A 230,686-nucleotide genomic window follows, 5' to 3' on the forward strand; every position below is an offset into this window, starting at 1 on the left:
ATCCGGACGAGGTGCAGGCACGCGTCGATCGCGGCGGCGGTCCCGGCGCTGGTCACCACGCTGCCCGCGTCGACGTAGAGCACGTCGGGGTCGACGTCGACGGACGGGTGGCGCTCCGCGAGCAGCGGCGCGTACTTCCAGTGCGTCGCGGCGCGTCGACCCTCGAGCAGACCGGCGGCCGCGAGCAGGAACGCACCCGAGCAGATCGAGAGCACGCGCGCGCCGCGGTCCACGGCCCGGTGCAGCGCGTCGACCACCTCGGGCGGCGGGGCGACGTCCGCCGACGTCCACGCGGGGACGGCGACGAGGTCCGCGCGCTCGAGCCGGTCGAGGCCGTGGTCGACGTGCACGGCGTACCCGGAGGACGTGGGAACCCGCCCGGGCGTCGCCGACGCCACCGCGAAGTCGTACCCGGGCAGCCCTTCCCCCGTGCGGTCGAGCCCGAACACCTCGGACAGCACCCCGAGCTCGAAGGCGGCGACCTCCGGACCGACGAGCGCGACGACGTCGTGCAGCATGCGGCGATGTTGGCAGACGTTGCCCGAACGGCGGCATCCCTGCCAGTGGCCGGACCACCGACGCGCTCACGACACTCGTCCGCATGACGACCGACCTCGACCTGACCTCGCACGACACCCGCACCGCAGCGGAGCACTTCGCGGCGCGCCTCCGCTGGGCGATCGACGCCTCCGACCTGCATGCCGCCCTGGAGACCGGCGAGCCGGGCTTCGTGCTCGTCGACAGCCGCGGTGACGCCGGCTGGGCGCAGGGCCGCATCCCGGGCGCGATCCACCTGCCGCTCGCCGAGATGCGCGAGCGCGCCGCCGACGTGCTCGACCCCGACGTGCCCGTCGTCACCTACTGCTGGGGACCGGGCTGCGACGGCGCCACGCGTGCGGCGCTCGAGCTGTCGCTGCTCGGCTACCGCGTGCGCGAAATGATCGGCGGCTTCGAGTACTGGGCGCGCGAGGGCCTGCCGGTCGCGACCGACGCAGGCACCGCCCGGCGTGCGACCGACCCGCTCACGGCACCGGTGTCGAGCCCGGTCTGCGACTGCTGACCGCCCGCACCGCGCGGCCGTGTCACGTCGGATCCGGCGAACCCGTCGGGCCCCTCAGGAGCGGACGGCCGCGCGGTGCTCGACCGCGACCGTGGCGAGCGCCAGCAGGCCGGGGACGATGACGACGAGCGGCGGCAGCATCCAGACGATGACGCCGCACAGCCCGAGTGCGAGGACCAGCAGGAACGTGCCCGTCAGGTCGTCGCCCGTGCGTCGGCCCGCGTCGCGCAGGACGAGCCGCCAGACGGACCCTGGGGTCCACCCGGCGGCCGCGCGCAGCAGCGCCACGAGCAGCAGCACGGCGACGACCACCGAGATCACGCGCACCCCGGTGCCGCCGGGGAGCACGCCGGTGCCGGCGAGGCTCACGTTGAACGCCAGCAGCACGAGCAGCGCCACGGACCCGACGGACACGAGCCACACGCCGCGGCACGCGAGACGGAAGTCGTCCCACAGGTCCCGCAGGGTGTCGGGGCGGCCGTCGACGTGCCGGCGCACGTGCGCGATCCCCGCCGCGAGGGCGGGCAGCGCGGTCACGACGGGCAGCGACAGGACGGAGACGGCGAGGCCCACGGTGAGCGACTCGCCGAACAGCCCGACGCGTCCGCCGCCGAGCAGCGCACGGTCGTCGGGGCGCGCGCCGTCGTCGTCGTCAGGCTGCTCGCCGTCGGGGCGCGGCTCCTCGGGGCGGTCGGTGTCCCTCATGGCGACCAGGCTCGCACGTCGGGGCGGCCCCGCCGACGCCGGACCGCCCCGCTGCGCACGCGTCATCAGCCCTTGAGGCCCTGCGTGGCGACGCCCTCGACGAGGTACCGCTGGAACACGAGGAAGAACAGCAGCACGGGCACGAGCGCGAGGACGGCCATGGCCATCTGGGCGCCGTAGTCGGACGTCGTCGTCTGGTCGACGTAGAGCCGCAGGGCGAGCGGCATGGTCGCCAGGTCGGGGTCCTTGAGGTAGAGCAGCGGGCCGAAGAAGTCGTTCCACGACCAGATGAACGCGAAGATCGAGCTCGTCACGAGGGCGGGCTTCATGAGCGGCAGCATGATCGAGGTGAAGATCCGCACGTGCCCGGCACCGTCGATGCGCGCGGCCTCGTCGAGCTCGCGCGGCAGGTTCCGCATGAACTGCACCATGAGGAACACGAAGAAGGCCTCGGCGGCGAGGAACTTCCCGACGAGCAGCGGGACGTAGGTGTCCACGAGGTTCAGCCGGGAGAACACGATGTACTGCGGGATGATCACGACGTGGAACGGCAGCAGGAGCGTGCCGATCATGAGCGCGAAGAACGCGTTCCGGCCGGGGAAGTCGATCCGCGCGAACGCGTAGGCGGACACCGAGCAGGACAGCGTGATCCCGATGACCGAGCCGACCGCGAGGATCAGCGAGTTGGTGAAGAACGTCCAGAACGAGACGCCGCCGATGCCGTCGAGCGCCTTGGCGAAGTTCGCGAACGTCGCGGCGTCGGGGATGAGGCTGACGTTGCCGACGATGTCGCTGCTGGGCTTGAACGACGAGGACAGCATCCACACGGCCGGGTACAGGATGACCGCGACGATCGCGAGGACGAGGGCGTGGAAGCCGATGCCCTTGACGCGTTCGCGCGTGCGGTGCTGACGGCGCAGCTGGTCGCTGTGCTCGGTGGTGACGGGACCGCTGGGGGTCGCGGCGATGGTGGTCACTTGCCCTCCCCGGAGTAGTGCACCCAGAACTTCGAGCTGCGGAAGAAGAGCACGGTGATGAGGCCGATGACGACGACGAGGACCCAGGCCATCGCCGCGGCGTAGCCCATCCGGAAGTCCTGGAAACCGCGCTGGTAGAGGTAGAGCGTGTAGAAGAGCGTCGACCGCGCCGGCCCTCCGGTGCCGTTCGAGATGATGAACGCCGACGCGAAGATCTGGAACGCGTGGATCGTCTCGAGCAGCAGGTTGAAGAAGATGACCGGCGACAGCATGGGCAGCGTGATGTTGCGGAACTTGCGCACGGGCCCGGCGCCGTCGACCGACGCGGCCTCGTAGAGCTCGTTCGGGATCTGCTTGAGGCCCGCGAGGAAGATGACCATCGGCGCGCCGAACTGCCAGACGGTCAGCAGGATCAGCATCGGCATCGTGCGGTTCGGGTCGCCGACCCAGCCGCCGGCGGGGGCGCCGAAGAACTGGCCGATCTGGTCGACGATGCCGTTGTCGATGAACATCGCCTTCCACACGATGGCGATCGACACGGACGCCCCGACCAGCGACGGCATGTAGAACGACGACCGGTAGAAGCCCTTGCCGCGGCGCCGGTTGTTTAGCAGCATCGCGACGGCGAGCGCGGCGATGAGCTTGATCGGCGTCCCGAAGAGCACGTACGTCCCGGTGACCTGCCACGCCTTGAGGTAGCTCGGGTCCTTGAACAGGAGCCGGAAGTTCTCGAGGCCGGTGAACTCGGGCGGCGCGAACAGGTTGTAGTTCGTGAACGCCAGGTACAGCGACGCGAGCATCGGGCCGGCCGTCAGGAGGAAGAAGCCCAGCAGCCACGGCGCGAGGAACGCGTACCCGGCACGGGTCTCGGCGGCCTGGCGGCGCTTGCGCGCGGTCCCCGGCGGCGGCGCGGGGGTGGCGGGAGGCGTGGTCACCTCGGCGGTGAGGGTCACGGGTCGTTCCGTTCGTCGGTGAGCGGGTTCCGCTGGCGGCCTCGTGCGGGCCACCGGTGGGCACCCCGCCCGCGAGGATGGTGCGGGCGGGGTGCCGGTCGGCTCAGGAGGTCGCGATCTCCGCCTCGCTGAACCACTGCGACGCGAAGTCCTCCGGCGTGATGGTGCCGTAGGCGAGCTCCTCGCCGAGGGTCTTCCACTTGGCCTCGATGGTGCCGAAGCCCTTGACCGGGATCGGGGTCGACTCGGTGACCTGCTCGGTCACGGCCTCCTCGTAGGCGATGACGCGGGCGTCGACGCTGCCCTCCTCGGTCTCGACCGCGGCGCGCTGCTCCTCGTCGGCGGGGACGCCCTTCGAGGTGCCGAAGATCCGGCCGACCTCGGGGTCGGTGAGGAGGAAGTTGATGAGCGTGGCCGCGGCCTCGGGGTGCTCGGTGTTCGCGCCGGCCGACAGCAGCATCGACGGCTTGAAGAAGAGGTGCTTCTCACCGGGCTCGACCGACGGGATCTGCGCGAGCGCGATGTCCTGCGTGCCGGAGTCGGCGACGTAGGCGGCGAGGAAGTTGTCCCAGCTCATCTCGGTCGCCGACTCGTTGACCGTGAAGCCGCCCTTGGGGAGCAGCGAGGTGCCGCGGTCGATCGGGTAGACGGCCTTGTCGGCGCGGAGGTCGGCCGTGAGGTCGAGGAACTCGACGACGTCGTCCTCGTCGAAGCCGAACGTGCCGTCGTCCTCGAACGGGGTGACGCCCTTCTGCAGCAGCCACTGGATGAAGAACCAGAACGTGCCCGTGTAGTCGACGGCGCCGTAGAGCTGGTAGCCGTCCGCGGTCTTCACGCCGGCCGACGAGGCCTGCGCGATGAAGTCGTTGTAGTCCTCCCACGTGTAGTCCGCGTCGTCCGGGAACTCCGCGCCGGTCGCGCTGATGACGGCGGGGTTCTGGAACATCGCGAACGTGTTCGTGGACGTGGGGATGCCGATCGTCTTGCCGTCGAGCACGCCGGACTCCGTGAGGGTCTCGTCGTATCCGGACAGGTCGATCGAGCCGTCGTCGACGTACTTCGCGAGGTCGAGGAGCTGGCCGTTCTGGTTGAACTCGCGCAGGTAGGACAGGTCGAACTGCATGACGTCGGGCAGCTTGCGGCCCGCGGCCTCGGTGGAGCGCTGCGTCCAGTAGTCGGGGAACGCGGCGAAGCTGGTCTGCACCGTGATGTACGGGTACTGCTCCTTGAACAGGTCGAGCGCCTCCTGGTAGCGCGCGGCCCGGTCGTCGTTGCCCCACCACGTGAAGTTGATCGTGACGGGGGCGGTCGGGTCGGTGCTGGGGGCGGCGTCGTCGTCACCCGAGCCGGAGGCGCAGGCGGTGAGGGAAAGTGCGGCGACCGCCGCGACGGCGGTGATCTTCCAGAGGGATCGCTTCATCGTCGGTGAGCCTCCTTGCTCGGTCAGTGAAAGCGCATTCCGGACGGTAGGTGAGCCCTCGCAGCCGTGTCAACGGTTCGCCGTGAAACGTTACAAAGCCGTTGTGCCGCACGCCACACCGGGTGGCCGACCACCACGCTACGGGAGCGTCGGGCGAGTTGCGCAACTCGCCTGGTGACCGGGCGGGACGTGGCGTGTATCGTTTCAAAGGGTCGCCGGTGAGCGCTTACCGGCGATCCGGAGACAGCACGACCGAGGCGCCGTAGCCTCGGGAGCACCGCACCCGCACCTCCGTCAGCCCGAACCTCCGTGCAGCCCCACCTCCGTGCAGCCCCACCTCCGTGCAGCCCGACGACGCGCCCAGGAGTCCCCCGGTGACCGAACGCCAGATCCCGTCGTGGTCCGAGCTCAAGCCGCTGCTGCGGCCCAAGCCGATCACGTTCAACGCGACCGACCGGCGCCTGGCCGACGCCCTTACCATCGCCGACCTCCGCTCGGTCGCGCGCCGGCGCACGCCGCGGTCGGTGTTCGACTACACGGACGGCGCCGCCGAGGCCGAGATCAGCCTGCGCCGCGCGCGGTCACTGTTCCGCAACCTCGAGTTCCAGCCGTCGATCCTGCACGACGTGTCGGGCGTCGACACGACCACCGACTTCCTCGGCAAGCCCTCCGCGCAGCCGTTCGCGTTCGCCCCCACCGGCTTCACGCGGATGATGCACCACGAGGGCGAGCGCGCCGTGGTCCGCGTCGCCGAGCGCCGCGACATCCCCTACGCGCTGTCCACGATGGGCACGACGTCGATCGAGGACGTCGCCGCCGCCGCACCCGACGCGCGCAAGTGGTTCCAGCTCTACGTCTGGAAGGACCGCTCCGCCGGCGAGGACCTCATGGCCCGCGCCAAGGCCGCCGGATTCGAGGCCCTCATGCTGACGGTCGACGTGCCCGTCGCCGGTGCCCGGCTGCGCGACGCCCGCAACGGGTTCTCCATCCCGCCCGCGCTCACCGTCAAGACGGTCCTCGACGCCGCGACGCACCCTGCCTGGTGGGTCAACCTGCTCACGACGGAGCCCTTGACGTTCGCGTCCCTGTCCACGTGGGACGGCACCGTCGCCGAGCTCCTCGACAAGCTCTTCGACCCCACCATGACGATCGCCGACCTCGAGTGGCTCCGCGCCTCGTGGGACGGGCCGCTCATCATCAAGGGCATCCAGACCGTCGACGACGCGCGCCGGGTCACCGACGCCGGGGCCGACGCGATCGTCCTGTCCAACCACGGCGGCCGCCAGCTCGACCGCGCACCCGTCCCGCTGCGCCTGCTGCCCGACGTCGCCGAGGCCGTCGGCGACCGCACCGAGGTCTGGGTCGACACCGGCGTCATGTCCGGCGCCGACGTCGTCGCGTCCCTCGCCCTCGGTGCGCGCGCCGCGCTCGTCGGCCGCGCCTACCTCTACGGGCTCATGGCCGGCGGCGAGCGGGGCGTCGACCGGGCCGCCGAGATCCTCTCCCGTGAGGTGCGACGGACCATGGCGCTCCTCGGCGTCGCGTCCGTCGGCGAGCTCGGCCCGCAGCACGTGCGCCTGCCCTGACACGCACGGCGCGACCTGGCGCGGCACGGCTCGCACGCCGCGGGTCACGCCGCCTCTCGCACCGCCCGACGCGCGCCGAGACACGAGCGCCGACGTCCCCCGACCGAGGAAGGACCGTCCCCACGGGTTCCGTCGACCATCCCGGCGGGCCGACGAACGACCGCGAGCGCTCGTCGGGCCGCAGCGTCCTGTCCCTCGTCAACTTCCGTCTCCTGCTCGGCGCCCAGCTGCTGGGCGGCACCGGCATGTGGATGGTCCGCATGTCGACCGACTGGCTGGTGCTCGAGCTCACCGGGTCGTCCGCGGCCGTCGGCGTGCTCGTCGCGCTGCAGTTCCTGCCGATGCTCGTCGTCGGGCCGTTCGGCGGGCTGCTCGCCGACCGGTACGACAAGCGCCGCCTCGTCGAGGTCGCGCAGGTCGCCAACGCGTTGCTGGCCGCGGTCCTCGCCGTCCTCACGCTGACCGGCGTCGTCGCCGTCTGGCACCTCTACGTCGTCGCGGTGCTGCTCGGGGTCGTCGCGTCCGTCGACCAGCCGTCGCGTCAGGTGCTCGTCAGCGAGATCGTCGGCGACCAGGGGCTCCAGAAGGCCGTCAGCACCATGAACGCGATCGGGCAGGCCGGCGGGCTGCTCGGACCGGCCGCCGCCGGGTTCGTCATCGCGCACTGGGGCGAGGGCTGGGCGTTCACCGTCAACGGCGTCGTCGCGCTGTGCGTCGTCGCGGTCGTCGCGTCGATGCGTGCCCGCGAGCTGCACCCCGCACCCCGTGTCCCCCGCGCCCGCGGCCAGGTGCGCGAGGGCATCCGGTACGTGCTCGACCGGCCGCGGCTCGCCTGGGTCATCGCGCTCGCCGGCCTCATGGGCGCGCTCGGCATGAACGGGCCCGTCGTCCTCACCGCGTTCGCGCAGGACGTCTGGCACACCGGTGCCGCCGGGTTCGGGCTCTACAACGCGGTCAGCGCCGCCGGGGCGTTCGTCGGCGTCGTCCTCGGCGGCCGGTACCTGCGGCTGCGGACCCGCAACGTCGTCGTCGCGTCCGGGCTGTTCGCCGTCACCGAGGCGCTCGCCGCGCTGTCCCCGACGCACGCCGTCTTCCTCGTCATGCTCGCCGTCGTCGGGGGCGCGACGCTGCTGTTCCTCATGGCGGCGAACACCCTCGTCCAGCTCACCGCCGACCAGCCCGTCCGCGGGCGCGTCCTCGCGCTCTACTCGCCGCTGCTGCTCGGCGGGCACGCCCTCGGCGGGCTGCTGCAGGGCTGGCTCACCGAGTGGCTCGGCGTGCGCGCGGGCCTCGTGGTCACCGGCGCGCTCGCCCTCGTCGCGACCGCGTTCGTCGCCACGGCGCTCGCCCAGGTCGGCCGCCTCCGCCCCGCCCTGCGCCGCCACCCCTGGCCGTTCGCGATCGTCCCCCGCGACGCCCCGGAACCGTCTTAGGCGACGGTCGCGATCCTGCAGTCCCAGCCCGTGAGGCGGGCGTCGAGCATCCCCGTGAGCATCCGGTCGCTCACGAGGAGCGAGGCGGCCTCGAGCTGCGGCGCGATCACGTCGCGGCCCGCCGTCCTCGCCCGCGACACGACAGCGCGACCCGGCAACGGGATCCCGCTCGGTCCGCGCACGGTCCGGCGCTCGTCGTAGGGGTCGAACGGCTCGGGGAAGTGCATGACCCAGTACGCCAGGGTGTCGCCCTCGTACGTCGTGAGCGTCGCGGGCAGCCACTGCACACAGTCCTCGGTGCCGAGCAGCGGCTCCACGGCCGCACGCGCGCGATCGGACACCAGGCGCGCCAGCTCGATCGTCGACACCCAGTCAGGAGCTCCGGTCTCGGGCATCGTCCACGCCAGCGTCGGCACGTCCTCCCTCCAGCCCGGCGTGAAGCGCAGCTCGCGGAGGAAGGCGCGCGACGTCTCCTCCGACGGGCGCGCGAGAGCCCGCATGTCCACGGAGATCCAGCTGTAGCCGGTCACGTCGTCCTCACTCCCACCGCCGTGCGTCGCGCCCGGGGCGACCACCGGGAGATCGGCGCCCTCCGGCCGCGCCTTGAGGGCGTCGCACCGGTCAGCCGGGTGCGGTGGGTCGGAGTGTGACGTCGGCGATGCCGACCGGGGCGTGGAATAGGTGCGACGGGGGTGGTGCTGGGACTCGTATGCGTGCGATCACCTACTCCCGCTACGGCGGCAGCGACGTCCTCGAGCTCACCGACCAGCCGACCCCCAAGGTCGGCGCCGACACGGTCCTGGTCCGTGTGCGGGCCGCATCGGTGAACCCGGTGGACTGGAAGGTCCGCGAGGGCTACCTCGACCAGATCATGGACGTGCACTTCCCCGTCGTCCCGGGCTGGGACGTGGCGGGCGTCGTCGAGCGCGTCGGCCTCGACACCACCGAGTACCAGGTCGGCGACGAGGTGTTCGGCTACGTCCGCAAGGACTGGGTGCACGGCGGGACGTTCGCCGAGTACGTGTCCGCGCCGGTCCGGACCCTCGCGCCCAAGCCGTCGAGCCTCTCGTTCGAGGAGGCCGCCGCGGTCCCGCTGGCCGGGCTCACGGCGTACCAGTCGATCAGGCGCAGCGGCGTGACGGCCGGCCAGACGGTGCTCGTGCACGCCGCCGCGGGCGGCGTCGGCGGGTTCGCGGTGCAGATCGCGAAGGCGCTCGGCGCGACGGTCGTCGGGACGGCGTCGGAGTCGAACCACGAGTTCCTGCGTGGCCTCGGCGCCGAGCCGGTGACCTACGGCGACGGGCTCGTCGAGCGGGTCCGCGCGATCGCACCCGACGGTGTCGACGTGGTCCTCGACTACGGCAGCCCGGACGCGGTCGAGACCGCCCCGGCGCTGCTGCGGGACGGCGGCACGATCGCCTCGATCGTCGACGACAAGGCCCGCGACGAGCTCGGCGGCCACTACGTCTGGGTCCGCCCGGACTCCGCGGACCTCGCGGCGCTGGGCGCGCTGATCGACGAGGGCAAGGTGCGGGTCGAGGTCGCGCAGGTGTTCGACCTGGCCGACGCCGCTGCGGCGCACGAGGCGAGCGCGTCCGGCCACGTCCGCGGCAAGGTCGTCGTCCGCGTCTGACCCGCCGGTCGGCCGGCCGTCGCGATCGGCGACGTCGGCGCCCGGCCACATCGCCCGCTCTGAGCGGAGACAACGGCTCGAGACTGCGACATCCGTGTCGCGCTCTCGAGCCGTTGTCGCGTCGTCAGGCCGGCAAGGAGCCGGGCGGGGCGCGGTGGACGCGGGCGCCGTCGTCGGCGTCCGTGCGCGTCAGCGCTTCGTGATCGTGACGCGGACGGGGTCGCCGACGTCCTTGCCGAGACGCTTGCGCACCTTCGCGCTCAGCGACACCATGTGCCCGCCGGTCCCCGTGACCATCGCGCCGACGTTCTCCAGCACGACGTCGTCGACGGTCGCGTCGACGCGGACCGTCTTGCCGGTGCCGAAGAACTCCGCCGAGCCAGGGATCTCGACGCAGCTCCAGGTCTCGCCCTTGACCTCCACGCCGATCGTCGTGTCGAACTGCAGCTGCTCGGTCGTCGTCATGCGGACACCGTACGGGGCACCTCGGACGCGCCGACGCCCCACCCGGACGGATCGGGGCGGGGCGTCGAGCGGTGAGAGCACGGGCGGGCCGGTGTCAGCGAGCCGGCCCGCCCGCGCCAGCGCGTCAGCGGCGGACCACCACCTTCAGGTCCGTGCTGCTGGTCGTGCCGGCGGCGTTGGACAGCTCCGCGCGGTAGACGTGCGTCCCGACGGCCCGGCCGGTGACGGTCGTCGTGGCCTTCTGGGCGTTGACGCCGTTCGCGACGAGCGCCTGCGCGTCGACGAGGACGCCGTCCTCGTAGAGCCGGTACTCGGTCGCGTTGGTGCCCCACCACAGGTTGGTCGTGACGGTGTACATCCCGTCGCCGTCCCCGTTGTCGTGGCTCAGCACGGGGGTGGCCGGGTTCGCCTTGCTCACGACGACGGTCAGCGGCGCGGTCGTCGTCGACCCGTGCTGGTTGGTCAGCACCGCGGTGTAGACGTACGTGCCGTTCTTCTTGCCGGCCACCTGGAAGGCGGCGGACTGCGCGGACGGCGTGGCGTCGACCAGGTCCCGTCGCGCGACCTCGACGCCGTTCTCCAGCAGCGTCACCGTGTGGGCGTTCTGCCCCCACCAGACGTTGAGCGCCACGGTGTAGGTCCCGTCGCCGTCCCAGTTGTCCGACGACAGCACCCCGCGGGCCGGTGCACCGGTCGCCGGGCCGGGCACGCGTTCCCCGGGCCCGGGGTCCGCGCCCGTGAGCGCGAGCCGCGGAGCCGCGGGTGTCGTCATGCCGGCACCGAGGAAGTACGACGTGTGCGGCGGCTGGTTGTAGCCGGTGTTCTGCCACGCGACGCCGAGCCGGTACACCGGGTCGGACTGCAGGGTGCGCAGCCGGTGCGGGGTGACGTCGACGGTCGTCGCGATGCGCAGCGCCGAGGAGTCGGCGAGCCGGGTGACGAGCTCCTCGCGCCAGTCGCCGAACAGGTCGGCCTGGAGCGCCGGGGTCCCCTTGGTGCCGTTGTTGGACAGGGTCCCCGTCGCCCGGTAGATCTCCGTGGCGGCTCCGGCTGACGGCGACCACTTCGCGATCGTCGGCACCCCGGTCGTGGTGGTGGTGTCCCAGTCGTGGTCGGTGATCTCCCGCAGCAGGTCGCCGTCCCACCAGGTGAGGAAGTTCGCCGCCGGGATCGACGTCCCGATGAGCGTCCCGTCGGCGGCCCGCAGCTGGCCGGCACGCGAGTTCCACTCGCCGGTGTCGACGACGGCCCACGACTCGGCGCCGGGGTGCGACGCGTCGACGTCCGCCGACGCCCCACGCCCGGTGTCCTTCACCGCCGGCATGGACCACAGCACCTCGCCCGTGCGGGCGTCGCGGAACGTCGCCCCGATGCCCTTCGACGACGGTGCCTCCTCGTGCACCGCGAACACCTCCAGCCCGTCGCGCGACGGGTCGAGGTCGGACACGTGCAGGGCGTCGCCGTGGCCGAGGCCGGTCACGTACAGGGCCTCGCCGTCGTCGTCGACCGTCATGGACCCGAAGACGATCTCGTCCTTCTGGTCCCCGTCGACGTCGGCCACGGACAGGTTGTGGTTGCCCTGGCCCTTGTACCGGTCGCCCTCGACGTCGGAGTCGAACACCCACCGCTGCACCAGCTGCGCGCCGTCGAAGTCGTACGTCGCGATCACGGTGCGCGTGTAGTACCCGCGGCTGACGACGAGCGACGGGTGCTCGCCGTCGAGGTACGCGACCCCCGCGAGGAACCGGTCGACGCGGTTGCCGTACGCGTCGCCCCACGCGGAGACGTCGCCGCGTGCGGGCGTGTAGTCGACGGTGTCGACCGCCGCACCCGAGCGCCCGTCGAACACGGTGAGGAACTCGGGCCCGGTGAGGACGTAGCCGCTGGAGCTGCGGTAGTCGGCACGGGCGTCGCCGATGACGGCGCCCACCCCGTCGACGGTCCCGTCGGCCGTCTTGGCCGTGACCTCCGCGCGCCCGTCGCCGTCCAGGTCGAACACCTGGAACTGCGTGTAGTGCGCGCCCGCCCGGATGTTGCGCCCGAGGTCGATCCGCCACAGCCGCGTGCCGTCGAGCTCGTACGCGTCGAGGTAGACGTTGCCCGTGTAGCCGGCCTGCGAGTTGTCCTTCGAGTTGGACGGGTCCCACTTCACGACGATCTCGTACTGGCCGTCGCCGTCGAGGTCGCCGACCGACGCGTCGTTGGCGTTGTACGTGTACGGCTGGCCGTCCTTCGCGTACGCGTCGGCCGGCTTGTCGAGCGGCACGTCGAGGTGCTGCTCGGACCACGGCCGGAACTCGGGCGTGGCCCACCGCTCGATACCGTCGACGACGCTGCTCACGCGATAGGTCGACGCGGCGGACCCGCCCGCGTCGAGCGTGTTGGTCGAGCCACCGATGGGCGCCCCGGTGATCCGACGGCCGTCCCGGTACACGTGGAACCCGATCGACTCGGGGTCCGTACCGAGCATGCGCCACCCGACGTAGACGCCGCCCTCGACGACCACCGCGACGGGCGACCGGTCGAGCCGCTCCGCCTGCCGCGACAGGGTGGTGACGGCGGGCGACGTGACGGGCAGCGACTGCGCGGACACCCCACCGGCGTTCACCGAGGCGACGCGGTAGGAGTACGCGATCGTCGTCAGGACCGTCGTGTCGGTCCAGGACGCGGTCGACGCCCGACCGACGAGCTCGTACGGCCCGCTCACCGACTCCGACCGGTACAGCTGGTAGAACAGCGCGCCGTCGACGGGTGCCCAGCGGACGGTCACGTCGTTCTTGTTCACCGCGCCCAGGGTCACCGGGAACGGCACGCCCGCGACCGGCACGGACGGGTCGACGGTGGTCACGTCGAGCACGTCGGTCGGCACGGACTCCGCCCCCGACGGGTCGAGCGCGACCACGTGGTACCGGTAGGCGAGGCCGACGTCAGCGGTGGTGTCGACGAACGCGACGTCCGTCGTCTCGCCGATCGCCACCGGAGCCGCAGCCCCGGACGCCTGCCGGTACACGCGGTACCCGGCGGAGTCGTCGGTGCCGGTCCACGACAGCGCGACGGAGACGGCCGCGCCGTCGATCGACACCCCGTCGAGCACGAGGTCCTGCGGTGCGAGCAGCAGCGGCGTGATCTCGACGCCGTTGAGCCGCGACGACGAGCCGGTCATGACGATCGAGAGCTGACCGTCGGTGACGAGCACGGGCTGGCTGACCTTCTCGGAGACCGCGCCGGCGCCCGCGTTCGACGCACCCCAGTCCTTGCCCTCGATCTGCACGTTCGAGCGCGACGTGCCGATCCAGTCGCCGTTGTAGGTCTTGACCGCGTACGAGCCGTCGGGGACGTCGACCGCGAGCACGTGCTGCGGCCCGGGCAGCAGGAAGTCCCGCTGGAGGTCGTTCGGCGGCGTCGGGAAGTTCGTGCCGCGGTCGCGACCACCCATGCCCGTCGGGTCGAGCCAGCCCCACCCGGTCTCGGGCGTGTAGCGGCTGTTCTGGTTGACCTCGACGTAGCCCGGCATGACGGGCGAGCCGGCGAGCTGCACGTCGAACTTGTACAGCGCGGCCTTCGTCGTGACGCGGACCGTGGCGCTCGGCGCGGACTCGCCGCGACCGTTCACCGCCGTGACGCGCAGGTCGTACGACGCACCCTCGACGAGCCCGCCGACGGCCGCCTGCGCGAGCGTCGACGTCGCGACCAGCGCGTACGCGTCGTCCCCGGCCGCCGCGTCCTTGCGGTAGACGCGGTAGACGTCCGCACCCTCGACGGGCGTCCACGTGAGCTGCACGCCCGCGTTCGAGACGTTGCCCGCGACGACGCCCGCGGGCGCGTCCGGCACGGTCGCCGGCGGCTCGAAGCCCTCGACCTCACCGGCCAGCGGCACGTCGAGCGCGGCGACGTCCGTCGCGACGAGCCGCGCCATCTGGATCGCGCCGTACTCCTGGAAGTGCGTGTCGTCGACCGTGCCCGCGGGCCGCCCCGGGTACACGCCCGCGGGGACGTGCAGGAACACCGCCTTCGCGGCCTCCGGCCCGATCTCGTCGAGGTACGCCCTGCTGGACGCGGACAGGTCGACGAGCGGCGTGCCCGTCTCGGCGGCCAGCGCCGTGGCGGCAGCGACGTACTCGGGGAACGAGACGTTGAACCGGCCCGTCGTCGCGTCGAACGAGCGCCGCGACACCGGCGTCACGAGCACGGGCGTCGCGCCGCGCTGCCGCGCACCGTCGACGTAGGTGCGCAGGTACTCGCGGTAGTCGGCGGGTGCCGCGTACCGGTCGTCGACGCCGTACGAGTTGTCGTTGTGGCCGAACTGCACGAACAGGTAGTCGCCCGGCTTGATCAGCCGCAGCACCTCGTCGAGCCGGCCCTGGCTGATGAAGTTCTTCGACGAGCGGCCGCCGATCGCGCGGTTGTCGACGACCACGTCGTCCGACAGGTAGCGGTCGATCATCTGGCCCCAGCCGGCCTGCGGCGCGTAGTCCGCCGTGTACGACTGCACCGTCGAGTCGCCGGTCACCCACACCGTCGGCTTCGGACCCGCGGTGCGCGGCGACTGATGCCGGATCGTGAGCGCGTTGAGCTTCGGGGCGCTCCCCGCGACATCGAGGTTGAGCTGTCCGTCGACGACCGCGATGTCGAACGACATCTCGAGGAACTGCCCGGCGGGCTTCGCGGTCGTCGCGACCTTCGCCATCTGCTCGGCGGTGATCGCGATCTCCGACGCCTCCGTCGCGTCGCCCGCGACCAGGTCGACCGTGTAGTCGCCGGCCGGCAGGTCGACGACGAGCTCGGTGTCGCCGACCGTGACGAAGTCGGAGCGCAGCGCGTCGGCCGTGCCGCGGTCGGTCGCGGTGACCTGCGACGGGTCGACGAACCCGGCGCGCGTCGTCGGGCCGTACGCGGTCGTGGCGTCGAGGCGCGTGCTGCCGGGGACGAGCGCACCGCTGCCGAGGTCGAACGCGAGCACCCCGTCGGCGGGGAGCGTCGGGTCGGGGACGCCGTCGCCCGCGAGGCTGCTCACGGCGGCCGCGGACGGCACCGACGCGCCCGTCGCGGTCAGCGTCTGCACCCGGTACCAGTGCGTCGTGGTCGTGTCGACGGACGCGTCCGTCGCGAACACGTCGCGGGTCGTCCGGGCGACCTCGGTGTACGGGCCGGCGAGCGCGTCGGCGCGCGTCAGCACGTAGCCGGTCGCGCCTGCGACCTCGTTCCAGCGCAGCGTCGCCGTGCCCGGGGCGACGTGCGCGAGGCGCAACGCGGTGGGTGCGGCGATCGCGGGGTCCGGCGTCGGCTCGGGGTCCGGGTCGGGGTCCGTCCCGGGTTCGCCGGCGACGGCGGTGACGACGACCGCGTTGACGTAGCCGCCCGCGCCCGCGCCGGTGACGCCGAGCGTGAGCTGGCCGTCGGCGACCGTCGTGCGCCACGTCCCCTCGACCGCGACCTGCTTGGTCTTGAGCGTCCCGGCCGTCGCGCCCTCGAGCGTGAGGTTCGTCGTGGTCGTGCTCGACGACGCGAGCAGGTCGCCCGAGCGGACCGTCACGTCGTAGGTGCCGTTCGGCACGTCGACGACGAAGGACCAGGCCGTCGCGAGGACGAAGTCGCGGTCGGCGGCGTCGGTCGCGCCGCGGTCGCGCGAGATCGGGACGACACCGTCGGCGGGGACGACGCCGAAGCCTGTCGACGCGTCGTAGCGGGTGGCCTCGGTGACCTGGCGGTAGCCGTCGGCCACCGGGCTGGTCGCGGTGCCGAGGTCGAACTTCCAGACGGCCGGGTCGGCGGCGTGCGCGGGGAGCGCGACGGCCGCCAGGGTGCCGGTCGCGAGGGCGGTGGTGAACCCGACGGCGGCGGCCGCGCGACGGCGGGCGTGGGGGCGCCGTGCGTGGTGGGCGGACGAGGAGGGCGCAGGGCGCGGCGTCGGTTCGGGTGCGGGTTCGGGCAGGGGTGTCCGGGGACGGGTGGGGCGCATGCGTCACCTTCGTGTCTCGTCGTTGAGAGCAGGGTCGGACGGGCTGCGCGAGAGTCTGAATCGGTTCAATCGCGCGACCAGGTCATTCCTACCCAGCCGTCGCCGGATGCCGCAAGAGGGACGCGGAAAGTAGTGGAAAGCGCTCACCCTGTGGACGTCCCGCCCCCCGCTCACGCTCCGGACGCGCAGGAGGCCGCCCCGCACGACGCGGGACGGCCTCCTGGTGTCGCGGGTGCCGGTCGAGACCGGTCGCCGCCGACGTGGTGCGCTCAGCGCGACGCCCTCCCCGTCGCCGCGCGCGTGAGCACCGTCAGCGCAGCGTCCATCGCTGCGCGCCGGAGCCGTTGCAGTCCCAGATCTGCACCTGCGTGCCGGCGGTCGTCGACCCGCTGGGGATGTCGAGGCACCGGCCCGACTGCGGGTTGCGGTAGGACCCGTTCGACTGCGGGATCCAGACCTGCGCGCCCGTGCTGTTGCAGTCCCAGAGCTGGACCTTCGTGCCGTTGCCCGTGGCGCCGCCCGCGATGTCGAGGCACTTGCCCTGCACGCGCAGCGTGCTGCCCGCCTCGACGAACGACCACTGCTGCGCGACGGTCCCGTTGCAGCCCCAGATCTGGATCTTGTTGCCGTTCGCCGTGCTCCGGTTGTCGTTGTCGAGGCACATGCCGTTGGCGTTGACGAACGCACCCGCGGTCGTCCCGCCGCCACCGCCGCCACCCGTGCCGCCGCCCGTGAACGGGCTGAGGACCAGGCCGGCCGAGCGGGGGTCGCCGTCGTGCACGAGCGACTCGAACGCGCCGACGTCGTCGAACGCGAACGCGTACGCCTTGCCGTCGGCCATCGCCGCGTGGATCGCCTTGGCGTACTGGTTGGTGGGGTTGCTCTTGTAGAAGTCGGCCGCGTTGGTGCTCGGCTGCGTGTCGACCGTGCCGAGCGTCCCCCGGTTCAGGGCCGCGCACAGCGTGCGGGCGATCGGCCCGACGACCTGGTCGTTCGGTGCGTGCAGTTTCCCGTCGCAGCCCCAGACGTCGGCGCTGCTGGGCTTGCTGAACGACGCGACCTCGGCGCCCGACGTGTTCGTGAACCGCATGACGTCGCCGCTCGTGCGACCGAAGTACTTGAGGTTCGGCTGGTCGCCGAAGGGCACGACGGTCAGCGTCTTCGACGTGTACGCGTTCCACGCGGACGTGATGTACGGGTCGAGGTACGTGGCGCTCAGCAGGCCGGTCCCGGCCGCCTTGCCCGGCGCGAGCACGCGCAGCACCGTGCCGTCGGAGCGCGTCACGACGCTGCCCGACCAGCCCGGCTGGGACTTGAGGGCGTTGATGACCTGGTCGCGACCGTTCGCGACGACGTCGCCCGTCCGCTTCGTCGCGCCGCTCGCGCCCGTGACCGTCACGGCGTGCGGGATCGCGAACATGTCGACCTGCGAGCTGTTCAGCCACAGCCCGGCGTCGTTGTACGTGAGCTCGCTCCAGTCGAACAGCACGTCGCGGCTCGCGTCGCCGCCGGCCCACGGCGCAGGCTGCACGAGCCCGTCGGGCGTGAGGAAGAACGGCAGCTTGGCGCCCATGGAGAAGTAGATGCGGCCGGAGAACCCGCGCGGCACGTTGATGGTCCGCGTGCTGCCGTTGCCGGGACCCGCGATGGAGACGTCGGGTGCGGGCGACGGCGGGTTGGAGCCCGCGGGCCACGGCGTGAACGTGCCGCCCGCGTTGACGTAGCCGAGGCGGCCCGTCGCGAGGTTGGTGCCGAGCACGTACAGGTGGACCGCGTCGCCGCGTCCCGTGCTGTTGGTGACGGTGACGGGCAGCACCGACGGGCCGACGGCCTGGGCGGCCGTGGTGCCGGTGAGCGTGAGGGGGACCGCGAGGGTCGCCGCGGCGAGGACGCCGACGAGCGCTCTCAGTCTGCCGATCTGCATCTGATGACCTTCCGGGGGAGGTGGTCGAGAGGTGTCCGGCCGCGCCCGGAGGTCCGGCACGGCGACGATGACACGTGTCACCCGACCGTCGCCGCGACGCCGCGAGGGCGTCGTGCGGTGGTCGGGCGCGTGGAGAGGGACGGACGTCCCGCTCGGGAGGCGCTCCGCAGGGGAGGGCGTGCGGGTCCTGCACCCCGCCACGGCGACGGTCACCGGGCGGGCATCGGTCCCCGCGCCGACGTCGGGTCGCCGCGGGTGCGCGCCGCTCGCCGGACGGGCGACGATGCCCGGCGACGGTCGGCCGCGGTGCTGCCACGTCACCTGCCGACGAGCCCGACCAGCACCACCTTTGGTTACTGACAGGCAGGTAAGCGCGATGACCCGAGTCATCCTGTCGTTCACCCGAATGGCCGTCAAGGCGCCCGTGGTCACCGGTCCGCCGGGTCACCCGGGAGCGTGACGCCCCGCGTCAGCCCGTCGACCACCCGCACGACGCAGCGACGAGGTCGTACACCGACCCGCGCAGCGCGTCCGACGACGGCACGTAGAACACCGGCTGGTCGACCCCGTCGACCCGCGCGTGCACCCCGAAGAACGTGCCGCGCTTGTCCTCCGCGACGGCGTGCGGGTCGCACCGGCTCGGCACGACCGGCAGCACGACCGTCGTCCCGCCGGCCAGCGCCGCGGTGTCGACCGCGACCGGCCAGTCGTTCGTCAGGTCCGCGGGGATCACCAGGTTCGTCCGGTCCACCTGCCACACCTCGACCCGCGGACCACCCGCGACCGGCTCGACGTGGAGCGTCAGGCTCCCGACCAGGCGTCCGTCGACCGGGTGCCGGGGCAGGTCGTCGTCGAGCCACAGCCGCGCCCCCGCCGCCACCGCGAGCGTCGCGCAGTCCTCCCCGTGGATTCGCGCAAGGTGCCCCTGCGGGTCCTCCGGCGTCACGACCACCGTCCCGGCACGCCCGTCGGCGTCGACGACGTCGAGCTCGACCTGCGCACCGTCGGTCCCGGCACCCGTCGCATCGTCGGCGGCAGCCGTCCCGCCGACCGTCACCGGGCAGACGGGATCGCCGAGCGGGACCGACAGGTCGCGGTCGACGCCCGCCCGCACGTCGCGGCCCCGGTCGCTCGACGCGTCCCCCTCGACGGTCGGCGAGCGCAGCCTCGCCCGCTCGACGGTCACGTCGACCGTCCCGGTGTTCGCGACGCGGACCTGCACCACCCGCCGGCCCCAGTCGGCGCGCGACTGCCGGATCTCGACCGCGAGCGCCGCAGTCACGTCGTCGGGCAGCGCCGCGGCCGTCCCCCGAACGGCGGAGCCGGCCGACCCGGACGCCCCGGGCGTCCCGTCGCCACCGGACCGGTCGCGCCCACCGTCGCCCGTGCAGCCCGCGACCACCGCCGCGACGACGAGCACCGCGACGGCCCCTCCACCGGCCCACCGCCTCACGCGCCGATCCTCGCGCACCGCGCCCACCCCGTCACCTGCCGGGCCGAGCACTCACCCACCGTGCCGAGCCGGCGCTCACCGCGCTACGCCGCACCCTCCGGCGCCGAGCCGCCACCCTCCGCGCCGGGGTCGCGCGCTCCCGTCGAGATCGTGAGGTGGGACCCACGACCTCGCCACGAGGGTCCGGGTGGTCAGGCGTCCCGGGTCCAGGGGGCGCCGAGGGCGGTGAAGGTGCGGCCCTCGGCGGCGACGCGCTCGCACCAGTCGGCGACGTCCGTGACGACCGGCCAGGCGTCGGGCCCGCTCCCCCGCCATGTGAGGTGCTCGGCCGCGATCGGCGACGGGTCGGGCGCGGTGCGCACGGCCTCGAGCACGCGCATGAAGGCGCCGGTGTCGGCGACGGAGCACCGCAGCGGCACGTCGTCGGACCGGCGCGCGTCGAGCAGCTGCGTGAGGAGGTCGACGCGCCCCGTGGTGATGCGGCGCGTGCCGCGCGGCGAGCGCACCTCGATCGCGTCCTGCTCGTAGAACAGGGTGAGCGAGCCCTGCGTCCCGGTGACGAGCACGCGCGCGGGTGTGCGCTCGGGTGCGCAGACGGTGAGCCCGGCGGCGACGCGCTGACCGGTGCGGGTGGTGACGACGACGGACGACGTGTCGTCGGCCTCGATGTCGTGCGCGTGGAACAGGTCGACCTCGACGTCGGCGACGTCCTCGACGGTCCGCGCCCCGGCGACCAGCAGCGCGGTCGCGACGGCGTGCGCGAGCGGGTTGGTGACGACGCCGTCGACGATTTCGACGCCGTCGAGCGTGCGTCGTCCGGCCCACGCGGCGCGCTGGTAGTAGGCGACGGTGCGGACCCAGGTGCCGACGGCCCCGACGGACACGACGTCGCCGAGCTCGCCGGACGCGACGATCCGCACGACCTCGTCGACGGCGCCCGACCCGAACGTCTGGAACCCGACCTGGCAGCGGCGGCCCGTCTCCGCGACGACGTCCAGCAGGGCCGCGTGCTCGGCGAGCGATGCGGTCGTCGGCTTCTCGAGCAGCACGTCGCACCCGGCGCGCAGCGCGGCGGACGCGAGCGGCAGGTGCGTGGGGATGGGGGTGGACAGGACGACGACGTCGGGCCGCTGCACCTCGAGCAGCGCGTCGAGCGACGGGAACCACGGGGTGCCGGGCGGCACGTCGGTGACGCCGTCGACGGGTCGCGGGTCGACGACGCCGGACAGCACGGCCCGACGGTCGGAGGCGAGCGCGGCGACGCGCCGGACGTGCGACGCCCCGTGCCCGTGCACGCCGACGACGGCCACGCGCGCGAGGTCGAGCGCGGCGGGCGCACTCACGCCCACACCTCGGCGGCGAGCGCGGCGGCCTCGTCCTGCGTGAGCGCGCGGTCGACGACGACGGCGGCGAGCCCGGCGCGGAGCACGTCGCCCGCGGGCACCGCGACGGGTGCGTCCCACGCGAGCGCGGGCCCGGCGCCGACGTACTCGGCGACGCGCACGAACCACGGCCGTGCCTCGTCGGCGCCCTGGACGAGCAGCAGCGTGGTGGTGCGCGCCTCGCGCCGCTGGACGAACGCGAGCCACGGCGACCGGCTGCCGTGCACGGCCTCCTCGCCGACGAGCCCTTCCCCGAGGACGGTCGTGAGGTCGGCGGACGGCAGCCGCCAGAACAGCCCGCCGTACCCGGCGCCGGGGCGGCCGTTGGTCGCGGGGCTCTCGATCCGCAGGTCGCCGTGCTCGGCGCGCAGCTCGGTGGTCCAGCGCAGCGCCCAGCCGCGCTCGTCGGGCAGAGCGCGGGCACTGAGCCGGCGGTCCTCGCGCAGCAGCGGTCGGTCGCGCTCGTCGCGCCACAGCACGTCGTCGACCAGCGTGGAGCCGTCGTCGTCGAGCCGGACGCCGGTCGACACCTGGCGGCCGTGGTTCGGCAGGAGGGTCGGGCCCTCGTCGCGCAGGAAGGTGCGGCCGCCCCAGTAGGACGTGCCGTTGACGACGGGCACCGCGACGGAGACGCCGTAGTGGTGCCGGTGGTCGACGGGGCTGGTCTGCGTGAGGGCGGTCCCGGCGGCGGTGTGCACGGGGTGCAGGAACGGCCGGGGCGAGTGCACGGGCGGGATCGTGTCACCGGGCTCGTAGCGCGCGAGCGGCGTCGCGGCGCCGGGGCGGGCGCCGGTGCGGACGGTGGCGGACAGGACGTGCGCACGTCCGTCGGTGGTCCAGCGCGGGGCGGACTGCACGTGCGGCTCTCCCGGACGGTCGGTGACGGGCTGGGTGCGGCGGCGCAGCCGGACCGCGGGGGGCACGGGGCCGGTGCTGGCGCGCACGGCGAGCAGCGGCCGGATCAGCGGCGGGGTGGGGTCGACGTCGTCGCCCGCGGCGGACCGGCGCAGGTGCTCCCACGCGAGGCGGCCGAGCTCGACCTGCGGGACGGTCGCGGTCGTGAGCGACGGGGTCGCGTACCGCGCGAGCTCGATGTCGTCGAAGCCGGTGATGGACAGGTCGCCGGGGACGGCGACGCCGAGCTCGTTGAGCCGCGCGAGCAGTCCGAACGCGACGAGGTCGTTGTAGGCGACGACGGCGGTGGCGCGCGACGCGAGCACGTCCTGCGCGGCGGCGTACCCGGAGTCGACGGACGAGCCGGCGGGCATCTCGGACAGGCGCAGGTCCTCGCGGCGGGCCGCGGCGACGCGCAGCGCCTCGAGCCGCGCGGAGTGCGAGGCGCTGCTGGTCGGGCCGGCGAGGTAGAGCAGGTGCCGGTGCCCGAGCCGCGCGAGGTGGTCGACGATCTGCTCGATGCCGTCGGCGTAGTCGATGCCGAGGGTCGGGGTGGTGCCGTCGGGGGCGCGGTTGACGACGACGACGGGCTCGATCTCGGGGAGCAGCGCGCGCAGCGTCGGCTCGGGCATCCGCGGGGAGACGAGCACGACGGCGTCGCAGCGCAGGCGCGCGTCGAGCGCGACCTTCTCCTCGTCGACGCTGTCCTCGGCCGTGTCGGCGACGAGGACGCGGTAGCCGCTCTCGGAGGCCGCGGACGCGACGCCGCGGAGCACCTGCTGGAACATCGGGTTCGCGAGGTCGGGCACGACGACGGCGACGGTCTCCGTGCGGCCCAGCGACAGGCTGCGCGCGACGTTGCTCGGCCGGTAGTGGAGCTGGTCGGCGACCTCGCGCACACGGGACGCCAGCTCGGCGTCGACGGTCGTCCGGCCGTTCATCACGCGCGAGACCGTGGCGCGCGAGACCCCCGCGATGCGCGCGACCTCCGCGATGGTCGGCGCGGTGCGCGCCCACCCGTTCTGCGTCACTGCAGTCCTCCACCGGGTCGTTCCCGTCCGACCCGCGGGCGTGCGGTGCTCGCCCCCGGGTACGGTTCGTGGCCGAACATACACCACAGGAAACCGGTTCCCAAGGCGCTCGGCCGGTGCTACGGTACCCAATCGGGAACCGGTTTCCCGCTGCAACGCCGATGCACAACGAGGTGGTCGACGCATGTCGGTAGTAAGTGAGTTCCGGCGAACGACCGGGAAGCGAGGAGCCGCGGGCACCGCCCGTGGCGTCACGGGACGGGGCGAGGGCAAGGTCGCCGCCGTCTTCCTCGCGCCGTGGTTCCTCGGGCTGTTCCTCATCACCATCGGGCCGATGGTCATGTCCCTGTACCTGTCCTTCACGGAGTACCGGCTGCTCAAGCCGCCGACGTGGATCGGGCTGGAGAACTACACGCGGATGTTCGAGGACCCCCGGCTCCTCAACTCCCTCAAGGTCACGTTCACGTACGTGCTGACGGCGGTCCCGCTGCAGCTGATCGTCGCCCTCGGGCTCGCGATGCTGCTCGACCGCGGGCTGCGCGGCCTGTCGTTCTACCGCTCCGTGTTCTACCTGCCGTCGCTGCTGGGCGGCTCGGTCGCCGTCGCGATCCTGTGGCGCCAGGTGTTCGGCGCGGAGGGCCTCGTCAACGCGTTCCTCGCGCTGTTCGGCGTCCAGGGCAAGGGGTGGGTCTCCGACCCCGACACCGCGCTGTGGACGCTCGTCGCCCTGCACGTCTGGACGTTCGGCGCCCCGATGATCATCTTCCTCGCGGGCCTGCGGCAGATCCCGGAGATGTACTACGAGGCCGCGTCGATCGACGGCGCCGGCAAGGTGCGGCAGTTCCGCAGCATCACCATCCCGCTGCTCACGCCGATCATCTTCTTCAACCTCGTGCTCCAGGTCATCGGCGCGTTCCAGAGCTTCACGCAGGCGTTCGTCGTCTCCGGCGGCACCGGCGGACCGGCCGACTCGACGATGTTCTACACGCTCTACCTCTACCAGAAGGGCTTCACGGCCCTGCAGATGGGCTACGCCTCCGCGATGGCGTGGCTGCTGGTGCTCATCGTCGCCGCCATGACGGCACTCAACTTCCTCGCCTCCAAGTATTGGGTCTTCTACGGTGATGACTGACCTCCAGATGCGCCCCGACCCCGCCGCGGGCGTCCACGCCTCGCGCGCCGACGCCCGCCACGACGGCGGCAAGACGCCCGTCCTGCGGACCCGCTCCCCCTGGCCGTCGCGCTGGCGCGCCTTCCTCAAGCACGTGGGCCTGATCGCGCTCGCGCTGATCATGCTGTACCCGCTGATCTGGCTGCTGGTGAGCTCGTTCAAGCCGAGCGAGCTGATCTTCCGGGACGTGTCGCTCATCCCGTCGGAGATCGACACGACCAACTACACCGCGGGCTGGAACGCGCTGCAGTACCCGTTCAGCCGCTACCTGCTGAACTCGGCGCTCATCGTCCTCGGCTCGCTGCTCGGGAACCTCGTGAGCTGCTCGATGGCGGCCTACGCGTTCGCGCGGCTGCAGTTCAAGGGCCGGCAGCTGTGGTTCGCGATCATGCTCATGTCGATCATGCTGCCGATCCACGTGATCATCGTCCCGCAGTACGTGCTGTTCTCCCGGCTCGAGTGGATCAACACGTTCCTGCCGCTGATCGTGCCGAAGCTGCTGGCCACGGACGCGTTCTTCATCTTCCTCATGGTCCAGTTCTTCCGCGGCATCCCGAAGGAGCTGGACGAGGCCGCGCGCCTCGACGGCGCCGGGCACGGCCGCATCTACCTGCAGATCATGCTGCCGCTGTCGATGCCGGCCCTCGCGACGACCGCGATCTTCACGTTCATCTGGACGTGGAACGACTTCTTCAGCCAGCTGATCTTCCTCACCCGACCGGACATGTACACGGCACCGGTCGCCCTGCGCACGTTCATCGACGCCACGGGCCAGAGCTCGTGGGGACCGATGTTCGCGATGTCGATCGTCTCCCTCCTGCCCGTCTTCCTCGCGTTCCTGTTCGGCCAGAAGTACCTGGTCAAGGGCATCGCGACGACAGGCATCAAGTAGCACCCGGGCTCGCGCCCGGCCGCAGTGACCAGCACACCGACGTCCTCGTCACGAAGGAGAACCATGCGCCACCGTCCCGCCCTCCGCGGCCGGACCGCCGTCCTGCGGTCCGCTGCACTGCTCGCCGTCGGGGCCCTCGCCCTGACCGCCTGCGCCGGGTCCGACGAGCCCGCCGCCGAGGCCACCTCGTCCGGGCCGCCCGAGCCCGTCGAGATCCGCTTCTCGTGGTGGGGCTCCGACACCCGCCACGAGCTCACCCAGCAGGTGCTCGACAAGTTCACCGAGAAGTACCCGCACATCACGGTGGTGCCGGACTACACGGACTGGAACTCGTACTTCGACAAGCTGAGCACCGGCGTCGCCGGCGGTGACGCCCCCGACGTCATCACGCAGGAGGAGCGCTACCTGGCGGACTACGCGTCGCAGGGCGTGCTGGCCGACCTCAACGAGCTCGACCTCGACACCTCGAAGATCGACCCGAACGTGCTGCAGTCCGGCACGATCGACGACGCGCTCTACGGCGTCGCGACGGGCGTCAACGCGTACGCGATCGTCGCGGACCCCGAGGCGTTCGCCGCGGCGGGCGTCGAGATGCCCGACGACACCACGTGGACGTGGGAGGACTACGTCGACATCGCGAACGAGATCTCGGCGAAGACGGGCAAGGCGATCTACGGCGCGCAGGACTACGGGTTCAACGAGCCCGGGTTCTCGATCTTCGCGCGGCAGCGCGGCGAGTCCCTCTACAACGAGGACGGCGAGGTCGGCTACAAGGAGTCGACGCTGGCCGACTGGTGGCAGTACTCGCTCGACCTGCAGGCCGGCGGCGGCACGCCCGACGCGGCCCTCACGGTCGAGACCGACGCGGGCGGCCCGGAGCAGTCCCTCGTCGGCACCAACAAGGGCGCCATGGCGTGGTTCTGGACCAACCAGCTCACCGCCATCACGACCGCGTCGGGCCGCCCGCTCCAGCTGCTGCGCGTCCCCGGCGAGTCCGAGGAGGAGCGCACCGGCATGTACTTCAAGCCGGCCATGTTCTACTCCGTCTCCGCGAAGTCGCAGCACCCGGAGGAGGCCAAGCTCCTCGTCGACTTCCTGCTGAACGACCCGGCCGCCGGCGAGATCCTGCTGTCCGACCGCGGCCTGCCCGCCAACACCGACGTCCGCGCCGCGGTGCAGGACAAGTTCAACGACACCGACAAGCAGGCCGCCGAGTTCCTCGCGAGCCTCGAGGGCGACATCGTCGACGGTCCCGTCGTGCCGCCGGTGGGTGCGGGCGAGGTCGCCGGCATCACCAAGCGCATCAACGAGGAGGTCCTCTTCGGGCGCCTCACGCCCGAGCAGGCCGCGAAGCAGTTCACCGACGAGGTGAAGCTGGCCATCGGCCAGTAGTCCTCACGCTCGACGCCGGCCCGACCGCCGGCACGCACGGTCCCGACGGGGCGGTCCGCACGCAGCGGGCCGCCCCGTCGGGCGTCCTGGCGGATGACCGGCGACGGCGCGCGGGGGCTGCCCCGTCCGCCGTATCAGCTGCGGCGGCGCGCGCTCCTGCACGGTGCCAGGGTGGGTGCTGGCAGGTCCGCCGGGACCCGCCCGCCACACCGCGCGACGACAGGGCCCGAGCGGCCGACGAAGGACCCGACGATGCCCGACCCGCACCCCCCGGTCCCGTCGCCGTCGCCGCAGCCTCCGCCCGTCCCCACCGACGACGACACGCGTGCGCAGCACCGTGTCGACTTCGACCCGGCGGTGCACGGGTTCGCGTTCCCGAACGCGTTCGTCGACGAGCTCATCACGCTGCCCAACGGCACGACGATCACCACGGCGGGTCGGTGCGGCGGCATGTCCTACGCGGCGCTGGACTACTTCGTCTCGGGCCGTCCCGTCCCCCGCTGGTCCGCGGACCTGTACGCGCCCGACCGGGTCCCGCCGGACGAGAACTGGCTCGCGAAGTACGTCCACGACCGCCAGCTCCAGTCCTTCCTGACGGGCTCGGCGACGAAGTTCCTCACGTGGACGCTGCACTCGGACGACGAGACGTGGGTGTTCAAGGGCGTGAGCCGCTGGACGAAGGAGGAGGAGGTCCCGCGGGTCGTCGCGTCCGTCGACGCGGGCCGGCCGGTCGTCCTGGGCCTCGTCGTGGCGCGGTCGCTCGCGAAGGTCGGCGACAACCACCAGGTCGTCGCGTACGGGTACGACGTGGACCGCGCGACGGGCCGCGTCGCGCTCCAGGTGTACGACCCGAACTCGCCGGGCCGCGAGGTCGTCTTCACGTCGGAGCCCGGGCAGAAGGACTGGTCGGCGTCGAACGGCCGCCGCTGGCGCGGGTTCTTCGTGCAGGACTACACGCCGAAGCCGCCGCGCGTGCTCACGCGCACGGCACCGTCCCGCGACCGGCAGGTGAGCACCGGGGACGTCGTCAAGCTGTCGCACGTCTGGACGGGCCGTTCGCTGCACTCGCACGGGCTCGCGTGGACGCACGCGGGCACGTCGGGGCAGCAGCAGGTCACGGCGTTCGACGGGTCCGACGACAACGACCTGTGGCGGCTCGCGGCTCCGCACGGCAACGCGGCCGCGGTCGGCGACGGGCACGCGCTGCGGCACGGCGACGTGCTGCGGCTGCGGCACGTCGAGACCGGCCGGAACCTGCACAGCCACCGGGGCTTCCCGTCGCCGCTCACGGGTCAGCAGGAGGTCACGGCGTTCGGCCGGGACGGCGTGGGCGACGGGGGCGACGACTGGCGTGTCGAGGTGGACGGCGGCGGGCGCTGGCGTGCGGGGTCGCGCGTCCGGCTCGTGCACGTCGCGACGGGTGTGGCGCTGCACTCGCACCGGCGCACGGACCCGCAGCTCACGGCCGGGCAGCAGGAGGTCACGGGCTTCACGGGGCGTGACGGCAACGACTGGTGGACGGTCCTCGAGGTGCGCTGACGCGGCCCTGCCCTCACAGCGGTTGCGGTGCTCATGAGAAATCCCGACTCAACATCTCAGGATTTGGGAGGGGGCTTCTCACCCCTCGGAGGTGCTGACACGGTGTTCCCCATGTCGTCCCGTCGAGCACTCGCCGCCGCAGCCCCGCTGCCCGTGGCCCGCTCGTGTCGGGCGTGTCCCGCCTGTCGGTGACCGACGACCACGCCGTCGTCGACCGCTGACCGGTCCGCGGCGCCCCCACGCCGCGCACGACGGCTCCTCAGGACCGTCGTCGCCCTCAGCCCGAGGGCCCCTCTCCCCCGCGCACCACCAGCACCGACCGCCGCACGCCCGCAGGGGGCCGCGGTGCGATCCGTCCTGCCGTCGAGAGGCACACGCATGTCCACCCGTACCCGCCGGACCCGTCCGGCACCCCGCACGGCGGCCCTCGCTGCCGCCCGGCCCCGGCTCGCCGCCGCGGTGCTCGCCACCGCGCTGGCCGGTGCGCTCGCCGCGTGCTCCGGCGCGAGCGCCCAGACGACCGGCGACGACCCGACCGCCGCGTCCGGCGACCTGCCGACCGAGATCCCCGCCGGCACATCGCTGGTCATCGGCGACCCCGTCACGCAGAAGGCGGTCGAGATCGCCGGCGGAGACCTCGACGCGGACCTCGGCTTCGAGATCGAGTGGGCGAACGTGTCCGGAGGCCCCGCGACGACCGAGGCGTTCCGCGCCGGGTCGCTCGACGTCGGTTCGGTCGCGGACATCCCGCCGATCCACGCGACCTGGACGGGCCTCGACGTGCGGATCATCGCCGCGTCGTACCGCCAGGACTGGGAGGACTTCCCGATCTACGAGTTCGGCGTCGCACCCGGCGTCGAGGGCGTGGACTCGCTCGAGGACTTCGCGGGTCACCGCATCGCGTACAGCCCGGGCCAGGCGCAGGGCGTCATCGTGCTGCGCGCACTGCAGAAGGCGGGCCTCGACCTCGACGACGTCGAGCTCGTCGAGCTGCCCAGCACGGGCGACGTCTACCCGACGGCGCTCGCCGCGGGCGAGGTCGACATCGCGCCCATCGGCGGCGTGCAGATCGCGCGGTACGTCGACCAGTACGGCAAGGACGGCGCGCACACCGTCACGCACGGCCTGCGCGACGACCCGGGCGTGCTCTACGTCCCGACGTCGACGCTCGACGACCCCGCGAAGGCCGCGGCGCTGCGCGCGTACGTCCGGCTGTGGGCGCAGGCCAAGCTGTGGGTCGAGGACCACCCCGACGAGTGGGTGCAGGGGTACTACGTCGAGGACCAGGGCCTGTCCGAGGAGGACGGCCGCTACCTCGTCGAGCACGCCGGCACGCCCGACATCCCCGCCGACTGGACCGAGGCGATCGAGCGCCACCAGGAGACGATCGACCTGCTCGCCGAGGCCACCGGCAACGACCCGCTCGACGCACCCGACCTGTGGGACCAGCGCTTCGCGCCGGTCGTCGCGGAGGCTGTCGAGGAGTACCGGGCGGGGGCGAGCAGCTGATGTCGGTCCTCACCGCACCGCGGGCGCTCGCGTCGCCCCGCCCGCTCACGCGCCCGGCGACCACCCGTCGCCGCGCCACCCGGCGCCTCGGCCCCGGCCGCAGCATCCCCGGCGGCGCCGCGCTCGGCCTGCTCGCGCTCGTCGCGTTCTGGGCGCTCGGCAGCGTCACCGGGTTCCTCGACCAGCGCACGCTGTCGGCGCCGTGGACCGTCGTCACCACCGCGGGCGAGCTGATCGAGTCCGGCCGCCTCCAGGAGAACCTCGCGGTGTCCGCGCAGCGCGCGCTGCTGGGCCTGCTGTTCGGGATCGTCCTCGGGACCCTGCTGGCTCTCGTGTCCGGCCTCACGCGGGTCGGGGAGGCGCTCATCGACGGACCCGTGCAGGTCAAGCGGGCCATCCCGAGCCTCGCGCTGCTGCCGCTGCTCATCCTGTGGCTCGGCATCGGCGAGACGATGAAGGTCGTCACGATCCTGCTCGGCGTGTTCGTGCCCGTGTACATCCACACCCACAACGGCCTGCGGACGATCGACGCGCGGTACGTCGAGCTCGCCGAGACCGTCGGGCTGTCGCGGTGGCAGTTCGTGCGACGCGTCGTCCTGCCGGGTGCGCTGCCCGGGTTCCTGCTCGGGCTGCGGTTCGCCGTGACGGGCGCGTGGCTCTCGCTCGTCGTCGTCGAGCAGATCAACGGCACCGCCGGGATCGGCTACATGATGGAGCTCGCGCGCACGTACGGGCAGACGGAGATCATCGTCGTCGGCCTCGTCCTGTACGGCGTGCTGGGCTTCGGCTCCGACGCCCTCGTGCGCCTCGTGCAGAGGAGGGCGCTCGCATGGCGACGCACGCTCGCGGACTGACCCGCGCACCCGGCACGACACCGGGGACCGGCGCGCTCGACGGGTCGGTGACCGCTCCCGCCGGCGCCGTGGTGCCGGCGGTGCCCGCAGGTGCCGCACCCGCGCACGCCGACGGCCGGACGCCCGAGCGCTCCGCGGTCCCGCCGCCCGCGCACGGCACCCTCGCCGACGAGCGCACGACCACGACCGACGGCTCGGTCGTCGTCCGGCACCTCGACCGCGCGTACGGCCTGGCCGAGGGCGACGGGCGCGTCCTGCGAGACCTCGACCTCACCATCGCGCCCGGCGAGTTCGTCGCGATCCTCGGACGCAGCGGCTCGGGCAAGTCGACGCTGCTCCGGGCTCTCGCGGGCCTCGACCACGACGTGCACGGCACCGGCACGGTCGCGGTCCCCGAGCGGGTGTCCGTCGTCTTCCAGGACTCGCGCCTGCTGCCGTGGGCGCGCGTGCTCGACAACGTCACGCTCGGCCTGCGCGGGTCTCAGGCGCACGAGCTCGGCCGCGAGCGCCTCGCCGAGGTCGGCCTGGCCGGCCGCGAGCGCGCGTGGCCCACGGAGCTGTCGGGCGGTGAGCAGCAGCGCGTGTCGCTGGCCCGCTCGCTCGTCCGGGAGCCGCAGCTGCTGCTCGCCGACGAGCCGTTCGGGGCGCTCGACGCGCTCACCCGGCTGCGCATGCACGGCCTGCTGCGCGACCTGTGCGCGCGGCACCGACCCGCGGTCCTGCTGGTCACGCACGACGTCGACGAGGCGATCGTGCTGGCCGACCGGGTTGTCGTGCTCGACGAGGGGCGCCTCGCGCTCGACGTGCCCGTCGCGCTCGACGACGGCCCGCGCGACCCGGCGGCCCCGCGGTTCGCCGCCCTCCGCGCCCAGCTGCTCGACGCGTTGGGCGCTCTCACTCCCACCCTTCCCCTCGACGACCCGAGGAGCACCCGATGACCACCCACCGCGCAGGGCACCTGCACCTCAACGCGTTCCTCATGAGCACCGGCCACCACGAGGCGTCGTGGCGGCTTCCCGAGAGCGACCCGTCGTACGTCTCGACGAACATCGCCTACCTGCAGCGTCTGGCGCAGACCGCGGAGCGGGGCAGGCTCGACTCGATCTTCTTCGCCGACGGTCCCGCGCTGCACCGGGACATCGGCCGCCGCCCGTCGGGCACGCTCGAGCCGACGGTCGTGCTCGCGGCGATCGCGGCGGTCACGCAGCGGATCGGCCTCATCGCGACCGCGTCGACCACCTACAACGACCCGTACAACCTGGCCCGACGCTTCGCGTCGGTCGACCACATCAGCAACGGTCGGGCGGGCTGGAACATCGTCACGACGGCGTTCGTCGAGGCCGCGCGGAACTTCGGGCTCGACGAGCAGCCCGCCCACGCGGACCGGTACGCGCGCGCCGCGGAGTTCATCGAGGTCGCGCTCAAGCTGTGGGACTCGTGGGAGGACGACGCGGAGATCGGCGACAAGGAGGCGGGGCTCTGGGGCGACTCGTCGCGCGTCCACCCGATCGGCCACGTCGGCGAGCACTTCCGCGTCGCAGGCGCGCTCACGACGCCGCGCTCGCCGCAGGCGCACCCGCTGCTCGTGCAGGCCGGGTCGTCGGAGGACGGCAAGGACCTCGCGGCTCGCTACGCGGAGGCGGTGTTCACGGCGCAGCAGACGCTCGAGGACGCCCAGGCGTTCTACGCGGACCTCAAGCGTCGTGCGGTCGAGTGGGGGCGCGACCCGGCGACGGTGCTCGTGCTGCCGGGGATCGTGCCGGTCATCGGCGCGACCGAGGCCGAGGCGCGGGAGAAGGAGGACGAGCTCGACCGGCTCATCAACCCGGAGTACGCGCGCGTCCAGCTCGCGGCGCAGCTGCGGGTCGACCCGGAGGAGCTGCCGCTCGACCGCGAGCTGCCGGACCACCTGCCGTCGGAGGACGAGATCGAGGGCGCGAAGAGCCGGTACACGCTCATCGTGAACCTGGCCCGGCGCGAGCGGCTCACGGTCCGCCAGCTCATCGGCCGGCTCGGCGGCGGGCGCGGTCACCGCACGTTCTCGGGCACGGCCGAGCAGGTCGCGGACGCGATCCAGGACTGGTACGACCAGGGCGCCGCCGACGGGTTCAACATCATGCCCGCGGTGCTGCCGTCGGGGCTCGAGGAGTTCGTCGACCAGGTCGTGCCGATCCTCGTCGACCGCGGCATCTTCCGGTCCGAGTACACGGGCACGACGCTGCGCGACCACTACGGCCTGGCCCGGCCTGCCAACCCGCACACGGTCGCGCGACTCGCGCCGGCGGAGGCGACCCGATGACGACCGGGCACGCCGGTCACCGGCGCGTTCTCAGCCCCACCCCGCACCCCGTCACCCGAGGAGTCCACGCATGACGACGTATCGCCCGCTCGGCCGCACCGGCGTGCAGGTCAGCACGCTCACGCTCGGCGCCATGAACTTCGGCGCGTGGGGCAACCCCGACCACGACGCGTCGGTCGCGATCATCCACCGCGCGCTCGACGCCGGGATCAACGTGATCGACACCGCCGACGTCTACTCGCGCGGCGAGTCCGAGACGATCGTCGGGAAGGCCCTCCGGGGCCGCCGCGACGACGTCGTGCTCGCGACGAAGGTGCACGGCCGGCTGTCCGACGAGGTCAACCACGCCGGCAACTCGCGCCGCTGGATCATCCGCGAGGTCGAGGACTCGCTGCGACGCCTGCAGACCGACCACGTCGACCTGTACCAGGTGCACCGCCCCGAGCCGGGGACGGACGTCGAGGAGACGCTGTCCGCGCTCGACGACCTGGTCCGCGCGGGCAAGGTCCGGTACGTCGGCACGTCGACGTTCCTCGGCTCGCAGATCGTCGAGGCGCAGTGGGTCGCGCGCGACCGCCGGCTCGTCCGGCCCGTCACCGAGCAGCCGCCGTACTCGATCCTCGCCCGCGGGGTGGAGCGGGAGATCCTGCCGCTCGCCCTCGAGCACGGGCTCGGCGTCCTGCCGTGGAGCCCGCTCGCCGGCGGCTGGCTCTCGGGCCGACCCGTCGGCGCCGACGCGCCCGTCTCGCCGCGCATCGCCCGCCAGCCCGGCCGGCACGACCCGTCGCTGCCCGAGAACGTCGCGAAGGCCGAGGCCGTGCAGGCGCTCGCCAAGGTCGCCGAGGCCGCGGGCCTGACGCTCGTGCAGCTCGCGCTGGCCTTCGTCGTGGAGCACCCCGCGGTGACGTCCGCGATCATCGGCCCGCGCACGCCCGAGCACCTCGACGCGGCGCTCGCGGCGCTCGACGTGCGCCTCTCCGCGGACGTCCTCGACGAGATCGACGCGATCGTCCCGCCGGGCACGACGCTCAACGCCGCGGACGCGGGCTGGACCCCGCCGTCCCTCACGGACGCGACGCTCCGCCGCCGTCCCCGCTGAGGCGCGACGACAGCGCCGCCCGTGCCGTCAGTCCGCCGGGAAGCCCCGGGGACCGACGCCACGGGCGGCGCCAGGGTCGTCAGCGCAGCGCGGCCTCGACACCGCCCGACCAGGCGGAGTCGTGCAGGTCGATCGTCGTGAGCACCGTGCCCGGCGGCACGTCGAACACCACCACGGCCTCGACGGTGTTCCCGGGGTTGATCTCCTCCATCCACGAGTCGGAGCCGTCGAGGTAGACCGCGGCCGTGGAGTCCGACGAGTACTCCTGACCGGCCTCGTTGCGCGCCTTCTGCGCGTCGCCGAAGAAGTACTGCGCCTCGTCGCCGATGTTGGTCACCGACATCCGGACGAGGCAGAACTCGCCCTGCGCGTCCTGGTGCAAGTACTCGCCGCCGACGGTGGCGAGCCCGCACTCCGTGCCGTGCACGACGAACTCGAACTTGCCGTCGCGGACCGGGGTGCCGAGCGGTGCGACGGCGGGGGCCTCCTCCACGGGAGCCTCCTCGGCCGGCGCAGCCTCCTCCGGGGCGACCTCGGCGGCGGGCTCCTCGACCACGGCGGGGGCGTCGGCGACCTTGTCGGGCGCCGCCACGTCGGACGCGTCGTCACCGCCGCCGGACGCCGCGATCGCGACGACCAGGACGGCCGCGCCGATGCCGACACCGGTCAGCACCTTGTGCCGGGCGAACCAGGCGGGGCGCTTGCCGTCCTCGACCCAGAGCTGCCACCCCTCGGGGGCCGGACCCCAGCTCGGGTCGGGCTGCCAACCGGGCGGCGGAGTCCAGCCGGCGGGCGGGGCCGGCCAGTTCGGGGGCGCGTTGTAGCGAGCTGCCATGGGTACCTCACAAGGGGTCGGGGACGAACGGGGTGCGACCGTCCTGACATAACATGTGACATAACTATGGCGGTGCCGGTGCCGGCACGGTCAGGACGAACGTCCTCGCCCGGCGGGCGGCCGCACGGTCAGCGGCGGGCGGTGAGGACCATCCAGACGAGCTCGCCCGACGTGCTGTGCGTGAGCTTCGTGCGCCAGCGTCGCGTGAGGTCCGCGTGCTCCTCGGGCGACAGCAGCGCGCGCACGTCGTCGCCCCGCTCCTCCAGGACCCGCAGGCCGTGCTCCTGCGACGCCACGAGGTCGGCCGTGCGGTCCTCGGTCACGACGTCGGCGAAACCGCACGACGTCAGCAGGTCCGCGTACGCGTCGAGCGTCAGCATGTGCTGCCCCCACGCGAGCATCCGCTCGCCGAACTCCGCGGACGCCGCCGACGTGCCGAGGCAGTAGTCCGTGACGAGCACCGACCCGCCGGGCCGCAGCGCGTCGTGCAGCCGGCGCCACGCGACCGGCTTCTCGTCGTGCGTGAGGAACGCCCCCGCGTCGCGCGTCCACACCACGTCGAAGGCACCGGGCCGCACGACGTCCGAGGTCAGCACGTTGCCGCACACGAGCTCGACGTCCGCGCCCGGCGCGTCGACCTCCTGGCGCTCGCGGGCGAGGTCCGTCATGTCGGGCGACGCGTCGAGCCCGACGACCCGGACGCCGAACCGGGTCGCCAGCCGGAACGCGTCCCCACCCAGGCCCGAGCCGACGTCGAGCACGTCGGCACCGGCCCGCAGAGCCGCGCGTGCGGCGAGCGCGTCGAACACCTCCGGCTCGGCCGGGCCCTGGTAGCCGCGGCCGTAGAGGAGCTCGTGGCGCAGGGCCACCTCGCGGCTGTAGCGGTGCGCGATGGTCGCGGGCAGTCCGTCGGGCATGGGTCGTCTCCTCAGGGAGTGGTCGCGGGTGCGGGGCGCTGGACCGGGACGTGGTCGGTGCGCGATGCCCGGGCGGTCCGGGCGGGGTCGTGGGGGCGGAGCAGCTCGACGTCGGTCGCCGACGGGCCGGCCGGGCCGCACAGCGCCGCGACCAGGTCACCGACGGCGGCCGCGTGCGTGAAGCCGTGACCGGAGAAGCCGCCGCACACGACGAGGCGGAGCGTCCCGGGAACGCGGCCGACGAGGAAGTCCCCGTCGGACGTGTAGGCGTCGACGCACGCCGAGGCGGCGACGGGGTCCGGCGCGAGGGCGGGCACCCAGGTCCGGACGAAGTCGACGACCGAGGTCGTCTCGTCGGCTGAGGGCGGCCCGGCACGGCCCGCACCGAGCCGGTCGGGGTCGAGCAGCCGGGACGAGCCGCCGATCTTCACGCCGCGACCGTCGACGTCCGGCAGCCCCCAGAACCGGTCCCCGCCGACCTGCCGCACGAACGCGGGCCAGATGCTGCCGGGCGGGGCGTCGACGGACGTGCCGACACGCGCCGGGTCGACGGGAGCGCGGCGGTCGACCGCGTGCACGGGTCGGAACCACGCCTGGACGACCCGGCGTGCGGGTGCCCCGACGACGCGTGCCGCCTCCCCCGTCGCGAGCCACGCGCCCGTCGCGAGCACGACACGACGCGCGCGCAGCACACGGTCGTCGAGCACCACGACGACCCCGTCGGCGCCGTCCCGGACCTCGCGCACGACGCGCCCGACGAGCACCTGCGCCCCGCGCGCGGCCGCGCACGCCACCGCGGCGCGGACTGTCGCCTCGGGACGGACGACCGCGGCGGCGCGGTCGAGCAGCACGGTGTCGTCGGTGCGGAGCGCGAGGTGCGGCACCGCCCGGGCGGCGGCGCGCGACCGCAGCACCTGGACGGAGGTCCCGCAGCGTTGCGCGACGGCGCGCGTGCGCCCGACGAGCGGACCGTCGCCCGGCCCGACGACGGCGTGCGCGCAGGGCGTCAGCAGGGTCGTGCCGGACTCGGCCTCGAGCTCGCGGTAGCGCGCGAGCGACCGGTCGGCGAGCGCCGGGTAGTGCGCGCCCTCCCAGTGCAGCCGACGGAACAGCCGCGTGCCGCCGTGCGACCCGCCGTGCACGTGGCCGGGCTCGTGCTGCTCGACGCCGACGGCCCGTAGCCCCGCGCGCGCGAGGCTCCACAGCGTGGTCGCCCCGGCGACGCCGAGCCCGACGACGACCACGTCGACGACGTCGTCGACGCGGGCCGTCCGGCCGACGCGCCCGCCCCGCGCCCCCGGATCGTCGGGCATCAGATCTTCATCGCGCAGCCCCGGCTCTCCAGCCGGTTGACGCGTCGCTCGATGCGCAGCACGTCGCCCGTGACGCCGCACGGGCAGGCCACGTCGCGGTCGACCCAGCCGAAGTCCTCGCTGAGCACGAACCCCGGGAAGCTGGTCGGGGTCGGGTCGCAGTACGCGAGCAGCCCCGGCTCGCCCGCCTCGACGGGCGCGAGCGTGCGGGCGTCGCGCGCGCTCACGTAGAGCCACGGCGGGCAGTGCTTCGCGTGGTGCGCGCACTCGAGCGCGATGGTGTTGAGCTCGACCATGTTGAACGCGTCGCGCACGGCGCCGACGTCGCGCAGCCCGAGCGACGGGACCAGCGCGTCGTGCAGCGCGTCGCGCGCGACGGCCTGCCCCTGCCGCCCCTTCCAGCCGCCGATCGTCACGGCGAACCGGCGCGGGTGCGCGGGGAGCGGACGCGAGCGCAGCGCGTGCGCGAGGTCCCACAGCAGCGGCGGCGGGCCGACGACGAGCGACGGCACGGACGGGTCGTCAGCCGCGAGCGCGTCGACCAGCCGCTCGGTCTCGACGGCCCCGTCGCGCACGTAGAAGTCGGTCTCGTGCAGCACGGAGACACCGGACATGACGTACGAGATCCACAGGTGCTGCGACTCGTCGACGCGCGGCCCGACGTTGTGCACGACGGTCTCGGCGTGCTCGACGTCGAGCAGCTCGTGCGTCGCGGCCGTGACCGACGCGAAGAACCGCATGAGCGTCGCGTCGTCGCGCGGGACCCGGGACACCGTGCCCTGCGTGCCGCTGCTCGTCGTCTGCACGACGGGCGCGTCGCCGGTCCGGACCAGGTCGGCCGCGCGCTTGAACACGCCGCTGGGCAGCAGCGGGATGCGGTCGAGCGTGTCGACGTCGATCGACGCGGGATCCAGGCCGTCCGCGTACCGGGCGTAGGCGGGGTTGTGCGCGACGTGGTGCGCGACCGCGTCGCGCAGGAACGCGGCGCGGACCTCGGGCGCGGCGCCGTCGCGCATCACGTCGGTCGCGGAGAGCCACGCGTCGAGCGCGCTGACCTCGTCGGCCGTCGTCGTGGGGGCGGGTCGGGTCGCGGTCGTGCTCATCGCTGGTCTCCCTCGGCGGGCGCGGGTCGGGGGTCCGTGCCGACGGCGGCGAGGTCGTCGGCCTGCATCGTCGCCCGGACGCGGTCGTACCGGTCGACGAGGTAGTGCTGCGCGGCGTCGGTGCGGCGCGTGTAGTAGCGGCCGGGGTCGTCCCACGACCGCTCGATCGACACGAGCCGGACGAGCGTGTGCATGCCGAGCGAGCCGTCGTGCGTGAACCCGGCGCGGGGCATGCGCGAGAACCCGGCCTCGACGAGCCGGTCCGCGCCCGCGGCCGCCCACCGGTCGCGGTGCTCGGTCGTGATCCGCCACGGGTGCACGCTCAGCGTCTGGCTGTGCCGGTCGAGGTGCCGGGCCACGTCGCCCAGGTCCTCGACGGGGTGCACGAACAGCGTGCGGCCGAGCGGGTGCGGCAGGTCCGTCGTGCCGAGCGGCAGCTCAACGACCGCCCAGTCCGGCGTGACCGTCGACGGGAAGCCGCGGAACGACGCCTCCGCGAGCAGCGCGGACCGGTTGGCGAGCACGTCGCGGTTCTCGGTGACGAACGGCAGGTTGCCCGTGAACGTCGCGAACGCCTCGCGCGCCGCGGCGACGAACGCCGTGGTGTCGCCCTTCACGAAGACGCGCTGCGTGTTGAAGCACGCCTCCTGGTCGTAGAACGCGGCGTCCTCGACGACGCGCATCGCGGCCTCGCGCGGGTCGGCCTGCGTGAGGTCGACGACCGACGCGCTGTGCCGTGGGCCGTACTCGGCCAGCGGGACGTTGACGCCGAGCTTGTTGCGCACGGACCGGACGGCGGCCTCGCCGCCCCACACGCAGGCGGCGTCGACGGACGCGATCGCCGCGTCGCCCACCGCGTCGCCGTGCGGCCAGTACGGCAGCGACAGCGCACGCGACACGGGGTGCTGCGGGTCGACCTCGAGCACCGCGAGCGCGAGCCCGACGGGCGAGATCGGGTCGCGCGACGGGAGCTTCGCGATCGAGCGGTTCTTCGTGACCATGCCGCGGCACAGGCTGTACATCGACGCGAGCGGCAGGTTGCCGACCAGGTAGTGCAGGACGAGCCCGCGCGGGTACGCGCGCCGGTACGACATCTGGACCGGCAGCCACTCGTCGAGGATGCGCTGGTCGCCGAACTCCGACTCGATCTGGTCGTACAGGTGCCAGCGCTGGGCGAGGAAGTGCCCGATCGTCTCGTAGTCGCGCTCCATCATCACGTCGGGGAACTGCGTGAGCGTGTGCGCGTGCCGGCGGACGAACATGCGCGCCGCGAGCCGGCGGGCGTCCCACAGCTCGCCGACCTTGCCGAGGAACGTGATGATCTCCGCCGACGAGAGCTCCGCGAGCTCGGCGTCGAGCGCGGGCCCGGCGGCGTGGATCTCGTCGAGGTGCGAGCGGTGGAACTGCGGGATGCGGACGGCGGCGCCGCTCTCGAACCGCAGCAGGTGGACGTCGTCGTCCTGCGGGCCGTCGGCGTAGCGCGCGACGCCGTTGACGATGAGCGGGAGGTCGATGACCTGGTCCATGGGTTCTCCGTTCGGTGGTGCGTGACGTCGGGGCGCGCGGGACGCTGCGTGCGGGGCGGGCGCGGAGGGCGGGCGTGGGGCGGCTGGCGTCAGGCCGGCTCGGCGCGCGGGACGCGTCGGGTCAGGCCTGGTGGGCACGCGACGAGGAACGCGAGCGCGACGGCCGCGAGCACGACGGCGACGGCCGTGAGCGCGCCGCCGACCCGGTCGACGAGCTCGGGACCGGCGGGGACGGGCCCGGCTCCGGGACGGCCCGCGTGCACGGCCCATCCGGCGAGCGCGACGCCCAGCACGCCGCCGGCGTTCCGCACGAGGTTGCTGGTGCTGGTCACGACGCCCGCCCGGGGCGCGCCGGCCAGCCGCAGCAGCGCGATCGTCGCGGGGGTGAGCGCGAGGGTCGCGCCCGCGCCGACCAGGACCAGCGCGACGGGCCGCACGGGCGACGAGGGGTCGAGGCCGACGCCGACCGCGAGCCCGGTGCCCGCGGCCATCGCCAGCAGCGCGCCGCCGACGAGCAGCCGCTCCGGGAACCGCTCGGCCAGGCGGCCCGCGACGAGCCCGACCGCGCACAGCGCGACGGTGAGCGGCAGGAACGCGACACCCGTCGCGAGCGCGCTGCGGCCGAACGCGGCCTGGTCGCTGAGCGGCACGAGGAACACGAACGCGTAGAGGCCGGCGAAGGTCGCGCCGCCCAGCAGCAGGAGCACCGTGACCTCGGAGCGCGTCACCAGGTCGGTCGGGAGCACGGCGTGCGGGCGGCCGCGGCCGCGGCGCAGCAGGAGCCCGACAGCCGCGACGAGCACGACGACCGCGAGCGCCGGTCCGAGCGGACCGGGCGGGACGTGCTCGACGACGAGGACGGCAGCGGTGAGCAGGGCGGCGGCGAGCACGACGACGCCGACGACGTCCGCCCTGCTCGGGAACCGTGGCCCGACGGGGGCGGACCGGCGCACGGCGAGCAGCCCGCCGCACACGACGACCCCCACCGGCACGTTCAGCCAGAAGATCGACCGCCACCCGGCGGCCTGCACGAGCACACCGCCGACGAGCGGCCCGACCGCGAGCGCGACGGCACCGATCGCCGACCAGAGCGCGACGGCGTGCGACCGCGCCGGTCCGGCCGGGTGCACCGCGGCGACGAGGCCGAGCGACGCAGGGACGACGACGGCCGCCCCGACGCCCTGCGCGGCGCGGCCGGCGAGGAGGGCCCCCGCCGTCGGTGCGAGCGCGCACGCCGCCGAGGCGGCGGTGAACACCACGACGCCGACGACCGCGACCGGGACGGGCCCGAACCGGTCGACGAGCGGCCCGGCTCCGACCAGCCCGACGGTGAGGGCGACGGTGTAGGCGTCGAGCACCCACTGCAGCGCGCCCAGCCCCCCGCCGAGCTCGGTGCCGATCCGGTCGAGCGCGACGTTCACGACCGTGACGTCGAGGAAGAGCATGAACGTCGCGGCGGTGAGCAGGCCGATCCCGGCGCGGGCGGCGCGCGACGTCACGGGGCACCCTCGGACGTGACCGCCTCGAACGCCGCGCGGAACGCCGCCATCTCCTCGGGCGTCCCGATCGAGACCCGCAGCCGTCCGGGCCCGCCGATCTCCCGCACCAGCACCCCGCGCACCACCAGGCCCTCCCAGACCGCGCGGGCGTCGTCGAACGGTCCGACGAGCACGAAGTTCGCGTCCGAGTCGGGCACCGTCCAGCCGCGTGCGCGCAGCCAGCCGACGAGGTCGTCGCGTCCGCGACGCAGCGCGTCGACCGTGCGCAGCTGCTCGGTCCGGTGCGCCAGGAGCGCGCAGCCCGCGGCCTGCGTGAGCGCCGACAGGTGGTACGGCAGCCGGACGACCCGCAGCACGTCGACCACCGACGGGTCCGCCGCGAGGTAGCCGACGCGCGCACCGGCGCCCGCGAAGGCCTTGCTGAGCGTCCGCACGACGACCAGGTGCGGGTGCCCGTCGAGCAGCTCGACCGCGCTCGGCACACCCGCGCGGCGGAACTCCGCGTACGCCTCGTCGACGACGACCAGCCCGGGCGCCACGTCGAGCGCCGCGGTCACCGTGGCGAGCGGCAGCGCGGTCCCCGTCGGGTTGTTCGGCGAGGCGAGCACGACGACCGCGGGCCGGTGCGTCGCGAGGTCGTCGACGAGCCGCGCGGGGTCGACCCCGTACCGCTCGTCGCGCGGCTCGCACCGCCACGCCGTCCCGGTGTTCCGCGCGTACTCCGGGTACATCGGGTACGTCGGCCCGTACGACAGCAGCAGCCGACCGGGCCCGCCGAACGCCTGCAGCAGCTGCTGCATGACCTCGTTCGACCCGTTCGCCGCCCACACCTGCCGCGCGTCGAGCGGCACGCCCGTGTCGGCGGTCAGGTGCCCCGCGAGCGCCGTGCGCAGACGCGTCGCCTCGCGGTCCGGGTACCGGTGCAGGCCCGTGGCCGCCTCGGCGACCGCGCGCGCGACGGCCGCGCTCGTCGCCGGGTCGGGCGGGTACGGGTTCTCGTTGGTGTTGAGCCGCACGGGCACGTCGAGCTGCGGCGCGCCGTACGGCTCGTGCCCGCGCAGCTCGGGCCGGACGAGGTCGTCGATCCGGACCGCGGCGGCGGGGACCGCGGCCGGCCGGATGTCGGACGCCGTCATCCCGGCACCCCGGCGGGCTCGGTGACGGCGGGACGGGCGCTGCTGGCCCGGACCAGCGCGTCGAACGACGGCACGTCCACCGGCCGGTCGCTGCCGACGAGGTCGAGGCACGCGCGGACGGTCTCCTCGACGTACCGGCGCGCGACGACGGGGTTGCGGTTGAGCCGGTGCGTCGCGGCGGGCACCTCGACGAGCCGGACGTCCCGGCCGTCGTCGGCCAGCCGGCCGGCAGCGGCCCGCACGCGCGTCACGTCGACCCACGGGTCGGTGTCGCCCGCGACGAGCCGGACCGGCACGGCCACGCGCGCGAGGTCCTCGACCGCCTCGTCGTACCCGTGCAGCCCGTGCGTCCGCGCGTCGTGCACGAACCCGTCCCGCACCTCGTAGCCGAGCACGTCGACGGTCGGGGGCAACCGGTCCAGCTCCGCCTCGACGAAGTCCGTGCCGATCACCTCGCGCAGCGTCGCCGTCACGTCGAGCACGGGCGTCACGAGCACCGCGCCGCCCGCCGGGGCACCGCTCGCGAGCGCACGGACCGCGGGCCGGGTCGCGAGGCTCACCGCGACGAGCAGCGCGCCCGGGTAGAGGTCGAGCACCGCCGCGACGTCCTCCGCCTGCGCCGACAGCCGCGTCCCCGCGACGTCGCCGCTGCCCGAGCCGACGTGGTGGCGGAAGTCCACGCGCACCGTCCGGAAGCCGTGCCGGTGGAGCGCGTGCGCGAACGGGAACATGCTCCGCGCGGTCCCGCCGAACACGGGTGCGACGACGACGTCGCCCAGGTGCTCGCCGTCGCTCGGCGCGTCGACGAGCAGGCCGATCTCGCCGTCGGTGCCGACCGCGTGCCGGGTGGTCGTCGTGCCCATCGTGGGGGTCCTCTCGTCGGGTCGTGCCGGGGGGCGCACGACGGTCGCGCCGCGCTGCGGGGCCGGGTGGCGGGCCAGCAGGTCGTCGACCCAGCCGACCGTGTCGCGCATGACGTGGTGGTCGCGGCCGGGGCGCATCGCGGAGACGAGGAACGAGCGCTGCCCCTCGAGCACCGGGCCGAGCACCGTCACGCGCGGGTCGGACGTGCCGTCCGCGCGGACCGGGTGGTGCCGGTCGTCGACGCGCACGCCGCCCGGCCGGAAGGTGTCCGCGCCGGAGCCCGTCGCCCACAGCGACGCCGCGCCGCGCTCGACGAGCCGCCGGTAGAGCGGGTTGAGGTCGGTCCGCACGTCGAGCCGCGGCACCCACGCGTCGACGAGCACGTCGGGGACGGCGCCGAACGCCTCCACGGCGGGCGCCGGTACCGCGCACGGCCCGCGACGGCCGCCCGCCGGGCCGAGGTCACGGTGGTCGGGGTCGCGGTGGTCGTCGAAGGCGCGGTGGGCGACGGGAGCCCGCTGGGCGACGTGGGCGACGGGGTCGTCACGGTCGGCCCGGTCCTCCCGGTCGACGCGCACGAGCCCCGACCGCAGCAGCGCCGCGACCCGCGCCATGACGTCGGGCGACGCGCCGTTCGCGAACCGGTTGTGCCACGGCACCACCCGCTCGACGAACCGGCGGTGCGACGCGGCCGTGAGCCCGCCGTCGTCGACGGCGGCCGAGATGACGCCGCGCAGGTCCCGCCACACGCCGTTGCGCGCGGTGAGGTGCGGGCTCACGCCGACGCCCTGCCGCGCGCGCAGCACGTCGAGGTCGATCACGTCCGCCAGGTCGTCGCCCGTCGCGAGCGGGTCGACGAGCACGTCCCAGTCGAACCGGTCGGCCTCGTCGACGTCACCGGTGTGCGCCAGCAGGAGCCGGGCGAGCGCGTCGGGGCGCGCGTCGTCCCCCGCACGAACCGCGGCGTCACCGTCCACGAACGCGTCGACGACGTCCCGCACGCGAGCGGCCGCGTCGCGCGCGGCGTCGAGGCCGCGCAGCGTCGCGTCGTGCTGGAACGCCATCTCGAGGACGACCAGCGGCAGCAGGTCGCGCTCGACGTCGAGCTCCCCTGCACCGCCCTCGACGCCGGCCCGTGCGCCGCCGCGCGACCGGCGCAGCCGCGGCAGGACGTCGTGCCGGAGGAAGCGGCCGCCGCGCGCGTCGACGAACGGGCTCACGGTCGACAGCACCGCGGGCCGCGCGTAGGGGAACACCCCCGAGCCGCTCGTGCAGTGGATCGCCGACGGCTCCGCGCCGGACCGCAGGTACGTGAGCCGCCCGCCGGGGCCCCGCGCGAACCGGCCACCCCGCCCCGCCGTGAGGGCGATCAGCACGTCGAGGGCCGTCATGCCCGTGCCGACGAGCGCGACGCGGGACCCGGGGGGCGCCTCCGCGACCGAGCCGGGGCCGTCCAGCGGGTACGCGCGCGTGACGTGCACGGCCGCGTGGTCCCCCGGTCCGGCGCACGGGTCGGCCGCCGGGTGCGCGGGTCGCGGCGACCCGTGCCCGGTGACGAGCAGGACGTCGTCGACGGTCCACGTGCGCCCGTCGGCGGCCACGACGTCGAGCGGGCCGTCGGGCCACCCGGGGGCCGCGCCCTCGCCGTGGGCGGACTCGTCGACGGGTCTGCCGCTGGCGGCCGCGCGCTCGGGGGCGTCCTGCGCGTCGCGGAGCTCGACGACCTCGACGGCGTGCCGGTGCACGACCGCGCACCCGGTGCGCTCCAGCTCGGCGGCGTACCGGGCGAGCCGCTCCTCGAGCGCGGCGCCGTGCACGGCTCGCGGCGGCCACGCCGCCGGCTCCTCGGGGACGCCGTCCGACCGCTGCGCGATCCACCGCGCGAGCGTCGGACGCTCGGAGGGCGGGCGCAGCGGACCCGCGCCGGTCACGGTCTCGTCGGCGGCGAACGACACCTCGTCCGCGGTGCGGTTGAGGACCGCTGTGAGCGGCTGCCGCGGGTCGTGCACGGACCCGGCGCCGAACCGCCCGGTCCGCTCGAAGACATGCACCTCGAGCGTCCGGCCGGCCGTGAGGGCGTCGGCGTGGGCGCCGAGGCGTTCGAGGGCGTACGTCGCGCGGGGACCTCCCCCGACGACGGCCACCCGCAGGGGACGCGTCACGTCGCCACCGGTGCGACGGCGTGCGACAGGCCCGCGTGCCGCCGTTCCCGCTCGTGCCGGGTGCCGGCACGCGGTGCGCCGGCGACGACCTCGTCGAGCGCGGCGAGGAACCCCTCGACCTCGTCCTCCGTGAGCGTGCCCATCGTCGCGACCCGGAACGCCTGGTCGCGCAGGTGCTCCTGCGACGCGTACACGACGTAGCCGCGCGCCCGCAGGCCGGCGTGCAGCTCGGCGTACCCGAGGCCGGGCGGCAGGTCGAGCGACGTGAGCGAGGACGCGCGCTCGGCGGGGTCGAGGTGCACCGCGTACCCCCGCGCGGCCAGCCCGTCGCGCAGCAGGTCGGCGAGCCGCCCGTACCGGGCACGTCGACCGGCCACGGTCTCCGTGCGCAGTCGACGCAGCGCGGCCTCGAGGGCGTAGAACGTCGGGACGGCGGGTGTGAAGGCCGGGACGCCCGCGCGGGCCTGCGCGCGGTGGTGCCGACCGAGGTCGACCGTGTACCCGCGGCCGGGGCGCCCGTCGAGCGCGTCGAGCAGGTCGGTGCGCGCGGTGACGAACGACAGCCCGGGCATGCCCTCGAGGCACTTGTTCGACGTGCCCGCGAGCCAGTCGACGCCCTGCGCCGCGACGTCGACCTCCTCGCACCCGACGCTGCTCACGGCGTCGACGACCAGCGACCGGCCCGCGTCGGCGACGACGCGCGCGATGCCGGCCAGGTCGTTGAGCATGGCCGTGCTCGTCTCGTGGTGCACCAGCGTCACGTGCGTGACCTGCGGCTCCGCGGCGAGGCGCGCCGCGACGTCGCGGGCGTCGAGCGGACGGCCCCACGGCACCTCGCACCGGCGGACGGGGATGCCGTGCGACTGCGCGATCTGCCGCATGCGCTCGCCGTAGTGCCCGTTCTCGAGCGTGAGCACGACGCCGTCGGGTGGCACGGCGCTCGCGACGGCCGCCTCGACCGCACCCGTCCCGGAGGACGTGAGGACGACGGTGTCGTGCGTGCCGGTGCCGCCGCAGAGGTCGGTGAGCTCGTGCCGGACGCGCGCCAGCAGGTCGCCGAAGTCGGCCTCCCGGTGGCACAGGTCCGGACCGCCGAGCGCCTCGCGGACCTCGTCGGCCGTCATCACCGGCCCCGGGTTCAGCAGCACGACGCGCGTCACGGCAGCACCTCCGACGCGAGCGCGGCGGTGAGGCGGCGGGCCGCGTCGGGCGGCTGGACCGACGGCCGCGGCAGGTCCGGGTCGGTCCCGGGGCTCACCGGGACGTGCACGAACGTCGTGCCGGTCGCGCCGAGCACCGCCTCCGCGACCGCGGCCGGCGTCGTCGCGCTCCGGGCGTCGCCGTACCCGCACGCCCGCGCGACCCCCACGAGGTCGACGTGCGCGGACGACGTGCGCTGCCCGCCCGTCGACTCGTACGACCCGTTGTCCAGGACCAGGTGCACGAGGTTCGGCGGCTGCACCGCGCCGATCGTCGCGAGCGCCTCGAGCCGCATGAGCGCCGCCCCGTCGCCGTCGAGCACGACGACGCGCCGGTCGGGCGCGGCCGTCGCGAGGCCCAGCGCGACGCTCGACGCGCACCCCATCGACCCGACGACGTACAGGTTCTCCGGGCGGTCCCACCCGGCGGCGAGCTCACGCGCGGTGTAGCCGGTCGTCGCGACGAGCACGGTCTCCGGCCCGACGGCGTCGACCACGGCACCCAGCACCTCGGCGCGCAGCGGCGGACGGCCGGCGTCGCCGTCGGCGGGCGGTCGCGGCACGGCCTTCTCGAACGTGCCCTTGCGCACGACGAACGCGAACGGCCGACCGGTGGCGTCCAGGTGCCGCAGCGCCTCGTCGACGCGCTCCCCGAGGACCACCGGGTCGGACGGGAGGATCTCGTGCCGCACGCCCATCGCGTCGAGCAGGTCGGGCGTGATCTCGCCCATGAGCCGGTGCTGCGGCTCGTCCGGGAACCCGGGCTCGCCGCGCCACGTGACGAGCAGCAGCACGGGCACCTCGAGCGTGCTCGCGAGCGACGTCAGCGGGTTCACGGCGTTGCCGAGCCCGGAGTTCTGCATGACGACGACGGGCCGTCGCCCGCCCAGCCGCGCGCCGACGGCGATCGCGACCGCCTCGCCCTCGTTCGCCGCGGCCAGGTACTCGACGTCCGCGCCGTCCTCCATGCGCCGGATCGCGGGTGCCAGGAACGAGCACGGCACCCCGACGACCGGCCCGAGCCCGCGGGCCGCGAGCACGTCGAGGAACGCGTCGGCCTCGAGCACCGCGGGCGCGTCGACGAGCGTCGTCACGAGCGGTTCGCCAGCGGCGCGGCGGCGAGCGCGTGCTCGACGCCCGCGGCGTCGTGCCGGCGCTCCTCGTCGAGCATGTCGCGCAGGCCCTGGAGCTCGAAGACGTCCTCGACGGTCGCGATGTCGTCCTCGAACCGCGACGTGCGACCGTCGCGCAGGATCGACGAGAACGTCTGCGACACCGCCGTGATGAGCGCGCGCAGCCCGTGGTTCGCGTACACGACCATCTTCGCGCCGGCCTCCTCGAGCTCCGCCGCGGTGACCGTGTGGTACGTCGTCGGCACGACCACGACGGGCAGCGGCGACGACCAGCGCTCGAGGAACTGCAGCACCACGTCGGGCGAGCGGTCCTTGGCGTGGATGAGCACCGCGTCCGCGCCCGCCGCCTCGTACGCGTGCGCCCGGGACAGCGCCTCGTCCAGGTCGTGCCCCGCGATGAGCGCCTCGATGCGCGCGATCACCAGCAGGTCGCCGGTCCGCGCCGCGGTGGCCGCGGAGATCTTGCCGCAGAACGCCTCGACCGGGAGCAGGCTCTGGTTGCTCGCGACGAAGCTGTTCATCTTCGGGAAGAGCTTGTCCTCGATCGTCACCGCCGAGATCCCGGCCGCCTCGTACCGGCGCACCATGTGCATGACCTGCGGGACGTTGCCGTATCCCGCGTCGCAGTCGGAGACGACGGGGATGCGCACCGCCGACGCCATCGACGCGGACACGCTCAGCAGGTCGCTCATCGTGAGGATGTCGGCGTCCGGCACGCCCTGCGACGCCGAGACCTCGAGGCCGCTCGCCCACACGCCGTCGAAGCCCGCGCGCTCCGCGAGCCGGGCGCCGAGCGGGTTGTGCGCACCGACGATCCGCACCAGGCCGGGCGCGTCGAACAGCTCGCGCAGCGTGGTCCGGCGGGCGGGGAGGGGGACGGCGGGGTGGTCGGTGCGGGTCATGGCGGACGAACCTCCTGAGGAGTGGCGTGCTCGGACGGCGGCAGGGCGCGGTGCCGCCCGGGGCGGTGCGCGCCGGCGGCCGCCGGGTGCGGTGCGGTGCTGGGTCGCGACCGGCGTGCGTGGTCGCGGTGCTCGTGGGTACGGCGGTGCTCGTGCGTACGGCGGTGCTCGTGCGTGGCGGCGGTGCTCGTGCGTGGCGGCGGTGCTCGTCGATGGGCGACGGGCGCCGGGGTGCGGCGGCTACGCGAGCTGCAGCTCGCGGCAGACGTGGGCGAGGTACCCGTCGATCGCGTCCGCGTCGTCGCCGCCGACGGCCCGGGCGCGCTCGCGTCCCTTGTCGAGGACGTCGACGAGGCGTTCGACCGAGAACGCGTCGACGGCGACGAGGTCCGCGAGCCGCGCACGGACGACGTCGAGCTCGCGTGGCCCCGCACCGGCCGGTGCGACGCCGACCGGTCGTGCGGGGCTGAGGCGCGGCCCGTCGTCGGCGAGCTCGCGCGGCGCGTACTCGGGGCACGACCGGGCGAGGCGGGTGCGCAGCACCTCGACCGGCGCGGTCCCGACCAGCTCGTCCGCCCACACCACGTTGCCCCGGCTCGACGAGATCTTCGCGCCGCGCAGGTGCATGAAATGGTTGATCTTCACGCGCGACGGCACCATCGGTCGAATGACGAGCGCCTGCGCCAGGGCGGTGAACAAGAACACGTAGTAGTAGGTGTTGTCGACGCCGAAGAAATAGATCACGTCGGGGTCCCGACGATTCAGCTCCGCCACGGCCTCGGAAAAGGGCAGCCGGGTGTCGACGCCGCATTCCTGGAGCAGGCACCACGTGTGGTGGAAGAAGATCTCGACCCACGGGTTGAGGACCAGCCCGGAGTCGTCGACCGCGATGCCGTACGGCGACTCGAACTGCCACAGCGCGAGGTGCGGGCCGAGCCGGTCGAACAAGGCCGACGCCCGACGGGACGCCCCGTGCCGGTGCCGCATCGTGTCCTCGACCGCCGCGACGGCGCGCGCGTCGAACGACAGGAAGCGGGCCGTCGTCGTGCCGCCCGCCGCCGTGCGGCACTGCGTGCACAGCAGCCCGAGCGCGCCGTCGACCTGCTGCGGGAGCGAGCAGTTCTCGCACACGTTGAGGTACGCGTCGTGCAGGCAGCCGGTGCACGCCGACCGCGCGTACGCCTCGAGCTGCGTGCGCCCGCAGCCCTCGCACCGCGGCACCTCACGCTCGACGACCGTCACGACGTCGGTGAGCGCCTGCACGCCCTCGCGCAGGAAGCGCAGGTAGTCCGGGTCGCGGTTGTCGCCGAACGCGTCGTGGCGCAGGGCGTACGCGTCGAAGTCCGCACGGATCCGGCGGGTGTACTCGCGGGACAGCGCGTCAGGCTCGGCGCCCACCTCCACGGCCTTCTTCGCGACGTACGACTGGTACGTGTCGACGTGGCTGACGTGCCGGATCTCGCGGTCCTCGAGCAGCCGCACGAGACGGACGTACAGGTCGGCCCGCAGGTAGGGGCCGCCGACGTGGCCGACGTGCAGGGCCCCGTTCGGGGTGGGCGGCGGGGTGAAGACGACCGTCGGGGCGGGGCGCACCATCGCCGTCAGGCCACGGGTGCGGGCTCGCGCACCGCGCGCCACCAGATGCTCAGCAGCCGAGCGGTCCCGGTGCCCGCGTTGGTGAACGCGTGCGCCTGCCCGATGTGCGCGAGCCCCATGTCGCCGGTCGTGATGCGCTCGCGCCGACCGTCGAGGTAGAAGTCGACGTCGCCGTCGAGGACGAGGAAGACCTCCTCGACCTCGGGCTTGTTGACGTGCTCGCGGATCGTCTCGCCCGGCTCGAACACCGAGATGGCCGCGCCCATGGCCTCCTTGCCGGGGCTCGTCTGCGCGAAGGTCTCCGCGAAGCGCCGGACGAGGACGTCGTACTCCGGCTTGTACTTGTCGGTCGAGTTCCTGTCGATGTGCACGCTCGTGCTCCCCCTGCCGTGCGAAAGAAAGGACGCCCGTCGGCCCGGGAAATGCACCGGCACCGCGTGGCGTCACGGCACGTTAGCGAACAATCCGGACAAGTGGCAAGAAAGGGTCATCTCGCGTCCACCTCCGCGTGGACGATCGTCCAGATAATGCGCTCGCGACTCGCACCGGCCCGCCCCGACGACGCACGGCGGCCGGTACGGTCGGGCGCGTGACGATCCTCCTGGGTGGCGCGGCCAGCCCGATCGGCTGGTCCGTGCAGCTCGTCGACGTCCCCGCGCGGGACCTGCTCGACGAGCTCGTCCGGTGGCGCACCGGTCTCGGGCACCGGACCGAGGTGTCGTCGCCACGCCCGTACCCCGACGTGCTCGAGGACCTCACGCCGTTCGAGTCGCCGTGGACGCGCGAGCTCGTGCTCCCGTGCGGGGACCGCTGGTCGGCGTACCTCAACAACGGCCGGAACGGCGGTGACCCGACCGCATCCGCACGTGCGGTCGCGGCGCGGCTCGACGCCCGGTGCGTCATGGCCATGCACGCGCCGCGGCACGGACCCGGGCACCAGTCGACGCAGCTCTGGGTGCACGGCCCCGGCGGGGAGGGACCGTCGCGGCACGTGCGGACGCTCACCGCCGACGCCGCCGACGGTCGGTGGTCGTGGTACGCGCTCGGTGAGCCGTTCGACTTCGAGGACACGGACCGGTACACCGCACGTCGGGTCCGCGACCGGTTCGACCGGTCGCTCCTGCTGCGGTACCTGGCCGCGCTGGGCATCCCGGCCGACGACGACGCGAGCTACGGCCCCGGCGTGATCGTCCAGGAGCTCGTCGACCACCCCGTCCACCGCGAGACGCTCGAGGAAGCCCGACGGTCGCTCGCCCCCTGACGAGCCCCGCACGCCGACGGTCGCTCGCCCCGTGACGGGCCCCCGCGCGCGCCGGCGGCCGGCCCCGACGCACCGTTCGCCGGGCCCGACGGAGCGGACCGCCCTAGCATGCGGCGCGTGCCTCGCCTCTACGCGACCCCGGGCCCGACCCTGCGGCGGCAGGTCACCGGCGACGTCGTCGCCCTCGTGGTCGTCGCCGCCGCCGTGTGGCTGGCGGTCCGCGTCCACGGGGCGGTGTGGCACCTCGCCGATCCCGTCCGCAGCATCGGCTCGGGCGCCGACGGGATCGCCGACCAGCTCGCCGCGGGGCGCGACGGCGTCGCGGACGTCCCGCTCGTCGGCGAACCGCTCTCGGCCCCGCTCGACGGCGCGTCCGACGGTGCGGCCGCGATCGCCGCGGCGAGCTACGAGCAGGTCCAGGCGGTCGAGCGGCTCGCGCTCGTCCTGGCCGTCGCCGTCGTCGCGGTCCCCCTCCTCGTCGCGCTCGTCGCCCGGATCGGTCCGCGCGTGCGGTGGTGGCGCCTGACGCGCGACGTGCGCCGGCTGTCGTCGGCGGGACGGCCGGGCGACCGCGTGCTCGCGCTCCGTGCGCTGACGTCCGCCGCACCGCGCGACCTGCTCGCCGTGCACCCCGACCCCGCCGCCGCGTGGGGTGACGACGACGCGCCCGTCGTCCGCGATCTCGCGGCGCTGCACCTGCGCACGCTGGGCGTCGCCCGGCGATAGCCCGCGCGCGCGGCGCCACCTGGTCCTGGGTCGACCGGCCGCGAGCGCCACGGGGCCGGGGTCAGCGCGCGAGCCAGCCGCCGTCCACGGGGAGGACCGCGCCGTGCACGTCGTCCGCGGCCGGCGAGCACAGGAACACCACCGCACCCGCGACGTCCGCGGGCGTCGCCCACCGGTGCGCGGGGATGCGCGCGAGTGAGACGCGAGGAGGCCCGGCCCCCTCGTGGGGACCGGGCCTCCTTCCATCAGGCGGTCGGCGTCAGGCGCCCAGCGGCTGGGTGCCCGTGCCGCCGTCGCCGGCGCCGGAGATCGGCGGGGCCGCCGGGACGTCCGTGCCGGAGCCCGGGGTGCCGACGCTCGCGCCGACCGGGACGGGCTCCTTGCGCAGACCCTTGGCGATGCCGCGGAAGATGAACTCCCCGAGCAGCCCCTCGCCCTCGGCGTCCACGACGACCAGCTGGCCGCCCTTGAGCTCGCCGAACAGGATCTTCTCGGACAGCGCGTCCTCGATGTCCCGCTGGATCGCACGGCGCAGCGGCCGGGCGCCCAGGACCGGGTCGTAGCCCTTCTCCGACAGCAGCTTCTTGGCCGCCGGGGTGAGCTCGATGCCCATGTCCTTGTCGCGCAGACGCTTGTCGAGCTTCGCGACCATCAGGTCGACGATCGCGAAGATCTCCGGCTGCGACAGCTGCGGGAAGACGACCACGTCGTCGACGCGGTTGAGGAACTCGGGACGGAAGTGCGTCTTGAGCTCGTCGTTGACCTTGGCCTTCATCCGCTCGTAGGACGTCGACAGGTCGCCACCGGCCTGGAAGCCGGTCTGGAGGCCCTTGGCGATGTCCCGCGTGCCGAGGTTGGTGGTCATGATGATGACGGTGTTCTTGAAGTCGACCACCCGGCCCTGCGAGTCGGTCAGGCGACCGTCCTCGAGGATCTGCAGCAGCGAGTTGAAGATGTCCGCGTGCGCCTTCTCGACCTCGTCGAACAGGACGACGGAGAACGGACGACGGCGCACCTTCTCGGTGAGCTGACCGCCCTCGTCGTAGCCGACGTAGCCGGGGGGCGAGCCGAAGAGCCGCGACACGGTGTGCTTCTCCGAGAACTCGGACATGTCGAGCTGGATCAGCGCGTCCTCGTCACCGAACAGGAACTCCGCGAGCGCCTTGGCGAGCTCCGTCTTCCCGACGCCCGTGGGGCCGGCGAAGATGAACGACCCACCGGGACGCTTCGGGTCCTTGAGCCCGGCGCGCGTGCGGCGGATGGCCTGCGACAGCGCCTTGATGGCGGCGTCCTGGCCGACGACCCGCTTGTGCAGCTCGTCCTCCATGCGGAGCAGGCGGCTCGACTCCTCCTCGGTGAGCTTGAACACCGGGATGCCCGTGGCGTTCGCCAGCACCTCGGCGATGAGCTCCTCGTCGACCTCCGCGACCGCGTCGAGGTCGCCGGACTTCCAGGCCTTCTCCTTCTCCTGGCGCTTGAGGCCGAGCTGCTTCTCGGCGTCGCGCAGGCGGGCGGCCTTCTCGAAGTCCTGCTCGTCGATCGCCGACTCCTTGTCGCGGCGCGTCTCGGCGATCTGCTCGTCGAGCTCGCGCAGCTCCGGCGGAGCCGTCATGCGGCGGATGCGCAGGCGTGCGCCGGCCTCGTCGACCAGGTCGATCGCCTTGTCCGGCAGGTAGCGGTCGTTGACGTACCGGTCGGCGAGCGTCGCGGCGGCGACGAGCGCGGCGTCCGTGATGGACACGCGGTGGTGCGCCTCGTAGCGGTCGCGCAGACCCTTGAGGATCTCGATCGCGTGCTGCAGGTTCGGCTCGGAGACCTGGATCGGCTGGAAGCGGCGCTCCAGGGCCGGGTCCTTCTCGACGTACTTGCGGTACTCGTCGAGCGTCGTCGCACCGATCGTCTGCAGCTCGCCGCGGGCGAGCATGGGCTTGAGGATCGACGCGGCGTCGATCGCGCCCTCGGCGGCACCCGCACCCACGAGGGTGTGGATCTCGTCGATGAACAGGATGATGTCGCCGCGCGTGCGGATCTCCTTGAGGACCTTCTTCAGGCGCTCCTCGAAGTCACCGCGGTAGCGCGAGCCGGCGACCAGGGCGCCCAGGTCCAGCGTGTAGAGCTGCTTGTCCTTGAGCGTCTCGGGCACGTCGCCGCGGACGATGTCCTGCGCGAGGCCCTCGACGACGGCCGTCTTGCCGACGCCGGGCTCGCCGATGAGCACCGGGTTGTTCTTGGTGCGGCGGGACAGCACCTGCATGACCCGCTCGATCTCCTTCTCGCGCCCGATGACCGGGTCGAGCTTGCCGTCACGCGCCGCCTGCGTGAGGTTGCGACCGAACTGGTCGAGCACGGCCGAGCCCGAGGGCTGACCCTCCTGGGGGCCGCCGGCAGCGACCGGCTCCTTGCCCTGGTAGCCCGACACCAGCTGGATCACCTGCTGGCGGACGCGGTTGAGGTCGGCGCCCAGCTTGTTGAGCACCTGCGCGGCGACGCCCTCACCCTCGCGGATGAGACCGAGCAGGATGTGCTCGGTGCCGATGTAGTTGTGGCCGAGCTGCAGCGCCTCGCGCAGGGACAGCTCGAGGACCTTCTTGGCCCGCGGCGTGAACGGGATGTGGCCCGACGGCGCCTGCTGGCCCTCGCCGATGATCTCCTGCACCTGGGCGCGGACGGCCTCGAGGGAGATGCCGAGCGACTCCAGGGCCTTGGCCGCGACACCCTCACCCTCGTGGATCAGACCCAGGAGGATGTGCTCGGTGCCGATGTAGTTGTGGTTCAGCATCCGCGCCTCTTCCTGGGCGAGGACGACGACGCGGCGGGCTCGGTCCGTGAATCTCTCGAACATGTGCACTCCTCACGAGCGACGTGCTCGCCGGGTACCCGGGGCGGCGGCCGGTGGGCGACGACGAGCGGCGTTGTTCGATGCTAACCACAGGGGGTACCCCCCACTGCCCGTGTTCGCCGCAGGCGTGAAAGGCGACCCGGACGGGCGGTCCGTCCGGGCACGTGCCTGGCGTGACGCGGGCCGGCACGCGGCGGTTTGCGAGGATGGGCCGGGTGAACGTCGACTTCCCCGTGCTCGAGCCGCCCGTCCTCGACGAGGTCCCCGACGTGCGCCTCGTCGCGCTCGACATGGACGGGTCGCTGCTCGACGACGACAAGCGCGTGCACCCGACGTTCTGGCCGCTGCTCGACGAGCTCCTCGCGCGCGGCGTCATGGTGTGCCCCGCGAGCGGCCGGCAGTACGCCACGCTGCGGGCCCAGATCGGCCGCGACGACCTCGTCTACGTCGCGGAGAACGGGGCCTACGTGGTGCGCGGCGGGGTCGAGGTCGCGTCCGACACCCTGGCGACGGCCACGGCGCACGACGTCGTCGACGTGGTCCGGGCCGAGGCCGTCGCCGGCCTCGACGTCGGGACCGTGCTGTGCGGCAAGCGGTCCGCGTACGTCGAGCGCACCGACGAGCGGTTCCTCGCCCAGTGCCGGCCCTACTACGCGCTCCTGGAGGTCGTCGACGACCTGCGCGCCGTCGACGACGACGTGCTCAAGGTCGCCGTCTACGACTTCGGCCCCGCCGAGCGCGGCGCCGGTCCCGCGCTGTCCGAGCTGCGCCGCGAGTCGCGCGTCGTGGTCTCCGGGCAGCACTGGGTCGACGTCATGAGCCGCACGGTCGACAAGGGCGCCGCACTGCGGTCCGTGCAGGAGCAGCTCGGCGTCACGCGCGAGCAGACCATGGCGTTCGGCGACTACTTCAACGACCTCGGCATGCTCGACGCCGCGGCCTGGTCGTTCGCGATGGACAACGCGCACCCCGAGGTCCGCGCGCACGCGCGCTTCGTCGCGCCGTCCAACAACGACAACGGCGTCGTCCGCACCATCGCCGCCGCGCTGGGCATCGCGATCGGGTGACCGTCCTGGGCGCCGTCGCGTCCCGGCGGCACGAAGGACGCGTGCTGACCGCCGACGACGTCCTGCGGGTCAGGTTCGCCCGGACCAAGTACCGCGACGGCTACGACCAGTTCGAGGTCGACGACCTGCTCGACCGGGTCGCCCGCACGCTGCGTGCACGCGAGGACGCCGCACCGATGGTCGACGCCGTGACGGTCGCGGAGCTCGACGCCGCCCGTTTCGCGGTCCGCAGGTTCAGCGAGGGCTACGACCAGGTCCAGGTCGACGACCTGCTCGCCGAGGTCCGCGCGCCCCTCGCAACACCCGCCGTGCCGCGCCCGCCGGTCGCGCCCGCCTCTGCGTCCGCCCCTGCCGCTGCGTCCGGCGACGTCCCCGGCCTCCTACCGTCGAAGCCGTCCTCGGCCTGGCGTCGGCTGTTCGGTCGCTGACCAGCAGGTTTCCACGTCGTCGGACAACCCGGACGCGATCCGTCCGGTTACCGCCCTAGCGTGACTTGCATGGACACCATCACGTTCCTCCGCCCCGACGGGCTCGTGCAGAGCCCCGCGTTCTCCCACGCCGCCGTCGTCCCGCCCGGCGCGACGACGATCTACGTCGGCGGGCAGAACGCCGTCGACGCGTCCGGCGCCCTCGTCGGCGGCGACGACGTCGCCGCCCAGGTCACGAGGACGATGGCGAACCTCGTCACGGCTCTGGGCGCCGCCGGCGCGGGCGTCGACGACCTCGTGAGCGTCACGGTGCTGTTCGTCGACGGCGTCGACCTCGCCGCCGCGTACGGCGCCGCCGCTCCGGCGCTGGCACGCGAGGGCGCGCCGCCGCTGGTCACCGCCGCTCGCGTCGCGGGCCTGGGCGTCCCGGCCGCGCTCGTCGAGGTCTCGGCCGTCGCCGCCGTCGTCCGCTGACCGCCCGGCCGCTGCACGGCCCACGCCAGGGCGGGCGTCGCCGTCGACGCACGACGACCCCCGGCCGTCGCGCGGGTCGTGTGCCAAGCGGCCTCACGGTCGCGTGCGCCGCCCCACCCCGCCCTGCACCGGTCGCGAGTGGGCGGGCGGTCGTTGTGCCGCAGCGCCGCGCGGGTGACGATCGGGCGCATGACGACCGACGCCCCGTCCACGCGCACCGGCACGACGAGCTCCGCCTCGGCCGACCCGCTCGCCACCCTGCGCGCTGCGATCGACCGTGTGCCGGGGTACCTCGACGCGGCGACGTGCGGCCTCCCGCCGCGCACCACGGCCGACGCGATGCGCGCCGGGATCGACGCGTGGCAGGCGGGGCGGATCGACATGGCCGCGTACGACGACGCGGTCGACCGGTCCCGGGCGGCGTACGCGCGGATCGTCGGCGTCGACACGTCGTCGGTCGCGATCGGCGCGCAGGCGTCGAGCCTCGTCGGCCTCGTCGCGGCGAGCGTGCCCGACGGCGCCGAGGTCGTGGTCGTCGACGGGGACTTCGCGTCGGTCGTCTTCCCGTTCCTCGTGCACGCCGACCGGGGCGTGACGGTGCGTCAGGTACCGCTCGAGGAGCTCGCGGCGAGCGTCGGGCCGTCGACGGCGGTCGTCGCGTTCTCGCTCGTGCAGTCGCGCGACGGTCGGGTCGCCGACGCCGACGCGGTCGTGGCGGCCGCCCGGGCCGTCGGCGCGCTCACGGTGTGCGACGCGACGCAGGCCGTCGGCTGGTTCCCCGTCGATGCGGGCCGCTTCGACGTGACCGTCGGTGCCGCGTACAAGTGGCTCGCCGGTCCGCGCGGTGCCGCGTTCCTCACCGTCGCCGACACCGCCCGCGAGCGCCTGCGCCCGCTCTCGGCGGGCTGGTACGCGGGCGAGGAGATCTGGCGGTCGATCTACGGCCCCGAGATGACGCTCGCCGGCGACGCGCGCCGGTTCGACGTGTCGCCCGCGTGGCTCGTCTGGCTCGGCACCGCACCCGCGGTCGAGGCCTTCGCGACCGTCGACCCGCACGACGTGCGCGCGTACGACGTCGCGCTCGCGGACGCGTTCCGGGGCGGCGTCGGGCTCGGCCCGGGCGGCAGCGCGATCGTCTCGCTCCCCGACGACGACGCCGGCACGCTCCGCGCGGCCCTCTCCGCCGCGGGCTGCCGGGTCGCGGGTCGCGGCGGCGGCGTCCGCCTGGCCTTCCACGTCTGGAACGACACGGACGACGTGGCCCGCGCGCTCACCGCCGTCCAGCCCCACCTGCCCGGCTGACCCCTCCCCCCGCGGCGCGTCATCCGTCGCCCTCGCTGCCCGGTCGGTGCGGTCGGGCGGCCGACCCGGGTCTCGGTACCGCACCGCCCGCCAGAGCGGTACCCAGACCCGGTTCACGGGCCACCGCACGCCCGCGGCGCGTCGGGCGCGCAACGCCGGGGTCGTCCCGCGCCGGTCCAGCGGCGCTGGCGTCGCTGTCCGCGGACCCGCGCACGCGGACAGCGAGGGCGCCGGCGCGAGAGGGTGGGTGGCATGGGCGGGGACGAGTCGACGAGGCGCGGGCCGGTGGACGTCGCGGGGGTCGTGCTGACGCCCGGCGCGGGCGCCGACCGGGACCACCGGACGCTCGTCGCGCTGGAGGCGGCCCTCGCCCCGCTGCCCGTGCTGCGGCTGAACTTCCCCAACCGCGAGCGCGGCAGCCGTGCCCCGGACCGCCCCGAGGCCGCGGTCGCCCACCTGCGCGCGCACGCGACCGCCTTCGCGGCAGAGCTCGGGGTGGGGACCGAGCGGCTCGTCCTGGGCGGGCGGTCGTTCGGCGGCCGGATGTCGTCGATGGCCGTCGCCCAGGGGTTCCCGGTCGCGGGCCTCGTCCTGCTCTCCTACCCGCTGCACCCGCCGGGCCGGCCGGACCGCCTGCGGGTCGAGCACCTGGCCGACGTCGCCGTGCCGGTGCTCGCGGTGTCCGGCCGGCGCGACCCGTTCGGCTCGCCCGAGGAGCTGACAAGGCACCTGTCGACGATCCGCGGCCCGCTGACCACGGTCTTCGTGACCGGCGACCACTCCCCGAAGGACGACGCGGCGGTGACGGCCGCCGTGCGCGACTGGCTGCTCGGCCCCGCTTCCTGAGCGGACCCTGAGAGCGCGCCCTCGACACGTCGGGGCACCCCGACCCACGATTCGGGGGTATCCCCGATGTCCGGTCTGTCCCTTTCTGCGAGAGCGTCGTCCTCACGGGGACGCCCGGCGCGGAGGGCGCCGGGCACCCCGGACCACGCACGTCGCGCACCCCTGCGGAGCGCGCCGTCCGCACCTGTCACCGCCGCACCGCGCACCGCCGCACCGCCGCACCACGCTCCGGCCGTCCCTGTCGTCGAGACCCGAGGAACCGCCATGTCCCAGGTCGCCGGGTGGATCACCCACCGCTACGTGAAGTACGTCGTCATCGCGTTCTGGCTCGTCGTCACCGCGCTGCTGGGACCGCTCGCGGGGAAGCTCACGAGCGCGCAGGAGAACGACGCGGAGTCGTGGCTCCCCGCGGACGCGGAGTCCACGGAGGTGCTCGCGGCGGCGGCCGCGTTCCAGCCCGACGACGTGGTGCCCGCGGTCGTCGTCTACGAGCGCGACGGCGGTCTGCTCCCGTCGGACCAGGAGACGGTCGTCGCCGACGTCGCGGCGTTCGGCGAGCTCGACGGGCTCGCCGGGGACGTCGCGGGCCCGATCCCGTCGCAGGACGGCGAGGCGGTGCAGGTGATCGTGCCGATCGAGGCGCCCGACGGCTGGGACTCGCTCGGGCCGACCGTCGAGGCGATCCGCACGACCGCCGCCGAGGGCGCGGACGGCCTCGTGCCCTACGTCACCGGCCCGGCAGGCCTCGCGGCCGACCAGTCGAAGGCGTTCGAGGGGATCGACTCGACGCTGCTGTTCGCGGCGGGCGGTGTCGTCATCGTCATGCTCCTGCTCACGTACCGCAGCCCGGTGCTGTGGCTCCTCCCGGTCGCGTCGGCGGTCGTCGCGCTGACCGTCGCGCAGGCCGTCGTGTACGTGCTGGCGGACCGCTTCGACCTCACGGTGAACGCGCAGAGCGCGGGCATCCTCACGGTCCTGGTGTTCGGCGCGGGCACCGACTACGCGCTGCTGCTGGTGGCCCGCTACCGCGAGGAGCTGCGCAAGCACGGCGACCGGCACGCGGCGATGGCGGAGGCGCTGCACCGCGCGAGCCCCGCGATCATCGCCTCGGCCGCGACGGTCGCCGCCGGCATGCTCGTCCTGGTCCTGGCGACCATGAACTCGACCGCCGGGCTCGGACCGGTCGCCGCGATCGGCATCGGCGTCGCCCTGCTCGTCATGCTCACGCTGCTGCCCGCGCTGCTCGTGACGTTCGGGCGCTGGGTGTTCTGGCCGAAGGTGCCGCACCTGGGCGACGACGAGCCGACGACGCACGGGGTGTGGGCGCGGATCGGCGCACAGGTCGCCCGCCACCCGCGGCGGATCTGGCTCGCGACCGCGGGCGTGCTGGCCGTCGCGAGCATCGGCTGGCTGCAGCTCGACCCGACGGGGCTGTCCAACGAGGAGTCGTTCCGCACGGCCCAGCCGTCGATCGAGGGCGAGAAGATCCTCGAGGACCACTTCGACGGCGGTGCGGGCGCGCCCGTCGTCGTGCTGGCCGACGCCTCGCAGGCCGACGCGGTCCGCGTCGCGTTCGCCGGCGTCGAGGGCATCGACGCGGACTCGGTGGGCGAGCCCGTGGTCGCCGACGGCCTCGCCTACCTCGAGGGGACGCTGGAGTCGGCGCCCGACAGCGACGCGGCGGACGCGACCGTCGACCGCGTGCGCGACGCGATGCACGCCGTGCCCGACTCCGACGCGATCGTCGGCGGGTCGACCGCGATCGACCTCGACGCGCAGCGTGCGTCCGCGGCGGACAACCGGCTGCTCATCCCGATCATCCTGCTGGTCGTCTTCCTGGTCCTCGTGCTGCTCCTGAGGTCGCTCGTCGCCCCGCTCGTCCTCATGGGCACGGTCGTGCTGAGCTTCGGCGCGGCCATCGGGATCAGCGCGCTCGTCTTCCGCTACGCGTTCGGGTTCGGGGGCACCGACTCGTCGTTCCCGCTGTTCACGTTCGTGTTCCTCGTGGCGCTCGGCGTCGACTACAACATCTTCCTCATGACGCGCGTGCGGGAGGAGGCGCTGCGCCTGGGGCACCGTCGGGGCGCGCTCGTCGGGCTCGCGGCGACGGGTGGCGTCATCACGTCCGCAGGCCTGGTGCTCGCGGGGACGTTCGCCGCGCTGGGCACCCTGCCCGTCGTGTCGTTCGCCGAGATCGGCTTCGCGGTCGCGCTCGGCGTGCTGCTCGACACGCTCGTCGTGCGGTCGATCCTCGTCACCGCGCTCAACCTCGACATCGGCCCGCGCATGTGGTGGCCGAGCGCGCTGTCCCGTCGCCCCGAGCCGACGCACGCCCGGCACGCGGTGGACGGCCCCGACGTCGCCCGGCAGGAGCCCGTCGCCACCCGCTGAGCCCGTCTCAGCGGTGCGGTGCCCCCAGCGCGCGCTCGAACGCGTCGAGCAGCGGCGCCGAGAACAGCACGAAGCGCACGAGCGCGATCCCGCTCGGGTGCGTGTGGCCGTCCTCGTCCGGGCGCTCGGTCGAGCCCTGCCACGCACGTGCGGCGGCGACGCCGACCCGCGCGACCTCGTCGGCGTCCCACCCGTACGCACCCGCGCTCACCGCGGGGAACGCGATGCTCGTCGCCCTCACCTCGACGGCCCGCTCGAGCGACCGCGTGAAGCACGAGGCCAGGTCGGCGGTGTCCCGCTGCCCGCGGTTCCAGTTCGGGCCGACGGTGTGCACGACCCAGCGCGCCGGCAGGTCGAACCCGGGCGTCACGACCGCGTCGCCGACCGGCAGGCCGTCGGGGTACTCCGCCTTCCGCACGCGGCGGCACGCCTCCAGCAGCCGCGGCCCCGCCGCCGCGTGGATCGCACCGTCGACCCCGCCGCCGCCCAGCAGCGACGAGTTGGCGGCGTTGACGATCGCGTCGACGTCCTGCGTCGTGATGTCCCCGAGGACGGCCTCGATCTGCATGCGACCCATCCTGGGGTCGGCTCCGGCGTCGGACCAGCGGCGCGGGGGCTCGCGCGCCCGGTTTGCCCGGGTCTAGCGTGCGGACCAGGTCGCGGACGCGGCCGGGGCGGTCCCGGCGACGCGGCGACGCGGCGACCGGTGAGGTGCGACGGGCCGCGCCGCGGTGCACGGGCGGTCGCGCAGGGTCGCACGGGAGCGGGGTGACGGGGTGCCGACGAGGACGACGAGGACCACGACGAGCGAGCCCGCGTTCTCGCTGCGCTCGCTGGAGGTGCGGCACGCGATCGGCTGGGTCGTCGGCGTGCTGCTGGTCGCGGGGGTCGGCGGCGTCGTCTGGCACCTGGTCGACGTGCGCTCGACCGGCCAGCTCGGTGCGCTCGCGATCGGCGCGCTGTGCGCGGGCGGGCTGCTGCTCATCGCGGTGGGCTGCGGGACGTTCACCGCGGAGTACGTCAAGGTCACGACCACCGAGACCACGGAGTCCGACGCGACGCCCGGTGCGCGCGACGCCCCCACGGCCGCGGTGCAGGCGCTCGTGCCCCAGGTCGCGACGGGCATGGCGAAGCTGACACCGGCACGCTCGCTGATCTTCGCGGGCATCACGCTGCTGCTCGTCGCGGGTGCGGGCGCGGGGATCGGCTACACGCTCGACCAGGTCGCGGGCAACGCACCCGCGAGCAAGCCGAGCCCAGACCCGAGCGGCTCGCCGGTCGAGTCCGGGGGCTCGGGCACGACCGGTCCCGCGCCGTCCCCCGACGAGTCCTGAGCCCGTCCCAGGACCTCGGCGCCCACGACCGCTGCCGCACGCCGCACGACCGTCCCCGCCCTCGCGAGGCGTCCGGGCAGCCGACCTCACCAGGACGGACGTCGTGCTGGCGGCCGACCGCCGCGTGCCATCCTGGGCGCATGTCGACCGAGGTCAGCGGCACCCCGAGCGGCTACGCCCGCGGGCGCGCGACGCGCGAGGAGATCCTCGACGCCGCGATGCGGCTCTTCGGCGAGGTCGGCTACACGTCGGCGTCGCTGCGCGAGGTCGCGTCCCGCGTCGGCATCACCCACCCGGGCCTGCTGCACCACTTCAAGAACAAGGCGGCGCTGCTCGAGGCGGTGCTGCAACGCCGCGACGAGGTCGACGAGGCCGCGATCCGCGCCGACCGTGAGGCGGGTGTCGACTACTTCGAGGCGCTCGTCCTGCTGGTCGAGCGCAACGCGCGACGCCCCGCGATCGTCGAGCTGTTCACGACGCTGTCGGGCGAGGCCACGTCACCGGGCCACCCCGCGCACGCGTACTTCCAGGACCGCTACGCGCGCGTCGTGGGGACGACCGCCGAGATGCTCGAGGAGCGCCGCCGCGCCGGCGGACTGCGCGCGGGCGTCGACCCGCTGACCGCGGCCCGCCTGCTCGTCGCGGTCATGGACGGCCTCCAGGTCCAGTGGCTGCTGGAGGCCGACGCCCCGGGCACGCGCGTCGACATGGCCGCGGGCCTGCGCGCCGCCTACGCGGCCTTGTTCGTGCCGGCGGACGACACCGCGCGGTAGCGGCCCGCCGAGCGCCCGTGGATCGCGCCGGGCCGCGGGGCGGAGGCACCGGACGCCGGACGTTGCTGACGGCCGCCGGTGCGGCCAGAGGTGACCCCGGTCAACGCCGTGTCAGGCGTTCGCCTTCTCCACCAGCACGTCGAGCTGCTCGGGCGTCAGCGGCGACAGCCCGAAGTCGGCGAAGACGCGGGCGGGCGTCTGCGCCAGCATCGCGGCCATCGACTCGTCCATCGGCGGTGCGTCGTCGGACGCCAGCACGGCGCCGATGAGCGGCCCGCCGACAGGGTGCGCCATCCACTCGGCGAGCGTCGACCACGCGGTGAGCTCGCCCCACAGCGGCTGCCCGACGACCTCGACGGGGGCGCTGCCGCGCACGTCGCGCGACGACGCGCCGACCTCGACGACGAACGTGCCGCCCTCGACGACCCAGCGCCGGAGCCCGGGGTGCCAGTACGACAGGTCGCGCGCGTCGAGCGTGAACGTCACGGTCCGCGACTCGCCGGTCGCGAGCGCCACCTTGGCGAACGCCTTGAGCTCGCGCGTCGGCCGCAGCACGGACGCCTCGGGGTCGCGGACGTAGACCTGCACGACCTCGGCGCCCGCGCGGTCGCCCGTGTTCGTGACGGTCGCGGTCACCTCGACGCTCGCGTCCGCACCCTCGCCGAGCACCCGCGCCTCCACGTCGGAGTAGTCGAACGACGTGTACGTCAGCCCGTGGCCGAACGGGTAGGCCACGTCGACGCCGCGCGTGTCGTACCAGCGGTACCCGACCAGCACGCCCTCGCCGTACCGGACGACGCCGCCCTCGCCGGGGAAGTTGCCGAACGCCGGGGTGTCCTCGATCCGCAGCGGGATCGACTCCGCGAGCCGGCCGGACGGTGCGACGGTCCCGAGCAGCAGGTCGGCGACGGCGGACCCGCCCGCCTGCCCGCCGAGCCACGCCTCGAGCACGGCGGCGGCGCGGTCGCGCCACGGCAGCGAGACCGCGGACCCGTTGGCGAGCACGACGACGACGCGCGGGTTCACCGCGGCGACCGCCTCGAGCGTCGCGACCTGGTTGTCGGGGAGGCCCAGCCGGGGGCGGTCGTAGCCCTCGGACTCGTCGGGCCCGGGCAGGCCGAGGAAGACGACGACGGTGCGTGCCGTGCGGGCCGCCTCCACCGCGGCCGCGCGGAGCGCGTCGTCGTCGCCTGTCGGCCCGCCCGAGATCGTGAAGCCGGGCTCGAACGGCAGGTCGGTGCCCGTGGCCGCCCGGAGCGCCGCGAGCGCGTCGTCGAGGCGGGTGGGGACGACCTGCGAGGAGCCGGCGCCCTGGTAGCGCGGGGTGCGGGCGAACTCGCCGACGACGAGCAGCCCGTCGCCGCCGTCGAGCGGCAGGACGGGTACGCCGTCGACGGGGTCGTTCTTCAGCAGGACGGCACCGGCCGCGGCCGCCTCGCGGGCCAGGGCGTGGTGCGCGTCGACGTCGACCGTGCTGTCGGCGTCCGCCAGGGCCGGGAGCGCGCGGGCGATCAGGTGCAGGACGCGGCGGACGGCGGTGTCGAGGACGGCCTCGTCGAGCATCCCGGCGCGGACGGCGTCGACGACGGCCTCGTCGGGGCGCGGGCCGGCGGCGGGCATCTGCAGGTCGAGCCCGGCGTCGAGCGCGGCGACACGGTCGTGCACCGCACCCCAGTCGCTCACGACCAGGCCCTCGAAGGCCCACTCGTCGCGCAGGACCTCGGTGAGCAGCCAGTGGTGCTCGGACACGAACGTGCCGTTGAGCTTGTTGTACGCGCACATGACGGTCCACGGCTGCGCACGCGTGACGACGCGCTCGAACGCGGGCAGGTAGATCTCGCGCAGCGTCCGCTCGTCGACCTCGGCGGAGACGCGCATGCGGTCCGTCTCCTGGTTGTTCGCCGCGTAGTGCTTGAGCGACGTGCCGACGCCCTGGCTCTGGATGCCGTCGACGAGCGCGACGCCGATCTCCCCCGCGACGACCGGGTCCTCCGAGACGTACTCGAAGTTGCGCCCGCACAGCGGGGTCCGCTTGATGTTGACGCCGGGGCCGAGGAGGACGGCGACGTCGTGCGCACGGGTCTCGCGACCGAGCGCCTCGCCGACGCGACGGACGAGGTCGACGTCCCACGTCGAGCCGAGCGCCGCGGCCGTCGGGAAGCAGGTCGCCGGGACGGAGTCGAAGAGGCCGAGGTGGTCGGCGCCGCTCTGCTGCTTGCGCAGGCCGTGCGGGCCGTCGGTGAGCATCACGGCGGGGACGCCCAGGCGCTCGACGCCCTTCGCGTGCCAGAAGTCGCGGCCGGACGTGAGGGCGGCCTTCTCCTCCAGGGTGAGCGCGGCCAGCACGTGCTCGACGTCGAACGGTGCGTACCCCATGACGGCTCCTCGTCCTCGCGACCACCGGTGACGAAAACCTACCAGCCGGTAGCGAATGTGCCGAGAGCCGTGCGGAGGCCCGTGCGTCGTGCGGCGAGGCCGATGAGCCGCCGACGAGGCCCGTGCGCCGCGCGACGACGAGTCGACGCGCTACCAGGCGCCAGCACGACGAAGGCCCCTCGGTCGCTTACACCGAGGGGCCTGCCGAGAAGCCTATCGAGAGGTCCCCCCGGACGGGTGAACCGCGCGCGGCGTGTCCACACATTCCGTCCACAGCCCTGTGGGCAACCGGTGTCGGCCCTGCACGACCTGTGGACGGACCTGTGGGCGCAGCGGTGGACAAAAGTCGGCCGTCCCAGCCCCTTGCACGCCCCCAGGACACAGGACTAGAACTTCACCAACGAGCTCGACAGCACCAAGATCGCAGGTGAGAGGCCCTTTCCAGGGTGGACCACCCGCGACGAGGGCTGCCGGGCACGGGCCGACCGGAGAACGGGCGACCATCTCGACGAGGCGACTCGCCGACCTGTGGACGACGACACAGGGGTCGCAACGGACCGGAAGGCCGGACGCAGTCCTCCCGCCCGCGGCGGACCGACGGCGCCGACGCCCCCCGGGCGACGGAACCGGAGCGACGCCGGGTGACGGGCAGGAACCGCACCGTCGCAGCGGTGTCCTCGCCGGTCCTCCGGCGGACGCGGACCTGCGGCCACGGGAAGGCCCCTCGGACGCTTACTCCGAGGGGCCTTCTCCGTGTGTGCTCGCGAGGGCTGGCTCGCGCCGCCGGCGGCGAGCGCCGGTGGCACGCACCCGGGGCGGGCTGCCGGTCAGGCAACGCCCCGGGCGGTCGTGCAGAGAGAGGTCAGCGACCGCCGACCTCGAGGATCTTCGCCCACGTCAGGCGACCGACGATGCCGTCGGCGACCAGCCCGTGCGCCTTCTGGAACGCCTTCACCGCCGCCTTCGTGCGGGGGCCGAACCGGCCGTCCGCGGGCGTGCCGACGGCCCGCTGGACGAGGATGACCGGCTGGCCCGTCGCGCCGCTCGTGATGCCGCGGTTGATCAGCGCCTGCGAGACCGACCCGGTGGCGACCGGGCGGACGCCCGTGCCGCCGTTGGCGACCTGCACGATCACGGCCCAGGTCCGCGGACCGACGATGCCGTCGGCGACCAGACCGTGGGTCCGCTGGAACGCGACGACCGCGGCGCGCGTGGCCGGCCCGAAGACACCGTCCTGCGGGGTGCCGACGATCCGCTGGATGATCGCGACCGACGGGCCGGTGGCCCCGCGCTTGATCCCCTGCGCGATCTGCGCCGCCGGGATCGCGTCCTTCGAGAGGACGGGAGCCGGGGCGGCTGCCGCGGGGACGGCCGGCGCCGTCGGCTGCGCGGGCGCGGAGCCGGTGCCGACGACCTCCCAGACGTAGTCCAACGGCTGGGAGTAGTGGCCGCCGGACACCGCGTAGATCCGGATCGTGTGCCGGCCGACGGCGAGGCCCGTCAGGGTGAACTCGGTGCCGTCGACCTCGACCGGAGTGACGCTCTGGGCGCCCTCGGGCAGGTCGACGACGTACTCGAGGGTCGCGCCGGGGTCGGTCGCGACGGCGAACCGGGCGGTCGTCGACGTGGTGGAGGCGTCGGGCTTCGCCAGCCACGACGCGGACACCAGCGGCGCCTCGGCGACCTCGACCGTCACGGTCGACTCGTTCGACTCCTCGCCCTCCTCCGTCCAGACGGAGAACGTGAACGTGAACGTGCCCGCCGTCCGCGGGTACAGCGTGACGACGTGCGTGTCCTCCCAGTCGAACTGGAAGCCGAGCGCCTCGCCGTCCGGGGTCCACGCGTCGAAGCCGGTGACCGCGTGGGTGCCCGCGGTGACGTAGTCGTCGAGGTCGATGGTGGTCTGCTCGTCGACGGTCGCGGCGACGGTGAGCGTCGCCGGGACGGACGGGGCCACGACCGACGAGTCGACGGTCCAGTCCCACGCGGTGCCGTTCCGGTTGCCGGCGGCGTCCACGACGTCGAAGTCGAGGTAGTGGTAGCCCTCGTCCAAGCCGGACAGCTGGACCGTGCCCCCGGTGACGGTGACGTACTCGCCGCCGTCGAGGCTGTAGGTCACCGTGGCGCCGGGCTCGCTGGTGACACCGAACGTGAGCGACGTGGCGGTGGTGTGGCGGCCCGGGCGCTCGAAGACCGGGGGCGTGACCGCGAGGGCGGCCTCGGTGTCCACCGTGAACGTGCCGGAGCCGATCGTCTCGCCGAGGTGCTCGACGCTGTAGGTGTGCGGGCCGTCGGCGACCGCCGGCCCCTCGAACTCCCACCCGCCCAGCGGGTCGGAGGGCGTGGACGTGGTCCCGCCGTCGATCGTGATGTCGACCACGCCGCCGAGGCCGTCGGTCGTGCCCGCGAAGTTGGGCGTGTCGTCGTTCGACAGCGCCGCGGGCGCGACCGTGACGGTCGCGACCGGGGGGACGGCGGACGCGGGGACCGTGGCGACGGCAGTCAGAGCGGCGGTCAGGGCGGCCGCGGCGGCGGCCGATACCCCGCGCCGGGCGCGGGAGGACGTGCGTGCAGACATGCGGATGGTGCCTTCCGTGTCAGGCATCCCGTGTGGAGGCCCCGCCATGACTGATCGGCTGGTCGCAGGCCTTTGTGAGCGCTCACAGGGGTTGCTCGCGGCTGGTCGTCCCGGTCGACCCGGGCCCGATCGTCACGTCTCGCCCTCCGGGTGCCCCTGACAACCGATGGGACCCCTGCCAGACTTGCCCCGCCTCGGGACACCGGCGTCCGGCGGCACCACTCGTCGACGCAGACCGAAAGAGGACCACCGTGCAGACCACCACCCGCCGCGCCGCAGCCGCGCTGCTGATCGCGACCGCGCTCACCCTCACCGCGGCGTGCTCGTCCTCGAGCCCCGAGGCCGAGGAGACGACCACCGCGGTCCCGACCAAGGAGGCGCCTGCGACGGACACGGAGGCGACCGAGGACTCGGCCGACTCCGGCGACGACCAGGCGGCCGCGCTCGACGCGTACGTGACGGCCCTGCAGGCCACCGTCCCGCAGCTCATGTCGCAGTTCGAGGGCACCTACTCCGCGATCACGATCACGGGCGAGCAGCCGAGCACCGTCGTGTACACGTACACCTACGCGCAGCAGCTCGACGCCCCCGCGACGGCGAGCGCGCTCGACGGCCAGGTCGACCAGCTCCAGGACGTCTGCGACTCCGCGGTGTTCCCCGAGATGGAGGGCCAGGGCATCACGACCGACCCGCAGGTCCGGTACGTCTACGTGAACGCCGACGGCGCGGAGATCTGGTCGCACACCTTCGCGAAGTCCTGACCCGTCAGACGGCGGCCGGTGACGACTCCAGCAGGATCGTCACCGGCCCGTCGTTGACGAGCTCGACCGCCATGTCCGCGCCGAACACCCCGGTCGCGACCTCGAGCCCGCGCTCGCGCAGCGCCGCGACGACCGCCTCGACGAGCGGTTCCGCGACGGGACCCGGCGCGGCGGCGTTCCAGGTCGGCCGGCGCCCCTTGCGGGTGTCCGCGTAGAGCGTGAACTGGCTGACGACGAGCACCGGGGCTCCGACCTCGACCGCGCTGCGCTCGTCGCGCAGGATCCGCAGCTCGGCGATCTTGCGGGCGACCAGCTCCACCTGCGCGGGGCCGTCGCCGGGCGTCACGCCGACCAGCGCGACCAGCCCCGGGCGGTCGATCGACCCGACGACCTCGCCGTCGACCGTCACGGACGCGCGCGTCACGCGCTGCACGACGGCCCTCACTCCTGCCCCCGGGACGGCACGTCGCGCGACGCGCGGTGCGTTCGCGAGGTGCCTTCGCTCGACACGCGGTGCGTGCGCGGCGCGCCTTCGCGCGACGCGCACACCGATCGCGGGGCCACCGCCCTCACGCGGCGGATCCCGGCCCGAACGCCGGGACGACGGCACCGACGGGTGCCCCGTGCCCGAGCACCGGCGTCGCCCCGAGCGGCCGCAGCACGTCCGCGTCCACCCCCGCCACCGCGAGCGCGGCCGCGAGCACCGCGGCCCGCGGTCGGGACGAGCCGTCGAGCACCTTGAGCGCGACGGCCGACCCGTCCGGCAGGCCCGCCGCGTACACGCCGTCGGCGCCGTCCTTCGCCACGAGTCCCGGCACGGCGGACATGAACGCGGTGGCGTCGCGACCCGTCCCGGCGACGTGCCAGGGATGCGCGCGGACCGCCGTCGCGACCCGCGCCTCGGCGCCGGACATCGCACCCGACACGCGCCCGAACGACCGCGCGAGCCCGACGAGCGTCGTCGAGAACAGCGGCGCACCGCACCCGTCGACGGTCGTCCGTTCGACCGCGACCCCGGTGAGGTCCGCGACCGCCTCCCGCGCGGCGACCTGCAGGGGGTGGCTCGCGTCGAGGTAGTCGCCCGTCGACCAGCCGCGCGCGACGCACGTCGCGAGCATCCCCGCGTGCTTGCCCGAGCAGTTCTGCGTGAGCGACGCGCGGTCGTTGCCGTCCGCGCGCCAGTGCCACGCGGCGTCCGGGTCGAGCGGCCAGTCGGGGGTGTTGCGCAGAGCGTCCGCGTCGAGCCCCGCGCCGGCGAGGATCCCGCGCACGGTGTCGAGGTGCCCGGGCTCGCCGTTGTGGCTCGCGCACACGAGCGCGAGCGCCGCACCGTCGACGTCGAGCCCCGCGCGGAGCATCCCGACGGCCTGCAGCGGCTTGAGCGACGAGCGCGCCCAGATCGTCACGTCGGGGTCGCCGAGCGCGAGGCGCACCGACCCGTCGGGCGCGAGCACGACGACGTGCCCGAGGTGCACCGACTCGACGAGGTCGCCGCGGACGACCCGCGCGAGCGGCTCCGCCGCGGTCGCGACGTCCGTGGCGCCGGGCGCAGCCGCCGTCGTCACCAGCCGCCCGACGGCCCGCGCGGACCGCGACGCCGGTTGTAGGGCGCGACCGCGGGGCGCACGTCGACGAGGTAGACGATCGCCCCGACCGCCGACAGCAGGCCGAGGAAGGACAGGAAGCCCAGCCCGATCGGCGGCGGGATGGACATGAACGACACCGCGGTCGCGACGCCCAGGATCGCGCCCCAGAACGACTTCGTGCGCTTGCCGGCCGACGGGAACGCGGCCGTCGGGCGACGCAGCAGGTCCACCAGCGCCCACACGCAGAGCGCGAAGATGACGAGGAAGAAGATGAGGTACAGGTAGACCTGCAGGGTGGCGACCACGCCCCGAGCCTACGAGACACCGGGTCGCGACGGTCAGATCTCCGGCAGGGCCGCGCGCGCGTCCCCGGGTGCGACGCCGGCGGACTCCAGCAGGTCGACGGCGAGCGAGCGGTGCAGCAGGACGAGGCTCTGCACCTGCCAGTCGTCGGCGGCGATCGTGAAGGGGTCGAGGCCGCGTGCCACCACGAGCAGCTCGGCGCGCGCGCGGTCGGGGTCGCGGCCCGTGCCGACCGCGGCCGCGAGGTCGTCGACGGCCGCCGCGGTCGCGGCCACCTGCTCCGCGAGCCGTGACGTGTCGTGCGGCGCCTCCGCCTCCAGCACGGCGAGCGCCCGGCGTGCGAGCACGCGCGTGTTGCGCATCGCGCGGTCGGCCAGGACGGCCCCCGTGACGTGCCCGGCGAGCTCGTCCGCGAACCGGCGGCTGGCCGGCGACAGCCGCGCGAGGTCCCGGGCGTTCGCCGACCGCTCCGACCACTCGTCGAGCGCGGGCTGCGACGCGCGGCCCCGCACGAGCGCGTCCTCGACGGCCGGCACGGACCGCTCGTCGAGCCCGCGTGCGAGCACGTGCAGCACCCCGGCCACCTCGTCAAGGGCCGCACGCCCGAGCGCCCGCGGGTGCCGTCGCGGGTCGCTGGGCGTGAGCAGCGCGACCGCGAGCGCGACCGCACCGCCGAGGGCCGCGTCGACCCACCGCCCGAACGGACCGCCCGCCGCGGCGGGCAGGCTCACGATCACGATCGCCTGCACACCCGCCTGCGTGGTGAGCATCTGCCCGCGGTCGAGGAACCGGGCGAGCAGCGCCGCGACGAACAGCACGAGCCCGACCTGCAGCGCGCCCTGCCCGATGACGAGCGCGACGACCTCGCCGAGCGCGACGCCGATGGCCACGCCCACCGCGAGCTCGGCGACGCGCCGCACCGAGCGGTCCATCGAGAACCCGAGCGCGATCCACGCGCTGACGGGCGCGAAGAACGGGTAGGGGTGCCCGAGCCAGAAGTGCGCGATCGCGAACGCGACCGACCCGGCGACCGCCGCCTGCAGGATCGGGAACCACGACGCGGCGACGCGCGCCCAGCCCTGCCGCACGCGCGCGCGGCCGAGCACGGCGAGGTCGTGGCGACCGGTCGTGCGGGCCCTCCCGGCGTCGGCGGCGCTGGTCACGGCGAGCCCGTCGCGCCGGTGGGAGTCACAGGCTGGGGTGGTGCCCGAGCCCGCGGCTGACCGGTCCGCGCGGCGCGGGACGGTCGACCGACACGCCCTCGCCGGGCACGACCTCCTCCTGCGCGGCCGACACGGCACCGCCGTCGGAGTCGACCACGAGCGGTGCGTCGACCGGCACCGACCGCTTGACGACGGCGAGCGCGACCGGGCCGAGCTCGTGGTGCCGCGCGACGGACGTGACGTGCCCGACGACACGGCCCGGCTCTGGCGAACCCGGCTCGCCCGCGACGTCGTGCACCTCGGCGCCGGCCTCGGGCAGCACGTGACCGGACCCGTCGAGGTGCAGCAGCACGAGCCGCCTCGGCGGGCGACCGAGGTTGTGCACGCGCGCGACGGTCTCCTGCCCGCGGTAGCAGCCCTTGTGCAGGTGGACCGCGGTGCGCAGCCAGTCGAGCTCGTGCGGGATGGTCCGGTGGTCGACCTCGCGCGCGGCGCGCGGGCGCAGGGCCTCGACGCGCACGGCCTCCGACGCCCACGTGCCGACGAGCGGCCAGCCCGCGGCCTCGCGGGCCCGCACCTCGTCGACGAGCCGGTCCCGTGGGACGAGCACGAGCCGCCACGCGCGGTCCGCGCCCGGGTGCTCCTCGTCGGACGGGCCGTACCGGGTGCCGCCGGGGGCGGTCGCGGGCCACGGGTCGCGCCAGGTGACGGGCTCGCCCTCGGCGCCCTCCGCGTCGACGGGCTCGCCGATCGCCGCCCAGTCGTCGGTGACGTCGTCGACCTCGACGCGCAGCATGAACTTCATCCGGTTCAGCCAGGCCGCGAGCGCGACGGGCGTCTCGGTGACCAGCCACGTCGCCTCGCCGTCGTCGACGACGGCCGCGGCGTGCTCGACGTGCCCCTGCGGCGACAGCACGAGCAGCTCGGTCGACGTGCGCGGCGGCAGCGCGGCGACCTCCTGCGACGTGATCGAGTTCAGCCAGCTCAGCCGGTCCGGCCCGGCGACGCGCACGACGCCGAGGTTCGACTGGTCGACGACCGCGCCGCCGCGCGTGAGCGCGCGCTGCTCGGCCGTCGGGTCGCCGTAGTGCCACGCGACCCCGGCGTCGGGCCCGGACCCCGCGACGGCCCCGCGCCGCTGCAGCAGCGGGCTCGTGTGCCGCACGGCCTCGCCGTGCGCGGTCTGCTCGACAGCGTCGGCGGTCATCGCGTCAGCCCTCGCTCACGTCGGCGCGGCTGAGGCGCGCGGAGGCGTACGACTGCATCGGCTGGCCGAAGGCCGCGAGGTCGTGCGCCCACATGAGGTCGCCCTGGACCAGGCCGTACAGGCGCTTGCCGGCGGTCACCTCGGCCCCCGTCGCGGTGCGCGCGATCAGGTCGCTCACCAGGTCGATGCGACCCTTGCCGACCTCGCCGACGTACACGGCGACGTGGCCCGACGGGTCGGACACGAGCAGCTCGACGGGGTGCTGGTCCGCACCGAGCCCGTCCGGACGCTCGGGCGGGACGCGCCAGTACCCGGACTCGGTCGACCACACGGGACCCGGTCCGTCCGACGCGGCTGCACCGGCGTCGACCGACGCCGCGTCGTCGAGCGACGCCGCGTCGTCGGGCGCGACGACGAGCCGGATCGTGGACGTGTACGAGAGGTAGGGGCCGCCGTCGTGGTCGATCACGACCTCCTGCGTGAAGGCGGTCTCCTCGATCCCGGGGTAGCCGACGACCCCCTCGCCGCGCCAGGCGCCCACGAGCCACGCGAGCGGGTACACCTCGGGGGCCAGCCCCTCGGGCAGGACGAACGCCATGTCAGGCCTCTCGACGGATCAGCTCTGGCTCTTGAAGAGCTTCCAGACGACGAGCCCGGCGACCCACGCGATCGCCAGGGTCGCCGCGACGAGCAGGCCGATGAAGACTCCCTCGAGCGCAGTCATGCACCGAATCCTAACGACGCGGCACGCCTACGCTGTTCCGGTGAGCAGCGGTGTGCGACCCCTCGTGATCAAGACCACGTCCGGCCTCGAGCGTCCGGAGGCGACGAACCAGGCGTTCACCGTCGCCGCGGCGGCCGTCGCGGCCGGTGCGGACGTGTCCCTGTGGCTGACCGGCGAGTCGGCGTGGTTCGCCCTCCCGGGCCGCGCGGCGGACCTCGACCTGCCGCACGCGACGCCGCTCGCGGACCTGCTGGAGGTGATCCTCGACGGTGGTGCGGTGACGGTCTGCACGCAGTGCGCGGCTCGCCGCGACATCACCGAGGACGACGTCATCCCGGGCATCCGTGTCGCGGGCGCCGCGGTGTTCGTCGAGGAGACCCTGGCCCCCCAGGCCCAGGCCCTCGTCTACTGACCCTCGTCCACGGTCAGGCGCGGCGGAGACGCAGGCCGAGCAGGTAGAGCTCGCAGCCGAGGCACAGGCCGAACGCCGCGTTGAGGAAGGCCGCGACCAGCGCGACGGCGGCCGCGACCGGCACGGCGGCGGCGACGCCCAGCGCGCCGAGGAGCACGCCGACGCCCGTCACGAGCAGGCCGACGAGCTGCGCGAACCGCGGCGGCCGCGGGTCCTCGCGCTCGGCGACCGGGCCGATCCGCGGCGCGACCACGCGCCGGAACACCGCGGCCTGCCACGTGCCGGACACACCACGCGCGACGCCCAGGGCGAAGGACGCGGCGACGACCGCGAGCAGCGCGAGCGCGACACCGGGCCACGCGCCGAGCAGCAGGACGAGGACGAGCAGGACGGCGGTGACGCCGGCGCCGAAGCGCGGGCCGCGCACGTCGATCCCGTCGGGCCGCTCGGCGGCGACGGCGGCGTTCACGGAGGGAGCGGACTGGTTCACGAGTTCTCCTCGGGGCACGGGGGCCGGTGTGGAAGATCCGTCGCGCTGGGCGGGACAGACCTTCCCCACCGACGACGAAGCGGTCGGAGCGGCATGTGCCGCGCCAGGGGTGGGACGGCCGGGCGGCCGCCGGGTCGGAACGCGACGGACCGAGGTCGACGGGTCGGACCGGCCCCGGCCGGCTCAGGGGGCGCCGATCGGGCGACGGCCGACCAGCGTGGGGCCGGGGTCGCCGGGCCTGCCGGGCGGGGCGCCCGGGCGGGCCGCACGCCGACGACCCGGGAGGGGCGCGTCAGCGCGGGGCGACCCCGTGGCGACAGGAGTCGAGCGCGGCCAGCGCCTGACGACGGTCCGTCGCGCCGGACATCCGGCCGACGACCCCTCCGCTCGCGTCGAGCAGCAGGACGGTGGGCGTGCGCATCACGCCGAAGCGTCGCACGAGGTCCAGGTGCTGCGCGACGTCGAGGTCGACGTGCGAGACGCCGTCGTGCTCGCCGGCCACGGCCGCGAGGACCGCGTGCGTGCGCCGGCAGGGGGTGCACACCTCGCTCGAGAGCTGCACGAAGGTCGCGACCGTCCCGAGCGGCACGCCGACCTCCGCGGCGGTGAGCCGGTCGTCGCGCGGCCCGCCGGTCTCCTCCGCGCCGCGCTGCCCCGCGGCGGCCGTGGACGGCTCGGCCTCGCCCGCGGGCGCAGCGGCGGCGAGGACGCTCGGCGGCACCGGCGTGAACCGCCCGTTGCGCGACCGCCACACGAGCCCGACGACGACGGCGACCGCGAGCACGCCGAGGACGAGCAGGACCCGGTCCACGGTCAGCCGACCAGCACGCGTCCGACGACGCACACGAGCAGCCCGGTCACGGTCACGGGCAGCACGACGACCGCGAGCGAGGGCCGCCACCGCGCGAGCGCCTCCATGCGGTCGAACAGCGCGTGCAGCGCGGCGACGAGGATGCCGACGGCCACGCCGAGCAGACCCCCGGCGACGGGGTCGAAGTCAGGGAGCACGAGCCCCGCGACGGCGCCCGCCGCGGCCGACGACGCGGTGGTCGCGAGGACCCCCATCCACACCGGCAGGTGGATCGCGACGACGACCGACCCGACGGCGAGCGCGAGCGCCGCGGTGACGACGAGCGCCTCCCCCTCGGGCCCGCGCACGATGGCGATCCACCCCGTGGCGGCGACGGCGACCAGCGCGCCCGCGACGGTGCCGGACACGGACTCGACGAGCCGCACGCGCCCGTCGCGCCGTACGAGCTCGGCGAGGAAGGCCAGCACGACCGCGGCGGCGAAGACGACCGGCAGACGCTCCAGGTAGGGCTGCTCCTCCTCGAGCGTGACGACCGCCACGGAGCCCAGCCCCGAGAGCGCGACGACGACGCTGGTCCCGGTGCCGAACGGCAGGTTGGCGAGCGGCGGCCACCCGACCGCGACGAGGAGGACGAGGACGGCGCACGCGGCGGCGAGCGGGTAGAGCCCGACGTAGCCGGCGACGGCGACCACGGTCGCGAGGACGGCCGTGGCGACGGCCCTGGTGGCGAGCTGCATCCTGCGGTTACCGCCCCGTCGTCCGAGGGGTCGTGGCGGGCACCGGCGCGCAGGTCGCGCAGGTCGTCACGGGGGCCGCGGAGGGGATGAGCACGGCAGCGATTGTCGCAGACGCGACCCGTCCGCCCGGTCGTCGCGTCGCACGAGCTCCGCGCGCAGCGCGGTACGGTGTGCAGCACTCGCACGCGGGGAGGAGGTTCCACGTGGCAGATCTGCTGCTGCTCACTCCCGCGTCCGGGGGCTCTGCTCAGGTGCTCCCGGCGCTCGGTCTGCTGTCGCACCGGGTCCGGGTGCTCCCGGTCGAACCGTCCGCCCTGGTGGACGCCCCGGACGCGGACATCGTCGTGCTCGACGCACGCCGTGACCTGGTCACGGCCCGCACGACGTGCCGGCTGCTGCGCGCCACCGGTCTGACGGTGCCGCTCGTCCTGGTCCTCACCGAGGGCGGCCTGACGGTCGTCACGGCCGAGTGGGGTGCGGACGACATCATCCTGGAGTCGGCGAACCCGGCCGAGGTCGAGACCCGCTTCCGGCTCGTCATGGAGCGCGCGGCGACGGCCGGCTACGACGACGCCCCGCAGGAGATCTCGTCCGGCGAGCTCACGATCGACGCGGGCGGCTACACGGCCCGCCTGCGCGGGCGGCCGCTCGACCTCACGTACAAGGAGTTCGAGCTCCTCAAGTACCTGGTGCAGCACCCGGGCCGCGTGTTCACGCGGGCGCAGCTGCTGCAGGAGGTCTGGGGCTACGACTACTACGGGGGCACCCGCACGGTCGACGTCCACGTGCGTCGCCTGCGCGCGAAGCTCGGCCCCGAGCACGAGCAGCTCATCGGCACGGTCCGCAACGTCGGCTACCGGTTCGACCCGCCGAAGGACCGCCGCGCCACGGTCGACGACCGCCCCGACGTCCCGGCCCCCGCGGACGCCTGACGGCGGCGGCCCCGGCCGACCTCTCACGCTGCTTCTCCGTCGTCCGGCGGCTCCGTCGTCCGGCGGCGCCGTCGTGCACCCGTCCCACCGTCGCCACGCGCGCCCCCCGCTCGCGGGCGCCCCCCGCGCCCGCCCGCCACGCACCGCTACCCTGGTCCGCGGTGCGCCGGGAAGTCTGGTCGGCAGTCCTGCTGTCGCGCCCGGAGGTCGCCCGTGACCCGTCGTCCCGCCCCTCGCCTGTTCGCCGCCCTCACCCCCGGCGGCGAGCGCAACCTGCTCGACACGCTCCGCGAGGAGCGCACCGGGGGCGTCCTGCTCCTGGTGGGCACGGTCGTCGCGCTGCTGTGGGCCAACCTGTCGCCGTCGTCGTACGAGGCCGTCTCGACGACCGTCGTCGGTCCCGCGGCCCTGCACCTCGACCTGTCGGTGTCCGCGTGGGCGACGGACGGGCTGCTCGCGATCTTCTTCTTCGTCGTGGGTCTCGAGCTCAAGCGCGAGGTCGTCGCGGGTGAGCTGCGCGACCCACGGACCGCGGTCGTCCCGATCGTCGCGGCGGTGGGCGGCATGCTCGTCCCGGCGGCGCTCTACCTGGCCGTCAACCTGAGCGCACCGGCCGGCGACCCGACCGGATGGGCCGTCCCGACCGCGACCGACATCGCGTTCGCGGTCGCGGTGCTCGCGGTCGTGGGCCGGTCGCTGCCGAACGCGCTGCGGGCGTTCCTGCTGACGCTCGCAGTCGTCGACGACCTGCTCGCGATCATCGTCATCGGCGTGGTCTACACGGACCACGTCGCGCTGCTCACGCTCGCGGCCTCGCTGGTCGTCGTCGCGCTGTTCGCGCTCGCTCTGGCGCGCGGCGTGACGACCCCGTGGCTGCTGCTCCCCCTCGCCGTCCTCGCGTGGGCGCTCATGCACGCGTCGGGTGTGCACGCGACGATCGCGGGCGTCCTGCTCGGGCTCGTCGTCCCCGCGACGCCGGAGGCCACGCGGCGCGCGCTGCGCCTGCGCGAGACGCCCGCCGAGTCGCTCGCCGAGCGGTGGGAGCACCGCTGGCGGCCGGTGTCCGCCGGGTTCGCCGTCCCCGTGTTCGCGGTGTTCGCGGCCGGTGTCACGTTCAGCGCGGCGGTCGTCCGGGACGCCGTCGCCGACCCCGTCGCGCAGGGCGTCGCGCTCGGGCTCGTCGTCGGCAAGCCCCTGGGCATCCTCGGCGCGACGTGGCTCGTCGCGCGGTTCACGCGCGCGTCGCTCGCGCCCGGGCTGGGCTGGGCCGACGTGCTCGCCGTCGGGCTGGTCGGCGGCATCGGGTTCACGGTGTCGCTGCTCGTCGGCGAGCTCGCGTTCGGGGCCGGCAGCGCGCACGACGAGCACGTCGTCGTCGCGGTGCTCGCGGGCTCGCTCGTCGCCGCGTGCGCGGGCGGTCTGGCGCTGTGGCAGCGGGACCTGCACCACGCGTCCGCCCGCCGGGACGCCCACGGGACCCCCGCCAGCGGGTAGGTTCGGCTCCGATGAGCACCGTCGACTCCGCGACGCTCCTGATCGAGGGACCGTGGCGGCACCGGTTCGTCGCCGCGAACGGCGCCCGGTTCCACGTCACCGTCTCCGGTCCCGACGACCGCGACACGCCTCTCGTCGTGCTGCTGCACGGCGTGCCGCAGTTCTGGTGGGCCTGGCGACGGCAGATCCCCGCGCTCGCGGACGCCGGGTACCGCGTCGCGGCGATGGACGTGCGCGGCACGGGCTCGTCCGACAAGCCGCCGCAGGGGTACGACGTCCCGACGCTCGCCGCGGACGTCGCAGGCGTGGTCCGGTCGCTCGGGGCGTCGCGCGCGATCGTCGTGGGCAACGGCACGGGCGGCGAGATCGCCTGGGCGATGGCGGCGCTGCAGCCCGACCTCGTGCAGGCCGTGGCCGCGCTCGGCGCCCCGCACCCGCTCGACGTGCACGGCCACCCGCGCACCGCGCTGCGGGCCGGCGCGTGGCGTCGGCTCGCGTTCGCGCAGCTCCCGTCGTTCCCCGAGCGCGCGCTCCAGCGCGGCGACCTGGTCCGCACCCTGCTGACCGAGTGGGGCGGCGCGCCCGGGTGGCTCGACGCGGCGACCGAGCAGCAGTACCGCGAGGCCGTCCGGGTGCCGTTCGCGGCGCACAGCCAGATGGAGCAGCTGCGCTGGCTGGTCCGGTCGATGCCGCGGCTCGACGGCCGCCGCTACCACGCGGCGCTCGAGCAGACCCGGCCCCTGCCGGTCCTGCAGGTGCACGGCGGGCGCGACGGGCTGCGACCGGCGACGTACGCGCCGCTGTCGGCCTCCACGAAGGCGCTCGTCGCCGAGCGCTACCGGTACGAGCTCGTGCCGTCCGCGGGCCACTGGCTGCCTGACGAGGCCCCGGACGTCGTGTCCGAGGTGCTGCTCGACTGGCTCTCCGAGACGGCGCTCGTCAGCCCCTGACGCGCCGGTCCAGCCCGAGAGGTCCCAGGCCGAGCCCTGAGGCCCCGGACCGCCCGTCGGCCCGTGAGCCGAGGCGTCGCGCCTCAGCCCTTGAGCATCGCCGTCGCGCGCACCGGGTCGTTCTCCCCGATGCCCGCCGACGGGCACCACGCCGCGACCGGGCACGCGCCGCACGCGGGCTTGCGCGCGAAGCACGTGCGCCGCCCGTGGAAGATCAGCCGGTGGCACGCCATGGTCCAGTCCTTGCGCGGCAGCAGCTCCCCCAGCTCGCGCTCGACGACCAGCGGGTCCTCGCTCGTCGTGTAGCCGAGCCGCAGCGACAGCCGCAGCACGTGCGTGTCCGTCGTGATCCCCGGGATGCCGAACGCGTTGCCGAGCACGACGTTCGCCGTCTTCCGCCCGACGCCGGGCAGCTTCACCAGGTCCTCGAGCCGGTGCGGCACGACGCCGCCGTGCCGCTCGACGAGCGCCGCCGACAGGCCCGTCACCGCGCGCGCCTTGGCCCGGAAGAACCCCGTCGGCCGCAGGATCTCCTCGAGCTCGTCGGGGTCGGCCGCGGCGAGCGCCGCCGGGTCCGGGTACCGCGCGAAGAGCGTCGGCGTCGTCAGGTTGACGCGCACGTCGGTGGTCTGCGCCGACAGCACGGTCGCGACGAGCAGCTCGAACGGCGACGTGAAGTCGAGCTCGCAGCGGGCGTCCGGGTAGCGGACGGCGAGCGCGCGGTCGACCCGACGGGCGCGCCGGGTCCGTGCGAGGGGCGTCTCGGTGGTGCCCGGCGTGTCGTTCACGCGAGGCAGCGTAGGCCGCACCGGTGACAGCCGCCGGGCGGCCCGCCCGGTCCCACGTCGCCACCTCGGCCGAGCGCACGTCGCCCCCTCGGCCGAGCGCACGTCGCCCCCTCGGCCCAGCGCACGTCGCCCCGTCGGCCCAACGCGCTGACCTGCGGACGAACTGGTCGCGCGCGCGGCTCAAGTCGCGGCCCCCGCACGCCGAACGACGGGATGAGGACCTGGAGGCTCATCCCGATGACTGCACCCACCGAGCAGCGCGTGCGCGACCTGCGTCTCGACCGCCGCGCGCTGCGCGCCGAGCGTGCGCGCGTCGGGTGGTGGCGCCGGCTGGTGCGCGCGCGGCTCGACCTGGCCGTCGCGCAGGTCGCACGCCCGCAGACGCTCGGCGAGGACGTCGCCTTCCAGCTCCCCGTCGACGTCGGCGTGGACGTGCCCCGACCTGCCGAGCTCGCCGCGGTGCTCACCGGCACCCCGGCCGACGAGCTCGCGGCGCTCGACGAGCTGCGCGCCCTCGACGAGCAGCTCGCGCGGTACGAGGCGGGCGTGACGTCGGCGCTCTCGGACACCACGGACCAGCTCATCACGCGGCTCGCGCTCGACCCCGAGGCGACCACCGCATGCCTCCAGGAGCCCATCGGTCGGGGCTGAGGCCCTTCGTACGGCAAACTGTGAGATGGCCGGTGCCCGAGACCAGGACGCCGGACGGGTACCGCCACCGAGCCAGACGGTTCGCGCGCGGTCGTCAGGCCGGTGACCGTCGGGTCGGGCCGGGAAGGAAGGAGCCACGGTGGAGGACGACATCGTGCTGGCAGCCCCCCTCTTCGCGGGGCTGGACGTCGAGACGTCCGGGGCGCTCGTCGCGACCATGAAGCAGCTCCACCTCGTGCGTGGCGACACGCTGTTCCACGAGGGCGAGCCCGGGGACCGGCTGTACGTCGTGCGCGACGGCAAGATCAAGCTCGGACGACGCTCCAACGACGGCCGCGAGAACCTCCTCGCCGTGCTCGGTCCCGGCGAGATGTTCGGCGAGCTGTCCCTGTTCGACCCGGGCCCGCGCACCGCGACCGCGACGGTCGTCGCCGACGCCGAGGTGCTCGAGCTCGGCCACGCCGACCTCATCAAGTGGCTCCAGGACAAGCCGTCGGTCGCGCAGCAGCTGCTGCAGGCGCTCGCACGCCGCCTGCGGCGCACCAACGAGGCGCTCGCCGACCTCGTCTTCTCCGACGTGCCCGGCCGCGTCGCCAAGGCCCTGCTCGACCTGTCGACCCGGTTCGGCGAGAAGGTCGACGAGGGCGTCCGCGTCGCGCACGACCTCACGCAGGAGGAGCTCGCGCAGCTCGTCGGCGCGTCGCGCGAGACCGTCAACAAGGCGCTCGCCGACTTCGCCGCGCGCGGCTGGGTGCGGCGCGAGGGACGCGCCGTCGTCCTGCTCGACATCGACCGCCTGGAGCGCCGCGCGCGCTGACGGCAGCCACCCCGCGACACGACGTGCGACGGCCCCGGTCCGACAGGACCGGGGCCGTTGGTCTCCCCGCATGCGGCGGAGGGCGTCACGTCGTCTCCGCGCAACGCGGCGGGCGGGGTCACGTCGCCTCCCCGCGGGCGGCCGGCAGGTCAGTCGCGCAGGCGCACGACGAGCTCGACCTCGACGGGCGAGTCCATGGGCAGCACCGCGACGCCCACCGCGGAGCGCGCGTGCACGCCGGCGTCGCCGAGCACCTCGTGCAGCAGGAGGCTCGCGCCGTTGACGACCCCCGGCTGACCGGTGAAGGCCGGGTCGCTCGCGACGAACCCGACGACCTTGACGACGCGCGCGACCCGGTCGAGCGCGTCGGCGCCGGTCGGACCACCGTCCGCGGCGACGGCCGCCGCGACGGCGGCCAGGGCGTTGAGCGCGGCGGTCCGGGCGTACCCGGCGGCCTCGTCAGGGGCGATCAGGCCCGCGCCGTCGCCGACCTTGCCCGTCGCGGGCAACGCTCCGGCGACGAAAGGCAGCTGCCCGGACGTCCACACGGTGTCGCCGTCGCGCAGCGCGGGCACGTACGCGGCGAGGGGCGCGGCGACCGTCGGCAGCTCGAGCCCGAGCTCGGCCAGCCGGGCGGCGACGCCCATCAGGCCTGCTTCGGGCGCTTGAGGTAGGCGACCAGGCCGGCGTCCGGGCCCTGGATCACCTGGACGAGCTCCCACCCGTCGGCGCCCCACTGGTCCAGGATCTGCTTGGTCGCGTGGATGATGAGGGGGATCGTCGCGTACTCCCACTGCTGCGTCGCCATGCGCTCACCCTAGCGGGACGAGGCGCGGCCGACGGCCGGTCGTCGGGCCGTCCACGGGCCCTCGACGTGCACGGCGACGGTGCCGTGCAAGCGCTCTCACCGGACCGGCAGGACGCCCGTCTCGATGCCCACGAGCTCGGCGTGCCACGACCGGACCTCGGGGCGGCGGCGCAGCAGCGCACGCCGCTCACGCTCGGTCATCCCGCCCCAGACGCCGAAGTCCATGCGGTTGTCGAGCGCGTCGGCGAGGCACTCCAGCCGGACGGGGCAGCCGGTGCACACGGAGCGCGCCTCCCGCTGGGCCGCGCCCTCGACGAAGAGCGCGTCCGGTGACAGCTTGCCCGTGCCACAGGCGGCGATCGCGGTCCAGTGCGCGTCCAGCGTGACGGTTGCCACTCACCCTCCAGAGAAGACGGACGGGTGCCGCGGGCACCCGTGTCCTGCGGGGAAACTAGTCGGTCAAGCGTCCGTCTGGCGAGACTCCTAACGGGTCATTTCGCCAGATGGACGCTCGACCAGTCCGCGACGTGTGCAGGTCCGGTGCAGGTCGCGCCCCTCGAGGCCCAGGAAGACGGGCTTCTGAGGCGCCCCGACTACCCTGTCGCCATGCCGCATCCTCCGCGCGCGCGGGGCCGCCAGGTCAACGCGTTCCAGGCCCTGGCGCTCCTGCTGTCGTTCGTGCTCGTCGCGGGCGTCAGCGGCGTGCTCGCCGCCGGCCTCGTGCTGCCCGGGGTCGCCGTCGCCGACGAGGTCACCGACCTCACCGTCACCGCGTTCGACGACCTGCCGACCGAGCTCGAGCCGACCCAGCTGCCCGAGAAGTCCGTGATCCTCGCGGCGGACGGCACGCTGCTCGCGACGTTCTTCAGCGAGGACCGCGTCGTCGTCCCGCTGTCGGAGATCTCGATCCAGCTGCAGCACGCGGTCGTCGCGATCGAGGACAAGCGGTTCTACCAGCACGCGGGCGTCGACCCGCCCGGCATGCTGCGCGCCGCCGTCAAGGGTGCGCTCGGCGGCGCCGACGACGGCCAGCAGGGCGCGTCGACGCTCACGCAGCAGTACGTCAAGAACGTGCTCATCCAGGCCGCCGCCACCAAGGAGACCGAGGCGGAGCGGCTCGCGGCGATGCAGGCCGCGACCGAGGCCGACGGTCCCGAGGGGTACGCCCGCAAGCTGCGGGAGGCGAAGCTCGCCATCGCGCTCGAGAAGCAGATGACGAAGGACGAGATCCTCGAGAAGTACCTCAACATCGCGCAGTTCGGCATCAAGGTCTACGGCGCCGAGGCCGCCGCGCAGTACTACTTCGGGATCCCCGCGAAGGACCTCAACTACCTCCAGGCGGCCACGATCGCCGGCGTCACGCAGAGCCCCACCCACTGGGACCCCGTGCGCGACCCGGTCGTGTCGAAGGAGCGTCGCGACACCGTCCTGCTCACCATGCACGACCAGGGCTACATCACCGACGAGGAGTTCCAGACCGGGCTCGCGACCCCCGTCGAGGCGACGCTCAACGTGCACGCGCTGCGCGTCGGGTGCGTCGCCGCCAGCGACGCGGTCCCCGGCTCGGGCTACTTCTGCGACTACGTCACCAAGGTGATCGTCAACGACGAGACCTTCGGCGCGGACGCCGCGACGCGCCGGGCGCTCCTGTACAAGGGCGGCCTGACGATCACGACGACGCTCGACCCGGGCAAGCAGGCGATCGCCGACGCCGAGGTCAAGGCCGCCGTTCCCGTGGACGACTCCAGCCGCCTGGGGCACACCCTGGTCAGCGTCGAGCCGGGCACCGGCAAGATCATCACGATGGCGCAGAACCGCATCTACGCACCGGTCGCCGCCAACCCGGGCGAGGAGCCGGTCAACTTCAACACCGACTTCGCCTACGGGGCGTCGAGCGGCTTCAACCCCGGTTCGACGTACAAGCCGTTCACGCTCCTCACGTGGCTCAAGAACGGCCACAGCCTGTACGAGGTCGTCAATGGCGCCAAGCGGCAGATCAACGAGAACCAGTTCCCCGTCTGCGGTTCGCCGTGGTCGAAGAACAAGCCCTGGAGCCCGAACAACTCCGAGGGCAACGGCGGCATGATGACCGTGCTCGACGCCACGCGGAACTCGGTCAACCTCGCCTACCTGTCGATGGCGATGGAGCTCGACATGTGCGACGTCGCGGACACGGCCTCGTCGATCGGCGTGCACATCGCGAAGCCGCGCGCGTCCGACCAAGGCCTCAACGAGCGGCTGAAGGCGGGGACGAGCGGCCCCGGGCTCAACCCGTCGAACGTGCTCGGCACGGACGAGGTCGCACCCCTGACGATGGCGGCGGCATTCGCCGCCTTCGCGTCGGGCGGCGTGTACTGCAACCCGGTCGCGATCACGGCCGTGACCGACACCAACGGCGCGCCGCTGCCGGTCCCCGCGGCCGACTGCCACCAGGCGATCGAGCCGCGCGTCGCCAACACCATGAACTTCGCGCTGAGCGGCGTCTGGCAGGGCACCGCCGACGGCGTCGGCGCGCCGCCGTTCCCGTCCGCCGGCAAGACCGGCACGACTTCCGAGAACGAGCAGACGTGGTTCGTCGGCTACACGCCGCGCCTCGCGACCGCCGTGTGGCTCGGTGACCCCAAGGAGTCGAAGCGCCAGGTCAAGCGGATGTACGTCGGCAGCAAGTGGGTCGACCGTGCGTTCGGTGCGACCGTGTCGGCCCCCACCTGGAAGCGGTTCATGGTCCAGGCGCTCGCCGGCGGTGACAACCCGGGCTTCGCCGCACCCGACGACAAGCTCGTGTTCGGCGAGAAGGTCAACGTGCCGAGCGTGATCGGTCGGAGCGAGGGCGACGCCCGCGCGATCCTCGAGCAGCGCGGCTTCAAGGTCCGCGTCGACGGGCAGCAGGTGGCGTCGAGCGTCGGCGCCGGCCTCGTCGCCGAGCAGAGCCCGTCCGGTCAGGCGACCAAGGGCGCGACGATCACGCTGAAGCTGTCGAACGGTCAGGGTGGCGGTCAGCAGCCCGGGCCCGGTGGTCCGGGGGGCGGCCCCGGCGGAGGTGGCGGTCCGGGGCAGGGCAACGGCAACGGCCGCGGTCAGCCGTGACGGTCGGACGCGCGCTCGGCACCGCGGCGGTCCTCGGCGCCGGCGCGCTCGCCTGGTCGGTCGTCGAGGCGCAGTGGTACACGCTGCGCGAGGTGACCGTGCCGGTGCTGCCGACCGGGCAGGACCCGCTGCGGGTGCTGCACCTGTCGGACCTGCACCTGACGCCCGGGCAGCGCCGCAAGGTCGACTGGGTGCGCGACCTCGCGTCCCTGGACCCGCACCTCGTCGTCGACACGGGTGACAACTGGGCGCACCTCGACGCCATGCCGGCGCTCCTCGAGGCGCTCGAGCCGCACCTGGCCCGGCCGGGCGTGTTCGTGCTCGGGTCGAACGACTACGTCGCGCCGCGGCCCAAGAACCCCGCCCGCTACCTCCTGCCGGACTCGCGCGGCGCCGGTCCGGTCAAGCCCGTCGAGCTGCCGTGGCGTGAGCTCGTCGCCCGGTTCACCGCCGCCGGGTGGATCGACCTGTCGAACCGCCGCGACGTCGTGAAGGTCGACGGGCGCGTCCTGTCGCTCGTCGGCACGGACGACGCGCACCTCGACCGCGACCGCTTCCCCGCGGCGGGCGGGGACGACGACGCCCGCACGGGCTCGACGCCGGTCGACCTGCACCTCGGCGTCACGCACGCGCCCTACCGCCGCGTGCTCGACGCGATGCACGCCGACGACGCCGACGTGACGATCGCGGGCCACACGCACGGCGGCCAGCTCGCGCTCCCGCTGTGGGGCGCGCTCGTCACGAACTGCGACCTCGACACGCGCCGGGCCAAGGGCCTGCACGGCTGGCCGGGCCCGCGCCCGGACCGCCCGGGCGGCGCGGGGTCGTCCTGGCTGCACGTCTCCGCAGGGCTGGGCACGTCGCCCTACGCCCCCGTGCGGTTCGCGTGCCGCCCGGAGGCGACGCTGCTCAGCTTCGTCGCCGCCTAGTGCTGCCGCCGGCGGCCCTCGCACGTCGTCGAGCGAGAGTCCGCCGGCGAACGGCCACGACTACCGGCGCTCCCAGCTCGACTCGCACCCGGCGAAGGTGCCGTCGGACGACCAGTAGTCGGGGAACCGCATCCAGTACTCCGTGTCCGGGCCGAACTGGCCGTCGGCGGTCCGGCCGAGCGACCGCTGGACGGCCGCGAGCGCGTCGCGCGTCTTCGTCCCGTAGATGCCGTCGGCGACCAGCCCTCGCGAATAGCACGCGTTGAGGGCGACCTGGAGCGCACGCACCGCTTCACCCCGCGTCCCGACCGCCAGGTAGCACTGGTTGAAGTGGACCACGTCGTTGCGGAGCGGCTGGTAGCGCCGGAACTCCCGCCCGAACTGGCCGTGTCCCTTGATGTCCGAGACCCAAGCGGCGGCGTTGCAGACGGGCAGCGCCGCCGACGCCGGTGCGGATGCGGCGACCGTCGTCGCCCCGGCGACCACCAGTGCAACGGCGACGGTTCGTGCCCAGCGAGAGATGTGCATGTCGCTCTCCTTCTCCGTCCCAGGCGGGACGGCTCTGTCGTGGCGGCGCGTCGGTCGACGCCCCGCGACCGCGCCAGCCCGAGAGGTGCGGCCGTCGCGGGTGTGCGGTGATCGCCGCTGCTGTCGACGCGGCTGCCTGTGGTCCGTTCCTGCGACGGATCACGCACAGGGCGGCGACGCACGCCCCCGGTTGGCTCGACGTCGAGCTCCTCCTCGCACGCCCCCCTCGTGCGACCCGCCCGGACGCGTCTCCCGTCGGCGGACACGGGGACTCTGGCGGAATTCGCAGGGACATGTCCGAGCAATGCGATGTGATCTGAATCACAGTTGGATGAGGGTTTTGCGGACTTGTCATACCCGTCATACTCGCGCTGACTGTCGCCTCGGCTCCGGCCGGGCGACCACGACGCCCCGCCGTCGGCGGATCCAGGCAAGGAGGCCCGATGTCGACCGAGACCGCAGTCCGACCGCGGACACGACTCTTGCGCACCCTCACCCGAGCACTGGCCGTCGGCGTGCTCGCCGCCGGCTCGCTGGCGGCCACGGCGACCGCGTCGAGCGCAGCCGTCCCGGAGTGCCACTACCAGGCCTACCCGCGCGCCACGGGATACGGCCCGTACATCACCCCGCCGTCCGCGGACATGGTCGGCCTCTCCTCGTGCTGGATGAAGAACGGCAGCAACCCGGTGGTCGTCATGCGCCTCGGGTTCCAGGCGTCCTACAGCGCCGTCTGGGAGCTCCAGTCGGCGCTCAACCTGTGCTATCGCGAGCCGATCACCGTCGACGGGTGGTTCGGCGCGCAGACGGAGACGGCGCTCAAGCAGGTGCAGGCGTCCTACGGCCTGAAGGCCGACGGCATCTACGGCGCCAACACGCAGGCGAAGCTCCTCGTGCCGGGCAAGAACGCCGACGGCACCGGATTCACGGGCTACTGCTACAACATCAGGTGAGCAAGCCCCACGAGCGGACCGAGTTTCGTCCTCACGGCATCCGTCGGCTATCCTTACGAGGCTCCACGGGGTGTGGCGCAGCTTGGTAGCGCGCTTCGTTCGGGACGAAGAGGTCGTGGGTTCGAATCCCGCCACCCCGACAGACACGAGAGGCCCGGATCGGCATCATGCCGGTCCGGGCCTCTCGTCATGCCCGCGGGTGCGGGCGGTCGTCAGCGCGGGGCGAGGTACGACACGTGGCCGTCGTAGCTGCGGATGAGCACCGTGCGCGGCGCGGACGGGTCGGTCGGAGCCTCGACGGTCTGGCGGCCGTTCGACGTGGAGATCGTCAGCGCGACGGGCTCGCCGGTGCCGAACACCGTGGCGTCCCCGTTGCTGGTGGCGGCCTCGACGTCACCCTGGACGCCCGCGACCTCGATGCTCCCGTCGCTGCTCCGGGCGACCGCGTCGCCGCCCACGTCGCCGACCTGCACGTCGCCGTTGCTCGTCACGGCCTCGATGCGGCCGCCGATGCCCTGCGCGTCGATCCGGCCGTCGTAGGTCCGCGCGGTGACGTCGCCGGATACGTCGGTGACGATCACGTCGCCGTTGCTCGAGTGCAGCTGCGCGTCGCCCGTGATCCGGTCGGCCTCGACGCGGCCGTCGTACGTCCGCGCCTCGAGGTCACCGGCCAGGCCGCGTGCCAGGACGTCGCCGTTGGACGTCCGGACCACGACGTGCGTGTCGCGCGGGACGTGCACGTCGAGCGCGCCCGTGCAGACGCCGAACCAGGAGCCGCACTCGTGCCGCACGACCAGCCGGTCGCCGCGCTGCTGCACGGAGTAGGTGGGCGACGAGAAGCCGCTGCGGGCGATGCGCTCGACGTCGACCAGGTCCTGGTCACCGGCGAACACGGACACGCGACCGTCCGCGACGAGCTCGACGACCTCGGCCGCGTCGTAGGTGGCGCTCGCACGCTCGGTGCTCGACATCGCGAGGTCGGCGACCTGGACGCCGCCCCACGCGATGGTCGCGACGCCCAGGGCGACCCCGGTCCACAGCAGGCCGCGGCCGAGCGGCGTGCGGGTCGGGTCGGCGGGCGGCGGGCCGACGGGGGTGACGGGCGGCTGCTGCAGGGTGGCGGTCATGCGCGTGCTCCGTTCGTGGGGCGGCCGGTGCCGACGCCGCCGGGCGGCGTGACGACCGGGCCGGGCTGGGCGGCGGTCGGGCCGTGCTCGAGCCAGCGCAGGACGGCGAGCACGCGGCGGTGGTCGTCGGCGTCGGGCGGCAGGCCGAGCTTGGTGAGGATGGACGTGACGTGCTTCTCGACGGCGGGCAGCCCGACGACGAGGCGTTCGGCGATCGCGGTGTTGGACCGGCCCTCGGCCATGAGGCCGAGCACCTCGCGCTCACGGGGCGTGAGCGTCTCCAGGCCGGTGCTGCGGGTGCGGGCGAGGATCTGGGCCACCACCTCGGGGTCGATGACGGTGCCGCCGGTGGCCACGCGCTGCAGGGCGTCGAGGAACTCCTCCACGTCCGCGACGCGGTCCTTGAGCACGTACCCGAGGCCGCGCACGTCGCCCGCGAAGAGCTCGGCGGCGTACCGCTGCTCGACGTACTGCGACAGGACGAGGATCGGCAGGCGGCGGTGGAGGCTGCGCAGGTGGACGGCGGCGCGCAGGCCCTCGTCGGTGTGGCTGGGCGGCATCCGGACGTCGGTGACGACCACGTCGGGCAGGTCGTCGCCGGCAGTCCCGGTGCCGAGTGCGGCGACGAGCTCGTCGGCCGTCGGGTAGCCGGTGACGTCGTGGCCCTCCGCCTCGAGCAGGCGGGACAGGCCGTCCCGGAGGAGGACGGAGTCCTCCGCGATCACGATGCGCACGGCACCTCCACGGTGAGCCGGGTCCCGCCTCCGGCGGGGCTGTCGAGGTCGAACGTGCCGTCGAGCGCGGCGACACGGCTGCGCAGTCCGTCCAGCCCGCTGCCAGGCGTGGCGGTCGCGCCGCCCTTGCCGTCGTCGGCGACGACCACGCGGAGCGCGGGTCCGGTCGCGCCCTGCACGACCGTCGCCTCCACGAGGACGCTCTGCGCGCCCGAGTGCTTGGTGACGTTCGTGAGCGCCTCGGCGACGACGAAGTACGCGGCGGCCTGCGTGGCGGCGGGGGCGAGCGCGAGCGTCTCGGGCGTCGGCACGTCGACCGTGACGGACACGGGTGTGCGGGCGGCGAGCGCCGACAGCGCCGCGTCGAGGCCGCGGTCGGTGAGGACGGCCGGGTGGATGCCGCGGACCAGGTCGCGCAGCTCGGCGAGGGTCTCCTTGACCTCCCGGTGCGCGTGGTCGAGCGCAGCGGCGGCGGTCTCGGGGTCGCGGGTCGCGGCACGCTTGGCCGCGCCGAGCTCCACGCCCAGGGCGACGAGCCGCTGCTGGGCGCCGTCGTGCAGGTCGCGCTCGATGCGGCGGCGCTCCTCGTCGGCCGCGCCGACGGCGGCGGTCCGGGTCTCGCGCAGCTGCTCGGCGCGGACCTCGGCCCGGTCGACGGCCGCGCGGGCCTCGACCAGCGCCTCGGACTGGGCCGTCGGGCCGAGGAGCGCGCGGGCCAGGCGCACGGTGACGAGCGAGGTGGCCTGCGCGGCGAGCGCGGCGAGCCACAGCAGCGCGACGCCGCCGAGCACGGTCACGAGGATCACGAGCGGCCACGCGAGGCCGAACCAGTCGTCGACGACCGAGCCGTGCCCGTAGCCGGGGAACGCGACGGCACCGACGCCCGCACCGGCGAGGCCGAAGACGAGCGCCCACCCGAGCGACGAGACGCCCAGGCCGGCGACGGCGTACACCTGGTGCGCCCAGCGGCGGCCGTCCGACAGGACCGCCCACCACGTGCCCCAACGCCACCACCCGGGCCGGGGGCCGCGGCGGTAGGTCGGGGCGCCGACGACGACACCCGTCTGGGCGGCGACGCGGGCGCGCTCGGCACGGGCGAACCACTGCCCCGCGACCAGCCCGCCGACGAGCATCGGCAGGCCGACGCCGAAAGCGGCGACGAGTCCCGCGGAGGTCAGCGTCCAGACGAGCGCGAGGATCCCGAACGTCAGGAGCCACGGCCAGCCGATCGCGACCTGCGCGACCGCGCGCCACGTGGCGGCGTCGCCCGGGGCCCGCAGGAGTGCCTGCCCCGAGAAGAACGCCGGGGCGACGACGCGCGCGTCGTCGGTGGTCGTCGGAGCCGCGGGCCTGGCCGGGGACGGCGCGGTCGCGGCGGACGGGCCGGACGCGCGCGCCGCGGCGGGTGCCGGCGGCTGGTGCGGCGGTGCGCCCGGTGCGGGCGGGACGGTCGGAGTGGCCATGTCGTCGAACCTAGGCGTCGGCGACCCCTCGTCGACAGCACGCCCACCCCCGAGGTGGGGGTAGGGACAACCCCACCGTCGTCGGCCCGTCCACCCGACACCCGCCCGACTGACGTCCACGCCTTGCCGGCCTCCGGCCGTCGCCCGGCACGCGAACGGCCCGCGCACGGCCCGCCCACCGACGCGCACCGACGCGCACCGACGCGGCCGAGGCCGGCCCGGGACGTGCCCGGACCGGCCTCGGTGTCGTGCGGGTGGCGTCAGCTGCAGGCCGCGCCGTTGAGCGTGAACGCCGTCGGGTTGGTGTTCGTGCCCGAGTGCGAGCCGTTGAAGCCGATGTCGACGCTCTGACCGGGGGCCAGGGTGCCGTTCCACGCGGCGTTCGTCGCGGTCACCGTCGACCCGGACTGCGTCCAGTTCGCGCTCCAGCCCTGCTGCACCTTCTGACCGTTGGCGAACGAGAAGCCGAGGCTCCAGCTGCTCAGGGCGGTCGTGCCGGTGTTGGTGACCTTCACCGAGGCGGTGAAGCCGTTGTTCCAGCTGCTGGCGTTGTACGTGACCTTGCACGAGCCGGTCTGCTGACCCGACTTCGTCGTGACCGACAGGGCGCTCGACGCGGCGGACACGTTGCCCGCGACGTCCCGTGCCCGGACGGTGTACTGGTACGCCGTCGCGGCGGTCAGGCCGCTGTCGGTGTACGTGGCGGAGGTCGGCGAGCCGACCTTCGTCGTGCCGCGGTAGACGTCGTAGCCCGCGAGGCCCGAGCCACCGGTGTCGGTGGACGCGTTCCACGTGAGGGTCACGCTGGTCTCGCCGACCGTGGTGGCGGTGAGGCCCGTCGGGACGCTCGGCGCGGTCGTGTCCGGCGTGGTGTCGGACTTCGTGGTGACCGTGACGGCCGTCGAGGCGGCGGACACGTTGCCGGCGACGTCACGCGCCCGGACCGAGTACTGGTACGCGGTCGCGGCGGTGAGGCCGGTGTCGGTGAACGTCGTGCCGGTCGTCTGGCCGACGCGGGTCGTGCCGCGGTACACGTCGTACCCGGCGAGGCCCGAGCCGCCCGTGTTGTCCGTCGACGCGGACCACACGACCGTCACGCTGTTCGTCGTGCTCGCGCTCGACAGGATCGACGGCACGCTCGGCGCCGTCGTGTCGGACGGCGTCGCCTTCGTGGTGACCGCGAGCGCCGAGGACGCCGCGGACACGTTGCCGGCCGCGTCGACCGCCCGGACGGTGTACGAGTACGCCGTCGAGGCCGTCAGGCCGGTGTCGGTGAAGGACGTCGTCGTCGCCGAGCCGACCTTCGTGGTGCCGCGGTACACGTCGTACGACGCCACGCGGGTGTCGTCCGTCGAGGCCGTCCAGGTGATCGTCGCCTCGGTCGAGGTGACGAGGCCCGCCTGCAGGCCCGTGGGGACCGACGGGGGCGTGGTGTCCGGCGTGGTGGTGCCGTCGTCGAACATGCGCGCGTAGTCCGCGAGCGCGCCGGCCACGGCCGTCTGGGCCCAGAACCGGTGGTACCGGAACTGCGGCTCAGCGCCGCCGTCGAGGTACGCCTGGACCTTGTTCCAGTTCGGGTCCTTCTTGTAGAAGCTGCGGATGTCCAGGAAGGACACGCCGGGCTTGATGACGTCGCCGTTGGGCATCGTGCCGGTCCAGCCGGACGGGATGTAGATGCCGTCACCGTTGGCGACGTAGGTGTCGTCGAACCGCTTGTAGTCGCCGCGGGTCTCGACCGCGGACACGCCCAGCGGGTCCTGGTTGTTGGCCCAGATGGCGTCGAGCAGTGCCTTGGCCTTGTCGCGCGACGCGGTGTCGCCCGACTTGGCGGCGTAGAACAGCAGCGCGCGGGCGGTGTCGGCGGCGACGCCGACGTCCTGGCCGTACGACGTGACCTCGACGGTCAGGCCGGGGTTGCCGGTCGGCGACGCGGCGTTCCAGGTGTCCGGCTTGCCGGTCCACTTGAGCTCGCTGGGCACCTTCCAGCTGGCGCCGTCGGTCGAGATGTTCGCGACGACCCACGGGACCCACTTGTCGAGGATCTTCTTCGCCTGGGCGTTGCCCGACGCGTAGTAGAGCTCGGCGACGCGCTGCACGCCCCACGCCTGCATGCCGAACCAGCGGTTCGACGGCGGGTCGACGTAGACGGGCGCCTCGGTGTAGCCCATGCCGTAGAACGTGGGCGTGCCGGCCGGGGGCTGCGCGTAGGCGCCGTCCCAGCTGTTCGTCGCGCCACCGGCGATGCCGCCGTTGGACGCCTGCAGCCACGTGTAGAACTCGAGCTGGCGCTGCAGGGACGCGGACCAGTCGGACTTGGCGGTCGGCGACTTCGGCGTCAGCTTGGCGTCGGTCGACAGCGCCCACGCGGTGAGCGGGTTCTGGTAGCCGAAGTGCGCGTGCGACGAGCCGATGCGCCACGCCCAGCCGGCGTTGGTGTCGGTCGCGCCGCCCCACGCCATGTACCAGGAGAGCAGGTAGTGCGCGGCCTCACGGCCCTGGCCGGGCGCGCAGGACGGCGAGGTGCAGCCGATCTTCTTGAAGTACTTGTCGAAGAGCGTGTAGCGCAGGTAGTCGCCCATCTTGGCGGCCTTCGCCACGGTCGCGGCGACGTCGGCGGCCTTGCCCTGCTCGGTCGCCCACTGGTTGGCCCAGTAGACGGCCTCGATGGCACGCGCGTCGGCGTCGGACGCCGAGGTGTACTTCCACTGCTTCGCGTACGACGCGTCCTTGGTGAACAGGTCGAGGTACCCGTTCTTGCCGCCGTACTTGAACTCCTCGCACGACGGCTGCGGGACGGTCTCCCAGACCGACTCCTGCGGGCCGCGCTGGAAGGTGTTGATGAAGGACGTGCCGGTCGCGGTCGGGCCGAGCTCGCAGCCCGCGCCCGGCGTGGCGCCGAAGCCGTAGATGTTGTCGACGTCGGCCAGCCAGTGCATCTGGTAGACGTCCGCGTTGCCGTAGGTCGACTTGAGCTCGTTGCCGATCGGGTCCGTGCCGCCGCTGATGCCGCTGTTGAGCTGCGACGGGTAGGAGCTCGGGTGGTTGAACTCGGGCGCGTAGGTGGCCGGCGAGTTGGGGTTGTAGAAGGAGTTCGTGGGCTGATCCACCGACTGGGGGATCATGTACTTCTCCATCGTGTCCCAGGCGTGGTTGAGCGGTGCCCAGTCCTGGGTGACCTGGCCGTAGAGGGCCTCGAGCCACAGCCAGTAGGAGTACGCCTCGGAGGTCGTCTCGTGGCCGTAGTCGGGCGCCTCGACCATGAGGGTCTCGACGGCGTGGTACGGGATGCCCTGGGCGCTGAAGTACCCGTTGGCCGGGTCCTTCATCTTGTCGTACTGGGCCAGGAAGCGCTGCGCGTACTCGCCGTCGACGGCGGCGCGCACCGGCGACGCCGCGGGGACGGTGACCGTGGCGGGCAAGCCCGCTCCGGCCGCAGCGAGCGCGGGGGTGATCCCCGCGGTCGCCAGGAACGACGACACGCCTACGGTGGCTACAGCCACCCAGGCGGATCGCCGACGGGTCGTTGACGACATCGTCCGTACCTTTCGTGGTGTGCGGGCCTGCCCGCGCGACGTCGCGCCGGCGTGCCCACCGGGTCCCGTGCGGGCACGCGCGGGACGGTGGCGGAGGTGCACTCCTGCCCGGCCTGGCCCCGGGCCGGTGTCCGCGGCGATGCGGGCGGCTCGGGGTGCACGTCGGGCAGGTCGGGCCAACCATCCGCAACCGCACAGGGGCCGTCCAGACTCCTAAACCTTTCGGGTGGGAGCGCGACCACAGCACCGGGCGCATGTCGACGCATTCCCACGCCCCTCCCACGACGACGGCCCGCCGGGCACCTCCCCGACGGGCCGTCGCGCTCCCCCCTCCGGGAGCCCTCAGGTGGTCACGACCAGCGGAACAGCCGCGCGGCCAGCGGGATCCCGACGAGCGCCCACACGGCCAGCGCCAGCAGCTCGACCCCCGGGAACGGCTGCCCGAACCACGCGGCGGACATCGCCTGTGCGGCGGCGCCCAGCGGCGTCCACTGCGCGATCGTCTGCACGACGTCGGGCATGAGCGGCAGCGGCAGCCACACGCCCGCGAAGAACAGCGACAGGAAGTAGACGGTCGCGCCGATGCCGTTCGCCGCCGGGCCGGTCGGCGCGACGGCCGCGACGAGCGAGCCCACCGCGAACGCGGCGAGCACCGACAGCACGAACGCGCCGACCACGAGCACCGGCTGCTCGGGCGCCTCGACGCCCACCACGACGACGCCCAGCACGAACGCGAGCAGTGCCGCGACCAGCAGCGCCGCGAGGTTGACCGCGACCTGCGCGACCAGCACGCGGGTCGGCGGGACGGGCGTCGTGGACAGCCGGCGCAGCACGCCGCGCTGGCGGTACGTCGCGATCGTCGTCGGGAACGTGGTGAACGCGACCGTGCCGATCGCGAGCGCCAGGACCGTCGGCGTGTAGCCGGTGATGGCCGTGAACTGCGACAGGATCGGGTCGTCGACGTCGAAGGGCTGGTCCGCCCACGGCATCACGAGGCCGAGGACCATGAGCAGCAGGCCGGGGAAGGCGATCGCGAAGAACGCGTTCGACGGGTCCCGCAGGAACAGGCGTCCCTCCGTGAGGGTGAGGCGGCGCAGGGCCCGCGCGGCCGACGGGCGGCGCGGCGCGACCGCGCGGGCGGGGGCGGTGGTCGTCGTGGACATGGCCTCAGTTCTCCCGGTTCTTCGCGCGGCGCGCGGCCGTGGCGGTGGTGACGGACGGGCCGGCGTCCTGCGACGCCCGACCGGTGAGGGCGACGAACGCGTCCTCGAGCGAGCCCTGCTCCAGGTGCAGGCCGAGCGGGCGGATGCCGTGCTGGTGGAGCGCGACGAGCACGTCCTGCACGACGTTGTCGGTGCCGCGGACCACGACCGTGCCGTCGCCGGCGTCGGGGGCGGTCGCGTCGGCGGGGGGAACGTGGGCACTGCCCGCGCCGGCGGCCGTCGCGACGTGCGTGACGGTCGGTGTGCGGTCGAGCAGCCCGGCGGGCATCGGCGCCGACGGGCGGAACCGCAGCACCTGCTCGGCCGTGGCACGCGCGGCGAGCTCGGCGGGCGTGCCCGTCGCGACGACCCGGCCCGCGTCGATCAGCGCGATCCGGTCGCACAGCCGCTCCGCCTCCTCCATGAGGTGGGTGACCAGCACGATCGTCACGCCGCGCTGCCGGATCGCGTCGACGACGCCCCACGTCTCGCGACGCGCGAGCGGGTCGAGCCCTGTCGTGAGCTCGTCGAGGATCGCGATCTCGGGGTTGCCGACCAGCGCCAGCGCGACGGACAGGCGCTGCTTCTGGCCGCCCGACAGGTTCTGGAACCGCGTGCTCGCCTTCTCGGTCAGGCCCAGGTCGGCGATGAGCGACGTCGGGTCCGCCGGGTCCTCGTAGAACGACGCGTACAGGTCGAGCGCCTCGCGGACCGTGAGGCGCGGCGGCAGCTCGCTCTCCTGGAGCTGGAGGCCGACGCGCTCGTGCAGGCGGCGGGCGTCGCGACGGGGGTCGAGGCCCAGGACGCGGACGGCGCCCGCGTCGGCGTGGCGCAGGCCGCCGACGATCTCGACGGTCGTCGTCTTGCCGGCTCCGTTGCGGCCGAGGATGCCGAAGATCTCACCGGGCTGGACGTGCAGGGAGACGTCGTCGACGGCGACGTTGCTGCCGTAGGTCTTGCGCAGGTGCTCGACCTCGATCACGGGGGTGGGCATGGTGCTCCTCCTGGGTCGGTGCGGGACGGGTGGGCCTCGGCCGGCCGTCGGGCCGGTGCGAGGGTGTGCGGTGCCGCGGGAGCGGCGTGCGGGCCGTCCCGTGGTGCGCGGAGAGATGCGGGTGGTGCGGGTGCCCGGCGGTGGGCCGGTGCGGGTCAGGTCAGCTGGTGCGGACGGGCACGTCGGCGGTCCGGACCAGCCGGTCGACGACGAACGCCATGACGGCGACGAGCACGAGGCTCGCGGCGACGGCCACGGGCGTCGTCACGCCGTTCCCGCCGAACCAGCTCTCGGTGGCGATGGGGCCGGCGTCGGCGGCGAAGAACGCGGAGACGAGCAGGATCGGGCCCGCGGTGAACGGCAGCAGGAGCGTGCCCCACCAGCCGCCGGTCCGCAGGTAGACGATGCCGACGAGCAGCCCCGACACGTACGTCACGAAGTACGTGAGCAGCGCGGCCGGGATGAACGTCTCCGGCCCGGCGCCCGCCGACAGGTCGTCGAAGAACTGCCACTGCCACCCGGCGGCGTCGAAGACCGCGCGCTCCACGAGCAGCAGCAGCGAGAAGACGCCCCCGTAGAGCAGGGCCGTGGCGGCCGCCGCGACGAGCGACCCGCGGACCAGGCTGCGGCGGGTCAGGCCCGTCGCGACGTGGATCGGGAAGTACGTCGTGGTGACGATGATGAACACCGAGAACGGGAACCAGATGGCACCCTGCCGCGTGAACGCGACGATGCTGTTGTGCAGGTCGCCGACGTTGGTGACGATCACGATCACGGCCGCGACCACCACGACGGCGATGCCCCAGAACCACGCGGCGAGGTACACCTGCGTGCGCAGCAGCCAGCGGGCGGTGAGCCACGTCGCGTTCTCGACGTGGCCGGCCCGGGCCTTCGCCGGGAGGGCGGGCGTGGCGGCGGTCATCGGGACTCCTGGGCGGTGAGGACGTCGGCGGTCTCGCCGGCGCCGCGGTCGGTCAGGTGGACGAACAGGTCCTGCAGCCCGACGGCGCCCAGCTCGAGGCCGGCCGCGCGGGCGCGGACGTCGTCGTCGGGCTGCGTGCCGATGACCGTGGCCTGGGCGGTCCGGCCGAGGCTCTGGCGCGCGACGACGCGGCGGCCGACGACGAACGCGTCGACGGCGTCGGCGGGACCGGTGACGGTGAGCCCCTGCTCGCGCAGGGTGGTCGCGTCGTCGGCCGCGAGGACGCGACCCCTGTCGATGACGACGACGTCCTCGAGGAGCCGCTCGACCTCGCCGATCAGGTGGCTGGACAGGACGATCGTGCGCGGGTGCTCGATCCAGTCGGCGAGCAGCGCGTCGTAGAACGCGTACCGCGCGGGGGCGTCCATGCCGAGGTGCACCTCGTCGAGCAGCGTGAGCGGTGCGCGCGTCGCGATGCCGACGACGACGCCGAACGCCGAGCGCTGGCCGCGGCTCATGCGGTCGGGACGCTTGTCGGGGTCGAGCTCGAACCGGTCGAGCAGCGCCTCCGCCGCCTCCCGGTCGAAGTGCGGCCGGCGGTCCGCGAGGAACGCGAGGTTCTCCTTGATCGCCTCGTCGAGGACGACGTCGCCGCTCTCGCGGATCAGGCACGTGCCGCCCATGATCCGCGGGTTCTCCCACGGGTCCTCGCCGTCGACCAGGATCGACCCGCCGTTGCGGCGGCGGAACGCGGCCAGCACCGACAGGAACGTCGTCTTGCCGGAGCCGTTGCGCCCGAGCAGGCCGGTGATCGCGCCGGGGCGGAGGTCGAAGGACACCGCGTCGAGCGCGGTCGTCGAGCCGTAGCGGGCGGTGAGGTCGCGGACCTCGACGCCGAAGCCGGTCATCGGGCACCTGCCTGGGGGGTGTCGGTCGGGTCGGCCGCCGCGGCGTTCGCGGCGTTGGCGCGGAGGCGGGCGACGACCTCGTCGACGTCGATGCCCAGCAGGCGGGCCTGCTCGAGCATCGGGTCGACGACGTCGGCGAAGAACGTGTCGCGGCGCTCGGCGCGCAGCTTCTCGCGGGCGCCGGGGGCGACGAACATGCCGACGCCCCGGCGCTTGTAGAGGACGCCCTCGTCGACCAGCTCGGCGAACGCCTTGGCGGCGGTGGCCGGGTTGATGCGGAAGGTCGTCGCGTACTGCGTCGTGGACATGACCTGCTCCTCGGCCTCGAGGGCGCCGCTGAGGACGTCCTGACGGATCTGGTCGGCGATCTGGACGTACAGGGGTTCACGGCCGTCGAACATGCGGCTACTCCTGTCGTCGTGAAGTTCCTTGGTTCATTACTCGACTAATGAACCATAGAACCGACGTGCGCCACAAGAGGGCCGGGGAAGGTCCGGGGTGGTCCGGTCGTTGCGGCAGGTGCGGCCCGGTGTCCCGGCGCCGCGCGACCGACGACGACGAGGACCCATGCCCGACTACGGCCACGAGCTCACCTTCGGCACCTTCCTGACGCCGACCAACGCCGACCCGCAGGCCCCCGTGACGCTCGCGGTCCTCACCGAGGAGGTCGGGCTCGACCTCGTGACGTTCCAGGACCACCCGTACCAGCCGCGCTTCCTCGACACCTGGACCCTGCTGTCCTACGTCGCCGCCCGCACCTCACGCGTGCACCTCGCGGGCAACGTGCTCAACCTGCCGCTGCGCCAGCCCGCGGTCCTCGCGCGTGCCGTCGCGTCGCTCGACCTGCTGTCCGGCGGACGCGCCGAGCTCGGCCTCGGTGCCGGGGCGTTCTGGGACGCGATGGTCGGGATGGGCGTCGAGCGCCTGACCCCGGGGCAGGGGGTCGACGCGCTGTCCGAGGCGATCGACGTGATCCGCGGGCTGTGGGACACGTCGTCGCGGGGGCCGTTGCGCGCCGGGGGCGCCTACCACTCGGTCGACGGCGCGAAGCGCGGGCCCGCGCCCGTGCACGACGCCGGGATCTGGCTCGGCGCGTACAAGCCGCGCATGCTGCGCCTCGTCGCCCAGAAGGCCGACGGGTGGCTGCCGTCCGAGGGGTACCTGGAGCCGGGCGACCTGGCGCGGGGGAACGCGTCGATCGACGCCGCCGCCGTCGCGGCCGGGCGGGACCCGCGCCAGATCCGGCGGCTGCTCAACGTGTCCCCGGGCTCCGGCTCGCTCACCGGGTCGACGTCCGCGTGGGTCGACGCGCTGGTCGCGCTCGCGGTCGACGAGGGGGTCGGGACGTTCATCCTCGGCACCGACGACCCGTCCGTCATCGAGACGTTCGGCACCGAGGTCGCTCCCGCGGTGCGCGAGCGGGTGGCCGCCGAGCGCGGGGTCGCCGGCACGGTGACCGGTCCCGTCCGGTCGGCCGCGGCGCTCGCGAAGCGCGTCGACGGGATCGACTACGACGCGGTGCCCGCGGGGGTCGAGGTCGTCGAGCCGGGCGACCGCCGGTACGCCGAGGTGCGGTCCACCTACATGCGCCGCGGTGCGCCCGGCCTGGTGCTGCGCCCGTCGACGACCGCGGAGGTCGCGTCGGCGCTCACCTTCGCGCGGGGGCAGCGCGGGCCGCTCGCCGTGCGTTCCGGGGGCCACGGCATCTCCGGGCGGTCGACCAACGACGGCGGTGTCGTGCTCGACCTCGAGCGGCTGTCGTCGGTCGAGGTGCTGGACGAGTCGTCGCGGCGGGTGCGGGTGGGCGCCGGGGCCACGTGGGGCGCCGTCGCGTCGGCGATCGCGCGGCGCGGCTGGGCGATCTCGTCGGGCGACTACGGCGGTGTCGGTGTCGGCGGGCTCGCCACGACCGGCGGCATCGGGCTGCTCGGGCGGCTGCACGGGCTGACGATCGACCACGTCCTCGCGTACGAGGTGGTGCTGGCCGACGGGTCGGTGCACGTCGTGTCTGCTGCTGCCGAACCGGAGCTCTTCTGGGGCCTGCGCGGCGCGGGCGGCAACCTCGGCGTCGTGACGGCGGTCGAGATCGAGGCGTCCGAGGTCCCCGACGTGGTGTTCGCGCAGATGGTCTTCGACGCGACCGACCCGGCCGCGCTCGTCTCCCGCTGGGGTGCGCTCGTGCAGGACGCGCCGCGCGAGCTCACGTCGTTCCTCCACCTGTCGGCCGGTGGCCGCGACCGTGGGCCGATGGCGCAGGCCATGACGGTGTGGGCGTCGGCGGACACGTCGGCCGCCGTCGAGGTGCTCGAGCCGATGCTCGACGTCGCACCCGTCCTCCAGCAGCGCGCCCAGGTCACGCCCTACGCCGGGATCATCGGCCCGGTGTCCAAGCACCACGACGGCGGCGCCCCGCCCGTGTCACGCTCCGGACTGCTCCCCCGGATGACCGACGCGGCGGGGGCGGCGCTCGGCGACCTGCTGCTGAGCGGGGAGGCGTCGCTCCTCCAGCTCCGCGCCACCGGCGGGGCGGTCCACGACGTCGACGCGTCCGCGACGGCCTACGCCCACCGCACGCAGGAGTTCTCGGTGACGTCGTTCGCCGGGCGCCTCGACCGGTCCGGCCTCGACGACGCGTGGGACCGCCTCGCGTACCCGCACATGGACGGCCTCTACCTGTCCTTCGAGACCGACCCGCGCCCCGAGCGCCTGCTCGACGCGTTCCCGCCCGCGACCCTCGACCGCCTGCGCGCCCTCAAGCGCACTTACGACCCGGACCACGTCTTCGACCAGAACTTCCCCATCAACCCAGTTGGCTAGAGGACACGTTCGTCACGTCACGAATGGGCTCTGCCCACCTGGCTGCCTATCCCGCGCCTTCACTATGCTGGGCGGATCCTCGCCCTCGATCGGTCGCGCAAAATCTGCGCGAAACGCTGTCTTGTGTAACCCATTAGCGCCTGCGTGCTCGTCCTGCGTAAACGAGAGTTTAGCGCCGATCCTCTCGCCGACCAGCATAGCCAGACCTAGACCAAAGCCGGTGCCCTCCTCGCCGGTGTCGACCGCAGCACGGCCGCGATAGAAAAGGTCAAAGATCCGCGCCCGCTCCTCGGTTCGAATCTCAGGACCTTCCGATTCCACCGTTATTGCGATGGACGACGGGCTCTCGTCAAAGTACACATATAGCTCAGAGCCGGACCCTGCATACTTTACCGCATTGTCAATAAATGCTTGCGGAATCACTCCTACAGCATCTGGATTTTCTACTAGATTGGCATAGCTATCACCCACGACCCTGAGGCGAATACTGCGGACTTCCATCAGCGGCTTATAAATCTGGAGGTACTTATGCACGGCACCGTGCAAGCGGAAAGAGCGCTTCTTTCGTGGATCGTCAATCTGCTCCGGATAAACCAAGAAAAGTGCCGAGAGAAGCTTGAATTCCATTAGGCGCGCCGCCCAGTATATTGACCGGATGTTGTCGTCGGCCAATGCCAGTTTATCCTGCAGAGAATCGCCGCCAGGATACTTGGTCTCGAGGTACACGTTGACGTGCTGCACAATCTGTGAAATCAACTGTCTATAATCGTGCACCTGAGCGAACGTCTGCTCAATACTAGGCTTGAGGAGTTCGGCAAGATCGTCCTTATAGCGACCCGATTGACGGTATTCTTCCACGATCGCATGCCGTTCGCCATCGAGCCATTCGCGTTCGTCGGCCGCGCTCTCGAGTGCGCGTCCGACTACCGCGTTCAACTCGCCTGCCGACGTCATCGCAGTTGCTCGCCTGCGGGCCTTCTGCCGTGACTTGGTTTCGTTTTGCCTGTCGCGAAGCAAGATTCCAGCGATCAGTAGCGATGCGTCCACGCGCTGGAAGTCGTAGCCATACGAACAGGTTTGAAGCTCGTACGACTCCGACCGTTCACACTGTCGGTTGCGGCACATCTCACACCGCGCCGGCCATTGATAAACCGTGCCCTCTCGCCGCTCGCCTTCATAAACGTGAGGGTAGGGAAAGAACGTCAAGAAGCGCTTGTCCATATTTGGGCCACTCCAATCGCTACCTCAATTAGTGCGATTATGTGGGACACGCGGGCAGAGTCGACGTCGCGTCGTCGCAGACGTCGCTCAAGTCGGGCCGTATCGCGGTCAGAAATTGCACGTCGCGCCAAGCGCCGAGTCCACCAGTCGCCCGCGCCAGCATCGTCCAACTCGCTCTCTATTTGACTCAACCGGAAGCCGACGCTGAAGTGTGACTGCAGTTGCTCGTCGACCATCCGCTTGAAATCGACGTAGTCCGCACTCTTAGGCAGCACCCCGTCGGCCAACTCGAAGAATGGCTGGTAGCGGACCGGCCAGTCGGCGTTGGAATAGGCAATTACGACCTGCGACGGTCGAACATCCTTGATGTGGCGAAGTATGCCCAGGCCCTGGTCCTCAGATAGTTTTCGACCAACGCCCTGCAAGTCGAGAAGTATGAGGTCATAAAGCCCCTGCTCTATGTCTGAGAGACGGGTGATGTCGCGCCACTTGGTGATGTTGTAGCCCGCGGACTTGAACAGGTTTGCATACAAAAATTCCTGGTCGTCCACCACTAAGATGTGCGCTCGACGTACGATCTCTTGCAGCGTCGGCTGCGGCAGGCTACCCCGTGCCATATCGACTCCCCATCGAGTCTGCGCTTGGAGCGTCATCCTCTCGCACCGGAGCCCCGGACATAAGGCCTGCGTGCAGTTTCACCCGTTGGATGAGCGATCGCTAATGCTCGGGTGTTGCCTGGCAGAGATCCCATCGATCGAGCGCGACGCACCTCAGCAATAGGTGAGGTGCGTCGCGCTTGACGGGACAGGCCGGCCGGGCGTGCTCGCCGTCAGCCGGGCGTGCTCGCCGTCAGACGGGCCGCCACCAGCTCGGCGATCTGGACGGCGTTGAGGGCGGCGCCCTTGCGGAGGTTGTCGTTGCTGACGAACAGGGCCAGGCCGCGACCCTCGGGCGCACCCTCGTCCTGGCGGATGCGGCCGACGAGGCTCGGGTCGGCGCCCGCGGCGGCCAGCGGCGTGGGGACGTCGTCGAGCTGGACCCCGGGCGCGTCGGCGAGGAGCTCGCGGGCGCGCTCGGGCGTGATCGGCCGCTCGAACTCCGCGTTGATCGACAGCGAGTGGCCCGTGAACACGGGGACGCGCACGCACGTGCCCGAGACCAGCAGGTCGGGGATGCCGAGGATCTTGCGGGACTCGTGGCGGAGCTTCTGCTCCTCGTCGGTCTCGTAGGAACCGTCGTCCTGGATGGACCCGGCGAGCGGGATGACGTCGAAGGCGATCGTCCGCGGGAACTTCTCCGCGGCCGGGAACTCGACGGCGGACCCGTCGTGCGTCAGCGCGGCGATGTCCTGCGACGCCGCCGCCTGGATCTGCCCCGCCAGCTCGGCGACGCCCGCGAGACCCGCACCGGACACGGCCTGGTAGGTCGAGACGACCAGCCGGCGCAGGCCGGCCTCCTCGTGCAGCACCTTGAGGACCGGCATCGCGGCCATGGTCGTGCAGTTCGGGTTGGCGATGATGCCCTTGACGGTCTCGTCGAGCGCACCCGGGTTGACCTCGGACACGACCAGCGGGACCTCGGGGTCACGCCGCCACGCCGACGAGTTGTCGATGACGACCGCGCCGGCCGCCGCGAACCGCGGGGCGTGCTCCTTCGACGTCCCGCCACCGGCGGAGAAGATCGCGATGTCGATCCCGGACAGGTCCGCGACGGCCACGTCCTCGACCACCACGTCGGCGCCGCGCCACGGCAGCGTCGTGCCGGCGGACCGGGCCGACGCGAAGTAGCGGATCGTCCCGACGGGGAAGTCCCGCTCGTCGAGCAGGCGCCGCAGGACGCTCCCGACCTGGCCGGTCGCCCCGACCACCGCGACAGTGAGCCCGCTCATCGTCCCGTCCCTCCGTACACGACTGCCTCCTGCTGGTCGGCGTCCAGGTCGAACGCCGTGTGGACCGCGCGCACCGCGTCGTCCAGGCTGTCGGCCCGCGTGACCACGGAGATGCGGATCTCCGAGGTCGAGATCATCTCGATGTTGATGCCGGCGTCCGACAGGGCCGCGAACAGCTTCGCGGAGACACCGGGGTGCGACTTCATGCCCGCGCCGATGAGCGAGAGCTTGCCGATCGTGTCGTCGTACTGCAGCGACGTGAAGCCGATGTCGGGCTGGTGCTCGGACAGGGCGGCGGTCGCCGTCGCGCCGTCGGACGCGGGCAGCGTGAACGAGATGTCCGTGAGGCCCGTCGCGGCGACGGACACGTTCTGGACGATCATGTCGATGTTCACGCCGGACCCGGCGACGACCTGGAAGATCCGGGCGGCCTTGCCCGGCACGTCGGGCACGCCGACGACCGTGATCTTGGCCTCGGAACGGTCGTGCGCGACGCCCGCGATGATCGGCTGTTCCACTGCTGCTCCCTCGGGGCTGTCGGGCGCCGGCTCGTTCGTCACGAGCGTGCCGGTGTGGGTCGAGAAGGACGAACGGACGTGCACCGGGACCCCGTACCGGCGTGCGTACTCGACGCACCGCAGGACGAGGACCTTCGCGCCGCTGGCGGCGAGCTCGAGCATCTCGTCGTAGGAGACGCGGTCGAGCTTGCGCGCGGCGGGGACGATGCGCGGGTCCGCCGAGAAGACGCCGTCGACGTCGGTGTAGATCTCGCAGACGTCGGCGCCCAGGCCCGCCGCGAGCGCGACGGCCGTGGTGTCCGAGCCGCCGCGGCCGAGCGTCGTGACGTCGTTCGTGTCCGACGTGACGCCCTGGAAGCCCGCGACGATCGCGACCTGGCCGCGCTCGATCGTCTCCCGGATGCGGTGCGGGACGACGTCGACGATGCGCGCCCGGCCGTGCACGGCGTCCGTGATGACGCCCGCCTGCTGGCCCGTGAACGACTTGGCCTTCACGCCGAGGTTGTTGATCGCCATCGCGAGCAGGGACATCGAGATGCGCTCACCCGCGGTGAGGAGGATGTCCATCTCCCGCGACGGGGGCAGCGGGGTGATCTGCTGGGCGAGGTCGATGAGCTCGTCCGTCGTGTCGCCCATGGCCGAGACCACGACGACGATGTCGTCACCCGCTCGCTTGGCCGCCGCGATCCGCTTGGCGACCCTCTTGATGCTGGCGGCGTCCGCTACGGACGATCCGCCGAACTTCTGCACGACAAGTGCCACGTGCCTGCTCCATCTGTCGCCGGCCTCCGTCTCTCTCAACGGCCCGCCGGGTTCCTTGTGGTTCGCCGGAGCGTAGGCACGCGGCCGGTCCCGCGGCAAACCCGTTCCACCCCTCGGCGCGCACCACGACGGCACGTTCGCGTGGAGGATCTATCGCGCAGGGTGCAACAGAGCTTCCACGCGACGGCAGCCGCGGAGGGCGTGCGGCTCGCGCTACGCGGGCCGGTCGCGGGTATCGAACATCCGGGCCCGGGCGAGGTGAAGCGTTTGAGGGGGTGACGGGTCGGGGGCGACGCGCGGGAGGCTTCCCGGCGACGCAGCAGGGGGCGCCGCGGACGGTCGCGCGCCACGGTCGACGCGAGGACGCGGCGGCCGCCGCAGGGCGGCGTCGGAGAGGACCGGACATGTCCATCGCAGTCGTGCACGGCCGGGGCCGGCTGGTGCTCGCCGCGCTCGTCGTCGTGCTGCTCGCGGTCGTCGGGACGCTCGTCGCGCAGGCGTCGCGCGCCTCCGGGGCGGTCGCGGCGTGCGCCGTCACGTGGACGAACAACACGTGGCCCGGCGGGTTCACCGCCGACGTCCGGCTCACGACCGGCACGCCCCTCACGTCGTGGACCGTGACCTGGACGTGGCCGGGCAGCCAGCAGGTGACGTCCGCCTGGAACGCCACGGTCACGTCCGAGGGCAACCGCGTCACCGCGCGGAACGCGGCCTGGAACGGCACGGTGCCGTCGGGCGGCACCGCGTCGTTCGGCCTGCAGGGGTCGTGGTCGGGCGCGAACACCGCACCGACCGACTTCGCCGTCAACGGCGTCCCGTGCGACGGGCGCCCGACGACCCCGCCGACGCCCACGGTCACCCCGACGCCGACCGTCGAGCCGACGCCGACGGTCACGCCGACGCCGACCCCCACCGTCGAGCCGACCCCGACCCCCACGCCGACCGTCGAGCCGACCCCGACCCCCACGCCCACCGTCGAGCCCACGCCCACCCCCACCCCGACCGCGGGGGGCTGCGGCAGCGCAGTGTTCTGCGACGGTCTGGAGTCGCAGACGTCGACGACGCCGTCGGGCACGTGGAGCGTCGTCACGCCCGACTGCTCGGGCCAGGGCCGCGTCGAGGTCGACACGTCGGTCGCGCACTCGGGCAGCCGCTCGCTCAAGGTCGTCGGCGCCGCGGGCTACTGCAACCACGTCTTCGCGAAGGCCGCCGCCGACCTGAGCGGGCTGTCGCAGGTGTGGCTGCGGTACTGGGTGCGGCACACGACGGCCCTGCCGACGTCGCACACGACGTTCCTCGCGATGCGCGACGCGGGGGACGGCAACCGTGACCTGCGCATGGGCGGCCAGAACGGCGCGCTGCAGTGGAACCGGGCGTCCGACGACGCGACGCTGCCCGAGCAGTCGCCCAACGGCGTCGCGCTGAGCCGGCCGCTGCCGACGTCGTCGTGGCACTGCGTCGAGGTGCAGGTCGACCGCGCCGGACGGCTCGCGACATGGCTCGACGGCACCGCGGTGACCGGGCTGACGGCGGACGGCACGCCGACGCACGACGTCGACGGGCAGTGGTACCGGACGGCCTGGGCACCACGCCCGACGGACCTGCGGCTCGGCTGGGAGAGCTACGGCGAGGGCGCGGACACGCTGTGGTTCGACGACGTGGCCGTCGCGGGCTCCCGCCTGGGCTGCTGAGACCCCCCACGCACGGAGGGGGACGACGACCCCGTCGTGACGACCGCCGCGGACGAGGCAGCGGGCGTCAGGGCGGGGTCGTCCCGCGCGTGGCGTCGACGAGGGCCGCCCCGGCGGTCCAGGTCGGCGGGCGTCCGGGTGACGGTCGACGACCTGCACCGTTCCTCCACCCGAACGGCCCCGCGTCGTCGAGGGCCGGTCCTACGGTGTCCGCATGACGAGCGCCGTCGACGACGACACCCCCGGCGACGGTCCGCCGCCACCACCGCCCACGGGCGCGCGGGCACCGGCCACGACGCCGCCCCCGGCGGGCACCGACGGGATCGTCGTGGCGGGTCTGCGTCGCGCGTTCGGGACCGTCCAGGCGCTCGACGGCGTCGACCTGCGCGCCCGGGCCGGCGCGGTCACGGCGCTCGTCGGGCCGAACGGCTCGGGCAAGACCACCCTGCTGCTCGTCCTGGCGGGCCTGCTGGTGCCCGACGAGGGGCGCGTGCTCGTCGCCGGGCACGACCCCGTCGCCGACGGACCCGGCGCACGCGCCCGGACCGGCTGGATGCCCGACGCGTTCGGGACGTGGGACTCCCTGACCGCGCGCGAGGTCCTCGGCACGTTCGCGGCGGCCTACCGGCTGCCGAAGGCGCAGGCCGACGCGCGCGTCACCGACCTGCTCGCGACCGTGCACCTGTCGGAGTTCGCCGACCGGCCCGCGAGCGTCCTGTCCCGCGGGCAGAAGCAGCGCCTCGGCCTCGCGCGGGCGCTCGTGCACGACCCGCAGGTCCTGCTGCTCGACGAGCCCGCGAGCGGCCTCGACCCGCGCTCGCGCGTCGACCTGCGGCTGCTGCTGCGACGCCTCGCCGACGAGGGCCGCACGGTGCTCGTGTCGAGCCACGTGCTCTCGGAGCTCGAGGAGATGGCCGACGACGCGGTCTTCCTGTCGAAGGGCCGCACGGTCGTCGACTCGTGGTCCGCCGACGCCACCGCGACGACCACGCGCACGTTCCACCTCAAGGCCCTCGCGGCCGGCCCGCTCGCCGCGTGGCTCGCGACCGCCGGCGTCGTGTGGCGCCCCGACGGCCCGACGGTCGAGACCGCGCCCGACCGGCCCGCGGGCGTCCTGGTCGACGTGACCGACGACGCCGACGCCGCCCGCGTCCTGCGTGCCGCCGTCTCCGCGGGGGTCGACGTCGCGTCGTACGCGCCCGTCGTCGGCCGGCTCGAGCAGGCCTACCTGGACCTCGAGGAGGAGCGCCGATGAGCGTCACCCCCGTCGACCTCGACGACGCCGCCGACACCACCCCGCCGCCCGTGCCGTCGGGGCCTCGCTCCGCGACCTGGGGACTCACGTGGCACGGCGTGCGGACCGTCGCCGCGCTCGAGCTGCGCCAGCGGGTCCGGTCGACCCGGTGGGTCGTCGCGCTCGTCGTCTGGTTCCTCGTCGTCGGCGCGCTGACGCTGCTGATCACGGGAGCGATCGGGACGATGGACGAGGAAGGCCTGCAGCGCGGTGCGATCGCGTTCGGCGCGGTCACGATGCTCGTCCTCGGGCTCGGGCTGCTCGTCACGCCGACGCTCACGTCCACCGCGATCAACGGCGACCGTGCCGCCGGGACGCTCGCGACGCTGCAGGTCACGCTCCTGACGCCCGCCGAGATCGCCGCCGGCAAGCTGCTCGCCGCGTGGGCCGCCGCGTGCGCGTTCCTCGTCGCGAGCATCCCGTTCCTCGTGCTCACGCTGTTCCTCGGCGACACTCCCCCGACGTCGCTGCTCGGCGGGCTGCTGCTCGTCGCGCTGCTGCTCGCGACCGTCTGCGGGATGGGCCTCGGCTGGTCGGCGCTCGTGTCGCGCACCGCCGGGTCGACCGTCCTCACGTTCGTCACCGTCGCCGCGCTCACCGTCTTCACGCCGATGCTGTTCGGGCTCACGCTGCCCGTGGTCACGACCACCGAGGACGTGCGCGTCTACGGGGTGCCGCCGCAGGAGGTCACGTCCTCGCTCATGGAGTGCGAGGAGTTCACGCAGCGGTCCGAGGTCATGCACACCGAGCGGACGTGGTGGCTGCTCGGCGCGAACCCGTTCGTGATCGTCGCCGACGCCGTCCCCGCGACGACGGACACGGCCGTGCCGCCGTCCGAGCCGCTCGGTGCGATCCGCGAGGGCGTCCGCGACCTCCGCGACGGGCCGCCGCCCGTCGAGGACTGGTGCTGGATCGACGACGCCAGCCCGGCGAACTCGACCGCCAGCCACAACACCGCACCCGTGTGGCCGTTCGGCCTCGCGCTGCACGTGCTGCTCGGCGCCGCCGGCTTCGTCGCCGCCGTCCGCCGCCTGCGCGTCCCGCAGCACCACCTGGCCCGCGGGACCCGCGTCGCCTGACGGCGCTCACCTGGAGGAGCCGACCGTGCTCGTCGTCGAGATCCACGTCCCGCTCGTCGCCACCGCCACCGCTGGGTACGCCTACCCGTGGATCGACCACGTCGAGGAGCTGCTGTTCGCCGGTGCCGAGGACGGCGCGTACGAGGTGTACGACGACGGCGAGGAGCTCGACGACGAGTACCTGTTCTTCGTCACGGGTGCGGACGAGGCGACCCTGGTCGCGGTCGCGGGCACCGTCGCCCGCCACCCCGGCGTGCCCGACGGCGTGTACGCACGCGTCGCCGACGACGAGGCGGACATGGGCACGGGGAGGCGCGTCGAGGTCGCCTGACGACCACCAGTCGCTTGACGACCGCCAGCCCGGAGCGGGGCGACCTGAGCGTCAGGACTGGAGGGCGTCGTACTCCGCCTCGGCGGCGACGTCGTCGTCCACGTCCAGGCGCAGGTGCGCGAGCATCGTCTGGATCACACGCAGCAGGCCCGACGCCCGCTCGCCCCAGTCGGACAGGTAGGAGAACTGCCACCACCACAGCGCCTCGGTGACCGAGCCGGCCTCGTAGTGCCGCAGCCCCTGCGCGAGCGCCTGCGCGATCGCGACCAGGTCACCCGACACCGACGACTGCTCGAGCTCGGGCGTCACGAGCGGGTCGACGACCTCCGCGTACTCGTCGATGCCCTCGAACACGTTCGCGAGCGCCGCGCGCAGCGGGTCCACGTCCGGGTCGGGGCCCCGGTCCGGCTCGAAGCGCTCCGCCGGCACGACGTCCGTCGTCGCGCCCAGCCGCGCCCCCACCGCGAGCACGTCCGACACCGCGAGCAGCAGCAGCGGCAGCGTCGCCTCGGGCGTCGTGCCCGCCGCGACCTCCGTGACCGTCGTCAGGTAGCTGCGGGACTCGTCCGCGACCGCGCGCGCCAGGTCCAGCAGGTCGGCGTCCGCCGTCGTCGCCTTCACGGTGTCCATCACTTCCCCCGTCCTCGCGTCCCGTCGCCGGGCCACGTCAGGCGCTGATGCGCCGTCGTCCCTCGAACGCCCGGCCGAGCGTGACCTCGTCCGCGTACTCCAGGTCGCCACCGACCGGCAGGCCCGACGCGAGCCGGCTCACCGTGAGCCCCATCGGGACCAGCAGGCGCGCCAGGTACGTCGCGGTCGCCTCGCCCTCGACGTTCGGGTCCGTCGCGAGGATCACCTCGGTCACCGTGCCGTCGGCCAGCCGCGTCATGAGCTGCGCGATGCGCAGGTCGTCCGGGCCGACGCCCGCGATCGGGTTGATGGCCCCGCCGAGCACGTGGTACTTCCCGCGGAACTCGCGCGTCCGCTCGATCGCGACGACGTCCTTCGGCTCCTCGACCACGCACAGCGTCGTCGGCGACCGGCGCGGGTCACGGCAGATGCGGCACTGGTCCTCCTGCGCGACGTTGCCGCAGATCTCGCAGAACCGGACCCGGCGCTTGACCTCGACGAGCGCGTCCGACAGCCGGCGCACGTCCGCCGGGTCCGCCGCGAGGATGTGGAACGCGATGCGCTGAGCGCTCTTGGGACCGACGCCGGGCAGCCGCCCGAGCTCGTCGATCAGGTCCTGGACCGCGCCCTCGTACACGCACCCACCCTACGGTGTGGCGGGCGCGACCCGGTGGTGCCGCAGGTCACGCGTCGCCGTCCGCCACGACCTCGACCTCGAAGCCGTCGCTGTCCTCCAGGTACGCCGCGTAGTGCTCCGGTCCGCCGGCGAACGGGTGCCGGTCCGCGAACAGGAGGGCCCAGCCGTGCGACGGTGCGTCGGCGACGAGCCCGTCGACGTCGTCGCGAGAGCCGCCCCGGAACGCCAGGTGGTTGACACCCGGCCGCCGCCGCTCGTGTGCCGCTGCGACGACGTCCGGCCCCGACTCCAGCACGACGTACGAACCGTCCGGCGCGGTCCAGCTCCGGCCGTCACGCCACGTGTCGCGCGGCACGAACCCCATCGCGCCGAGCAGCCAGTCCCACGACGGGCCCGACGACGCCACGTCGCGGCACCAGACCTCGACATGGTGCAGCGACCCGCGCGCGCTCACCCCTGGGGGTCGTCGAACTGCTCGTCGATGACGGTCCCGCCCAGCAGCTGCGCGACCAGCGGCGCGCCGACCAGCGACGACGACGTGATGTCCGGGTCGTCCGGCGACGGCTCGTCGACCTCGTGCCGCGCGGCCGACCGGGCCGCCGACTCGCGCGCCGCCGCCGCCATGCCGCGCTCGCGCGCCGACGGGGCCGCGTCCGGCGGGGGCTCGGGCAGCCCGGGCTCGCCCGGGTCGTCGTCCGGGGGCTCCGGGAGCGGCGCGTCGTCGTCCCACGAGGCCGCGGCCTCCGCAGCGCTCACGACACCGCGGGGCACCGGCACGGGGGCGGGCGGCGCTGCGACCGCCGTCGCCGTGCCGGCCGCGCTCGCGCCGGTCGATGATCCGCGCGCGTCGACGCCCGACGCCGACCCGGCGTCCGCCCCGCCAGGACCGGCCGGGCCGGCCGCTCGCGGGGCGGCCGGCGCACCGGCCGGCGCACCGCCGCGCGCGTCCTCGGCCGGTGCGGCTCCCGACGGTCCAGGACCCGACGACGGTGCCGCCGACGGCCCGGCGCCGGACGGACGGCCGCCACCGTTCCCCGACCCGGATCCGGGCTCGCCGAGGATCCCCTCGACACGGACGTCGAAGCCGAGCGTCTCGCGCACCGCGCGGGCGACCACGTCGGCGTGCGCGCCGTTGCGGAACGTCGCCGCGAGCTGCGGGGTCGTGAACGACAGGCGCAGCGTCGTCGCGTCGAGCTCGGCGACCTGCGCGTTGCGCGGGTCGACGAGCGCCCACGTCACGCGGCGCAGCCCCTTCACGGTCTCGAGGACCTCGGGCCAGCGCCGACGCAGCACCTCGGTGTCCCGCGACCCGCCCGCCGCAGCGGTCGCTGCCGACACGCTCGCGGGTGCGGGTGAGCTCTCCGGCGCGGGGACCGGCGGCGGTGCGGTGGCCGGTGCGGGCGCCGACGTCGGAGCGGGCGCCGGTGCCGGAACGAGCGCTGACGTCGATTCCGGTGTCGGTGCGGGCTCCTGCCCGACCGCGGCGCGCTCGTCGGTGCTCGTCGCAGGGCGGGCCGGCTCGGACCGGTCAGCCTCGACGGCGTCCCGGTCGGCCGCCCCGACGACGTCGCCGGTGGGACCCGCCGAGTCGCGCGCGGCGCTGCCCTCAGCGTCATCCACCTGAACCGCGGTCGCGGTGTGGTCGACGACGGTCGGCCAGTCGTCGACGGCGCTCGGCTCGTCAGCGACGCCGCCCGGCCGGTCGGTGACGCCGCCCGGGTCGTCGTCGGCGCCGCTCGGGTCGTCGGCGTCGGCCGCGTTCGACGAGTCGGCGGCGGCGCCCGGCTGCCCGTCAGCGGTGCCAGTGCGGTCGTCGGCGCCGGTCGCCGCCGACGTGGCCGCCGAGGCCACTGCGCGGTTCGCGAGCGCTTCCCGGACGGCCGCCGCGCCGCGGGCCGCACCGGGGGCGGGAGCCGAGGCGGGGGCAGGGTCAGGGTCGGCGCCCCGCGCCGAGCCCGGCGCGTCGACGTCGCCCGGGCCGACCAGGCGCGCCGAGGCGAAGGCGGCGCCGTCGGCGGGGAGCCCGCGCTCGAGACGGTCGAGGCGCGCGCCGAGGCCCGAGCGGGTGTCGTCGGCGGCGGGCAGCAGGAGGCGGGCCATGAGGAGCTCGAGGTGGAGGCGCGGCGACGTCGCGCCCGTCATCTCGGTGAGGGCGGCGTTCGCGAGGTCGGCGGACCGCGAGAGCTCGGACGCGCCCAGGTGCTGGGCCTGCAGCCGCATGCGGGCGAGCTGGTCGGCGGGCACGTCGCGCAGCGCGGCTGCGGCGGCGTCGCCGGACGCGGCGATGACGATGAGGTCGCGGAGGCGCTCGAGCAGGTCCTCGACGAAGCGGCGGGGCTCGTGGCCGGTCGTGATGACGCGCTCGACGACACGGAACGCGGACCCGCCGTCACGTGCGGCGATCGCCTCGACGAGGTCGTCGAGCAGCGCGGCCGGGGTGTAGCCGAGCAGCGCGGCCGCGTCGTCGTAGTCGAGACCGCCCTCGCCGGAGCCGGCGATGAGCTGGTCGAGCACGGAGAGGGTGTCGCGGACCGAGCCGCCGCCCGCGCGCACGACGAGCGGGAGGACGCCCGACCCGACGGGCACGCCCTCGCTCGCGCAGAGCTGCTCGAGGTAGGGCACGAGCACGTCCGGCGGGACGAGCCGGAACGGGTAGTGGTGCGTGCGCGAACGGATCGTGCCGATGACCTTGTCGGGCTCGGTCGTCGCGAAGATGAACTTGATGTGCGGCGGTGGCTCCTCGACGATCTTGAGCAGCGCGTTGAAGCCCTGCGGCGTGACCATGTGGGCCTCGTCGAGGATGAACACCTTGAACCGGTCGCGGGCCGGGGCGAACGTCGCGCGCTCGCGGAGCTCGCGGGCGTCGTCGACGCCGCCGTGGCTGGCCGCGTCGATCTCGACGACGTCGAGGCTGCCCGGGCCGCCGCGCGCGAGCTCGACGCACGACGGGCACGTGCCGCACGGGGTGTCCGTCGGGCTGGCCTCGGTGTTCGCCTCGCAGTTGAGGATGCGCGCGAGGATGCGGGCCGACGTCGTCTTGCCGCATCCGCGCGGGCCGCTGAACAGGTACGCGTGGTTGACCTGGCCGCTGCGCAGCGCCTGCCGCAGGGGTGCGGTGACGTGGTCCTGACCGATGACCTCGGCGAAGTTCTCGGGCCGGTAGCGGCGGTACAGGGCTGTCGTCACGCGAGAACCCTAGACGCCCCCACCCACGCGCGGGAGCGTCCGTCCCCGGCCTGCACGGACGCGCGGCGACGCCGGCGACGTGCCGCGGACGGGCCGGTCAGCCGAGCAGCACGACGCCCGCGAGCACGAGCACGACGACGGCCCCGACGGGCGACGCCCACGACCGCCCGCGCTCCCCGACGACCCGCCCGAGCGCACCCGACACCACGCCGAGGACCGTCTGCCAGGCCGCCGACGCGAGGCCCGCACCCGCCACGAACAGCGCGCCCGCGACGAGCACCGGCGACCCGTCCGCCCCGAGCCGCGCCGCGAGCCCGACGGCGACCGTCGCGAAGATCAGCAGCGTCGCGGGGTTCACGATCGTCAGCCCGACGAACCGCACGTACGCGGCCGCCGGGGTCGGTCGCGTCACCCACGCCCGGGACACCGTCGCCACCCCCGGCCCGCCGTCGGCGACGATTCTTCCGCCGCCGGGCCCGGGCGGGTCGACGTCGACCGCGGTCGTCGCGGCGCGCGGCTCCACGGGCACGGCCGCGACGGCCACGCCTGTCTGGCCGGGCACGGCCGGTTCGGACGCCCCCGTCTCGCGCGGCGCGGCCGGGACGGTCGCGTGCGAGGTGCTCGCGCGGTCACGCCACCACGCGCGGAGCGCGAGCACGGCGACGACGACGAGCACCGCGGCGGCCACCCACCGCACGACGTGCTCGTGCTGGGCGACGACCCGTCCGACGGGTGCCCCCGCGGCGACGGCGACGGTCGCGTACAGCAGGTCGACGGTCGCCACGCCGAGCCCGGCGCCGATCGCGACGCGCGTCCCGTGCACGACGCCCTCGCGCAGCAGCAGCACACCGATCGGCCCGACGGGCACGGCGACGGCGAGCCCGGCGAGCGCGCCGAGCAGCAGGGCGGAGGTCACGTCCACGCCGACCAGGATCGTCCCGTCGTGCGGCGCGCGTCGACGGTCCGCTGCGCAAGTCGTCGTCGGACTGCGAGAATGTGCGCCGTGGACGTCATCGACGACGCGATCCTTCGAGAGCTGACCGCGGATGCGCGGTTGCCGTTCCGCGAGCTCGGCGCGCGCGTGGGCCTCTCCGCGAACGCCGCGGCGGCACGCGTGCGCCGCCTGGTGGACGACGGCACGATCCGCGGCTTCACGATCGTCACCGGCCGCGCACCCGCGGGAGCGCCCGTCGGCGGGCTCGAGGTCTTCATCGAGGTGCGCCTGGCGCCGGAGACGACCAACGAGGACTTCCAGGCGGCGCTGCGACGCGCGCCCGGCTTCCCGCAGGTCCTCGACGCGGTGCACGTGACCGGCTCGTACGACTACCTGCTGCACGCGCTCGTCGCGGACCCCGCGTCGCTCGACCGCCTCGTCCGCCGGCTCAAGCGTGAGGCGGGCGCCGCGCAGACGTTCACGCGCCTCGCCCTGCGCGACCCCGAGCCCGCCTGACGCGCCGTCGTCGCGACGGTTCACCCCACCCGCGGGACGTCGGTCCCTGTCGGGCGGCGCGCGCCCGTCGATAGGTTCGACGACGGCTCACGACGCGCGAGAGGCAGCAGGGGATGACGTTCTGGCACACCACCGTCCTGGTGCTGGGCGCCGCGGGGTTCGTCCTCGCGCTCGTCGTGGTCGCCGCCGCGGGCTCCTACCTGGCGCAGTGGACGCGACGGGAGCGCTCGTCGCCCGAGGCGTGATCCTCCCGGATCCCGCCCGGGACGTGAAGGACCCCTCGCACACCCGCCAGAGCTCACCTGCCCTTGCTGCCTTCCGGCCCTGGGGGGGTTCAGCGAGATGACGCCGCACGAGGGGTCTGCCCACCAGCCTAACGGACGTGGGGACGCCCTCGCGCACGGCCGAGCGGCGCACGGCCCGGACACGCGCGCGGCGACGGCCGTCAGTCCAGGACGCGCCGCAGGTAGCGGTGCGGGTCGTCGAGGAACCCGCGCCACCGCTGGACGAGGTCGAGGTCGTCCCAGTCGCACCGCCGCATCCCCCACTCGCCGACCTCCCAGACCGTCGCGCCGGGCAGCGCCGCGAGGATCGGCGAGTGCGTCGACAGGACGACCTGCGACCCGGGAGAGCGGACGAGGTCGTGCAGGTGCGCGAGCAGCGCGAGGCAGCCGGTGAACGACAGCGCCGCCTCGGGCTCGTCGAGCAGGTACAGCCCCGGCTTGAACATGCGGTCTCCGACGAGGGACAGGAACGACTCGCCGTGCGACATCTCGTGGAACCGCGGCTCCGGGCGCATGCCCGGGTTCTCCTCGAGGTACGTGTAGAAGGAGTGCATCGTCTCGGCGCGCAGGAAGAAGCCGAACCGCCCGGCGCCGACGTCGCGCACGAGCCGGAACCGCAGCTCGGCCTCCGACGGGCGCGTCGAGTGCGCGGACCCGATCGACCCGCCCTCCGGCCCCATGTCGCGGCTGAGGGCGAGCGCCTCGACGAGCGTCGACTTCCCGGCACCGTTCTCCCCGACGAGGATCGTCACCGGGTCGAGGTCCCAGCCCTCCGCCATCACCTGCCGCACGGCGGGGATGCGGGCGTACCAGGGCGCGTCCGCGTCGTCCGGCACGCCCGACGGCTGGACGCGTCGCACGGGCAGCGGACGGTCGAGGCTCACGCCGCAGGTGTACCCGGCGGTCGGGCGCGCGTCCAGCGGGTGTGCGGGACGGTCGACCGGGCCACACTCGGAGAGGTGAGCAGCGACGGCATCCCGGGACCGGTGGCCGCGCCCCCGGCGACACCTGCGCCGGGGACCGAGCGGTACGACTACGACCTCGTCGTGATCGGCTCCGGGCCGGGCGGCCAGAAGGCGGCGATCGCCGCGGCGAAGCTCGGGCACCGCGTCGCGGTCGTCGAGCGGCGGCACATGATGGGCGGCGTCTCCGTCAACACCGGCACGATCCCGTCGAAGACGCTGCGGGAGGCCGTCCTCTACCTGACGGGCATGGCGCAGCGTGACATGTACGGCGCGAGCTACCGCGTGAAGAGCGACATCACGATCGAGGACCTGTTCGCGCGCACGCAGCACGTCATCGGTCGCGAGATCGAGGTCGTGCGTGCGCAGCTGCTGCGCAACCACGTCGACCTGCACGCGGGGGCCGCGGCGTTCGTCGACCCGCACACCGTCGAGATCACCGACGACGACGGGAGGCGCACGCGGTTCTCGGGCCGGTTCGTCGTCATCGCGACCGGGTCCCGTCCTCACCGGCCCGACACCGTGCAGTTCGACGAGCGGACCGTCGTCGACTCCGACGGCGTGCTCGCGCTCGACCGGGTGCCGGGGTCGATGGTCGTCGTCGGCGCCGGGATCATCGGCATCGAGTACGCGTCCATGTTCGCCGCGCTCGGGACCCGCGTGACGATCATCGACAAGCGCCCGACGATGCTGGAGATGTGCGACCCCGAGGTCGTCGAGTCCCTGAAGTTCCACCTGCGCGACCTGTCGGTGTCGTTCCGGCTCGGCGAGGAGGTCGCGGGCGTCGACACCGGCTCACGCGGGACCGTCACACGCCTCGCGTCGGGCAAGAAGATCGCCGCCGACACCGTCATGTACTCCGCCGGGCGACAGGGGCAGACGGCCCGCCTGAACCTCGAGGCCGCCGGGCTGCAGGCGGACGAGCGCGGGCGCATCGTCGTCGACGGGGACTACCGGACCGCGGTACCGCACATCTTCGCCGTCGGCGACGTCATCGGTTTCCCCGCGCTCGCGGCCACGTCCATGGACCAGGGCCGGCTCGCGGCGTACCGCGCGTTCGACGAGCCCGCGCGCGAGCTCGCGGCCGTGCAGCCCATCGGGATCTACACGATCCCGGAGATCTCGTACTGCGGGCGGACGGAGGACCAGCTCACCGCGGACTCGGTCCCCTACGAGGTCGGGATCGCGCGTTACCGTGAGCTCGCACGCGGCCAGATCGTCGGCGACTCCTACGGGATGCTCAAGCTGCTCGTGCACACGGAGACGCGGGAGCTGCTCGGGGTGCACATCTTCGGGACGTCGGCGACCGACCTCGTGCACATCGGCCAGGCGATCATGGCGTGCGGCGGCGACGTGGACTACCTCGTGGACACCGTGCTCAACTACCCGACGCTGTCCGAGGCGTACAAGGTCGCGGCGCTGGACGCGACGAACAAGATCCGCGCGGTGGCACGGTTCAGCGAGGTGTGACGGAGGAGGACCGGTGGCGGGGCTCACGTGGGGAGGGCCCGCTCGGGACCTCGACTGCCGCATCTGCGGGACGCGCGGCACGGCCGACGGGGTCGTCACGACGGCCGGACCCGACGGGGCCGAGATCCACGGCGTGCGCTGCGCGACGTGCGGCGCGCTCGACCTGCTGCCCGTCGCCGGCGCGTCCGGCTCGGACGACGTGCAGGTCGACGAGTACGTCGAGGGCGGTGCGGGGGTCGGGACCATCGCGACGGCCCTCGCCGCCGTCGAACCCGCGCGCGTGCGGCGCTTCCTCGACGTCGGCTGCAACTACGGCTTCGCGCTCGACGTCGCCCGGTTCGCGCACGGCTGGGAGGTGCTGGGCATCGACCCGTCGTACGCGGCGGTCCGCGGCGCCGCCGAGCTGGGCGTGCCGATCGTCCACGACTTCCTGACGACGGAGTCGGACCTGGGCGGCACGTTCGACCTGATCCTGGCGAGCGAGGTCATCGAGCACGTGCCCGCACCGCTCGACCTCGCGCGCGTCCTGCGCCGCCACGCGGGCCCGACGGGGATCGTCCTGCTCACGACCCCGGCCGCCGAGCACGTCACCCCCGAGTCCCCCGAGCCGGAGGTCGTCGCCGCCCTGAGCGCCGGCCTGCACACCGTCCTCGCGACCCGCGACGGCCTGCGCGACCTGCTGCGGAAGGCCGGGTTCGCCGTCGCCGAGGTCCGCCGCGAGGGCCTCACGCTCGTCGCGTTCGCGACCGACGACACCTCCGCGCCCGCACCGCACTGGGACCGGCACCTGCCGCCCGCCGTGCTCGAGGACTACTACGCGCACCGCGCCGCCGAGGCGGACCCGTCCGGCGCGCTCGCCGTCGGCACGGCGACGCGGCTCGTGCGCTCGCTCGTCGCCCGGGGCGCGTTCGCGGAGGCCGAGAAGGCGATCCCCCGCATGGTCGAGACGGTCCGCGCCCGGCACGGCGTCGACCTCGACGACCCCGACGCGGCGCTCGCGGCGCTGCACGCCGGGGCGGACGCGTCGTGGGCCCTGCCCGGGGCGGCGCACGCGATCGGCATGACCTGCCTCCTGTCGCGCGACGACGTCACCGCCGCCGAGCGGTACCTCGCGCTCGCGCAGCAGGCCGCGATCACGTGGATCGGCACCCACCCGACGGACCTCGACGCGCTCGACGTCCGGTTCGAGGCCGCCGTGCACCGGGCGGTCGCCCTGGCCCGCACCCGACCCGCCGACGCGGCCGCGCTCGCGCTCGAGCTGCCCGAGCACCTCGACACGTCCACGCCCGACGGACGCGACCGCGTGGCCGGCCGCCGCTGCCACGTCCTCGTCGAGCTCGTCGCGCGCGGCCGGTACGACGACGCCGGCCCGCTCGTCGGACCCGTCGCGGACGCCGCACCCCGCCTGGCCCGCGGCGACGGCCGCTGGAGGACGTCCGCGCTCGACGCGCTGCTCTCGCTCGGGATGCGCGCGCTCAACACCGGCGACCCGCGCACCGCGCGCCTGTGGTTCACCACCGCGGCCGACGCCGCCGGCGAGCACCCGGACGACCCGCACGCGCAGGCGCTGGCCGCCATCGCGCAGGAGCACGTCACGCTCGCCGCCGCGCAGGGTGCCGTCGAGGAGGTCGCACCGCTGCGCCCCGTCGAGGCTCCCGTGCACCACGGCGTCGACGTGTACTGGTGCGACGCGTCGGGGGTGTACCTCGAGGGCTGGGCGCACACCGCGCCCGAGCCCGCGAGCGGCGTGTCCGTCGAGGTCCGCGGCACCTCGGTCCGTGCCGCGCGGCGCCCCCGCCCCGACCTGGCGGCGTTCTGGCCCGGCGACCCGCACGTGGTCGACACCGGGTTCGCGGCGTACGTGCCAGGCACCCCGCACGGCGAGGTCACGCTCGTCGTGCACACCGCGCGCGGCGACCACCGCGTCCCGCTCGACCTGCCGGACCACCCGCTCCCGCGCCACGACGAGGTCGCGGAGCTCGACGAGGAGGAGCTCCTGGCCGAGCTCGCCGCCGCCGCACCGCCCGGACCGGTCCTCTGGCTGGGCTCGCGGACCGACCGGCCCGACGAGTACGAGCGGCTCGAGGCCCCCTTCGCGGGACGCGTCGTCCGGCACCTCGACATCCACGCAGGTCCGGGCGTCGACGTCGTCGCGGACGTGCACGCGCTGTCCACGGCGGTGCCCGCGGGCGAGTACGCCGTCGTGGTGTCGCGGAGCCTGCTCGAGCACGTCGCGGCGCCGTGGCTCGTCGCCGCCGAGATCGGCAAGGTGCTCGCGCCCGGCGGGCTCACGTGCCACGTCGTCCCGTGGACCTGGCCCACGCACGCCCAGCCGAACGACTTCTGGCGGCTCTCGGACGCGGGCCTGCGCCAGCTCTTCGGGCCCGCCACGGGCTTCCGCACGCTGCGCACGGGCATGGCCGGTGGCGTGACGGTGACGCCGTCGGCGCACTGGCGCGAGCACGCGTACCTCATGCCCGCGGTCGCCAGCGAGTCCGGGGCGTGGGTGGTCGCCGAGAAGGTCGGCCCGCCCGCCGGTCCCGTGAGCTGGCCCGTCGACGCGGCGGACAGCGCCGAGGTCGCCCGTCGCTACCCCGTCGACGGGCTCGCGCCGGCGGCACCTCCCGTCGGGACCATCGCGCGGGCCGACGCCGACGCGTCGCGGACCCCCGCGTCGCCGGACGTCGTCGCTCCCGGGACCCCCGCGCCGGTCGCCGTCGTCCCCCGGACACCCGCGCCGGTCGCCGCCCGTCCGGGGGCCGCGACCGCGCACCCGCGGTCGGCCGCCGTGACCGCGATCCTCCCGCTCTACCAGGGCGCCGGGTACGTCCGGGACGCGCTGCGCTCGATCGCCGCGCAGACCCTGCTGCCCGTCGAGGTCCTCGTCGTCGACGACGGCTCGACCGACGGAGGCGGCGCGCTCGCCGCCGCGTTCGACTCGCCCGTGCCGATCCGCGTCCTGCGGCAGGACAACGCCGGGCAGTCCGCCGCCCGCAACACCGCGGCCGCCGCCGCGCGCGGGGACCTGCTCGCGTTCCTCGACCAGGACGACACCTGGTACCCGCAGCACCTGGCCCGGCTCGTGCGGCCGTTCGAGCGCTCGCAGCACGTCGCGTGGTCGTACAGCGACTTCGACGAGATCGACGGCGAGGGCGGCACCGTCACGCGCTCGTACATCCGCACGTACCAGCTGCCGCACCCGCACCGCACGCTGCTCGAGCTGCTCGCGTCGGACCTCATGGTCGTGCCGTCCGCGTCCGTCCTGCGCGCCGACGCGTACCGCGAGGTCGGCGGGTTCGACCCGCAGCTCGTCGGGTACGAGGACGACGACCTGTTCATCCGCATGTTCCGCGCGGGCTGGCACGCGGAGTTCGTCCGCGAGTCGCTCACCCGGTTCCGCGTGCACGCGACGAGCACGTCGGCGGGCGAGCGGTTCCGCGCCAGCCGCGTGGCCTTCCTCGACAAGCTCGCGCGCACCACGCCCGACGACGTCCGCATGCAGCGGTACTACGTGCGCGACCTCGTCGTGCCGCGCCTGTTCCAGATCACCCTCGACGACTACGTGACCGCACTGCGGTCGGGCGACCTCGACGCGGCCCGGGCGATCGCCGGGACCGCCGCGCAGGTCGCCGCGTACAGACGGCCGAGCGCCCGACGACGTCGACGTCTGCGGGCGCTCGAGCGGCCCGAGCTCGTGCAGGCCGCGCTGCGGGCGCGGGCGGCGCTGCCGTCCTGGCTGCAGCCGTCCGTGCACGCGGCGTTCGACCGGCCCTGAGGCGCGCGCGGGACGTCGGCGGCCGGGACGTCGACGTGTGCGACGTCCCGTGCGCCGTCCGTCAGCCCGCGTCCGTCTCCGTGGTGCCCTCGTACAGGCCCATCTGGTTGCCCTCGGAGTCCTCGAACACCGCCCACCAGCTGGTCGGCGTGATCTCCTCCTTGCCGCGGACGACCTTGCCGCCGTTCGCCTCGACCGCGGCGAGCGCGTCCTCGATCGAGTCGACCTCGATCGTCGACCGCGGCACCTGCAGGTCGCCGCCGCGCGGCCCGAAGCCGCCGCCGCTGATCTGGTTCGGGGCCCGCCACATCGGGTACCCCTCGAACCCGGGGAACTCCTGCACGTCCCACCCGAACACCGTCCGGTAGAACGTCGTCGCCCGCTGCATGTCGTCCGCAGGGATGTCGACATGCGTGATGTCGCCGTGCGCCATGGCCGTCGCTCCGCTCGTCGCGCTCGTGCCCGGCGCCGTCCGCGCCGGGCCGGACCTCGCCAGACTAGGGGCGGCGTGCGGGTCGCCGCAGCCCGTGCATCTGCGGTCCGCGCGGCCCGAGCCGCACCGCGCCGACGTGCGTGAAGCCCCGCGCGACGTAGAACGCGACGTTGCTCTCGAGCGTCGTGTTGACGTGCGCGGGCAGGTGGTCCGGGACGCCCGCGAGCCCGGCCTCGACCAGCGCCGCACCGAGCCCGAAGCCCCGCCGGTCGGCGTCGACGCCCAGGAAGTGCAGGAGCGCGCGCGGCTCGTCGGGGAGCAGGCCGTGCATCGCCGCGAACCCCTCGCGCACCAGCACGACGCGGTCCGCGGGCAGCAGGAGCCCCAGCGTCGACGGCCCGGGCAGCGCCGGACCGCCGTCCGCTCCCGCCGCCTCCGTGCCCGGCACCCGCCACGCCGCCGCACCCACGGCCCGGCGATCGTCGACCGCGAGCCAGGCGTTGCCCGCCAGGACGTACTCCTCGATCGCGCCCCACAGGAACGCCGCGACCGCCGCCGACCGGTCCGCCCGCAGGCCGAAGATCCAGTCCATCAGCGGGTCGTGCGCGAGCGCCCGGGCGAGCACCGTCCGCGTCGCCGTGAGGTCCGCCGGGCGCGCCCGCCGGATCTGCACGCCCTCGACCGTCGCGACGTCGCCGTCCGCGTCCTGCGCCACCACCATCGCGCCCTCCTCGTCGCCGCGTCCTCGACCGACACCCCATCGTGGCCGCCCGACCCCGTCCCCGTCGCCCGTTTCGGAGATCGCGGTCGGGTCGAGTACCCTGGGCCCGCCTGGAGGATTCGCCTAGTGGCCTATGGCGCACGCTTGGAAAGCGTGTTGGGTGAAAGCCCTCGGGGGTTCGAATCCCCCATCCTCCGCCGCCCGAAGGGCCCGTGACCTGCCACCGTGCAGCGCGGGCCCTTCGTCGTCCCGCTCACGCGTCGTCGCCCGAACGCCCCCGCGATGCGGCCCCGTGGTGGGAGCATCCGCGCATGACGACGACCGACGTGCCGGCGACGGCGACGACCGAGCCGGGCGCGCCCGCGGCTCCGCGGTACGCGGCCTGGTGGCGGCGGGCGCTCGCGTCCGTGTCGGACGGGCTGCTCGTCGCGGCGGTCGCCTGGCTCGCGACGGGGTCCGTGGCACCCGTGCCGTTCCGGCCCGCACCGTGGTGGCCGCTCGCGGCGGTGCCGGGCATCGAGCCCGACGGACGGTTCTCGTGGTGGACGTGCGGCGCGGTCGTCCTGCTGCTCGTGCTCCAGGCGTTCACCGGCATGACGCCGGGCAAGGCGATGGTCGGCATCCGCGTGGTGCGCGAGCGCGACGGTGCGCCCGCGGGGCTTCTGGTCACGGTGCTGCGCGACCTGCTGCACGCGCTCGACTGGATCCTGCTGGTCGGCTGGCTGCGGCCGCTGTGGCACCCGCGGCGGCAGACGTTCGCCGACTCGGTCGTGCGGACGGTGGTCGTGCGGGCGCGCGTGGACGTGCCGGTGCCGGTGGTCGTCGGCGTCGCGACCGTGACCGCCGGGGCGCTGGTGCTCTCCCCCGCCGCGACCGAGAGCGGCGAGACGACGGTCGAGTGCACGCTCGCCCCCGACCACGCCTCGGGTCTCGCGACGTTGTCCGGACGCGAGCCCGGGGACGTCTGGGTCACGCGGCTCGGCATCCGGCGGCTGTCCCCGGCGCGGCCGCCGGTCGTCCTGTCGTGGACGCTCGCTCCGGGTGCCGACCCGGACGGGACCACGCTCGACGTGGCGGTGATCGGGGCGGACGGCGACGCGGCGTGGCGCTCGACGGTGACGTTCCGGGACGGTGCCGCCTGGACGGACGACGTGACCCAGGTGCCCGAGCTGACGATCCCGCGCGGTGTCCTCGACGAGGCCGGCAGTGGCGCGCTCGTCGAGTTCGCCCAGGACGTCGACGGGACGTCGGAGGTGCTGTGCGGGCTCGGGTTCGGCGACGACGCCACGGAGCTGCCGACGTCGCCGCGCGCCGACTGGTGACGTCGGCGAGGAGGGTGCGCCTGGACGCGCCGTCTTCTCGCACCGTGGCCTAGATTGACGCGGATGACCGCACGCAGCCGCGCGCTGCGCCCACGGACGACGACGGAGGCGACATGACCGACGAGACGCGCTCGAACCTCGACGCCCGCCTGCAGCGGCACGGGTTCGCGCGGGACGTGCACCGCGGGCTCAGCAAGGGCATCGGCTTCCTCCCCGTGAGCGACGAGACGAAGTCGATGCTGACGACGCGCAGCGGTGAGGCGGTGGCGATCGCGGCGGAGACCGGGGTCGCGATCGCGAACGGTGCGGTCGTGGCGGGCAAGGGTGCGGTCGACGCGGCGCGCGAGGGGTATCACGCGTTCGAAGAGAAGCGTGAGGAGGAGGCGGCCGCGGCGAAGCGACCGTTCAGCGTCGTCGCGGCACCGCCGGAGCCGACCGCTGCCGAGGCGGGGACGTCGGGTGCGCCGACGACGGGCTCCGCGGGCCCCGAGGGCGAGGGCGACCTCCTGGAGCGGCTCGAGCGGCTCGGCTCGCTGCGCGCGGCGGGGCACCTGTCGGACGCGGAGTTCGAGGCGGCGAAGGCGCGCCTGCTGTCGGGCGCCTGACCTCGCCCGTCCGTCCCTGGTTCTGAGCCTCCGGGCCGCACGCCGTCTGCGGCCCGCCTGGTCGACCGTTGCGTCGCCTGCCGGACGTGGAGGGGGCGTCGCCCGCCGCGCTGGACCCGTCGCCACCAACCGCGCCCGCTCGCTGTGAACGGTCACGGTTTCGTCTCGCCTGTGGACGCCCTCTTGCGCCCGGAGGCTGGTCCTGGCGTATGTTGTGCGCGGTCTCAGGCTGGGACCGTGCACAGCGCGACGACGCGCGTGCGGTACCGCGTTCGACTCGACGGAGTGTCATGACGCCCACCAGATCCCGCTCGACGCGCGCCGCGCGAGCCACCACCGCCGCGATCGCCGTGGGTGCGGCGATCCTCGCCCCCACCGCCCTGTCCGCCGCGGCCGAGGACCCCGGTCCCGTCGACGCGGGCATCTTCGTCGAGAAGGTCGACGGCCTCCCCGCGGACTTCGCCGCCGGCGTCGACGTGTCCTCGGTCCTGTCGCTCGAGGAGAGCGGCACGGTCTTCCGCGACTCCGACGGCCAGCAGACGGACCTGTTCGAGGTCCTCGCCGACCACGACGTCACGTACGTCCGCGTCCGTGTCTGGAACGACCCGTACGACGCCGAGGGCCACGGTTACGGCGGCGGGACCGTCGACGTGCCCCGCGCGGTCGAGATCGGGCGGCGGGCGACCGAGGCCGGGCTGCGCGTGCTCGTCGACTTCCACTACTCCGACTTCTGGGCCGACCCCGCGAAGGTGCACGTGCCGAAGGCGTGGGCGGCCCTCACGGACTCCGAGCGGGCCGACGCCGCGGGCGAGTTCACCGCCGACGCGCTCGACGCGTTCGCGGCGGCCGGCGTGGACGTCGGCATGGTGCAGATCGGCAACGAGTCGAACAACGGCATCGCGGGCATCCGCTGCGAGTCCGGGAGCGCCACCGACGCGTCGTGGGCGCCGTGCGTCGCCGTCTACGAGGCGGGGTCCGCGGCCGTCCGCGCGTCCGACTACGGCGACGACGCGCTCGTCGCGCTGCACTTCACCAACCCCGAGAACGGCCGGTACGCGACCTACGCCGGCATCCTCGACCGGGCGGACGTCGACTACGACGTGTTCGCGAGCTCCTGGTACCCGATGTGGCACGGCTCGCTGACGAACCTCACGAGCGTCCTGAGGCACGTCGCCGACACGTACGACAAGAAGGTCATGGTCGCCGAGACGTCGTGGGCGTACACGACCGACAACGGCGACCAGCACGGCAACACGATCAACACCTCCACCACGCCCGTGTACCCGATCAGCGTGCAGGGCCAGGCCGACCTGGTACGCGACGTGATCGCGGCCGTGCACGCCGTCGGCGACGCAGGCATCGGCGTCTTCTACTGGGAGCCCGCGTGGCTGCCCGTCGGCGGGCCGGCGGACTGGGCGTCGCAGAACGCGCTGTGGGAGCAGCACGGCTCCGGCTGGGCGTCGAGCTACGCCGGCGGGTACGACGAGGACGCGCGCGACTGGCACGGCGGCTCCGCGTGGGACAACCAGGCGCTGTTCGCGTTCGACGGCACGCCGCTCGAGTCCCTCGACGTGTTCCGGTACGTCCGCACCGGCGCGACGACCGAGCGCGTCCCCACGTCCGTCGAGAAGCCCGAGGTCGACGTGCGCCTCGGCGACCCCGTGACGCTGCCGTCGACGATCACCGTCCGGTACAACGACGGCACGCAGGAGACCGCGTCGGTCACGTGGGGCGGCGCACTGAGCTGGATCCGCGGGACCGGCACCTACCGCATCCCCGGGCGGACGTCGACGGGCGTCGACACGGTCGCGACCGTCCGCGTCCGCGCCCAGAACGTCGTCGTCAACGGGTCCTTCGAGGACGCCGACACGAGCATGTGGGACCTCACGTACTCGGTCGCGTCGGGTGACAACGCCATCAAGACGACGGGCAACGCGACCGACGGCAGCCGTGCGGTCGCGTTCTGGGCGGGCACGCCGTTCACCGTCGACCTCAGCCAGCAGCTCACGGGCGTCCCCGCGGGCACGTACACGCTGTCGGCCACGCTGCACGGCGGCGACCAGACCGGCACCGACCTGAACATCTGGGCCTGGAACGAGACGAGCGGCACCCGGTCGACGCCCGTGTGGCTCGCGGGCTGGAACACGCCGACGACGTTCACCGTCCCGGACGTGGTCGTGGGCGACGACGGCCTCGTGAAGGTCGGCGCGTGGCTGAGCCTCGACGCGCCCGCATGGGGCGTGATCGACGACGTGCGCCTCGAGCCGACGGTCACGGCGACGACCGTCGACACGACCGCGCTTCAGGCGGCGCTCGCGTCGGCCGACGCGGTCGACCGCGACGCGTGGACCCCGGAGTCGGTCGCGGTCCTCGACGACGCGGTCGCGTCGGGTCGCGTGATCCTCGCCGCCGGGCAGCCGACGCAGCAGGACGTGGACAGCGTGACGGCCCTCGTGACGGATGCGGTCGACGGGCTGGAACCCGCGGCGACCGCCACCCCGACACCGACGGTCACGCCGACGGTGACGCCCACGGCCACGGCCACGCCCACGCCCACGACCACGCCCACGGACGAGCCGACGAGCACGCCCACGACCACGCCGACGTCGAGCCCGACGACGACGCCCGCCCCGACCGCGTCGGCGTCGGCGAGCGGTCCGGCGATCACCGCCGGCAGGACCACGGTCCGGCCGGGCGACACGGTCACCGTGACGGTCACCGGCGTGGCCGGCTCGCAGGTCGAGGTCGGCGTCGCCAGCACCTACCAGCGCCTCGCGACCGTCCCGGTCGTGGGCGGCACGGCGACGGCGACCGTCACGATCCCGACGACGCTGTCCCCCGGCCTCCACCACCTGCAGGTGCGCGACGCCACGGGCGTGGTGCTCGCGCAGGTGGAGATCCGGGTCGCCGGCGCGTCGCTCGCCACGACGGGCGCGGACCTCGCGGCGCCTCTCGCGACGGGTGTGCTGCTCCTCCTCCTCGGCGGTGCGGCAGTCGTCGTCGCGACGCGGCGGAGGGCGCGCGCCGGTCGGGCCACCGCCTGACGCACGGCACGCCCGCACGACGGGAGCCCCGGGTCGCGACGGTCCCGGGCTCCCGTCGCGCGGCGCCCTCCCGTCGCGCGGCGCCCTCCCGTCGTGCGGCGCCCTCCCGTCGTGCGGAGCACTGCCGTCGCACGGAACGCGGCCGTCGTGCTGAGCCGTCGCGAACTCACAGGCACGCGTGTGACCGGTGGACGGTTCACCGCACGCGAGCACCGTCTCTGACGTACCGTGGGCGGGACTTCACAGCACGGGCCTCGGCCGTCGACCCGGCCGGGGCCTTCGTCGTCTCCGTCGAGCCAGGGCGATCCGGCGACGTGCGCCCGAGACTCCGTCGCCTCGCGCCCCGCCGCGTCGCGGCCGGACCGACTGGACGGACAGCCCATGAGCACGACCGCCCTCCCCGCCTCGCACGTCGACGGCTCCGCCGGCTCGCGCCGCCGCGCGGTCAGCGACTTCACCGAGCTCGCGCACGCCGTGCAGGCCGCGGGCCTCATGGCGCGCCGGCCCGGACACTACGCCGCTCGCCTCTCCGGGGCTGTCGTCGCGATGGCGGGCCTCGTCGCCGCGGTCGTGCTGGTGGGCGACTCGTGGTGGCAGGTCGCGGTCGCCGTCGTCGCGGCCGTCGTGCTCACGCAGGTGGCGTTCCTCGGGCACGACGCCGCGCACCGGCAGATCTTCGCGTCGGGCCGCGCCAACACCTGGGCCAGCCTGGTCCTCGCGAACCTGTTCGTCGGCCTCAGCCACGGCTGGTGGCAGCACAAGCACACCCGCCACCACGCGAACCCGAACAAGGTCGGGACCGACCCCGACATCGACATGAAGGTCCTGTCCTTCACGCCCGAGCAGATCGCCGCGCGCGAGTCGGCGTGGTCGCGGTGGTACCTGGCCCGGCAGGGGTTCTTCTTCTTCCCGCTGCTGCTGCTCGAGGGCGTCAACCTGCACGTCGCCGCCGTGCGGCGCGTGCTGTCGCGCGAGCCGCTCGAGCGTCGGAGCACCGAGATCGCGTTCCTCGCGGTCCGCCTGGTCGGCGCGGCCGCGCTCGTGCTCGCCGTCATGTCGCCGCTCAAGGCGCTCGTCGTCGCCGTCGTGCAGCTCGCGCTGTTCGGCTTCTACATGGGCGCGTCGTTCGCGCCGAACCACAAGGGCATGCCGCTGCTGCCCAAGGACGCGCGCGTCGACTTCCTGCGCCGCCAGGTGCTGACGAGCCGCAACATCCGCGGCGGCCGCTGGGTCGACGTGCTCATGGGCGGTCTCAACCACCAGGTCGAGCACCACCTGTTCCCGTCGATGCCGCGCGCGACGCTGCGCCGGGCGCAGCCGATCGTGCGGGCCTACTGCGAGGCGCGCGGGATCCCCTACGCGCAGGTGTCGCTGGTGCGCTCGTACCGGATGATCGTCGACCACCTCAACACCGTCGGCCGCCCGGACCGCGACCTGTTCGCCTGCCCGATCACCGCCGCCTACCGCGCCTGACAGACGGCCGTCGCGACCCCCGCCGAGTCGCGGCGCTGTACGCAGGTCGTGACTGCATTCTGCATGCATCGCCGCTACGATGGCGGCATGAGCGTCACCATCACCGTGCGCGACGTCCCTGACGACGTGCGTGACGAGCTCGCCGCCCGCGCGGCCAGGAGCGGGCGGTCGCTGCAGGAGTACCTGCGGGCGCAGCTCATCGACCTCTCCGCCCACCCGACCGCAGCGGACGCCGTCGCCGCGATCCGCGCACGCGCGCGGACGTACCCGCCGTTCGATCTCGCGCGCGTGATCGACGACCTCGACGCCGACCGGCGGTGACGCTGCTCGTCGTCGACGCCTCCGCCGTCGTCACGCTCCTCCTGGACCCGGCGGGCGACGGCGAGGCGGTCGCACGTCGTCTCGCAGACGCCCGTGCTGCCGCGCCCGACCTACTGCCGTACGAGGTCACGAACGTGCTGCGCCGGCACCGGGCTACCGGTGCGCTCTCCGATGCCGAGGCGACGCTCGCTCTCGACGGGCTCACGGCACTGCCCCTCGACCTCTGGCCGTTCGCGACCCTGCAGACGGAGATCAGGCGGCTGTCGGGGGCCGTCACCGCGTACGACGCCGCCTACGTCGCCCTCGCAGAGCTTCTCGGCTGCCCCCTTCTGACGCGCGACCGCCGCCTCGCGCGCGCCCCGGGTGTCCGCTGCGAGCTGCTCCTCGACTGAGCCGGCTACCGGCCAGCGGGGGAAGCACCATCGCTCGATAGATGTCTTGTCTTATATAGGACGTGTCATCTATGGTCAGGGCATGTCGCTGAAGCACGCCGTGCTCGGGTTCCTGTCGGTCGCACCGATGACGGGCTACGACCTGCGCAAGCACATGGAGGAGTCGGTCGCGCACTTCTGGCCGGCCGACCAGGCGCAGATCTACCGCACGCTGACCGTGCTGGCCGCCGACGGGCTCGTCGACGTCCGCACCATCCCGCAGGAGGGCCGCCCCGACCGGCGCGAGCACTCGATCACCCCGGCGGGCGAGGCCGAGCTCGACCGCTGGCTCGCCTCACCCGTCGAGTACGTCCCGTCGCGCGAGTCGTTCCTCGTGCGCCTGTTCTTCGTCGGGCGCCTCGGCGTCGAGCAGGCGCGCGCCGTCCTGCACGAGCGCGCCGCCGAGGCCCGCGAGCTCGTCGCGGTCCTCGAGCACACCCGCCACCTCAACGACCAGGCCCTCGCGCAGGCCGGCGGGGACGTCCCGCTGCCCGTCCGCCTGCGGCTCGCCACCCTGTCCAACGGCCTGGTCCACGCCCGCGCCGAGCTCACCTGGGTGGAGGACCTGCTCACCGAGCTCGACGACGCCTGACCCCACGCCCTCCGACGTCGCACCGCCCCACCGGGACCCCGGCCGACGTCCGACCCGGCACCGCACGCCTGACCCCCGGTCGACACCGACACGGGTGCCGTTCCGGACCCCGGCACCGCACCCATGTCGGTCTCGACCGACCCCGCGCGCCCTTTCGACGACGACGGGACGGCGCACCGGCTCGCACCGCCCGTCGCACTGCACCGCACCGCCCGTCCCCGCACCGCACCCACCGCACCGCACCGCGCCGCACGAGGAGGCTCGCCATGTCCGTGTCCACCGCCACTCGCCCCGCCCGCACCCGCACGCCCCGACCCGCGTCGTGGCGCAACGTCACGATCTACGCCGTCGGCGTCATGGTCCTGTCCGTCCTCGGCGCGCTCGCGCTCGCCGGCGCGGAGGACCGGGCGACGAGCCCCGGCGCGCTGCTGTTCGTCCTGAGCCCGTTCCTCATGGCGGTCGCGCTGCGCACGGTCGGCCGCGACGGCTGGGCCGACGCCGGCCTCGGGATCGGCCGCGAGCGCGGCTGGTACGTCTTCGGCGCCCTGTGGCTGCCCGCCGCGAGCGCGGTCGCGCTGCTGGTCGGAGCCCTCACGGGCCGCGTGCACGCGGGCGACGGGGGGCTGTCGCTGTTCGGCACGCTCGTCGCGACGGGCCTGGTGGCCCGCACGCTGTTCGCGCTGTTCGAGGAGTGGGGGTGGCGGGGCTACCTGGAGCCGCGGCTGCAGGCGCTCGGCGTGCGCGGGTTGCGACGCCACCTCGCCGTGGGCGCGCTGTGGGCCGTCTGGCACGTGCCGTACATCCTCGCGATGGGCTCCGAGTACACCGACGTGCCGCTCGCGCTGCAGGTCCCGCTGTTCACCGTCGCGGTCCTCGCGATGGCCGTCGTGCTGGGCGTCATGCGTGCGCGGACGGGCAGCGTGTGGCCGGCGGTCGTCGAGCACGGCGTCGCCAACGCGGTCGCGTTCGCGCTGCTCGACGCGGACGTCGTGCGCATCGACAGCCCTCTGGCCTTCGCGGCGCGGCCGGAGTCGCTCGTCGTCCTCCCGCTCCTGGTCCTGACGGCGGTGCTCGTGTGGCGACGCTGGGGCTCGGACGACTGACGGATCCACCGGTCCACGCGGCGCGTCGGCGAGGCGGCCCCGCGGTGGGTTCGGCCACCGGATCGCACCAGACCGCTGACAGCAGGCCGATCGCGAGGCACGATGCCCGGGTGACGTCGAGCACCCCGGCCCTCACCACCCGCCCCGACCGCGCGCAAGGCCCCACGGAGGACACGGCCCCGCGCCCCGCGCTCCTGTCCGTCGACGACGACCCGGCCGTCTCCCGGGCGGTCGCCCGCGACCTGCGCCGCCGCTACGGCGCGGGGTACCGGATCGTGCGCGCCGAGTCGGGCGACGCGGCGCTCGAGGCGCTGCGCGAGCTCAAGCTGCGCGGCGAGCAGGTCGCGGTGCTGCTCGCGGACCACCGGATGCCGGGGATGACAGGCATCGAGTTCCTGGAGCAGGCGATGGACCTGTTCCCGACCGCCCGGCGCATCCTGCTCACCGCGTACGCGGACACGGAGGCGGCGATCGACGCGGTCAACGTCGTCGACCTGGACCACTACCTGCTCAAGCCGTGGGCACCGCCGGAGGAGAAGCTGTACCCGGTCATCGACGCGCAGCTCGACGCGTGGGCCGCGAGCGCACCACCGCCCGTGCCGCAGGCGAAGGTCGTGGGCCACCGCTGGTCGGCGCGGTCGTCGGAGGTGCGCGAGTTCCTCGCCCGCAACCAGGTGTCGTACCGGTGGTTCTCCTCGGACTCGCCCGAGGGGCACCGGCTGCTGGAGGCGGCGGGCGCCGACGAGTCGGCGGTGCCGCTCGTCGTGACCCCTGAAGGTGAGCCGCTGCGCGCGCCGGACGACGCGACGCTGGCCGCACGCGTCGGGCTCGCGACGTCGCCCGCGACGGACTTCTACGACCTGGTGGTGGTCGGCGGCGGCCCCGCGGGCCTGTCGGCGGCGCTGTACGGCGCGTCGGAGGGCCTGCGCACGGCGCTCATCGAGCGCGTCGCGACGGGCGGTCAGGCGGGGCAGAGCTCGCGCATCGAGAACTACCTGGGCTTCCCCGACGGGGTCTCGGGGGCGCAGCTCACGGAACGGGCGCGGCGGCAGGCACTGCGGTTCGGTGCGGAGATCGTGCTCGCGGCGGACGTCGTGTCGCTCGAGGTCAACGGCGCCGCGCGGCACGTGCGGCTGGGCGACGGCAGCGTCGTCGGGGCGCACACGGTGCTCCTCGCGAACGGGGTGTCCTACCGGGAGCTCGACGGCCCGGGGCTCGCGGCGCTCACCGGGCGCGGCGTCTACTACGGGTCGGCGCTGACCGAGGCGCCGGCATGCACCGACCAGGACGTCTACATCGTCGGCGGCGCGAACTCCGCGGGGCAGTCGGCGATGCACCTGTCCCGCACGGCCCGGTCGGTCACGCTCGTCGTGCGCGGCGAGGGGCTGTCCGCGTCGATGTCGCACTACCTGATCGAGCAGATCGCGGCGAACCCCAAGGTGCACGTGCGGACCTGCTGCGAGGTCGTCGAGGCCATCGGCGACGAGCACCTCGAGCGGCTCGTGCTGCGGGACTCGACGACGGGCGAGAAGGAGGAGGTGGCGACGAGCCACCTGTTCGTGTTCATCGGCGCCGTCCCGCGCACCGAGTGGCTCGACGGGACGGTCGCACGCGACGCGCGCGGCTTCGTGCTCGCCGGGCCGGACCTGCTCGACGAGGGCCGACCGCCGAGCGGCTGGCCGCTCGACCGCCCGCCCTACCACCTGGAGACCAGCCGACCGGGGGTGTTCGTCGCGGGCGACGCCCGTGCCGAGTCGGCCAAGCGCGTCGCGTCCGCCGTGGGCGAGGGCGCGATGGCGGTCATGCTCGTCCACCGGTACCTGGAGCAGCTGTGACGACGACACCCGACCGCCTGCCCTGCGACATCGCGGAGCTCCGCACGCTCTTCCTGTTCGACAAGCTCGACGACGAGCAGCTGCTGTTCCTCTGCTCGCGCGGGCACGTCGAGCGGCAGGAGCCCGGCTTCGTCTTCCGTGAGGGCGAGCCCGCCGACGCGTTCTACGTGCTGCTCGACGGCTCGCTCGCGCTGTACCGGCGGGTCGGCACCGACGACGTCGAGATCAGCCGCACGTCGCAGGTCGGCGTCTACGCGGGCGCCTGGCACGCCTACCTCCAGCAGGAGGAGGCGCGCCGCTACCTGCACTCGCTGCGCGTGCTGGCACCGTCGCGGTTCTACGTGCTGCCCGCGGCCGACTTCTCCGAGATCATGCACACCTGGTTCCCGATGGCGATGCACCTGCTCGAGGGCCTGTTCTTCGGGCAGAAGAGCATGCAGACGGCGACGGCCCAGCGGGAGCGCCTGCTGGCGCTGGGGGCGCTGTCGGCGGGCCTGACGCACGAGCTCAACAACCCGGCGTCGGCCGCGACGCGCGCGACCGCGACCCTGCGCGAGCGCGTGGCGCGGATGCGCAGCAAGCTCGCACTGGTCGCGTCGGGCGCGTACGACCGCGACGAGCTCGTGCAGATCATCGAGCTGCAGGAGAAGGCCGTCGCCGCGCTGGAGGAGGCGCGCGGGCGGGCGCCGCTGTCGGCGCTGGACACGTCCGACCGGGAGGACGAGGTCGCGGACTGGCTCGACGACCACGGCGTCGGCGACAACGCCGAGATGGCGCACTCGTTCGTCGAGGCCGGCATCGACCCCCAGTGGCTCGAGGACCACGTCGGCGGGATCCCGGAGAACGTCGTCGCGGGCGCCGCGCACTGGCTCGGCTACACGCTCGAGACGGAGCTGCTGATGAACGAGGTCGAGGACGCGACGACCCGCATCTCCACGCTCGTCGAGGCCGCCAAGCAGTACTCGCAGATCGGCCGTGCCGCGCAGCAGGAGGCCGACGTCCACGTCCTGCTCGACAGCACCCTGACGATGCTCGATGCCAAGCTCAAGGGCGTCGACGTCGTCCGGCACTACGACCGGTCGCTGCCGCCCGTCCTCGTGCACGGCGCCGAGCTCAACCAGGTCTGGACCAACCTGATCGACAACGCCCGCCAGGCCCTCGCCGAGATGCCGCCCGACCAGCGCCGCCTCACGATCACGACGCGTCGCGTCGACGACTGGCTCGAGGTCGAGATCGCCGACAGCGGCCCCGGCATCCCGCCCGAGATCGTCGACCGCGTGTTCGAGCCGTTCTTCACGACCAAGCCGGTCGGGTCCGGCACCGGGCTCGGCCTCGACATCTCGTGGCGCATCGTCGTCGGCAAGCACCACGGCGACCTCCGCGTGACGTCGCACCCCGGCGACACCCGCTTCCTCGTCCGCCTGCCCCTCACCCCACCGGAGGCCTCGTGAGCATCGACGTCGACACCACCGTCCCGCCGAGCGGCACCGGCTGCGCCGAGTGCGACGCCGACGGCGGGTGGTGGGTGCACCTGCGCAGGTGCGCGCACTGCGGCCACGTCGGCTGCTGCGACACGTCGCCCGCCCAGCACGCGACCGCGCACTGGCGCGAGACGGGCCACCGCTACATGCGCTCGTTCGAGCCCGGCGAGGACTGGTGGTGGGACTACGCCGACGGCGTGCCCGTCGACGGCCCGCCGCTCGCCCCGCCCGAGGCGCGCCCCGACGCGCAGCGCCCGCCCGCACCGCGCGACCGCGTGCCGGAGAACTGGCGCGACCTCATCCACTGATCCGGCGCGCAGCCTCCGCGCGGCGCGGTCAGGACGCGCGCACCGCCGCGGCCGCGGCCGGGCGGGCTGCCTCGACGCACGGACGACCGAGCGCCCGGGACCTGGTCGGGGTCCCGGGCGCTCGTGCCGTCGCAGGAGGAGCTGCGGCGGCGTGGCCGGCGGAGGGGTGCCGGCCGGGTGGGTCGGTCAGTCGAGCATCGCGGCGACCTGCTCCGCCTGGTGCGTCAGCGCGACCCGGGCGCTGTCCGAGACGCTCGACACGCGGCTCTTCGGCGTGAGCGCCGTGACGAACGCCTCGAGCGACTTCACGGCGATCTTCTCGTTGCCGTGGTCGGCCGCGACGTCGGCGGTCTTGACGGCCGCGAGCAGGACGGCGGCGACGGGTCCGCGGATCTCGCGGGCGTCGATCCGGGCCTTCACGGCCGACTCGAGGGCGTCGATGCTGCCGGGCGCCCAGAAGTCCGCGACGGGCACCTGCGTGTAGTCGGTGTCGGACGCGAGGTAGAACCCGGGGTACGACGGCTGGTTGTACGTCGTCTGCTGGCGCGCGACCTCGGCCCGGTACTGCGGGTCGTGCATGAGGGTCGCGAGCTTGTGGCTCGTCACCTCGGTGGACACGAACATCCGGATCGCCGAGGAGTCGGCGGTGCGGACCAGGAGCTCCTCGCGCCAGTCGCCGAGGACGTCGGCGACGAGCGACGGGTTGCCCTTGGTGCCGTTGTTCGCCCGGGTGCCGGTCGCGGTGAGCAGTCGGCCGCGGGTCCAGTCGTCGATCGTCACGTCCTGGTCGCCGGACCCGTTGACGATCTGCGTGGTGCCGTCGCCGGCCCAGCGGATCGACTGGTTGGTGCCGGGGATCGGGCCGGGCGTGACGACGCCGGACGCGGAGTAGAGGCCGAGCGAGTTCGTGCCGCCGGGCAGCGACGCCCACGCCTCCAGACCACGCGTGCCGGGCAGGACGTCGCCGATCATCGACCGGCCCGTGTCGCGGCCGGAGTAGACGCCGAACAGCACCTCGCCGGTCGCGGCGTCGCGCATCGCCATGCCGTAGGGCGCGAACGTGGCGCCCTCGTGCGCGGTGAAGATCTCCAGGCCGGGGCGGTCGGGGTCGATGTCGGTCACGTGCATCGCGTCGCCGTGCCCGAGCCGGACGACCGCGCCCGGGTCGGCGCTGCCCGCGGGCAGGGTGTCGAACGACGAGTACAGCAGCGAACCGTCGTCGTCGATCGTCGCGGAGCCGTAGACGAGCTCCTGACGGCCGTCGGCGTCGACGTCCGCGACCGACAGCGAGTGGAAGCCCTGCGTCGTGATGGTGCCGAACTCGGGGTCGGTGCCGTCGCGTCCGTGCGGGCCGTCGTTGAACGGGTTCGTCAGCGGCACGTGCCCGGAGTCGACGTACCACCGCTCCTTCAGGCTCTTGCCGTCCCAGTCGTACGCGACGACGGTCGTGCGCGTGTAGTAGCCGCGCGCGAACACCGCCGACGGGGTCTTCCCGTCGAAGTAGCCGACGCCGGACAGGAACCGGTCGACGCGGTTGCCGGGCTCGATGCGGGCCATCGCGTAGTCGCCCCACAGCAGGCCGTCGTCCCCGCGACCCGGCTTGTAGTCGACCGTCTGGAGCTCCTTGCCGGTGTCGCCGGCGAAGACCGTGAGGTACTCGGGGCCGTCGACGACGAAGCCCTCGAAGTTGCGCAGCACGTTGCGCGCGCTGCGGCTCGGCGCGTACACGTCCATGAAGTAGTCGGTGAGCGCGCGGGCGTCGGCGTCGGACAGCGGGTAGGTGTACTGCGGCGCGATGCCGAAGGCCTCCTCGAGCGTCGCGGGCCACTGCCCGGACGTGACCTCGGGCCGCGTCGCCCAGCCCGTGAACATCTCGACGACGTGCTCGTAGTAGCCCTGCTTGCTGAGCCGGTAGTCGGTCGTGTCGGTCACGCCGGCCTTGCGGTCGTCCTTCGGGATCGAGACGTACTTCTCCGACCTCACGGTCCCGTCGGCGCGGTAGGTCGTGATCTTCGAGCCCGGCGCCGTCTTCATCATGAGCTCGGCCTTGCCGTCGCCGTCGAAGTCGTACACGGGGAACTGCGTGTAGTGCGCGCCCGCGCGGATGTTCACGCCGAGGTCGATGCGCCACAGCTGCGTGCCGTCGAGCTCGTACGCGTCGACGTAGACGTTGCCCGTGTACCCGACCTGGCTGACGTCCTTGGAGTTCGACGGGTCCCACTTGACGACGTACTCGTACGCGCCGTCGCCGTCGACGTCCGCGACGCTCATGTCGTTCGCGGAGTACGTGTACGCCTCGCCGACGGGCGTGACCCCGTCCGCGGGCTTCTTCAGCGGGATGTCGACCGACGCCTGCGCCCACGGGCTCGCGTCGGCGCCGTCGACCTCGACCCCGTCGACGACGGCCGCGACGCGGTAGCGCGACCCGGCGGTGCCGGACGCGTCGAGGTAGTTCGTCGAGTCGGCGACCGTGGCGATCTTCGTGCCGTCCCGGTAGACGGCGAAGTCGGGGCCGGTCTGGCCGGTGGCGGTCGCGCCCGTGACCTCGGGGGCGAGCAGCCGCCACGACAGGAACACGCCCTGGCCGGTGGTCGCGGCGACGAGGCCGCGGTCGAGCCGCTCGAGCGTGAGGCGGTCGGGCCCGTCGTGCCTCGCGCCCTGCGCACCCGTCGCGGGCACCCCGGGGGCGGCGACGGACGGCACGGCGAGGCAGCCGACGAGCAGGGCTGCGGTCCCGGTGGCCGCGGCGAGGCGGCCGTGGAGACGGGGAAGACTCATCCTTGAATCCTTTCAAAGCGCTAGGGCTCCCCGGACGGCAAGAGCGGCCGGGGCGCCGTTGCCCCTGGCCTGCTCGCGACCGTACCCCGGCGGTCCGTCCCGGTTGAACCCCGGACGGACGATTCGTCGGAAACTCACGGTGGGAGCGTCACCACCCCGCGGAAACCGCTGTCCACCGCACATCCGCCCGGCCGACGACGCGGAACCGGGCTCGGCGACGCCCGGCCACGCGGCCGAACCCCGTGCTCGACGCGTGCCCGTCGTGCACACATCCGGCACCCGCCACCCGGAATCGCCTCGCGTGCCGTACGGTGGACACGTAGTCGCAGTTGTCATCACCGCCGCGGGGCGACCCCGGCACGACGTTCTCGAGACTCTCTCGGCAGCGGACGGACGACACACCGTGATTCACCGGTCCCGGACACCCGGGGTTGTCACGCACCACACCGACAGAGAAGAGAGCATCATGCCCCTGGGCACCGTGAAGTGGTTCAACGCCGAGAAGGGCTTCGGCTTCATCGCCCCCGACGACGGCGGTCCCGACGTCTTCGCGCACTACTCGGCCATCGCGAGCAGCGGCTACCGCTCGCTCGAGGAGAACCAGAAGGTCCAGTTCGACGTCACGCAGGGCCCCAAGGGCCCGCAGGCCTCGAACATCACGCCGGCCTGACCCAGCGCCGCACCTGACCGGGCGCCCCAGCACGACCGTGCTGGGGCGCCCGCGTCGTACCCCGGGTCGCCGTCGTCCATCGCCGCCGCGCACCAGGCATCCGCTCCACCCGCACGCGACCGGCCCCGCACGGGGCAGAGACGGACCACCGTGACCGAGCTTCGCCCCGCCGGCCCCGCCGGCGCCCGCGCAGGCACCAGCACCGCCGAGCGCCCCCACCCCACCAGCAGCTTCACCGCGCTGACCCGCACCATCCAGGAGGCCGGGTACATGCGCCGCCGCTACGGCTTCTACGCCGCGCGGCTCAGCGGCGCGGTCGTCGCCGTCGCCGGCCTCGTCGCGGGCGTCGTCCTGATCGGCGACTCCTGGTGGCAGGTCGCCCTCGCCGCCGTCGCCGCCGTGGTCTTCACGCAGATCGCGTTCCTCGGCCACGACGCCGCCCACAAGCAGATCTTCCGCTCCGGTCGCGCCAACGACTGGGCCAGCCTCGTCCTCGCCGACCTGTTCGTCGGCCTGTCGTACGGCTGGTGGCAGCGCAAGCACACCCGGCACCACGCCAAGCCGAACCAGGTCGACGCCGACCCGGACATCGACCTGCCCGTGCTCTCGTTCACCCCTGGCGACGTCGAGAAGCGCCGCTCCCCGCTCGCCCGCTGGTTCCTCGCGCGGCAGGGCTGGTTCTTCTTCCCCCTGCTGCTGCTCGAAGGCCTCGACCTGCACGTGTCGAGCGTCAAGCGGCTCGCCCAGCCCGGCCCGATGCAGCGCCGGTGGGTCGAGGCGCTGTTCCTCACCGTCCGCCTCGGCGGCTGGCTCGCGCTCGTCCTCGCCGTGATGTCGCCCGGCAAGGCCGCCGTGTTCCTCGCCGTCCAGCTCGGGCTCTTCGGCCTGTACATGGGGGCGTCCTTCGCGCCGAACCACAAGGGCATGCCGCTCGTCCCCAAGGACGCGCGCATCGACTTCCTCCGCCGCCAGGTGCTCACGAGCCGCAACATCCGCGGCGGCCGCTGGCTCGACGTCGTGATGGGAGGGCTCAACCACCAGGTCGAGCACCACCTGTTCCCGTCGATGCCGTCGATCAGCCTGCGCCGCGTCGCGCCGATCGTCCGCGAGTACTGCGCGACCCACCAGATCCCCTACACGCAGGTGTCGCTGGCCAGGTCGTACGCCATCGTCGTGCGTCACCTCAACACCGTCGGGCTGGGCGACCGTGACCCGTTCGTGTGCCCGATGGTCGCGGCGTACCGGGTCTGACCGGGTCTGCCCGACTCCGTCCTCGTCTGACCGGGTGAGACCGGCTCAAGAAGGGCAGTGCCACGAAGGGCTCTCTCGCGTACCCTCTTCCCGTAGTCGCGTTGCCTCGCTTGTCACGTTCGCCGTCAGGACCCCTGCCGGTGTCGGACGACGACCACCGTGATCACCGGTCCCGGTCTGTCGGGGTTGTCAGTACCGCACGTGAGAAGAGAGAGAACATGCCTGTTGGCACCGTGAAGTGGTTCAACGCGGAGAAGGGCTTCGGCTTCATCGCCCCCGAGGACGGCGGACCCGACGTCTTCGCGCACTACTCGGCCATCCAGACGAGCGGCTACCGCTCGCTCGAGGAGAACCAGAAGGTGCAGTTCGACGTGACGCAGGGCCCCAAGGGCCCGCAGGCGTCGAACATCACGCCCCTCTGATCGTCTCCACGCAGACGCTCTGAGCACGAGGCCCCGGTCGCAGCAGCGGCCGGGGCCTCGTCGCGTCCGTGCGGCCCGACGGTCCGGTCAGGGCGACAGCGTCCCGTCGACGTACGACCACCGACCGCCCTCCCGCACGAACCGGCTCCTCTCGTGCAGCGCCCCGCGCACCCCGCCCTCGCGGTAGCGGGCCACGAACTCCACCACACCCGCGTCGTCGAACGGACCACCCGCCGACGTCGAGCGGATCTCCAGCGACCGCCACTCGACGTCGTCGTCGAGGACCAGGTCGCGCGGGCGCGTCGACGCGTGCCACGTCGCCCGCAGGTACGCCGCGTCGCCGACCGCGAACGCCGTGAACCGCGAGCGCATCAGCGCCTCCGCGGTCGGCGCCGGTCGCCCGTCGAGGACCGGGCCGCAGCACTCCCCGAGCACCAGGCCGGTGCCGCACGGGCAGCGGGAGTCGTCGGAGGGGCGCGTCGTACCGGTCATGCAACGGAGATATCACCCCGCGCGCCCGTTGTCCCCGCCGGGCCGCGCTGCGTGGGACGGTCGGCCGCCGTCGCGGCGCGCCGCGGCGCGACGACGTACGGGTGACGTGCCGCACGGGACGACCAGCGGCGGAGGCTCGTGTGCCACGATCGGCGCCCATGGGATGGTGGCGGCGGGACGAGGTCGGACGCCTGCGGCAGGACTACCTGGCCCTCGACGCGGGCGGTGACGCCGCAGGTGCGGAGAGGCTCGCACGACTCCTCGTCGAGCAGCATCCCGACGACGGTGCGACGTGGTTCAACCTCGGCCTGTACGCCAAGGCGCGCCGCGACTGGCGCGAGAGCCTGCGGTGCAACGCGCGGGCGCTCGCACTGGCGACACGCACCCGGGACGAGCCCGCGGCGTGGAACCTCGGCATCGCAGCGACCGCGCTGGGCGAGTGGGACGAGGCGCGTCGCGCGTGGCGCGCCTACGGCGTCGACGTACCCGACGGCACGGGCCCCGTCGAGCTGCCGCTGGGTCACGTCCCCGTGCGCCTCAACCCCGACGACGACGGCTCGGGCGGGCCGGCCGCCGAGGTGGTGTGGGCGCGCCGGCTGTCCCCGGCGCACGTCGAGGTCGTCAGCGTCCCGACACCTCCGAGCGGCCACCGGTTCGGCGACGTGCTGCTGGTCGACGGCGTCCCGGACGGCGAGCGCTTCGACGGGCGGCGGTGGGTGCCGGTGTTCGACGAGATCGCCGTCCTCGCACGTTCGACGGTCCCGACGTGGACCGCGGACGTCGTCGCGCCGTCCGACGACTGCACCGCCGCGCTGCAGGAGGCCGCTGCCGCCGCCGGGATCGAGGCGCAGGACTGGACGGCCACCGTGCGCCGCCTCTGCGTGGCCTGCTCGACGGGCCGCCCGGGACCGGGGCACGACCACGACGAGCCGGACGCGTGGTCGCCTGAGCGGACGCTGGGGCTGAGCGGGACCGCCACGGGCGTGCGTGCGCTCCTCGACGGCTGGGCCCGAGGCCGCCCCGGCCGCACCGTCACGTCGGTGACGGAGATCGACTGAGGCGGCCCTGTCCGGTCAGTCGGCGCGGACGAGGGGTTCGGTGAGGACCGACCTCAGGAGCGGGCGGCTGGTCTCGGTCGCGGCGAGCACGAGCAGGCACCCGCCGACGAGGCACCCGACGAGCAGGACGATCCCGCGCCAGTCGGTGAACGCGGCGGTCTTGAACAGCGGCGACAGCATGACGACGGCGACGAGCGACGACCCGCCCGCGACGCGGACCATCGGCCCGGTCACCTCGCGGCGACGCACGGCGTCGAGCAGCTCGACGGGCATGCCCGCGAGGTGCGCGAGCGCGTACTCGCGGCGGCGGTCGAGCACGGTCGACGCCTGCTGGATGCCGGCGGACACGGCGGCGAGCAGGAACGCGATGACGAGCGTGAGCATCGCGCCCGTGACGAGGTCGTCGTTGAGGATCTCGCCCTGCCGGTCGACCTGCTGGCCCGAGGTGAACATCGGGACGACGGCGAGCGCGCCCGCGACGAACCCGGCGAGGCCGAGGCCGCCGACCACACGCCAGGCGCCGCGGGGGTCGTCGACGAGGCGACGGGCGGCGAGCAGCCGGACGGGGGTGCGGGCGCGGCGCGCCTGGACGCGGCCCATGATCCCGAGCACCCAGGGCCCGACGAGGTTCATGGCGCCGAAGCCCGCTGCGAGGAACCCGAGCAGGACGGCGACGAGGGCCGCGGCGAGGCGGCCGGCGGCGGCGGTCGCGATCGCGAACCCGACGAGCGCGACCGCGAGGACGACGACGCGCACGACCTTGAGACCGGGCGGCGTGGTCCGGCGGGCGACGCCGAGCGGCGACACCACGACGCGGCGCAGCGACACGAGGCCGCTCACGGCGGCGAGCACGGGGACGGAGACGAGGACGGCGAGCACCACGAGGGGGCCGACCCACAGCTCGCCGACGGAGAAGGTGCCGCCCTGGAAAGGCACGAGCGCCCACAGCGGCAGGAGCGCGACGTACCCGAGCACGCCGACCACGGCCCCGACGAGCCCCTGCACGCACGTCTCGAGCAGCGACAGCGCGACGACCTCCCGCGGCGTCGCACCGAGCAGCCGCAGCGTCGCGAGACGCGCGTCGCGCCGGGCCACACCCATGCGCGCGGCGGCACCGGCGAGCGTGACCAGCGGGACGACGAGCAGGATGAGCGCGGTCCACGCGAGCTGCACGTACAGCGTGCCGAGCTCGCGCTGCAGGGCGTCGGCCGGGTGGGCCGCTCGCTCCGCGAACCCGAGCAGGCCACCGAGGACCGACAGGGTGAGCGCGGTCGACACCGCGAACGCGGTCACCGACAGCGCGGTCGTCACGCGCGTGTCGCGGCCACCCGCGCGGCGCAGGTGCGGCGCGAGGGCGACGACCGCGTTCACTGCCGCACCTCCTCGACGACGCGACCGTCGCGGACCTCGATGCGGCGCCCGCACCACGCGGCGACCTGCGGGTCGTGCGTGACGACGACGAGGCACGCCCCGACGGACCGGGTCGCCTGCGTGAGCAGCCGCATGACCTCGAACCCGTTGGCCTGGTCGAGCGCACCCGTCGGCTCGTCGGCGAACACCACGTCGGGCTGCGTCACGAGCGCGCGTGCCACGGCGACCCGCTGCGCCTGGCCGCCGGACAGCTCGCCGGGTCGACGGCCCTCCATGCCCGCGAGACCCAGCGAGTGCAGCCAGCGGGCCGCGAGGTCGGTCGCCTCCCGGCGTGACGTGCCCGTGAGCATCGCGGGCAGCGCGACGTTCTCGACCGCCGGGAGCTCGGGCAGGAGCTGCCCGTTCTGGAAGACGAACCCGTAGTGCGAGCGGCGCAGCAGCGAGCGCTCGCGCTCGTCGAGGCCGTGCACGGGACGGCCTCGCAGCGCGACGGTGCCCGCGTCGGGCACGAGGATCCCGGCGAGGCAGTGCAGCAGCGTCGACTTGCCCGACCCGGACGGGCCGGTCACGGCGAGCGCCTCGCCGTCGGCGAGGTCGAGGTCGATGCCCGCGAGCGCGGTCGTCTCGCCGAAGCGCTTGACGAGGCCGCGGGCGGACACACGGACGGTGGTCGCGGCGTCGCCGACCGTGGGGACGGCGCCGGTGGCAGGGGTGCTCATGCCGTCCAGCGTGCCCGGGCGCGCGGGCGGTGCGCGTCCCCCGGCGGTCCCGCCGTCGGGCGGGTCGACGGCGACCGCGGTCCGACCGTCGACCCCCGCGCGTCCGACCGGGGACGGACGCGACGTCGGCCCGTCGTCGCCTCGCGTGCCGCCCACCGGGTGATACCGGACAGGAATCGTGGACGCGGCACGCCCGGCAGCCGGTCCCACCTAGACTGCCACCCGTGATCTTCAAGGCGGTGGGCGAGGGCAGACCCTACCCGGACCACGGGTACGAGAGCCCCCGGCAGTGGGCCGAGGTCTCGCCGCGCGTCGTGCGCCTCGACCAGCTCGTGACGACCAAGCGCACGCTCGACCTCGACGCGCTGCTCGCCGAGGACTCCACGTTCTACGGTGACCTGTTCGCGCACGTCGTGCAGTACAAGGGCGTCATGTACCTCGAGGACGGCCTGCACCGTGCCGTGCGTGCCGCGCTCCAGCAGCGCGCCGTGCTGCACGCGCGCGTGCTCGTCGTCGAGTCGGGCGGCGGTGCGTCGGCGGCGGAGGAGCCCGGCGGCGAGCCCGCCGACGACCTCGCGTCGGACGCGACGTCGGAGACGGTCGAGCCGTGAGCGACCTGGACCGCGCCCGGGCGCTGCGCCGCCGGCACATGCACGAGCGGCAGGCCGTCATCTTCGGCGTCCTGCTCGCCGGGCTCGCGGTCGCCGGGCTCGGTGCCACGGCCGTCTACACGGGCAGCGTGAGCCTGCCGTTCGTCGCGCGCGGCTTCAGCACCGCACCGCCTCCCCCGGTCCCGGACCCCGACCCCTGCCCGCCCGCGGGTGCGCTGCCGCTCGCGTACAACCAGGTGACCGTGACGGTGCTCAACAGCACGAGCCGCGTCGGCCTCGCGGGTGGCGCGGCCGCGGAGCTCACGCAGCGCGGGTTCGTCGTCGCCGGCTCGGGCAACACGCAGCCCGCGTTCGAGGGGGTCGCGCGGATCTCGTTCGGCGTCGCCGGTGCGGCCGCCGCCTACACGCTGGCCGCGCAGCTCGAGGGCGAGGACCTGCACCTCGTCGCGCGCGAGGACCCGTCCGTCGACATGACGCTCGGCACGCAGTTCGCGGAGCTCACGCCCGCCGACCAGGTCGTGCTCGACCCGTCCGTGCCGCTCGTGGCGCCCGAGGGCTGCGTGCCGCTCGACCAGGCCGCCGTCGAGACCCCGGAGCCGGAGACGCCCGCCGCCGACGGCACGGGTGAGGGCGCCGAGGAGGCACCGGCCGAGGGCACGGAGGAGCAGGCCCCGCAGGGCTGACGCTCCTCCGACGGCCGGGCTCGCCCGCGGGCCGCGCTCCTCCGACGGCCGGGCTCGTCTCGCCGGCCGGGCTCCTCCGACGGCCGGGCTCGTCTCGCCGGCCGGGCTCCTCCGACGGCCGGGCTCCTCGCGGGCCGGGCTCGCCCCGGCGCGGGACGGCCCCGCGCAGGGCCGCCCGCGTCTCGCCGGGTCCTACGCGCGGTCGCGCCGCTCCTCCGCGGAGGGCACCGAGGCCGGGGTCGCGGGCTCCTCACCGGTGCCGCGCCAGCGGGCCACGACGCGCATGAGGTGGTAGAGCCCGATCGCGGTCGCGGTACCGAGCGCGATGCCCTCGAACCGCAGCTCGCCGACGACCCACGTGTAGTTGGCGACGCCCACGACCAGCGCGATCGCGGCAGGCACGAGGTTGACGGGGTTCGAGAAGTCGACGCGCGCCTGGATCCAGATGCGGGCGCCGAGCAGCCCGATCATGCCGTACAGCATCGTCGTGGCGCCGCCGAGCACCCCGTCGGGGATCGTCTTGATGAGCTCGCCGAACTTCGGCGACAGGCTGAGCACGAGTGCGCCGCCCGCGGCGACCCAGTACGCCGCGGTCGAGTAGACGCGCGTCGCGGCCATGACGCCGATGTTCTCGGCGTACGTCGTCGTGCCCGACCCGCCACCGAGGCCCGCGAGCGAGGTCGCGACGCCGTCGGCGAAGAGCGCGCGACCGGTGAGCGGGTCGAGGTCGCGGCCCGTCATCGCGGCGACGGACTTCACGTGGCCGACGTTCTCGGCGACCAGGACCAGGACCACGGGGACGAACAGGCCGAGGATCTCGAGGTCGAACGACGGCGCGGTGAACGGCGGCAGGCCGACCCAGGCGGCCTCGTGGAAGCGCGTGAAGTCGACCTGGCCCTGCAGCAGCGCGGCGACGTACCCGACGACCACGCCGACGAGGATCGACAGCCGGCCGAGGATGCCGCGGAACAGGACCGTCGTCAGGACGATCGCCGCGAGCGTGACGATCGCCGTGAGCGGCGCCTTCTGCACCGAGCCCCACGCGACGGGCGCGAGGTTGAACCCGATGAGCGCGACGATCGCACCGGTCACGACCGGCGGCATCACGACCTCGATCCAGTGCGACCCCGCGACGTGCACGACCGCGCCGACCGCGGCGAGCACCAGGCCCGTCACGAGGATGCCGCCGACGGCGACGGACTGCCCTCCGCTCGCGGTGGCCGCGACGACGGGGGCGATGAACGCGAAGCTCGAGCCGAGATAGCTGGGCAGCCGGTTGCGCGTGATCAGCAGGAACGCGACCGTGCCGATCGCGGAGAAGAACAACGTCGTCTGCGGGGAGAACTCGGTGATGAGCGGCACGGCGAACGTCGCGCCGAACATCGCGACGACGTGCTGCAGGCCGATCCCGACCGTCCGGGGCCACGTGAGCCGCTCGTCCGGGGAGACCACCTCGCCCGGTCGCACGTCCCGCCCGTCGCCGTGCACCGACCAGCCCAGACCCGCCATCAACCGCTCCCGTCGCATCGTCGCCGGCCCGCTCGCTGCGCCGGCTGCACCGCAGGGTACGGCCCTCCCGGCGCTCGACGCGCGGACCGCGGTCCCACGTGCCACGGTGAGCGGCAAGGAGCGCGACCCACCCACCGAGGAGGAGTCCACGATGACCGAGCCCGACGTCCCCGAGACCCGCCCCGCCCCGTCCGGCGTCATCGCGGGCGGCGCACCGGACCCCGTCCGTGACACCGCTCCGCACGCGGCACCCGCGCCCGACGACGTCGAGGCGCAGGACAGCAGCTACATCGACGACTCGACGCCGCGCGTCGTCCCGGTCGTCGGCGCCGGTCCGGCGGTCCCGCCGCCGCCGGCGCGCCCGATCCAGGAGTAGCCCGGCACGTCCGGTCCGGCCCGCGCACCGTGCCGCGGGCCGGACCGTCGGCGTGCCGTCGTCGCGCGCCCGGCCCCCGCGTCCGCCGTCGTGGGCGGAAGCCCGGCGGCGCGGGCGGTGAAGCCCGGCGGCGCGGGTGGTGAAGCCCGGCGTCGTGGGTGGTGAAGCCCGGCGTCGTGGCGGGGAGGCTCGGCGGCGCGGGTGTGGAAGCCCGGCACGGCGGACCTGACGCCCCGATAGCCTGGGGCCGCTCGTCCGCCCTCGTCCCGCACGGCCGCCGGAGGCTCCCCTGCACCGCTTGCTGCGCTCCCTGACGGCCGTCTGGGTCGCGTTCCTCGCCGTGCACGCGTGGCTCGCGTACGTCGGCGTCGTCCTCATCCCGCAGAAGGCCTTCTGGGACCTCGAGCTCTACCGGTACTGGATGTGGCTCGGCGTGCACGAGGGCCAGTGGCCCGTCCTCTCGGGCGACTGGGTGTACCCGGTGGGCGCGATCCTGCCGATGCTCGCCGCGACCGTGACCGGCCGGTGGACCGGCCCGGAGTACGCCGCGACCTGGGCCGTCCTCGTCACCGCGCTCGACGCCGCCGCGCTCGGGGTGCTGCTGCACGCGCCACGGCTCGCGCGCCCCGTCGGGAGCACCGGCCGCCGCCCGCACGAGCCCCGCACGACCACCGGTGCGTGGTGGTGGATCGGGTTCCTCGCGCTGCTGGGCCCGATCGCGATGGGCCGGCTCGACGCGGTCGTCGCCCCCGTCGTCGTCGTCGCGCTCGCCGTCACGCTGCGGCACCCGCGCGTGTCGTCGGTCCTGCTCACGGTCGCCGCGTGGGTCAAGGTCGCGCCGGGCGCGCTGCTGCTCGCGGTCGTCGTCGCGGTCCGGCGGCCGTGGCGCGACGTCGTGCTGCCTGCGGCCGTCGTGAGCGTCGTCGTCGTGGGGGCCGTGCTCGCGCTCGGAGGTGGCGCGCACGTCGCGTCGTTCCTCGGCGAGCAGGACGAGCGGGGGCTGCAGATCGAGGCGGTCGGCGCGACGCCGTGGGTGCTCGTCGGCGTGTTCAGCGACGCGGTGCGACGGCACCTCAACGAGCCGATCGTCACGTGGGAGGTGTCGGGCCCGGGCACGGCGGGGGCGGCCGACGCGCTCGGCGCGCTGTTCTTCGTCGGGCTCGCGGCCTGCGCGGTGCTGCTGTGGTGGCGCCGGCGGCACCTCGGTGACCGGTTCTGGGAGGACGCGGTCGCGCAGCGCGAGCTCGTCGTGCGCGGGGCGCTGCTGCTGGTCCTCGCGACGATCGTGCTCAACAAGGTCGGGTCGCCGCAGTACATCGGGTGGCTCGCACCGCCCGTCGCGGTCGCTCTCGCGCTGCGGCTGCCCGGGTGGCGGACGACGGCGTGGACCGTCGCCGGTGTCGCGGCCGCGACGCAGGTCGTCTTCCCCTGGGGGTACGACCAGATCCTCGGCGGCGGTCTGCTCGTGACGGCCGTGCTCGCGGCCCGGAACGTCGCGCTCGTCGTGCTGCTCGTGATGACCGCCCGCGCCCTGCTGCGGCCGCCCGCGCACGACCTCCCGCCCGCGCTCGACGCCGCCCCTGCGGCGGACGAGCCCGGTGCGGGCGCCGCGCGAGCGGTCGAGGCCCAGCCGGCAGGAGCCGCCGGACCCCGGACACCGCAGTCGGCGCCGCTGCACGGGGCGAGCGACGCCGTCTGACGGCAGGGCGGGACCGGATCAGCTGCGGGGCGGGTTCGCCTGCGCCGACGCGATGAACGCGAGCATCGACGCGCGGGACGACCCGTCGTCGATCGCGTCCTCCGACAGCCCGGTGGCCGTCGCCCACGCCTTCTCCGCCGCGTCCTTCCCCGCGAGCGCGGAGTAGGTCACGACGTAGTCGGCGAGCGGCCCGGTGAACCCGGACTCCTCGACGGCGGCCGCGATGCGCTCGGGGTCGACCCCCGTCGCGAGCGACATCTGCACCGGGCCCATCGGGATGAGCTGGATGCCGAGGATCGCCGTCGGCTCGGGGCTGAACCACGTCGCGTAGTCGCGCTTCGCGCCCCAGCTGATGGAGAACACCTCGTGGCCGAACCCGTCGAGCGCCGGGTCGTCCAGGTCGGGGGCCGTCCAGTACGCGCGCGCCGACGCGGCCTCCGTGGAGGTCATCCACGCCGCCTGCGTCGCGAGGTCGTCCTGGCCGGACGCCTGCGCCCACAGCCCGAGGCCGTTCCAGGCGTTCACGGCCTCCGAGGACGACTCCTGGTTGTTGCCGTCCGCGAAGGGCGACGTGCCCGACGCCCACGAGTGCCCGAACCACGGGTCGAACGACCGCAGCTGCGGCAGCTCGTCGGACGGCGTCGCCGCGGCGATGTCCGCCGCGAGCAGGTCCATGACCGGTGCGAGGTCGTCCGCGAGCTTCTCGTCGTCGGCGGACAGCAGACCCGCCGCCGCGAGGAGGTACCCGTAGTGGAAGTGGTGGTCGTTGAGCTCGTCCGACCCGAACGAGGGCGTGAGGCCGATCGCGGACCGGGCGGCCGCGTCGTAGACGACGCAGCGCGCGTCCCGCTCGGCGCAGCCGTCGGGCTCCGCCCACTCGCGCAGCGCGTCGGTCGTGCGGGTGCGCAGGTCGGCCACCACGTCGTCGGCGCCGAGCTGCTCGCCCAGCGTCACGAGCGACGCCGCGCGGAACAGCGCCTTGCCGCCGAAGTACGTGTCCGACGGGAACGGCTCGGTGGCCGCGACGTCGGCGCGCAGGGCGTCGACGATCGCGGTCCGACGGTCGTCGGGGACGCCGTCGAGGTCGAGCGCGCCCGTGGGCCGCACGGTGGGCGCGAACGCCGACAGGTGCGAGCCGGCGCAGAGCTCGAGCGTGCCGTACACGCTCGGGTAGGTGCCCAGGTCGCAGCCCTCACGCTCCGGCTGGGTGCCGGTGCGCTGGTGCGGCGCGAGCACGTAGGCGGACGGCGTGCCGCCCGCGGTGTTGTACGTGAGCGTCGTGCGGGCCACGTCGTCGTCCACGCCGTAGGTGACGTCGACCCCCGTGACGGGGTCGGCGGCGGCGGTCGCGAGCGCGGCGGCCGCGTCGGTGTCGGCGTCCTGCGGGACGGGGTACCAGGTCGCGGTGTCGCCCGCGGCGAGGGTGGTCGAGCCGCCCTCGGCGCCGACGAGCGCCCAGTCGGTGCCCGCGACGGTGGCCGTCGCCGGCTCGCCGTCGCCGCCGCCCGAGAACGAGCCGCCCTCGGCGGTCGCGTCCAGCGTGAGGTCCCGCTCGGCCGTCAGGCTGACGAACGGCGAGCCCTCGGCGAGGACGACGTGTCCCAGCACCGCGCCGGTCGCGTCGAGCAGGTCGACGGTCACGCTGACGGGGTCGGCGGCGCTGACCTGTGCGGACGCGGCGCCCGCGTCGACGGTCACGGCCGGGACGTGCGGTGCGACGACCGCCTTGTCGCTGGCCACCGGGTCCGGCAGGCCGAGCGTGAAGCCGGTGTCGGTGAGCGCGAACGAGACCGGCTGCGCGAAGACCGGCTGCGGCTCGTCGCCGAACACGAGCCCGCTGTACCAGCGGTTCGTCGGCGGGACGACGCCCTCGGCGAGGCGCACGGGCGCGATCTTGCCGACCGCCTTCTGCTCGACGCCGGCCGTCAGCGCGGCCGTGTCGACCTCGGGGGTGCGGGCGTCGGGCGGGCCGGCGACCGGGGCGTCCGGTGCGGAACCGCCGCCGGACCCGCCGGCCGCGGGGGCGCTGCGCCCCCACGGGCCGACGAGCACGACGACCGCGGCGAGGGTCACCACCGCGAGGGCGGCGATCCCGGCGATCAGCCAGCGGCGACGACGGGGCGCCGGTGCGGGCGGGGACAGGGGCGGGTGGTCCGTGGTGCGTGCCGTCATCCGAAGAGGCCCTTCAGGTAGGTCTTGACGGAGTCGGCGGTGCGGGTGACCACCCCGTCGTTCGTGAGGTGGAGCTCCGCGGTCACGGGGGTGCCGGCCGAGACGAGCCCGTCACCGTCACCCTCCACGAGCTCGTCGCCCGTGATGGTGAAGACGGCCTGCGCCTGCCCGCCGACGGTCTCGACGTCGTTCCGCTCGACCGTCGCGGCGATCTCCCGCTGGTCGGGCAGCACGACGGTCACGTCGGCGCCGTCCGGGACGCGGGCGTACTCCTTGGCGGACAGCCGGTACTCGGCCTGCACGTAGAGCGTGCCGGCGCGCTGGACGGTGGCGAGCTCGGACGCCGACTGCACGAACGTGCCGCGCTCGGAGCCGACCTTGGTGACCGTGCCGTCGCCCGTCGCGAGGATGACGAGCTTGCCGTCGGGGTCGATCTGGGTGGCCTCGGTCGCCTGGCGGGCGAAGCCGTTGCGGATGTCGTACTGCAGGGTCGCGGAGTCGATGACGAACAGCGGGTCGCCCGTCTTCACGGTGTCGCCCACGTCGACCTTCTGGTCGACGACGAGACCCGAGTACGGGGTCCCGACGCTGTACGTGCGGGCGAGGATCTGCGCGGAGTCGCTCGTCGCGACCCCCCGGGTCTCGTTGAGCTGGTACGTCGCGAGCGCGGCGATCATCGCGACGACGATCACGCCGACGACGAGTCGGATGCGGCTGGCCCAGGTCATGCGGCACCTCCGGTGAGTGCGAGCTTCGGGTCGGCCGCGTCGTTGCGACGGGTGGACTCCTGGTCGGCGCGGGCGGCGCGGGCCGCGAGACGGCCGGCGTGCCCCTCCTTCCAGGCGGTGATGACGAAACCGCCGAGGATCAGCGTGTTCGTCGCGTTCCAGGCGAGCGCGAGGCTCAGGTAGCCGTTGCCGAGGTCCTTCCAGACGCCGACGACGGTGGTGAGCAGCAGGAACACGAAGAACATGACCTGCGGCTGCATGAAGGCGAACGGCGAGCGATAGGCGCCCTTCTGGCCGGTGACGTGCCACTTCTGGTCCTTGCGGAAGATCGCGTTGACCAGGGCCCTCGTGTAGATCGGGAACGACACGGACGCGAGCAGCAGCACCTCCCACCGGAAGGAGCCGAGCGTGTAGAAGGCCAGGATGATCTGCATGACGTAGAACCCGGCGTAGTACAGCGCCCACTGGCCGGGCGTGATCGACAGGTTCATCGGGGTGAGGTCGAAGAAGATCTGCAGCGGCGGCACGAGCAGCAGGAGCAGCGGTGCGATCCCCGTGAGGTAGTGCGTCGCGGTCACCGTGTACATGAGCCGCTGGTCCATCGTCAGGCGACGCTTCCGGGACAGCGGGTTGTGGGTGAGCATGATCTCGAAGCCGCCGGTCGCCCAGCGGAGCTGCTGCTTCGTGTACGCCTCGACGGTCTCGGGCGTGTCACCCACGGCGAGGGTCGTGGGGATGTAGATCGTCCGCCAGCCCTTCTCGTGGAGCATGAGCGACGTCCACACGTCCTCCGACTTCGAGTCGGAGTAGATGCCGCCGATGGAGTCGATCGCGGCGCGGCGGAAGATCACGTTGGTGCCGACGCAGAACGCGGCGTTGAACCGGTTCCGGCCCGGCTGGACGAACTTGTAGAACACGGCCTGCATGTAGCCGGCGCCGCGGGAGATGATCGTGTGCAGGTTGCCGTACGTCTGCGGGGTCTGCACGAACGCGACGTCGTCCGTCGCGAAGAACGGCACCGTCTCGTGCAGGAACTCGGGCCTCGGCACGAAGTCCGCGTCGAACACGACGAAGAAGTCGCCGCGGGTCAGGGACAGCGCGTGGTTGATGTTGCCGGCCTTCGCGCCGTTGCTCGACAGGCGCCGCACGTAGCGGGCCCCGAGCTCGGCGGCGAGGTCGCGGACCTCGTCGCTGCGGCCGTCGTCGAGCACGTAGGTGTCGTGGCGGCCCTGCATGGCGACGGCCGCCGTGACGGTGCGTCGGATGGTGTCCAGGTCCTCGCCGTACGTCGTGATGAAGACGTCGACGCTGATCGGCCACTCCTGGAGGTACATCCGCCAGTCCTGCGGACGCTTCTCGGTCTTGTCGCGGACGATCTCCGCGATGTCGTACAGCCTGTCCTGCGCGAGGTGGAACCCGAAGTTGCGCGGGTTGTGCCCGCTGGACAGCACGGTCCACATCGCCAGCAGCGCGTGGACCACGAGCACCGTCTCCGCGAGCATGACCATCACGTACGGCAGCCAGTCACCCCGGTTGGCCGGGTTGAGCAGGAAGATCGCGTAGACGATGACGCCGGTCGCCGCCAGCAGCACGAGCAGCAGCAGCGACGGGCTCTGGGCCTCGTTGTTCTCGGGTGTGCGGGTCGGTCTGATCCGCTCGGACTCGGTCCTGCGCGGCTCGATCACGAGCCTGTCGAAAGTTGTGGCCACGTAGCGCCCCCATGGTGGTCGTCCGGTCGAGCGGAGGGCTCGTGACAGAACCCTCCGTTGCGACGGCGACGCTGGCGCCGGGCCCACGAGAAGCGGGAGGCGCCGCAGGAACCCAGTTGCGTCGGGTGGGTTCCCGGCGGGCGTCGCCGCCCCGTGATGTCTTCGAACGTACGGACGTATGCCCGGTTAGTCCACGCGCGCCCGGTGTGCGCCGGGTCACAGTTCGGGTCAGATCGGGCGAACCGGAGATGAACGCGCAGGACGAACGGGCAGGTGGCCATGCGTGGCGGCGTCGGCCCAGGCCACCCGTGTGACGTCCACGGAGAGACGTCCCATGTCTCAGGGCGCGAGACACGGGACGTCGCTCCGGGCAACGGGTTTCACCGGAGGGGGACCCGGCTCACCCGATCGGGCTCGTCAGCCCAGGCGCGGCACCACCTCGCGCGCGACGAGGTCCAGGTGGTCGAGGTCCTGCAGGTCCAGGACCTGCAGGTACACCCGCGACAAGCCCTGCTCGCGCAGCCGTCCCAGGCGGTCAACGACCTCGTCGACCGTGCCCGCGATCCCGTGCTCCCGCAGCTCGTCGACCTCGCGGCCGATCGCCTGCGCGCGGCGTGCGATCTGCGCCTCGTCCGACCCGACGCACAGCACGAGGGCCGCCGAGCGGACCAGGCTCTCCTTCGCGCGGCCCGCCTCCTCCAGCGCACGGTCCACGTTCGCGAGCTTCGCCTCGACCTCGTCGAACGCCGGGAACGCGAGGTTGAACTCCGCCGCGTGCCGCGCCGCGAGCGCCGGCGTGCGACGCGGGCCGCTGCCGCCGACGATCACCGGCACACCGGCCTTCGACGGGTCGAGCGGCGACTGCTGGACGGGCTTCGGCAGCGCCGGGGAGTCCGTCAACGTGTAGTGGGCGCCCGCATGGTCGAACGTCTCCCCCACGGGCGTGCCCCACAGGCCGGTGACGACCGCGAGCTGCTCCTCGAGGATGCCGAAGCGCTTCTCCGGGAACGGGATGCCGTACGCCGCGTGCTCCTGCGCGAACCAGCCCGTGCCCAGCCCCAGCTCGACGCGGCCGCCCGACATCTGGTCGACCTGCGCCACCTGGATCGCGAGGATCCCCGGGTGGCGGAACGTCGCCGACGACACCAGCGTGCCCAGCCGGATGCGGCTCGTCTCCCGCGCCAGCCCTGCCAGCGTCGTCCACGCGTCCGTCGGGCCCGGCAGGCCGTCGCCGCCCATCGTCAGGTAGTGGTCGGAACGGAAGAAGGCGTCGAAGCCCAGGTCCTCGGTGGCCTTCGCCACCGCGAGCAGGTCGTCGTACGTGGCCCCCTGCTGGGGCTCGGTGAAGATGCGCAGATCCATGCCCCCACCCTCACACGCACCGCGGGCACCGCACGCCGTCGCCACCGGTGGTGGGGGCGCACGGGACACTGCCGCACCTGCGACCGCCGCACCCGCGGCCAGGTGGGGCCAGGCGTGAAGAGGCGGGTGTGAGGGGAGTGGTCGTCAGGGGTGAGGTGGGTGAGAGGGCCGGTCAGAGGCGTCCTGCGCGGGCGCGGGGTCGCCGGGCGCGTGCGAGGGTGGAGGGGTGCCGCACCGACCGCTGACCTCGTCCGCCCGGGCCGCCGACGCGCTCGCGGTCGCCGACTGGCGACGCCGCGTGGCCGAGACGTACGCCGATGTCCGCCGGATCGCCGTCGAGGACCCGCCCGCCGCGCACGCCGTCTGGGTGCAGCGCCGTGACGAGCTGTTCGCCGAGCACCCCGCGTCCCCGCTCGACGGGCCGACGCGCGCGTCGTTCGCCGGGCTCGAGGTCGCGCGCTACGACGCCGCCTACCGGTTCGAGGTCGAGGTCCGCCCCGCCGACCCGCAGCGGCTCGACGTCGCGACCGGCACCGACGGGGTCGTGCCCTTCGAGCGCGTCGGCGTCGTCGAGCTGCCTGACGTCGGGACGCTCGCCGTCTGGGCGCTGCGGTCCTACGGCGGTGGGCTGTTCCTGCCGGTGCGCGACGCGTCCGGCGGGCAGCCGGGCGGCACGTTCGGCGGCGGGCGGTACGTGCTCGACACGATCAAGGGCGCCGACCTCGGCACGTCGCACGGGCTGCTGGTCGTCGACCTGAACTTCGCGTACAACCCGTCGTGCGCCTACGACCCGTCGTGGGCGTGCCCGCTGGCCACGCGCGCGAACACCGTCACCGTCGACCTCCCCGTCGGCGAGCGCACCTTCCCGCTCCCCGACGAGCCGACCGGCTGACAGCGCCCGCAGAGGCACGCGCGGCCGTCCTGCCGACCGGCGCCTCCGCCGACCACCGGCGACGCGCCGACGTGCCGACGTGCCGACGTGCCGGCGTCAGCGCTGGCAGACGGGGCAGAAGTAGAGCTTGCGACCCGCCATCTCCTCGACGACGACCGGGGTGCCGCACACGCGGCACGGCAGGCCACCACGGCCGTACACCCAGTGCCGCTCGCTGGTGTCGACGATCGCGCGCGCACGTCCGTCGGCGTCCAGGTCCTCCCGCGTCAGCATGGCGCCTGTGCGGATGCCGTCGGGCAGCAGCACCGCCCAGTCGTCCCAGATCGCGCGGACGACCTCGCGGGGGACGCGGCGGCCGGGCGTGTGCGGGTCGAGCCGGGCGCGGAACAGCAGCTCGGCGCGGTAGATGTTGCCGATCCCCGCGACGACGGACTGGTCCATGAGCAGCTGCCCGACCGCGACACCGCGCGACGTGATCCGCTCGACGACGACCTGCCCCGCCGCGTCGAGGTCGTCCGTCGACGCCGGGTCCGGGCCGAGGCGGTCGACGACGGCCTGCGCCTCCGACGGGTCGAGCACCTCGCACGCCGACGGGCCGCGCAGGTCGGCGACGGACTCCTCGGTCGCGAGCCGCACGCGCACCGCTCCGACGGGGTCGGGCGGGAAGGACGCGACGAGACCGCCCTCCGCCGACGGGGGCTCGCGCTCGTCCTCGCCCATCCGCACGGCCCGGCGCAGCCGCGGCGCGCCCATCGAGCCGCGCACGTCCTGGCCGTCGACGATCGGCGAGACGACGCCGAAGAAGTCCCACGCGCCGTACAGGCCGAGGTGCACGCGCAGGACGTCGCCGCTCTCGAACGTCGCGAACATGTGCTTGCCGACCGCGGCCGTCTCGGTGAGGACCTGCCCGTCGAGGCGCGCGGCCCCGGCGGCGAAGCGACCCTGCGGGGAGGACACGGCGAGCCGGTGACCGGCGAAGTCGGCGGTGAACTGGCGGGCGATGCGGTGGACGGTATGACCCTCGGGCACGGTCACGCACGCTAACGCGTGCTGCCGCCTCCCGCCCGGTCGCCGTCGCGTCGCCGCCGCCGCCGGGGTGGGTGCCGCCGGTGCGACGACGACTCGAGAGCGCGACATCGATGTCGCGCTCTCGAGCGGATGTCGCACCTGCGAGGGGGCGGTCGGCGTCGGGCGGTCGACCCGCGGGACGGCGCCGGGCGGTCGACCCGCGGATGGGTGTCAGACGGTCGGGCCCGCCAGCGGGAAGGCGGCCGGCGCGGGGCGCGACGGCTCGTCCGCGAGCTGCGGCACGACGTCGCCCGACGACCGCGTCGCGGCCTCGTGCGCGGCGACCAGCACGTCGGTGATCTCCCGGCCGAGCAGCTCGTGCCGCTCGAGCAGGGCGTCGCGCAGCGCCTCGACGAGGTACCGGTGGCGCGACAGGAGCCGCCGCACGGTCGCGCGCGCGTCCTCGAGCACCTGCTCGAGCTGCTCCCGCGCCCGCCCGTCCCCGACGACCGCGTCGACCAGCGGCTTCTCCGTCGCGAGGAACGACACCAGCGACCCGGTCATGCCCGCCGCGCCGACCATCTGCGCGGCCGTGCGCGTGGCCGCGGCGAGGTCGCTCGCGGGGCCGGTCGTCGTCTGGCCGAAGAACAGCTCCTCGGCGACCCAGCCGCCCATCGCGATCTGCACGAGCGCCCGCAGGTCGCCCTGCGACCGCGTCCAGACCTCCTCGCAGTCGCCGTGCGCGAGCAGCCCGAGCGCCTCACCGCGGCGGATGATCGTCAGCACCTCGAGCGACCGGTTCGGCGCGACGAGCCACGCCGTGACCGCGTGCCCGGCCTCGTGCGTCGCGATGAGCTCCTGCTCGGCGCGCGTGTACCGGACGGGCTGGCCGATGCCGACCATCTCGGTGATGCGGGCGGTCTCGACGTCCTGGAACGACATCGTGAGCGAGCCGCGGCGCAGGGCGTTCACGAGCGCCTCGTCGAGCAGGTGCTCGATCATCACGGGCGTCCAGCCGTTCGTCGACGCGGCCACGCGGTCACGGGCGACCGGGTCGTCGAGCTCCGCGTCGTGCGCGCGACGTGCGAGGAAGTGGTCGACGAGCGCGCGACGGCCGTGCGCGTCGGGCGCGGCGAACATGAGCCGGCGGTCGAACCGGCCGGGCCGCAGCAGCGCGGGGTCGAGCGAGTCGGCGCGGTTCGTCGCCGCGATCAGCAGGATCGGTGCGCGTCCGGGGCGGCGCTGGCGGATCTGGCGCGTCGCGGGGAGGAACAGGTTCACCGCGGCGACCAGCCGGTTGTACGCCTTGTCGCCGCCCGTGGGCTCGTCGAACGACTGCATCTGCACGAGGAGCTCGTTGACGACGCCGCCCGTGCCCTCGCTCATCATCGCGTTCGTCACGAGGCCCGGCGCACCGGCGGACGCCGCACCGACGAGGGTCCGCGACGACGACGCCCCGAGCATCCCGCCGCGGCGCAGCGCGATCGCGTCGATCTCCTCGATGAACCCGATCGCCCCGCCCTCGGTGCGTGCCGCGCGGCGCAGCGCCCGGAAGTACGCGCGGATCTTGCGCGCCGTCGCGCCGTAGTACATCGACTGGAACGACGTCGCCGACACGAACAGGAACGGGACGCCCGCCTCTGCGGCCATCGCCTTCGCGGTCATCGTCTTGCCGGTGCCGGGCGCGCCCTCGAAGAGCAGTCCGCGCCGCGGGGTGCCGCCCATCTGGTCGGCGAACTGCCGGTGCGTCTGGAACAGGTCGATCGAGCGGCGGACGTCCTCCTTCACCGGGTCGATCCCGATGACGTCGTCGAGCCGGACGTCGACCTGCTCGGGCCGGTAGGTGAGGTGCGGCGACCGCGCGGACCCGACCTGCGTGCCGACGAGCAGGAGCAGCATCGCCCCGAAGAACAGGACCGGGACCAGGATCAGCGGGTCGACCGCCGGGAGCGACGGCAGCGGGTCGCGGCCCAGCAGCGCGCTGACGATCACGTACGCCTCGGCCGCGAGCACGAAGGCGGCGAGCCGGTAGACGCGACGACGGCGCATGCGCTCGCGGTCGAGCGCGATGTCGTGCGCACCCTTGCGGATCGGGGAGACCAGCTCGTCCTCGTGCATGCGTCCGCCTTCCGTCGGCTCGGTCGCACCATCGTCAGCGCCCGTCGGAGGCCCGGCAACATCGGACATACCGGACCACCCGAACGGACCAACCGGACGAACCGTGCGGCGCGGCCTCTGTCAGGCGTCGGCGCGCAGGGTGCGCCGCAGCGCCTCGACCTCGAGGGGCGTGAGCCCGAGCCCGTCGGCGAGGTACCCGTCGAAGGACCCGAACCGGGCTTCGACCGTGTCGAGCGCGGCCCGCAGGTAGTCCTCGCGCACCTCGAGGAACGGGGAGACGAGAGCCGGGTTGCCGCCCGCGGCCTCGAGCTGCGCGAGCAGTGGCGCGAACGTCGCCCGGACCGCCGGGTTGACGGCGAGGAACTCGTCCGTCGCGCCGTCCTCGTCGACTCCTGCCGCGAGCAGCAGCACGGTCGCGGCCCATCCCGTGCGGTCCTTGCCGGCTGTGCAGTGGAAGAGCACCGGGGTGCCCTGCGCGTCGATCACCGTGCGCGCGAACGTCGCGTAACCCGCGAGCGCCGCGGGCGAGGACACCAGCCGGCGGTACGTGGCGCGCATCTGCTCGGGGACGTCCATGCCGTCGAGCGTCTCGAGGAGTACCGCCGGGCGGGTGAGCAGCGTGGCGGCCTGGGCGGCGGCGTTCCCGGGGAGATCGGCGAGCACGTCGAGCTCGACGAGCCGCGCGCCTGCGGGCAGCCGCTCGGGACGTGCCTCGCGTTCGGCGGCGGTGCGCAGGTCGACGACGGTGCGCACGCCGAGCGCGGTGAGCACGGGGTCGTCGGGCACGCCGTCCGACGTGAGCTCGGCCGAGCGGAACGCGACGCCGCGCGCGACGGTCCCGCCGTCCGCGGTCGGGCGGCCGCCGAGGTCACGGAGGTTGGTCACGGCGGTCGCGGGGAGCACGTGCGGGTCGACGACGTCCGTCATGCGGCGATCGTGGCACGGCGGCGGCGAGCCGGCGACGCTCGCGCGGTCCCGGGCCCGGTCCCGGTCGCGGTCGCGGCGAGGCCGTGACGCCCGCGCGATCCGGCGAAGAGACGCGAAATCCCGACCGGTCTTGTCCGCATATCGAGAAGGAGTCGCCCGACCCCTTGCCGTCGGCGCGACCGCTGGTAGAAACCGCGGCCAGGTCACGAGCACCAGCACGCAAGCCCCGGCTCGCTGGTCAGCAACCCCTCCACGACGGGGTGCTCCGGGAGATGACCAGGCCGCACCACCCGGTGCGGCAAGCGTGAACGTGAAGGAGCCGCACCGTGAGCCACCCGACCGGTCCGAGCGTCGTCGCCCTCGTGGGCAACCCGCGCCCGGCCTCCCGCACCCGCAGCACCGCCGAGCACGTCGCCGGCCGCCTGCTGCCGCACCTCGGCGCCGACCCTGCCGGCCCCACCACCGCCGGCGTCACGACCGTCGACCTCGCCGACGTCGCGGGCGAGCTGTTCGCCCCCGAGCGCCCGGCCGCCGACGCCGCGCTGCGGACCGTCGCCGCCGCGGGCGTGCTCGTCGTCGCGACGCCCGTCTACAAGGCGTCGTACACCGGGCTGCTCAAGGCGTTCCTCGACGGGTACGGCCCCGACGGTCTCGCCGGGGTCGTCGCGGTCCCGCTCGTCGTCACCGGCTCGCCCGCGCACGCGCTCGTCGGCGAGGTGCACCTGCGCCCGCTGCTCGTCGAGCTCGGCGCGAACGTCCCGACGCGCGCGCTCGTCGTCACCGAGGCCGACCTGCGGGACACCACGGCGCTCGACGCCGTGGTCGACCACTGGCTCGACCGGGCCGCCGAACCGCTGCGCCGCGCCGTCCGCGACGCGGCCGACCTCGCGGAGGCGCTGCGATGACCGCCGAGATCCTGCGCGCTCTCGACGCCGACCTCGTCCAGCAGGACGAGCAGCAGCTCACACCCGACGCGTACAAGGAGGTGTTCCGCCGCCACCCCGCGGGCGTCGCGGTCGTGACCCTCACCGACGGCGACCGGCTCGTCGGGTTCACCGCGACGTCCGTCATCTCGGTGTCGGCCGCGCCGCCGCTGCTCGCGTTCTCGCTCGCGTCGACGTCGTCGTCCTGGCCGGCCGTCTCGCGGGCCCGGACGCTCGCGATCAGCTTCCTGTCCGGCGCGCAGGACGACGTGTCCGCCCGCTTCGCGACCAGCGGCATCGACCGGTTCGCCGCAGGCGGCTGGACCGCGTTGCCGACCGGCGAGCCCGTGATCGAGGGCGCCGTGTCGTGGGTGCGCGGGCGCGTCGTGCAGCGCACACCCGTCGGTGGGTCCTACCTGGTGTCGGTCCGCGCGCTCGCGCACGGCACGACCGACGAGGTGGCCCCGCTCGTCTACCACGACCGCACGTACCACCGGATCGGGGACGCGACCGCGATCTGACGCGTCCCGGCGAGCTGCCCACCGCCACCGGCGAGCCCCGCGCACCCCTCGCGCGGGGCTCGTCCGCGTTCTCGCGGCGCTCGCGCCTTTGCCGCGCGGACCCCCGCTGACGGACGATGGGATCCCGACCCCGGAGGTCCTCGTGCGCACGTCCGTCCCCGCCAGCCGCCGCGCGGCCGGTGCGGCCGTCGCGCTCGCGCTCGCCGTCGGGGTGGCCGGGTGCGCCACGGACAGCCCTGTCGCGGCTCCCCCGCCCGTCGAGCTCGCCGCACCCGTCGCGGTCGCCAAGGCCGCCGCGCCCGCGCCACCCCCGCCCGTCGACCTCGCGACGCTGCCCGTGGTCGACGTCCTGCACGTCGTCCCGGGGCTGCCCGGAAGCGAGGGCCTGACGCCGCTCGAGAACGACGATCCGTCGCTCGGCCGGTGGCGGACCGTCGTCGTGTCCGAGCCGACCGCGGTCCACGCGAGCGTCGGCGGCCCCGCCGTCGGCGTCCTGCCGACGGACGTGCTCGGCGCCGCGAACGTGCTGCCCGTCGTCGACGAGGCCGCCGGCTGGGTGCGCGTGCTCCTCGCGACGCGCGGCGCGCTCCCCCGCGAGGACCGCGCGCAGGTCAACGGCCGCACGGGATGGGTCCGCACGACCGACCTGATGCCGTCGGGCACCGACTGGTCGGTCGTGGTCGACGTCGCGGCGCAGACGCTCACCGTCGACGACGGCACGTCGGTGCGCACGTTCCCCGTCGTCGCGACGGGTGCTCCCGCGACCCCGACCCCGCACGGGCCGGCGTTCCTGCTGGGGCTGCGCTGGTCGGAGCCGGGGACGACGACCCCGCGCGTCCTGCCGCTGTCGACGCAGAGCGAGACGATCGACCACTACGACAAGCCGACCGGCACGGCCGTCACCGCGATCCACACGACGACGCTCCGCGGCCGCGGCGCCGTGTCGAACGGGTGCGTGCGGGTCACCGACGACGTGCTCGACGTGCTGTGGCAGGCGCCCGCCGGGACGGTCGTCACCACCGTCGGCTGACCGGCCGGGGCCGGCGCCGACGCAGCGGGAGGTGGGCCCGTCGCCGGGCGCCCGGTGACCGTCACGCCGTCCCGCCGTCCCGCCGACCGCCGCGGACGCCCGCCCGTGCCCGCCGACGGATGAACTCACCGTCTCGCCGGGCGGACGCGCGTGGACGCCCCTACCCTCACCGCATGCGAGCCACGACCGTCCGACGACGCGCACTCGTGCGCGCCGCGACGCTCGGTGCCGCCGTCGCGCTCCCCGTCGTGGTGCTCGCGTTCCTCGTGCGCGGGCAGGTGACCGCGATCGTCCACGTCGACCAGTCCGCGATCGTCGCCGCGACGGACCTCACGCGCGCGAACCCGGCGCTGCGCAGCGTGCTCGTGGCCTGGCAGACCGCGTTCCAGGCGGTCGTCGTCAACACCGCGGGCGCGCTGCTGTGCGTGTGGGTGTGGCGACGGCACCGCCTCGGCACGCGCGCGCTGTGGGCGGCCGTCACGATCGCCGCCGGGTGGGGCCTCCAGCTCGCCGCGAAGGGCGTCGTGCAGCGCGCCCGGCCCGTCGTCGAGGACGCCGTCGAGCACGCGCCAGGCTCGAGCTTCCCGTCCGGGCACGCGACGAACACGGCCGTCGCCGCCGTCACGCTGACGCTCCTGGTGTGGCCGCTGCTCGGTCGCGTCGGACGCGTCGCCGTGCCCACCGTCGCGGGTCTCGCGGTCATCCTCACCGCCGCCGACCGCGTGCTGCTCGGCGTGCACTTCCCGTCGGACGTCGTCGCCGGGGTCCTGCTCGGGGTCGCGATCGCCGGTGCGTCCTACGTCGGCTACCGCGGCTGGGGCGCCGACACGCCCCCGCCCGCCGACGTCCCCGACGTCCCCGACGTCCCCCACGGCGGCGACGCCGTGCCCGAGACCGGTCGACGCGACAACGGCGTCCCGTCGACCACCCCCGCCCGCGGCGACCGGCGCCCGGCCGGTACGCCCGTCCCCCGTGAGGAGCCCTGACGTGCACGAGTTCCTGCACCGCTACGAGCTGGACACGTCGGCCCCGACGTCCCGCCAGTTCTGGCGCGACCTGTCCCGCCGCGCGCTCCTGCCCGGCGTCGGGCTGTGGCTGGTCATCGTCGGCGTCGGGCTGCTCATCGTCGGGCCGCTCGGCGGCCTGCCCGCCGAGGCCGGCGTCAACGAGTGGTTCGTGAGCCGCCGCACCGACGCGCTCAACACCCTGACGACGTTCCTGTCCGGGATCGGTCAGACGGAGTTCATCATCGGCGCGTGCGCGCTCGCCATCGCGCTGATCTGGTGGAAGACCAAGCAGTGGTGGTTCGCCGTCGTGCCCGGCCTCGCGGTGTCGCTGCAGGCGATCGTCTTCCTCACGTCCGCGCTCGTCGTGGGCCGCACCCGCCCCGACGTCGAGCACCTCGACGACTCCCCGCCCACGTCGTCGTACCCCAGCGGCCACACCGGGGCGGCGACGGCGTTCTACCTGACGCTCGCCGCGCTGTGCCAGCGCATCGGGAACCCCGTGCTGCGGTGGGTCGCGACGATCCTGTGCGTCCTGGTGCCGTTCGCGGTCGGCATCGGCCGCCTGTACCGCGGCATGCACTCGCTCACCGACGTGACCATGGGGTTCGTCAACGGTGTCGCCTGCGCGGTCCTCGCGTGGAACTACCTGCAGCGCGACGTGCGGTCGGGCCGGTCGGCGCGGCAGGCAGTCAGCGCCGGCCGGTCGCGCGGCTGACCCCTCGCACCTCACGTGCCTCGCGTCCCGCGAGCGCGGCGAGCGTGAGCAGCTGCTTGCGCATCATGACGAGGTCGCCCCACGCGAGCAGCGCGCGCCCGACGGAGACGAGCCTCCCCCGCCGCGGCGAGCCGATCCGCAGGACCGCGACGTAGCGCGAACGGCCCGGTGCGTCGGCGTGCACCGCGTAGGTGACCGTGACCGGCCCGAACACCGCGAGCGCGCGGCGGTCGACGATCCGCATGGTCAGGTGCTCGCCCGGCGCCACCGACGTGAGCTCGAAGATCTGCATCATCGTGGTGCCGGGCACGAGGTCCTCCGGGTCGACGGTGCGCGTCCGCGGGCTGCGCCTGCCACCGTTGTCGAGCAGGTCGTAGCTGTACGGCGCGAGCCGCAGCTGGCACAGCCACGCGAACGCGACGTCCGCCGGCGCGGCCACGTCGACCGCCCGCAGCAGACGCACCGGGTGGTCCGCCGCCTCGTCGTCGCACGCGTACCGGGCCTCGACCTCGTCGGGCCGGGCACCCCACACCGTCGCCGCGCTCATCGCGTCCCCCTGACCGGCCGGTCGTCGTCGCGCGGCCCGTGCCGCGGCACCCATCTCGACCTGATGCCGACGCTAGGGCGCGCGCGGGGGCGGCCGCACGCACGCCTCAGCGCATTCTCAGCGCGACGCCCACGACCTCAGCGGCGGTGCACCGGGCAACGACTCGCGTACCGCCGGACGGGTGCCCCCCGGGCCGTCCCCTCGCCCCCACGGGGGACGGCGCCCGTCGTGCGGCCGTCACTACGATGGCTCGATGCGCGGCCCGGCGCCCCACCCGACGGCCTCCCAGACGGACGTCGTCATCGAGGGCATCAAGGCGATGATCCTGTCCGGCGAGCTCGGACCCGGGTCACGGCTGCCCGTCGAGAAGGACCTCGCCGCCCGGCTCGGCGTCTCCCGCGGCCCGCTGCGCGAAGGGGTCCGCGCGCTCGTGCTGCTCGGCGTCCTCGGCACGCGGCGCGGCGACGGCACCTACGTGACGTCGCTCGACCCGGCCCGCCTCTTCGAGCCCGTCGGGTTCCTCGCCGATCTCCCCGGCCGCGACGACGCCGTGCACCTCGCGCGCGTCCGTCGCGTCCTCGAGGTCGAGGGCGTCGGTCGCGCGGCCGTCGAGATCGACGACGCCACGCTGCGGGAGCTGCGCACGCTCCTCGACTCCGTCGACGCGCTGCTCGGCGAGCCCGACCACGACCTCACCGCCGTGATCGACGCCGACCTGCGCTTCCACGCGGTCGTCCACCGGGCGTCCGGCAACCCCGTGCTCGCCGGGCTGCTCGACTCGCTCGCCGGCAGCACCGCGCGCGCCCGGCTGTGGCGTGCGATCCGGGAGGACGGTGCCGTGCGCGTCGCGCAGGCCGAGCACCGGGCGATCCTCGCAGCGCTCGAGGCGCACGACGCCGACCGCGCGCGCGTCCACATGGCCGCGCACCTCATGGGCGTCGAGGAGTACGCGGCGACGCTGCTCTGACGCGCGTGCCGACCGTCAGGCGTACGTGCCGCGGTCCACGTTCGTCACGGTCGTGAGCAGGAAGACGCTGTCCTCGAGCGCGACGACGGAGTGCCGCTCGTGCGTCAGCACCCACAGCTCACCCGCGCCCGGCTCGGCCTGCACGTCGTCGGACTCCACGCGCACCCGCCCGCGCAGGACCTGCAGCGTCGCGCCGGGGGGCGAGTTGTGCTCGCCCAGCCGCGAGCCCGCCGTGAGCGCGAGGACGGTCTGCCGCAGCTCGCCGTCGTGCGCGACGAGCTCCGCGCTGCGGCCGTGCGGGTCGGTGCGGGCACTCTCGAGGTGCTGGTCCGCCAGGGCAGTCAGGTCGATCACGCCGGTCTCCTCCGCGAGCAGTCGGCTCGATCGTAGGAAGGCCGAGGCGCCGGCGCCCGCTGACCGGCTCGATCGTAGGAAGGGCGATGCAGCGGCGCCCGTCGACCGGCCCGCTCTCCGCCTCGCTCGCCGCGCCGGTCAGGGCGCGGTCATCGCCCCCGACGCGACGAACCAGATCATCGCCGCGGTGCCGAGCAGCCCGCCGACCACGCCGAACACCCCGCGCCCGCTCCCGTGACCGCCCGACCGCGCGCGGACCAGCGCCCACGCGCCGACGCCGATCGCGAACGGCCCGAGCACCCAGATCCCGAGCGCGAGCAGCCCGAGGTAGCCCGCGAGGATCGACTGCCAGGACCTGCCGACGGGCACGACCCAGTGCATCGCGTTGCGGGGGCCGTTCTCGTCGGTCGCCGTCGGTGGGGCGTAGCCGTACGCGGCTCCGGCGTAGCCCGTGGCACCGAAGGTCGCGTGCTGCGCAGGCGCGCCGCCCCACGTCGGGCCGGGTGCGGCGTACCCGGGCGCACCGGCGGCCGCGGTCGCGTAGCCGGGCGCCGCGCCGCCCCAGGTCGGCACCTGCGCCGCTGCCGGTACCGCGGCGACCGGTGCAGGCGGCGGCTGCGGCGTCGTGTGCTCGGTCCAGCCCGCGCCGTCGAACCAGCGCAGGACGCCGGGCGTCACACCGTCGGCGTACCACCCGGGCGCGTGCTCGCTCACGCACGTGTAGTCGGCGCGCGAGGTCGCCGACCTGAGCCGACGCCGGCCCGACCCGCACCTGCGCCGGCTGGCCCGACGTCAGGGCGACGACGTGCGCCGCGCGCCGCGCGCCCTCGCGCCGGGCGGCGGTCGCCGTCGCCGGTGTCGCCGAGGCGTCAGTCCTGGCCCGCGCCCGGCACCTTGTCGACGACGTCCTCGTACCCCGCCGCACCGGGCAGCTCGCTCGGCGCGTAGATCAGGCGGACGACACCCGTGGGCAGCGCCTCCGACGCGAGCAGCCGCAGCGGGTAGATCGGCTCGCCCTCGTCGAACAGCCGCTCGCCCCTGCGCGCCGCGACGGGGTGGACGAGCAGGCGCAGCTCGTCGAGCAGCCCCGCGGCGAGCAGCTGCCGGACGACGGACAGCGACCCGGGCACGAGGATCTTGCCGACGGCCGCGTCGGCCCTGAGCGCGGTGACCGCGGCGACGAGGTCCCCGTCGACCCGCTCGACGTTGCGCCAGCCGAGGTCCTGGTCTCCGCGCGTCGCGACGACCTTGCGGGTGTCGCCGAGAGTCGCGGCGAACGGCGCGTCCTCGCCGCCGGCCGCCTCACGGTCCGGCCACGCGCCCGCGAAGCTGTCGTACGTGACGCGCCCGAGCAGCAGGACGTCGACGTCCTCGTAGTCCTCGCCGACCGCCTGGCCCATCCGCTCGTCGAAGTACGGGAAGTGCCACGCGGGGTCGATCTCCGCGACTCCGTCGAGGGAGATGAACAAGGTCGAGACGAGCGTCGCCATGGCGTCCTCCGGGGTCGGGGCCGCGCCCCGACGCGCGACCACGGACGATCAGACCACGGACGGCGGGGCAGGGACGACCCCTCGACGGTTGCGACCCGGGCGGGGGCCCGGCGGCGGCGGCCCGGGCACGGCCGTCGTCGGCAGCGTGTGCTCGGTCCACTCGCGCCCGTCGAACCACCGGTGGTGCCCTCGCCGACGCGTGTCGGGATACCAGCCCGCGGGGATCCTCCTTCTGGCCATGAGTTCCCCGTCGGCGGGAACGCCCCGTGACTTGAGGGTTTCCGCCCACGCGGACCGGCGTGCGTCCGCCGCGACCGCCGCTGCCGCGGGCGGCGTCGGCGATGATGACGGCACCGACACGGAGGGGGGACGATGACGACCCGACCGACCCTGTACCTCACCGTCGGCCTGCCGGGCACCGGGAAGACGACCGAGGCGCGGCGCATCGAGGCCGAGCGGGACGCGCTGCGCCTCACGAAGGACGAGTGGGTCAAGGCCCTGTACGGCAGCGCCAACCCGCCCGACGCGACCGCCGTCGTCGAGGGACGGCTGATCGAGGTCGGCCTGCGCGCCCTCGAGCTCGGCGCGGACGTCGTCGTCGACTTCGGCCTGTGGTCCCGTGACGAGCGGTCCGCGCTGCGCCAGGCGGCCGCCGACCGGGGCGCCCTCGTCGAGCTGCGCTACCTGGCTCTCCCGCCCGACGAGCAGCGTCGACGGCTGGACCGCCGGCACGCCGAGGAGCCGGACACGACGTGGCACATGTCCGACGAGGAGCTGGCCGCGTGGGCGGCCGTCATCGACGTCCCGTCGCCGGGAGAGCTCGCCGGCACCGAACCCGTCGGCGCCCCACCGCCGGGCTTCGCGACGTGGGACGCGTGGCGTCGGCACCGCTGGCCGCCGTCGGTCGGCTGACGCCTCGGGCGCCGAGCACTCGCGAGAACGACACCGCCCTCGACCCGACCTCGCCGGGTCGTTCACCGCGCCCTCCACATCACGGCTCCAGACGGAGCCATGGACGTGTCCTTCTTGAGCGGAAGCCTCGCCGGAGGGCGCGTCGGGCGCGACGTCGGTGCGATCACCGTCGGTGCGTCGGTGCGTCGCACTGCCGACGCGCGCTGCGCGCGCTGCACCCCCGCGCACCGGTACGAGGGTGCGCGGGGGTGCGGGTCGTGGACGTCAGGCCGTCGTCGTGAACGACGCCGTCAGCGGGACGGTGCTGTCGCCCCCGATGCCCAGGTCGAACGTCGACGCGTCGACGACCCAGTCGCGTGCGGCGGCGCTCCAGTAGCGCAGCTCGTCGGGCCCGACCTCGAACGTCACCGTCCGCGACTCCCCCGCGGCGAGGTGCACGCGGCGGAAGCCCTTGAGCTCACGCACGGGTCGCGCGGCGCGGCCGTGGCGCTGGTGCAGGTAGAGCTGCACGACCTCGTCGCCGTCGTGCGCGCCCGTGTTGGTCACGGTGACCGAGGCGGTGAGGCGCCCGTCGCCCGAGATCGTCGCCGCGTCGAGGTTCAGGTCGGAGTACGTGAACTCGCCGTAGCCGAGCCCGAACCCGAACGGGAACAGCGGCGTGCTCTCCTCGTCCCAGTAGCGACGGCCCTGGTTCTGCGGCTCGAACGACGTGGTGTGCGAGTAGATCATCGGCACCTGCCCGACGGTCCGCGGCCACGAGAACGGCAGCTTGCCGCCGGGGGCGACGTCGCCGAGCAGCAGGTCCGCGACGGCCGCGCCGCCCTGCGTGCCGGGGTACCAGACGTCGAGGATCGCGGGCACGTGCTGCGCGGCCCACCGCAGGTCGAGCGGGCGGCCGTTCATGACGAGCAGCACGACGGGCGTGCCCGTCGCGACGACGGCCTGGAGCAGCTCGAGCTGGCGTCCGGGGAGCTCGAGCGACGACCGCGACGCGGCCTCGCCGATCATCCCCTGCCACTCGCCGACCACGACGACGGCGACGTCGCTGCTGCGCGCCACCTTTACCGCGCGGGCCAGCTCGGCGTCGTCGTCGAAGTTCTCCGGGTCGGGCGTCGCGTTGCCGGGGAACATCTCGAACATCGACGGGAACGTGCGCTGCGCGGGGCGCACACCGGGCGCGTAGCGGACGTCGGCCGTGCCGCCGAGGCGGGCGCGCAGGCCGTCGAGGATCGTGACGGTCTCGTCGAGGTCGTAGTCGAAGACCCACGGGCCGAGCGTGTCGCGCTTCGAGTCGGCGAGCGGGCCGATGACAGCGACGGACGTGAGCGTCTCCGCACGGAGCGGCAGCAGGTGGCCCTCGTTGCGCAGCAGGACGGCCGAGCGCTGCGCGGCCTCGCGGGCGACCTGGCGGTGCGCGGGGTCGGCGAGCACCTCGCGGGCGCGGTCCTCGTCGACGAACGGGTCGTCGAACAGCCCGAGCCGCAGCTTGACCTCGAGGATCCGACGGACGCACGCGTCGACGGCCTCGATGCTCACGCGACCGTCCGCGACGGCCTGCGGGAGGTGCGCGTACGCCGGGTCGGAGATGGCCATCTCGAGGTCCAGGCCGGCCTCGACGGCGCGCGCCGCGGCGTCGGGGAGGTCGGCGGCGAAGCCGTGCGTCGTGAGGTTGCGCACCGCGTTCGCGTCGCTCACGAGGAAGCCGTCGAAGCCCCACTCGTCGCGCAGCACGTCCTTGAGCAACCACTCGTTCGCCGTCGCGGGGACGCCGTTGAGCGGCATGTACGCCGTCATGATGTTGCCCGCGCCCGCGTCGACCGCGGCCTTGAACGGCGGCAGGTAGACGTTGCGGAGCTGCTGGTCGGACAGGTCGACCTCGTCGTAGTCGCGTCCGCCGATCGCGGCGCCGTACCCGGCGAAGTGCTTCGGACCGGCGACGACGCGGTCGGGCGTGCCGAGGCGGTCGCCCTGGAATCCGCGCACCTGCGCCGCCGCGACGGCCGAGCCGAGGTACGGGTCCTCGCCCGCACCCTCGACGATGCGACCCCAGCGCGGGTCGCGCGCGATGTCGACCATCGGCGCGAACGTCCAGTGGATGCCGACCGCACGCGCCTCACGGGCCGCGACCGCCTGACCCCGCTCGATCGTGTCGGGGTCCCACGACGCGGCGAGCGCGATCGGGACGGGCAGGATCGTGCGCAGCCCGTGGATGACGTCGTAGCCGAACAGCGCCGGGATGCCGTGGCGCGAGCCCGCGACGGCCTGCCGCTGCAGGCGGTTGGTGCGGGCGGCGTCGTTGACGAACAGCAGCGAGCCGGCCCCGCCGCGGGCGAGCGCGTCGTCGACCTCGCCGGGCTTCTGCGGCAGGTCGCTGACGCTGGCCTCGCCCTCGGGCAGGTCGAACGCGAAGTACTGCGTGAGCTGGCCGGCCTTCTCCTCGATCGTCATGTCGGCGAGGAGCTCCTCGACGCGGGCGCGGATCGCGCCCTTGTCGGTGGCGCGGGTGGTGTCGGTGACGGTCATGTCGGTCCTTCCTGGGGTGTGCGGGTTCCGGGCGGTGGCGGCGGTGGCCGCGACGCTCAGCGGACCTTCTTGATCGGGACGATGACGAGCGCGCCGATGACGCTCGCGATGCCGGCGACCCACAGCAGCAGGTCGTAGTTCTGGTTGACGGCGCTGTTGACCGCGAGGAGCACACCGCCGAGCGCGGGCGCGAGCGTCTGCGGGATCGCGTTGGCCATGTTGAAGACGCCGAGGTCCTTGCCGGAGTCGTCGGGGTTGGGCAGCACGTCGACGACCAGCGCGAGGTCGACGCCGACGTAGATCCCGTACGCGAGTCCGAGCACGGCCTCGACGGCGTAGAACTGCCCGACGGTGCTCGCCTGCGTGAGCATCAGGGTGCCGATCGCGAAGATCAGCGTGGACCCGGCGACGAAGACCTTGCGGCGTCCCGTCCGGTCGGAGATCCAGCCGGCGACGGGCGAGACCGCGACGAGCACGAGCGTGTAGATCAGCACACCGGTGGAGACGGCCGCGACGGCGTCGCCCGCGTCGAGCCCGATCCGGTCCTGCATGTAGAACAGCCGGAACGTCGTGAACATGAACGTCGCCAGGATGATGAGGAACCGGGACCACCACGCGAGCGCGAAGTCGGGGTGCCGGCGGGGGCTCACCCAGAACGTCGTGACCCACTCGCGCAGCGACATGCTGCCCGGCTTGGTCGACAGCACCTGGTCGGGCAGGACCCACGCGTAGACGGCCATCGCGACGACCGCGAGCACCGCGGGCCCGACGAACATGATCAGCAGCCGGTCCTGGAAGAACTGCGCGACGAGCGTCCCGCCGTAGATGCCGATGTTCTGCGCCACGCCGAGCGCGGCGGCGATCTTGCCGCGCTGCACCTTCGGCACCTGGTCGGCGAGGGTCGCGACGAACGGGGCGAGCGTGGCGTTCGCGCCGATCTGCGCGAGGAACCAGCCGAGCGTGACCATCGCGACGTTCGTGCCGAGCGCCATGATCACGAAGGCCAGCGTCATGACGACGGTGCCGCCGACGAGCCAGGGCCGCCGCCGACCCCAGCGGGACGTCGTGCGGTCGGAGAACCGGCCGAAGAGCACGTTCGCGATGAACGCCGCCGCGGCGCCGAACCCGGCGACGAGGGCGACGGCGGAGGTCCGCTGCGCCTCCGGGACGATCGAGTCGACCTTGACCGCGATGCCGACGATGGCGGGGCCGAGCAGGGCGACGAAGAAGACGAGCTGCGCGACGAACAGCGCGATCGTGAAGCGCGGACCGACCTTGCGGGTCGGCTCGCTGAACCAGTGACGCTCGCGGGGCTCGAGCACGTCGTAGGCGACCGCGGCCGCCGTCGTCGGCGGCATGGTGCCGTAGGGGTTCGTGGCCATGGGGGACTCCGGAGGTGGAGGGGGACTGTGGGTGGCGGGCCGGTGGTCGACCCACTTTTACGTATCAGTGCCGCTGATACGTTAAAGTTGCCCGCATGGCCCCGTCAAGACGCGCGTCGGCACCGGACGGCACTGCACGTCGGAGGGTCACCGCGACGGATGTCGCCCGGGAAGCCGGGGTCTCGCAGGCCACCGTGAGCTACGTCCTGAACAACACCCCAGGTCAGACGATCCCCGCCCACACCCGCGAGCGCGTGCAGGAAGCCGTCGCGCGCCTCGGCTACGCGCCGCACGGCGCTGCACGCGCGCTCCGGACCGGCCGCTCGGACGTCGTGCTCTTCCTGCTCCCCGACTGGCCGATCGGCCCCGCCGTCGTCGGCCTGGTCGAGGGCCTCACGGACCGGCTCCAGGCGCAGGGCCTGTCGTTGTTCGTGCGTCGCACCACCGGCGGGTCCGCCCTCTCCGGGCTGTGGCGGACCGTCGCACCCGCCGCCGTCGTCAGCCTCGACGGGCTCGACGACGCCGAGCAGCGCGCCATGGAGGACGCCGGCATCCCCGTCGTCAGCGCGCTCGTCCGGCCGCGTCGCTCCGCCCAGGGCGTGCTCACGCTGTCGCACACCCTCATGGGCGCCACGCAGCTCCAGCACCTCGCCGCGACCGGCCACCGGCACATCGGCTACGGCCTCCCCGACGACCCCCGCGTCACCGTCTTCCGCGACCTGCGCCTCGACGGCGTCCGCACCGCCGCCTTCGAGCTCGGCCTGTCCGAGCCGTCCGCGCGCGTCGTGCCGATGGACGTCGCTGGTGCGGCGGAGGTCGTCGCCGCGTGGCGGGCCGAGTCACCCGCGGTGACCGCCGTGTGCGCCTACAACGACGACCAGGCGTTCGCCCTGCTCGCGGGCATGCGGTCCCTGGGCCTGAGCGCCCCGTCGGACCTCGCGATCATCGGCGTCGACGACACCCCGCTGGCGCCGTTCGCGCACCCGCCCCTGACGACCGTCCGCCAGAACGGCGACGCGGTCATGGACTACCTCACCGCCGCCGTCCTCCAACGCCTCGCCGGCGGCACGCCACCGCGTCCCCCGCGCTCCGAGGCCATCGCGCTCGTCGTCCGCGAGTCGGCCTGAGCGGCAGGTGGGGCCGAACAGCTCCGCAGCGATTGACTCACGCGCCGCAGCGTGCGTGCGGTGGTGCGGGTTTACCCGAGCACGTCGCCGCGCAGGGAGCGTGCCTGCCAGAAGGAGCAGCTGGCTACAGGCCAGGAAACGCCTCTCGAATCGCCCGGATCAGGACCTCTGCCCCGTCTCGGTCAACCTGAATCGTCTGGCTGACCTTTGCCTCGGACACGCGTTCGTCAGACCCGTACGTGCTCACGTGAAGCAGAGTGCCGGTCGCATCGTTGATCACTTGGTACGTCGCATCACAACTCGTCCGGTGACGCGAGACATCCGACGACCCTCTGACCAGAGAACGAATGATTGCCACAGTCCCAATACTGTCATCTCCCGAGAGTTAATCGCAAGACAGATCTCGTTTCGAAGCGTTGCTGACCCACGACGCGGAAGGACAAAGGGCGACTCACGCTTGCTGACGACCAGGCGTCACTTGCGTCTCACGCGTCCCGCGGGAGTCCTCGCGCGCGACCAGCGACGGTCCGGTCAGGAATGCCGGGATAAATCCCCCACAGCAGCCGCGACGATCACGTCGGCCGCGACGGCAGTTGAGGCCGGATCCGCGCAGGCGTCGAGCACGCCACTTGCTTCGGAGCGGGCGCGGGGCCCTGGGTCCACTACGTCTACGCCGCCGTGGGGGCTCGCCGAGAAGTGGACCCACCTGCTCGAGCCGCGGCTTGCGAGGCGGCTTCGCTCCGCGCCATTGCCATCCGCTCGTTCACTGCGCGCGCGGCGAGAGTCAGTCTTTCCATGGCCGCGTTCAGAGGATCACTCGGTCCGTTCCTGAAGACGATCGCCGCCATGACATTCGTGACGGTCGCAGCCGCATCACGGACATCTCGATCCGACGACGGGTGGACGATGAGGGTCTGCGCAGCGAACATGGCCGCGCGCATTGCGTCACGGCCATCGACGGAGCCGGCAGCGGCCATGAACCCCGCGTAAGCGTCATTGAACGTGCGTCGATCTTCGTCGATCGCGGCGACAAGATGGCGACGCCGGTCAATGTCGTCGGCGGAGCGCCGCGCTGAACGCGCGGACACAACTGCGAGTGTCGCAGCGACGATGCTGGTCGCGGCAGCTACGAGTGCGGTAGAGAGTTCGGCTGTCACGGTTGGATGCTAGTGATTGCCGCAGCTCCAGGATGGCGGCGCCACGGTGGATGGGGACCCGACGGCAATTCTCGGGCACACGGACGAGAGCACGCGCCGCGGCACTACGTCCCGCGACTGCACGTCGGCCCGGACGCAGTGTCGTCATCGCAGGGCGGACTCGCGACCCTAGGTGGAGCGAAGGAAGACCAGCAGGAACGACGAAGGGTCCCACTCGCATCATCATGCGGGTGGGACCCTTCGGGTGGCGGTAGCGGTGGGATTTGAACCCACGGTGGACTTTCACCCACACACGCTTTCGAGGCGTGCTCCTTAGGCCGCTCGGACACGCTACCTCGCGGAGAAGAGTACCCGGTCGGAGCCGCTGCACCGAATCGGCTCCTCAGTGGCCCGCGGCTTACCGTGGGGACGTGAGCGATGCCGTCCTCGATCCCGCAGGCACCCTGGCCGACGTGGTCGACGTGCTGCGCGGCCGACGCCTCGCGGTGCTCACCGGGGCAGGCGTCTCGACGGACTCGGGGATCCCTGACTACCGCGGCCCGGACTCGCCGCCGCGCACACCGATGACGTTCCAGCAGTTCACGGGCGACGAGCGGTTTCGCCGGCACTACTGGGCCCGCAACCACGTCGGCTGGCGGCACGTGGGCCGCACGCAGCCGAACGCGGGGCACCGAGCGCTCGCGGAGATGGAGCAAGCAGGGACCGTGCTCGGCGTCATCACGCAGAACGTCGATCTGCTGCACGAGGCAGCGGGGTCGCGGAACGTCATCGACCTGCACGGGCGCTACGACCGCGTGGTCTGCCTCAGCTGCCACCACGTGATCGCGCGCACCGAGCTGGCCCAGCGGCTGGAGGAGCTCAACCCGCACTTCGCCGACGAGGTCGCCGACGTGGAGATCGCGCCCGACGCCGACGCGGTCGTGGAGCGGACCAGCCACTTCGTCGTCGCGGACTGCGCGGTGTGCGGCGGGATGCTCAAGCCGGACATCGTCTACTTCGGCGAGACGGTGCCGCGGGAGCGGGTCGAGCGGGCGTACGCGATGGTCGACGACGGCGACGCACTGCTGGTCGCCGGGTCGTCGCTCCAGGTGCAGTCGGGGCTGCGGTTCGTGCGGCACGCGGCGCAGACGGGCAAGCCCGTGGTGATCGTGAACCGCGGCACGACCCGCGGGGACCGCCACGCGACCGTGACGCTCCACGCGGGGACGTCGGAGACGCTGACGACGCTCGCCGCGACGCTCTGACGTCAGCGGGCGCCGAGGGCCGTCGCGGCTCGCCGTCGACCCGGGCCTGGTGACCGGGCGTGCGACGGAAGCGGTACCGAGGCACGGCTCGACGCTGCGAGACGGGGGCACGGACGAGAGCCCGCCAGCGAGCGGCGACGCGACGGTCGAGAGCCGGGGCCGTGCCGGTCGGTCAGAGGTGCGGGACGCCGTCGCGGTGGGTCTCGAAGAAGCGCTGCAGAAGGAGGCCGCACTCGTCGGCGCGCACGCCCCCGACGACCTCGACGCGGTGGTTGAGCCGGCGGTCGCGGACGACGTCCCACTGCGACCCGCAGGCGCCCGCCTTGGGGTCCCACGCCCCGAGCACCAGCCGCGCGACCCGCGCCAGCACCAGAGCCCCCGCGCACATGAGGCACGGCTCCAGGGTGACGACGAGCGTGCAGTCGTCGAGGCGCCAGCGGCCGAGCCGGTCCGAGGCGGCGCGGAGCGCGACGACCTCGGCGTGCCCGGTCGGGTCGTCGGTCGCCTCGCGGACGTTGCGGCCACGGGAGACGACGTCGCCGTCCGGGCCGATCACCACCGCGCCGACGGGCACGTCACCGGTCGCGACCGCCCGGCGGGCCTCGTCGAGCGCGAGGCCCATCGCCCACGCGTCGGCGGGCTGCACCGCCCGCCGGGGACCGTCTGTCATGCCCGCCATGATGACGCAGCACACGCTCCTCGCGGGGACCTTCGCCACGTCCACCTGGTGGGACTGCCGGTAGGTTGTGCGCATGCGCCTGCACGTCGCGGACCACCCGCTCGTCGCCCACAAGCTCACGGTCCTGCGGGACAAGGGCACGCCGTCGCCGACCTTCCGGCAGCTCGTGGACGAGCTCGTCACGCTCCTCGCGTACGAGGCGACGCGGGACGTGCACGTCGACACCGTCGAGATCGAGACGCCGGTGACGACGACGACCGGCGTCAAGCTGGCCGACCCGCGGCCGCTGGTCGTGCCGATCCTGCGCGCGGGCCTCGGGATGCTCGACGGCATGACGCGGCTGCTACCGACCGCGGAGGTCGGGTTCCTCGGGATGCAGCGCGACGAGGAGACGCTCGAGGCCGTCACGTACGCGAACCGGCTGCCCGACGACGTGTCCGGCCGGCAGTGCTTCCTGCTCGACCCGATGCTCGCGACCGGCGGCACGCTCGTCGCGGCGATCGACTACCTGCTGGCCCGCGGGGCGCGCGACGTCACCGCCGTGTGCCTGCTCGCGGCTCCCGAGGGGCTCAAGGTCGTCGAGGAGTTCGTGGGCGACCGCGCCGACGTGAAGGTCGTCGTGGCGGCGGTCGACGAGCGGCTCAACGAGAAGGCGTACATCGTCCCGGGCCTCGGCGACGCGGGCGACCGGCTCTACGGGATCGTCTGACGCCGGCCCGCACCGCGACACGGCCGCACGGCGCACGGCGCACGGGCGACCGTGGGCGGCGTGGAGGACGGGCTCGACCGGGTCGGTCGACCCACGGGCGTGTCCGCTCACGGCGCACGCACCCGCGAGACGTGGCCCGGTCCGAGGCCCCGAGCCCGACGACGATCGCCGACGGGCCGACGGGCCGGCGGGCTGGCGGGAGACCACCACCCGCGCGCTCCCCTGTCGCTTCCGCATCCTGAGACGGTGGCGCCGACCCCTTGGGCGCGCCCGGCACCGGTGCCAGCATCGCGCCTCGTCGACGGCTCGGGGGACGCGGTCGACGCACGCGCTGCCGGACCACCCGCCGGTCTGGGGGACCCGGGAGGTCCGGCAGCGCGACACCGCCGGCCGCAGCGCCGACGGGACGCGCTCCGGTGAGGTGCCCGAGCCGTGCGGCCGAGGACGGCGCGACACGCAGGGGCCGACACCCTGGGGACCGAACGGCTCAGGTCGCCGCGGGGACGACCCCGCCTTACCGTCGAGGGCATGCGCATCGCGATCGCCGGCGGGCACGGGAAGGTCGCGCGCCTGCTGTCGCGCGCGCTGTCGGCGCGGGGTGACGTCCCGGTCGCGCTGGTCCGGCAGCTCGGGCACGTGCAGGACGTGACGGAGGACGGCGCCGAGGCGGTCGTCCTCGACCTCGAGCGCTCGAACGCTCGGGACGTCGCCGAGGCGATCGCGGGTGCGGACGCCGTCGTGTTCGCGGCGGGTGCGGGTCCGGGCAGCGGCGCCGAGCGCAAGGACACGGTTGACCGCGGCGCGGCCGCGCTGCTCGCCGACGGCGCCGAGCTGGCCGGTGTGCGGCGGTACGTGCTCGTGTCGTCGATGGGGGCGACCTCCGAGCCGCCGGACGGCACGGACGAGGTGTTCGCGGCCTACCTGCGCGCGAAGGGGGCGAGCGAGGAGGACCTGCGGTCGCGCGACCTCGACTGGACGATCGTGCGTCCCGGCGGGCTGACGGACGACGACGCGCAGGGCCGCGTGCAGCTCGACGCGCACGTGCCGCGCGGCTCGATCCCCCGCGCCGACGTCGCGGACGTCCTCGCGGCCGTCCTGCACGCGCCGGCGACGGCCGGGCTGGTCCTGGAGCTCACCGAGGGCGTCGTGCCGGTCGAGGCGGCCGTGGCCGCGGTGGTCGAGCCGGCGGACTGAGCGCCGAGCCGCGCAGGCGGCGCGTCAGCGGGGGATGCTCGCCGAGGTCACGACGGGCTCGGTGCGGAGCGTCACGACGCCGATGAGGTACTGGTCGCCGTTGGTGGTGGCGGACAGCGACGACACGTCGCCGGAGAGCGTCGCGGGCACGAACGCCTTGGCGTCGACGCCGAGCGAGTTGGGCCACCGCCACCCGTGCGCGGTCGAGTCGAACGCGTTGTTCACGCCGGAACCGGGCGCGGTGCCGTCCCAGCGCACCGGGATCAGGGGGCGGTTCCCGTCGAGCAGCAGCCGGTCGCCGACGGCGGTCCGGTCGCCCTCCCACGCGACGACCCCGATGCGGGCGCTGGTCCCGGCGCGGGCGGCGAACTCGAAGACGGGCGGGGCCGCGGTCGTGCCGATCCACGCGGCTCCGTCGTAGACGGTGACGTTGGAGTCGGTCGACGGGTCGGCGTACACGACGACGAGCGACCAGCCGGCGTAGTAGGACCGCTGGGGGTCCTTGCTGGTGGCGCGGACGGCGACGTCGGCGACGGACCACGTGCCGCCGCCCTGGGCGGCGACGAGGTCGGTCACGTCGACGAACGACTGGTAGTAGGCGCGTCCGGCGTTGTCGGTGAGGCGGTCGACGTCGCCGTCGGCGGCGCGCAGCGTCTGGTACGCCGAGCTCGGCCCGCGGAACCGGACGACCGCCGGGTCGCCGCTCCACGTGTCGCCGGGCCCGATGTTGGCGGACCAGTACAGGCCGGCGAAGGCGATCTGCCGGCCGGCGGGCACGTCGAGCTGCGTGAACGACGACGTGCGGACGGCAGGGCGGGTGCCGTTCGCGCCGGGCAGGTCCGGCCCCTCGTCGAGCTCGACCATGTCGAAGCTGTTGTTGTCGCGGTCGCCGTTCTGCAGCGCGGGCACGCAGGTCGTGAGCGTGGTGCGGCACGTGAGCAGCGGTGCGCCGACCTCGGTCACGGCCCAGCCGCCCTCGAACCGGGCGCGCGGGCTCAGGCCCGCGGAGGAGGTGCTGACGTCGGTCGAGGCGCTGACGGGCGCAGCGCCGGGGGCCTGCGCGGCGACGACGAACGCCCCACGGGCGCTCCCCGACCAGCGGGCGTTGACGAGCACCTCGGCGGTTCCGCCGGCGGGCACGGGGCCCACGTCGCAGCGGTAGCGGCGGGCGTCGACGGCGACGCAGTTCTCGGTCGTCGTGCCGCCGCCCTCGGTGTCGACGGTGAACGCCGCCGGGAGGGTCAGCGTCGCGACGACGTCGTCGGCGTCCGCGGCGAGGTCGCCGCCGGCGGCGTTCACGGCGAACGAGACGGTGCCGGACCGTGACGAGTCGGTGAGCGTGACGACGGGCTGCGTGACGGTGAGCACGGGCGCGGTCGCGTTGACGGCGACACGGTGCTCCTGCGCGGCGTCCGCGCCGGGTGCGTCGACGCGCACGAGCAGGTCACCCAGACCGCCCACGGCGCCGGGCAGCGCGTCGAGGTGCGCGGTGAGCGGCACGTTGCCGCCACCGGGCAGGGCGTCGTGGGTGCAGGAGATCTCGACCGCGTCGGTCGGGCCGCACGTCCAGCCGTCGACGGGCGTCACGGGCCACGCGGTCCCGGCGGGCCGGGTGAGGCGCGCGACGAGCCCGGGCGCCTGCACGTCGCCGAGGTTGGAGACGGCGAGCGCGACGCTCGACGCCCGGCCGCGCGCGAGGGTCGTGCGGACGTCGCCGGTGAGGCCGAGGCGCGCGGGCCGCTGGACGGTGAACGGCACCTCGAGGTGCTCGGGGGCGCGCACGCCGGTGGGCCGCAGGTCGATCCCGATGCTGCGCGCACCGACCGCGCCGGGCTCGTCGGCCGTGAGCAGCAGCGACAGCGGCGCGGCGGCACGCGCCCCGATCCGCGGGACCTCGCACGTCACCCCCGCGGCGGAGTCGGCGCACGTCCAGGCGCTGCCCGCGACGGGCGACCAGGACACGCCGCGCGGGAGCTGCAGCGTCGCGGTCGCGGGCGTGGGGCCGACGGGCGAGCCGCCGACGTTCGCGAGGTCGAGGTCGAGCTGCGTCGAGCGCCCCGACAGCAGCGCGACCGACGCGGGCGCGCTGCGGAGCGCGAGCCGTGCGGGCGAGGCCTGGATGTGCAGCGGGAACGGCGCGGGACGGTACTGGATGCCGCCACCGGCGACGCGCAGCCCGACGGCGGCGTCGACGCCGTCGTAGGCCTCGTCGATCGACACGCTCAGGGCGAGGCGGGCCACGGACCGGGGTGGGAGCGTCGCGAGCGTGCAGCGCACGACCCCGTTGCCGGTGTCGGGCGTGCACACCCAGCCACCGGCGGCGGTGACCGCGAACCGGCCGGGCGTCAGGCCCTCGAGCGCCGCGCCGGCGATCCCGTCGACGGACACCCCCACGGGCAGGGTCACCTCGGCGACGAGGTTCGTCGCGACGGTCCCGCCCGTGTTCTGCACGCCGAACGCGAGCTCCTGCCCCGCGAGGCCCGCGGCCAGCACGAGCCCGCCGTCGGGCAGCACGACGTCGACGTCGGCGGGTGCGGGCGGCGGCGTGGTCTCGTCGTCGGGCGTCTCGTCGTCGGTGGTGCCCGGCTGGGTCCGGGTGCGCGTCGTGTCGTCCTGCGGCTCGTCCGCGAGCAGCGCGCCCGACCCGTCGAGGTCGGGCACGTCGGTCGGCGAGGGGGTCGGGGTGGGCGTCGGAGCGGGTGCGCTCGACGTGCTCGGGGTCGGGGTCGCGCTCGCGTCCGGGACGGACACCGACGGCGCAGGCAGGGCCTCCGGCTCGTCCGTGCCGCGCGTCAGCCCGTAGATGCCGACGGCCGCGATCGCGGCGACCGCCACGGTGCCGGCTGCGACGGCCACCGCACCCAGCGGGATCGAGGAGATGAGCGCGGCGACGCCACCCGCGGCAGCCGTGCCCGCGGTGGCGCTGACGGCCGCCGTCGTCCCCGTCGCCGCAGCCGTCGCGGCACCTGCCCCACCGGCCCCGGCAGCACCGCCGGCACCGCCGGCGGCCCCCGCACCGCTGCCGAGCGCGGCCGCGCCCGCGGCGATCCCGCCACCGACGGGCAGCACGTGGGCCAGCGCACCGAGGCCGACGATCCCGAGCACGAGCGGCGCGACGACCGCGCGCATGCCGTGGTTGACGTCGCCGAGCTCGAGGACCAGCGCGCGGCAGTCGCCGCACCCGTCGAGGTGCTTCTCGACCTGCCCGTTCTCGCGTGTCCCGAGTCCGCCGCGCACGTAGGCGCCGAGCTTGCCGGACACCGCCCGGCAGCCCTCGTCGAGCGGGTCCTGCAGGTGCTGCTGGAGATAGGCCTGCCGCAGGCCCTCGCGCGCGCGGTAGGCGAGCGCGGCGACACCGTTCGCGGTCAGGCCGAGGATCGGGGCGATCTGCGCGGGCGAGAGCCCCTCGACCTCCGAGTGCCACAGCACGGCCTGCCAGCGTTCGGGCAGCGAGTGGAACGCCCGCGACACGACGCCGCGCTCGAACCCCTCGAGGGCCGGATCCTCCGCGGTGCCGGCCCACGCCGTCCCGCGCTCCAGGGTCGCCAGGTCGTCGGTCGGCTCGACGCGACGGGCCTTCTCGCGGCGGTCGGCGGCCGTGCGGCGCACGACGGTGAACAGGTAGGCGCGGAAGGCGGACTCGGGGCCGTTGCCCCGCTGCAGGGCGCCGTGCACGGCGGTGAACGCGTCGGCGACCACGTCGTCCGCGTCGGCGTGCGAGTCGGTGTACTGGCGGGCGACGACGAACGCGGCACCCGCGTGACGCTCGTAGAGGGTGCCGAACGAGGCGGCGTCACCCGTGCGCACGGCAGCGATCAGCTCGGCGTCCCCTGTGACGCCGTCACCGAGCCGCGTGCTTGCCACCACGACCTGCTCCCGTCAGCGTTCTTCGTCGAGCGCACAGCCTGCCACAACGGATGGATCGGGTGTCCAGACCGCAATCGCCCAATTGCAACGTACGTGATGCTCCGGCGGTTCCGGGCGGCGAGCAGCGGGGAAAGCGCTCGATCGGGTGGGTGAAAAGTTCCGCATCCCGCGTCACCGCCGGCGGGTGGCGCCCTCTCATCTGGCGTGACGACAGACATCGGCAGGGACGACGCCGCAGGCGTGGCGCTGCGCGAGCGTTGGCGGCACGAGAGCCTCGGCTCGGTCTGGCTGCGGCCCGCGGACTGGTACCACCCCGCGGTCGACGACCTGGCCGGCGCGGTCCTCGGCGACCGCGACCCGACGCTCGCGGCCGCCGAGCTCGGCCGTGCCCGCGGCTACGACGGGGTCGGGATCGCCGAGACGATCGACGACCTCGCGTGCCTGTACCGCTCGCGCGGGGAGGTGCAGCCCCCGCTGCTCGCGGTGCGTGCGCTGTGCGACGGCTGGGCCGACGCGCAGGCGGCGGCCGTCACTCTCGGCACCTCGCTCGACCCCGAGTCCGGCCTGCCGACGCGTCAGTACCTCGCGGTCCGGCTCGCCGAGACCTACCAGGACGGCGAGCGCGCGGCGCTGGCCGCGCAGGAGTCGCACCACCTGGTGCTCGTCGACGTCGCCGCGGGCGCGGTGGACCCGTTCACACGGGCGGCCCGGTCGGCCGCGGTCGGTGCGGCGATGACCGCGACGTTCGGCGACGGCCACCCGATGGCCACGCTCGGCGGCGGCGTGTTCGCGGTGCTGTCCCGGCGGCAGGACCCGCTCGAGGAGCGCGTGCAGCGGCTGCAGGTCGAGATCGCGCGGAGGGTCGACCGGCTCGAGGTCAGTGCCGCGACCCGGCAGCCCGTCCGCGTCTGGGTCGAGCGGCTGCCGGCCACGCACGAGGAGGCCGTGCACGCGCTGCGACGGGTCTCGCGCCCCTGACAGGCGACCCACGCAGCGGCGTGTCGAAGGTCAAGCGCCGATAGGCGAGGGTTCAACTGTCGCTACGGTGCAGGTCAGCGCGGAGTCGGACGGGTGCCCGGGACAAGCCGGGCGGATGCGTCTACCGTCTGTGTATGAACCCCGCCGAGCTCGCCCCCGACCCTGCGCCCGCAGGCGACGCCTCCGCCCCTCACCCGGCCGGCGAGGGAGCACCGACGAGCGGCGCCGCCGTCCCGTCGCAGCCTCACCACCCCGGGGTCCCGACCGACCTCGGGGACCTGGACGTCGACCTCACCGCCGACCCGCCCGGGCCGCTCCTCGCGACCGGGACCGTCGCGGACGTCTACGCGCTCGACGACCGACGCGTCCTGCGGCGCGACCGCGACGGACGCGACGCGTCGGGCGAGGCCGAGATCCTGCGGCACGTCGTCGCGCACGGCTTCCCCGCCCCCGCCGTGCTCGGCGTGCACGGCCCCGACCTGGTCGCCGAGCGGCTGCACGGGCCGACGCTGCTGCAGGCGCTGACGGCGGGCGAGGTGTCCATCCACGACGGCGCGCAGATCCTCGCCGACCTGCACCGTCGGCTGCACGAGATCCCCGCGCCCGACGGCTGGAGCGACACGCGGTCGCAGTGGCCGCACGTGACGGGCGGCCCGACGGTCGTGCACCTCGACCTGCACCCCGCCAACGTGATCCTCAGCGAGGCGCACGGACCTGCGCTCATCGACTGGTCGAACGCGCGCAGCGGCCCGGCCGAGCTCGACGTCGCGCTCACCGCGCTCATCATCGCCGAGGTGGTCGTCGACGCCGGGGGCGAGTACTCCGCCGCGGCGCGCGCGCTGCTCGCCGCGTTCCTCACGTGCGTCGGCACCGACCTGATCAGCGCGCTCGACGACGCCGCCGCGGTCCGGTCGCAGGACCCGTCGCTCGTCGCCGGTGAGCGCGAGCTCGTGCCCGCCGCCGCGGCGCTCATCCGGGAGCTCGTCGCCGTCGCGGCGCCGCCCGAGCACTGACGCCGGCACCCCGCCGACCGGCCGGGGAACGACACCCTCCGCCCGGCAGGGGAACGACGAGGGCCACCCGGTGCGCGCAGGCGGCCCTCGCCGTCGTTCAGGGGGTCCCGGCTCCCGCCGTGGACCGGCGGCCGCGCAGGCCCCGGAGCAGCAGAGCACCGCCGACGCCGATCTGGCCCGCTCGGACGACGGCCGTCCACAGGCCGACGACGAAGAACAGCAGCCCCGCCAGCGGGAAGACCCAGCCGAGCAGGCGGAACGTCGCGTCGGGGGCGATGCGCGCGTCCGCAGGGCGGGCGACGTCGTAGATGACGTCGACGGAGCCGCCGACCGAGGGGCACGAGCTCGACCGGTAGCCCGCCGACGTCGTGTAGACCGTGCCGTCGACGGTGAACGTCGCGTCGGGCGAGCACAGCCGGTCGCCGTCGTCGTCGCGCGACTCGTTGCGGTGGGTGACCGTGCCCACCGTCTTCGCCTCGCCCGCGCCGACCGTCCCGGCGTCGATGAGCATCGGCTTCACCAGGAGCATGCCGACGGCGAAGAAGACGAGCCCGAAAAGCATCATCTTGACCGCGCCGCCGATGCCCTCGCGGTTCCGCCCGAACCCGACGATGCCGTCCGCGACCAACGCCCCGCCGACGGCCGTCGCGCCCGCGCTGCGCCCCTGCTCGCTCGCCGCGTACCGCGACGCCGAGGCCCACAGGTCCGCGGCGACCCCCGCGAGCTGCGGCGGGACGACCGCGACGGGCCCCGTCGGCCCGTTGAAGCCCGGCGGCAGCGAGGGGTACGGGGTGACGCCCGTGGTCGACGTGCCGCGGGCGGCGAGATCCGCGGAGCGGCTCGGCTGCGGGACGGTGACGGCACCCGCCGGGTACGGCGTGGACGGGCGCGGCGACAGCGGCGCCGGGGACCACGCCGTCGAGGCCGCGGTGGTCGCGACGGCGGCGGGTGCCAGTGCGGTGGGTGCGGGTGCGGCGGGTGCGGGTGCGGCGGGTGCGGGTGCGGCGGGTGCGGGTGCGGCGGGTGCCGGAGCGGCGATCGGGACGCTGTCCGCGGGAGGTGGCAGCGGCTGCCGGTGCTCGGTCCACGCGGACCCGTCCCAGTACCGCATGGTGCCGGGCTCGGCGGGGACCGCGTACCAGCCGGCGCGTGCGCTCACCGGGGCCTCCTTCGGACGAGGGCCGCCTCGGGAGACGCGGCAGCCGCACCCTACGGAGGTCGACCGAGGCCGCGGGAGGCCGGAGGGTGCACGTCACCTTCCCGGCGGCGGTCAAATGCACCGAACCGCCCACACCGCTCGCGGACGACGAGACCGCCCACGCCCGACGGGCGGGCGGGGCGGTCTCGACGACGGGTCAGCGCGGCGTGTAGGTGAGGCAGTCCGCCAAGTCCTGGCCGGCACCGACCCGGACCGAGTCCGCGGCGCACTCGAGCGCGGAGTTGTGCACGCAGTCGTCGCGCTGGCAGGCGCCGACGTGGGTGACGACCTTCTCGAGCCCGCCCTTGACGCCGAGCGGGATGAACGTCGCGCAGGCCGCGTCGCCCGCGTGCCCGCCGATCGTGATCGCCGCCGCGTGGCAGTGCGAGTGGTCGTTGTACGAACAGCCGGCCACCGAGCACTCGGCGACCGGGGGCAGGTCCATCAGCGTGCTCATCGGTACCTCCACGATCCAGGGACGGGGCGTACCTCACCGACGCTAGACCCGTCGCGCGGGTCCTGCCTAGGGAAGCGACGGGGTCTCTGCGCAGGTCAGAGCCGGTTTTCAGGTGAGGCTAGCCTCACCAGGCCGCGTGTCCAGGTCCGCGTCGCGGCAGTCCCTGCGCAGGTCACGCACGCCCTGCGACCACCGCGAGCGGGTTCGCCGAGCGCGACGCCCGACCGGTGCGCGTCGGCGGAAGGGGACGGTCGACCGCCGGGCGCGCGCCTCGGCCGAGAGGGACGTTCGGCCGTCGCGCGGGCGCCGGCGGCACGACAGGCTCGTCCCGACGACGCGGCCCGGACGAGAGGAGCACGACGTGGACGGTCCCGTCGGCGGACCTCGCCCTCGTGCCCTGGCGCGTGCGTGGTACGCGCAGAAGCGCTGGCTGTACCGCGGTGGTCGACCGCACGGCCTGGCGCGTGCCCTGAACGACGTGTGGGGCCGCCTCTACGCCCGCGGCTGGCTGTCGCTGGGCCGCGGAGCGACGCTCCAGGTCCGCGGCCGGACGACGGGACGCACGCTGACCCTGCCGGTCGTGGTCGCGGAGCACCGCGGCGCGCACTACCTGGTCTCGATGCTGGGCGACGACGCCGGGTGGGTGCGGAACGTGCGCGCCGACGACGGCCGCGCGACGCTCGTCGCCGGCGGCCGCGCGCGGGCGGTCCGGCTGGTCGAGGTGCCCGTCGACGACCGCCCCGAGATCCTGCGCCGCTACCTCGACCTCGCGCCGGGCGCGCGCCCGCACGTGCCCGTAGCCCGGACCGCACCGCTCGCGGACTTCCGGCGCGTCGCCGCCGACTTCCCCGTGTTCCGCGTCGAGGAGCGCCCGCGTCAGTAGGTGAACGCGGTGACCCGGCGCTCGAGGTCCTGCGCCATGACCGCGAGCTCGCGGATCGACTCGCCCATCTGCGTGAGCACCTCGGTCGTGGAGCGCGCGGCCGAGGCGACGCCGGTGATGTTCGCCGCGATCTCGCCCGCGCCGGTCGCGACCTCGACGACGCCGCGCGACATCTCGTTCGTCGTCGCCGTCTGCCGCTCGACCGCCGACGCGATCGTCAGCTGGTAGTCGTTGATCTGCGCGACGATGTGCGAGATCTGCTCGATCGCCGCGACCGCGCCCTCGGTGTCCGTCTGGATGGCCTGCACCCGGCGGACGATGTCGTCGGTCGCGTTCGCCGTCTCCTGCGCGAGGTCCTTGACCTCCCCCGCGACGACCGCGAACCCCTTGCCCGCCTCACCGGCGCGCGCGGCCTCGATGGTCGCGTTGAGCGCCAGCAGGTTGGTCTGCGCGGCGATCGACGTGATGACCTTGACGACGTCCCCGATCTCGCGCGAGCTGGTGCCGAGCCGGGCGACGGTGTCGGTGGTGCGGGCGGCGACGGCCGTCGCCTCCTCCGCGACGCGTGCGGCCTCGTTCGCGTTCTCGGCGATCGCGCGGATCGACGCGCCCATCTCCTCCGCGCCCGCGGCGATGAGCTGCACGTTGCGGCTCACCTGGTCGGCGGCTGTCGCGACGACCCCCGCCTGGGCGGACGTCTCCTCCGCACCGGCCGCGACCTGCGCGCCGGCGGCCGACATCTCCTCCGACGCGGTCGCGACGGTCCCGGACGCCTCAGTGACGCCCGCGAGCGTGGTCCGCAGGGCCGACTGCGCACGGCCGAGCGCCGCGGCCATCCGGCCCAGCTCGTCGTCGCTGCGCACACGGGCGGTCACCGTGAGGTCACCCGTGGCGAGCGCGTCGACGCTCCGCTGCACGTCGCCGACCGCGCGGCGGACGCTGCGGGCGAACAGCATGCCGAGCGCGAGCGCGACCACGAGGCCCGCCCCGGCGACGCCGATCATGGTCCAGCGCGCGAGGGACGCCGCCGCACCGGCGTCCGCCTGGTCCTGCGCGACGGCCTCGTCGACGTGCGTGCTCAGGGCCGCGAGGGACGCGGTGAGGTCCGTGCCGACGCGTGCCGCCTCGTCGCTCTGCGTGGCCCACGCGACCCGGTCGTCGTCCATCGCCGGAGGGAGCACGTCGGCGTCGACGCTGGTCTTGTACTCGTCGTAGCGCGCGAGGAACGCGTCCCACTCGGGCGGCATCGACCCGTACGCGCCGGCGTACACCTCCGCGAAGTCGTCCGTCGCCGAGTCGAACGACGCGTACGCGGCACGCACCGCTGCCATCGCCTTCTGCTTGCCCTCGTCGTCCGGGTACCCGGGCACGCTCGAGATGCCGTTGCGCACGGTCCACAGCGCGTTCGACAGGGTCGCCAGCTGCCCGGTGACCTCGGAGCTCGCGCGCGACGTCGCGGCGGACCGGTCGGCGAGCGCGCTCAGCGACATCACGCCGAACGCCCCGACGGCGACGAGGACGGCCGCGAGCATCCCGACGAGGCCGAGGATCTTGGTCCGCACCGACCGGTCCGCGACGAGCCGGCGCCGCGGCTTCGCACCCCCGCCGCCGCTCGTGGCGGCGCGGCTCTCGGGGGCCGGCTCGGGCGACGACCGCTGGGTCGGGACGTCGGCGGTGCGCTTCGGGGTGAAGACGGGCATGGGCTGTGCTCCTGGGTCGCGGAGGACCGGTGTGTCGCCACCGGTCCCACCGACCTCATCGGCCGCCGTGCCGCGCTGTTGACCCACCTGACCCGTTGTGTTGCCCGACCCGGGCGCCGTCGCCCGGACGCGCGGACGGTTGCCCCGCGCAGCGGACGACATGCCGGTCCGGGTGCGCGGAGCTCGAGCCCGTGGTGTCAGTCCTCGGCGTCGACCGCCCGGTAGAAGTTCCGCTCCCACCGGTGCCGCCGGATCACCGCGCGCTGCTCGTCGGTGAGCCGCCGCCCGTCGCTCGTCGCCGCGTTGCGCTCGACGTTCCGCACGGTCCGCATGCCCGCGATGACCGTCGACACCGCGGGGTGGTCGAGCACGTACCGCAGCGCGACGTCGGGCAGCGCGTCCGTCTCGATGCCGAGGTCCTCGACGAGCGCCGTCACGTGCTGCTCGACCTGCGCCGGCCGGTCGCCACCGAAGTAGGTGTTCCGGAAGTCGCCCTCCGGGAACGTCGCGCCCGCCGTGATCCGGCCCGTCAGCCCGCCCTCGTCGAGCGCGACGCGCACGATGACGCCGACGCCGTGCTCCTCGCACGCGCCCAGCAGCTGCTCCTCGGGCTGCTGGTGCCACGCGTTGTGGATGACCTGCACCGTGTCGACCGCACCGCTGCGGACCAGGGCGAGCGCGTTCTCCGGCTGGTAGTCGTTGATCGAGACTCCGAAGAAGCGGATCTTGCCCTCGTCCTTGAGCGCCGCGACCGTCTCGAGCCAGTCGCCCTTGCCGACCCACTCGTCGGACCAGACGTGGAACTGCAGCACGTCGAAGTGGTCCAGCCCCGACGCGTGCAGGCTCGTCTCGAGGCTCGCGCGGACGTGGTCGCCCGGGAACGTCTCGTCCGGGTGCAGGCCGTCCGGCGCCGGCCAGACCATGTTCTTCGGCGGCACCTTCGTCGCGACCAGCACGTCCGGGTAGTCGCGCAGCACGCTGCCGACGATCCGCTCGCTCTCGCCGTACCCGCGGGCCGTGTCGACGAAGTTCACGCCGAGCTCGATCGCGCGGCGCAGCGCCGCGACCGACTCGTCCTCCTGCGCGCCCTTCCACTGCGACGCCCCGATCCCCCAGGCCCCGTACCCGATCTCGGACACCCTCAGGCCGGTCCGGCCCAGCTGGCGGTACTCCATGCGAGCTCCTCGTTGCTGTGTGCGGCCGGCGTCCACCGGGCCGACGACCAGCCTCACCCCGCCGCGCGCGCGGCGCGAGCCGTCCGCCTCGCGCGTCGCCTACCGATCCGCGTGGCCGTCCCACGACCACAGGCTGATCGCCGTGCGGCCGTCCGTCCGGGGGTCGTCGGCGACGACCGCGAGCTGCACGAGGACGAGCGGGGACACCGTCCGTGCGTGGGCTCGCGCCCACGCGATCGCGTCGACGACGTCGACCCCCTCGAGCTCGTACGTCGCCTCCTGGCTCGCCGGGGTGCCGGCGTCGTCGTGACGCTCCCCCGTCCAGAAGGTGACCCGGAAGACGGGGGCCGTGACCTCGTGCGTCATGTCCCGCGGATCGACGAGACGTGTCGTGACGGGTCGGACGTCGTGCAGTGCGTCGTGGTCCATGGGACCCAGCATCCTCCTCGGGAAGCGGACGTCCCCGAGATCCACCCCGCGACGGCCTCAGGAGAACGACGCGTCCGTGATCGTCGCGCGGAAGAACTCGCCCTCCTCCTCGGGTTCGGAGCCCGCCCACCAGCTCGCCCGGAAGCGTCCGGGCATCGTCACGCCGTGGAACGTCGCCTCGGCGTCGACGGTCACGCCGAAGTGGTGCAGCGCGTGGCCGCGCCCGTCGGGGTCGCCCCACCGGTCCATCGTCACGCGACGCAGCCGTCCGTCCGGTCCGACCTCGAACCGCACGCCGTGCTCGTCGCCGTCGATCAGCCACCGCCCGACGAACGCGTCGGGGTCGCGGTCCGCGGTCCACGTCGCCACGCCGAACGCCGTCGGGACGAGCGCGCCCTCCCCGGCGAGCCGCCCGGCCGCGCTGCGCGTGACGTCGTCGCCCTGGGCGCTCATCACCGGGACGACGCCCGCCAGCCGCCAACGCATCTCGCCCACGCCGTCGACGTAGCGGTCGAAGCCGCGCACGGGCAGCCCGAGGATCGCGGTCCGGGCCTGCCACACGAACGCGGAGCCCGGGACGATCAGCTGACGCGCGGTGAAGGGGCGCCACGAGCCGATCCTGATCTCGCCGTGCATCGTCAGTGCCGCCGAGCGGTGCAGCGGCGTGCCCTCGGCGATCGCGTGCCGCAGCCAGCGCCTCGTCGCCTCGGGAAGACCGGCGGTGCCGGCGGACGTGAACCGCGGCAGCGGTTCGCCGAGCCGCGGGCCCGGGACGTCGTCGAGCCGCGCACGTGCCGTCGGCGTGTGACGGGACACGAGACCTCCACCCCCTCCGTCGGGACCTGCTCCGCACGCTACGAGCGGGGCGGGACCGTCGCGCGAGGCGAAGGTCCCGCCCTCCGCTCAGGTCAGGCGGGGGTGGCCACGTCGAGTACCCACGTCACGCCGAAGCGGTCGGTGAGCATGCCGAACCCCGCGCTCCACGCCGACGCGGCGAGCGGCTCGACGACCGTCGCGCCGTCCGCGAGACCGTCCCAGACGGCCTGCACCTCGTCGAGCGAGTCCCCGCGGACGGAGACGAAGAACGGCTGGTCGGTGAGGGTGAGGCCGTTCTCACGACGAGTCGTCCCGGCGGGCACCGAACCGCGCGGGCCGGGGACGTCGTACGCCATGACACGGAAGCCGTTGTCGGCGGCGGCGAGGCCGAACACGACGCCGTCGGCGCCGGGGGCGTCCCCCGGCATGCCGAGGTCGGCGTAGGTCGTCGCGTCGACCTCGCCACCCACGGCCGACGCGTACAGGGCCAGCGCCGCACGCGCATCGCCGTGGAAGTTGAGGTGGGTCGTGGTGGTGAGGCTCATGTCCGCTCCTGACGGCCGTTCCGCCGGGTCGTTCCCGGCGACCACCACCCTCCCGAGCATCTAGGTCAGGAACGGTCCTAGTACACGCCTAGGCTTCCCGCATGGCGACACCGACCTCCCGCCTCCTGCGGCTGCTCTCCCTGCTGCAGACCAGGCGCGACTGGCCCGGGTCCGTCCTCGCGGAGCGGCTCGGCATCAGCGGCCGGACCGTGCGCCGCGACGTCGACCGCCTGCGGGAGATGGGCTACCGCATCGAGGCGACCAGGGGCGCCGACGGCGGCTACCGCCTCGACGCCGGGTCCGACCTGCCGCCGCTCCTCCTCGACGATGACCAGGTCCTCGCCCTCACCGTGGCCTTGCGGGCCGCACCGGCGACGGGGACGGCGATCGACGAGGCCGCGGTGCGCGCGCTGGCCACCCTGCGCCAGGTCATGCCGACCCGGTTGCGCCACCGCCTCGACGCGCTGGACTTCACGACGCTCCCCGCCGGTCGCACCGGCGCCGCTCCCGACGCCGTCGCACCCGACGTGCTCGTCGCGATCTCCGCCGCGGTCCGGGCGCACGAGGTCCTGCGGTTCGACTACGCCGACCCGCGCTCCGGCTCGCCGTCGGCGCCCGGACCTGCGCGGCGCGCCGAGCCGCACCACCTCGTGACCGCGCGCGGCCGCTGGTACGTCGTCGCGTGGGACCTCGACCGCGCCGACTGGCGCCTGTTCCGCGCCGACCGCATGTCCCTCCGGACACCGAACGGCCCGCGCTTCACGCCGCGCGAGGTGCCGGGTGGCGACGTCGCCGGGTACGTCCTCGCGCGCTTCCAGGGGTCCGCCCCGGCAGGCTCGACCGGCGCGACCGGAGCTGCCGTGCCCCCCGACGGGCAGCCCTGCCGCGGCACGGTGGTCCTCCACCTGCCGGCGACGGACGTGCGGTCGTTCGTCGGCGACGGTGTCGTCGAGGACGTGGGCCCCGACCGCTGCCGCCTCACGACCGGGTCCTGGTCGTGGGTCGCGCTCGCCGCGTCGCTCAACCGCTTCGACGCGGACGTCGATGTCGTCGGTCCGCCCGAGCTGACCGACGCGTTCGCCCGGCTCGCCGCACGCAACGCGGCGACCGCCGCGGCCACCGCCGCGGTCACCGCCCCGTGACGCGCGAGAGGCCCGCGACCCCGAGCGGGGTGCGGGCCTCTCGTGAGGTGCGGTCAGGTCCGGATCAGAAGTCCCAGTCCTCGTCCTCGGTGTTGACGGCCTTGCCGATGACGTACGACGAGCCCGAACCCGAGAAGAAGTCGTGGTTCTCGTCCGCGTTCGGCGACAGCGCCGAGAGGATCGCCGGGTTCACGTCCGTCTCGTCGCGCGGGAACAGCGCCTCGTAGCCGAGGTTCATCAGGGCCTTGTTGGCGTTGTAGCGCAGGAACTTCTTGACGTCCTCGGTCAGACCGACGCCGTCGTACAGGTCCTGCGTGTACTCCACCTCGTTGTCGTACAGCTCGAAGAGCAGCTCGAACGTGTAGTCCTTGAGCTCCTGGCGCTCCTCGGCCGACAGCTGCTCCAGACCCTTCTGGAACTTGTAGCCGATGTAGTACCCGTGCACCGCCTCGTCTCGGATGATCAGGCGGATCAGGTCGGCCGTGTTCGTGAGCTTCGCGCGGCTCGACCAGTACATGGGCAGGTAGAAGCCCGAGTAGAACAGGAACGACTCGAGCAGCGTGCTCGCGACCTTCCGCTTCAGCGGCGAGTCGCCCTTGTAGTACTGCATGACGATCTCGGCCTTGCGCTGGAGGTTCGGGTTCTCCTCCGACCAGCGGAACGCCTCGTCGATCTCCTTGGTGGAGCACAGCGTCGAGAAGATCGACGAGTACGACTTGGCGTGCACCGACTCCATGAACGCGATGTTCGTGTAGACGGCCTCCTCGTGCGGCGTGATCGCGTCCGGGATCAGGCTGACCGCGCCGACCGTGCCCTGGATCGTGTCGAGCAGCGTCAGGCCGGTGAAGACGCGCATCGTGAGCGTCTTCTCCTGCTCGGTGAGCGTCGCCCACGACTGGATGTCGTTCGACACCGGCACCTTCTCCGGCAGCCAGAAGTTGCCGACGAGCCGGTCCCAGACCTCGGCGTCCTTCTCGTCCTCGAGCCGGTTCCAGTTGATCGCCGACACGCGGTCGATCAGCTTCAGCTTCCCCGTCGGGGTCATCGAACTTCTTCCTTCGTCAGGTCGAGCGAGCGGAGCGCGGTCAGAGCATGCACGAGACGCAGCCCTCGACTTCCGTCCCCTCCAGGGCGAGCTGGCGGAGGCGGATGTAGTAGATCGTCTTGATGCCCTTCTTCCAGGCGTAGATCTGCGCCCGGTTGAGGTCACGGGTCGTCGCCGTGTCCTTGAAGAACAGCGTCAGCGACAGGCCCTGGTCGACGTGCTGCGTCGCCTCGGCGTAGGTGTCGATGACCTTCTCGTAGCCGATCTCGTACGCGTCCTGGTAGTACTCCAGGTTGTCGTTCGTCATGAACGGCGCCGGGTAGTAGACGCGGCCGATCTTGCCTTCCTTGCGGATCTCGATCTTCGACGCGATCGGGTGGATCGACGACGTCGAGTGGTTGATGTACGAGATCGAGCCGGTCGGCGGGACCGCCTGCAGGTTCTGGTTGTAGATGCCGTGCTCCTGCACGAGGGCGGCCAGCTCGCGCCAGTCGTCCTGCGTCGGGATGTGCACGCCCGCGTCGGCGAACAGCGCGCGGATGCGCTCGGTGCGCGGCGCCCACTCCTTCTCCACGTACTTCTGGAAGTACTCGCCCGTCGCGTACTTCGAGTCCTCGAACCCGTAGAACGCCTGCTTGCGCTCCTGCGCGAGCAGGTTCGACGCACGGATCGCGTGGTAGGCGACCGTGTAGAAGTAGATGTTCGTGAAGTCGAGGCCCTCGTCGGACCCGTAGAAGATGCGCTCGCGCGCCAGGTAGCCGTGCAGGTTCATCTGCCCGAGGCCGATGGCGTGCCCGCCGCGGTTGGCGCGCTTGACCGACGGCACCGACTCGATGTCCGTCTGGTCGGACACCGCCGTCAGGGCGCGGATCGCGGTCTCGACCGACTTGCCGAAGTCCGGGCCGTCCATCGCGAGCGCGATGTTCATCGAGCCGAGGTTGCAGGAGATGTCCCGGCCGACCTCCTTATAGGAGAGGTCCTCGTTGAACGTCGACGGCGTCGAGACCTGGAGGATCTCCGAGCAGAGGTTCGAGTGTGTGATCTTCCCCTTGATCGGGTTGGCACGGTTCACCGTGTCCTCGAACATCACGTACGGGTAGCCGGACTCGAACTGCAGCTCGGCGAGCGTCTGGAAGAACTCGCGCGCGTTGATCTTCGTCTTCCGGATGGCGGCGTTGTCGACCATCTCGTAGTACTTCTCCGAGACGTCGATGTCCGCGAACGGCACCCCGTACACGCGCTCGACGTCGTACGGCGAGAACAGGTACATCGGCTCGTTCTTCTTCGCCAGCTCGAACGTGATGTCCGGGATGACGACGCCGAGCGACAGCGTCTTGATGCGGATCTTCTCGTCGGCGTTCTCGCGCTTGGTGTCGAGGAACCGGTAGATGTCCGGGTGGTGCGCGTGCAGGTAGACCGCACCGGCGCCCTGGCGCGCGCCGAGCTGGTTCGCGTACGAGAACGAGTCCTCGAGGAGCTTCATGACGGGGATGACGCCCGAGCTCTGGTTCTCGATGTGCTTGATGGGCGCGCCGTGCTCGCGGATGTTGCTGAGGAGCAGGGCGACGCCACCGCCGCGCTTCGAGAGCTGCAGCGCGGAGTTGATCCCGCGCGCGATGGACTCCATGTTGTCCTCGATGCGCAGCAGGAAGCAGGACACCGGCTCGCCGCGCTGCGCCTTGCCGAGGTTGAGGAACGTCGGCGTGGCCGGCTGGAAGCGGCCCGACACGATCTCGTCGACGAGGCTGATCGCGAAGTCCTGGTCGCCCTCGGCCAGGCTCAGCGCGACCATGCAGACGCGGTCCTCGAAGCGCTCGAGGTACCGCTTCCCGTCGAACGTCTTCAGCGTGTACGACGTGTAGTACTTGAACGCGCCGAGGAACGTCTGGAAGCGGAACTTCTTCGAGTACGCGTACTCGAAGAGCGTCTTGATGAACGCGCGGTCGTACTGCGCCAGGACGGCCGGGTCGTAGTACTTGTTCTCGACCAGGTACTCGAGCTTCTCGTCGAGGTCGTGGAAGAAGACCGTGTTCTGGTTGACGTGCTGCAGGAAGTACTGCCGCGCCGCCTCACGGTCCTTGTCGAACTGGATCTTCCCGTCCGCGTCGTAGAGGTTCAGCATCGCGTTCAGGGCGTGGTAGTCCAGCCCCGTCAGCTCTACGCGGGTATCTGCGACTGTCGCTGCCAAAATGTCCTCAATCCCTCGCGGACGCGGTGCACGTCCTCGTTCGTTCCCATGAGCTCGAACCCGTACAGGTAGGGGACGCGGCACTTGGCCGCGACGATGTCCCCCGCGATGCAGTAGGCCTCGCCGAAGTTGGTGTTGCCCGCCGCGATGACGCCGCGGATGAGCGACCGGTTGCCCTCGTCGTTGAGGAACTTCACGACCTGCCGCGGCACGGCGCCGCCCTCGTTGCCACCGCCGTAGGTGGGGACGACCAGGACGTACGGCTCCGTCACGTGCAGGAACGGGTCAGTCGGCCGCAGCGGGATGCGCTGGGCCGGCAGGCCCAGCTTCTCCACGAAGCGGTGCGTGTTGTCCGAGGCGGAGGAGAAGTAGACCAGCGAGCTCATCGGCCTGCTCCCCTCGCCTCGTTCGGACGGTCGGACCGTCGCGCTCGGTGTGCGGTCTCGGTGCGGTGTCGGTGCGAGGGCACGGCGGAGCCGACCCTCGTCGTGTCCGGTACCGGGGGCGGATGCCCGCCGGGCCGACGCGGTGCGAGTCCTGCGCCGGCCCGGGGCGTCCGTGGTGGGCGACCCGTCCGGCCGCCCGCGTGCGTCAGGCGACGGCGGCGGCCATGCGGTCGGCGAGCGCCTTGATGCGGTCCGGGCGGTAGCCCGACCAGTGGTCTCCGTCGACGATCACGACGGGGGCCTGGAGGTGGCCGAGCGACATGACGTAGTCACGCGCGTCGGCGTCCTCGCTGATGTCCACGACGGTGTACTCGGCACCCAGCTTGTCGAGCGCGCGGTAGGTCGCGTTGCACTGCACGCACGCCGGCTTGCTGTAGACCGTGATCGTCATCGTGGCTCCTAGTTCACTGTCGCGCGACGCTCCCCCCGGAGTGGGTCGCGATGGTCCGTGGGCCCCTTGCAGAGCCGATCGCGGTTCCCCCACCGCGTCGACTTCAACACTACACCTAGGGGTGCGACTCACAAGCCACCACTAGGGATTGTGTTACATCCGTGTCGTTCAACTTCACCCTGTGGAGAAACCAGGGTATCGCCGAGGTCCGACAGAGCCCCCGACCTGCGGGTTCGCGGACCGTCCACAGGCGTCCCCAGCAGCCGCACAGCACCGTGCACAACCGGGTCCACAAGGGCAGCGTCCAGTTCGCCCGGACGCGCCGGGGCGCGACACGCCGCAGCGGCCGCAGGACGACTCCCGACAGATCGCCCGGACGGGTGACGGGCGCCGTGGAGCCAGCCGTGGGCGACGCTCCTCCGCCACCCGGACATGCGCGGGACGGGTCAGGTCTGGTCCGCAGCCGACCTCAGGTCCACGATCGGACAGGGGGCGCGAGAGCACGTCAGCAGGCGTCGCAAGGGATGCCGCCCCGCCGGAGTCGGAAGCGAGGCACCAGCGATGACGGAGACGACGAACGGCGCGACGACAGGGGCGGACGAGGCGAAGCAGCTGGCCGCGGAGCTCGCGGTGCTCGAGGCACGCACCAAGCTGACTGCAGCCAGGACGGCCGCCCTGAGTGCGCTGGCACCCGGCGTGGCGGGCGGATCCACGGGCGAGGTGACCGTCGGGGCGAAGGCCGGCACCCTCGGTCCGTTGCTCGCTCACCAGGTCGTCAACGAGACGGCGGACGCGATCGCCGCCGCTGCCGCCGTCGCTGCGAAGGTCCCCGGACCGTCCTGGCACGTGCTCGTCACCACCGACGCGAACCTGCTCACCGCAGACGTCCAGGCCACGCTCAGCCGGACCTCGCTCACCGAGCGATCGACGGAGCTCGCCCGGCTGATCGAGGTCGTGCGCACCGCGGCAGAGACGCTGCGCGCAGCCGTCGACGACTACAGCAGAGATGAGCGACCATCACCCCCTCCGCCCGCACCACCGACGGCGAGGGACGCGACTTCCGCGGACGCGACCCAGGCGGCGGCCCCCGCCGAGAAGGCCGAGGCCAAGGAGCCGCCCGCGGGCTCGGCCCTCGGCACCGCGGTCCAGCTCGTGCAGCTCACCGCCACGGACTTCAGCGTGAGCGCAGTCGAGGTGAGCGCCGACTCGGCGCTGCTGGCGACGCTCACCGCCACAGCACTCGGGCCGCGCGCTGGTACCGAGAACCGCGTGACCCTCGACGGGTTCGAGGTCGCGCGCGCCGCCGGGCCGACGCTCGCCGCCCTGCGGGACCTCGCCGGCAAGGTCGACGGCCTGACCGCGGAGACGCTCGCCCTCCGCCAGCTCGTCGCGCCCGTCGCTGCTGAGCTCGCGGACCGGAAGGCCGCCGCGATGTCGGCGCAGTCGGCCTGGGCGGACGCCGTCGCCGACAAGGACGTCACGGCCGACCGGATCGAGATGCTCAAGGCCCACCTCGAGCGCCTCACCGCCGAGGTCGCCAGGCGACAGGCGGCGGTCGGCCCGGCTCAGGCGGTCGTCGACACCGCCACGGCACGGCTGGACGCGACACGAGCCGTCGTGGTGGCGCTGACGACCGTGGACGCCGCCGGCATCTCTCCCCTGGCACGCGCCTGCGCACGCGAGGCCCTGCACACCAAGGACGGCCACCCGGTGACGCACGTCCTGCACGTCCGGCCCACCCAGGTCGGCGCCGACATGGTGACGCGGCGCTCGGTGCTCGGGTCCTCGGGACGCGTCTCGTACCTCGGCAGCGCCAGTGCGTCCTGGGCGCTGCTCCGTGTCGCGGACGGCACGCTCGTCGGCGGCGCGCAGCACCAGGCGAAGCAGCTCGTCCACGACCTCTCCACCGGGGACGTGTGGCGCCCCGCGCTCGACGTGGTCCAGCAGAAGCACACGAGCCCCACCGCCGATCCGCAGGCGGCGCACGAGCGGCAGATCCGTCTCGCCGTGCTCGTGCTCGCCTTCGGGGTCGCCGCCCTCGGCGTCGTGAGCGCACTGAGGCTCGTCTTCTCCTGACCGCACGCCGCGCCGTCACGGCCTCGCGCGGGCCGTGACGGCCCGACGGTGGGACCGTCGACTACAGCGGGAAGGCCGCGTAGAGGTCCGCGATGTCGTCGACCGGGCCGACGACGTGGAACACCGACGAGCCGTTGGTCCACACCGCGACACCGGTGCCGTCACCGGCGTCGACGATCGTGTACGTCCCCGCCGGCGTGCCACCCGCGACGACCTCACCCGACTGGGGCAGCCCGGTGTCGGCCGCACCGGCGGTCGCGGACGGGCTCGGCCCGGCGGCCGCAGTGGGGAGGGCGGCGACGAGCTGCGCGGCGAACGCCGACGCGTCCTCCGGCGTCTCCCACTGACCGGCCCGGACGACGACCTCGCCGTCCGCGCCGTCGCCGAACGTGTCCGTGTACGCCTCGACCGCACCGGCCGCCAGCCACTCGTCGTCGGGCGCGGAGCCCGTCAGCGCGTACTGGAGGACCGTCGTCGGCAGCGCCGTCGCGAAGGCCGTCGTCGCGGTCCGGGCCGCAGGCTGGATCGTCGGCGTGGGCGACGGCAGCAGGATCGTGCTCGCCACCGGCGGGGGCGTCTCGTCGCCGGTGCTCCGCGACATCAGGATCCCCCCGACGACCACCGCGATCACGACCACGACGGCGCCGATGATCGCCGGCAGCAGCCAGCGCGGCCGCCCGCCCGAGCCGCCCGTGCCGCCGGAGGACGCGCCGGACTCCTCGGCCGAGCCCGGCGCCGCGGAGCCCGCGGCGGCGACCGCCTTCACCGGCCGCGTCGACGGCTTGCCGAACGACGGGCGCACGGGGACGCGTCGTGACGGGCCGGTCGCAGGTCCCGTCGGCGGAGCCGTCGGCAGACCCGACGGCGAGTCGACCGGACGGGCCGCCGCGGCGGCGTCGGTCGACGACGCCGCGGGACCCGTGGGCGGAGCGGCGGGCGGGGAGACACGGGCCCACGTGGGTGCCGAGGGCGCGCTCCCCGCCGCCGGAGCCGAGGCGGGAGCGGTCGGCGCAGCCGAGGCGGGACCGGCCGAGGCGGTCGGCGCAGCCGAGGCGGGACCGGCCGAGGCGGTCGGCGGGGCCGCGGGCGACGGCGAGGCCGCACCGGCCACCGACGTCGCCACGGCGGTCGTGGGCGTGCGCGTCGGCAGCGGCGTCCCGTTCGCGGGCGCTGCCGCCGGTGTCGGCGCGGTGAACGCGGGACGCGCGGCGGCGCCCGAAGCGGTCGCCGCGGGCGGCACCGGCCGGACGAGGCCAGGAGGCGGACTGACGGGCGGGACGGCCACGGTCGCGGTCGTGGGCGCCGCGCCCGCGGCGGCACCCGCCGCCGCGCCGGCCCTGAAGGCGGCGAGCGCGCCCGCACCGGGAGACGGGTCAGCGGCCCCCGCGGCGGTTCGCCGCGGCAGTGGCGGTGCGACCGACGGCGGGTCGGCGGGCGTGGTCACGGTCGCGGCGGCCGGCACGGTCGCTGCCGCCGCGGTCGCCCCCGGTGCGGACGCCGCGGTCGCGCCCGGTGCGGACGGCACGGTCGCGCCCGGTGCGGACGACGCGGTCGCGGTCGGGGTGGACGACGCGGTCGTGGTCGGGGTGTACGGCGCGGACGTCGGGACTGCGCCGGGCGACGGCGCAGGGGCGGGGCTCGAGGCCACGACCGCGGGGACGAGGGGCGGCGTGCTCGGGCCGTCAGCCGTCGCGGGGGCACCGTCGGCGGGGGCCGTCGCACCCGTCGGCGCCCAGCCCAGCCGCCCCCAGTGCGGGCTCGTGTTGCCGCCGGATCCGCCGGTCTCGGTCATCGGGTTCCCATCGCTCGCCCTGCCCGGCACGCCCGCCGGACGTTCCGCAGCCTACCGACGGGCGCTCAGCCGACGACGTCGCGACGCCGGAAGGCGGCGAACCCGGCGGCCAGCAGGAGGGCCGCGACGGCGGTCACCGCGACCACGGGCGGCCACGTCATGTCGTCGGCGGGCAGCCCGGGAAGGTAGGTGAACGGGGACAGCGCGTCCGAGCCGTCGGGCAGCAGCTCGCCGAACATCCCGACGACGCCCACGTACGCGACGTACGCCCACACGAACCCGAGCAGGCGCGGCGCGACGGCGTAGACCAGGACGGCGAGGCCGAGGACGCACGCGATGCCGGGCAGCGTGACGGCCGCGGCGCCGACCAGCACGCCGACCTGGCTCGGGTCGTCCAGGCTCACGGCTGCCGTGACGCCCATGACGAGCCCGCTGACGAGCATGAGGACGAGCCCGGCGACCCCTGCGACGCCGACCTGCGTGCCGAGCCAGCGCCACCGCGACACGGGTCCGGCGAGCACCCGGGCGCCGCGCGTCGCGACCTCCTCGTGCCGGACCGCGGCGACGCCCGTCACGACGTAGGACGCGGCCATGACGGCGAGGAACATCGTGTAGAGCGCGAAGGCGCCCGCGGTGGCGTCGGTGCCGCTGCCGAACATCTCGCCGAGCGTCGCGTCGTCCTCGAGGAAGTCGACGATCGCCCCGGCGAGGACGCCGATGAGCGCACCGCACAGGACGATCGCGACGCCCCACGACGCGATCGCACCCGTCTGCCGGCGCAGCGTCAGCGCGGTCATGCCCGCGAGCGCGGGTCGCGCGGCCGGCCGGCCCAGGCGCTCGGGCACGAGCCCCGTGCCGAGGTCGCGCCGCCCGACGAGGCGGAACGCGACGGCCACGCACACGGCTGCGAAGGCGACGCCGACGAGCAGCGGCCACCAGCGCTCGTCGACGTACGCGCGCGTGGCCTGCGCCCAGCCGAACGGCGACAACCAGGTGAGGACGCTCGTGCTCTCGGGCCCGCGGACGTCGCCGACCGCGCGCAGCAGGAACGCGACGCCCAGGGCCGCCATGCCGAGGCTCGACGCGGTGCGCCCGTGCGACGAGAGCTGCGACGCGACCGCCGAGATGCCGGCGAACACGAGCCCGACCATGACGACTCCCGCGCACATCGCAGCGGAGCCGACGGGGTCGAGGTCGGTCGTCAGCAGCGCGAGGAACGTGAGCCCGCCGACGGCGACGGTTGCGACGACGGCGGCGACGAGGCCCGCGACGACGGGCGCGTCACGCCCGACCGGGGCGGACCGCACGAGCTCGAGCCGGCCGTCCTCCTCGGCGGCGCGCAGGTGCCGCGTGACGGCGAGGATCGCCATGATCGCGACGGGCAGCATGACCCAGAGCGCGATCTCGTTCGCCGTCATCGCGCCCAGCGTGTAGTCGTCGAGCCCGTAGCCCGGGCCGGCCAGCGCGGTCGCCGCGGGCGACGAGATGAGGGTCGCGCGGGCGGCACGCGTCGCGGGGTCGGCGTACACCTGCGCGAGGGCGTCGACGGAGACCTGCACCATCCCCGCGACGGCGACGGCCCACACGAGGATGCGCCAGCGGTCGAACCGCAGGGCGACCCGGACGAGCGCTCCCGTCCCGACGAGCGGGTCGTCGCGCCCGGAGCGCTCCGCGGCGGCGGGCACGCGCGCCGGGGCGGTCGTCGTCGTCATCGCGCGTCCCCCTCCCGCACGCCGAGCGTCGCGAGCTCGTCGCTGTACTCCCGCAGGAACAGGTCCTCGAGCGTCGGGGGGTGCGCGACGAGCGACGTGACGCCGAGCCGGGGCAGCGCGGCCAGGACTCCGTCGAGCGCGGCCGTGTCGACGTCGGCGGTGACGTGGCCGTCGTCGCGGCGCAGGTGGTGCACGCCCGGCAGCGTGCCGAGCGCCGTCTCCGCGGCCGCACCGTCCCGGACACCGGCGACGACCGTCGTCCGGGTGAGGCCGCGCAGCTCGTCGAGCGAGCCCGACTGCACCGCCTTCCCCTGCCGGATGATCGTGACGCGGTCGGCGAGCGCCTCGACCTCGGCGAGGATGTGGCTCGACAGCAGGACGGTCCGCCCCTCGGCCGCGGCCTCCCGGACGACGTCCTGGAACACCGCCTCCATGAGCGGGTCGAGGCCGCTCGTCGGCTCGTCCATGAGCAGCAGCTCGGCGTCGGTCGCGAGCGCCGCGACGAGCGCGACCTTCTGGCGGTTGCCCTTCGAGTAGGCGCGGCCCTTGATCCGCGGGTCGAGCTCGAAGCGCTCGACGAGCTCCGCCCGACGTCGCGGGTCGAGCCCGCCGCGCAGCCGCCCGAGCACGTCGATCGCCTCGCCGCCCGACAGGTTCGGCCACAGGCTCACGTCGCCCGGGATGTACGCGAGCCGGCGGTGCAGCGCGACCGCGTCCTGCCACGGGTCGCCGTCGAGCAGCCGCACGTCGCCCGAGTCCGCGCGCAGCAGCCCGAGCAGCACGCGGATCGTCGTCGACTTGCCCGCGCCGTTCGGCCCGAGGAAGCCGTGCACCTCACCGGTGCGCACGGTGAGGTCGAAGCCGTCGAGCGCACGCTTGGCGCCGAACGACTTCACCAGGTCGCGCGTGACGATCGCATCACTCATGGGGGTTCTCCTCGTAGGCGAGAAAGGCGTCGAGGTAGGAGCTGTCGGTGAACAGGCCGTACGTGTAGAGCTCGAGGCTGCCGACCATGACGTTGTCGTACATCGCCTTCATCGCGGCGGTCGGGTCCTCGGTCGGGGCCGGGCCGCGTCCCGCGGCGGCGTCGGTCTGCGCCATGACGATCGTGCCGACGGTGGTCGCGATGAGGGCTCTGGCGCGGCCGTGGGGGTCCCGGCTCGGCCGGATCGTGCCGGCGGCGACGCCGTCCTCCAGGTACTTCTCCGCGTCCTCGACCATCCCGTCGACGAACCGCGCCGCGAGCGATCCGCCGTCGAGCAGGCTGCGCACGACGTAGGCGAACAGCGGCGCGTAGTCCTCGAGCATCGCGAGCTTCGCGACGACGTCCGTGGGCGGGGTGCCGGCGACGGCCGCCGACTTCTCCTCGAAGATGCGCGCCAGGACGTGCTCGTCGCACGCCGCGCGCAGCGCGTCCTTCGATCCGAAGTGGTGGACGACGAGGGGTGCGCTGACGCCCGCGTCGGCGGCGATCGCCCGCATCCCCGCCCGGAAGCCCTCCCGACCCCAGCGAGCGATGGCCGCGTCCCGGATGCGGGCGCGGGCGGTCAGGTCGTCGGTGGCTGAACGCACGTTCACCAGACTAAACACGCGTTCAGGCTCGGCGCAAGGGCCCGGACGTGGCACGCCCGGGTGTCGACGAGCCGGCGTGTCGGTGGGCGTCGGTACGGTGCCGGGCGTGAGCACGACGACCACCAAGCGCGCCGACCGCAGCGCCCGCCCCGGCTTCCGCTGCGCCGAGTGCGGCTGGACGGCCACGAAGTGGGTCGGCCGGTGCGGCGAGTGCCAGGCGTGGGGCACGGTGAGCGAGGACCTCGGACCCGGCGGCGGCGCCCCGCGTACCGTCGCGACCGCCCCGACCCGCTCCCCCGCACGCCCGATCAGCGAGATCGACGTCGAGGCCGCGCGGGCCCGCCCGACCGGCGTCGACGAGCTCGACCGGGTCCTCGGCGGCGGCATCGTGCCCGGCGCGGTCGTGCTGCTCACGGGCGAGCCCGGCGTGGGCAAGTCGACGCTGCTGCTCGACGTCGCCGCGCGGGCCGCCCGAGGCGGACGCCGGGTGCTCTACGTGACCGGCGAGGAGTCCGCGGGCCAGGTGCGGCTGCGGGCCGGGCGCGTCGGCGCGCTGCACGAGCAGCTGCTCCTCGCGGACGAGACGGACCTCGCGACGGTCCTGGGCCACATCGAGGTCGTCGACCCCGACCTGCTCGTCCTCGACTCCGTGCAGACGATCGCGTCCGCCGCCGTCGAGGGCACCGCGGGCGGCGTCGCGCAGGTCCGCGAGGTCACCGCCGCCGTCATCGCCGCCGCGAAGTCGCGCGACCTGCCCGTCGTGCTCGTCGGGCACGTCACCAAGGACGGGTCGGTCGCCGGGCCGCGCACGCTCGAGCACCTCGTCGACGTCGTCTGCCAGTTCGAGGGCGAGCGGCACTCCCGCCTCCGGCTGCTGCGCGCGACCAAGAACCGCTTCGGCCCGACCGACGAGGTCGGCTGCTTCGACCTGTCCGAGAACGGCATCGTCGGGCTCGCCGACCCGTCCGGGCTGTTCGTGTCCCGGTCGCACGCCGCCGTCCCCGGCACCTGCCTGACGGTCACGCTCGAAGGACGCCGGCCGCTCGCGACCGAGGTCCAGGCGCTCGTCGCTCCGTCTGCCGTGCCGAACCCCCGCCGCACGACCAGCGGCGTCGACTCCTCCCGGCTCGCGATGGTGCTCGCGGTGCTGCAGCGCCGGCTCGGTGCGCGCCTCGCCGACCAGGACGTCTACGTGTCGACCGTCGGGGGCGCACGCGTCGTCGAGCCCGCTGCCGACCTCGCGCTCGCGCTCGCCGCCGTCAGCTCACGGGAGAACACCGCGCTGCCGCAGGGGCTCGTCGCCGTCGGCGAGGTCGGGCTGGCCGGGGAGATCCGCAGCGTGTCCGGCGTCGGGCGCCGGCTCTCGGAGGCCGCACGGCTCGGGTTCACGCGGGCCGTCGTGCCCGCCGGTTCCCTCGACGGCGTCGCCCCGCCCGACGGCATCCGCGTGCTCCAGGTCGGCGACCTCGCGCAGGCCGTCAGCGCCGCCGGGATCGGCGCGTGAGCGGGGAGCGCGAGCACGGGGAGGCCGCGGAGCACGACGGATCCCGTGAGGGCGACGCGGCCTGCGCGCACCGGGACGTCGCCTGGGAGCCGTCGCCCGTCGTGCTCTGGACCGACGTGGAGAGCACCGTCCACCGCCTGCGGTGCACCGCGTGCGGCGTCGAGACGGCGCTCATCGACCACCGTCGACTGCCCGCGCTGTGAGCGCGGCGAACGGGCGGACGTCCGCACTCGTCGTGCCCGTCAGGCGGGTCGTCCGGAACTCGCTCGACACGGCTCGTTACCATGCTCAGGTGCCGACCTCGCACGCCCCCGACGACCTCCTCAGGTCCACCCTCGCCGCCGTCGCCCCCGGCGGTGAGCTTCGCGACGGCCTCGAGCGGATCCTGCGCGGCCGCACGGGCGCCCTCATCGTCCTCGGCTTCGACGACCTCGTCGCCAGCATCTGCTCCGGCGGGTTCGAGCTCGACGTCGAGTTCTCCGCCACCCGCCTGCGCGAGCTCGCCAAGATGGACGGCGCCGTCGTCGTCGACGGGGACCGCATCGTCCGCGCCGCGGTGCAGCTGCTGCCCGACCAGACCATCGAGACGTCCGAGTCCGGCACGCGTCACCGCACCGCCGAGCGCGTCGCCAAGCAGACCGGCTTCCCCGTGATCTCGGTGTCCGCGTCGATGCGGATCATCGCGCTCTACGTCGGCGGCCAGCGGCACGTGCTCGAGGACTCGACGACGATCCTGTCGCGCGCCAACCAGGCCCTCGCGACCCTCGAGCGCTACAAGGCCCGCCTCGACGAGGTCAGCGGCACGCTCTCGGCGCTCGAGATCGAGGACCTCGTCACCGTCCGCGACGTGTCGACCGTCGTCCAGCGGCTCGAGATGGTCCGCCGCATCTCCGAGGAGATCGAGGGCTACGTCGTCGAGCTCGGCACCGACGGACGCCTCCTCACGCTCCAGCTCGACGAGCTCGTCGGCGGGCTCGGGTCGGACCGCGCGCTCGTCATCCGCGACTACGTCGACACCCACCGCCGCGACGTCGACACCGTCCTCGCCGCGCTCGGCGAGCTCACGTCGACCGAGCTGCTCGACATCGCGCACATCGCCCGCGTGCTCGGTCTGCCCGGCGGCGGCGACGCCCTCGACGCGGCCGCCGGCCCCCGCGGCTACCGGCTGCTGTCGAAGGTCCCCCGGCTGCCCGGCACGATCGTCGACCGGCTCGTCGCGCACTTCGGCGGCCTGCAGAAGCTCCTGGCCGCCAGCATCGACGACCTCATGGCCGTGGACGGCGTCGGCGAGCAGCGGGCACGTGCGGTGCGCGAGGGCCTGTCCCGGCTCGCGGAGTCGTCGATCCTCGAGCGGTACGTCTAGAGACTCGATCGGCTGACCCGCACAGGGTCGGCCCGCGCCGACGAACCGGTCAGCCGAGGCCGAAGACGACCGGGGTGGCCGTCGCACCCGCGAGCGTGAACGCCGCCGAGTAGGTGCCCGCGCCGGGTGTCGGCTGATCGGCCGGGCACCCCTGGGCGGAGCGGACCCGGTTCCACGCGAGCGTCGACTCGTCGGCCGCGCCGCCCGCGAGCAGCAGCGTGCGGGTCTCGTTGCCTGCGACCGGGCAGTCCTTCGACGACCAGACGCGGTCCACCCCGGACGTGATGACGATCTCCCGCTGGGTGTCGCCCGCGTCGACGACGCACGGCTGCGTGCCGGTGTTGGTGATGCTGACCGTGAACGACGGGCTGGTGCCCTCGGGGAAGGACTCGGCGGTCGCGGCGATCGCGAGCGCGAGGACCTCGGCCGTGCAGGTCGGCGGGACGCCCGAGGTGTCCTCCGTGTCCTCGTCGTCGTCGGCTGCGGGCGTCTCGACCTCGGTCTTCGGCTCGGACGACGGCGTGTCCTGGGGCGACGCGTCGGCCGGCGGCGTCGCCGAGCCGCGGCCGGCGACGAGCCACACGACCAGGACGACGAGCAGCAGCGGGATCCCGAGGACGACGACGCGCCGCACCCAGTACACGCGGGCGGGCAGCGGGCCAGCGGGCCGGACGACGCCCATCGCACCCCCCTCGGTCGGCTTCTCGGTCGGTCGCTCGCGGTGTCGGCCGGACGCTCGCTGACGGAGGAGGCCTGACGGGCGACCACAGTACGGCGGTGGTGCACGCGGACCGGACCCGACTCGCGGGCCGAGACGCACGCGGCGTCGGTGGCGTCGGGGAGGATGTCCGGGTGCCCCCGACCCTCGACGCCGCCGGCGTGCGCGACGACGTCGTCGCGTGGTTCGACGAGCACGCCCGCGACCTGCCGTGGCGCGCCGCGGACCGCACGCCGTGGGGCGTCCTGGTCAGCGAGGTCATGCTGCAGCAGACGCCCGTCGTCCGGGTCGAGCCCGCGTGGCGCGCGTGGATGACGCGCTGGCCGACGCCTGCGGACCTGGCCGCCGCGAGCACCGCGGACGTGCTGCGGGCGTGGGACCGGCTCGGCTACCCGCGGCGCGCGCTGCGGCTCCAGGAGTGCGCGCGGGCGGTCGTCGAGCGGCACGGCGGCGAGGTCCCCGACGACGAGGCCGCGCTGCTCGCGCTCCCCGGGATCGGCGCGTACACCGCGGCGGCCGTGCGGGCGTTCGCGTTCGGGCGCAGGTCGGTGGTCCTCGACACGAACGTCCGGCGGGTGATCGCCCGCGTCGCGGCAGGGACGGCCCTGCCCGCGCCGTCGCAGACCGTCGGCGAGGTGGCGCTGGCACGCACGTTCGTGCCCGACGACGATGCGACGGCAGCGCGCTGGGCGGCGGCGTCGATGGAGCTCGGCGCGCTCGTCTGCACGGCGCGGTCGCCGCGCTGCGACGCCTGCCCGGTCGCCGACCGCTGTGCGTGGCGTGCGGCGGGCCGACCCGGTGACGAGCACGCCGCGCGACGTCGCACGCAGGCGTGGGCGGGCACGGACCGGCAGGTGCGCGGCCGCGTCATGTCGTTGCTGCGCGAGGCGATCGGGTCCGTCCCGCAGGACGCGATCGACGCCGTCTGGACGGACGTCGTGCAGCGCGAGCGGTGCGTGGACGCGCTCGTCGCCGACGGTCTCGTCGTGCGCGACCCGGGCCGCGACGACGACGCACCGCCGACCTACCGCCTGCCCGCTTGACGGTCGTCGTGCGAGCCGCGACGGTGCGGGCATGCGCCTCTACGACGTCGTCCGCTACCCGCTCGACCGGTTCGACAGCGCGGGCGTGCTGCTCGAGGCCGTGCCGCCCACGACCGGTGCGACGAGCGTGCACGTCGCGCGGCTCGACGCGGGCGGGACGATCGGGCGGCACCGCGCGGTGCGGCGGCAGGTGCTCGGCGTCGTGTCGGGGGACGTCGAGGTGCAGACCGACGACGCGCCGCGCGTCCCGGCAGGAGCAGGCACGCTCGTCGTCTGGGAGCCCGGCGAGATGCACCAGACATGGGCCGTGACCGACGCGGTCCTGGTGGTGGTCGAGACGTCGGGCGACCTGGACCTCGCGGACCCGTTCGTCGAGCGCCCCCGCTGACGACTCCTGGGCGCACCCGCCCCCGGCCCGGCGACGACGCCGAGCGCGCCATCACGCACGCCCGGAAGACCGGAGACGTGCGTGATGGCGCGTTCGACGACGGGAGCTCGCCGGGGATGGCCCGGCCCGCCGTGGTGGCGGGTGCGGCGTCAGGCGGGGGACGGCAGGCCGTCTCCGACGTCGGGGTCGGTCGCGCGGGCGACCACGGGCTTCGTCGCGGCGTCCGACGACTGCGCGGTGACGCCGGCAGGGACGGCCGACGCGTCCGCGGGAGCGGGCTCGGCGGTGGCGGTGTCCGTGAGGGCCCACGCCTCCTCCTCGATCGACCGCGGGCGGAGGAACGCGACGACGAGGTAGGCGAGGAGCGACGTGATCGCGCCGTAGAACGTCGGCCAGCCGTCGAACGTCGCGGGCACGAGGTCGTTCGGGATGTAGAGGACGTCGTTCGGGACGCCGTAGATCGTGGGCGTGAGGACGAAGAGCCCGAGCCGCACGGTGAGGCCGACGGCCATCGCGGCGACGGCGGCGTCGCGACCGCCGCGCTTCCAGAAGAGGCCGAGCAGGAACGGCACGACGAGCGCGGCGAGCATGAGGTCGAACGCGAGGGTCAGGAGGATGCCGGTCTGGGCGACCTCGAGCGCGACGGTCACACCGAGGATCACGACCGGCACCATCGCGAGGCGGGTCCAGCGCAGCAGCGGGTCCTTGACGCCGGGGGTGTCGACGACGCGGCGGACGCCGAAGATGTTCCGGACGGCGACGGCGGACGTCGCGAGGATCGCGCCGGACGCGGTGGAGAACGACGCGGCGACGATGCCCGACAGGACGAGGATCGCGAGGCCGGGCGGCGCGTAGTCGTCGAGCAGGGTGAACAGGACGGGCCCGTCGGCGGTCGTGATGCCGAGCACGGAGACGGCGGTGAGCGCGACGAGGCCGTAGGCGACGCCGACGATCGCGGTGCCCGCGGCGGCGGTGAAGCAGGACCGGCGGGCGATCTCGGGCGACCTCGCGGAGAACACGCGCTGCATGAAGTCGATCGCGACGATGTCGCCGATGCCGAGCGAGATGAGCGTCGCCCAGTTGATGGGCGCACCGGCGTCGGTGGACGTGAGCTGCTCGAGGTCGAAGGGGCCCATACCCGGGTCGATCTGGAAGCCGACCGTCGAGCCGACCCACCACAGCAGCGCGACCGTGGCGACGGCCGTGATCGCGATCTGGATCGCGGCGGTGTAGGCGTCGGAGAACATGCCGCCGCCGATCGTGTAGACGAGCACGAGCGCGACCGCGATGACGACCCCGACCGTGTAGTCGAGCCCGAGGAACCGTTCGAGCAGGAACCCGCAGGCCACGAGGTTGCCGGCCATGAGGATCGCGAACGCGAAGATCATGAGGATCGACGCGGCGATCTCGACACCCCGCCCGTACCGGATCCGGTAGAAGTCGCCGAGCGTGAAGAGCTTCATGCGGTGCATGGGCTTGGCGAGGAACAGGCCCGTCAGGGTGAGGCAGATCGCGAGGCCGAGCGCGAGCGACGTGCCCGCCCAGAACCCGAACGACGAGGTGAGGTCCGTGTTGCCGACGGTCGCGTTCGAGTCGACCGCGGCCGCCATGAGGGAGGCGGCGACGAGCGGGACGCCGAGGCGGCGCCCGGCGACGAGGTAGTTGGCGCTGTCCCCGTCGACCTTGCGGGCGACGAGGATGCCGACGAGGACGACGGCGAGGACGGAGAGCCCGACTCCGGCGATGATCATGGTGGCTCCGGGAGGGACGGCGGCGGCGCCGGGCTGCTCTCCCGGGTCGGCGCGGTGGCCAGGTCACGAGCGCGTGTCGAGGGTTTCTGTCGCTCGACAGGTTCATTGACCACCCGGGCTGTGTCGGCGTCGCTGCACGCGCGATACGGCTGTGTTAAATCACGCTCCGCAGCGACCGCGCGGACGCGGGCACACGCGCACGCGCGCGAGGGCCCCACGCAAGACCTGGCGTCAGCCCTCGACGAGGCCCGCCTCGTGCACCCGCACGACGAGCTGCACCCGGTCCCGGCAGCGCAGCTTGCGCAGCACCTCCGACAGGTGCGTCTTCACCGTCGACTCGCCGATGTAGAGCTCGGCGGCGATCTCCCCGTTCGACAGCCCGCGCGCGGCCGCGAGCGCGACCTCACGCTCGCGCGGGGTCAGCGCGTCGAACTCCGGCGACGGCCGGCGGACGCGCCGCGAGAAGTCCTCGACGAGCCGCCGCGTGACGTTCGGGCCCAGCAGCATCGAGCCGTCGGCGACGAGCCGCACCGCCTCGACCAGCCGCTCCGCGGTGACGTCCTTGAGCAGGAACCCGCTGGCCCCGGCGCGCAGGGCGTCGAGCACGTACTCGTCGAGGTCGAACGTCGTGAGGACCAGGACGCGGGTCGACGGGTGGCGCGCGACGACCTGCTGCGTCGCCGCGATCCCGTCGAGCACGGGCATCCGCACGTCGACGACCGCGACGTCCGGCTCGGTGCGCGCGACGAGCTCGACCAGCGCGCGCCCGTCCGCGGCGGTGCCGACGACCTCCAGGTCCGGCGCCGAGCCGAGGATCGCCGCGAAGCCCTGCAGGACGACCGGCTGGTCGTCGGCGACGACGACGCGCGTCATGCGCGCGTCCCGGGCACGGTGGCCGGCGCGTCGGGCGTCCCGTCGGGCAGCAGGGCCTCGACGACGAACTGCCCGCCCGCCGTCCGCACGTCGAGCAGACCGCCGAGCGCCTCGACCCGTTCCCGCATCCCGACGAGCCCCCGCCCGGGCACGACAGCGCGGCCCGGCACCGGCTCGGGGATCCTGTTGCGGACGACCAGGCCCACGCCGCGCGCGTCGCTGCGGAGCTCGACGTCGACGCGCTCCCCGGACGCGTGCCGTCGCGCGTTCGTCAGGCACTCCTGGACGACGCGGTACAGGACGTAGCCGGTCGGCTCGTCGATGTCCCGCCAGGAGCCCGACACCCGGACCTCCTGACCGGCGTCCCGGGCGGCGGCGACGAGCACGTCGACGTCCTGCGCCCCGGGCTGCGGCGCCCGCTCGGCCCCCTCGGCCGCCTCGGACCGCCGCAGCACCGTGAGCACCTGCCGCAGCTCGCCGAGCGCCTGCCGCCCGTCCGCCGCGACCGCCGCGAGCACCTCGCGCGCGTCGGCGTCCAGGTCCGGGTACTGGAACGGCGCGCTCTCGGCGCGCACGACGACGAGCGACACGTGGTGCGCGACGACGTCGTGCAGGTCGCGCGCGAGCCGCGCGCGCTCGGCCGCGGCCGACTCGACCTCGAGCGCGCGCTGCTCCTGCGACTCCGCCGCCCGGGTCCGCACCCGGCTGCGCGCCGACGACCCCGCGGCAGCGGCCAGGCTGACCGCACCGCCGAGCGCGACGACGTGCACCACGAACGTGTAGGCCGAGAATCCCGAGCCGGACCCCGAGTCGGTCGCGCCGATCGGCACGGCCGCGACGACCGGTGCCGCGCAGAACCAGAACGCGACCACGACGGCGGCGACGACCGGCACGACAGCCCGCACCGGGCCGTCCAGTGCGGCGAGCACCGCCACGGCGACCAGGCCCAGCCACCAGCCGTACGCCCACCACCCCAGCCACGCGTAGCCCAGGAACGGGAGCAGCACGAGCACCGTCGCCCAGGCGGGGTGCGCCCGCCCCAGGAGCACGCCCACGACGACGACCACCGTCGCGGCGAGGACGTAGGTCGACGACGCGCCGGGGTTCGTGCCGTAGGAGACCCACCCGCCGTCACGGCTGACGACGTCGTGGAGGCCCGGGCTCGCCAGCAGGAACGCGCCGACCAGCGTCGCCAGCACGAGCGACGGCAAGGTCCTGCGCAGCGCGACGACCACTGACGGCACGGCCGCGGCGGCAGGACCCGCGAGGGGCAGGGTGCTCATGACGTCGATGCTCGCTGCCGGGACCCGCCCCGCACCAGGGCCGCGCGCGGGACCGCCACCTCCCCCGCGCGGCGGAGGGCCGGCACGCTCACCCGGCTGTGCGGTCGGCTGCGGCGCCGGACGTGACGTCCGGCACGGTGGTCGCGACGGCTCCCGGTGCGGCGGCGGTCGACGGGCGGGCGGACGCAGGAGCGGGGGCCACGGGGCCGCCGCGCTGCACCGTGGCGAGCGTCGGCAGGAGGTTCTTCGCGCCCGCGCGGGCTGTCTCGATCGTCGTCACGTCGCTGCCGAGGAGCCGCAGGACGCCGTCGGCGACCGACCGGGCGACCACGGCCTCGTCGAGGCGCTCGCCGATGCGTCGACGGAGGATCACCGACTCGACGAGGCCGAGCACGAGCGGACCCGCGGCGTCGACGGACACGGCGGGTCCGGCACCGGACGGGCCGCCCGGCGCGTCGGCGCCGGCGAGGACCTGGGCAGCCAGGTCGTCGTACCGGGCGCGCAGCCGGTCGCGCAGGGCGTGGAACTCGGCGAACTGCTCGCCGTCGACCTCGGGCAGCAGGTAGAGCGCGCCGACGTTGACGGGACCTGTCGTCAGCAGCAGCACGTCGGCGTGCGCGAGGGCCCAGAGCCGGGCGGCGGGCGGGGCGTCGACCGCGCCGGCCAGGCGGTCGGCCAGGTCGAGCGACGGCCGGACCGAGCCGAGCAGCAGGTCGAGCAGGATCGCGTCCTTGCTCGCGAAGTGGTGGTAGATCGAGGCCTGCCGGACGCCGGCCCGGTCGGCCACGGCACGGGTGCTGGTCGCCGCGTAGCCGACGGTGCAGAACAGTGCCGCGGCCGCGTCGAGCACGTCCCGGCGGGTGTCGCGCTGCTCGTGCGGGTCGCCGGTGGCGCGTGGTCGTCCCGGTCTGCGTCCCATGGCCTGGGGAACGTACCACCGGCCCGTGACGTGCCCGCTCGCGACGGGACGACTCCCGACGGGCCGTCCCGACCGCCGTCCCCGGGCGCCGACCCGGGTCTGGTGACCGGTACGGCCGCGATTCCGGCAACAACGCCCGGGTCGAGGCCGAGCAGGCCGTCGGACGCGTTCCCGGTCGACGTCGACACCGCTGGTCGAGGTCGATCGACATGGCTGCCGTCCGGTGCCGGGGGAACGGCAGCCACGTCGGTGTCCGCGTCCGTCCGGGGCCGGCCAACCGTCGGCACGGATCCGTCGTCCGGGCGTCGCGGGTGGCGTAACGCAACGTTTACGGGGTCGTGATCGGCGGGGAACAGGGCGTCGCGAGGCTGTTTCTGTCAGACGACAGAAAACCCAGGAGCCCGACATGACGACCGCCAGCGCTCCCCCGACGACCGACGCGGGGACCGGGACCACCGCCGGCGCCCGCGCGCACGCCCGCGCCCAGGAGGCCGCCGCCGCCGGCCGCGTCCACGCGATGCCGACGCTCCCCGCGAGCGCCTGGCCGGAACCCCCGGCCGGCGTCGACCCGGCGGACCTCGTGCACGCGGAGGTCGTCGCGGGCGGCGGGTACACGCACCTCGCGGTCGCGCGCGGCACGCACGTCCGGCTCACCGACCTCGACGGCGACGCGTGCGCGCACGTGCTCGCGTACCGGCTGGACCGGCCGTGGGAGCGTCTCAACGTCGCGGACACGGTCAAGGTGCAGTGGCAGGTGTACCTGACGGCCGGGCACCTGCTGCTGTCCGACGCGGGCCGCGTGCTCGCGTCGGTCGTGCAGGACTCGTCGGGGCGTCAGGACGCGCTGTTCGGCACGACGACCCGTGCGCGCAACGCGCAGCGCTACGGCGACGGCGACGCGCACGGCCAGTCGCCCGCGGGCCGCGAGCTGTTCGCGCTGGCGGCGGCGAAGCACGGTCTGACGCGCCGTGACCTGCCGCCGAGCGTGTCGTTCTTCCAGGGCGTCCGGGTCGACGACGAGGGCCGCCCGCACTTCGAGGGCTCGGCGGGTGCCGGTGCCGCGGTCACGCTGCGGGCCGAGGTGCCGCTGCTGCTGCTCGTCGCGAACACCGCGCACCCGCTCGACCCGCGGCCGGAGTTCACGTCGTCGCCGCTCGAGGTCCTCGCGTGGACCGGCCGTCCGACGGCCCCCGACGACCCGCTGTGGACCGCCACCCCCGAGGGCCGCCGGGCCTTCACCCACACCGTCGCCGACCTCACCGCCCGGGGGATCGCATGACCACGACCACGCCCACGACCGGTGCGACTGACGCCGGCCCCGTCCCGGCCGGCGAGGTGCTGCGCGACGAGGTCGTCCCGGCCCGCGCACCGTGGTCCGCGGTCGTCCTCGCCGGGGACGTGCTGACGATCGTCGACCTGGGCGGCAACCAGGCGGTCGACTTCCTCGTCTACGACGCGCACGACACGTCGCTGCGGTACAGCGCGCCCGACACGATCCAGGCGCAGGACTCGGTGTTCCTCACGACGGGCTCGGTGCTGCGCGACTGCGAGCACGGCGAGCTCATGACGGTCGTCGCGGACACGTGCGGCCGGCACGACACGCTCGGCGGCGCGTGCTCGCAGGAGTCGAACACGCTGCGCTACGGCCACCACACCCGCGCGCAGCACGCGTGCGTCGAGAACTTCCTCGTGGAGGGCGGCCGGCACGGGCTCGGCAAGCGGGACCTGGTGTCGAACGTCAACTGGTACATGAACGTGCCGGTCGACCCGGACGGCGCGCTCGGGATCGTCGACGGCATCTCCGCGCCGGGGCTCGCGGTGTCGCTGCGCGCGGAGCGCGACGTGCTCGTCGTGGTCTCGAACTGCCCGCAGGTCAACAACCCGTGCAACGGCTTCGACCCGACGCCGGTCCGCATGGTCGTGACCGGAGGGGTGGGCCGGAGCGCAGCGGAGGGTGGGGGTCGCGCAGCGGCGCCCGCCGGGAGCGGAACGCAGGACCACCCCGACCACGGGCACAGCCCCGACGACGAGCACAGCCCGGAGGCCGCACGATGAGCTTCGACACCCTCCTCGTCGCGAACCGCGGCGAGATCGCCGTCCGCATCCTGCGCACCGCGCGCGACCTGGGGCTGCGCACGGTCGCCGTCTACTCGGACGCCGATGCGGGCGCCCCGCACGTGCACCTGGCCGACACGGCGGTGCGCCTGGGCCCGGCGCCCGCGGCGCAGTCGTACCTGCGCGCCGACGCGATCGTCGAGGCGGCGCTCGCGACGGGCGCGGGCGCGATCCACCCGGGCTACGGGTTCCTGTCGGAGAACGCGGGGTTCGCGCGCGCGGCGGAGGCGGCGGGGGTCGCGTTCGTCGGCCCGACGCCGGACCAGCTCGAGCTGTTCGGCGCGAAGCACACGGCCCGTGCGGCCGCGGCGGCGGTCGACATGCCGATGCTCGTGGGCACGGGTCTGCTGGCGGACCTCGACGAGGCGCAGGCCGAGGCGGCCCGGATCGGCTTCCCGGTGATGCTCAAGGCGACCGCGGGCGGCGGCGGGATCGGCATGCGCGCGTGCGCGACGCCGGACGAGCTGGCGACGGCCTGGGAGGCGGTGCGCCGGACCGCGGGCGCGGCGTTCGGGTCGGCGGGCGTGTACCTGGAGCGGCTCATCACCGCGGCGCGGCACGTCGAGGTGCAGGTGTTCGGCGACGGTCTGGGTCGTGTCGTGACGCTGGGCGACCGCGACTGCTCGCTGCAGCGGCGGCACCAGAAGGTCGTCGAGGAGGCTCCGGCGCCCGCGCTGCCCGACGCGGTGCGGCAGCGGATCGCCGACGCGGCCCGCGACCTCGCGGCGTCGGTGCGGTACCGCAGCGCCGGGACGGTCGAGTACGTGTACGACGCCGAGCGCGAGGAGGCGGCGTTCCTCGAGGTCAACACGCGCCTGCAGGTCGAGCACCCGGTCACGGAGGCCGTCTACGGCGTCGACCTGGTCGCGTGGATGATCCGGCTGGCACAGGGCGACACCAGCCCGCTCGACACGCCGCTGCACCCGCGCGGGGCGGCCGTCGAGGCCCGCGTCTACGCGGAGAACCCGGACCGCGACCACCTGCCGTCGGCAGGCACGGTGACGGCGTTCGCGGTGCCCGCGGACGTGCGCGTCGACACGTGGGTCGAGCCCGGCCTGGAGGTGTCGACGCACTACGACCCGCTGCTCGCGAAGGTCGTGGCGGCGGGCGACGACCGCGCCACGGCGTGGGCCGCGCTCGACGACGCCCTCGCCGTGAGCCGCCTCGACGGCGTCGCGACCAACCTCGGCCTGCTGCGCAGCATCGTCCGGACGCCCGAGGTCGCCGACGCGCTGCACCACACGGGCACGCTCGCGCACGTCCGCGACGCGACGCCCCGCGTCGAGGTGGTCCGCGCGGGCATGCTCACGACGATCCAGGACTGGCCGGGCCGGACGCACCTCTGGCACGTCGGCATCCCGCCGTCGGGCCCCATGGACGACCTGTCGTTCCGCCTCGGCAACCGCGCGCTCGGCAACCCCGAGGGTGCGCCGGGGCTCGAGTGCACGATGGCCGGGCCGGAGCTGCGCTTCGTGACGGGCGCGACCGTGCTGGTCGCGGGCGCGCCGACGCCGGTCGCGGTCGACGGCGCGCCCGTGCCGCAGTGGGAGCCCGTGGACGTGCCCGCGGGCGGCGTCCTGACGGTCGGCACCCCGACCGCCGGCATGCGGTCGTACGTGCTCGTGCGTGGCGGCCTCGACGTGCCCGACGTCCTCGGCTCGGCGGCGACGTTCGACCTCGGCCGTATCGGCGGCGCGACGGGCCTCCCCCTGCGCCCCGGCGACCTGATCTCCTTGGGCACCGCGCCCGTCGACGCACCCGACGCGCACGCCGTGCCCGTCGCGGACAGGCCCGTCATCCCGTCGTCGTGGCACATCGGTGCGCTGGAGGGCCCGCACGCGGCGCCGGAGTTCTTCACGACGGACGACGTCGAGGAGTTCTACGCGGCCACGTGGTCGGTGCACTTCAACTCGGCCCGCACGGGCGTGCGCCTCGTCGGGCCGAAGCCCACCTGGGCGCGTCCCGACGGCGGCGAGGCGGGCCTGCACCCGTCGAACATCCACGACACCCCGTACGCGGTCGGTGCCGTCGACTACACGGGCGACCTGCCGATCCTGCTCGGCCCCGACGGCCCGAGCCTCGGCGGGTTCACGTGCCCCGCGACGGTCGCGCTCGGTCAGCTGTGGAAGCTCGGGCAGCTGCGCCCCGGCGACGAGGTGCGGTTCGTGCCCGTCGACGAGGCGCAGGCCGACGACCTGCGCCGACGCCCGCAGGCCGACCCGGTGCCGCGCCGGGCGGCGCACGTCGACGGCGGCGTCCTGGGCCGCACGCCGGCCCGCCCGGCACGCACCACGGCTGCGACGGCGCTCGGCGACGGCACGACCACCGACCCGGAGGTCACCTACCGCCGCTCCGGTGACGACAACCTGCTGGTCGAGTACGGGCCGATGAGGCTCGACCTCGCGTCGCGCATGCGTGTGCACGCGCTCATGGAGGCCGTGCAGCAGCGCGTCGACCACGACGGCCTGCGCGGCGTCGTCGACCTCACGCCCGGCATCCGCTCGCTCCAGCTCCACGTCGACCCGGACGTGCTGCCGCTGCGCCGCGCGCTCGCGATCGTCGAGGAGGTCGAGGAGACGCTGCCCGCGACGCACGACCTGGTCGTCCCGAGCCGCACCGTGCACCTGCCGCTCTCGTGGGACGACCCGTCGACCCGCGAGGCGATCCAGCGCTACACGGCAGGCGTCCGCGACGACGCCCCGTGGTGCCCGTGGAACATCGAGTTCATCCGCCGCATCAACGGCCTCGACTCCGTCGACGACGTCCACCGCACGGTGTTCGACGCGTCGTACCAGGTCCTGGGCCTCGGCGACGTCTACCTGGGCGCGCCCGTCGCGACGCCCCTGGACCCGCGGCACCGCCTCGTCACGACGAAGTACAACCCCGCCCGCACGTGGACGCCGCAGAACGCGGTCGGCATCGGCGGCGCCTACCTGTGCATCTACGGGATGGAGGGACCGGGCGGGTACCAGTTCGTCGGCCGGACCATCCAGGTCTGGGACACGTACGCCCGGCACCGGCCGTTCGAGCCGGGCACGCCCTGGCTGCTGCGGTTCTTCGACACGATCCGCTGGTACCCCGTCGGCGCCGACGAGCTGCTCGACCTGCGCGGGGACATGGCCGCGGGCCGGCACGACGTCCGCATCGAGGAGGGCACGTTCTCGCTCGCCGAGCACGAGCGGTTCCTCGCCGCCAACGCGCCGTCCATCGCGGAGTTCCAGGCGCGGCAGGCCGACGCGTTCGGCGCCGAGCGGTCGGCGTGGGAGGCGGCCGGCGAGTTCGACCGGCGCGACCCCGAGCCGACCGCGCCAGCCGTCACGGGTGTCGTGGTGCCCGACGGGTGCGACGGCGTCGAGGCACCGTTCGTCGCGACCGTGTTCCGCGTGGACGTCCGCCCGGGCGACGTCGTCGAGCCCGGCCAGCAGCTCCTCGCGCTCGAGGCGATGAAGATGGAGGCGCCCGTCGTCGCGACCAGCGGCGGCACGGTCGTCGAGATCACCGTCACCCCCGGCGACCAGGTGGGTCCCGGTCAGGTCCTGGTCGTCCTCGACCCCGTGGCGGTCACGACCGCGGCGTAGCGCCGCGGCGGCGCGGCGCGAGGTCAGCGGCGGGGCCGACGACGAGACGTCAGTGCGACGGGACGTCAGTGCGACGGGACGTCAGTGCGACGAGACGTCAGGACGTCGGGCCGTCAGGGCGACGAGACGTCAGGACGTCGGGCCGTCAGGGCGTCGGGTCGTCGAGCTCGATGAGCATGCGGGTGTTGCCGAGGGTGTTGGGCTTCACGCGTGCGAGGTCGAGGAACTCGGCGACGCCGTCGTCGTGCGAGCGCAGCAGCTCGGCGTACACGTCGGGCGTGACGGGCGTGCCCTCGATCGCGTGGAACCCGTGCGCGGTGAAGAAGTCGACCTCGAACGTCAGGCAGAACAGCCGGCGCAGCCCGAGGCCCCGGGCGCGGTCGACGAGCGCGTCGAGCAGCAGGTGACCGACACCCTGGCCGCGGTAGGTCGCGTCGACGGCGAGCGTGCGGATCTCGGCGAGGTCCTGCCACATGACGTGCAGCGCGCCGCAGCCCACGACCGTCCCGTCGGGCGCCTCGGCGACGACGAACTCCTGCACGGCCTCGTAGTAGCCGACCCACTCCTTGGCGAGCAGGATCCGCTGGTCGGCGTAGGGCTGGACGAGGGCACGGATCGCGCGCACGTCGGCCGGGAGGGCGGGCCGGATCGTGAGCTGGTCGGTCGTCACGCGCTCACGGTAACCGTCGCCCGCGGGTGCCCGTCCGGGAGGGTCACGGACGGCGGGTGCACGTCGCGGCGGCCCGCCTGCGGCGCTCGGTCGGGCTCACGGGCTCCCCGAGGCCGCGCACCCTGCGGTCGCTAGCGCAGCGCACCCGCCCGGGCACGGGGTTCCGCCCGGCTGTCCGTGGCGGGCCGGTGCGCGCCGGGACGCTCGGCGTCGGCGTGGTCGAGCACCACGAGCGCGTGCCGGAGCTCGCCGAGCGCGCGCCGGGCGTCGACCGCGAGCGCGGCGAGCGCGGCCCGCCGGTCGGCGCCGCCGTCGCGGTAGCGGTAGGGCGGGGCCATCTCGGCACGGGCGGCGACGAGCGAGATGCGTCGGGTGGCGGCGTCGGTGAGCTCGCGTGCGCGGCGTGCGCGCTCGGCGGCGTCGAGGTCGTCCACGGGGGCGTCGGCCGCGTCGCGACGCCGGTCGACCATCCCGCCGACGGTCGCGACGGCGACGGCGGCGACGAGGAGCCCGAGCATGGCGGCGAACGACACGAGCCCGTCCCGGCCGGCGTCGCCCACGGCGCTCGACCCGAGCGGGACGGACGCGACGATGTCGGAGACCGTGAACCAGCTGGTGACGGCGACCGCGGCGGCGGCGGGCAGCAGGGCGCGCCACGGCGCGCGGTGGGCGGCGACGGCCGCGACCGCGACGAGGCCGGCCCACCAGCCGAGCACGAACCAGCCGGTCCAGACGGTCGTCGCGAACGGCATGACGACCAGCAGGGTCGCCCAGCCGGGGTGGCGGCGGGCGACGAGCACGCCGACGACGACGGCGACGATCGCGACGAGCAGCAGCGGCGACCGCAGCGCCGGGACGGTGAGGTACGCGCCGCCGGGCACGAGGAGGAGCTCGGGCGAGAGCGCGAGGGTCGCACCGACGATCCCGGCGAGGACCGCCGCGAGCGGTCCGGGGCGTGTCGTGACCGTCCGACGACCCCGCCCACCTGCGCGGTCATAGCGCCCTGAGACTGCGTCGTCATCGGTCATGACCGCATCGTGCCGTGCGTCACCGACATCGCGCCACGCCGCAGCGGCCCGAGGATGCGTGTCACCGCCTGCGCGCGCCCGAGAACCACCCGGACGGGTGACGTCGGCGGCGCGATCCCGACGCCCCGCACGGACGTCCCGCCGACGCGTCATGCCCGCGCCTCCGCCGAGTCACGGGTGGGCGTCCCGCGCCGGTGCGTCAGGTGCGCGACGAACGGCGGGCCGCGAACCGCGCCCCGGCGTAGAGCGCCAGGCCCACGACGAGCAGCACGCCGGCGAGCAGCCAGTGCTTCGCCTCCTGCTGCGTGAGCAGGCCGACGCACGTCGCGGCGGCGAGCACGGGCAGCGGCGTCCACGCCCGGAAGTGCGGCTGCTCGACGCGGTCACGACGCAGCACCAGCACCGCGACGTTGGTGCTGAGGAAGACGAGCAGCAGGAGCAGCACGACGGTCGACGCGAGGTCGACGAGCGACCCGGTCGTGGTGAGCACCATCGCGACGGCCGTGGTCACCACGATCGCCACGACCGGCGTCCGGCGCCCCGGCAGCACGCGCCCGAACACCGACGGCAGCAGCCCCTCCTCGGCCATGCCGTACGCGAGGCGGCTCGCCATGATCATCGTGAGCAGCGCGCCGTTGGCCACCGCGACGAGCGCGACGACGGAGAACACCTCGAGCGGCACGCCGCCCGCGACGCGCACGACCTCGAGCAGCGGCCCGCTCGACGCCTGCAGGTCGGCGGGCGCGACGACGGCGGGCGCGACGATCCCGACCAGCAGGTAGACGACGCCCGCGGTGAGCAGAGCCCCGAACAGCGCGCGCGGGTAGGTGCGGCGCACGTCGCGGACCTCCTCGGCGAGGTTGGCGGACGTCTCGAAGCCGACGAACGAGTAGAACGCGATGAGCGCGCCGCCGAGGGTCGCCGCAGCGACGCCCGTGCCCTCGGGCAGCTCGGTCAGCCGTGACACGTCGCCGTCGCCGCGGCCGAGCACGATCGCCCCCAGCACCACCACCAGCACGAGCCCGCTGAGCTCGATCGTCGTCATGACGACGTTCGCGCGCAGCGACTCCTGGATGCCGCGCGCGTTGAGCGCCGCGACCAGCGCGAGGAACACGAGCGCGGCGGGCACGGCCGGCACGTCGAGGAACACCCCGAGGTAGTCGCCCGCGAACGCGAGCGACAGCCCCGCGGCGGACGTGACGCCCGCGGCGAGCATGCAGTAGCCGACGAGGAACGACACGACGGGCCGGCCGAAGGCGCGCTGCGCGTAGACCGCGGAGCCGCCGGCCCGCGGGTACTTCGTCACGAGCTCCGCGTACGACGCGGCGGTGAGCAGCGCCATGCCGAGCGCGACGAGCAGCGGCACCCACACCATGCCGCCGGCCTCGCCCGCGAGCTCCCCGACGAGCGCGTACACGCCGGCGCCGAGCACGTCGCCGAGGATGAAGAGGAACAGGAGGCGGCCCGACACGGTGCGCCGCAGGCGCGTGGCGTCGACGTCGTCGGGCGTGGTGGCGGTGTCGGTCACCGAGCGAGTATCAGCACGCGTCCGCGGTCCCGCACGACGAGCGGGTGCCCCGCGGCGGCCGTCAGCGCCGCCCGGTGCCGACGCGTCAGGCGCGTGCCGACGCGTCGGGGGTCCGTCGCGCGGTCCGGCGAGACAGCGGCGGCTCGGCCGCGTCGAGCAGCCCGGTCGCGGTGAGCTCGTCGACGACGAGGTCCGTGACGACGCCCGCACGCAGCGCGGCGAGCAGCGGCGCGACCTTGTTGTCGCCCGCGACGACGCACACGCGCCGCGGCACGCGCTGGAGCTCCTCGGGCGTCGGGCCCGTCGCACGTTCGTTCAGGTGCACGTCCTGCCACGAGCCGTCGGCGCGCAGGAAGACGGTGCACACGTCACCCACGACGCCCTCGTCGTGCAGCAGGCGCACGTCGGCGTCGTCGAGGTAGCCCGCGGAGTAGACGTGCGACGGGACCGCGCCCGCGACCGCGCCGACGGAGAACACCGCGATGTCCGCGCGCCGCTGCATGTCGAGGACGCGCATGACGGACCGCTCGCGCCACATCGCGCGCTTGGTGTCGGGGTAGTCGAAGAACGCGGGCACGGAGAAGTGGTGCACGGCCGCGCCGAACGCGGTCCCGAACGACGAGATGAGGTCGGACGCGTACTCGATGCCCGAGGTGCGCATGTTCGCGGCGCCGTTGAGCTGCACGACGTGCGACCCCCGCGTCGGCTTGGGCGTGAGGTAGCGCGACACCGACGCGAGCGTGGTGCCCCACGCCACGCCCATCACCATGTCGGAGTCGAACCAGGACGACAGCAGGCGTGCGGCGGTCATCGACACCTGGTCGAGCCGCTCGATGTGCGACGCGGAGTCGGGCACGGGGACGACGTACGCGTCGACGCCGAACGTCGCGGCGACCGACCGCCCGAGGCCCGGTGCACGCGTGCTCGCGGGGCGCAGCGTGATCTCGACCAGGCCGGCCTGTCGTGCGCGTTTGATGAGCCGCGAGACGGTCGACCGGGAGGTCCCGAGGTGCCGCGCGATGACCTCCATCTTGAGGTCCTGCAGGTAGTACATGGACGCCGCGCGCAGGACGTCCTGCTCCCGTTCGACGTACATGCACCCCTCCTCCGACGGACGCCTGTGCATGCACGTATGTGCACCCCGGTTGCGCGTCCGTTCGCCCCGTGATGACGATAGCGAGCGGCCACGGGCGCAGCGATCCGAGGCAGACGAATCACCCGGGGGACGAGAACCACATGCGGACAGCACCACTGACGGTCCAGGCACGCCAGGACGCGCTCGACGTCATGCGCGCGAGCGGCGAGCGCGGCAACGAGCTCGACGTCCTGGTGATCGGGGGCGGTGTCACCGGCGCGGGCATCGCCCTCGACGCCGTGACGCGCGGCCTCTCGACCGCGATCGTGGACGCGCAGGACTGGGCGAGCGGCACGTCGAGCCGGTCCAGCAAGCTCGTGCACGGCGGCCTGCGCTACCTCCAGATGCTCGACTTCCACCTCGTGCGCGAGGCGCTCACCGAGCGCGACCTGCTCATCAACACGCTCGCGCCGCACCTCGTGAAGCCGGTGTCGTTCCTCTACCCGCTCGAGAACCGCGTCTGGGAGCGCGCGTACGTCGGCGCGGGCGTCCTGCTCTACGACACGCTCGCGACCGTCAACGGCAGCAAGCGTGCGATGCCCATGCACCAGCACCTGACCCGCAAGGGCATGGAGCGGCTCTTCCCCGACCTGCGGCACGACGCGGCCGTCGGCGCGGTCCGGTACTGGGACGCGAGCGTCGACGACGCGCGCCTCGTCGAGACGCTCGTCCGCACGGCCGTCTCGTACGGCGCGCACGCCGCGAGCCGCACCCAGGTGCTCGACCTGCACACGACGACGGGCGGCGCGGTCACGGGCGCCGAGCTGGTCGACCTCGAGACGGGTGAGCACCTCGACGTCCGGGCGCGCGCGGTCATCAACGCGACGGGCGTCTGGACGGAGCAGACCGAGTCGCTCGCCGGGTCCGAGGGCGGTCTGCGGGTGCTCGCGAGCAAGGGCATCCACATCGTCGTGCCGCGCAGCCGGATCGCCGGCAACACCGGCCTGATCCTGCAGACCGAGAAGTCGGTCCTGTTCATCATCCCGTGGTCCCGCTACTGGGTCATCGGCACGACCGACACCCCGTGGGAGCAGGACCTCGTGCACCCCGTCGCGACCAGCGCGGACATCGACTACGTCATCGAGCACGCCAACGCGGTGCTGTCCCGGCCGATCAGCCGCGACGACGTCATCGGCACCTGGGCCGGCCTGCGGCCGCTGCTGCAGCCGCACGTCAAGGAGGGCACGTCGTCGGCCAAGGTGTCGCGCGAGCACACCGTCGCGTCCCCGACGCCGGGCCTCACCGTCATCGCGGGCGGCAAGCTCACGACCTACCGCGTCATGGCCAAGGACGCGGTCGACTTCGCGATCGGCTCGCGCGCCACGAGCCTGCCGTCGCTCACGCACGACCTGCCGCTCGTCGGCGCCGAGGGCCTGCGCGTGTTCCAGCGGCAGTCCAAGGCCATCGGCGCGAGGTACGGCTGGGACCGGCCGCGCATGGACCACCTGCTGCACCGGTACGGCTCGCTGCTCGCGGAGCTCATCGACCTCGTCGACGCCGAGCCGTCGCTCGCCGAGCCGCTGAAGAACGCGCCCGCGTACATCGGCGCCGAGATCGTCTACGCCGTCAGCCACGAAGGTGCGCTGCACCTCGACGACGTGATGATGCACCGCACCCGGCTCAACTACGAGCAGGCGGACAAGGGCGTCGGCGCGCTCGACGAGATCGTCGACCTGATCGCGCCCGTCCTCGGCTGGGACGAGCGGACCCGCAGCAAGGAGATCGCCGCCTACGTCGCGCGCGCCGAGGCCGAGGACGCCGCCGCGCAGGAGCACGACGACGCGGCCGCCGAGCAGGTGCGCCTGCGCGCCGCCGACCTGGCCCCCATGCGCCGCCTCGACGACGTCGTCGGCGCCGGGACCAAGCCCGGGTCGCCGCGCGGCCGCGGATCGGCAGGTCCCGCCGGCACCTGAGCACGACCCCGAACTCCCCGCGGCCCGTGCGCGGGGTGCACGTGACAACGACGTCTCGTCAACAGAAGGGATAGGCCGTGGGCACACTCATGTCCCAGGCGTTCGTCTCCGAGATCCTCGGCACCGCGATGCTGATCCTGCTCGGCGCCGGTGTGGTGGCGAACGTGATCCTGCCCGGCACGAAGGGCTTCGGCGGCGGCTGGCTCCTCATCAACTTCGGATGGGGTCTCGCCGTCTTCGCCGGTGTCTTCACCGCCTTCAAGTCAGGCGCCCACCTCAACCCCGCCGTCACCATCGGCCTCCTGACGGCCGACCAGCCGTTCGCCACCAAGACCGGACCGGACGACATGGTCACGGTCACGATCGAGCCGACCGTGGGCAACGCGTTCTGGTACATCCTCGCCCAGCTGATCGGCGCGTTCATCGGTGCCGTCCTCGCCTGGATGGCCTACAAGAAGCACTTCGACCAGGAGGCCGAGCCGGGCATCAAGCTCGCGGTCTTCTCCACGGGTCCGGCCCTGCGGTCGTACGCGTGGAACTTCGTCACCGAGGTCATCGCGACGTTCGTGCTGGTCTTCGTGGTCCTCGCGTTCGGCCCGACGCCGTCCGGGCTCGGCCCGCTCGCCGTCGCCCTGCTCGTCGTCGGCATCGGCGCGAGCCTCGGCGGACCCACCGGGTACGCCATCAACCCCGCACGCGACCTCGCACCCCGCATCGCCCACGCGGTCCTGCCCATCCCGAACAAGGGCGGCGGCGACTGGTCGTACGCGTGGGTGCCGGTGCTGGGCCCGCTCGTCGGCGGTGTGCTCGCCGGCCTCCTCGCCAACGTCTACATCTTCTGACCCCGGCCCCCGACCGAAAGGCAGACCCCCATGCCCGACACGCAGTACGTCCTGGCGATCGACCAGGGCACGACCAGCTCCCGTGCGATCGTCTTCGACCACGGCGGCCAGATCGTGTCCGTCGGCCAGAAGGAGCACGAGCAGATCTTCCCCCGGGCCGGCTGGGTCGAGCACGACCCCGAGGAGATCTGGGTCAACACGCGTGAGGTCGTCGGCCTCGCGCTCACCCGCGCGAACCTGACCTACCGCGACATCGCCGCCGTCGGCATCACCAACCAGCGCGAGACCGCGGTCGTCTGGGACCGCACCACCGGCAAGCCGGTCTACAACGCGATCGTCTGGCAGGACACGCGCACGCAGAAGATCGCCGACGAGCTGGGGGCGCTCGGCGGCGGTGCGGACCGCTACAAGGACCGCGTCGGCCTGCCGCTCGCGACGTACTTCTCCGGCCCGAAGATCAAGTGGATCCTCGACAACGTCGACGGCGCGCGCGAGAAGGCGGAGCGCGGCGACCTCGCGTTCGGCAACACCGACGCGTGGGTGCTGTGGAACATGACGGGCGGCGTCGACGGCGGCGTGCACGTCACCGACGTCACCAACGCGTCCCGCACGATGCTCATGAACCTCGACACGCTGTCGTGGAACGAGGAGATCGCGGGCGAGATGGGCATCCCGCTGTCGATGCTCCCCGAGATCCGCTCGTCGTCCGAGGTGTACGGCACGGGCCGCGAGGGCGGCATGGTGCCCGGGGTGCCGATCGCGGGCATCCTCGGCGACCAGCAGGCCGCGACGTTCGGGCAGGCGTGCTTCGAGGTCGGCACGGCCAAGAACACGTACGGCACGGGCAACTTCATGCTGCTCAACACCGGCACGAAGCCGATCCCGTCGAAGAACGGCCTGCTCACCACGCTCTGCTACAAGATCGGCGACGCCGACCCGGTCTACGCCCTCGAGGGCTCGATCGCGGTCACCGGGTCGCTCGTGCAGTGGCTGCGCGACAACCTCGGGATCATCTCGTCGGCGCCGGAGATCGAGACGCTCGCGGCGAGCGTCGAGGACAACGGCGGCGCGTACTTCGTGCCCGCGTTCTCGGGCCTCTTCGCGCCGTACTGGCGGGCCGACGCGCGCGGTGCGCTCGTCGGGCTCACGCGGTACGTCAACAAGGGCCACATCGCCCGCGCCGCCCTGGAGGCCACCGCCTTCCAGACGCGCGAGGTGCTCGACGCGATGAACGCCGACTCCGGCGTGGACCTCACCGAGCTCAAGGTCGACGGCGGCATGGTCGCCAACGACGCGCTCATGCAGTTCCAGGCCGACATCCTCGGCGTGCCCGTCATCCGGCCGAAGGTCGCCGAGACCACCGCCCTCGGCGCCGCGTACGCCGCGGGCATCGCCGTCGGCTACTGGTCCGGCGAGCAGGACGTCATCGACAACTGGGCCGAGGACAAGCGCTGGGAGCCCGCGGCCGACGACACCGAGCGGGACCGTCAGTACCGCCTGTGGAAGAAGGCCGTCACGAGGACCTTCGACTGGGTCGACGACGACGTGCAGTAAGGACGTCACGGGGGACGGTCGCGGCACCGGGGCAGCCGCGACCGTCACGAGGGCCGGGTGGACCGCAGGCCACCCGGCCCTCGGCATGCCCGGGCGAACCCGCCGGTCACGCCCCACGTGACGCGGGTGCCAAAACGCCTCACACCTGTCGGATCCGGTCGATAAGGTCTCGCCGAGTCGCGCACCTCAGCGCACCCGGCACCAGGAGACCCCATGCCTTCACCTGCCCGTCCGCGGACCGTGCGACGCCTCGTCGCCGCCGCCCTCGCCGCTCTCCTCACCCTCACCGGCCTGGCCACCGCCGCGTCGGCCGACGACGCGGTCGGCACCGTCACCGGCCGTGTGGTCGACAGCGCGGGGACCCCCGTCGTCGGCGTCACCGTCGAGCTCACGACCACCATGGGCATGTCGACCGGGGCGGTCGTGCTCACCGACGCCCAGGGCGGCTACACCGTCGGGTCCGTCGCCCCCGGCACGTACCTCGTGCACGTCATGCCTCCCGGCGACAGCCCTCTGCTCGAGGGCTACCACGGCGGGTCACGCGCGTGGGAGGCGACGTGGTTGTCCGTCACCACGGGCGCGACGACACAGGTCGGCGACACCGTGCTCCAGACGGCGGCGATCGTCGAGGGCCGTGTGCTCGCCGCCGGCCAGCCGGTCTCCACGGCGTCCGTCTCGCTGACCGCCACCTCGGGCTTCAGCGGCGGGTTCGGCTCGACCTGGACGGACGGGACGTTCCGCATCAAGGCACCCGCGGGTGACTACCGGGTGCAGGTCACCGGTCCGTGGGGCTCGGGGCTGATGACGACGTACTGGCCCGGCACGCAGGACCAGACGCAGGCCGGCGTCGTCACCGCCGTCGCCGGGCGGTCCACGGCGCTCGGGGACATCGCGCTGACCACCGGCGCGACGATCACGGGGACGGTCACCGGCCCTGACGGGGCGCCCGTGGCCGGCGTGTCGGTCTGGGCGACGCAGCAGAGCCCGGGCTTCTCCTCGATGACGACCACGGCGCCCGACGGCACCTACGCGATCGGCGGCCTGGTGGCGGGCGAGTACCAGCTCCAGTTCCGCCCCGCGGCGGGCTCCGGGCTGCGGTCGGAGTACTTCGACGGCGTCGACGACTGGGCGTCCG

201 protein-coding genes, 3 tRNA genes, 1 other RNA gene and 1 riboswitch (2 of these 206 only partly in view) are annotated in these 230,686 nt (G+C 74.1%); of the genes, 92 read left to right on the forward strand and 113 right to left on the reverse strand.

The window, feature by feature from the left end:
* Positions 1-518, reverse strand: partial view of a helix-turn-helix domain-containing protein gene (locus tag GXP71_RS13895; RefSeq protein ID WP_162353131.1) — the 5' portion only. 433 nt of this gene lie to the left of the window's left edge; the window shows 518 of its 951 coding nt (coding positions 1-518); the start codon lies at positions 516-518; its stop codon lies off the left edge, out of view.
* An 83-nt stretch (positions 519-601) separates the two neighbouring features.
* Here GXP71_RS13895 and GXP71_RS13900 point away from each other — a divergent pair, with 83 nt between their 5' ends.
* Positions 602-1,060, forward strand: a complete 459-nt coding sequence (locus GXP71_RS13900) for a rhodanese-like domain-containing protein (protein WP_162353132.1) — start codon at positions 602-604, stop codon at positions 1,058-1,060.
* Positions 1,061-1,114: 54 nt separating this feature from the next.
* Here GXP71_RS13900 and GXP71_RS13905 read toward each other — a convergent pair whose 3' ends face one another.
* The 4 genes from GXP71_RS13905 to GXP71_RS13920 form a co-directional block, all read right to left on the reverse strand.
* On the reverse strand, positions 1,115-1,765 hold the full coding sequence (locus GXP71_RS13905) for a hypothetical protein (protein WP_238402420.1): 651 nt from the start codon (positions 1,763-1,765) through the stop codon (positions 1,115-1,117).
* 65 nt (positions 1,766-1,830) lie between these two features.
* Positions 1,831-2,685, reverse strand: a complete 855-nt coding sequence (locus GXP71_RS13910; protein ID WP_238402756.1) for a carbohydrate ABC transporter permease — start codon at positions 2,683-2,685, stop codon at positions 1,831-1,833.
* A 53-nt stretch (positions 2,686-2,738) separates the two neighbouring features.
* Entirely contained in the window at positions 2,739-3,677 is a 939-nt protein-coding gene (locus GXP71_RS13915) for a carbohydrate ABC transporter permease (protein WP_124343572.1), read from the reverse strand.
* A gap of 121 nt (positions 3,678-3,798) precedes the next feature.
* Positions 3,799-5,115 (reverse strand): ABC transporter substrate-binding protein, encoded by a 1,317-nt coding sequence (locus GXP71_RS13920; RefSeq protein WP_162353134.1) that lies wholly within the window; start codon positions 5,113-5,115, stop codon positions 3,799-3,801.
* 374 nt (positions 5,116-5,489) lie between these two features.
* On the opposite strand from GXP71_RS13920, the gene GXP71_RS13925 reads away from it, so the two are divergent.
* The gene (locus GXP71_RS13925) at positions 5,490-6,701 is read left to right on the forward strand and encodes an alpha-hydroxy acid oxidase (protein WP_162353135.1); all 1,212 of its coding nucleotides are present in this window, start codon (positions 5,490-5,492) and stop codon (positions 6,699-6,701) included.
* A 245-nt stretch (positions 6,702-6,946) separates the two neighbouring features.
* Positions 6,947-8,134 (forward strand): MFS transporter, encoded by a 1,188-nt coding sequence (locus GXP71_RS13930; protein ID WP_238402421.1) that lies wholly within the window; start codon positions 6,947-6,949, stop codon positions 8,132-8,134.
* Here GXP71_RS13930 and GXP71_RS13935 read toward each other — a convergent pair.
* Positions 8,131-8,664, reverse strand: coding sequence for a hypothetical protein (locus GXP71_RS13935; RefSeq protein ID WP_162353136.1), 534 nt, complete (start codon positions 8,662-8,664; stop codon positions 8,131-8,133). The two genes, GXP71_RS13930 and GXP71_RS13935, sit on opposite strands and share 4 nt — an antisense overlap.
* A 179-nt stretch (positions 8,665-8,843) precedes the next feature.
* Here GXP71_RS13935 and GXP71_RS13940 point away from each other — a divergent pair, with 179 nt between their 5' ends.
* Positions 8,844-9,767, forward strand: a complete 924-nt coding sequence (locus GXP71_RS13940) for an NADP-dependent oxidoreductase (RefSeq protein WP_162353137.1) — start codon at positions 8,844-8,846, stop codon at positions 9,765-9,767.
* 189 nt (positions 9,768-9,956) lie between these two features.
* On the opposite strand, the gene GXP71_RS13945 is transcribed toward GXP71_RS13940, so the two are convergent.
* The 6 genes from GXP71_RS13945 to GXP71_RS13970 all read right to left on the reverse strand — a co-directional run bounded on the left by GXP71_RS13945 (position 9,957) and on the right by GXP71_RS13970 (position 22,875).
* Complete coding sequence (locus GXP71_RS13945) at positions 9,957-10,232, reverse strand: DUF1905 domain-containing protein (protein ID WP_124343557.1); 276 nt, start codon at positions 10,230-10,232, stop codon at positions 9,957-9,959.
* Between the two features lie 124 nt (positions 10,233-10,356).
* Positions 10,357-16,191: an SGNH/GDSL hydrolase family protein gene (locus GXP71_RS20565; RefSeq protein WP_202924251.1), complete on the reverse strand. Its 5,835-nt coding sequence runs from the start codon at positions 16,189-16,191 to the stop codon at positions 10,357-10,359.
* 310 nt (positions 16,192-16,501) lie between these two features.
* Positions 16,502-18,115 carry a beta-1,3-glucanase family protein gene (locus GXP71_RS13955; protein ID WP_162353138.1) on the reverse strand — a complete coding sequence of 538 codons (1,614 nt, stop codon included), beginning with the start codon at positions 18,113-18,115 and terminating at the stop codon, positions 16,502-16,504.
* Between the two features lie 469 nt (positions 18,116-18,584).
* Entirely contained in the window at positions 18,585-19,568 is a 984-nt protein-coding gene (locus tag GXP71_RS13960; protein WP_162353139.1) for a hypothetical protein, read from the reverse strand.
* Between the two features lie 191 nt (positions 19,569-19,759).
* Positions 19,760-20,911, reverse strand: a complete 1,152-nt coding sequence (locus tag GXP71_RS13965; protein ID WP_162353140.1) for a Gfo/Idh/MocA family protein — start codon at positions 20,909-20,911, stop codon at positions 19,760-19,762.
* Complete coding sequence (locus GXP71_RS13970) at positions 20,908-22,875, reverse strand: DUF6807 family protein (protein WP_162353141.1); 1,968 nt, start codon at positions 22,873-22,875, stop codon at positions 20,908-20,910. Before GXP71_RS13970 ends, GXP71_RS13965 begins: the two co-directional genes overlap by 4 nt.
* Positions 22,876-23,059: 184 nt before the next feature.
* Between GXP71_RS13970 and GXP71_RS13975 the strand changes: the two genes are divergently transcribed.
* From GXP71_RS13975 to GXP71_RS14015, 9 genes are all read left to right on the forward strand, one after another.
* Entirely contained in the window at positions 23,060-24,007 is a 948-nt protein-coding gene (locus tag GXP71_RS13975) for a carbohydrate ABC transporter permease (RefSeq protein ID WP_162353142.1), read from the forward strand.
* The gene (locus GXP71_RS13980) at positions 24,000-24,938 is read left to right on the forward strand and encodes a carbohydrate ABC transporter permease (RefSeq protein ID WP_124343550.1); all 939 of its coding nucleotides are present in this window, start codon (positions 24,000-24,002) and stop codon (positions 24,936-24,938) included. The genes GXP71_RS13975 and GXP71_RS13980 overlap by 8 nt, the downstream gene beginning before the upstream one ends.
* Before the next feature lie 63 nt (positions 24,939-25,001).
* Positions 25,002-26,330, forward strand: coding sequence for an ABC transporter substrate-binding protein (locus tag GXP71_RS13985; RefSeq protein ID WP_124343549.1), 1,329 nt, complete (start codon positions 25,002-25,004; stop codon positions 26,328-26,330).
* A 252-nt stretch (positions 26,331-26,582) separates the two neighbouring features.
* Positions 26,583-27,869, forward strand: coding sequence for an MIR domain-containing protein (locus GXP71_RS13990; RefSeq protein ID WP_162353143.1), 1,287 nt, complete (start codon positions 26,583-26,585; stop codon positions 27,867-27,869).
* Positions 27,870-28,247: 378 nt separating this feature from the next.
* Positions 28,248-29,378 carry an ABC transporter substrate-binding protein gene (locus GXP71_RS13995; protein WP_162353144.1) on the forward strand — a complete coding sequence of 377 codons (1,131 nt, stop codon included), beginning with the start codon at positions 28,248-28,250 and terminating at the stop codon, positions 29,376-29,378.
* A complete protein-coding gene (locus tag GXP71_RS14000; protein WP_162353145.1) occupies positions 29,378-30,232 on the forward strand; it encodes an ABC transporter permease in 855 nt (284 codons plus the stop codon). Before GXP71_RS13995 ends, GXP71_RS14000 begins: the two co-directional genes overlap by 1 nt.
* Positions 30,208-31,170: an ABC transporter ATP-binding protein gene (locus GXP71_RS14005; RefSeq protein WP_238402422.1), complete on the forward strand. Its 963-nt coding sequence runs from the start codon at positions 30,208-30,210 to the stop codon at positions 31,168-31,170. Before GXP71_RS14000 ends, GXP71_RS14005 begins: the two co-directional genes overlap by 25 nt.
* A complete protein-coding gene (locus GXP71_RS14010; RefSeq protein WP_162353146.1) occupies positions 31,167-32,531 on the forward strand; it encodes an LLM class flavin-dependent oxidoreductase in 1,365 nt (454 codons plus the stop codon). Before GXP71_RS14005 ends, GXP71_RS14010 begins: the two co-directional genes overlap by 4 nt.
* Positions 32,532-32,601: 70 nt before the next feature.
* On the forward strand, positions 32,602-33,630 hold the full coding sequence (locus GXP71_RS14015) for an aldo/keto reductase (protein WP_162353147.1): 1,029 nt from the start codon (positions 32,602-32,604) through the stop codon (positions 33,628-33,630).
* A 79-nt stretch (positions 33,631-33,709) separates the two neighbouring features.
* Here GXP71_RS14015 and GXP71_RS14020 read toward each other — a convergent pair whose 3' ends face one another.
* The 13 genes from GXP71_RS14020 to GXP71_RS14080 form a co-directional block, all read right to left on the reverse strand.
* Complete coding sequence (locus GXP71_RS14020; protein WP_162353148.1) at positions 33,710-34,465, reverse strand: DUF4352 domain-containing protein; 756 nt, start codon at positions 34,463-34,465, stop codon at positions 33,710-33,712.
* A gap of 128 nt (positions 34,466-34,593) precedes the next feature.
* Positions 34,594-35,382, reverse strand: a complete 789-nt coding sequence (locus GXP71_RS14025) for a methyltransferase domain-containing protein (protein ID WP_162353149.1) — start codon at positions 35,380-35,382, stop codon at positions 34,594-34,596.
* An 11-nt stretch (positions 35,383-35,393) separates the two neighbouring features.
* Positions 35,394-36,695, reverse strand: coding sequence for an FAD-dependent oxidoreductase (locus tag GXP71_RS14030; RefSeq protein ID WP_162353150.1), 1,302 nt, complete (start codon positions 36,693-36,695; stop codon positions 35,394-35,396).
* Positions 36,695-37,798, reverse strand: a complete 1,104-nt coding sequence (locus tag GXP71_RS14035; protein WP_162353151.1) for a hypothetical protein — start codon at positions 37,796-37,798, stop codon at positions 36,695-36,697. Before GXP71_RS14035 ends, GXP71_RS14030 begins: the two co-directional genes overlap by 1 nt.
* Positions 37,795-39,324, reverse strand: coding sequence for an acyl-CoA reductase (locus GXP71_RS14040; RefSeq protein ID WP_162353152.1), 1,530 nt, complete (start codon positions 39,322-39,324; stop codon positions 37,795-37,797). Before GXP71_RS14040 ends, GXP71_RS14035 begins: the two co-directional genes overlap by 4 nt.
* An 89-nt stretch (positions 39,325-39,413) precedes the next feature.
* Positions 39,414-40,823 carry an MFS transporter gene (locus GXP71_RS14045; RefSeq protein WP_162353153.1) on the reverse strand — a complete coding sequence of 470 codons (1,410 nt, stop codon included), beginning with the start codon at positions 40,821-40,823 and terminating at the stop codon, positions 39,414-39,416.
* Positions 40,820-41,959 (reverse strand): histidinol-phosphate transaminase, encoded by a 1,140-nt coding sequence (locus tag GXP71_RS14050; RefSeq protein ID WP_162353154.1) that lies wholly within the window; start codon positions 41,957-41,959, stop codon positions 40,820-40,822. Before GXP71_RS14050 ends, GXP71_RS14045 begins: the two co-directional genes overlap by 4 nt.
* The gene (locus GXP71_RS14055) at positions 41,956-44,985 is read right to left on the reverse strand and encodes an FAD/NAD(P)-binding protein (protein WP_162353155.1); all 3,030 of its coding nucleotides are present in this window, start codon (positions 44,983-44,985) and stop codon (positions 41,956-41,958) included. Before GXP71_RS14055 ends, GXP71_RS14050 begins: the two co-directional genes overlap by 4 nt.
* A complete protein-coding gene (locus tag GXP71_RS14060) occupies positions 44,982-46,145 on the reverse strand; it encodes an alanine--glyoxylate aminotransferase family protein (RefSeq protein ID WP_202924252.1) in 1,164 nt (387 codons plus the stop codon). The genes GXP71_RS14055 and GXP71_RS14060 overlap by 4 nt, the downstream gene beginning before the upstream one ends.
* Entirely contained in the window at positions 46,142-47,278 is a 1,137-nt protein-coding gene (gene aepY, locus GXP71_RS14065; RefSeq protein ID WP_162353156.1) for a phosphonopyruvate decarboxylase, read from the reverse strand. The genes GXP71_RS14060 and aepY overlap by 4 nt, the downstream gene beginning before the upstream one ends.
* Positions 47,275-48,219 carry an isocitrate lyase/phosphoenolpyruvate mutase family protein gene (locus GXP71_RS14070; RefSeq protein WP_162353157.1) on the reverse strand — a complete coding sequence of 315 codons (945 nt, stop codon included), beginning with the start codon at positions 48,217-48,219 and terminating at the stop codon, positions 47,275-47,277. The genes aepY and GXP71_RS14070 overlap by 4 nt, the downstream gene beginning before the upstream one ends.
* Before the next feature lie 240 nt (positions 48,220-48,459).
* A complete protein-coding gene (locus tag GXP71_RS14075; protein ID WP_162353158.1) occupies positions 48,460-49,815 on the reverse strand; it encodes a class I tRNA ligase family protein in 1,356 nt (451 codons plus the stop codon).
* 5 nt (positions 49,816-49,820) lie between these two features.
* Positions 49,821-50,186: a cupin domain-containing protein gene (locus tag GXP71_RS14080; RefSeq protein WP_162353159.1), complete on the reverse strand. Its 366-nt coding sequence runs from the start codon at positions 50,184-50,186 to the stop codon at positions 49,821-49,823.
* A 218-nt stretch (positions 50,187-50,404) separates the two neighbouring features.
* Here GXP71_RS14080 and GXP71_RS14085 point away from each other — a divergent pair, with 218 nt between their 5' ends.
* Both GXP71_RS14085 and GXP71_RS14090 read left to right on the forward strand, forming a co-directional pair.
* Entirely contained in the window at positions 50,405-51,076 is a 672-nt protein-coding gene (locus tag GXP71_RS14085; protein ID WP_162353160.1) for a hypothetical protein, read from the forward strand.
* A gap of 117 nt (positions 51,077-51,193) precedes the next feature.
* The gene (locus GXP71_RS14090) at positions 51,194-51,802 is read left to right on the forward strand and encodes a hypothetical protein (RefSeq protein ID WP_162353161.1); all 609 of its coding nucleotides are present in this window, start codon (positions 51,194-51,196) and stop codon (positions 51,800-51,802) included.
* A 61-nt stretch (positions 51,803-51,863) separates the two neighbouring features.
* On the opposite strand, the gene GXP71_RS20665 is transcribed toward GXP71_RS14090, so the two are convergent.
* Together GXP71_RS20665 and GXP71_RS14100 are read right to left on the reverse strand one after the other, a co-directional pair.
* The gene (locus GXP71_RS20665) at positions 51,864-51,944 is read right to left on the reverse strand and encodes a hypothetical protein (protein ID WP_370521017.1); all 81 of its coding nucleotides are present in this window, start codon (positions 51,942-51,944) and stop codon (positions 51,864-51,866) included.
* A 117-nt stretch (positions 51,945-52,061) separates the two neighbouring features.
* A complete protein-coding gene (locus GXP71_RS14100; RefSeq protein ID WP_124342158.1) occupies positions 52,062-54,644 on the reverse strand; it encodes an ATP-dependent Clp protease ATP-binding subunit in 2,583 nt (860 codons plus the stop codon).
* A gap of 287 nt (positions 54,645-54,931) precedes the next feature.
* On the opposite strand from GXP71_RS14100, the gene GXP71_RS14105 reads away from it, so the two are divergent.
* The 6 genes from GXP71_RS14105 (at position 54,932) to GXP71_RS14130 (ending at position 61,149) form a co-directional block, all read left to right on the forward strand.
* A complete protein-coding gene (locus GXP71_RS14105; RefSeq protein WP_238402757.1) occupies positions 54,932-55,708 on the forward strand; it encodes a Cof-type HAD-IIB family hydrolase in 777 nt (258 codons plus the stop codon).
* 41 nt (positions 55,709-55,749) lie between these two features.
* Complete coding sequence (locus GXP71_RS14110; protein WP_162353163.1) at positions 55,750-56,136, forward strand: DivIVA domain-containing protein; 387 nt, start codon at positions 55,750-55,752, stop codon at positions 56,134-56,136.
* A gap of 69 nt (positions 56,137-56,205) precedes the next feature.
* Positions 56,206-56,610 carry a RidA family protein gene (locus GXP71_RS14115; protein WP_162353164.1) on the forward strand — a complete coding sequence of 135 codons (405 nt, stop codon included), beginning with the start codon at positions 56,206-56,208 and terminating at the stop codon, positions 56,608-56,610.
* Between the two features lie 189 nt (positions 56,611-56,799).
* Entirely contained in the window at positions 56,800-57,912 is a 1,113-nt protein-coding gene (locus GXP71_RS14120) for an aminotransferase class V-fold PLP-dependent enzyme (RefSeq protein WP_162353165.1), read from the forward strand.
* 252 nt (positions 57,913-58,164) lie between these two features.
* A complete protein-coding gene (locus GXP71_RS14125) occupies positions 58,165-58,758 on the forward strand; it encodes an alpha/beta family hydrolase (RefSeq protein WP_162353166.1) in 594 nt (197 codons plus the stop codon).
* A 264-nt stretch (positions 58,759-59,022) separates the two neighbouring features.
* Positions 59,023-61,149 carry an MMPL family transporter gene (locus GXP71_RS14130; RefSeq protein ID WP_162353167.1) on the forward strand — a complete coding sequence of 709 codons (2,127 nt, stop codon included), beginning with the start codon at positions 59,023-59,025 and terminating at the stop codon, positions 61,147-61,149.
* A gap of 7 nt (positions 61,150-61,156) precedes the next feature.
* On the opposite strand, the gene GXP71_RS14135 is transcribed toward GXP71_RS14130, so the two are convergent.
* Positions 61,157-61,717, reverse strand: coding sequence for an O-acetyl-ADP-ribose deacetylase (locus tag GXP71_RS14135; RefSeq protein ID WP_162353168.1), 561 nt, complete (start codon positions 61,715-61,717; stop codon positions 61,157-61,159).
* Positions 61,718-61,925: 208 nt separating this feature from the next.
* Here GXP71_RS14135 and GXP71_RS14140 point away from each other — a divergent pair, with 208 nt between their 5' ends.
* Both GXP71_RS14140 and GXP71_RS14145 read left to right on the forward strand, forming a co-directional pair.
* Positions 61,926-62,483, forward strand: coding sequence for a hypothetical protein (locus GXP71_RS14140; RefSeq protein ID WP_162353169.1), 558 nt, complete (start codon positions 61,926-61,928; stop codon positions 62,481-62,483).
* A 140-nt stretch (positions 62,484-62,623) separates the two neighbouring features.
* Positions 62,624-63,256: a TetR/AcrR family transcriptional regulator gene (locus GXP71_RS14145; RefSeq protein WP_162353170.1), complete on the forward strand. Its 633-nt coding sequence runs from the start codon at positions 62,624-62,626 to the stop codon at positions 63,254-63,256.
* A gap of 111 nt (positions 63,257-63,367) precedes the next feature.
* Here GXP71_RS14145 and GXP71_RS14150 read toward each other — a convergent pair whose 3' ends face one another.
* A complete protein-coding gene (locus GXP71_RS14150; protein WP_162353171.1) occupies positions 63,368-65,632 on the reverse strand; it encodes a glycoside hydrolase family 3 C-terminal domain-containing protein in 2,265 nt (754 codons plus the stop codon).
* Positions 65,633-66,494: 862 nt separating this feature from the next.
* Positions 66,495-68,210, reverse strand: coding sequence for a peptidoglycan-binding protein (locus tag GXP71_RS20175; protein ID WP_238402423.1), 1,716 nt, complete (start codon positions 68,208-68,210; stop codon positions 66,495-66,497).
* A gap of 251 nt (positions 68,211-68,461) precedes the next feature.
* On the opposite strand from GXP71_RS20175, the gene GXP71_RS14160 reads away from it, so the two are divergent.
* Entirely contained in the window at positions 68,462-68,971 is a 510-nt protein-coding gene (locus GXP71_RS14160) for a hypothetical protein (RefSeq protein ID WP_162353172.1), read from the forward strand.
* 4 nt (positions 68,972-68,975) lie between these two features.
* Here GXP71_RS14160 and dtd read toward each other — a convergent pair whose 3' ends face one another.
* From dtd to GXP71_RS14190, 6 genes are all read right to left on the reverse strand, one after another.
* Positions 68,976-69,416: a D-aminoacyl-tRNA deacylase gene (dtd, locus tag GXP71_RS14165; protein ID WP_162353173.1), complete on the reverse strand. Its 441-nt coding sequence runs from the start codon at positions 69,414-69,416 to the stop codon at positions 68,976-68,978.
* A gap of 124 nt (positions 69,417-69,540) precedes the next feature.
* A complete protein-coding gene (locus GXP71_RS14170) occupies positions 69,541-70,536 on the reverse strand; it encodes an asparaginase (protein WP_162353174.1) in 996 nt (331 codons plus the stop codon).
* A complete protein-coding gene (locus GXP71_RS14175; RefSeq protein WP_162353175.1) occupies positions 70,533-70,862 on the reverse strand; it encodes a DUF2516 family protein in 330 nt (109 codons plus the stop codon). Before GXP71_RS14175 ends, GXP71_RS14170 begins: the two co-directional genes overlap by 4 nt.
* 33 nt (positions 70,863-70,895) lie before the next feature.
* Complete coding sequence (locus GXP71_RS14180; protein WP_162353176.1) at positions 70,896-72,023, reverse strand: aromatic acid exporter family protein; 1,128 nt, start codon at positions 72,021-72,023, stop codon at positions 70,896-70,898.
* 25 nt (positions 72,024-72,048) lie between these two features.
* Entirely contained in the window at positions 72,049-73,230 is a 1,182-nt protein-coding gene (locus GXP71_RS14185) for a folate-binding protein YgfZ (protein ID WP_162353177.1), read from the reverse strand.
* 4 nt (positions 73,231-73,234) lie between these two features.
* Positions 73,235-73,828 carry an FABP family protein gene (locus GXP71_RS14190; protein ID WP_162353178.1) on the reverse strand — a complete coding sequence of 198 codons (594 nt, stop codon included), beginning with the start codon at positions 73,826-73,828 and terminating at the stop codon, positions 73,235-73,237.
* Between the two features lie 166 nt (positions 73,829-73,994).
* On the opposite strand from GXP71_RS14190, the gene GXP71_RS14195 reads away from it, so the two are divergent.
* Entirely contained in the window at positions 73,995-74,366 is a 372-nt protein-coding gene (locus GXP71_RS14195) for a DsrE family protein (RefSeq protein ID WP_202924253.1), read from the forward strand.
* 13 nt (positions 74,367-74,379) lie between these two features.
* Here GXP71_RS14195 and GXP71_RS14200 read toward each other — a convergent pair whose 3' ends face one another.
* The 3 genes from GXP71_RS14200 to GXP71_RS14210 form a co-directional block, all read right to left on the reverse strand.
* Positions 74,380-74,856, reverse strand: a complete 477-nt coding sequence (locus GXP71_RS14200; protein WP_162353180.1) for a DUF4395 domain-containing protein — start codon at positions 74,854-74,856, stop codon at positions 74,380-74,382.
* Between the two features lie 292 nt (positions 74,857-75,148).
* Entirely contained in the window at positions 75,149-75,667 is a 519-nt protein-coding gene (locus GXP71_RS14205; protein WP_162353181.1) for a co-chaperone YbbN, read from the reverse strand.
* Positions 75,668-75,669: 2 nt separating this feature from the next.
* The gene (locus GXP71_RS14210) at positions 75,670-76,404 is read right to left on the reverse strand and encodes a hypothetical protein (RefSeq protein WP_162353182.1); all 735 of its coding nucleotides are present in this window, start codon (positions 76,402-76,404) and stop codon (positions 75,670-75,672) included.
* Positions 76,405-76,607: 203 nt separating this feature from the next.
* On the opposite strand from GXP71_RS14210, the gene GXP71_RS14215 reads away from it, so the two are divergent.
* From GXP71_RS14215 to GXP71_RS14225, 3 genes are all read left to right on the forward strand, one after another.
* On the forward strand, positions 76,608-77,336 hold the full coding sequence (locus GXP71_RS14215) for a response regulator transcription factor (RefSeq protein WP_162353183.1): 729 nt from the start codon (positions 76,608-76,610) through the stop codon (positions 77,334-77,336).
* 213 nt (positions 77,337-77,549) lie between these two features.
* Complete coding sequence (nhaA, locus tag GXP71_RS14220) at positions 77,550-78,830, forward strand: Na+/H+ antiporter NhaA (RefSeq protein ID WP_162353184.1); 1,281 nt, start codon at positions 77,550-77,552, stop codon at positions 78,828-78,830.
* An 11-nt stretch (positions 78,831-78,841) separates the two neighbouring features.
* Positions 78,842-79,780, forward strand: coding sequence for an alpha/beta fold hydrolase (locus GXP71_RS14225; protein ID WP_162353185.1), 939 nt, complete (start codon positions 78,842-78,844; stop codon positions 79,778-79,780).
* A gap of 83 nt (positions 79,781-79,863) precedes the next feature.
* Here the strand turns inward: GXP71_RS14225 and nth are convergent, their stop codons facing one another.
* Positions 79,864-80,568, reverse strand: a complete 705-nt coding sequence (gene nth / locus GXP71_RS14230) for an endonuclease III (RefSeq protein ID WP_162353186.1) — start codon at positions 80,566-80,568, stop codon at positions 79,864-79,866.
* A gap of 237 nt (positions 80,569-80,805) precedes the next feature.
* Here nth and GXP71_RS14235 point away from each other — a divergent pair, with 237 nt between their 5' ends.
* On the forward strand, positions 80,806-81,219 hold the full coding sequence (locus GXP71_RS14235; RefSeq protein ID WP_162353187.1) for a hypothetical protein: 414 nt from the start codon (positions 80,806-80,808) through the stop codon (positions 81,217-81,219).
* A 139-nt stretch (positions 81,220-81,358) separates the two neighbouring features.
* Positions 81,359-82,036, forward strand: coding sequence for a Crp/Fnr family transcriptional regulator (locus tag GXP71_RS14240; RefSeq protein ID WP_162353188.1), 678 nt, complete (start codon positions 81,359-81,361; stop codon positions 82,034-82,036).
* A gap of 149 nt (positions 82,037-82,185) precedes the next feature.
* On the opposite strand, the gene GXP71_RS14245 is transcribed toward GXP71_RS14240, so the two are convergent.
* The 3 genes from GXP71_RS14245 to GXP71_RS14255 all read right to left on the reverse strand — a co-directional run bounded on the left by GXP71_RS14245 (position 82,186) and on the right by GXP71_RS14255 (position 83,240).
* A complete protein-coding gene (locus GXP71_RS14245) occupies positions 82,186-82,683 on the reverse strand; it encodes a RidA family protein (protein WP_202924254.1) in 498 nt (165 codons plus the stop codon).
* Complete coding sequence (locus GXP71_RS14250) at positions 82,683-82,844, reverse strand: DUF4177 domain-containing protein (protein ID WP_124342304.1); 162 nt, start codon at positions 82,842-82,844, stop codon at positions 82,683-82,685. Before GXP71_RS14250 ends, GXP71_RS14245 begins: the two co-directional genes overlap by 1 nt.
* Before the next feature lie 96 nt (positions 82,845-82,940).
* Positions 82,941-83,240 carry a WhiB family transcriptional regulator gene (locus tag GXP71_RS14255; RefSeq protein ID WP_304515688.1) on the reverse strand — a complete coding sequence of 100 codons (300 nt, stop codon included), beginning with the start codon at positions 83,238-83,240 and terminating at the stop codon, positions 82,941-82,943.
* Positions 83,241-83,450: 210 nt separating this feature from the next.
* On the opposite strand from GXP71_RS14255, the gene GXP71_RS14260 reads away from it, so the two are divergent.
* A complete protein-coding gene (locus GXP71_RS14260) occupies positions 83,451-85,931 on the forward strand; it encodes a transglycosylase domain-containing protein (RefSeq protein WP_162353189.1) in 2,481 nt (826 codons plus the stop codon).
* Positions 85,928-86,860 (forward strand): metallophosphoesterase, encoded by a 933-nt coding sequence (locus GXP71_RS14265; RefSeq protein WP_162353190.1) that lies wholly within the window; start codon positions 85,928-85,930, stop codon positions 86,858-86,860. Before GXP71_RS14260 ends, GXP71_RS14265 begins: the two co-directional genes overlap by 4 nt.
* Before the next feature lie 60 nt (positions 86,861-86,920).
* Here the strand turns inward: GXP71_RS14265 and GXP71_RS14270 are convergent, their stop codons facing one another.
* A complete protein-coding gene (locus tag GXP71_RS14270) occupies positions 86,921-87,388 on the reverse strand; it encodes a peptidoglycan-binding protein (RefSeq protein ID WP_162353191.1) in 468 nt (155 codons plus the stop codon).
* Between the two features lie 482 nt (positions 87,389-87,870).
* On the opposite strand from GXP71_RS14270, the gene GXP71_RS14275 reads away from it, so the two are divergent.
* Together GXP71_RS14275 and GXP71_RS14280 are read left to right on the forward strand one after the other, a co-directional pair.
* Entirely contained in the window at positions 87,871-88,338 is a 468-nt protein-coding gene (locus GXP71_RS14275; protein WP_162353192.1) for a peptidoglycan-binding protein, read from the forward strand.
* Between the two features lie 66 nt (positions 88,339-88,404).
* Positions 88,405-88,478: transfer RNA gene (locus tag GXP71_RS14280), tRNA-Pro, on the forward strand.
* A gap of 72 nt (positions 88,479-88,550) precedes the next feature.
* On the opposite strand, the gene GXP71_RS14285 is transcribed toward GXP71_RS14280, so the two are convergent.
* The 9 genes from GXP71_RS14285 to GXP71_RS14325 all read right to left on the reverse strand — a co-directional run bounded on the left by GXP71_RS14285 (position 88,551) and on the right by GXP71_RS14325 (position 99,622).
* Complete coding sequence (locus GXP71_RS14285; RefSeq protein ID WP_162353193.1) at positions 88,551-89,465, reverse strand: DUF4097 family beta strand repeat-containing protein; 915 nt, start codon at positions 89,463-89,465, stop codon at positions 88,551-88,553.
* Positions 89,462-90,199 (reverse strand): response regulator transcription factor, encoded by a 738-nt coding sequence (locus GXP71_RS14290; RefSeq protein WP_162353194.1) that lies wholly within the window; start codon positions 90,197-90,199, stop codon positions 89,462-89,464. The genes GXP71_RS14285 and GXP71_RS14290 overlap by 4 nt, the downstream gene beginning before the upstream one ends.
* Complete coding sequence (locus GXP71_RS14295) at positions 90,187-91,662, reverse strand: histidine kinase (RefSeq protein WP_162353195.1); 1,476 nt, start codon at positions 91,660-91,662, stop codon at positions 90,187-90,189. Before GXP71_RS14295 ends, GXP71_RS14290 begins: the two co-directional genes overlap by 13 nt.
* Positions 91,663-91,922: 260 nt before the next feature.
* The gene (locus GXP71_RS14300; protein WP_162353196.1) at positions 91,923-95,195 is read right to left on the reverse strand and encodes a glycoside hydrolase family 48 protein; all 3,273 of its coding nucleotides are present in this window, start codon (positions 95,193-95,195) and stop codon (positions 91,923-91,925) included.
* A gap of 350 nt (positions 95,196-95,545) precedes the next feature.
* Positions 95,546-96,358, reverse strand: coding sequence for an ABC transporter permease (locus GXP71_RS14305; RefSeq protein WP_162353197.1), 813 nt, complete (start codon positions 96,356-96,358; stop codon positions 95,546-95,548).
* 4 nt (positions 96,359-96,362) lie between these two features.
* A complete protein-coding gene (locus tag GXP71_RS14310; RefSeq protein WP_162353198.1) occupies positions 96,363-97,391 on the reverse strand; it encodes an ABC transporter ATP-binding protein in 1,029 nt (342 codons plus the stop codon).
* 160 nt (positions 97,392-97,551) lie between these two features.
* On the reverse strand, positions 97,552-98,313 hold the full coding sequence (locus GXP71_RS14315) for a hypothetical protein (protein ID WP_162353199.1): 762 nt from the start codon (positions 98,311-98,313) through the stop codon (positions 97,552-97,554).
* Positions 98,310-99,221: an ATP-binding cassette domain-containing protein gene (locus GXP71_RS14320; protein WP_162353200.1), complete on the reverse strand. Its 912-nt coding sequence runs from the start codon at positions 99,219-99,221 to the stop codon at positions 98,310-98,312. The genes GXP71_RS14315 and GXP71_RS14320 overlap by 4 nt, the downstream gene beginning before the upstream one ends.
* Positions 99,218-99,622: a GntR family transcriptional regulator gene (locus GXP71_RS14325; protein WP_162353201.1), complete on the reverse strand. Its 405-nt coding sequence runs from the start codon at positions 99,620-99,622 to the stop codon at positions 99,218-99,220. The genes GXP71_RS14320 and GXP71_RS14325 overlap by 4 nt, the downstream gene beginning before the upstream one ends.
* A 166-nt stretch (positions 99,623-99,788) precedes the next feature.
* Between GXP71_RS14325 and GXP71_RS14330 the strand changes: the two genes are divergently transcribed.
* Positions 99,789-102,038 (forward strand): LLM class flavin-dependent oxidoreductase, encoded by a 2,250-nt coding sequence (locus GXP71_RS14330; RefSeq protein ID WP_162353202.1) that lies wholly within the window; start codon positions 99,789-99,791, stop codon positions 102,036-102,038.
* A gap of 12 nt (positions 102,039-102,050) precedes the next feature.
* Here the strand turns inward: GXP71_RS14330 and GXP71_RS14335 are convergent, their stop codons facing one another.
* The 4 genes from GXP71_RS14335 to GXP71_RS14350 form a co-directional block, all read right to left on the reverse strand.
* Positions 102,051-103,259: a HAMP domain-containing sensor histidine kinase gene (locus tag GXP71_RS14335; RefSeq protein ID WP_162353203.1), complete on the reverse strand. Its 1,209-nt coding sequence runs from the start codon at positions 103,257-103,259 to the stop codon at positions 102,051-102,053.
* Positions 103,241-103,876 (reverse strand): response regulator, encoded by a 636-nt coding sequence (locus GXP71_RS14340; RefSeq protein ID WP_162353204.1) that lies wholly within the window; start codon positions 103,874-103,876, stop codon positions 103,241-103,243. The genes GXP71_RS14335 and GXP71_RS14340 overlap by 19 nt, the downstream gene beginning before the upstream one ends.
* A gap of 212 nt (positions 103,877-104,088) precedes the next feature.
* Entirely contained in the window at positions 104,089-105,147 is a 1,059-nt protein-coding gene (locus tag GXP71_RS14345) for an aspartate-semialdehyde dehydrogenase (RefSeq protein ID WP_162353205.1), read from the reverse strand.
* Positions 105,144-106,427 (reverse strand): aspartate kinase, encoded by a 1,284-nt coding sequence (locus GXP71_RS14350; RefSeq protein WP_124341676.1) that lies wholly within the window; start codon positions 106,425-106,427, stop codon positions 105,144-105,146. The genes GXP71_RS14345 and GXP71_RS14350 overlap by 4 nt, the downstream gene beginning before the upstream one ends.
* Before the next feature lie 404 nt (positions 106,428-106,831).
* Here GXP71_RS14350 and GXP71_RS14355 point away from each other — a divergent pair, with 404 nt between their 5' ends.
* From GXP71_RS14355 to GXP71_RS14370, 4 genes are all read left to right on the forward strand, one after another.
* Entirely contained in the window at positions 106,832-108,118 is a 1,287-nt protein-coding gene (locus tag GXP71_RS14355) for a cellulose-binding domain-containing protein (RefSeq protein WP_162353206.1), read from the forward strand.
* A gap of 214 nt (positions 108,119-108,332) precedes the next feature.
* Positions 108,333-109,373 (forward strand): ABC transporter ATP-binding protein, encoded by a 1,041-nt coding sequence (locus tag GXP71_RS14360; RefSeq protein ID WP_162353207.1) that lies wholly within the window; start codon positions 108,333-108,335, stop codon positions 109,371-109,373.
* A complete protein-coding gene (locus GXP71_RS14365; protein WP_162353208.1) occupies positions 109,370-110,491 on the forward strand; it encodes an ABC transporter permease in 1,122 nt (373 codons plus the stop codon). Before GXP71_RS14360 ends, GXP71_RS14365 begins: the two co-directional genes overlap by 4 nt.
* A 25-nt stretch (positions 110,492-110,516) precedes the next feature.
* Positions 110,517-110,822, forward strand: a complete 306-nt coding sequence (locus GXP71_RS14370) for a hypothetical protein (protein ID WP_202924255.1) — start codon at positions 110,517-110,519, stop codon at positions 110,820-110,822.
* A gap of 51 nt (positions 110,823-110,873) precedes the next feature.
* Here the strand turns inward: GXP71_RS14370 and GXP71_RS14375 are convergent, their stop codons facing one another.
* The 5 genes from GXP71_RS14375 to GXP71_RS14395 form a co-directional block, all read right to left on the reverse strand.
* Positions 110,874-111,452, reverse strand: a complete 579-nt coding sequence (locus GXP71_RS14375) for a DUF5063 domain-containing protein (RefSeq protein WP_124341672.1) — start codon at positions 111,450-111,452, stop codon at positions 110,874-110,876.
* Positions 111,453-111,489: 37 nt separating this feature from the next.
* Positions 111,490-112,089 (reverse strand): recombination mediator RecR, encoded by a 600-nt coding sequence (gene recR, locus GXP71_RS14380; protein WP_124341671.1) that lies wholly within the window; start codon positions 112,087-112,089, stop codon positions 111,490-111,492.
* A gap of 46 nt (positions 112,090-112,135) precedes the next feature.
* Complete coding sequence (locus GXP71_RS14385) at positions 112,136-112,543, reverse strand: VOC family protein (protein ID WP_162353209.1); 408 nt, start codon at positions 112,541-112,543, stop codon at positions 112,136-112,138.
* Positions 112,540-115,275, reverse strand: coding sequence for a DNA polymerase III subunit gamma and tau (locus tag GXP71_RS14390; protein ID WP_162353210.1), 2,736 nt, complete (start codon positions 115,273-115,275; stop codon positions 112,540-112,542). Before GXP71_RS14390 ends, GXP71_RS14385 begins: the two co-directional genes overlap by 4 nt.
* Positions 115,276-115,372: 97 nt before the next feature.
* Entirely contained in the window at positions 115,373-116,197 is an 825-nt protein-coding gene (locus GXP71_RS14395) for a LysE family transporter (RefSeq protein WP_162353211.1), read from the reverse strand.
* A 72-nt stretch (positions 116,198-116,269) separates the two neighbouring features.
* Between GXP71_RS14395 and GXP71_RS14400 the strand changes: the two genes are divergently transcribed.
* Together GXP71_RS14400 and GXP71_RS20520 are read left to right on the forward strand one after the other, a co-directional pair.
* Positions 116,270-116,725, forward strand: coding sequence for an Lrp/AsnC family transcriptional regulator (locus GXP71_RS14400; RefSeq protein ID WP_200829759.1), 456 nt, complete (start codon positions 116,270-116,272; stop codon positions 116,723-116,725).
* A gap of 113 nt (positions 116,726-116,838) precedes the next feature.
* The gene (locus GXP71_RS20520) at positions 116,839-116,970 is read left to right on the forward strand and encodes a hypothetical protein (protein WP_255490122.1); all 132 of its coding nucleotides are present in this window, start codon (positions 116,839-116,841) and stop codon (positions 116,968-116,970) included.
* 23 nt (positions 116,971-116,993) lie between these two features.
* Here GXP71_RS20520 and ffs read toward each other — a convergent pair.
* Positions 116,994-117,090: signal recognition particle sRNA small type (gene ffs / locus GXP71_RS14405), an RNA gene on the reverse strand.
* 80 nt (positions 117,091-117,170) lie between these two features.
* Positions 117,171-117,893 carry an AAA family ATPase gene (locus GXP71_RS14410; protein ID WP_162353212.1) on the reverse strand — a complete coding sequence of 241 codons (723 nt, stop codon included), beginning with the start codon at positions 117,891-117,893 and terminating at the stop codon, positions 117,171-117,173.
* A gap of 75 nt (positions 117,894-117,968) precedes the next feature.
* Between GXP71_RS14410 and sthA the strand changes: the two genes are divergently transcribed.
* Both sthA and GXP71_RS14420 read left to right on the forward strand, forming a co-directional pair.
* On the forward strand, positions 117,969-119,441 hold the full coding sequence (sthA, locus tag GXP71_RS14415; RefSeq protein WP_202924256.1) for a Si-specific NAD(P)(+) transhydrogenase: 1,473 nt from the start codon (positions 117,969-117,971) through the stop codon (positions 119,439-119,441).
* Positions 119,442-119,454: 13 nt separating this feature from the next.
* A complete protein-coding gene (locus GXP71_RS14420; RefSeq protein ID WP_162353213.1) occupies positions 119,455-123,216 on the forward strand; it encodes a glycosyltransferase in 3,762 nt (1,253 codons plus the stop codon).
* 61 nt (positions 123,217-123,277) lie between these two features.
* On the opposite strand, the gene GXP71_RS14425 is transcribed toward GXP71_RS14420, so the two are convergent.
* Positions 123,278-123,649, reverse strand: coding sequence for a VOC family protein (locus tag GXP71_RS14425; protein WP_162353214.1), 372 nt, complete (start codon positions 123,647-123,649; stop codon positions 123,278-123,280).
* A gap of 64 nt (positions 123,650-123,713) precedes the next feature.
* Positions 123,714-124,370: a GNAT family N-acetyltransferase gene (locus tag GXP71_RS14430; protein ID WP_162353215.1), complete on the reverse strand. Its 657-nt coding sequence runs from the start codon at positions 124,368-124,370 to the stop codon at positions 123,714-123,716.
* Between the two features lie 112 nt (positions 124,371-124,482).
* On the opposite strand from GXP71_RS14430, the gene GXP71_RS14435 reads away from it, so the two are divergent.
* The 12 genes from GXP71_RS14435 to GXP71_RS14490 all read left to right on the forward strand — a co-directional run bounded on the left by GXP71_RS14435 (position 124,483) and on the right by GXP71_RS14490 (position 136,885).
* Positions 124,483-124,567 (forward strand) — tRNA-Ser (locus GXP71_RS14435).
* Positions 124,568-124,681: 114 nt separating this feature from the next.
* Positions 124,682-125,692 (forward strand): RDD family protein, encoded by a 1,011-nt coding sequence (locus GXP71_RS14440; RefSeq protein ID WP_162353216.1) that lies wholly within the window; start codon positions 124,682-124,684, stop codon positions 125,690-125,692.
* Between the two features lie 113 nt (positions 125,693-125,805).
* A complete protein-coding gene (locus GXP71_RS14445; RefSeq protein WP_238402424.1) occupies positions 125,806-126,297 on the forward strand; it encodes an SHOCT domain-containing protein in 492 nt (163 codons plus the stop codon).
* A gap of 290 nt (positions 126,298-126,587) precedes the next feature.
* The gene (locus GXP71_RS14450) at positions 126,588-129,341 is read left to right on the forward strand and encodes a glycosyl hydrolase 53 family protein (RefSeq protein ID WP_162353217.1); all 2,754 of its coding nucleotides are present in this window, start codon (positions 126,588-126,590) and stop codon (positions 129,339-129,341) included.
* A 381-nt stretch (positions 129,342-129,722) separates the two neighbouring features.
* Complete coding sequence (locus tag GXP71_RS14455; protein WP_162353218.1) at positions 129,723-130,814, forward strand: acyl-CoA desaturase; 1,092 nt, start codon at positions 129,723-129,725, stop codon at positions 130,812-130,814.
* An 87-nt stretch (positions 130,815-130,901) separates the two neighbouring features.
* Entirely contained in the window at positions 130,902-131,135 is a 234-nt protein-coding gene (locus GXP71_RS14460) for a hypothetical protein (protein ID WP_124341263.1), read from the forward strand.
* Positions 131,132-131,527: a type II toxin-antitoxin system VapC family toxin gene (locus tag GXP71_RS14465; protein WP_162353219.1), complete on the forward strand. Its 396-nt coding sequence runs from the start codon at positions 131,132-131,134 to the stop codon at positions 131,525-131,527. The genes GXP71_RS14460 and GXP71_RS14465 overlap by 4 nt, the downstream gene beginning before the upstream one ends.
* Positions 131,528-131,609: 82 nt before the next feature.
* Entirely contained in the window at positions 131,610-132,158 is a 549-nt protein-coding gene (locus tag GXP71_RS14470) for a PadR family transcriptional regulator (protein WP_162353220.1), read from the forward strand.
* 266 nt (positions 132,159-132,424) lie between these two features.
* Complete coding sequence (locus GXP71_RS14475) at positions 132,425-133,261, forward strand: CPBP family intramembrane glutamic endopeptidase (protein WP_162353221.1); 837 nt, start codon at positions 132,425-132,427, stop codon at positions 133,259-133,261.
* A gap of 110 nt (positions 133,262-133,371) precedes the next feature.
* The gene (locus tag GXP71_RS14480) at positions 133,372-135,096 is read left to right on the forward strand and encodes an FAD-dependent oxidoreductase (protein WP_238402425.1); all 1,725 of its coding nucleotides are present in this window, start codon (positions 133,372-133,374) and stop codon (positions 135,094-135,096) included.
* Positions 135,093-136,547 (forward strand): ATP-binding protein, encoded by a 1,455-nt coding sequence (locus GXP71_RS14485; RefSeq protein ID WP_202924257.1) that lies wholly within the window; start codon positions 135,093-135,095, stop codon positions 136,545-136,547. Before GXP71_RS14480 ends, GXP71_RS14485 begins: the two co-directional genes overlap by 4 nt.
* Positions 136,544-136,885 carry a UBP-type zinc finger domain-containing protein gene (locus GXP71_RS14490; RefSeq protein ID WP_124341267.1) on the forward strand — a complete coding sequence of 114 codons (342 nt, stop codon included), beginning with the start codon at positions 136,544-136,546 and terminating at the stop codon, positions 136,883-136,885. Before GXP71_RS14485 ends, GXP71_RS14490 begins: the two co-directional genes overlap by 4 nt.
* Before the next feature lie 186 nt (positions 136,886-137,071).
* On the opposite strand, the gene GXP71_RS14495 is transcribed toward GXP71_RS14490, so the two are convergent.
* Positions 137,072-139,663 carry a rhamnogalacturonan lyase gene (locus GXP71_RS14495; RefSeq protein WP_162353222.1) on the reverse strand — a complete coding sequence of 864 codons (2,592 nt, stop codon included), beginning with the start codon at positions 139,661-139,663 and terminating at the stop codon, positions 137,072-137,074.
* Positions 139,664-140,129: 466 nt separating this feature from the next.
* Here GXP71_RS14495 and GXP71_RS14500 point away from each other — a divergent pair, with 466 nt between their 5' ends.
* The 3 genes from GXP71_RS14500 (at position 140,130) to GXP71_RS14510 (ending at position 142,006) form a co-directional block, all read left to right on the forward strand.
* The gene (locus GXP71_RS14500; RefSeq protein WP_124341269.1) at positions 140,130-140,333 is read left to right on the forward strand and encodes a cold-shock protein; all 204 of its coding nucleotides are present in this window, start codon (positions 140,130-140,132) and stop codon (positions 140,331-140,333) included.
* A gap of 150 nt (positions 140,334-140,483) precedes the next feature.
* Entirely contained in the window at positions 140,484-141,584 is a 1,101-nt protein-coding gene (locus tag GXP71_RS14505) for an acyl-CoA desaturase (RefSeq protein ID WP_238402426.1), read from the forward strand.
* Between the two features lie 218 nt (positions 141,585-141,802).
* A complete protein-coding gene (locus tag GXP71_RS14510; RefSeq protein WP_124341270.1) occupies positions 141,803-142,006 on the forward strand; it encodes a cold-shock protein in 204 nt (67 codons plus the stop codon).
* 87 nt (positions 142,007-142,093) lie between these two features.
* Here GXP71_RS14510 and GXP71_RS14515 read toward each other — a convergent pair whose 3' ends face one another.
* Positions 142,094-142,498, reverse strand: a complete 405-nt coding sequence (locus GXP71_RS14515) for a YchJ family protein (protein WP_162353223.1) — start codon at positions 142,496-142,498, stop codon at positions 142,094-142,096.
* Positions 142,499-142,656: 158 nt separating this feature from the next.
* Between GXP71_RS14515 and GXP71_RS14520 the strand changes: the two genes are divergently transcribed.
* Positions 142,657-143,556: a type IV pilus biogenesis/stability protein PilW gene (locus GXP71_RS14520; protein WP_162353224.1), complete on the forward strand. Its 900-nt coding sequence runs from the start codon at positions 142,657-142,659 to the stop codon at positions 143,554-143,556.
* 15 nt (positions 143,557-143,571) lie between these two features.
* Here GXP71_RS14520 and GXP71_RS14525 read toward each other — a convergent pair whose 3' ends face one another.
* Positions 143,572-144,927, reverse strand: coding sequence for an FtsX-like permease family protein (locus tag GXP71_RS14525; RefSeq protein WP_162353225.1), 1,356 nt, complete (start codon positions 144,925-144,927; stop codon positions 143,572-143,574).
* Positions 144,924-145,646, reverse strand: a complete 723-nt coding sequence (locus GXP71_RS14530) for an ABC transporter ATP-binding protein (RefSeq protein WP_162353226.1) — start codon at positions 145,644-145,646, stop codon at positions 144,924-144,926. Before GXP71_RS14530 ends, GXP71_RS14525 begins: the two co-directional genes overlap by 4 nt.
* A 224-nt stretch (positions 145,647-145,870) precedes the next feature.
* Between GXP71_RS14530 and GXP71_RS14535 the strand changes: the two genes are divergently transcribed.
* Positions 145,871-146,257 carry a type II toxin-antitoxin system VapB family antitoxin gene (locus GXP71_RS14535; RefSeq protein WP_238402427.1) on the forward strand — a complete coding sequence of 129 codons (387 nt, stop codon included), beginning with the start codon at positions 145,871-145,873 and terminating at the stop codon, positions 146,255-146,257.
* Positions 146,254-146,940 (forward strand): LytR C-terminal domain-containing protein, encoded by a 687-nt coding sequence (locus GXP71_RS14540; protein WP_162353227.1) that lies wholly within the window; start codon positions 146,254-146,256, stop codon positions 146,938-146,940. The genes GXP71_RS14535 and GXP71_RS14540 overlap by 4 nt, the downstream gene beginning before the upstream one ends.
* 192 nt (positions 146,941-147,132) lie before the next feature.
* Here the strand turns inward: GXP71_RS14540 and GXP71_RS14545 are convergent, their stop codons facing one another.
* Positions 147,133-148,449, reverse strand: a complete 1,317-nt coding sequence (locus GXP71_RS14545; RefSeq protein WP_162353228.1) for a uracil-xanthine permease family protein — start codon at positions 148,447-148,449, stop codon at positions 147,133-147,135.
* Between the two features lie 151 nt (positions 148,450-148,600).
* On the opposite strand from GXP71_RS14545, the gene GXP71_RS14550 reads away from it, so the two are divergent.
* Both GXP71_RS14550 and GXP71_RS14555 read left to right on the forward strand, forming a co-directional pair.
* Positions 148,601-148,825, forward strand: a complete 225-nt coding sequence (locus GXP71_RS14550) for a hypothetical protein (RefSeq protein ID WP_162353229.1) — start codon at positions 148,601-148,603, stop codon at positions 148,823-148,825.
* Positions 148,826-149,123: 298 nt separating this feature from the next.
* Positions 149,124-150,524, forward strand: coding sequence for a glycosyltransferase 87 family protein (locus tag GXP71_RS14555; protein WP_238402428.1), 1,401 nt, complete (start codon positions 149,124-149,126; stop codon positions 150,522-150,524).
* A gap of 18 nt (positions 150,525-150,542) precedes the next feature.
* Here the strand turns inward: GXP71_RS14555 and GXP71_RS14560 are convergent, their stop codons facing one another.
* The 4 genes from GXP71_RS14560 to GXP71_RS14575 all read right to left on the reverse strand — a co-directional run bounded on the left by GXP71_RS14560 (position 150,543) and on the right by GXP71_RS14575 (position 156,495).
* On the reverse strand, positions 150,543-152,696 hold the full coding sequence (locus GXP71_RS14560; RefSeq protein ID WP_162353230.1) for a glycosyl hydrolase: 2,154 nt from the start codon (positions 152,694-152,696) through the stop codon (positions 150,543-150,545).
* A complete protein-coding gene (locus tag GXP71_RS14565; protein ID WP_124343538.1) occupies positions 152,693-153,424 on the reverse strand; it encodes an HlyD family efflux transporter periplasmic adaptor subunit in 732 nt (243 codons plus the stop codon). Before GXP71_RS14565 ends, GXP71_RS14560 begins: the two co-directional genes overlap by 4 nt.
* Entirely contained in the window at positions 153,421-155,133 is a 1,713-nt protein-coding gene (locus GXP71_RS14570) for a glycosyltransferase (protein ID WP_162353231.1), read from the reverse strand. The genes GXP71_RS14565 and GXP71_RS14570 overlap by 4 nt, the downstream gene beginning before the upstream one ends.
* Positions 155,134-155,550: 417 nt before the next feature.
* Entirely contained in the window at positions 155,551-156,495 is a 945-nt protein-coding gene (locus tag GXP71_RS14575; RefSeq protein WP_162353232.1) for an LLM class F420-dependent oxidoreductase, read from the reverse strand.
* Between the two features lie 226 nt (positions 156,496-156,721).
* On the opposite strand from GXP71_RS14575, the gene GXP71_RS14580 reads away from it, so the two are divergent.
* Entirely contained in the window at positions 156,722-157,387 is a 666-nt protein-coding gene (locus GXP71_RS14580) for a DUF1684 domain-containing protein (protein WP_238402429.1), read from the forward strand.
* Between the two features lie 96 nt (positions 157,388-157,483).
* Here GXP71_RS14580 and GXP71_RS14585 read toward each other — a convergent pair whose 3' ends face one another.
* The 3 genes from GXP71_RS14585 to GXP71_RS14595 all read right to left on the reverse strand — a co-directional run bounded on the left by GXP71_RS14585 (position 157,484) and on the right by GXP71_RS14595 (position 161,440).
* The gene (locus GXP71_RS14585; RefSeq protein ID WP_162353233.1) at positions 157,484-158,416 is read right to left on the reverse strand and encodes an Fpg/Nei family DNA glycosylase; all 933 of its coding nucleotides are present in this window, start codon (positions 158,414-158,416) and stop codon (positions 157,484-157,486) included.
* Between the two features lie 210 nt (positions 158,417-158,626).
* Entirely contained in the window at positions 158,627-160,513 is a 1,887-nt protein-coding gene (locus GXP71_RS14590) for an AAA family ATPase (RefSeq protein ID WP_162353234.1), read from the reverse strand.
* Positions 160,514-160,633: 120 nt separating this feature from the next.
* Positions 160,634-161,440, reverse strand: a complete 807-nt coding sequence (locus GXP71_RS14595; RefSeq protein ID WP_162353235.1) for a tyrosine-protein phosphatase — start codon at positions 161,438-161,440, stop codon at positions 160,634-160,636.
* 201 nt (positions 161,441-161,641) lie between these two features.
* Positions 161,642-161,751: riboswitch (SAM riboswitch) on the forward strand.
* A gap of 15 nt (positions 161,752-161,766) precedes the next feature.
* Between GXP71_RS14595 and GXP71_RS14600 the strand changes: the two genes are divergently transcribed.
* The 5 genes from GXP71_RS14600 to GXP71_RS14620 all read left to right on the forward strand — a co-directional run bounded on the left by GXP71_RS14600 (position 161,767) and on the right by GXP71_RS14620 (position 165,636).
* On the forward strand, positions 161,767-162,345 hold the full coding sequence (locus GXP71_RS14600; protein ID WP_162353236.1) for an NADPH-dependent FMN reductase: 579 nt from the start codon (positions 161,767-161,769) through the stop codon (positions 162,343-162,345).
* The gene (locus tag GXP71_RS14605) at positions 162,342-162,884 is read left to right on the forward strand and encodes a flavin reductase family protein (RefSeq protein WP_162353237.1); all 543 of its coding nucleotides are present in this window, start codon (positions 162,342-162,344) and stop codon (positions 162,882-162,884) included. Before GXP71_RS14600 ends, GXP71_RS14605 begins: the two co-directional genes overlap by 4 nt.
* Positions 162,885-163,026: 142 nt before the next feature.
* Entirely contained in the window at positions 163,027-163,914 is an 888-nt protein-coding gene (locus GXP71_RS14610; RefSeq protein ID WP_238402430.1) for a L,D-transpeptidase, read from the forward strand.
* Positions 163,915-164,087: 173 nt separating this feature from the next.
* The gene (locus GXP71_RS14615; protein WP_162353239.1) at positions 164,088-164,900 is read left to right on the forward strand and encodes a phosphatase PAP2 family protein; all 813 of its coding nucleotides are present in this window, start codon (positions 164,088-164,090) and stop codon (positions 164,898-164,900) included.
* A gap of 1 nt (position 164,901) precedes the next feature.
* Complete coding sequence (locus tag GXP71_RS14620; RefSeq protein WP_162353240.1) at positions 164,902-165,636, forward strand: phosphatase PAP2 family protein; 735 nt, start codon at positions 164,902-164,904, stop codon at positions 165,634-165,636.
* Here the strand turns inward: GXP71_RS14620 and GXP71_RS14625 are convergent.
* Complete coding sequence (locus tag GXP71_RS14625) at positions 165,611-166,183, reverse strand: SRPBCC family protein (RefSeq protein ID WP_238402431.1); 573 nt, start codon at positions 166,181-166,183, stop codon at positions 165,611-165,613. The genes GXP71_RS14620 and GXP71_RS14625 overlap by 26 nt on opposite strands.
* Before the next feature lie 253 nt (positions 166,184-166,436).
* Between GXP71_RS14625 and GXP71_RS14630 the strand changes: the two genes are divergently transcribed.
* A complete protein-coding gene (locus tag GXP71_RS14630; RefSeq protein WP_162353241.1) occupies positions 166,437-167,150 on the forward strand; it encodes a FadR/GntR family transcriptional regulator in 714 nt (237 codons plus the stop codon).
* Positions 167,151-167,165: 15 nt separating this feature from the next.
* Here the strand turns inward: GXP71_RS14630 and GXP71_RS14635 are convergent, their stop codons facing one another.
* The 4 genes from GXP71_RS14635 to GXP71_RS20670 form a co-directional block, all read right to left on the reverse strand.
* Positions 167,166-167,504, reverse strand: coding sequence for a cupin (locus GXP71_RS14635; protein WP_162353242.1), 339 nt, complete (start codon positions 167,502-167,504; stop codon positions 167,166-167,168).
* Between the two features lie 138 nt (positions 167,505-167,642).
* Positions 167,643-168,218, reverse strand: coding sequence for a DUF2510 domain-containing protein (locus tag GXP71_RS14640; protein ID WP_162353243.1), 576 nt, complete (start codon positions 168,216-168,218; stop codon positions 167,643-167,645).
* A 155-nt stretch (positions 168,219-168,373) separates the two neighbouring features.
* Positions 168,374-168,994, reverse strand: a complete 621-nt coding sequence (locus tag GXP71_RS14645; protein ID WP_162353244.1) for a dihydrofolate reductase family protein — start codon at positions 168,992-168,994, stop codon at positions 168,374-168,376.
* A 48-nt stretch (positions 168,995-169,042) separates the two neighbouring features.
* Positions 169,043-169,234, reverse strand: coding sequence for a DUF2510 domain-containing protein (locus GXP71_RS20670; protein WP_162353245.1), 192 nt, complete (start codon positions 169,232-169,234; stop codon positions 169,043-169,045).
* 132 nt (positions 169,235-169,366) lie between these two features.
* Here GXP71_RS20670 and GXP71_RS14655 point away from each other — a divergent pair, with 132 nt between their 5' ends.
* Complete coding sequence (locus GXP71_RS14655) at positions 169,367-169,906, forward strand: ATP-binding protein (RefSeq protein ID WP_162353246.1); 540 nt, start codon at positions 169,367-169,369, stop codon at positions 169,904-169,906.
* A gap of 264 nt (positions 169,907-170,170) precedes the next feature.
* On the opposite strand, the gene bglX is transcribed toward GXP71_RS14655, so the two are convergent.
* Both bglX and GXP71_RS14665 read right to left on the reverse strand, forming a co-directional pair.
* Complete coding sequence (bglX, locus tag GXP71_RS14660) at positions 170,171-172,429, reverse strand: beta-glucosidase BglX (protein ID WP_162353247.1); 2,259 nt, start codon at positions 172,427-172,429, stop codon at positions 170,171-170,173.
* 56 nt (positions 172,430-172,485) lie between these two features.
* A complete protein-coding gene (locus GXP71_RS14665; RefSeq protein ID WP_162353248.1) occupies positions 172,486-173,811 on the reverse strand; it encodes an MFS transporter in 1,326 nt (441 codons plus the stop codon).
* 194 nt (positions 173,812-174,005) lie between these two features.
* Between GXP71_RS14665 and GXP71_RS14670 the strand changes: the two genes are divergently transcribed.
* A complete protein-coding gene (locus tag GXP71_RS14670) occupies positions 174,006-174,938 on the forward strand; it encodes a LacI family DNA-binding transcriptional regulator (protein ID WP_238402432.1) in 933 nt (310 codons plus the stop codon).
* A 668-nt stretch (positions 174,939-175,606) separates the two neighbouring features.
* Here the strand turns inward: GXP71_RS14670 and GXP71_RS14675 are convergent.
* Positions 175,607-176,095 carry a hypothetical protein gene (locus tag GXP71_RS14675; RefSeq protein ID WP_162353250.1) on the reverse strand — a complete coding sequence of 163 codons (489 nt, stop codon included), beginning with the start codon at positions 176,093-176,095 and terminating at the stop codon, positions 175,607-175,609.
* A gap of 245 nt (positions 176,096-176,340) precedes the next feature.
* Positions 176,341-176,430: transfer RNA gene (locus GXP71_RS14680), tRNA-Ser, on the reverse strand.
* A gap of 75 nt (positions 176,431-176,505) precedes the next feature.
* Here GXP71_RS14680 and GXP71_RS14685 point away from each other — a divergent pair.
* Positions 176,506-177,339 carry an NAD-dependent protein deacetylase gene (locus GXP71_RS14685; RefSeq protein WP_162353251.1) on the forward strand — a complete coding sequence of 278 codons (834 nt, stop codon included), beginning with the start codon at positions 176,506-176,508 and terminating at the stop codon, positions 177,337-177,339.
* Positions 177,340-177,511: 172 nt separating this feature from the next.
* Here the strand turns inward: GXP71_RS14685 and GXP71_RS14690 are convergent, their stop codons facing one another.
* On the reverse strand, positions 177,512-178,018 hold the full coding sequence (locus GXP71_RS14690; protein ID WP_124343076.1) for a nucleoside deaminase: 507 nt from the start codon (positions 178,016-178,018) through the stop codon (positions 177,512-177,514).
* Positions 178,019-178,091: 73 nt separating this feature from the next.
* On the opposite strand from GXP71_RS14690, the gene upp reads away from it, so the two are divergent.
* Entirely contained in the window at positions 178,092-178,727 is a 636-nt protein-coding gene (upp, locus tag GXP71_RS14695; RefSeq protein WP_162353252.1) for a uracil phosphoribosyltransferase, read from the forward strand.
* A gap of 528 nt (positions 178,728-179,255) precedes the next feature.
* Positions 179,256-179,921 carry an NAD(P)H-binding protein gene (locus GXP71_RS14700; protein ID WP_162353253.1) on the forward strand — a complete coding sequence of 222 codons (666 nt, stop codon included), beginning with the start codon at positions 179,256-179,258 and terminating at the stop codon, positions 179,919-179,921.
* A 24-nt stretch (positions 179,922-179,945) separates the two neighbouring features.
* Here GXP71_RS14700 and GXP71_RS14705 read toward each other — a convergent pair whose 3' ends face one another.
* Positions 179,946-183,785 (reverse strand): sigma-70 family RNA polymerase sigma factor, encoded by a 3,840-nt coding sequence (locus tag GXP71_RS14705; protein WP_162353254.1) that lies wholly within the window; start codon positions 183,783-183,785, stop codon positions 179,946-179,948.
* Positions 183,786-183,992: 207 nt separating this feature from the next.
* On the opposite strand from GXP71_RS14705, the gene GXP71_RS14710 reads away from it, so the two are divergent.
* Positions 183,993-184,766, forward strand: a complete 774-nt coding sequence (locus tag GXP71_RS14710; protein ID WP_162353255.1) for a hypothetical protein — start codon at positions 183,993-183,995, stop codon at positions 184,764-184,766.
* A 134-nt stretch (positions 184,767-184,900) separates the two neighbouring features.
* Positions 184,901-185,779 (forward strand): phosphotransferase, encoded by an 879-nt coding sequence (locus tag GXP71_RS14715; protein WP_162353256.1) that lies wholly within the window; start codon positions 184,901-184,903, stop codon positions 185,777-185,779.
* Positions 185,780-185,876: 97 nt separating this feature from the next.
* Here the strand turns inward: GXP71_RS14715 and GXP71_RS14720 are convergent, their stop codons facing one another.
* Together GXP71_RS14720 and GXP71_RS14725 are read right to left on the reverse strand one after the other, a co-directional pair.
* Complete coding sequence (locus GXP71_RS14720; RefSeq protein ID WP_162353257.1) at positions 185,877-186,938, reverse strand: DUF2510 domain-containing protein; 1,062 nt, start codon at positions 186,936-186,938, stop codon at positions 185,877-185,879.
* Positions 186,939-187,134: 196 nt separating this feature from the next.
* Positions 187,135-187,434 (reverse strand): DUF1540 domain-containing protein, encoded by a 300-nt coding sequence (locus GXP71_RS14725; RefSeq protein ID WP_162353258.1) that lies wholly within the window; start codon positions 187,432-187,434, stop codon positions 187,135-187,137.
* Positions 187,435-187,795: 361 nt separating this feature from the next.
* Here GXP71_RS14725 and GXP71_RS14730 point away from each other — a divergent pair, with 361 nt between their 5' ends.
* Positions 187,796-188,317, forward strand: coding sequence for a nitroreductase/quinone reductase family protein (locus tag GXP71_RS14730; RefSeq protein ID WP_238402433.1), 522 nt, complete (start codon positions 187,796-187,798; stop codon positions 188,315-188,317).
* Here GXP71_RS14730 and GXP71_RS14735 read toward each other — a convergent pair.
* From GXP71_RS14735 to GXP71_RS14755, 5 genes are all read right to left on the reverse strand, one after another.
* On the reverse strand, positions 188,311-190,017 hold the full coding sequence (locus tag GXP71_RS14735) for a methyl-accepting chemotaxis protein (RefSeq protein WP_238402434.1): 1,707 nt from the start codon (positions 190,015-190,017) through the stop codon (positions 188,311-188,313). The genes GXP71_RS14730 and GXP71_RS14735 overlap by 7 nt on opposite strands.
* Before the next feature lie 197 nt (positions 190,018-190,214).
* Positions 190,215-191,192, reverse strand: coding sequence for an aldo/keto reductase (locus GXP71_RS14740; protein WP_162353259.1), 978 nt, complete (start codon positions 191,190-191,192; stop codon positions 190,215-190,217).
* A gap of 99 nt (positions 191,193-191,291) precedes the next feature.
* On the reverse strand, positions 191,292-191,621 hold the full coding sequence (locus GXP71_RS14745; protein ID WP_162353260.1) for a hypothetical protein: 330 nt from the start codon (positions 191,619-191,621) through the stop codon (positions 191,292-191,294).
* Between the two features lie 57 nt (positions 191,622-191,678).
* Complete coding sequence (locus GXP71_RS14750; protein WP_202924258.1) at positions 191,679-192,437, reverse strand: DUF6544 family protein; 759 nt, start codon at positions 192,435-192,437, stop codon at positions 191,679-191,681.
* A gap of 92 nt (positions 192,438-192,529) precedes the next feature.
* Positions 192,530-192,982, reverse strand: coding sequence for a VOC family protein (locus GXP71_RS14755; protein ID WP_162353261.1), 453 nt, complete (start codon positions 192,980-192,982; stop codon positions 192,530-192,532).
* Positions 192,983-193,083: 101 nt separating this feature from the next.
* Between GXP71_RS14755 and GXP71_RS14760 the strand changes: the two genes are divergently transcribed.
* Entirely contained in the window at positions 193,084-194,124 is a 1,041-nt protein-coding gene (locus GXP71_RS14760) for a YafY family protein (RefSeq protein ID WP_162353262.1), read from the forward strand.
* Between the two features lie 64 nt (positions 194,125-194,188).
* On the opposite strand, the gene nrdF is transcribed toward GXP71_RS14760, so the two are convergent.
* From nrdF to nrdH, 4 genes are all read right to left on the reverse strand, one after another.
* Positions 194,189-195,169: a class 1b ribonucleoside-diphosphate reductase subunit beta gene (gene nrdF / locus GXP71_RS14765; protein ID WP_202924259.1), complete on the reverse strand. Its 981-nt coding sequence runs from the start codon at positions 195,167-195,169 to the stop codon at positions 194,189-194,191.
* Positions 195,170-195,209: 40 nt separating this feature from the next.
* The gene (nrdE, locus tag GXP71_RS14770) at positions 195,210-197,291 is read right to left on the reverse strand and encodes a class 1b ribonucleoside-diphosphate reductase subunit alpha (protein ID WP_238402435.1); all 2,082 of its coding nucleotides are present in this window, start codon (positions 197,289-197,291) and stop codon (positions 195,210-195,212) included.
* A gap of 35 nt (positions 197,292-197,326) precedes the next feature.
* Positions 197,327-197,743: a class Ib ribonucleoside-diphosphate reductase assembly flavoprotein NrdI gene (nrdI, locus tag GXP71_RS14775; protein ID WP_162353264.1), complete on the reverse strand. Its 417-nt coding sequence runs from the start codon at positions 197,741-197,743 to the stop codon at positions 197,327-197,329.
* Between the two features lie 205 nt (positions 197,744-197,948).
* Positions 197,949-198,194: a glutaredoxin-like protein NrdH gene (nrdH, locus tag GXP71_RS14780; protein ID WP_013772638.1), complete on the reverse strand. Its 246-nt coding sequence runs from the start codon at positions 198,192-198,194 to the stop codon at positions 197,949-197,951.
* 561 nt (positions 198,195-198,755) lie between these two features.
* Here nrdH and GXP71_RS14785 point away from each other — a divergent pair.
* Positions 198,756-200,270: a hypothetical protein gene (locus tag GXP71_RS14785; protein WP_162353265.1), complete on the forward strand. Its 1,515-nt coding sequence runs from the start codon at positions 198,756-198,758 to the stop codon at positions 200,268-200,270.
* A 61-nt stretch (positions 200,271-200,331) separates the two neighbouring features.
* Here the strand turns inward: GXP71_RS14785 and GXP71_RS14790 are convergent, their stop codons facing one another.
* The 4 genes from GXP71_RS14790 to GXP71_RS14805 form a co-directional block, all read right to left on the reverse strand.
* Entirely contained in the window at positions 200,332-202,062 is a 1,731-nt protein-coding gene (locus GXP71_RS14790; RefSeq protein WP_162353266.1) for a hypothetical protein, read from the reverse strand.
* A gap of 65 nt (positions 202,063-202,127) precedes the next feature.
* Positions 202,128-203,774, reverse strand: coding sequence for an ABC transporter permease (locus GXP71_RS14795; protein ID WP_162353267.1), 1,647 nt, complete (start codon positions 203,772-203,774; stop codon positions 202,128-202,130).
* On the reverse strand, positions 203,771-204,700 hold the full coding sequence (locus tag GXP71_RS14800; protein ID WP_162353268.1) for an ABC transporter ATP-binding protein: 930 nt from the start codon (positions 204,698-204,700) through the stop codon (positions 203,771-203,773). The genes GXP71_RS14795 and GXP71_RS14800 overlap by 4 nt, the downstream gene beginning before the upstream one ends.
* Complete coding sequence (locus GXP71_RS14805) at positions 204,693-205,364, reverse strand: TetR/AcrR family transcriptional regulator (RefSeq protein ID WP_238402436.1); 672 nt, start codon at positions 205,362-205,364, stop codon at positions 204,693-204,695. The genes GXP71_RS14800 and GXP71_RS14805 overlap by 8 nt, the downstream gene beginning before the upstream one ends.
* Before the next feature lie 88 nt (positions 205,365-205,452).
* Here GXP71_RS14805 and radA point away from each other — a divergent pair, with 88 nt between their 5' ends.
* From radA to disA, 3 genes are all read left to right on the forward strand, one after another.
* On the forward strand, positions 205,453-206,850 hold the full coding sequence (gene radA / locus GXP71_RS14810) for a DNA repair protein RadA (RefSeq protein WP_162353269.1): 1,398 nt from the start codon (positions 205,453-205,455) through the stop codon (positions 206,848-206,850).
* Entirely contained in the window at positions 206,847-207,053 is a 207-nt protein-coding gene (locus GXP71_RS14815) for a hypothetical protein (RefSeq protein ID WP_162353270.1), read from the forward strand. The genes radA and GXP71_RS14815 overlap by 4 nt, the downstream gene beginning before the upstream one ends.
* 89 nt (positions 207,054-207,142) lie before the next feature.
* Positions 207,143-208,213: a DNA integrity scanning diadenylate cyclase DisA gene (disA, locus tag GXP71_RS14820; protein ID WP_124344378.1), complete on the forward strand. Its 1,071-nt coding sequence runs from the start codon at positions 207,143-207,145 to the stop codon at positions 208,211-208,213.
* Between the two features lie 49 nt (positions 208,214-208,262).
* Here disA and GXP71_RS14825 read toward each other — a convergent pair whose 3' ends face one another.
* A complete protein-coding gene (locus tag GXP71_RS14825; protein WP_162353271.1) occupies positions 208,263-208,895 on the reverse strand; it encodes a hypothetical protein in 633 nt (210 codons plus the stop codon).
* A 170-nt stretch (positions 208,896-209,065) separates the two neighbouring features.
* Between GXP71_RS14825 and GXP71_RS14830 the strand changes: the two genes are divergently transcribed.
* Together GXP71_RS14830 and GXP71_RS14835 are read left to right on the forward strand one after the other, a co-directional pair.
* The gene (locus tag GXP71_RS14830; protein WP_162353272.1) at positions 209,066-209,974 is read left to right on the forward strand and encodes an A/G-specific adenine glycosylase; all 909 of its coding nucleotides are present in this window, start codon (positions 209,066-209,068) and stop codon (positions 209,972-209,974) included.
* 31 nt (positions 209,975-210,005) lie between these two features.
* Positions 210,006-210,362 (forward strand): cupin domain-containing protein, encoded by a 357-nt coding sequence (locus GXP71_RS14835; RefSeq protein ID WP_162353273.1) that lies wholly within the window; start codon positions 210,006-210,008, stop codon positions 210,360-210,362.
* Between the two features lie 149 nt (positions 210,363-210,511).
* On the opposite strand, the gene GXP71_RS14840 is transcribed toward GXP71_RS14835, so the two are convergent.
* The 4 genes from GXP71_RS14840 to GXP71_RS14855 form a co-directional block, all read right to left on the reverse strand.
* Complete coding sequence (locus tag GXP71_RS14840; protein ID WP_162353274.1) at positions 210,512-212,113, reverse strand: sodium:solute symporter family protein; 1,602 nt, start codon at positions 212,111-212,113, stop codon at positions 210,512-210,514.
* A gap of 231 nt (positions 212,114-212,344) precedes the next feature.
* Positions 212,345-212,986: a response regulator transcription factor gene (locus tag GXP71_RS14845; protein WP_162353275.1), complete on the reverse strand. Its 642-nt coding sequence runs from the start codon at positions 212,984-212,986 to the stop codon at positions 212,345-212,347.
* Positions 212,983-214,269 carry a sensor histidine kinase gene (locus GXP71_RS14850; RefSeq protein WP_162353276.1) on the reverse strand — a complete coding sequence of 429 codons (1,287 nt, stop codon included), beginning with the start codon at positions 214,267-214,269 and terminating at the stop codon, positions 212,983-212,985. Before GXP71_RS14850 ends, GXP71_RS14845 begins: the two co-directional genes overlap by 4 nt.
* 88 nt (positions 214,270-214,357) lie before the next feature.
* Positions 214,358-215,188, reverse strand: a complete 831-nt coding sequence (locus GXP71_RS14855; RefSeq protein WP_162353277.1) for a TetR/AcrR family transcriptional regulator — start codon at positions 215,186-215,188, stop codon at positions 214,358-214,360.
* Between the two features lie 406 nt (positions 215,189-215,594).
* Between GXP71_RS14855 and GXP71_RS14860 the strand changes: the two genes are divergently transcribed.
* From GXP71_RS14860 to uca, 3 genes are read left to right on the forward strand one after another with little or no spacing between them, the layout of a single operon-like run.
* On the forward strand, positions 215,595-216,467 hold the full coding sequence (locus GXP71_RS14860) for an urea amidolyase associated protein UAAP1 (protein ID WP_162353278.1): 873 nt from the start codon (positions 215,595-215,597) through the stop codon (positions 216,465-216,467).
* Positions 216,464-217,243, forward strand: a complete 780-nt coding sequence (locus GXP71_RS14865; RefSeq protein WP_162353279.1) for an urea amidolyase associated protein UAAP2 — start codon at positions 216,464-216,466, stop codon at positions 217,241-217,243. Before GXP71_RS14860 ends, GXP71_RS14865 begins: the two co-directional genes overlap by 4 nt.
* Complete coding sequence (uca, locus tag GXP71_RS14870; protein ID WP_162353280.1) at positions 217,240-220,881, forward strand: urea carboxylase; 3,642 nt, start codon at positions 217,240-217,242, stop codon at positions 220,879-220,881. Before GXP71_RS14865 ends, uca begins: the two co-directional genes overlap by 4 nt.
* Before the next feature lie 145 nt (positions 220,882-221,026).
* On the opposite strand, the gene GXP71_RS14875 is transcribed toward uca, so the two are convergent.
* The 4 genes from GXP71_RS14875 to GXP71_RS14890 all read right to left on the reverse strand — a co-directional run bounded on the left by GXP71_RS14875 (position 221,027) and on the right by GXP71_RS14890 (position 225,203).
* Complete coding sequence (locus GXP71_RS14875) at positions 221,027-221,551, reverse strand: amino-acid N-acetyltransferase (protein WP_162353281.1); 525 nt, start codon at positions 221,549-221,551, stop codon at positions 221,027-221,029.
* 131 nt (positions 221,552-221,682) lie between these two features.
* Positions 221,683-222,579, reverse strand: a complete 897-nt coding sequence (locus tag GXP71_RS14880; protein ID WP_162353282.1) for a hypothetical protein — start codon at positions 222,577-222,579, stop codon at positions 221,683-221,685.
* A gap of 199 nt (positions 222,580-222,778) precedes the next feature.
* Positions 222,779-224,107 (reverse strand): APC family permease, encoded by a 1,329-nt coding sequence (locus tag GXP71_RS14885; protein ID WP_162353283.1) that lies wholly within the window; start codon positions 224,105-224,107, stop codon positions 222,779-222,781.
* A gap of 85 nt (positions 224,108-224,192) precedes the next feature.
* Complete coding sequence (locus GXP71_RS14890) at positions 224,193-225,203, reverse strand: sugar-binding transcriptional regulator (protein ID WP_162353284.1); 1,011 nt, start codon at positions 225,201-225,203, stop codon at positions 224,193-224,195.
* Positions 225,204-225,343: 140 nt separating this feature from the next.
* On the opposite strand from GXP71_RS14890, the gene GXP71_RS14895 reads away from it, so the two are divergent.
* From GXP71_RS14895 to GXP71_RS14910, 4 genes are all read left to right on the forward strand, one after another.
* Complete coding sequence (locus GXP71_RS14895; RefSeq protein WP_162353285.1) at positions 225,344-227,155, forward strand: glycerol-3-phosphate dehydrogenase/oxidase; 1,812 nt, start codon at positions 225,344-225,346, stop codon at positions 227,153-227,155.
* Between the two features lie 89 nt (positions 227,156-227,244).
* Complete coding sequence (locus GXP71_RS14900; protein WP_124341549.1) at positions 227,245-227,997, forward strand: MIP/aquaporin family protein; 753 nt, start codon at positions 227,245-227,247, stop codon at positions 227,995-227,997.
* 30 nt (positions 227,998-228,027) lie between these two features.
* The gene (gene glpK / locus GXP71_RS14905) at positions 228,028-229,551 is read left to right on the forward strand and encodes a glycerol kinase GlpK (RefSeq protein ID WP_162353286.1); all 1,524 of its coding nucleotides are present in this window, start codon (positions 228,028-228,030) and stop codon (positions 229,549-229,551) included.
* 213 nt (positions 229,552-229,764) lie between these two features.
* A protein-coding gene (locus GXP71_RS14910; protein ID WP_162353287.1) for a carboxypeptidase regulatory-like domain-containing protein crosses the window boundary here: on the forward strand, positions 229,765-230,686 show its start. 2,117 nt of this gene lie beyond the right edge of the window; only the first 922 of its 3,039 coding nucleotides appear in the window; its start codon is at positions 229,765-229,767; its stop codon lies off the right edge, out of view.

Source organism: Cellulomonas sp. H30R-01 (genome assembly GCF_010119915.1).
GTDB classification, from domain to species: domain Bacteria; phylum Actinomycetota; class Actinomycetes; order Actinomycetales; family Cellulomonadaceae; genus Cellulomonas; species Cellulomonas algicola.

Bases quoted from the DNA above. Each gene is read 5' to 3' on its own strand.
- GXP71_RS13905 (WP_238402420.1), bottom strand. From the start codon at position 1,765: ATGAGGGACACCGACCGCCCCGAGGAGCCGCGCCCCGACGGCGAGCAG.
- GXP71_RS14745 (WP_162353260.1), bottom strand. From the start codon at position 191,621: ATGGACCACGACGCACTGCACGACGTCCGACCCGTCACGACACGTCTC.
- GXP71_RS14470 (WP_162353220.1), top strand. From the start codon at position 131,610: ATGTCGCTGAAGCACGCCGTGCTCGGGTTCCTGTCGGTCGCACCGATG.
- GXP71_RS14590 (WP_162353234.1), bottom strand. From the start codon at position 160,513: ATGCACGAGGACGAGCTGGTCTCCCCGATCCGCAAGGGTGCGCACGAC.
- GXP71_RS14225 (WP_162353185.1), top strand. From the start codon at position 78,842: ATGAGCACCGTCGACTCCGCGACGCTCCTGATCGAGGGACCGTGGCGG.
- GXP71_RS14185 (WP_162353177.1), bottom strand. From the start codon at position 73,230: ATGACCGCCGACGCTGTCGAGCAGACCGCGCACGGCGAGGCCGTGCGG.
- GXP71_RS13940 (WP_162353137.1), top strand. From the start codon at position 8,844: ATGCGTGCGATCACCTACTCCCGCTACGGCGGCAGCGACGTCCTCGAG.
- GXP71_RS14120 (WP_162353165.1), top strand. From the start codon at position 56,800: ATGACGACCGACGCCCCGTCCACGCGCACCGGCACGACGAGCTCCGCC.
- GXP71_RS14070 (WP_162353157.1), bottom strand. From the start codon at position 48,219: ATGACCCGCACCGACCACCCCGCCGTCCCCCTCCCCGCCCGCCGGACC.
- GXP71_RS14495 (WP_162353222.1), bottom strand. From the start codon at position 139,663: ATGAGTCTTCCCCGTCTCCACGGCCGCCTCGCCGCGGCCACCGGGACC.
- GXP71_RS13945 (WP_124343557.1), bottom strand. From the start codon at position 10,232: ATGACGACGACCGAGCAGCTGCAGTTCGACACGACGATCGGCGTGGAG.
- GXP71_RS14460 (WP_124341263.1), top strand. From the start codon at position 130,902: ATGAGCGTCACCATCACCGTGCGCGACGTCCCTGACGACGTGCGTGAC.
- GXP71_RS13930 (WP_238402421.1), top strand. From the start codon at position 6,947: ATGTGGATGGTCCGCATGTCGACCGACTGGCTGGTGCTCGAGCTCACC.
- GXP71_RS14740 (WP_162353259.1), bottom strand. From the start codon at position 191,192: ATGGAGTACCGCCAGCTGGGCCGGACCGGCCTGAGGGTGTCCGAGATC.
- GXP71_RS14895 (WP_162353285.1), top strand. From the start codon at position 225,344: ATGCGGACAGCACCACTGACGGTCCAGGCACGCCAGGACGCGCTCGAC.
- GXP71_RS20175 (WP_238402423.1), bottom strand. From the start codon at position 68,210: ATGTCTGCACGCACGTCCTCCCGCGCCCGGCGCGGGGTATCGGCCGCC.
- GXP71_RS14040 (WP_162353152.1), bottom strand. From the start codon at position 39,324: ATGGACCAGGTCATCGACCTCCCGCTCATCGTCAACGGCGTCGCGCGC.
- GXP71_RS14550 (WP_162353229.1), top strand. From the start codon at position 148,601: ATGACCGAGCCCGACGTCCCCGAGACCCGCCCCGCCCCGTCCGGCGTC.
- GXP71_RS14825 (WP_162353271.1), bottom strand. From the start codon at position 208,895: ATGGGCGTCGTCCGGCCCGCTGGCCCGCTGCCCGCCCGCGTGTACTGG.
- GXP71_RS14135 (WP_162353168.1), bottom strand. From the start codon at position 61,717: ATGCAGATCGAGGCCGTCCTCGGGGACATCACGACGCAGGACGTCGAC.
- GXP71_RS14300 (WP_162353196.1), bottom strand. From the start codon at position 95,195: ATGTCGTCAACGACCCGTCGGCGATCCGCCTGGGTGGCTGTAGCCACC.
- GXP71_RS14340 (WP_162353204.1), bottom strand. From the start codon at position 103,876: ATGGCACGGGGTAGCCTGCCGCAGCCGACGCTGCAAGAGATCGTACGT.
- GXP71_RS14105 (WP_238402757.1), top strand. From the start codon at position 54,932: ATGGACGGGTCGCTGCTCGACGACGACAAGCGCGTGCACCCGACGTTC.
- GXP71_RS14005 (WP_238402422.1), top strand. From the start codon at position 30,208: ATGGCGACGCACGCTCGCGGACTGACCCGCGCACCCGGCACGACACCG.
- GXP71_RS14145 (WP_162353170.1), top strand. From the start codon at position 62,624: ATGTCGACCGAGGTCAGCGGCACCCCGAGCGGCTACGCCCGCGGGCGC.
- GXP71_RS14345 (WP_162353205.1), bottom strand. From the start codon at position 105,147: ATGAGCGGGCTCACTGTCGCGGTGGTCGGGGCGACCGGCCAGGTCGGG.
- GXP71_RS14645 (WP_162353244.1), bottom strand. From the start codon at position 168,994: ATGGCGACGCTCGTCTCGACCTTGTTCATCTCCCTCGACGGAGTCGCG.
- GXP71_RS14605 (WP_162353237.1), top strand. From the start codon at position 162,342: ATGACCGCCGAGATCCTGCGCGCTCTCGACGCCGACCTCGTCCAGCAG.
- GXP71_RS13985 (WP_124343549.1), top strand. From the start codon at position 25,002: ATGCGCCACCGTCCCGCCCTCCGCGGCCGGACCGCCGTCCTGCGGTCC.
- GXP71_RS14295 (WP_162353195.1), bottom strand. From the start codon at position 91,662: ATGGCCACTCCGACCGTCCCGCCCGCACCGGGCGCACCGCCGCACCAG.
- GXP71_RS14845 (WP_162353275.1), bottom strand. From the start codon at position 212,986: ATGACGCGCGTCGTCGTCGCCGACGACCAGCCGGTCGTCCTGCAGGGC.
- GXP71_RS14500 (WP_124341269.1), top strand. From the start codon at position 140,130: ATGCCCCTGGGCACCGTGAAGTGGTTCAACGCCGAGAAGGGCTTCGGC.
- GXP71_RS14455 (WP_162353218.1), top strand. From the start codon at position 129,723: ATGAGCACGACCGCCCTCCCCGCCTCGCACGTCGACGGCTCCGCCGGC.
- GXP71_RS13920 (WP_162353134.1), bottom strand. From the start codon at position 5,115: ATGAAGCGATCCCTCTGGAAGATCACCGCCGTCGCGGCGGTCGCCGCA.
- GXP71_RS14865 (WP_162353279.1), top strand. From the start codon at position 216,464: ATGACCACGACCACGCCCACGACCGGTGCGACTGACGCCGGCCCCGTC.
- GXP71_RS14150 (WP_162353171.1), bottom strand. From the start codon at position 65,632: ATGGGGTACGCACCGTTCGACGTCGAGCACGTGCTGGCCGCGCTCACC.
- GXP71_RS14615 (WP_162353239.1), top strand. From the start codon at position 164,088: ATGCGAGCCACGACCGTCCGACGACGCGCACTCGTGCGCGCCGCGACG.
- GXP71_RS14315 (WP_162353199.1), bottom strand. From the start codon at position 98,313: ATGACCGCCGCCACGCCCGCCCTCCCGGCGAAGGCCCGGGCCGGCCAC.
- GXP71_RS14425 (WP_162353214.1), bottom strand. From the start codon at position 123,649: ATGGCGCACGGCGACATCACGCATGTCGACATCCCTGCGGACGACATG.
- GXP71_RS14625 (WP_238402431.1), bottom strand. From the start codon at position 166,183: ATGAGCGCGGCGACGGTGTGGGGTGCCCGGCCCGACGAGGTCGAGGCC.
- GXP71_RS14125 (WP_162353166.1), top strand. From the start codon at position 58,165: ATGGGCGGGGACGAGTCGACGAGGCGCGGGCCGGTGGACGTCGCGGGG.
- nrdI (WP_162353264.1), bottom strand. From the start codon at position 197,743: ATGAGCTCGCTGGTCTACTTCTCCTCCGCCTCGGACAACACGCACCGC.
- GXP71_RS14855 (WP_162353277.1), bottom strand. From the start codon at position 215,188: ATGGGACGCAGACCGGGACGACCACGCGCCACCGGCGACCCGCACGAG.
- GXP71_RS14270 (WP_162353191.1), bottom strand. From the start codon at position 87,388: ATGCACATCTCTCGCTGGGCACGAACCGTCGCCGTTGCACTGGTGGTC.
- GXP71_RS14015 (WP_162353147.1), top strand. From the start codon at position 32,602: ATGACGACGTATCGCCCGCTCGGCCGCACCGGCGTGCAGGTCAGCACG.
- GXP71_RS13955 (WP_162353138.1), bottom strand. From the start codon at position 18,115: ATGCAGATCGGCAGACTGAGAGCGCTCGTCGGCGTCCTCGCCGCGGCG.
- GXP71_RS14285 (WP_162353193.1), bottom strand. From the start codon at position 89,465: ATGACCGCCACCCTGCAGCAGCCGCCCGTCACCCCCGTCGGCCCGCCG.
- GXP71_RS20670 (WP_162353245.1), bottom strand. From the start codon at position 169,234: ATGGCCAGAAGGAGGATCCCCGCGGGCTGGTATCCCGACACGCGTCGG.
- GXP71_RS14325 (WP_162353201.1), bottom strand. From the start codon at position 99,622: ATGTTCGACGGCCGTGAACCCCTGTACGTCCAGATCGCCGACCAGATC.
- GXP71_RS14050 (WP_162353154.1), bottom strand. From the start codon at position 41,959: ATGACGGCGTCCGACATCCGGCCGGCCGCGGTCCCCGCCGCCGCGGTC.
- GXP71_RS14520 (WP_162353224.1), top strand. From the start codon at position 142,657: ATGGGATGGTGGCGGCGGGACGAGGTCGGACGCCTGCGGCAGGACTAC.
- nrdH (WP_013772638.1), bottom strand. From the start codon at position 198,194: ATGACGATCACGGTCTACAGCAAGCCGGCGTGCGTGCAGTGCAACGCG.
- GXP71_RS14450 (WP_162353217.1), top strand. From the start codon at position 126,588: ATGACGCCCACCAGATCCCGCTCGACGCGCGCCGCGCGAGCCACCACC.
- GXP71_RS13980 (WP_124343550.1), top strand. From the start codon at position 24,000: ATGACTGACCTCCAGATGCGCCCCGACCCCGCCGCGGGCGTCCACGCC.
- GXP71_RS14790 (WP_162353266.1), bottom strand. From the start codon at position 202,062: ATGACCGAGACCGGCGGATCCGGCGGCAACACGAGCCCGCACTGGGGG.
- uca (WP_162353280.1), top strand. From the start codon at position 217,240: ATGAGCTTCGACACCCTCCTCGTCGCGAACCGCGGCGAGATCGCCGTC.
- GXP71_RS14330 (WP_162353202.1), top strand. From the start codon at position 99,789: ATGCCCGACTACGGCCACGAGCTCACCTTCGGCACCTTCCTGACGCCG.
- GXP71_RS14250 (WP_124342304.1), bottom strand. From the start codon at position 82,844: ATGGCGACGCAGCAGTGGGAGTACGCGACGATCCCCCTCATCATCCAC.
- nrdF (WP_202924259.1), bottom strand. From the start codon at position 195,169: ATGACCCCGACGGGGAAGCTGAAGCTGATCGACCGCGTGTCGGCGATC.
- GXP71_RS14575 (WP_162353232.1), bottom strand. From the start codon at position 156,495: ATGGATCTGCGCATCTTCACCGAGCCCCAGCAGGGGGCCACGTACGAC.
- GXP71_RS14860 (WP_162353278.1), top strand. From the start codon at position 215,595: ATGACGACCGCCAGCGCTCCCCCGACGACCGACGCGGGGACCGGGACC.
- bglX (WP_162353247.1), bottom strand. From the start codon at position 172,429: ATGACCGTCACCGACACCACCCGCGCCACCGACAAGGGCGCGATCCGC.
- GXP71_RS14725 (WP_162353258.1), bottom strand. From the start codon at position 187,434: ATGAGCACGCTGATGGACCTGCCCCCGGTCGCCGAGTGCTCGGTGGCC.
- GXP71_RS14355 (WP_162353206.1), top strand. From the start codon at position 106,832: ATGTCCATCGCAGTCGTGCACGGCCGGGGCCGGCTGGTGCTCGCCGCG.
- GXP71_RS14700 (WP_162353253.1), top strand. From the start codon at position 179,256: ATGCGCATCGCGATCGCCGGCGGGCACGGGAAGGTCGCGCGCCTGCTG.
- glpK (WP_162353286.1), top strand. From the start codon at position 228,028: ATGCCCGACACGCAGTACGTCCTGGCGATCGACCAGGGCACGACCAGC.
- GXP71_RS14655 (WP_162353246.1), top strand. From the start codon at position 169,367: ATGACGACCCGACCGACCCTGTACCTCACCGTCGGCCTGCCGGGCACC.
- GXP71_RS14310 (WP_162353198.1), bottom strand. From the start codon at position 97,391: ATGCCCACCCCCGTGATCGAGGTCGAGCACCTGCGCAAGACCTACGGC.
- GXP71_RS14430 (WP_162353215.1), bottom strand. From the start codon at position 124,370: ATGGTGGTGGCGCAGGACGCGGACGGCGACGTCGCGACGGTCGAGGGC.
- GXP71_RS14735 (WP_238402434.1), bottom strand. From the start codon at position 190,017: ATGCCCGTCTTCACCCCGAAGCGCACCGCCGACGTCCCGACCCAGCGG.
- GXP71_RS14530 (WP_162353226.1), bottom strand. From the start codon at position 145,646: ATGAGCACCCCTGCCACCGGCGCCGTCCCCACGGTCGGCGACGCCGCG.
- GXP71_RS13975 (WP_162353142.1), top strand. From the start codon at position 23,060: ATGTCGGTAGTAAGTGAGTTCCGGCGAACGACCGGGAAGCGAGGAGCC.
- GXP71_RS14690 (WP_124343076.1), bottom strand. From the start codon at position 178,018: ATGGCGGGCATGACAGACGGTCCCCGGCGGGCGGTGCAGCCCGCCGAC.
- GXP71_RS14755 (WP_162353261.1), bottom strand. From the start codon at position 192,982: ATGAGCCTCACCACCACGACCCACCTCAACTTCCACGGCGATGCGCGT.
- GXP71_RS14375 (WP_124341672.1), bottom strand. From the start codon at position 111,452: ATGGACACCGTGAAGGCGACGACGGCGGACGCCGACCTGCTGGACCTG.
- GXP71_RS14665 (WP_162353248.1), bottom strand. From the start codon at position 173,811: ATGGCCACGAACCCCTACGGCACCATGCCGCCGACGACGGCGGCCGCG.
- GXP71_RS14880 (WP_162353282.1), bottom strand. From the start codon at position 222,579: ATGACCGATGACGACGCAGTCTCAGGGCGCTATGACCGCGCAGGTGGG.
- GXP71_RS14900 (WP_124341549.1), top strand. From the start codon at position 227,245: ATGTCCCAGGCGTTCGTCTCCGAGATCCTCGGCACCGCGATGCTGATC.
- GXP71_RS14795 (WP_162353267.1), bottom strand. From the start codon at position 203,774: ATGACGACGACGACCGCCCCGGCGCGCGTGCCCGCCGCCGCGGAGCGC.
- GXP71_RS14075 (WP_162353158.1), bottom strand. From the start codon at position 49,815: ATGGTGCGCCCCGCCCCGACGGTCGTCTTCACCCCGCCGCCCACCCCG.
- GXP71_RS14800 (WP_162353268.1), bottom strand. From the start codon at position 204,700: ATGAGTGATGCGATCGTCACGCGCGACCTGGTGAAGTCGTTCGGCGCC.
- GXP71_RS14190 (WP_162353178.1), bottom strand. From the start codon at position 73,828: ATGGCGTTCGTCCTGCCCGAGGGGCTGGCCCCCGAGGTGTACCCGCTC.
- GXP71_RS13900 (WP_162353132.1), top strand. From the start codon at position 602: ATGACGACCGACCTCGACCTGACCTCGCACGACACCCGCACCGCAGCG.
- GXP71_RS14840 (WP_162353274.1), bottom strand. From the start codon at position 212,113: ATGATCATCGCCGGAGTCGGGCTCTCCGTCCTCGCCGTCGTCCTCGTC.
- GXP71_RS14100 (WP_124342158.1), bottom strand. From the start codon at position 54,644: ATGTTCGAGAGATTCACGGACCGAGCCCGCCGCGTCGTCGTCCTCGCC.
- GXP71_RS14445 (WP_238402424.1), top strand. From the start codon at position 125,806: ATGACCGACGAGACGCGCTCGAACCTCGACGCCCGCCTGCAGCGGCAC.
- GXP71_RS14475 (WP_162353221.1), top strand. From the start codon at position 132,425: ATGTCCGTGTCCACCGCCACTCGCCCCGCCCGCACCCGCACGCCCCGA.
- GXP71_RS14020 (WP_162353148.1), bottom strand. From the start codon at position 34,465: ATGGCAGCTCGCTACAACGCGCCCCCGAACTGGCCGGCCCCGCCCGCC.
- GXP71_RS14560 (WP_162353230.1), bottom strand. From the start codon at position 152,696: ATGACGGCACGCACCACGGACCACCCGCCCCTGTCCCCGCCCGCACCG.
- GXP71_RS14440 (WP_162353216.1), top strand. From the start codon at position 124,682: ATGACGACGACCGACGTGCCGGCGACGGCGACGACCGAGCCGGGCGCG.
- GXP71_RS13990 (WP_162353143.1), top strand. From the start codon at position 26,583: ATGCCCGACCCGCACCCCCCGGTCCCGTCGCCGTCGCCGCAGCCTCCG.
- GXP71_RS14035 (WP_162353151.1), bottom strand. From the start codon at position 37,798: ATGAGCACGACCGCGACCCGACCCGCCCCCACGACGACGGCCGACGAG.
- GXP71_RS14630 (WP_162353241.1), top strand. From the start codon at position 166,437: ATGCGCGGCCCGGCGCCCCACCCGACGGCCTCCCAGACGGACGTCGTC.
- GXP71_RS14130 (WP_162353167.1), top strand. From the start codon at position 59,023: ATGTCCCAGGTCGCCGGGTGGATCACCCACCGCTACGTGAAGTACGTC.
- GXP71_RS14360 (WP_162353207.1), top strand. From the start codon at position 108,333: ATGACGAGCGCCGTCGACGACGACACCCCCGGCGACGGTCCGCCGCCA.
- GXP71_RS20520 (WP_255490122.1), top strand. From the start codon at position 116,839: ATGACGTTCTGGCACACCACCGTCCTGGTGCTGGGCGCCGCGGGGTTC.
- GXP71_RS14260 (WP_162353189.1), top strand. From the start codon at position 83,451: ATGCCGCATCCTCCGCGCGCGCGGGGCCGCCAGGTCAACGCGTTCCAG.
- GXP71_RS14000 (WP_162353145.1), top strand. From the start codon at position 29,378: ATGTCGGTCCTCACCGCACCGCGGGCGCTCGCGTCGCCCCGCCCGCTC.
- GXP71_RS14335 (WP_162353203.1), bottom strand. From the start codon at position 103,259: ATGGACAAGCGCTTCTTGACGTTCTTTCCCTACCCTCACGTTTATGAA.
- GXP71_RS14835 (WP_162353273.1), top strand. From the start codon at position 210,006: ATGCGCCTCTACGACGTCGTCCGCTACCCGCTCGACCGGTTCGACAGC.
- GXP71_RS14515 (WP_162353223.1), bottom strand. From the start codon at position 142,498: ATGACCGGTACGACGCGCCCCTCCGACGACTCCCGCTGCCCGTGCGGC.
- GXP71_RS14115 (WP_162353164.1), top strand. From the start codon at position 56,206: ATGGACACCATCACGTTCCTCCGCCCCGACGGGCTCGTGCAGAGCCCC.
- GXP71_RS14235 (WP_162353187.1), top strand. From the start codon at position 80,806: ATGACTGCACCCACCGAGCAGCGCGTGCGCGACCTGCGTCTCGACCGC.
- GXP71_RS14010 (WP_162353146.1), top strand. From the start codon at position 31,167: ATGACCACCCACCGCGCAGGGCACCTGCACCTCAACGCGTTCCTCATG.
- GXP71_RS14715 (WP_162353256.1), top strand. From the start codon at position 184,901: ATGAACCCCGCCGAGCTCGCCCCCGACCCTGCGCCCGCAGGCGACGCC.
- GXP71_RS14320 (WP_162353200.1), bottom strand. From the start codon at position 99,221: ATGACCGGCTTCGGCGTCGAGGTCCGCGACCTCACCGCCCGCTACGGC.
- GXP71_RS14890 (WP_162353284.1), bottom strand. From the start codon at position 225,203: ATGTACGTCGAACGGGAGCAGGACGTCCTGCGCGCGGCGTCCATGTAC.
- GXP71_RS14305 (WP_162353197.1), bottom strand. From the start codon at position 96,358: ATGTCCACGACGACCACCGCCCCCGCCCGCGCGGTCGCGCCGCGCCGC.
- GXP71_RS14850 (WP_162353276.1), bottom strand. From the start codon at position 214,269: ATGAGCACCCTGCCCCTCGCGGGTCCTGCCGCCGCGGCCGTGCCGTCA.
- GXP71_RS14785 (WP_162353265.1), top strand. From the start codon at position 198,756: ATGACGGAGACGACGAACGGCGCGACGACAGGGGCGGACGAGGCGAAG.
- GXP71_RS14245 (WP_202924254.1), bottom strand. From the start codon at position 82,683: ATGGGCGTCGCCGCCCGGCTGGCCGAGCTCGGGCTCGAGCTGCCGACG.
- GXP71_RS14510 (WP_124341270.1), top strand. From the start codon at position 141,803: ATGCCTGTTGGCACCGTGAAGTGGTTCAACGCGGAGAAGGGCTTCGGC.
- nrdE (WP_238402435.1), bottom strand. From the start codon at position 197,291: ATGCTGAACCTCTACGACGCGGACGGGAAGATCCAGTTCGACAAGGAC.
- GXP71_RS20565 (WP_202924251.1), bottom strand. From the start codon at position 16,191: ATGCGCCCCACCCGTCCCCGGACACCCCTGCCCGAACCCGCACCCGAA.
- GXP71_RS14565 (WP_124343538.1), bottom strand. From the start codon at position 153,424: ATGACCTGGGCCAGCCGCATCCGACTCGTCGTCGGCGTGATCGTCGTC.
- GXP71_RS14545 (WP_162353228.1), bottom strand. From the start codon at position 148,449: ATGGCGGGTCTGGGCTGGTCGGTGCACGGCGACGGGCGGGACGTGCGA.
- GXP71_RS14595 (WP_162353235.1), bottom strand. From the start codon at position 161,440: ATGACGGACGTCGTCGACCCGCACGTGCTCCCCGCGACCGCCGTGACC.
- upp (WP_162353252.1), top strand. From the start codon at position 178,092: ATGCGCCTGCACGTCGCGGACCACCCGCTCGTCGCCCACAAGCTCACG.
- GXP71_RS13995 (WP_162353144.1), top strand. From the start codon at position 28,248: ATGTCCACCCGTACCCGCCGGACCCGTCCGGCACCCCGCACGGCGGCC.
- GXP71_RS14760 (WP_162353262.1), top strand. From the start codon at position 193,084: ATGGCGACACCGACCTCCCGCCTCCTGCGGCTGCTCTCCCTGCTGCAG.
- GXP71_RS14030 (WP_162353150.1), bottom strand. From the start codon at position 36,695: ATGCCCGACGATCCGGGGGCGCGGGGCGGGCGCGTCGGCCGGACGGCC.
- GXP71_RS14365 (WP_162353208.1), top strand. From the start codon at position 109,370: ATGAGCGTCACCCCCGTCGACCTCGACGACGCCGCCGACACCACCCCG.
- GXP71_RS14025 (WP_162353149.1), bottom strand. From the start codon at position 35,382: ATGCCCGACGGACTGCCCGCGACCATCGCGCACCGCTACAGCCGCGAG.
- GXP71_RS14400 (WP_200829759.1), top strand. From the start codon at position 116,270: ATGTGCGCCGTGGACGTCATCGACGACGCGATCCTTCGAGAGCTGACC.
- GXP71_RS14210 (WP_162353182.1), bottom strand. From the start codon at position 76,404: ATGCAGCTCGCCACCAGGGCCGTCGCCACGGCCGTCCTCGCGACCGTG.